This window comes from Pseudoalteromonas porphyrae, from assembly GCF_001298125.1.
Classification (GTDB): domain Bacteria; phylum Pseudomonadota; class Gammaproteobacteria; order Enterobacterales; family Alteromonadaceae; genus Pseudoalteromonas; species Pseudoalteromonas neustonica.
The window spans coordinates 57,672-288,357 of the sequence record NZ_LHPH01000002.1; the positions used below are offsets into that span (position 1 = coordinate 57,672).

General features: G+C 40.1%; 211 protein-coding genes, 2 tRNA genes, 2 pseudogenes and 1 riboswitch (2 of these 216 only partly in view). Of the genes and pseudogenes, 77 read left to right on the plus strand and 138 right to left on the minus strand.

Annotated features, from left to right (window positions below; translation table 11 throughout):
- Positions 1 to 347, plus strand: the 3' portion of a protein-coding gene (locus ADS77_RS02105; protein WP_054204389.1) for an SIS domain-containing protein. 241 nt of this gene lie to the left of the window's left edge; the window shows 347 of its 588 coding nt (coding positions 242-588); its start codon lies off the left edge, out of view; its stop codon occupies positions 345 to 347.
- Positions 347 to 913 (plus strand): division/outer membrane stress-associated lipid-binding lipoprotein, encoded by a 567-nt coding sequence (dolP, locus tag ADS77_RS02110; RefSeq protein ID WP_054204390.1) that lies wholly within the window; start codon positions 347 to 349, stop codon positions 911 to 913. The genes ADS77_RS02105 and dolP overlap by 1 nt, the downstream gene beginning before the upstream one ends.
- 336 nt (positions 914 to 1,249) lie before the next feature.
- Here the strand turns inward: dolP and ADS77_RS02115 are convergent, their stop codons facing one another.
- The 8 genes from ADS77_RS02115 to zapE all read right to left on the minus strand — a co-directional run bounded on the left by ADS77_RS02115 (position 1,250) and on the right by zapE (position 7,983).
- Positions 1,250 to 1,693 carry a ClpXP protease specificity-enhancing factor gene (locus ADS77_RS02115; RefSeq protein WP_054204391.1) on the minus strand — a complete coding sequence of 148 codons (444 nt, stop codon included), beginning with the start codon at positions 1,691 to 1,693 and terminating at the stop codon, positions 1,250 to 1,252.
- Positions 1,693 to 2,319, minus strand: coding sequence for a stringent starvation protein SspA (sspA, locus tag ADS77_RS02120; RefSeq protein ID WP_054204392.1), 627 nt, complete (start codon positions 2,317 to 2,319; stop codon positions 1,693 to 1,695). Before sspA ends, ADS77_RS02115 begins: the two co-directional genes overlap by 1 nt.
- Before the next feature lie 79 nt (positions 2,320 to 2,398).
- Complete coding sequence (locus ADS77_RS02125) at positions 2,399 to 3,142, minus strand: cytochrome c1 (protein WP_054452728.1); 744 nt, start codon at positions 3,140 to 3,142, stop codon at positions 2,399 to 2,401.
- Positions 3,139 to 4,404 carry a cytochrome b gene (locus tag ADS77_RS02130; protein ID WP_054204394.1) on the minus strand — a complete coding sequence of 422 codons (1,266 nt, stop codon included), beginning with the start codon at positions 4,402 to 4,404 and terminating at the stop codon, positions 3,139 to 3,141. The genes ADS77_RS02125 and ADS77_RS02130 overlap by 4 nt, the downstream gene beginning before the upstream one ends.
- Positions 4,404 to 4,994, minus strand: coding sequence for a ubiquinol-cytochrome c reductase iron-sulfur subunit (petA, locus tag ADS77_RS02135; protein WP_054204395.1), 591 nt, complete (start codon positions 4,992 to 4,994; stop codon positions 4,404 to 4,406). The genes ADS77_RS02130 and petA overlap by 1 nt, the downstream gene beginning before the upstream one ends.
- A gap of 683 nt (positions 4,995 to 5,677) precedes the next feature.
- Positions 5,678 to 6,067, minus strand: coding sequence for a 30S ribosomal protein S9 (gene rpsI, locus ADS77_RS02140; RefSeq protein WP_054204396.1), 390 nt, complete (start codon positions 6,065 to 6,067; stop codon positions 5,678 to 5,680).
- Between the two features lie 11 nt (positions 6,068 to 6,078).
- A complete protein-coding gene (rplM, locus tag ADS77_RS02145) occupies positions 6,079 to 6,507 on the minus strand; it encodes a 50S ribosomal protein L13 (RefSeq protein WP_007378318.1) in 429 nt (142 codons plus the stop codon).
- Positions 6,508 to 6,894: 387 nt separating this feature from the next.
- Entirely contained in the window at positions 6,895 to 7,983 is a 1,089-nt protein-coding gene (gene zapE, locus ADS77_RS02150) for a cell division protein ZapE (RefSeq protein WP_054204397.1), read from the minus strand.
- Positions 7,984 to 8,126: 143 nt separating this feature from the next.
- Between zapE and ADS77_RS02155 the strand changes: the two genes are divergently transcribed.
- The 3 genes from ADS77_RS02155 to ADS77_RS02165 all read left to right on the plus strand — a co-directional run bounded on the left by ADS77_RS02155 (position 8,127) and on the right by ADS77_RS02165 (position 11,307).
- Entirely contained in the window at positions 8,127 to 8,570 is a 444-nt protein-coding gene (locus ADS77_RS02155; protein ID WP_054204398.1) for a YhcB family protein, read from the plus strand.
- 199 nt (positions 8,571 to 8,769) lie between these two features.
- Entirely contained in the window at positions 8,770 to 10,122 is a 1,353-nt protein-coding gene (locus ADS77_RS02160; RefSeq protein WP_054204399.1) for a DegQ family serine endoprotease, read from the plus strand.
- A gap of 102 nt (positions 10,123 to 10,224) precedes the next feature.
- Positions 10,225 to 11,307, plus strand: coding sequence for a trypsin-like peptidase domain-containing protein (locus ADS77_RS02165; protein ID WP_054204553.1), 1,083 nt, complete (start codon positions 10,225 to 10,227; stop codon positions 11,305 to 11,307).
- A 53-nt stretch (positions 11,308 to 11,360) separates the two neighbouring features.
- Here ADS77_RS02165 and murA read toward each other — a convergent pair whose 3' ends face one another.
- Genes murA through mlaF form a run of 7 tightly spaced genes read right to left on the minus strand, consistent with a single transcriptional unit; the run spans position 11,361 to position 16,020 of the window.
- Positions 11,361 to 12,620: a UDP-N-acetylglucosamine 1-carboxyvinyltransferase gene (murA, locus tag ADS77_RS02170; RefSeq protein WP_054204400.1), complete on the minus strand. Its 1,260-nt coding sequence runs from the start codon at positions 12,618 to 12,620 to the stop codon at positions 11,361 to 11,363.
- 12 nt (positions 12,621 to 12,632) lie between these two features.
- Positions 12,633 to 12,890 carry a BolA family protein gene (locus ADS77_RS02175; protein ID WP_007378312.1) on the minus strand — a complete coding sequence of 86 codons (258 nt, stop codon included), beginning with the start codon at positions 12,888 to 12,890 and terminating at the stop codon, positions 12,633 to 12,635.
- Positions 12,891 to 12,895: 5 nt separating this feature from the next.
- Entirely contained in the window at positions 12,896 to 13,189 is a 294-nt protein-coding gene (locus tag ADS77_RS02180) for a lipid asymmetry maintenance protein MlaB (RefSeq protein WP_054204401.1), read from the minus strand.
- Entirely contained in the window at positions 13,182 to 13,856 is a 675-nt protein-coding gene (locus ADS77_RS02185; protein WP_054204402.1) for a phospholipid-binding protein MlaC, read from the minus strand. Before ADS77_RS02185 ends, ADS77_RS02180 begins: the two co-directional genes overlap by 8 nt.
- A 6-nt stretch (positions 13,857 to 13,862) precedes the next feature.
- Entirely contained in the window at positions 13,863 to 14,411 is a 549-nt protein-coding gene (gene mlaD, locus ADS77_RS02190; protein WP_054204403.1) for an outer membrane lipid asymmetry maintenance protein MlaD, read from the minus strand.
- Positions 14,412 to 14,425: 14 nt separating this feature from the next.
- On the minus strand, positions 14,426 to 15,205 hold the full coding sequence (gene mlaE, locus ADS77_RS02195) for a lipid asymmetry maintenance ABC transporter permease subunit MlaE (protein WP_054204404.1): 780 nt from the start codon (positions 15,203 to 15,205) through the stop codon (positions 14,426 to 14,428).
- A complete protein-coding gene (gene mlaF, locus ADS77_RS02200; RefSeq protein WP_054204405.1) occupies positions 15,205 to 16,020 on the minus strand; it encodes a phospholipid ABC transporter ATP-binding protein MlaF in 816 nt (271 codons plus the stop codon). The genes mlaE and mlaF overlap by 1 nt, the downstream gene beginning before the upstream one ends.
- 243 nt (positions 16,021 to 16,263) lie before the next feature.
- Between mlaF and ADS77_RS02205 the strand changes: the two genes are divergently transcribed.
- The 12 genes from ADS77_RS02205 (at position 16,264) to mgtE (ending at position 25,546) form a co-directional block, all read left to right on the plus strand.
- Complete coding sequence (locus ADS77_RS02205; protein ID WP_054452729.1) at positions 16,264 to 17,235, plus strand: calcium/sodium antiporter; 972 nt, start codon at positions 16,264 to 16,266, stop codon at positions 17,233 to 17,235.
- A gap of 25 nt (positions 17,236 to 17,260) precedes the next feature.
- On the plus strand, positions 17,261 to 18,232 hold the full coding sequence (locus tag ADS77_RS02210; protein WP_054452731.1) for a KpsF/GutQ family sugar-phosphate isomerase: 972 nt from the start codon (positions 17,261 to 17,263) through the stop codon (positions 18,230 to 18,232).
- Positions 18,232 to 18,783 (plus strand): 3-deoxy-manno-octulosonate-8-phosphatase KdsC, encoded by a 552-nt coding sequence (gene kdsC, locus ADS77_RS02215; protein ID WP_054452732.1) that lies wholly within the window; start codon positions 18,232 to 18,234, stop codon positions 18,781 to 18,783. Before ADS77_RS02210 ends, kdsC begins: the two co-directional genes overlap by 1 nt.
- Complete coding sequence (lptC, locus tag ADS77_RS02220; RefSeq protein WP_054204409.1) at positions 18,780 to 19,334, plus strand: LPS export ABC transporter periplasmic protein LptC; 555 nt, start codon at positions 18,780 to 18,782, stop codon at positions 19,332 to 19,334. The genes kdsC and lptC overlap by 4 nt, the downstream gene beginning before the upstream one ends.
- Positions 19,324 to 19,857, plus strand: coding sequence for a lipopolysaccharide transport periplasmic protein LptA (gene lptA, locus ADS77_RS02225; protein ID WP_054452733.1), 534 nt, complete (start codon positions 19,324 to 19,326; stop codon positions 19,855 to 19,857). Before lptC ends, lptA begins: the two co-directional genes overlap by 11 nt.
- The gene (gene lptB / locus ADS77_RS02230) at positions 19,854 to 20,579 is read left to right on the plus strand and encodes an LPS export ABC transporter ATP-binding protein (RefSeq protein ID WP_054204411.1); all 726 of its coding nucleotides are present in this window, start codon (positions 19,854 to 19,856) and stop codon (positions 20,577 to 20,579) included. Before lptA ends, lptB begins: the two co-directional genes overlap by 4 nt.
- Positions 20,580 to 20,645: 66 nt before the next feature.
- Positions 20,646 to 22,142, plus strand: coding sequence for an RNA polymerase factor sigma-54 (locus tag ADS77_RS02235; protein WP_054204412.1), 1,497 nt, complete (start codon positions 20,646 to 20,648; stop codon positions 22,140 to 22,142).
- Between the two features lie 29 nt (positions 22,143 to 22,171).
- A complete protein-coding gene (hpf, locus tag ADS77_RS02240) occupies positions 22,172 to 22,459 on the plus strand; it encodes a ribosome hibernation promoting factor (protein WP_054204413.1) in 288 nt (95 codons plus the stop codon).
- A gap of 4 nt (positions 22,460 to 22,463) precedes the next feature.
- Positions 22,464 to 22,916: a PTS sugar transporter subunit IIA gene (locus ADS77_RS02245; protein ID WP_054204414.1), complete on the plus strand. Its 453-nt coding sequence runs from the start codon at positions 22,464 to 22,466 to the stop codon at positions 22,914 to 22,916.
- Positions 22,917 to 22,936: 20 nt separating this feature from the next.
- On the plus strand, positions 22,937 to 23,779 hold the full coding sequence (gene rapZ, locus ADS77_RS02250) for an RNase adapter RapZ (protein WP_054204415.1): 843 nt from the start codon (positions 22,937 to 22,939) through the stop codon (positions 23,777 to 23,779).
- Positions 23,780 to 23,793: 14 nt separating this feature from the next.
- Positions 23,794 to 24,066 carry an HPr family phosphocarrier protein gene (locus ADS77_RS02255; RefSeq protein WP_054204416.1) on the plus strand — a complete coding sequence of 91 codons (273 nt, stop codon included), beginning with the start codon at positions 23,794 to 23,796 and terminating at the stop codon, positions 24,064 to 24,066.
- A 121-nt stretch (positions 24,067 to 24,187) separates the two neighbouring features.
- Positions 24,188 to 25,546, plus strand: coding sequence for a magnesium transporter (mgtE, locus tag ADS77_RS02260; RefSeq protein WP_054204417.1), 1,359 nt, complete (start codon positions 24,188 to 24,190; stop codon positions 25,544 to 25,546).
- Between the two features lie 909 nt (positions 25,547 to 26,455).
- On the opposite strand, the gene ADS77_RS21485 is transcribed toward mgtE, so the two are convergent.
- Together ADS77_RS21485 and ADS77_RS02265 are read right to left on the minus strand one after the other, a co-directional pair.
- Positions 26,456 to 26,614 (minus strand): YqaE/Pmp3 family membrane protein, encoded by a 159-nt coding sequence (locus ADS77_RS21485; RefSeq protein ID WP_064485887.1) that lies wholly within the window; start codon positions 26,612 to 26,614, stop codon positions 26,456 to 26,458.
- Positions 26,615 to 26,675: 61 nt separating this feature from the next.
- Positions 26,676 to 27,233: a BON domain-containing protein gene (locus tag ADS77_RS02265; RefSeq protein WP_054204418.1), complete on the minus strand. Its 558-nt coding sequence runs from the start codon at positions 27,231 to 27,233 to the stop codon at positions 26,676 to 26,678.
- Positions 27,234 to 27,559: 326 nt separating this feature from the next.
- On the opposite strand from ADS77_RS02265, the gene ADS77_RS02270 reads away from it, so the two are divergent.
- A complete protein-coding gene (locus ADS77_RS02270) occupies positions 27,560 to 28,216 on the plus strand; it encodes a LiaF domain-containing protein (RefSeq protein ID WP_054204419.1) in 657 nt (218 codons plus the stop codon).
- A 1,179-nt stretch (positions 28,217 to 29,395) separates the two neighbouring features.
- Here ADS77_RS02270 and ADS77_RS02275 read toward each other — a convergent pair.
- Together ADS77_RS02275 and pmbA are read right to left on the minus strand one after the other, a co-directional pair.
- Complete coding sequence (locus ADS77_RS02275) at positions 29,396 to 29,812, minus strand: VOC family protein (protein ID WP_054452734.1); 417 nt, start codon at positions 29,810 to 29,812, stop codon at positions 29,396 to 29,398.
- A gap of 249 nt (positions 29,813 to 30,061) precedes the next feature.
- Positions 30,062 to 31,411: a metalloprotease PmbA gene (gene pmbA, locus ADS77_RS02280; protein ID WP_054204421.1), complete on the minus strand. Its 1,350-nt coding sequence runs from the start codon at positions 31,409 to 31,411 to the stop codon at positions 30,062 to 30,064.
- A gap of 134 nt (positions 31,412 to 31,545) precedes the next feature.
- Between pmbA and yjgA the strand changes: the two genes are divergently transcribed.
- A complete protein-coding gene (gene yjgA / locus ADS77_RS02285; RefSeq protein WP_054204422.1) occupies positions 31,546 to 32,073 on the plus strand; it encodes a ribosome biogenesis factor YjgA in 528 nt (175 codons plus the stop codon).
- Between the two features lie 89 nt (positions 32,074 to 32,162).
- Here the strand turns inward: yjgA and ADS77_RS02290 are convergent, their stop codons facing one another.
- From ADS77_RS02290 to ADS77_RS02305, 4 genes are all read right to left on the minus strand, one after another.
- Complete coding sequence (locus tag ADS77_RS02290) at positions 32,163 to 33,533, minus strand: Gfo/Idh/MocA family protein (protein WP_054452737.1); 1,371 nt, start codon at positions 33,531 to 33,533, stop codon at positions 32,163 to 32,165.
- 752 nt (positions 33,534 to 34,285) lie between these two features.
- A complete protein-coding gene (locus tag ADS77_RS02295; RefSeq protein ID WP_054452932.1) occupies positions 34,286 to 35,359 on the minus strand; it encodes a phosphotransferase enzyme family protein in 1,074 nt (357 codons plus the stop codon).
- A 49-nt stretch (positions 35,360 to 35,408) separates the two neighbouring features.
- Positions 35,409 to 36,290: an NDP-sugar synthase gene (locus ADS77_RS02300; RefSeq protein ID WP_054452740.1), complete on the minus strand. Its 882-nt coding sequence runs from the start codon at positions 36,288 to 36,290 to the stop codon at positions 35,409 to 35,411.
- Positions 36,291 to 36,385: 95 nt separating this feature from the next.
- Positions 36,386 to 37,756, minus strand: a complete 1,371-nt coding sequence (locus tag ADS77_RS02305) for an MBL fold metallo-hydrolase RNA specificity domain-containing protein (protein ID WP_054204425.1) — start codon at positions 37,754 to 37,756, stop codon at positions 36,386 to 36,388.
- A 1,247-nt stretch (positions 37,757 to 39,003) separates the two neighbouring features.
- Between ADS77_RS02305 and ADS77_RS02310 the strand changes: the two genes are divergently transcribed.
- The 3 genes from ADS77_RS02310 to mutT all read left to right on the plus strand — a co-directional run bounded on the left by ADS77_RS02310 (position 39,004) and on the right by mutT (position 43,113).
- Positions 39,004 to 39,486, plus strand: coding sequence for a DUF721 domain-containing protein (locus ADS77_RS02310; RefSeq protein WP_054452741.1), 483 nt, complete (start codon positions 39,004 to 39,006; stop codon positions 39,484 to 39,486).
- Between the two features lie 363 nt (positions 39,487 to 39,849).
- A complete protein-coding gene (secA, locus tag ADS77_RS02315) occupies positions 39,850 to 42,558 on the plus strand; it encodes a preprotein translocase subunit SecA (RefSeq protein WP_054452743.1) in 2,709 nt (902 codons plus the stop codon).
- Between the two features lie 159 nt (positions 42,559 to 42,717).
- Entirely contained in the window at positions 42,718 to 43,113 is a 396-nt protein-coding gene (mutT, locus tag ADS77_RS02320; protein WP_054452747.1) for an 8-oxo-dGTP diphosphatase MutT, read from the plus strand.
- Between the two features lie 505 nt (positions 43,114 to 43,618).
- On the opposite strand, the gene ADS77_RS02325 is transcribed toward mutT, so the two are convergent.
- Positions 43,619 to 44,071, minus strand: coding sequence for an REP-associated tyrosine transposase (locus ADS77_RS02325; RefSeq protein ID WP_082355584.1), 453 nt, complete (start codon positions 44,069 to 44,071; stop codon positions 43,619 to 43,621).
- Between the two features lie 861 nt (positions 44,072 to 44,932).
- On the opposite strand from ADS77_RS02325, the gene ADS77_RS02330 reads away from it, so the two are divergent.
- Positions 44,933 to 47,005, plus strand: coding sequence for a M13 family metallopeptidase (locus ADS77_RS02330; RefSeq protein ID WP_054452750.1), 2,073 nt, complete (start codon positions 44,933 to 44,935; stop codon positions 47,003 to 47,005).
- 1,514 nt (positions 47,006 to 48,519) lie between these two features.
- Here the strand turns inward: ADS77_RS02330 and galU are convergent.
- Together galU and ADS77_RS02340 are read right to left on the minus strand one after the other, a co-directional pair.
- Entirely contained in the window at positions 48,520 to 49,428 is a 909-nt protein-coding gene (gene galU, locus ADS77_RS02335) for a UTP--glucose-1-phosphate uridylyltransferase GalU (RefSeq protein ID WP_054452753.1), read from the minus strand.
- A gap of 20 nt (positions 49,429 to 49,448) precedes the next feature.
- Positions 49,449 to 50,615 (minus strand): nucleotide sugar dehydrogenase, encoded by a 1,167-nt coding sequence (locus ADS77_RS02340; RefSeq protein ID WP_054452936.1) that lies wholly within the window; start codon positions 50,613 to 50,615, stop codon positions 49,449 to 49,451.
- Positions 50,616 to 51,180: 565 nt separating this feature from the next.
- Here ADS77_RS02340 and ADS77_RS22855 point away from each other — a divergent pair.
- On the plus strand, positions 51,181 to 51,306 hold the full coding sequence (locus ADS77_RS22855) for a hypothetical protein (protein ID WP_268794795.1): 126 nt from the start codon (positions 51,181 to 51,183) through the stop codon (positions 51,304 to 51,306).
- 761 nt (positions 51,307 to 52,067) lie between these two features.
- Here the strand turns inward: ADS77_RS22855 and ADS77_RS02350 are convergent.
- The 19 genes from ADS77_RS02350 to ADS77_RS02440 all read right to left on the minus strand — a co-directional run bounded on the left by ADS77_RS02350 (position 52,068) and on the right by ADS77_RS02440 (position 71,647).
- Positions 52,068 to 54,020 (minus strand): nucleoside-diphosphate sugar epimerase/dehydratase, encoded by a 1,953-nt coding sequence (locus tag ADS77_RS02350; protein WP_054452759.1) that lies wholly within the window; start codon positions 54,018 to 54,020, stop codon positions 52,068 to 52,070.
- Between the two features lie 164 nt (positions 54,021 to 54,184).
- Entirely contained in the window at positions 54,185 to 54,535 is a 351-nt protein-coding gene (locus ADS77_RS02355) for a four helix bundle protein (RefSeq protein WP_054452762.1), read from the minus strand.
- 90 nt (positions 54,536 to 54,625) lie between these two features.
- On the minus strand, positions 54,626 to 55,801 hold the full coding sequence (locus ADS77_RS02360; RefSeq protein WP_054452763.1) for a DegT/DnrJ/EryC1/StrS family aminotransferase: 1,176 nt from the start codon (positions 55,799 to 55,801) through the stop codon (positions 54,626 to 54,628).
- On the minus strand, positions 55,801 to 56,823 hold the full coding sequence (locus ADS77_RS02365; RefSeq protein ID WP_054452764.1) for a GNAT family N-acetyltransferase: 1,023 nt from the start codon (positions 56,821 to 56,823) through the stop codon (positions 55,801 to 55,803). Before ADS77_RS02365 ends, ADS77_RS02360 begins: the two co-directional genes overlap by 1 nt.
- Entirely contained in the window at positions 56,816 to 57,859 is a 1,044-nt protein-coding gene (locus ADS77_RS02370) for a hypothetical protein (RefSeq protein ID WP_054452765.1), read from the minus strand. The genes ADS77_RS02365 and ADS77_RS02370 overlap by 8 nt, the downstream gene beginning before the upstream one ends.
- A complete protein-coding gene (locus ADS77_RS02375) occupies positions 57,849 to 58,481 on the minus strand; it encodes a sugar transferase (RefSeq protein WP_054204437.1) in 633 nt (210 codons plus the stop codon). The genes ADS77_RS02370 and ADS77_RS02375 overlap by 11 nt, the downstream gene beginning before the upstream one ends.
- Before the next feature lie 10 nt (positions 58,482 to 58,491).
- Positions 58,492 to 59,040, minus strand: a complete 549-nt coding sequence (locus ADS77_RS02380; RefSeq protein ID WP_054452767.1) for a GNAT family N-acetyltransferase — start codon at positions 59,038 to 59,040, stop codon at positions 58,492 to 58,494.
- The gene (locus ADS77_RS02385; RefSeq protein ID WP_054452769.1) at positions 59,037 to 60,239 is read right to left on the minus strand and encodes a glycosyltransferase family 4 protein; all 1,203 of its coding nucleotides are present in this window, start codon (positions 60,237 to 60,239) and stop codon (positions 59,037 to 59,039) included. Before ADS77_RS02385 ends, ADS77_RS02380 begins: the two co-directional genes overlap by 4 nt.
- Entirely contained in the window at positions 60,236 to 61,333 is a 1,098-nt protein-coding gene (locus tag ADS77_RS02390; RefSeq protein ID WP_054452771.1) for a glycosyltransferase family 4 protein, read from the minus strand. Before ADS77_RS02390 ends, ADS77_RS02385 begins: the two co-directional genes overlap by 4 nt.
- Positions 61,314 to 62,474 carry an O-antigen ligase family protein gene (locus ADS77_RS02395; RefSeq protein ID WP_054452773.1) on the minus strand — a complete coding sequence of 387 codons (1,161 nt, stop codon included), beginning with the start codon at positions 62,472 to 62,474 and terminating at the stop codon, positions 61,314 to 61,316. Before ADS77_RS02395 ends, ADS77_RS02390 begins: the two co-directional genes overlap by 20 nt.
- Positions 62,467 to 63,510 (minus strand): TDP-N-acetylfucosamine:lipid II N-acetylfucosaminyltransferase, encoded by a 1,044-nt coding sequence (locus tag ADS77_RS02400; protein ID WP_054452775.1) that lies wholly within the window; start codon positions 63,508 to 63,510, stop codon positions 62,467 to 62,469. The genes ADS77_RS02395 and ADS77_RS02400 overlap by 8 nt, the downstream gene beginning before the upstream one ends.
- Before the next feature lie 16 nt (positions 63,511 to 63,526).
- On the minus strand, positions 63,527 to 64,537 hold the full coding sequence (locus tag ADS77_RS02405; RefSeq protein WP_054452777.1) for an ATP-grasp domain-containing protein: 1,011 nt from the start codon (positions 64,535 to 64,537) through the stop codon (positions 63,527 to 63,529).
- Between the two features lie 2 nt (positions 64,538 to 64,539).
- Positions 64,540 to 65,442: a 1-aminocyclopropane-1-carboxylate deaminase/D-cysteine desulfhydrase gene (locus ADS77_RS02410; RefSeq protein ID WP_054452779.1), complete on the minus strand. Its 903-nt coding sequence runs from the start codon at positions 65,440 to 65,442 to the stop codon at positions 64,540 to 64,542.
- Complete coding sequence (locus ADS77_RS02415; protein ID WP_054452781.1) at positions 65,439 to 65,891, minus strand: GNAT family N-acetyltransferase; 453 nt, start codon at positions 65,889 to 65,891, stop codon at positions 65,439 to 65,441. The genes ADS77_RS02410 and ADS77_RS02415 overlap by 4 nt, the downstream gene beginning before the upstream one ends.
- A complete protein-coding gene (locus ADS77_RS02420; RefSeq protein WP_054452783.1) occupies positions 65,878 to 66,978 on the minus strand; it encodes a DegT/DnrJ/EryC1/StrS family aminotransferase in 1,101 nt (366 codons plus the stop codon). The genes ADS77_RS02415 and ADS77_RS02420 overlap by 14 nt, the downstream gene beginning before the upstream one ends.
- 6 nt (positions 66,979 to 66,984) lie before the next feature.
- On the minus strand, positions 66,985 to 68,415 hold the full coding sequence (locus tag ADS77_RS02425; RefSeq protein WP_054452785.1) for a lipopolysaccharide biosynthesis protein: 1,431 nt from the start codon (positions 68,413 to 68,415) through the stop codon (positions 66,985 to 66,987).
- Positions 68,399 to 69,298 (minus strand): glucose-1-phosphate thymidylyltransferase RfbA, encoded by a 900-nt coding sequence (gene rfbA / locus ADS77_RS02430; RefSeq protein WP_054452787.1) that lies wholly within the window; start codon positions 69,296 to 69,298, stop codon positions 68,399 to 68,401. Before rfbA ends, ADS77_RS02425 begins: the two co-directional genes overlap by 17 nt.
- Position 69,299: 1 nt before the next feature.
- The gene (rfbB, locus tag ADS77_RS02435) at positions 69,300 to 70,403 is read right to left on the minus strand and encodes a dTDP-glucose 4,6-dehydratase (protein WP_054452789.1); all 1,104 of its coding nucleotides are present in this window, start codon (positions 70,401 to 70,403) and stop codon (positions 69,300 to 69,302) included.
- 2 nt (positions 70,404 to 70,405) lie between these two features.
- Positions 70,406 to 71,647 carry a nucleotide sugar dehydrogenase gene (locus ADS77_RS02440; protein ID WP_054452791.1) on the minus strand — a complete coding sequence of 414 codons (1,242 nt, stop codon included), beginning with the start codon at positions 71,645 to 71,647 and terminating at the stop codon, positions 70,406 to 70,408.
- Between the two features lie 271 nt (positions 71,648 to 71,918).
- Between ADS77_RS02440 and ADS77_RS02445 the strand changes: the two genes are divergently transcribed.
- A complete protein-coding gene (locus ADS77_RS02445) occupies positions 71,919 to 72,221 on the plus strand; it encodes a hypothetical protein (protein ID WP_152960582.1) in 303 nt (100 codons plus the stop codon).
- Positions 72,222 to 72,294: 73 nt separating this feature from the next.
- Here the strand turns inward: ADS77_RS02445 and ADS77_RS02450 are convergent, their stop codons facing one another.
- From ADS77_RS02450 to ADS77_RS02475, 6 genes are all read right to left on the minus strand, one after another.
- Entirely contained in the window at positions 72,295 to 74,532 is a 2,238-nt protein-coding gene (locus tag ADS77_RS02450; protein ID WP_054452795.1) for a polysaccharide biosynthesis tyrosine autokinase, read from the minus strand.
- A 14-nt stretch (positions 74,533 to 74,546) separates the two neighbouring features.
- Positions 74,547 to 74,981 carry a low molecular weight protein-tyrosine-phosphatase gene (locus tag ADS77_RS02455; protein WP_054452796.1) on the minus strand — a complete coding sequence of 145 codons (435 nt, stop codon included), beginning with the start codon at positions 74,979 to 74,981 and terminating at the stop codon, positions 74,547 to 74,549.
- A 1-nt stretch (position 74,982) separates the two neighbouring features.
- A complete protein-coding gene (locus ADS77_RS02460; protein ID WP_054452798.1) occupies positions 74,983 to 76,116 on the minus strand; it encodes a polysaccharide export protein in 1,134 nt (377 codons plus the stop codon).
- A gap of 708 nt (positions 76,117 to 76,824) precedes the next feature.
- Entirely contained in the window at positions 76,825 to 77,313 is a 489-nt protein-coding gene (rfaH, locus tag ADS77_RS02465) for a transcription/translation regulatory transformer protein RfaH (protein WP_054452800.1), read from the minus strand.
- A gap of 259 nt (positions 77,314 to 77,572) precedes the next feature.
- The gene (locus ADS77_RS02470; protein WP_054452802.1) at positions 77,573 to 78,349 is read right to left on the minus strand and encodes a YdiY family protein; all 777 of its coding nucleotides are present in this window, start codon (positions 78,347 to 78,349) and stop codon (positions 77,573 to 77,575) included.
- Positions 78,350 to 78,381: 32 nt separating this feature from the next.
- Entirely contained in the window at positions 78,382 to 79,200 is an 819-nt protein-coding gene (locus tag ADS77_RS02475) for a mechanosensitive ion channel family protein (protein ID WP_054452804.1), read from the minus strand.
- A gap of 283 nt (positions 79,201 to 79,483) precedes the next feature.
- Between ADS77_RS02475 and ADS77_RS02480 the strand changes: the two genes are divergently transcribed.
- Positions 79,484 to 79,559 (plus strand) — tRNA-His (locus tag ADS77_RS02480).
- Between the two features lie 1,197 nt (positions 79,560 to 80,756).
- Positions 80,757 to 81,176, plus strand: coding sequence for an REP-associated tyrosine transposase (locus ADS77_RS02485; protein ID WP_082355585.1), 420 nt, complete (start codon positions 80,757 to 80,759; stop codon positions 81,174 to 81,176).
- 1,154 nt (positions 81,177 to 82,330) lie between these two features.
- Here ADS77_RS02485 and nagP read toward each other — a convergent pair.
- The 11 genes from nagP to trmJ form a co-directional block, all read right to left on the minus strand.
- Positions 82,331 to 83,626: an N-acetylglucosamine MFS transporter NagP gene (gene nagP / locus ADS77_RS02490; protein ID WP_054452938.1), complete on the minus strand. Its 1,296-nt coding sequence runs from the start codon at positions 83,624 to 83,626 to the stop codon at positions 82,331 to 82,333.
- A 234-nt stretch (positions 83,627 to 83,860) separates the two neighbouring features.
- A complete protein-coding gene (locus ADS77_RS02495; protein WP_054452808.1) occupies positions 83,861 to 86,509 on the minus strand; it encodes a family 20 glycosylhydrolase in 2,649 nt (882 codons plus the stop codon).
- A gap of 160 nt (positions 86,510 to 86,669) precedes the next feature.
- Complete coding sequence (locus tag ADS77_RS02500) at positions 86,670 to 88,097, minus strand: NAD-dependent succinate-semialdehyde dehydrogenase (protein ID WP_054452810.1); 1,428 nt, start codon at positions 88,095 to 88,097, stop codon at positions 86,670 to 86,672.
- 322 nt (positions 88,098 to 88,419) lie between these two features.
- Positions 88,420 to 88,758 (minus strand): ISC system 2Fe-2S type ferredoxin, encoded by a 339-nt coding sequence (fdx, locus tag ADS77_RS02505; RefSeq protein ID WP_054204454.1) that lies wholly within the window; start codon positions 88,756 to 88,758, stop codon positions 88,420 to 88,422.
- An 11-nt stretch (positions 88,759 to 88,769) separates the two neighbouring features.
- A complete protein-coding gene (gene hscA / locus ADS77_RS02510) occupies positions 88,770 to 90,632 on the minus strand; it encodes a Fe-S protein assembly chaperone HscA (RefSeq protein WP_054204455.1) in 1,863 nt (620 codons plus the stop codon).
- A 51-nt stretch (positions 90,633 to 90,683) separates the two neighbouring features.
- Positions 90,684 to 91,211 (minus strand): co-chaperone HscB, encoded by a 528-nt coding sequence (hscB, locus tag ADS77_RS02515; protein WP_054452812.1) that lies wholly within the window; start codon positions 91,209 to 91,211, stop codon positions 90,684 to 90,686.
- Positions 91,212 to 91,305: 94 nt separating this feature from the next.
- The gene (iscA, locus tag ADS77_RS02520) at positions 91,306 to 91,629 is read right to left on the minus strand and encodes an iron-sulfur cluster assembly protein IscA (RefSeq protein ID WP_054204457.1); all 324 of its coding nucleotides are present in this window, start codon (positions 91,627 to 91,629) and stop codon (positions 91,306 to 91,308) included.
- A 10-nt stretch (positions 91,630 to 91,639) separates the two neighbouring features.
- Positions 91,640 to 92,023 carry a Fe-S cluster assembly scaffold IscU gene (iscU, locus tag ADS77_RS02525; protein WP_054204458.1) on the minus strand — a complete coding sequence of 128 codons (384 nt, stop codon included), beginning with the start codon at positions 92,021 to 92,023 and terminating at the stop codon, positions 91,640 to 91,642.
- A gap of 40 nt (positions 92,024 to 92,063) precedes the next feature.
- Entirely contained in the window at positions 92,064 to 93,281 is a 1,218-nt protein-coding gene (locus ADS77_RS02530; protein WP_054204459.1) for an IscS subfamily cysteine desulfurase, read from the minus strand.
- Positions 93,282 to 93,304: 23 nt separating this feature from the next.
- On the minus strand, positions 93,305 to 93,796 hold the full coding sequence (iscR, locus tag ADS77_RS02535) for a Fe-S cluster assembly transcriptional regulator IscR (RefSeq protein ID WP_054204460.1): 492 nt from the start codon (positions 93,794 to 93,796) through the stop codon (positions 93,305 to 93,307).
- A 204-nt stretch (positions 93,797 to 94,000) separates the two neighbouring features.
- A complete protein-coding gene (gene trmJ / locus ADS77_RS02540; protein ID WP_054204461.1) occupies positions 94,001 to 94,723 on the minus strand; it encodes a tRNA (cytosine(32)/uridine(32)-2'-O)-methyltransferase TrmJ in 723 nt (240 codons plus the stop codon).
- A 4-nt stretch (positions 94,724 to 94,727) separates the two neighbouring features.
- Between trmJ and ADS77_RS22315 the strand changes: the two genes are divergently transcribed.
- The gene (locus ADS77_RS22315) at positions 94,728 to 94,901 is read left to right on the plus strand and encodes a hypothetical protein (protein ID WP_161803868.1); all 174 of its coding nucleotides are present in this window, start codon (positions 94,728 to 94,730) and stop codon (positions 94,899 to 94,901) included.
- On the opposite strand, the pseudogene ADS77_RS21490 reads toward ADS77_RS22315, so the two are convergent.
- Positions 94,872 to 95,292 (minus strand): annotated as a pseudogene (locus tag ADS77_RS21490) (four helix bundle protein). The gene ADS77_RS22315 and the pseudogene ADS77_RS21490 overlap by 30 nt on opposite strands.
- Before the next feature lie 266 nt (positions 95,293 to 95,558).
- Here ADS77_RS21490 and suhB point away from each other — a divergent pair.
- Entirely contained in the window at positions 95,559 to 96,362 is an 804-nt protein-coding gene (gene suhB / locus ADS77_RS02555; protein ID WP_054452814.1) for an inositol-1-monophosphatase, read from the plus strand.
- Positions 96,363 to 96,412: 50 nt separating this feature from the next.
- Here the strand turns inward: suhB and ADS77_RS02560 are convergent, their stop codons facing one another.
- The 8 genes from ADS77_RS02560 to queA all read right to left on the minus strand — a co-directional run bounded on the left by ADS77_RS02560 (position 96,413) and on the right by queA (position 105,550).
- Positions 96,413 to 97,228, minus strand: a complete 816-nt coding sequence (locus ADS77_RS02560; protein WP_054452816.1) for a substrate-binding periplasmic protein — start codon at positions 97,226 to 97,228, stop codon at positions 96,413 to 96,415.
- 82 nt (positions 97,229 to 97,310) lie between these two features.
- Entirely contained in the window at positions 97,311 to 99,161 is a 1,851-nt protein-coding gene (locus ADS77_RS02565; protein ID WP_082355586.1) for a GGDEF domain-containing protein, read from the minus strand.
- Positions 99,162 to 99,191: 30 nt separating this feature from the next.
- Positions 99,192 to 99,716 (minus strand): hypothetical protein, encoded by a 525-nt coding sequence (locus ADS77_RS02570; RefSeq protein ID WP_054204468.1) that lies wholly within the window; start codon positions 99,714 to 99,716, stop codon positions 99,192 to 99,194.
- 261 nt (positions 99,717 to 99,977) lie between these two features.
- Positions 99,978 to 100,925, minus strand: a complete 948-nt coding sequence (gene secF / locus ADS77_RS02575; RefSeq protein WP_054204469.1) for a protein translocase subunit SecF — start codon at positions 100,923 to 100,925, stop codon at positions 99,978 to 99,980.
- Positions 100,926 to 100,934: 9 nt separating this feature from the next.
- Complete coding sequence (gene secD / locus ADS77_RS02580) at positions 100,935 to 102,794, minus strand: protein translocase subunit SecD (protein WP_054204470.1); 1,860 nt, start codon at positions 102,792 to 102,794, stop codon at positions 100,935 to 100,937.
- Positions 102,795 to 102,816: 22 nt separating this feature from the next.
- Positions 102,817 to 103,155 carry a preprotein translocase subunit YajC gene (gene yajC, locus ADS77_RS02585; RefSeq protein WP_054204471.1) on the minus strand — a complete coding sequence of 113 codons (339 nt, stop codon included), beginning with the start codon at positions 103,153 to 103,155 and terminating at the stop codon, positions 102,817 to 102,819.
- Between the two features lie 36 nt (positions 103,156 to 103,191).
- Positions 103,192 to 104,319, minus strand: a complete 1,128-nt coding sequence (gene tgt / locus ADS77_RS02590; protein ID WP_054204472.1) for a tRNA guanosine(34) transglycosylase Tgt — start codon at positions 104,317 to 104,319, stop codon at positions 103,192 to 103,194.
- A gap of 199 nt (positions 104,320 to 104,518) precedes the next feature.
- The gene (gene queA, locus ADS77_RS02595) at positions 104,519 to 105,550 is read right to left on the minus strand and encodes a tRNA preQ1(34) S-adenosylmethionine ribosyltransferase-isomerase QueA (protein ID WP_054204473.1); all 1,032 of its coding nucleotides are present in this window, start codon (positions 105,548 to 105,550) and stop codon (positions 104,519 to 104,521) included.
- Between the two features lie 170 nt (positions 105,551 to 105,720).
- Between queA and ADS77_RS02600 the strand changes: the two genes are divergently transcribed.
- The gene (locus tag ADS77_RS02600) at positions 105,721 to 108,246 is read left to right on the plus strand and encodes an EAL domain-containing protein (RefSeq protein ID WP_054204474.1); all 2,526 of its coding nucleotides are present in this window, start codon (positions 105,721 to 105,723) and stop codon (positions 108,244 to 108,246) included.
- Between the two features lie 204 nt (positions 108,247 to 108,450).
- On the plus strand, positions 108,451 to 108,675 hold the full coding sequence (locus tag ADS77_RS02605) for a hypothetical protein (RefSeq protein ID WP_054204475.1): 225 nt from the start codon (positions 108,451 to 108,453) through the stop codon (positions 108,673 to 108,675).
- A gap of 40 nt (positions 108,676 to 108,715) precedes the next feature.
- Here ADS77_RS02605 and ADS77_RS02610 read toward each other — a convergent pair whose 3' ends face one another.
- The 9 genes from ADS77_RS02610 to ADS77_RS02650 all read right to left on the minus strand — a co-directional run bounded on the left by ADS77_RS02610 (position 108,716) and on the right by ADS77_RS02650 (position 118,224).
- Positions 108,716 to 109,177: a hypothetical protein gene (locus ADS77_RS02610; RefSeq protein WP_054452820.1), complete on the minus strand. Its 462-nt coding sequence runs from the start codon at positions 109,175 to 109,177 to the stop codon at positions 108,716 to 108,718.
- Complete coding sequence (locus tag ADS77_RS02615; RefSeq protein WP_235575690.1) at positions 109,158 to 109,373, minus strand: RNA polymerase sigma factor; 216 nt, start codon at positions 109,371 to 109,373, stop codon at positions 109,158 to 109,160. Before ADS77_RS02615 ends, ADS77_RS02610 begins: the two co-directional genes overlap by 20 nt.
- A 163-nt stretch (positions 109,374 to 109,536) precedes the next feature.
- Entirely contained in the window at positions 109,537 to 110,466 is a 930-nt protein-coding gene (locus tag ADS77_RS02620; protein ID WP_054452822.1) for a hydrogen peroxide-inducible genes activator, read from the minus strand.
- A gap of 91 nt (positions 110,467 to 110,557) precedes the next feature.
- The gene (locus ADS77_RS02625) at positions 110,558 to 111,826 is read right to left on the minus strand and encodes an inorganic phosphate transporter (protein ID WP_054204480.1); all 1,269 of its coding nucleotides are present in this window, start codon (positions 111,824 to 111,826) and stop codon (positions 110,558 to 110,560) included.
- Between the two features lie 39 nt (positions 111,827 to 111,865).
- Positions 111,866 to 112,543: a TIGR00153 family protein gene (locus ADS77_RS02630; protein WP_054204481.1), complete on the minus strand. Its 678-nt coding sequence runs from the start codon at positions 112,541 to 112,543 to the stop codon at positions 111,866 to 111,868.
- Between the two features lie 171 nt (positions 112,544 to 112,714).
- On the minus strand, positions 112,715 to 113,416 hold the full coding sequence (gene phoU, locus ADS77_RS02635) for a phosphate signaling complex protein PhoU (RefSeq protein ID WP_054204482.1): 702 nt from the start codon (positions 113,414 to 113,416) through the stop codon (positions 112,715 to 112,717).
- 54 nt (positions 113,417 to 113,470) lie between these two features.
- Positions 113,471 to 114,298, minus strand: coding sequence for a phosphate ABC transporter ATP-binding protein PstB (gene pstB, locus ADS77_RS02640; protein WP_054204483.1), 828 nt, complete (start codon positions 114,296 to 114,298; stop codon positions 113,471 to 113,473).
- Positions 114,299 to 114,324: 26 nt separating this feature from the next.
- Positions 114,325 to 115,974 carry a phosphate ABC transporter permease PstA gene (gene pstA / locus ADS77_RS02645; protein ID WP_054452824.1) on the minus strand — a complete coding sequence of 550 codons (1,650 nt, stop codon included), beginning with the start codon at positions 115,972 to 115,974 and terminating at the stop codon, positions 114,325 to 114,327.
- A gap of 15 nt (positions 115,975 to 115,989) precedes the next feature.
- On the minus strand, positions 115,990 to 118,224 hold the full coding sequence (locus tag ADS77_RS02650) for an ABC transporter permease subunit (protein ID WP_054452826.1): 2,235 nt from the start codon (positions 118,222 to 118,224) through the stop codon (positions 115,990 to 115,992).
- A 341-nt stretch (positions 118,225 to 118,565) separates the two neighbouring features.
- On the opposite strand from ADS77_RS02650, the gene ADS77_RS02655 reads away from it, so the two are divergent.
- From ADS77_RS02655 to ADS77_RS02665, 3 genes are all read left to right on the plus strand, one after another.
- A complete protein-coding gene (locus ADS77_RS02655; RefSeq protein ID WP_054204486.1) occupies positions 118,566 to 119,072 on the plus strand; it encodes a glycine cleavage system protein R in 507 nt (168 codons plus the stop codon).
- Between the two features lie 119 nt (positions 119,073 to 119,191).
- A complete protein-coding gene (gene ppk1 / locus ADS77_RS02660) occupies positions 119,192 to 121,279 on the plus strand; it encodes a polyphosphate kinase 1 (protein WP_054452828.1) in 2,088 nt (695 codons plus the stop codon).
- Positions 121,272 to 122,759: an exopolyphosphatase gene (locus ADS77_RS02665; RefSeq protein WP_054452830.1), complete on the plus strand. Its 1,488-nt coding sequence runs from the start codon at positions 121,272 to 121,274 to the stop codon at positions 122,757 to 122,759. Before ppk1 ends, ADS77_RS02665 begins: the two co-directional genes overlap by 8 nt.
- Positions 122,760 to 122,825: 66 nt before the next feature.
- Here the strand turns inward: ADS77_RS02665 and ADS77_RS02670 are convergent, their stop codons facing one another.
- From ADS77_RS02670 to ADS77_RS02700, 7 genes are all read right to left on the minus strand, one after another.
- Positions 122,826 to 123,281 carry a hypothetical protein gene (locus ADS77_RS02670; RefSeq protein ID WP_054452832.1) on the minus strand — a complete coding sequence of 152 codons (456 nt, stop codon included), beginning with the start codon at positions 123,279 to 123,281 and terminating at the stop codon, positions 122,826 to 122,828.
- Between the two features lie 142 nt (positions 123,282 to 123,423).
- Positions 123,424 to 126,540 carry an efflux RND transporter permease subunit gene (locus ADS77_RS02675; protein WP_054452834.1) on the minus strand — a complete coding sequence of 1,039 codons (3,117 nt, stop codon included), beginning with the start codon at positions 126,538 to 126,540 and terminating at the stop codon, positions 123,424 to 123,426.
- An 8-nt stretch (positions 126,541 to 126,548) separates the two neighbouring features.
- Positions 126,549 to 128,294 carry an efflux RND transporter periplasmic adaptor subunit gene (locus tag ADS77_RS02680; RefSeq protein ID WP_054452836.1) on the minus strand — a complete coding sequence of 582 codons (1,746 nt, stop codon included), beginning with the start codon at positions 128,292 to 128,294 and terminating at the stop codon, positions 126,549 to 126,551.
- Entirely contained in the window at positions 128,284 to 129,609 is a 1,326-nt protein-coding gene (locus ADS77_RS02685) for a TolC family protein (protein WP_054452838.1), read from the minus strand. Before ADS77_RS02685 ends, ADS77_RS02680 begins: the two co-directional genes overlap by 11 nt.
- 86 nt (positions 129,610 to 129,695) lie before the next feature.
- Entirely contained in the window at positions 129,696 to 130,064 is a 369-nt protein-coding gene (locus ADS77_RS02690) for a hypothetical protein (protein WP_054452840.1), read from the minus strand.
- A gap of 195 nt (positions 130,065 to 130,259) precedes the next feature.
- Entirely contained in the window at positions 130,260 to 130,868 is a 609-nt protein-coding gene (locus ADS77_RS02695) for a paraquat-inducible protein A (protein ID WP_054452842.1), read from the minus strand.
- A 48-nt stretch (positions 130,869 to 130,916) separates the two neighbouring features.
- Positions 130,917 to 132,191, minus strand: coding sequence for an EAL and HDOD domain-containing protein (locus ADS77_RS02700; RefSeq protein WP_054452940.1), 1,275 nt, complete (start codon positions 132,189 to 132,191; stop codon positions 130,917 to 130,919).
- Between the two features lie 264 nt (positions 132,192 to 132,455).
- On the opposite strand from ADS77_RS02700, the gene ADS77_RS02705 reads away from it, so the two are divergent.
- Positions 132,456 to 133,022 (plus strand): PhnA domain-containing protein, encoded by a 567-nt coding sequence (locus tag ADS77_RS02705; protein ID WP_054204495.1) that lies wholly within the window; start codon positions 132,456 to 132,458, stop codon positions 133,020 to 133,022.
- Positions 133,023 to 133,151: 129 nt separating this feature from the next.
- Positions 133,152 to 133,970, plus strand: coding sequence for an META domain-containing protein (locus ADS77_RS02710; protein WP_054452844.1), 819 nt, complete (start codon positions 133,152 to 133,154; stop codon positions 133,968 to 133,970).
- 49 nt (positions 133,971 to 134,019) lie between these two features.
- Here ADS77_RS02710 and ADS77_RS02715 read toward each other — a convergent pair whose 3' ends face one another.
- Positions 134,020 to 134,859 carry a 23S rRNA (adenine(2030)-N(6))-methyltransferase RlmJ gene (locus ADS77_RS02715; protein WP_054204497.1) on the minus strand — a complete coding sequence of 280 codons (840 nt, stop codon included), beginning with the start codon at positions 134,857 to 134,859 and terminating at the stop codon, positions 134,020 to 134,022.
- 218 nt (positions 134,860 to 135,077) lie between these two features.
- Between ADS77_RS02715 and zapB the strand changes: the two genes are divergently transcribed.
- From zapB to ADS77_RS02760, 9 genes are all read left to right on the plus strand, one after another.
- Positions 135,078 to 135,308: a cell division protein ZapB gene (gene zapB, locus ADS77_RS02720; protein WP_054204498.1), complete on the plus strand. Its 231-nt coding sequence runs from the start codon at positions 135,078 to 135,080 to the stop codon at positions 135,306 to 135,308.
- Positions 135,308 to 135,607: a cell division protein ZapA gene (locus tag ADS77_RS02725; protein WP_054204499.1), complete on the plus strand. Its 300-nt coding sequence runs from the start codon at positions 135,308 to 135,310 to the stop codon at positions 135,605 to 135,607. The genes zapB and ADS77_RS02725 overlap by 1 nt, the downstream gene beginning before the upstream one ends.
- Positions 135,608 to 135,689: 82 nt before the next feature.
- Entirely contained in the window at positions 135,690 to 136,709 is a 1,020-nt protein-coding gene (locus ADS77_RS02730) for an MBL fold metallo-hydrolase (RefSeq protein WP_054452846.1), read from the plus strand.
- Between the two features lie 54 nt (positions 136,710 to 136,763).
- Entirely contained in the window at positions 136,764 to 138,299 is a 1,536-nt protein-coding gene (locus tag ADS77_RS02735) for a transglycosylase SLT domain-containing protein (RefSeq protein ID WP_054452848.1), read from the plus strand.
- A gap of 71 nt (positions 138,300 to 138,370) precedes the next feature.
- Positions 138,371 to 138,859: a peptidylprolyl isomerase gene (locus ADS77_RS02740; protein WP_054452850.1), complete on the plus strand. Its 489-nt coding sequence runs from the start codon at positions 138,371 to 138,373 to the stop codon at positions 138,857 to 138,859.
- A gap of 9 nt (positions 138,860 to 138,868) precedes the next feature.
- Positions 138,869 to 139,597 (plus strand): SDR family NAD(P)-dependent oxidoreductase, encoded by a 729-nt coding sequence (locus ADS77_RS02745; RefSeq protein ID WP_054204503.1) that lies wholly within the window; start codon positions 138,869 to 138,871, stop codon positions 139,595 to 139,597.
- Positions 139,594 to 140,436 (plus strand): amidohydrolase family protein, encoded by an 843-nt coding sequence (locus ADS77_RS02750; protein WP_054452852.1) that lies wholly within the window; start codon positions 139,594 to 139,596, stop codon positions 140,434 to 140,436. The genes ADS77_RS02745 and ADS77_RS02750 overlap by 4 nt, the downstream gene beginning before the upstream one ends.
- Before the next feature lie 50 nt (positions 140,437 to 140,486).
- On the plus strand, positions 140,487 to 142,046 hold the full coding sequence (locus ADS77_RS02755) for a S41 family peptidase (protein WP_054452854.1): 1,560 nt from the start codon (positions 140,487 to 140,489) through the stop codon (positions 142,044 to 142,046).
- A gap of 33 nt (positions 142,047 to 142,079) precedes the next feature.
- Positions 142,080 to 142,472 carry a hypothetical protein gene (locus ADS77_RS02760; protein ID WP_054204506.1) on the plus strand — a complete coding sequence of 131 codons (393 nt, stop codon included), beginning with the start codon at positions 142,080 to 142,082 and terminating at the stop codon, positions 142,470 to 142,472.
- Positions 142,473 to 142,522: 50 nt separating this feature from the next.
- Here the strand turns inward: ADS77_RS02760 and ADS77_RS02765 are convergent, their stop codons facing one another.
- The 4 genes from ADS77_RS02765 to ADS77_RS02780 all read right to left on the minus strand — a co-directional run bounded on the left by ADS77_RS02765 (position 142,523) and on the right by ADS77_RS02780 (position 145,650).
- The gene (locus tag ADS77_RS02765; RefSeq protein ID WP_054204507.1) at positions 142,523 to 143,698 is read right to left on the minus strand and encodes a mandelate racemase/muconate lactonizing enzyme family protein; all 1,176 of its coding nucleotides are present in this window, start codon (positions 143,696 to 143,698) and stop codon (positions 142,523 to 142,525) included.
- 27 nt (positions 143,699 to 143,725) lie between these two features.
- Positions 143,726 to 144,493 carry a class II aldolase/adducin family protein gene (locus tag ADS77_RS02770; protein ID WP_054204508.1) on the minus strand — a complete coding sequence of 256 codons (768 nt, stop codon included), beginning with the start codon at positions 144,491 to 144,493 and terminating at the stop codon, positions 143,726 to 143,728.
- A gap of 156 nt (positions 144,494 to 144,649) precedes the next feature.
- On the minus strand, positions 144,650 to 144,973 hold the full coding sequence (locus ADS77_RS02775) for a c-type cytochrome (RefSeq protein ID WP_054204509.1): 324 nt from the start codon (positions 144,971 to 144,973) through the stop codon (positions 144,650 to 144,652).
- A gap of 137 nt (positions 144,974 to 145,110) precedes the next feature.
- Complete coding sequence (locus ADS77_RS02780) at positions 145,111 to 145,650, minus strand: DUF2058 domain-containing protein (protein ID WP_054204510.1); 540 nt, start codon at positions 145,648 to 145,650, stop codon at positions 145,111 to 145,113.
- A 207-nt stretch (positions 145,651 to 145,857) separates the two neighbouring features.
- On the opposite strand from ADS77_RS02780, the gene ADS77_RS02785 reads away from it, so the two are divergent.
- On the plus strand, positions 145,858 to 147,000 hold the full coding sequence (locus tag ADS77_RS02785) for an MFS transporter (protein ID WP_054204511.1): 1,143 nt from the start codon (positions 145,858 to 145,860) through the stop codon (positions 146,998 to 147,000).
- On the opposite strand, the pseudogene ADS77_RS02790 reads toward ADS77_RS02785, so the two are convergent.
- Both ADS77_RS02790 and ADS77_RS02795 read right to left on the minus strand, forming a co-directional pair.
- A pseudogene (locus ADS77_RS02790) lies at positions 146,967 to 147,381 on the minus strand (YbaK/EbsC family protein). The gene ADS77_RS02785 and the pseudogene ADS77_RS02790 sit on opposite strands and share 34 nt — an antisense overlap.
- The gene (locus ADS77_RS02795) at positions 147,382 to 147,771 is read right to left on the minus strand and encodes a hypothetical protein (RefSeq protein WP_054452942.1); all 390 of its coding nucleotides are present in this window, start codon (positions 147,769 to 147,771) and stop codon (positions 147,382 to 147,384) included.
- A gap of 174 nt (positions 147,772 to 147,945) precedes the next feature.
- On the opposite strand from ADS77_RS02795, the gene ADS77_RS02800 reads away from it, so the two are divergent.
- The 4 genes from ADS77_RS02800 (at position 147,946) to ADS77_RS02815 (ending at position 154,225) form a co-directional block, all read left to right on the plus strand.
- Positions 147,946 to 148,021, plus strand: a tRNA-Ala gene (locus ADS77_RS02800).
- Between the two features lie 160 nt (positions 148,022 to 148,181).
- Entirely contained in the window at positions 148,182 to 149,444 is a 1,263-nt protein-coding gene (locus tag ADS77_RS02805) for a PotD/PotF family extracellular solute-binding protein (RefSeq protein WP_054452856.1), read from the plus strand.
- A gap of 5 nt (positions 149,445 to 149,449) precedes the next feature.
- Complete coding sequence (locus ADS77_RS02810) at positions 149,450 to 151,942, plus strand: sensor histidine kinase (protein WP_054452858.1); 2,493 nt, start codon at positions 149,450 to 149,452, stop codon at positions 151,940 to 151,942.
- Positions 151,943 to 152,038: 96 nt separating this feature from the next.
- Positions 152,039 to 154,225, plus strand: a complete 2,187-nt coding sequence (locus ADS77_RS02815; protein ID WP_099458987.1) for an EAL domain-containing protein — start codon at positions 152,039 to 152,041, stop codon at positions 154,223 to 154,225.
- 143 nt (positions 154,226 to 154,368) lie between these two features.
- Here ADS77_RS02815 and ADS77_RS02820 read toward each other — a convergent pair whose 3' ends face one another.
- Both ADS77_RS02820 and proB read right to left on the minus strand, forming a co-directional pair.
- The gene (locus ADS77_RS02820) at positions 154,369 to 155,616 is read right to left on the minus strand and encodes a glutamate-5-semialdehyde dehydrogenase (RefSeq protein ID WP_054452860.1); all 1,248 of its coding nucleotides are present in this window, start codon (positions 155,614 to 155,616) and stop codon (positions 154,369 to 154,371) included.
- A complete protein-coding gene (gene proB, locus ADS77_RS02825) occupies positions 155,613 to 156,719 on the minus strand; it encodes a glutamate 5-kinase (RefSeq protein ID WP_054204516.1) in 1,107 nt (368 codons plus the stop codon). Before proB ends, ADS77_RS02820 begins: the two co-directional genes overlap by 4 nt.
- Positions 156,720 to 157,884: 1,165 nt before the next feature.
- Here proB and ADS77_RS02830 point away from each other — a divergent pair.
- Positions 157,885 to 159,747, plus strand: a complete 1,863-nt coding sequence (locus ADS77_RS02830) for a cation:proton antiporter (protein WP_054204517.1) — start codon at positions 157,885 to 157,887, stop codon at positions 159,745 to 159,747.
- A gap of 138 nt (positions 159,748 to 159,885) precedes the next feature.
- On the opposite strand, the gene ADS77_RS02835 is transcribed toward ADS77_RS02830, so the two are convergent.
- From ADS77_RS02835 to cutA, 15 genes are all read right to left on the minus strand, one after another.
- The gene (locus ADS77_RS02835) at positions 159,886 to 160,509 is read right to left on the minus strand and encodes a tetratricopeptide repeat protein (RefSeq protein WP_054204518.1); all 624 of its coding nucleotides are present in this window, start codon (positions 160,507 to 160,509) and stop codon (positions 159,886 to 159,888) included.
- A 147-nt stretch (positions 160,510 to 160,656) separates the two neighbouring features.
- Positions 160,657 to 161,970, minus strand: a complete 1,314-nt coding sequence (locus ADS77_RS02840; RefSeq protein ID WP_054452862.1) for an adenylosuccinate synthase — start codon at positions 161,968 to 161,970, stop codon at positions 160,657 to 160,659.
- A gap of 218 nt (positions 161,971 to 162,188) precedes the next feature.
- Positions 162,189 to 163,067, minus strand: coding sequence for a protease modulator HflC (gene hflC, locus ADS77_RS02845; RefSeq protein WP_054204520.1), 879 nt, complete (start codon positions 163,065 to 163,067; stop codon positions 162,189 to 162,191).
- 5 nt (positions 163,068 to 163,072) lie between these two features.
- Positions 163,073 to 164,239, minus strand: a complete 1,167-nt coding sequence (hflK, locus tag ADS77_RS02850) for an FtsH protease activity modulator HflK (RefSeq protein ID WP_054204521.1) — start codon at positions 164,237 to 164,239, stop codon at positions 163,073 to 163,075.
- A 100-nt stretch (positions 164,240 to 164,339) separates the two neighbouring features.
- A complete protein-coding gene (gene hflX, locus ADS77_RS02855; protein ID WP_054452864.1) occupies positions 164,340 to 165,629 on the minus strand; it encodes a ribosome rescue GTPase HflX in 1,290 nt (429 codons plus the stop codon).
- A 16-nt stretch (positions 165,630 to 165,645) separates the two neighbouring features.
- Complete coding sequence (gene hfq, locus ADS77_RS02860) at positions 165,646 to 165,909, minus strand: RNA chaperone Hfq (protein ID WP_054204523.1); 264 nt, start codon at positions 165,907 to 165,909, stop codon at positions 165,646 to 165,648.
- Between the two features lie 80 nt (positions 165,910 to 165,989).
- Positions 165,990 to 166,880 carry a tRNA (adenosine(37)-N6)-dimethylallyltransferase MiaA gene (miaA, locus tag ADS77_RS02865; protein WP_054204560.1) on the minus strand — a complete coding sequence of 297 codons (891 nt, stop codon included), beginning with the start codon at positions 166,878 to 166,880 and terminating at the stop codon, positions 165,990 to 165,992.
- Between the two features lie 37 nt (positions 166,881 to 166,917).
- Positions 166,918 to 168,771 (minus strand): DNA mismatch repair endonuclease MutL, encoded by a 1,854-nt coding sequence (gene mutL, locus ADS77_RS02870; protein WP_054452866.1) that lies wholly within the window; start codon positions 168,769 to 168,771, stop codon positions 166,918 to 166,920.
- 39 nt (positions 168,772 to 168,810) lie between these two features.
- Positions 168,811 to 170,154, minus strand: a complete 1,344-nt coding sequence (locus ADS77_RS02875) for an N-acetylmuramoyl-L-alanine amidase (protein WP_054204525.1) — start codon at positions 170,152 to 170,154, stop codon at positions 168,811 to 168,813.
- 38 nt (positions 170,155 to 170,192) lie between these two features.
- Complete coding sequence (gene tsaE / locus ADS77_RS02880; protein WP_054204526.1) at positions 170,193 to 170,666, minus strand: tRNA (adenosine(37)-N6)-threonylcarbamoyltransferase complex ATPase subunit type 1 TsaE; 474 nt, start codon at positions 170,664 to 170,666, stop codon at positions 170,193 to 170,195.
- Between the two features lie 136 nt (positions 170,667 to 170,802).
- Entirely contained in the window at positions 170,803 to 172,143 is a 1,341-nt protein-coding gene (gene accC, locus ADS77_RS02885; RefSeq protein ID WP_054204527.1) for an acetyl-CoA carboxylase biotin carboxylase subunit, read from the minus strand.
- 26 nt (positions 172,144 to 172,169) lie between these two features.
- The gene (gene accB, locus ADS77_RS02890; RefSeq protein ID WP_054204528.1) at positions 172,170 to 172,628 is read right to left on the minus strand and encodes an acetyl-CoA carboxylase biotin carboxyl carrier protein; all 459 of its coding nucleotides are present in this window, start codon (positions 172,626 to 172,628) and stop codon (positions 172,170 to 172,172) included.
- A gap of 33 nt (positions 172,629 to 172,661) precedes the next feature.
- Positions 172,662 to 173,114 (minus strand): type II 3-dehydroquinate dehydratase, encoded by a 453-nt coding sequence (gene aroQ / locus ADS77_RS02895; RefSeq protein ID WP_054452868.1) that lies wholly within the window; start codon positions 173,112 to 173,114, stop codon positions 172,662 to 172,664.
- Positions 173,115 to 173,340: 226 nt separating this feature from the next.
- A complete protein-coding gene (locus ADS77_RS02900; RefSeq protein ID WP_054204530.1) occupies positions 173,341 to 175,182 on the minus strand; it encodes a protein-disulfide reductase DsbD in 1,842 nt (613 codons plus the stop codon).
- A complete protein-coding gene (cutA, locus tag ADS77_RS02905; protein ID WP_054204531.1) occupies positions 175,182 to 175,502 on the minus strand; it encodes a divalent-cation tolerance protein CutA in 321 nt (106 codons plus the stop codon). The genes ADS77_RS02900 and cutA overlap by 1 nt, the downstream gene beginning before the upstream one ends.
- 163 nt (positions 175,503 to 175,665) lie before the next feature.
- On the opposite strand from cutA, the gene ADS77_RS02910 reads away from it, so the two are divergent.
- From ADS77_RS02910 to ADS77_RS02925, 4 genes are all read left to right on the plus strand, one after another.
- Positions 175,666 to 176,142: an FxsA family protein gene (locus ADS77_RS02910; RefSeq protein WP_054204532.1), complete on the plus strand. Its 477-nt coding sequence runs from the start codon at positions 175,666 to 175,668 to the stop codon at positions 176,140 to 176,142.
- A gap of 149 nt (positions 176,143 to 176,291) precedes the next feature.
- Complete coding sequence (locus ADS77_RS02915) at positions 176,292 to 176,579, plus strand: co-chaperone GroES (RefSeq protein ID WP_054204533.1); 288 nt, start codon at positions 176,292 to 176,294, stop codon at positions 176,577 to 176,579.
- 47 nt (positions 176,580 to 176,626) lie between these two features.
- Positions 176,627 to 178,273, plus strand: coding sequence for a chaperonin GroEL (gene groL / locus ADS77_RS02920; RefSeq protein ID WP_054204534.1), 1,647 nt, complete (start codon positions 176,627 to 176,629; stop codon positions 178,271 to 178,273).
- A gap of 252 nt (positions 178,274 to 178,525) precedes the next feature.
- The gene (locus tag ADS77_RS02925) at positions 178,526 to 178,927 is read left to right on the plus strand and encodes a VOC family protein (RefSeq protein ID WP_054204535.1); all 402 of its coding nucleotides are present in this window, start codon (positions 178,526 to 178,528) and stop codon (positions 178,925 to 178,927) included.
- A 34-nt stretch (positions 178,928 to 178,961) separates the two neighbouring features.
- Here ADS77_RS02925 and ADS77_RS02930 read toward each other — a convergent pair whose 3' ends face one another.
- The gene (locus ADS77_RS02930; RefSeq protein ID WP_054452871.1) at positions 178,962 to 179,384 is read right to left on the minus strand and encodes a hypothetical protein; all 423 of its coding nucleotides are present in this window, start codon (positions 179,382 to 179,384) and stop codon (positions 178,962 to 178,964) included.
- Positions 179,385 to 179,828: 444 nt separating this feature from the next.
- Between ADS77_RS02930 and ADS77_RS22600 the strand changes: the two genes are divergently transcribed.
- Positions 179,829 to 180,650 (plus strand): hypothetical protein, encoded by an 822-nt coding sequence (locus ADS77_RS22600; RefSeq protein ID WP_064435719.1) that lies wholly within the window; start codon positions 179,829 to 179,831, stop codon positions 180,648 to 180,650.
- Positions 180,651 to 180,654: 4 nt separating this feature from the next.
- Here the strand turns inward: ADS77_RS22600 and ADS77_RS02940 are convergent, their stop codons facing one another.
- From ADS77_RS02940 to ADS77_RS02980, 9 genes are all read right to left on the minus strand, one after another.
- Positions 180,655 to 181,950, minus strand: a complete 1,296-nt coding sequence (locus tag ADS77_RS02940; protein ID WP_054452873.1) for an FAD-dependent oxidoreductase — start codon at positions 181,948 to 181,950, stop codon at positions 180,655 to 180,657.
- A gap of 263 nt (positions 181,951 to 182,213) precedes the next feature.
- The gene (gene speD, locus ADS77_RS02945) at positions 182,214 to 183,026 is read right to left on the minus strand and encodes an adenosylmethionine decarboxylase (protein ID WP_054204538.1); all 813 of its coding nucleotides are present in this window, start codon (positions 183,024 to 183,026) and stop codon (positions 182,214 to 182,216) included.
- Between the two features lie 87 nt (positions 183,027 to 183,113).
- Positions 183,114 to 183,527 (minus strand): OsmC family protein, encoded by a 414-nt coding sequence (locus tag ADS77_RS02950; protein WP_054204539.1) that lies wholly within the window; start codon positions 183,525 to 183,527, stop codon positions 183,114 to 183,116.
- An 82-nt stretch (positions 183,528 to 183,609) separates the two neighbouring features.
- Positions 183,610 to 183,957, minus strand: a complete 348-nt coding sequence (locus ADS77_RS02955; protein ID WP_054204540.1) for a DUF3802 family protein — start codon at positions 183,955 to 183,957, stop codon at positions 183,610 to 183,612.
- Positions 183,958 to 184,099: 142 nt separating this feature from the next.
- Complete coding sequence (astD, locus tag ADS77_RS02960) at positions 184,100 to 185,569, minus strand: succinylglutamate-semialdehyde dehydrogenase (RefSeq protein ID WP_054452875.1); 1,470 nt, start codon at positions 185,567 to 185,569, stop codon at positions 184,100 to 184,102.
- Between the two features lie 15 nt (positions 185,570 to 185,584).
- On the minus strand, positions 185,585 to 186,601 hold the full coding sequence (gene astA, locus ADS77_RS02965) for an arginine N-succinyltransferase (RefSeq protein ID WP_054204542.1): 1,017 nt from the start codon (positions 186,599 to 186,601) through the stop codon (positions 185,585 to 185,587).
- A gap of 86 nt (positions 186,602 to 186,687) precedes the next feature.
- Positions 186,688 to 187,893, minus strand: coding sequence for an aspartate aminotransferase family protein (locus ADS77_RS02970; protein WP_054452877.1), 1,206 nt, complete (start codon positions 187,891 to 187,893; stop codon positions 186,688 to 186,690).
- A gap of 379 nt (positions 187,894 to 188,272) precedes the next feature.
- Positions 188,273 to 189,433, minus strand: a complete 1,161-nt coding sequence (locus tag ADS77_RS02975) for an HDOD domain-containing protein (RefSeq protein WP_054204544.1) — start codon at positions 189,431 to 189,433, stop codon at positions 188,273 to 188,275.
- A 42-nt stretch (positions 189,434 to 189,475) separates the two neighbouring features.
- Positions 189,476 to 190,057, minus strand: coding sequence for an anthranilate synthase component II (locus ADS77_RS02980; protein ID WP_054204545.1), 582 nt, complete (start codon positions 190,055 to 190,057; stop codon positions 189,476 to 189,478).
- Positions 190,058 to 190,471: 414 nt separating this feature from the next.
- On the opposite strand from ADS77_RS02980, the gene ADS77_RS02985 reads away from it, so the two are divergent.
- From ADS77_RS02985 to ADS77_RS02995, 3 genes are read left to right on the plus strand one after another with little or no spacing between them, the layout of a single operon-like run.
- Positions 190,472 to 190,768 carry a hypothetical protein gene (locus tag ADS77_RS02985; protein WP_054452879.1) on the plus strand — a complete coding sequence of 99 codons (297 nt, stop codon included), beginning with the start codon at positions 190,472 to 190,474 and terminating at the stop codon, positions 190,766 to 190,768.
- 36 nt (positions 190,769 to 190,804) lie between these two features.
- On the plus strand, positions 190,805 to 191,701 hold the full coding sequence (locus ADS77_RS02990) for a TraB/GumN family protein (RefSeq protein WP_054452881.1): 897 nt from the start codon (positions 190,805 to 190,807) through the stop codon (positions 191,699 to 191,701).
- Complete coding sequence (locus tag ADS77_RS02995; RefSeq protein WP_054452883.1) at positions 191,701 to 191,889, plus strand: hypothetical protein; 189 nt, start codon at positions 191,701 to 191,703, stop codon at positions 191,887 to 191,889. Before ADS77_RS02990 ends, ADS77_RS02995 begins: the two co-directional genes overlap by 1 nt.
- Positions 191,890 to 191,930: 41 nt before the next feature.
- On the opposite strand, the gene ADS77_RS03000 is transcribed toward ADS77_RS02995, so the two are convergent.
- On the minus strand, positions 191,931 to 192,326 hold the full coding sequence (locus tag ADS77_RS03000) for an acyl-CoA thioesterase (protein WP_054204549.1): 396 nt from the start codon (positions 192,324 to 192,326) through the stop codon (positions 191,931 to 191,933).
- A gap of 33 nt (positions 192,327 to 192,359) precedes the next feature.
- Between ADS77_RS03000 and ADS77_RS03005 the strand changes: the two genes are divergently transcribed.
- Positions 192,360 to 193,064, plus strand: a complete 705-nt coding sequence (locus ADS77_RS03005) for a 2OG-Fe(II) oxygenase (RefSeq protein ID WP_054452885.1) — start codon at positions 192,360 to 192,362, stop codon at positions 193,062 to 193,064.
- Between the two features lie 130 nt (positions 193,065 to 193,194).
- Here ADS77_RS03005 and ADS77_RS03010 read toward each other — a convergent pair whose 3' ends face one another.
- From ADS77_RS03010 to ADS77_RS03035, 6 genes are all read right to left on the minus strand, one after another.
- Positions 193,195 to 194,427 carry a cysteine desulfurase-like protein gene (locus ADS77_RS03010; protein WP_054452887.1) on the minus strand — a complete coding sequence of 411 codons (1,233 nt, stop codon included), beginning with the start codon at positions 194,425 to 194,427 and terminating at the stop codon, positions 193,195 to 193,197.
- Positions 194,428 to 194,436: 9 nt separating this feature from the next.
- Positions 194,437 to 195,069 carry a 2OG-Fe dioxygenase family protein gene (locus ADS77_RS03015; protein ID WP_082355588.1) on the minus strand — a complete coding sequence of 211 codons (633 nt, stop codon included), beginning with the start codon at positions 195,067 to 195,069 and terminating at the stop codon, positions 194,437 to 194,439.
- 250 nt (positions 195,070 to 195,319) lie between these two features.
- Positions 195,320 to 197,917, minus strand: a complete 2,598-nt coding sequence (gene acnB, locus ADS77_RS03020; RefSeq protein ID WP_054452944.1) for a bifunctional aconitate hydratase 2/2-methylisocitrate dehydratase — start codon at positions 197,915 to 197,917, stop codon at positions 195,320 to 195,322.
- A gap of 266 nt (positions 197,918 to 198,183) precedes the next feature.
- The gene (locus ADS77_RS03025) at positions 198,184 to 199,248 is read right to left on the minus strand and encodes an OmpA family protein (RefSeq protein WP_054204552.1); all 1,065 of its coding nucleotides are present in this window, start codon (positions 199,246 to 199,248) and stop codon (positions 198,184 to 198,186) included.
- Between the two features lie 466 nt (positions 199,249 to 199,714).
- A complete protein-coding gene (locus tag ADS77_RS03030; protein ID WP_054452889.1) occupies positions 199,715 to 201,130 on the minus strand; it encodes a protein adenylyltransferase SelO in 1,416 nt (471 codons plus the stop codon).
- A gap of 8 nt (positions 201,131 to 201,138) precedes the next feature.
- Entirely contained in the window at positions 201,139 to 201,840 is a 702-nt protein-coding gene (locus ADS77_RS03035) for a DNA-3-methyladenine glycosylase I (RefSeq protein WP_054452891.1), read from the minus strand.
- Between the two features lie 180 nt (positions 201,841 to 202,020).
- Positions 202,021 to 202,214, plus strand: a riboswitch (Lysine riboswitch).
- A gap of 137 nt (positions 202,215 to 202,351) precedes the next feature.
- Here ADS77_RS03035 and dapA point away from each other — a divergent pair.
- The 5 genes from dapA (at position 202,352) to ADS77_RS03060 (ending at position 207,575) form a co-directional block, all read left to right on the plus strand.
- Positions 202,352 to 203,236, plus strand: a complete 885-nt coding sequence (gene dapA, locus ADS77_RS03040) for a 4-hydroxy-tetrahydrodipicolinate synthase (RefSeq protein WP_054452893.1) — start codon at positions 202,352 to 202,354, stop codon at positions 203,234 to 203,236.
- Between the two features lie 15 nt (positions 203,237 to 203,251).
- The gene (locus tag ADS77_RS03045) at positions 203,252 to 203,992 is read left to right on the plus strand and encodes a 2,3,4,5-tetrahydropyridine-2,6-dicarboxylate N-succinyltransferase (RefSeq protein WP_054206877.1); all 741 of its coding nucleotides are present in this window, start codon (positions 203,252 to 203,254) and stop codon (positions 203,990 to 203,992) included.
- Positions 203,992 to 205,197 (plus strand): PLP-dependent decarboxylase, encoded by a 1,206-nt coding sequence (locus ADS77_RS03050; RefSeq protein WP_054452895.1) that lies wholly within the window; start codon positions 203,992 to 203,994, stop codon positions 205,195 to 205,197. The genes ADS77_RS03045 and ADS77_RS03050 overlap by 1 nt, the downstream gene beginning before the upstream one ends.
- A gap of 5 nt (positions 205,198 to 205,202) precedes the next feature.
- Positions 205,203 to 206,324: a succinylglutamate desuccinylase/aspartoacylase family protein gene (locus ADS77_RS03055; RefSeq protein WP_054452897.1), complete on the plus strand. Its 1,122-nt coding sequence runs from the start codon at positions 205,203 to 205,205 to the stop codon at positions 206,322 to 206,324.
- 210 nt (positions 206,325 to 206,534) lie between these two features.
- Complete coding sequence (locus tag ADS77_RS03060; RefSeq protein WP_054206880.1) at positions 206,535 to 207,575, plus strand: phospholipase A; 1,041 nt, start codon at positions 206,535 to 206,537, stop codon at positions 207,573 to 207,575.
- 55 nt (positions 207,576 to 207,630) lie between these two features.
- Here the strand turns inward: ADS77_RS03060 and ADS77_RS03065 are convergent, their stop codons facing one another.
- Positions 207,631 to 208,524: a bifunctional GNAT family N-acetyltransferase/hotdog fold thioesterase gene (locus ADS77_RS03065; RefSeq protein WP_054206913.1), complete on the minus strand. Its 894-nt coding sequence runs from the start codon at positions 208,522 to 208,524 to the stop codon at positions 207,631 to 207,633.
- A gap of 233 nt (positions 208,525 to 208,757) precedes the next feature.
- Between ADS77_RS03065 and ADS77_RS03070 the strand changes: the two genes are divergently transcribed.
- Positions 208,758 to 209,447 carry a spermidine synthase gene (locus ADS77_RS03070; protein ID WP_054452899.1) on the plus strand — a complete coding sequence of 230 codons (690 nt, stop codon included), beginning with the start codon at positions 208,758 to 208,760 and terminating at the stop codon, positions 209,445 to 209,447.
- Positions 209,448 to 209,460: 13 nt separating this feature from the next.
- Here the strand turns inward: ADS77_RS03070 and ADS77_RS03075 are convergent, their stop codons facing one another.
- The 4 genes from ADS77_RS03075 to ADS77_RS03090 all read right to left on the minus strand — a co-directional run bounded on the left by ADS77_RS03075 (position 209,461) and on the right by ADS77_RS03090 (position 213,648).
- Positions 209,461 to 211,047: a methyl-accepting chemotaxis protein gene (locus tag ADS77_RS03075; RefSeq protein ID WP_054206882.1), complete on the minus strand. Its 1,587-nt coding sequence runs from the start codon at positions 211,045 to 211,047 to the stop codon at positions 209,461 to 209,463.
- Positions 211,048 to 211,344: 297 nt separating this feature from the next.
- Entirely contained in the window at positions 211,345 to 211,782 is a 438-nt protein-coding gene (dtd, locus tag ADS77_RS03080) for a D-aminoacyl-tRNA deacylase (RefSeq protein ID WP_054452901.1), read from the minus strand.
- A complete protein-coding gene (locus ADS77_RS03085; protein ID WP_054452903.1) occupies positions 211,770 to 212,723 on the minus strand; it encodes an alpha/beta fold hydrolase in 954 nt (317 codons plus the stop codon). Before ADS77_RS03085 ends, dtd begins: the two co-directional genes overlap by 13 nt.
- A 31-nt stretch (positions 212,724 to 212,754) precedes the next feature.
- Positions 212,755 to 213,648 carry a virulence factor BrkB family protein gene (locus ADS77_RS03090; protein WP_054452905.1) on the minus strand — a complete coding sequence of 298 codons (894 nt, stop codon included), beginning with the start codon at positions 213,646 to 213,648 and terminating at the stop codon, positions 212,755 to 212,757.
- A gap of 87 nt (positions 213,649 to 213,735) precedes the next feature.
- Here ADS77_RS03090 and ADS77_RS03095 point away from each other — a divergent pair, with 87 nt between their 5' ends.
- From ADS77_RS03095 to ADS77_RS03105, 3 genes are all read left to right on the plus strand, one after another.
- Entirely contained in the window at positions 213,736 to 214,392 is a 657-nt protein-coding gene (locus ADS77_RS03095; RefSeq protein WP_054452907.1) for a DUF2959 domain-containing protein, read from the plus strand.
- Between the two features lie 142 nt (positions 214,393 to 214,534).
- Complete coding sequence (locus tag ADS77_RS03100) at positions 214,535 to 215,626, plus strand: MBL fold metallo-hydrolase (RefSeq protein ID WP_054206887.1); 1,092 nt, start codon at positions 214,535 to 214,537, stop codon at positions 215,624 to 215,626.
- A 101-nt stretch (positions 215,627 to 215,727) separates the two neighbouring features.
- Positions 215,728 to 216,261 carry a methylated-DNA--[protein]-cysteine S-methyltransferase gene (locus tag ADS77_RS03105; protein ID WP_054206888.1) on the plus strand — a complete coding sequence of 178 codons (534 nt, stop codon included), beginning with the start codon at positions 215,728 to 215,730 and terminating at the stop codon, positions 216,259 to 216,261.
- A gap of 307 nt (positions 216,262 to 216,568) precedes the next feature.
- Here the strand turns inward: ADS77_RS03105 and typA are convergent, their stop codons facing one another.
- Positions 216,569 to 218,392, minus strand: coding sequence for a translational GTPase TypA (typA, locus tag ADS77_RS03110; protein WP_054206889.1), 1,824 nt, complete (start codon positions 218,390 to 218,392; stop codon positions 216,569 to 216,571).
- A gap of 509 nt (positions 218,393 to 218,901) precedes the next feature.
- On the opposite strand from typA, the gene glnA reads away from it, so the two are divergent.
- The 5 genes from glnA to ADS77_RS03140 all read left to right on the plus strand — a co-directional run bounded on the left by glnA (position 218,902) and on the right by ADS77_RS03140 (position 224,000).
- Positions 218,902 to 220,308, plus strand: coding sequence for a glutamate--ammonia ligase (gene glnA, locus ADS77_RS03120; RefSeq protein WP_054206891.1), 1,407 nt, complete (start codon positions 218,902 to 218,904; stop codon positions 220,306 to 220,308).
- 133 nt (positions 220,309 to 220,441) lie between these two features.
- Complete coding sequence (locus ADS77_RS03125) at positions 220,442 to 220,954, plus strand: DUF4124 domain-containing protein (protein ID WP_231659121.1); 513 nt, start codon at positions 220,442 to 220,444, stop codon at positions 220,952 to 220,954.
- Positions 220,955 to 221,044: 90 nt separating this feature from the next.
- Complete coding sequence (gene glnL, locus ADS77_RS03130; RefSeq protein ID WP_054206893.1) at positions 221,045 to 222,115, plus strand: nitrogen regulation protein NR(II); 1,071 nt, start codon at positions 221,045 to 221,047, stop codon at positions 222,113 to 222,115.
- 17 nt (positions 222,116 to 222,132) lie between these two features.
- A complete protein-coding gene (ntrC, locus tag ADS77_RS03135) occupies positions 222,133 to 223,521 on the plus strand; it encodes a nitrogen regulation protein NR(I) (RefSeq protein ID WP_054206894.1) in 1,389 nt (462 codons plus the stop codon).
- Between the two features lie 20 nt (positions 223,522 to 223,541).
- Entirely contained in the window at positions 223,542 to 224,000 is a 459-nt protein-coding gene (locus tag ADS77_RS03140) for a cyclic nucleotide-binding domain-containing protein (protein WP_054452909.1), read from the plus strand.
- Here the strand turns inward: ADS77_RS03140 and ADS77_RS03145 are convergent.
- Both ADS77_RS03145 and ADS77_RS03150 read right to left on the minus strand, forming a co-directional pair.
- Positions 223,989 to 224,792, minus strand: coding sequence for an arylamine N-acetyltransferase family protein (locus tag ADS77_RS03145; protein WP_054206896.1), 804 nt, complete (start codon positions 224,790 to 224,792; stop codon positions 223,989 to 223,991). The genes ADS77_RS03140 and ADS77_RS03145 overlap by 12 nt on opposite strands.
- A gap of 79 nt (positions 224,793 to 224,871) precedes the next feature.
- Complete coding sequence (locus ADS77_RS03150) at positions 224,872 to 227,574, minus strand: putative bifunctional diguanylate cyclase/phosphodiesterase (RefSeq protein WP_235575692.1); 2,703 nt, start codon at positions 227,572 to 227,574, stop codon at positions 224,872 to 224,874.
- Positions 227,575 to 227,636: 62 nt separating this feature from the next.
- On the opposite strand from ADS77_RS03150, the gene ADS77_RS03155 reads away from it, so the two are divergent.
- On the plus strand, positions 227,637 to 228,611 hold the full coding sequence (locus tag ADS77_RS03155; protein ID WP_054206897.1) for an extracellular solute-binding protein: 975 nt from the start codon (positions 227,637 to 227,639) through the stop codon (positions 228,609 to 228,611).
- On the opposite strand, the gene ADS77_RS03160 is transcribed toward ADS77_RS03155, so the two are convergent.
- Complete coding sequence (locus ADS77_RS03160; RefSeq protein ID WP_054452911.1) at positions 228,608 to 229,270, minus strand: hypothetical protein; 663 nt, start codon at positions 229,268 to 229,270, stop codon at positions 228,608 to 228,610. The two genes, ADS77_RS03155 and ADS77_RS03160, sit on opposite strands and share 4 nt — an antisense overlap.
- A 56-nt stretch (positions 229,271 to 229,326) precedes the next feature.
- Positions 229,327 to 229,614 carry a hypothetical protein gene (locus ADS77_RS03165; RefSeq protein WP_054206899.1) on the minus strand — a complete coding sequence of 96 codons (288 nt, stop codon included), beginning with the start codon at positions 229,612 to 229,614 and terminating at the stop codon, positions 229,327 to 229,329.
- Between the two features lie 257 nt (positions 229,615 to 229,871).
- Here ADS77_RS03165 and ADS77_RS03170 point away from each other — a divergent pair, with 257 nt between their 5' ends.
- A complete protein-coding gene (locus ADS77_RS03170; RefSeq protein WP_054452913.1) occupies positions 229,872 to 230,255 on the plus strand; it encodes an RNA-binding S4 domain-containing protein in 384 nt (127 codons plus the stop codon).
- A gap of 74 nt (positions 230,256 to 230,329) precedes the next feature.
- Positions 230,330 to 230,686, plus strand: the 5' portion of a protein-coding gene (locus tag ADS77_RS03175; RefSeq protein ID WP_054206901.1) for a hypothetical protein. Its footprint extends 63 nt past the window's final position; 357 of the gene's 420 nt are visible here — the first part of the coding sequence; the start codon lies at positions 230,330 to 230,332; its stop codon lies beyond the right edge, outside the window.

Sequence of the window (230,686 nt, forward strand, 5' to 3'; positions counted from 1 at the left end):
AAGAGCATATTAACTTAGGTCAAACGAGCCAAAGTGACGAACAAGATACATTTGCTCGCCAAGTGCGTGCGTTTGCACAACAAGGTGATTTATTGTTGGTACTGGCCATTAATGGTAATGAAAAGAATATTATTTCTGCGGTTGAGGCTGCGTTAACTAAAGATATGAAAGTGATCGTTTTAGTTGGTGATGATGGTGGTGAATTAGCAGGCTTGCTTGGCGCAAATGATGTTGAGATCCGCGTACCATCAAAGCGCCCTAGTCGCATTATAGAGTCACACTTAGTTAACCTTCATTGCCTAAGTGAGCTAATCGATTTAACCCTATTTCCACAGGATGAAAGTTAATGCTCAAGCACTCACTTATTATTATCAGTACCGTTTTATTTTTACAAGGTTGCGCCGTTGCCGTTGTTGCAGGAACTGCTGGCGCAGTAACTGCAGCGAATGATCGCCGAACTTTGGGTTCGCAAATTGATGATAACAACATCGAGATCAAAGCTAACTTATCTATAAATGAGATACCACGCTTAGCAGATCATGCCAATATAAGCGCTGTAAGCGTTAATGGCATTGTTTTATTGATAGGGCAAGTTGCCAATCAAGAAATGAAGAATGAAGCCCATCGTGCGATTGAGACAGTAATAGGCATACGTAAGATCCATAATCAGATTCGTATCGGTTCTAATATTAGCATTAGCACAAAAACACACGATTCGTGGTTAACATCAAAAGTAAAAACAAAGCTACTTACTACCGATAATATTAGTAGTAATAACATCAAAGTAATTACTGAAAATGGCGAAGTTTTCTTAATGGGTTTAGTCTCCAACTCCGAGGCTAACACGGCTGTAAGCGTTGCCCGCAACGTATCTGGTGTTGAACGTGTAATTAAAGTGTTTGAGTATTTGTAAAGGTATCAGGTTCGAGGAGTTTAAAAGCCTTGCAGTTAATATCGCAAGGTTTTTTAATTCCTGTAGGCGGGAGTTTACCTCGCGCATCTTCACTAAAAAACGCGGGGTAAACAATCAACCTTTACCCGTTTCTATCAGCTCGTCGCCTATGAACTTTAACACCACCTGCGCGGTATAAAGCCCCCGCCTACGCAAACATAAATCCCTATGCGCCCGCAGCCGGGAGTTTACCTAGCACCTAGTCACTTCCCTAGCACCTTTGATTTTTACCTTTAATGCGCTTTTATACAGACATAAAAAAACCGCTACTTAGCGGTTTTTTTGTCAATTTACATATTATTTTACAACACGTAAATGCGAGCCTTTTTTGTTATCTGGCTTAGGCGGTGTAGGTTCATCATCAGGGGTGAACCCATCGTCTAAATCAACACTTTCTAGCTCACCTACAAAATCGTCTTCGTCCTCTAAAAACTCATCTGCGGTAAACACTGTGCCTTCTCCGTTTTCGCGGGCATAAATAGCAAGCACTGCACCAATTGGCACATATACTTGCATTGGCTGACCACCAAATCGGGCGCTAAAGCTTAATTGCTGATTATCCATCGAAAACTGCGTGACGGCTGAAGGGCTAATATTAAGCACAATTTGACCATCTTGGATAAACTGTGTTGGTATTTGCACTGCAGGAAAATCAGCGTTTACCACTAAATGTGGCGTACACTGATTATCAACAATCCAATCAAAAAAAGCGCGGAGTAAATAAGGACGATTAGACGTCATTACAAACGGATCTCACGCTCAGCTTCAGTCAAAGAAGCTTGGAATGATTCACGCTCAAATAAACGGATCATGTATTCTTTCATTTCTTTAGAACCAGCACCATTAAGCTCAATACCAAGTTCAGGTAAACGCCATAGTAGTGGTGCTAAGTAGCAATCAACTAAACTGAATTCTTCACTCATAAAGTAAGGAGCTTCAGTAAAGATTGCTGCAACAGCTAGTAATGCTTCTGTCAGCTCTTTACGTGCTTGAGCAGCATCTGCGCCATTGCCATAAACTTTTGCAGCAAGGCTATACCAGTCCGTATCGATACGATGCATCATTAGACGGCTACGGCCACGCATTACCGGATATACAGGCATTAGTGGAGGATGAGGAAAACGTTCATCAAGGTATTCCATGATGATGTTTGCCTGATATAAACCTAACTCACGGTCAATCAGTGTTGGCACTGTACCGTAAGGGTTAATTTCATGAAGTGCTTCTGGCAGGTTGTCCTTTTCAGCCAGATGAATATCTACACTTACGCCTTTTTCAGCAAGTACAATACGTACTTGATGGCTATACATACAGTTAGCACCAGAAAAAAGGGTCATTACAGGGCGCTTATTGGCAGCTACGGCCATGCCTACCTCCATTAAATAACAAAAACAGCAATAGGGGCTTAAGCCCCTATTGCAAAATTACCTTTAAATATGTTCAAACTTAATGAACATCTCTCCAGTATTCTTTCTTAAGCATGAATGCCAAGATAAACAGGATAATTAAAAATCCGATTACCTTAAGACCTAACGCTTCTGAATCAAGACGTGAAGGTTCACCCACGTATTCGAGGAAGTTAGTTAAATCACGAGCCGCTTGGTCGTATTCATCCACACTCATTTCGCCCGACCCATCTGTTTCAGTGTCAATAACTTTAGTCACAGTGTGACCATGTTCTTCAACCTGTTCAGTAATAGGTGTTGGTAAGCCTTGCAATTCTTGAAGAACGTGAGGCATACCTACCGATGGGAAAACAATATTGTTTACGCCAAACGGACGAGATTCATCTTTATAAAATGATTTTAAATACGTATAAATATAATCCGGAGATTTTACACGTGCAATTAGAGTTAGATCCGGCGGAGCCGCACCAAACCATTTTGCTGCATCATCTTTTTCCATTGCATTGGTAATGTGACTACCGACTTTTGAACCATCAAAAATTAATTGTTCAAGACCTACTTCTGTAGGAATCCCGATATCACGAAAAGTACGTTCATAACGCTGATACTCCATTTGGTGACAACCAAGGCAGTAGTTCATGAACAACTTAGCACCACGTTGCAACGAAGGCTGATCAGTTAGGTCATTTCCAGCTTCCATTAATGGAACCGAAGGACCCGCCGCCATTGCCGGCAATACGTTTATTGATAAAGCAAATAAACCGATAATTAGCTTTTTCATCATTTCGTCAACCTCTCTGGCAATGGCTTAGTTTTTTCATTCTTACTGTATACAAACAACAGCACGAAGAACATAAAGTAAGTCACAGTACAGACTTGCGAGATAATCGTTTTCATATCAGTTTGAGGAGTTGCACCCACCCAACCTAATAGAACGAAAGTAACCACAAAACCTGCAATATTCCATTTATGGAAGCCACAACGATAACGAACAGATTTAACTGTACCACGGTCAAGCCAAGGTAATAACGCAAGTACTACAATCGATGCGCCCATCGCAGCAACACCCATAAGTTTATCAGGGATTGCACGTAAGATTGCATAGAATGGCGTAAAGTACCACACTGGGAAAATATGCTCAGGAGTCTTAAGTGGATTTGCTGGCTCAAAGTTTGGCGCTTCTAAAAAGAACCCACCCATCGCTGGCATAAAGAACACAACCCAACAAAAGAAAATTAAGAAACCAACCACACCCACAATATCTTTTACTGTGTAGTAAGGATGGAACGGTATCGCATCAACAATATCTTTCTTGTCAGTGTAATACTCATGGAATTTAAATTTAGGCTTATCTTCTTCAGCTACAGAGCCTTTCTTACGCTTGATTTCAACACCGTCAGGGTTGTTTGAACCCACTTCGTGAAGTGCCACAATATGTAAGAACACTAAGATCACGATAACCAATGGCAATGCAATTACATGCAGTGCAAAGAAGCGGTTAAGCGTCGCACCAGATATTACATAATCACCACGGATCCAAAGCGTTAAGTCATCACCAATAACCGGAATAGCACCGAATAGTGAAATGATTACCTGTGCACCCCAAAACGACATTTGCCCCCAAGGTAATAAATACCCCATGAAAGCTTCAGCCATAAGTGCTAAGAAAATAAACATACCAAACAACCACAGTAATTCACGTGGTTTTTGATAAGAACCATAGATCATACCACGGAACATATGCAGATAAATAACGATGAAGAACGCTGACGCACCCGTTGAGTGCAAATAGCGTAATAACCAGCCGTATTCTACATCACGCATGATGTATTCTACTGACGCAAACGCGCCCTCAGCAGACGGGACATAGTTCATGGTTAACCAAATACCTGTAAGGATTTGGTTTACTAGCATTAACATGGCTAACGAGCCAAAGAAATACCAGAAATTAAAGTTTTTAGGTGCAGGATACTGTGCTATATGCATGTTCCAAACACGTGTCATTGGGATACGATCGTCGATCCAACCAATAATTTTACCAAACATTAGGCTACCCCTCTTTCTTCACCCACTAAAATAGTGGTCTCATCTAGAAAAGTATAAGGTGGTATTTCTAAGTTCAATGGAGCAGGTACCGATTGGAATACACGGCCAGCCATATCAAATTTAGAACCATGACATGGGCAGTAGAAACCGTCATCAGTTCCTTCTACCTTTTCACCAAATCCACCACTTAAAAACTGCGGTGAACATCCTAAATGCGTACAAATACCTACAGCGAGAAATATCTCTGGACGTAATGAACGGTAATCATTTGTTGATGATTCTAATTGTTGTGGCTCTTGCGATTGCGGATCACGAAGTTGACCTTCATGTTCTTTCATCTGCTCAAGCATTTTTGGGGTACGTGATACAACCCATACAGGTTTACCACGCCACTCGACACGTATTAATTGTCCAGGCTCAAGTTTGCTGATATCTACTTCTACAGGCGCACCCGCAGATTTAGCTCGCTCACTTGGATTCCAAGACGCAATAAAAGGAACAGCAGCCCCAGCCGCACCAACACCACCTACAACAGAGGTAGCTATGGTTAAAAAGCGACGTCGGCCATTGTCTACAGGCGCATTGCTCATCCACTTATCTCCACTATGATTCTCAACACTTGCCATATTGAGAACATCAGTTACAGCAGGTTAATTTTTCGAAATTTTAAAATAGAAGCGATCATAATTAAAACCCCTGACTAAAACAAGGTTATTAACAGCCTCATGCTCGAATAATCCCGACTTTATCAACTAATTGACTAAGTTAGCTCGAGCATAGAGCCGTCTCTATGATATGACTTTTACAAAAACAATATACTGACCAAGATCAACCTCACTAAGAGGAAGCAGAAAAACTGCACATGGTGCTGTTGAACTCACTCACATTACTTGCCAGACAATTGTAGCAAAAAAATTCATCAATTAACTGACGGATTTACACTAATTATGATAATTATTGAACTTTTTTTAGAGTTATACGCAGGAAAGGCAGTAGTAGGTTAATTATTAGGCGTATATTTAATACGAGTTTGCTGGTTACTTATAAAAAGTGCGAGTTTTCGAATACTGTAGATTTCTGTTTCAAAGGGTACACTGAGCTTTGAAGTGTTCGTGGCGTTCTTTTACCCATGGGTTTCGTGATACCCAACCCACGCTACGGTGTATTGGTTGACACTGTACTACTCGCTAACTTTACTCTCGCTAGCTTTTATAGCTCAAAAAACAAAAAACCCAGCATAAGCTGGGTTTTTGAATTCTTGATAACGTAAATATTAACGTTTTGAGAACTGTGGACGCTTACGCGCTTTCTTAAGACCCACTTTCTTACGCTCAACTTTACGTGCATCACGTGTAACGAAACCTGCTTTACGAAGTTGTGGACGTAATGACTCGTCAAACTCCATAAGTGCACGAGTGATACCGTGACGGATAGCACCAGCTTGACCAGTAGTACCACCACCAGAAACGGTGATGTAAAGATCAAACTTTTCAGTCATATCAACAAGCCCAAGAGCTTGATGAACAACCATGCGTGCTGTATCGCGACCAAAATACTCTTCTAAAGAGCGATTGTTGATTACGATGTTACCAGTGCCTGGGCGTAAGAATACGCGAGCACTTGAACTTTTACGACGACCTGTACCGTAGTATTGATTTGCCATGTTAGTGCTCCTTAAATGTCTAGAACCTGAGGCTGTTGTGCAGCATGGTTGTGCTCAGTACCAGTGTAAACCTTAAGTTTACGGTACATTGCGCGGCCTAAAGGACCACGTGGCAACATGCCCTTAACAGCCTTCTCGATGATCATTTCAGGCTTTGCAGCTTGAAGTTTATCAAAAGTAGTAGACTTAAGACCACCTGGAAAACCAGAGTGTGAATAGTACACTTTGTTTTTGAATTTGTTACCAGTTACAGTAACTTTTTCAGCGTTGATAACGATGATATAATCACCAGTATCTACGTGCGGTGTATATTCAACTTTATGCTTACCGCGTAGGCGATGAGCGATTTCAGTAGCGATACGACCTAAAGTTTTACCTTCAGCGTCAACTACATACCAGTCACGTTTTACTGTTTCCGGTTTAGCAACAAACGTTTTCATTTATAAAAATCCAATGTTTTTCAATTAAAACCACAGGTAATTATTATTAATTACCGCTCTAAATGTTTGCTCCAACCCCTTCGAGTTTAAGACTTGTGCGCCATTCAAAAGAGGCTAATCTAATGAAGGCAATAGAACGCAACGTGGCAGACGCGGGAGTATACCAGCACTTTTACCACATTGCTACTCAACGGTTGTTTTTTCCGCAAGAAATTTGTTCTATAAGCTATAAGCTATAAGCTATAAGCTATAAGCTATAAGCTATAAGCTATAAGCTATAAGCTATAAGCTATAAGCTATAAGCTATAAATTTTGTTCGTATTAACTTACGTGTCAAGAAAAGCTTGCCTTAACTGACAGCTGACGGCTGACGGCTGACGGCTCAGACTACGCCAAATGCTCTCTTGCTAAATACTCTAACGACTGCATTTCTTGCAATCGACTAATACAACGCTTGAACTCAAAATTAAGATTTCCTTGCGTGTATAACTCAGTGATTGGTTTTTCTGCTGAGATGATCAATGTTACGTGGCGCTCGTAAAACTCATCGACCAATGCAATAAAGCGACGTGCTGCATCATCATTACTTTGCCCGAGTTGTTTTACGTTCGATAAAATCACCGTATTATATAATCGGCTTATTTCCATGTAATCAACTTGGCTACGTGCGCTTTCACACAGCTCAGCAAAATCAAACATCACAATACAATCGGATACTTTGCGGGTTTTGATCATTCGCCCTTCTATTTGTATAGAAGTATCGAGCTTGCCAGGCTCTGGCGATAGCTTATCAAAATACTCAAACAAGTTTTTATCAGCTTGCTCATCCAACGGGCTATGAAATATCTCAGCCTGCTCCAAAGTACGTAATCGGTAATCAATACCCGAATCCACATTCACAATTTCAGTGTTTGCATTTACGAGTGCTATTGCTGGTAAAAAACGAGCTCGCTGCAGGCCATTGCGATATAATTCGTCAGGCACAATATTGGACGTTGCCACTAAAACGATACCACGAGCAAATAATGCTTCCATTAAACCGCCAAGTAGCATGGCATCTGTGATGTCTTGTACAAAAAATTCGTCAAAGCAGATAATGTCAGTTTCAGCTTTGAGAATATCAGCCACCACTTCAAGTGGATCAGCCGTTTTATTGAGCTTTTTAAGCTCATCGTGAACACGGTGCATAAAGCGATGGAAATGCACGCGCATTTTCCGTGTTCCCGGTAGCGCCTCATAAAAGGTGTCGACTAAATAGGTTTTACCGCGACCCACACCACCCCAAAAGTACAAACCTTTTATAGGAGCCGTGCTATCTTTACTAAATAGCTTCGCAAACCAACCTTGAGTCGCAGGTTTTTGAGTCGTTAAATCATCGTATAACCTTTGTAGGTGACGCACTGCATTTTCTTGTGCGGCATCATAAACAAAGTCATCACGCTGTAGATCTTGTTGGTATTTTTGCCAAGGAGTCATAGATTATTACAATAAAACACGGTTTAATTTGCGCAATATATTAACACGCATCGTAACTCGGGGTATATTATCCGCAGCAGAAATTATTTTTGAATATACGCTTTATGCGTAATTTTAGTTATTTTCCCAAAGGGGTAGAATTTATGGGTACAGTTACTTGGATCGGCATTATTATTATTGTGGCAGTTGCGGCGTTTTTCCTCGGCGCATTTGTAACTAAAAAGCAATTTAAACAAGATGAGCTAGAACAACAGGCTGAACAGGCAAAAAATGCACTAGAGCAATATCGTCAAGATGTTGCCGATCATCTAGCAAGTACAGGTAAGCTCGTTAATAAGATGAAAGACAATTATGATCAGCTACTTGATCACGTTGAAGAAACAAACAAATTACTCGTTAATGATAAAAAGCAGCACCCTGCTGAACCATTTTTCTCTAAAGAAACCACAGAACAATTACAACGCTCATTAAAAGAGCGTCAGAGCGATCGCTCATCTGCTCATGCACAACCAGCTGACTATGTATCAGGTGAGTCAGGGTTATTTGCAGGCGAGAATAAAGAGCCTGAATCAGCGAAAGCGTCTTAGTAATTTCAAATATTCTAAAGTGTCTTGATGAACTTTTATTTGACCCCATAGTCTGTAGATAGAGCAGCTTATGTTTTATATGCATACCTAAAGACACTGAAATATATTTTCCAGTGCATTAGATACAACATTGATAAAAGGCTGCATTTGCAGCCTTTTTTGTGTGTGTTTTTTCTGTAAAGTGGAGTAAACCCTGACTATGAAAATGAAATTATCGTTAATCAGTGCAGCTATGGTATCTGCCAGCTTGTTATTAACCCCTGCAATCTCAGTGGCTAAAATGCCTATCGCAGTAAATGGTCAACAATTACCAACTTTAGCGCCCATGCTAGAACAAATAACGCCTGGTGTTGTCAGTATCCAAGTTTCTGGTTCAAAAGAAGTGCGCCGTCGCGGTGACCCGCTCGACTTCTTTTTTGGCAATCCACAACCGCGCAGCCAAAAGCGCCAATTTAGCGGTTTAGGCTCCGGTGTAATTATTGACGCCAAAGAAGGTTACGTTGTTACAAACAACCATGTAGTACAAGATGCGCAAACCATGCTTGTTACGCTTGAAGATGGCCGCGAATATGAAGCGAAGAAAATTGGCAGCGATAAAGAATCCGATATCGCCCTTTTACAAATAGACGCTGAAGACTTAATCGAAGTGAAACTTGCTAACTCTGATCAACTTCGCGTTGGTGACTTTGCGGTGGCGATTGGTAACCCATTTGGCTTGAGTCATACGGTAACATCAGGAATCGTTAGCGCTCTTGGCCGCAGCGGCTTAAATATAGAAGGTTACGAAGACTTCATTCAAACTGATGCAGCTATAAACCAAGGTAATTCCGGTGGCGCATTGGTTAACTTAAATGGCGAGTTGATTGGTATTAATACCGCTATTTTAGGCGCATCTGGTGGCAATGTAGGGATTGGCTTTGCAATTCCTTCCAATATGATGAAAAACCTCGTCGATCAAATTGTTGAACATGGCGAAGTACGTAGAGGCTCATTAGGTATATCTGGCCGCCCTCTCGATGCAGGCCTTGCCAAAGCGCAAAAGCTAGATGTAAAACAAGGTGCTTATGTGATGAAGGTCACTGATGATTCAGCTGCAAGTAAAGCAGGGATCCAAGCAGGTGATGTAATTGTTAGTATAGATGGCACAGATATAAGTGGCTTCCATGAGCTACGCAGTAAAATTGCGACTCTGGGCGAAGGTAAAAAAGTTAAATTGGGAATTTATCGCGATGGTAAAATCAAAACGATAAAAGTAACTCTTGATGGTGCAGCAGGTCTAACAGCCGCTGGTGACGAACTACATCCTGCATTCCAAGGTGCAACTCTCGAAAGCGTACAGAAAAATGGCGCTAAAGGAATTGAATTAACATCTGTCGATCCTCGTTCTCCATCAGCAAGAGTGGGACTTGAGGAAGGCGACATTATTATGCAAGTGAATCGTCAACGTGTCGAATCGATTCGTGATATGAACAAAATCATCGAAAACACCAAGGGAAATATTGTGCTTGGCGTAAAACGAGGCCGCGAATCTGTATTTGTACTCATTCAGTAAGCAATAAACACATTTAATAACATAAAAAATAACAGTGGTACTTGCCGCTGTTATTTTTTTTGTGCCATCATAAAGGGAATGCCCACTAATAATAAGAAAACCGTGCTGAAATTCTTTAAGTTTGTCCTTCCACCACTTTTTGCAGGCCTTGGGATTGCGTTTTTAGTGGTGTTTTTTAGCCCTAACATGCGAGCGTCACTACTACCTAACGTCCCCTTGCCCAGCGCAATGAGTGCACAACATCTTAGCTTTGCTGATGCAGTGCAACGTGCTGCACCTTCTGTTGTCACTATCTTTTCAGAAAGCATTTCTAGCCAACCTCGTTATAAGCGCCAAAATACCGTAAGGGAGTTAGGTTCAGGGGTAATAATGTCTAGTGACGGGTACATTTTAACGAACTATCATGTCATTAATAATGCTGATCAAATTATTGTAATTTTAACCGATGGCCGACGCTTTTTTGATGTGCAGTTAATTGGCTTTGATACCATTACTGATTTAGCGTTATTAAAAATTAATGTAGAGCATTTGCCTGTTATTCCTATCAGTGAGCGATTCTCGCCCCGCGTTGGTGATGTAGTGCTGGCAATAGGTAACCCATTAAACCTTGGCCAAACAATTACCCAAGGGATTATAAGTGCTACAGGTAAGCAAAAAATCACCGATAGTCCCTATAATAACCTGCTACAAATGGATGCTGCGATTAATGTCGGTAATTCAGGTGGTGCACTGGTTAATTCTAATGGCGACTTGGTAGGCATTACTTCCGCACAATTTAAAACCCGTGAGAATTTAGATATTCAGGGTATTTTCTTTGCTGTGCCTTATTCATTGGCGAAAGAAGTTATGGATAAACTGATCCGCCATGGTCGTGTTGTTAGAGGTTACTTAGGCTTTACGGGTACTGCCGTAGATACGACTGGCAAAGAAGTAAGTGATAACTTTACACCGGTTTCAGGGCTGCGTATTACTAATTTAGACCCGTTAGGTCCAGCATGGCAAGCGGGCATCAAAGAGCAAGATATTGTTATTAAAATTGCGGGGGTGAGCGTATCTAACCCACAACAAACATTGAGTACCATAGGAAACTCAGAACCCGGTGAAAAAATTGAGTTTGAGCTTTATCGTGACGGAAAAATTCAAAAAGTAATGCTGACAGTTGCAGAGCTAGAAACCAAGTTATAAAAACCTAGGGTCCTAGGACCCTGGAACCCTGGAACCCTAGGACCTAGAACCACTTAACTACTTCTACGCTTAATATTTGCACCCAACGCACTCAGCTTATCTTCGATACGCTGATAACCACGATCTACATGATAAATACGGTCAACAACCGTTTCACCTTGCGCAACAATACCGGTCAAAATTAAGCTTGCAGATGCACGTAAGTCGGTTGCCATTACCTGTGCGCCGCTCAAGCTTTTAGTGTCGCCACAAATTGCAGTGTTACCTTCTAAGCGAATATTAGCGCCCATACGTTGCAGTTCAGGGACATGCATAAAGCGGTTTTCAAAAATCGTTTCTGTGATTGTTGCGCTGCCATTTGCAACCACATTTAACGCGGTAAACTGGGCTTGCATATCAGTTGGAAAACCCGGATGAGGCATGGTTTTGATATTAACTGCTTTTAACTCGCGGCCACGCATATCTAAATAAATGCTATCGCTATGAACTTCAACTAATGCATTAGCGGCGCGTAATTTTTCAATGACTGGCTCAAGGCTATGAAAATCTGTTAACTTACATAACACTTCGCCGCCAGCCATCGCTGCGGCAACCAAAAACGTACCGGTTTCAATGCGATCAGGTAAAATGCGGTGCTCACACCCACTTAGCTTTTCGACACCTTCAACTTCTATACGACTAGTGCCTGCTCCGGTGATTTTTGCACCCATTGCAGTTAAGCAAGTAGCTAAATCAACAATCTCAGGTTCACGAGCCGCATTCTCTAATACTGTTTTACCATCAGCAAGCGTTGCCGCCATTAATAAGTTTTCAGTGGCTCCGACGCTAACCATTTCCATATAAATTTCAGCGCCTTTGAGTCGCCCATCAACGGTGGCATTGATATAACCATTTTCAACGTTAATCGTCGCGCCCATGCGCTCTAAACCTTGAATATGAATATCAACTGGGCGCGCACCAATAGCGCAACCACCAGGCAATGATACTTGCGCTTGACCAAAACGAGCAACCAAAGGTCCAAGTGCAAGCACTGATGCACGCATTTGTTTAACAAGCTCATAAGGGGCAAGTGTTTTATCAACTTTGCCACCATCAATTATAAGCTGATCGCCATGCCATTGTATTTCTGCGCCAAGCGTTTTTAATAGTGCTTCAGTAGTGCCGATATCACGTAAGCGAGGGACATTGTTAAATGTGCTTTTACCCTGTGCTAACAATGCAGCAAATAAAATAGGTAAAGCTGCATTTTTAGCGCCTGAAATAGTGACTTCACCGGCAAGCCCGGTTCCACCCTGAATTACAAATTGATCCATGAGGAAACCTTTTTATTGAGGTAAAATGAATTTTTGTTCGCGCTTCCACTCTGTCGGGGTAAAAGCCCGAATCGATACCGCATGGATCGTGCCGTCAGAAATCGTATTCATTAACGGGCCATAAACTAGCTGTTGTTTTTTTACACGGCTTAATCCGTCAAAACATTCACCTACAGCAATCACTTCATAATGACTACCGTTGGCTTTAACATGTACTTCGGCTAATTGCAGTTCGTCGCGCAATAAAGTTTCAACTTGGCTAGTTTCCATAACTCTCACTCAAATAGGTTTGTGACCTGCCCCAACTGCATTAATTTTTGCAATTGTTCAGGGATATTTTGCAATTCAAGGCGTATGCCTTGTTGCTTTAATTCTGCGAAAGAGTGAATTAACCAAGCTAAGCCCGCTGTGTCAACCCTAGATACCTCAGAAAGGTCAAAATACCATGTTTTATGGTTACTTTGTGAGTGTTTATTAACAAGTGGTTCAGCTGAAATTGAATTTCGGGTCAATTCTCCACTGACCCGAAACTGCGCATCACTGAGTTTAGTGACGGTGACTTTACTCATCACCACCTTCACCTCTAAACTGCACTGGTAATGTGCTTTTTTGCTCAAGTAAGTTACTTACATGCTCAATACCTTGCTGGCGCAAGATACCTTGAAATTCACTTTGCTTGGCATCTAGTAAGCTAATACCTTCAGCAACCATATCATAAGCACGCCATTCACCACTTCGATCTTCACGTACTTTGAAATCTATTTTGATTTCTGGCTTACCCGGCTCAACAATTTTAGTTTTAACTAATACGACGTCTTGTCCTGCAAACGCCTTACTTTGGCCAAACTCAACTTGCTGATTAGTGTATTGAGTAAAAACCCCCGCATAAGTCGCTACTAAATACTGCTGAAAAACATCAATAAAACGTTTAATGTCTTCAACTGCTTGCTTTTGCTCTGCTGGATCTTTAATTGCACGCACTTTTGATACATGACTGCCTAGTACACGTAATGCCGCATACTTGTAATCTATATAAGGCATAAGCTCTTCACTAACAATCACACGCAGGTGCTCGTTGTCTTGTTTAATTAAAGCCTGATCGCGCGTAATACGCTGAAAAGTGTTATCAGATACTTGGCGGACCATTTTATATGGGTCTTTCAAATCAACTGCATCACTGGCTACACTAACGGCGCTGACGGTCAACGCTAAAACCATTAAAAACTTTTTAAACATAATAAATTACTCGCCACCTTGATTGAATAAAAACTGCCCAATTAACTCTTCAAGCACTAATGCAGACTTAGTATCAGTGATGTAATCACCATCATTTAGTGCCTTACTTTCCACACCAAATAATTCATCTAATCCTAAATCTTGATCGTTACTGGTTACTTCCTGACCCATACAGCGCTGCTCTGCAGATTTAGGCGCTATCACTGGGTTAATACCTAAATACTGCTCGCCTAAAATACCTGACGTTAAAATAGAAACCGAACTGGTATCTGAAAAGCGACACTGATATAGGGCATCTATTGTCATATCTACCACAGGTAAAAACTCCTGAGGATGAACCGAGATAGCTTCAACACGGCCAATAACAACACCACCGACCTTGATTGGCGCACGTGCTTTTAATGAGCCAATATTTTCAAATTTAGCTTTTAACTGATAGGTTTCACCGCTACCGCTGATCCCTGCGTTTGCGACCTTTAATGCCAACATGGCAAATGCAGCAATTCCTAACGCTACAAAAAAGCCAACTAAAATTTCTAATTTCCGTGAATTCATTATTTATACCTTTATTAGTTGGTAAACATTACCGCAGTCAAAATAAAATCAAACCCTAAAACAGCCAACGATGAGTGCACAACCGTTTCTGTCGTTGCTTTACTGATCCCCTCTGAAGTCGGTATGCAGTCATATCCTTTATAAAGTGCTATCCAAGTAACGACGATGGCAAATACAAAACTTTTTATCATGCCATTTAAAATATCTTGTTGGAACGATACTTGAGATTGCATAATTGACCAAAAGCTACCGGTATCTACGCCTAGCCAATCAACACCAACAAGATGCGCACCAATTATTGCTACCGCAGAGAAAATTAATGCCAGTAATGGCATGCTGATAAAGCCAGCCCAAAAACGCGGCGCAATAATACGTTTAAGCGGATCAATTGCCATCATTTCAAGGCTCGATAATTGCTCTGTCGCTTTCATCAACCCTATTTCGGCGGTTAATGCACTACCTGCGCGCCCAGCAAATAATAATGCGGTCACTACCGGGCCTAATTCTCGTAATAAGCTCAATGCCACTAACGGGCCCAAGCTATCTTCTGCACCGTAGCCCACCAAAACCGTATAACCTTGCAGCGCAAGCACCATACCTATAAACAGCCCTGACACCATAATAATCAGCAGTGACTGCGAACCTATCATGTATAACTGACGAATTAATAGCGGGGTACCTTTTCTAAAGTTAGGTATATTCCACAAGGCACCAACTAACATTTGCGTTGAACGCCCTAACGCCGCAAAACGACCTAAAGCTTTATGGCCTAGCTTTTGAAGTAAATCAAACATCAGCTATGCACTCCGAGTAACTCTTCATCGTATGGTTGAGCAGGAAAATGAAATGGCACTGGACCATCTGACAAGCCTTTTAAAAACTGTTGCACTAACGGTGATTCATGATTACGCATTTCATCAGGCGTGCCACACCCTATTACGCCTTGATCAGCAATAATGATCACGTGGTCAGCAATGCTCATCACTTCAGTAACGTCATGAGTCACTATCAACGATGACAAACCTAACACCTGGTTTAACGACTTAATCAATTTCACCAATACTCCCATTGAGATTGGATCTTGCCCTGCAAATGGCTCGTCATACATTATCAACTCAGGATCAAGCGCAATTGAACGTGCCAGCGCTGCTCGGCGTGCCATACCACCTGATAATTCTGAAGGCATAAGATCTTGTGCGCCACGCAAGCCCACAGCCTGCAACTTCATTAATACAACAAGGCGAATTAAATCTTCACTTAAGCGGGTATGTTCTCGTAGTGGAAACGCGATATTGTCAAACACTGACATATCGGTAAACAATGCTCCACTTTGAAATAACATGCTCATTTTGGTTCGCGCAGCATAAAGCTCTTTACGCGACATGGTCGGGATATTATCGCCTTCAAACAAAATAGTGCCATTATCTGGTTTTAACTGACCGCCAATCAAACGTAGCATCGTCGTTTTACCAATGCCGCTAGGGCCCATAATCGCCGTTATTTTGCCTTTTGGAACACTGAAACTCATATTTTTATATATGCTTCTGTTGCCCCGTGAAAAGCTCACATCCTTGATTTCTACTATTGGTTGCGACAAGTCGCTCTCCATTACTATTTTCCTAGTTTTGCTATTTTAAGGGTTTTTCCACCAAGATGGAAAAAACAAATCGTAAAATTTTGTAATATTTAATGTAAAAGTAACCTCGCTTACATATTCACCTCTAAATACCTCCTTACTACGTTACTTTTAAAGGCAAATCTAACAAGTTGACCTGATTCTTTTATTTATACTTTCAGGTTGGCTTTTGTTACTATTTGCAGCCATCTCATTTTGAATAATTGGCGTAATATAATGGTGACTTCATTTGTCATTTTAATTCTTGGTTTTGCAGCTCTGGTTTGGAGTGCTGATCGCTTTGTTTACGGTGCTGCTGCATTAGCTAAAAACTTAGGGATCCCTACTTTAATTATCGGTTTAACGGTTGTTGCAATGGGCTCATCCGCACCTGAAATGATGGTGTCAGCCTCTGCTGCACTCGCTGGTAAAACTGACACTGCAGTGGGTAATGCTGTAGGGTCAAATATCACCAATATTCTTTTAGTACTTGGTATTACAGCATTATTCAGACCTTTATCTGTTTCTTCAACGACTTTAAAACGTGAAATGCCCCTTGTGTTGTTAGTATCAATTGCCGCTTGGTACATTTTTTCTGATAACTATTTTTCATTTTTTGAAGGTATTGCGCTAGTTATTGGCTTTGTTGTTTTTATTGCCGGTCTTATCCTTGTATCTATTCGAGCAAAAAACGAAGCAGATGACCCGTTTGTTAGCGAAGCATGTGAAGATGTGCCAGACAATGTAACAACTAAGTCGGCGCTTTTTTGGTTAGTCATTGGCATGATATTACTGCCAGTAAGTTCGCATTTTTTAGTTGGTTCAGCCGTTGACATAGCACAGTACTTTGGTTTGAGTGACTTAGTTATCGGTCTAACAATTATTGCCATTGGTACAAGCTTGCCAGAACTTGCAGCATGTATTGCTGGGGTCCTTAAAAAAGAAGATGACTTAGCTTTAGGTAATATCGTTGGTTCAAACTTATTTAACATATTAGCCGTATTGCCACTGGCTGGTATTATAAACCCATCGATCATTGACCCTTCGGCAGCAAACCGCGATGCATTAATAATGATTGGTGCAACCATCGCATTAATTGCCATGTCCTTGAGTTTTAGAGGGTCACGACGTATTACTCGAGTAGAAGGTGGCATATTACTGATCTCATTTTTAGTATACCAAGGTTATATTTTCAGCCAAGTTGCTTAATGCACCTCATAAAATGGATAACACAATGACGCAGTTAAATTTTATTGAACAAGGTAAACGAGTCCTTGAAATAGAACGCCAAGCCCTTGCTGATATTGCTCAATACCTTGATCATAATTTTAATCAAGCCTGCCAACTAATGTATCAATGCAGCGGTCGGATTATTGTCGTAGGCATGGGTAAATCTGGCCATATTGGTAATAAAATAGCGGCAACGTTAGCCAGCACAGGTACCCCTGCTTTTTTTGTACATCCAGGAGAGGCAAGCCACGGCGATTTAGGTATGATCACACGTGATGATGTGGTTATTCTTATCTCTAATTCAGGTGAAACCAGTGAAGTATTAAACATTATCCCGGTCATAAAGCGCCTTGGTGCAAAAATGATCGCAATGACCGGCAATCCTGACTCATCAATGGCTACATGGGCTGATGTTCACGTATGCGTTAAAGTAAGCCAAGAAGCATGCCCGCTTGGCCTTGCCCCAACAGCAAGCACAACAGCCACGCTTGCTATGGGGGATGCAATGGCAGTTGCCCTACTGGAAACGCGAGGTTTTACTGCTGACGACTTTGCACTATCACACCCTGGTGGAAGTTTAGGCAAACGCTTATTGCTGTGCTTAAAAGATATTATGCATACTGGCAATACAACGCCTATCATCAAAGACACGCAATGTATTAAAGACGCGTTAATTGAAATGTCGGCTAAAGGCTTGGGCATGACCGCTATAGTTGATAATTCGGGTCAACTTGCTGGCTTGTTCACAGATGGTGATTTGCGCCGAATTTTAGAGCAACGAATTGATATTCACAGTACTTTAATTAGTCACGTAATGACCCGTTCTTGCACAACAGCTACAGCCGATATGCTAGCAGCCGAAGCGCTTAATATCATGGAGAATAAACGCATTAATGGCTTAATTGTCATTGATGAAAATCACCACCCTATTGGCGCACTTAACATGCAAGATTTGCTAAAAGCAGGAGTTTTATAATGCAATTTGCAGACTTATACCAACCACTTTCAGACGATGCGCAAACCCGCGCCAAAAAAGTTAAATTACTTATTTGTGATATTGACGGGGTATTCTCTGATGGCCGTATTTATCTTGGTAACCAAGGTGAAGAACTAAAAGCCTTCAATACTAAAGACGGTTTTGGTATCAAAGCGCTTATCAATAGTGGTTTTGAAGTAGCCGTGATCACAGGCCGCCATTCACAGATAGTTCAGCAACGAATGACTAGCCTAACTGTACCGCATATCTACCAAGGCCAAGAAAACAAGTTGCACGCTTATCAAGAGCTAAAAGATAAACTCCAGTTAAGTGACGAACAAATTGCCTATATCGGCGATGACGGTCCTGATTTACCGGTCATGGAACTGGTTGGCTTTGCAGTTGCTGTAAATGACGCACACCCGCTAATTAAGCGACTATCACATTACACAACAATGCTACCCGGTGGCTTTGGTGCAGTACGCGAGCTAACCGACTTATTAATGCTAGTTAATGGAAAATCATTGACCAGTGAAGGGACTAGCTCATGAATAGTGCGCGTTTAATATTAAGCGTATTATTTATAGGTTTTATGGCGTGGTTGTGGCTCCCGTACTTTAGCCAAACAACGACCACGGTAAAAAATCAAGAAGATGTGATAGCAAAACCTGATTATACCGCGGTCGAATTAAAGCAAACCGCATTTGATGAGCAAGGTAAAATTAGCCACAAAGTAACCGCAGCAAAAATGGAACTTTATCAGCAGTTAGGATTTACTTACTTTGAAAAGCCTATTTTTACTTTATATAATCAACAGCAAACGTGGCAAATCAATGCGCAAGAAGCCACATTATATGAAAATAACCAGTTGATTTTAGAAGGCAATGTTGTTGCTAAAAATCTCACAAACAACGCAATGATTAAGCATATTAATGCCGATAATATCTTGGTTGATATTGAACAACAAACCATGAGTTCAGAACAGCCTGTTGAATTAATCGGACCAAATTTAAAGACCACCGGACGCGGCCTTAGAGCCGACTTAAAAGCCGAAGTGGTAGAACTTATTAACCATACGCGAACCATATATTATGACCAATAAATTTGCTCACTTACTTGTAATACCTAGCTTGTTCATTGCCCTTTCAAGCTTTGCTGAAGGTACTCTTCCACTTGCAGACCAAGTATCGATAAGCGCTGATAAACAGCTTGCACAGCTGAAAAAAAATGTCGGTATTTTTGAAAAAAACGTAGAGATAATCCATGGTAATCGTCGTATCACAGCTGATCACCTAGAAGTGCACAAACGTGAAGATTTAGGTGATAATAAGCAGCTGCTTGTTGCCACTGGAAGCCCTGCATACTTTGAAGAAAAACAAACAGATGGCACAATTATGAGCGCCAGCGCCAATGAGGTTCGTTACGATGTTGATAAACGCTATTTAACTTTAATCGGTAACGCCCAAGTCACTCAAGCAGGTCAAAAGATTAATGCCAAAAGTATTACATACGACATGGACCAACAATTAATTAGCGCTGAAAAAGATGAAAATTCAGACGAACGAGTGCATACAATATTAGTCCCAGTAAACACTAAAAAAGATAACGAAAAAGGTCAGCCATGAGCACATTAAAAGCTGAGTTTTTAGCAAAAAGTTATAAAGGCCGCCAAGTCGTAAAAAATGTAGGCTTAGAAGTCAGCGCTGGTAGCATTGTTGGCTTACTTGGCCCTAATGGCGCAGGCAAAACCACCACTTTTTACATGATTGTAGGATTAGTGCCAAGCGACAAAGGTAAAATAAGCATAGATGATAACGACATCACCTTATTGCCAATGCACAGCCGTGCACGTTTAGGGATTGGCTATTTACCGCAAGAATCTTCGATATTTCGCAAACTGACCGTTTACCAAAACCTGATGGCGATACTCGAAACCCGTAAAGAGCTAAATAAACAAGCTCGTGAAGAAGCGCTTGATGGCTTACTTGATGAATTTAGCATTCAGCACATCCGCGATAGTCAAGGTATGGCATTATCTGGTGGTGAACGCCGTCGCGTTGAAATTGCTCGCGCTTTAGCCGCAAACCCTAAATTTATTCTGTTAGATGAGCCTTTTGCTGGCGTTGATCCTATTTCGGTGTTAGATATAAAGAAGATTATTGAACATCTTAAAAACCGTGGGATAGGCGTACTTATTACCGACCACAATGTACGAGAAACCCTTGATGTTTGTGAAAAAGCCTACATAGTTTCTCATGGGGAGTTAATTGCATCAGGCACTCCTGAGCATGTACTTGCCGACCAAACAGTCCGCGACGTTTATTTGGGTGAGCAATTTAGGCTATAAAGCCACGCCCGGCTAAGGTTCTGCTAGACTTAATTATGACAACAATAAAAGGATTGTTAGAGATACATGAGGCAATCACTCCAGCTGCGCATGGGCCAGCAACTTACAATGACACCACAGCTACAACAAGCTATTCGTTTGTTACAGTTGAGCACATTAGATCTTCAACAAGAGATCCAAGAAGCACTAGATAGCAATCCATTACTTGAGGTCGATGAAAATGACTTTGGTGATGAATCAGGTGGTAAGAACGAACAAAAACAAGATACTGATGATCAAACTGTCAGTGCCTCAGCTGATGACACGCCAAGTGAATACGAACAAGAAAGCAGTGAAGCGCTAGCAAAAGATACCGTAAGCGACGAAATGGCGATGGATGTTACATGGGATGAATACATGAGCGCCGCACCAAGCTCTTCATCAGGGCCAATGCCTGAAGATGAATCTATTTATCAAGGCGCTTCATCTGAAACCCTCCACGATCACCTTATGTGGCAACTACAGCTGACTCATTTTAGTCCGACTGACGAAGCTATCGCGATAGCCATTGTCGAAGCGGTTGATGACTCAGGTATTCTTACACTAAGCTGTGAAGACATTGCTGAAAGCCTAAACAAAGGTAATAACGAAGAAGAAATTGAACTTGATGAAGTTCAAGCGGTATTAAAGCGTATTCAGTTATTTGATCCGGTCGGTATTGCTGCACGCAGCCTACCTGAATGTTTATGTATTCAGCTAAATCAATTTGATCCTGCAACGCCTTGGATTGCCGAAACAAAAATGATTTTAACTGATCATATCGATTTATTAGCTAGTCGCGACTATCGTACTTTGATGAAAAAGACTAAGCTAAAGGAAGATGAACTAAAAGAAGTAATGACACTCATCCACAGCCTTAATCCAAAGCCTGCGGATACCATAGTTCGAGAAGAGTCAGAGTACGTTATTCCCGACGTGTCAGTGAAAAAAATTAAAGGCCGCTGGGTGGTAGAGCTCAACCCAGATAGCATGCCAAAAATTAGAGTTAACAGCCAATATGCGGCGATGTCGCGCTCAGTAAAATCGAGCACTGACAGCCAATTTATTCGCTCTCATTTACAAGAAGCTAAATGGTTTATAAAAAGCCTAGAAAGTCGTAATGACACATTACTCAAAGTAACTAACTGCATTGTTAAACAGCAGCAAGGTTTTTTTGAGCATGGCCCCGAGGCTATGCGACCTATGGTATTAAACGATGTTGCTGAAATGGTTGAAATGCATGAATCAACAATCTCCCGGGTAACAACCCAGAAGTACATGCATACACCACGTGGTATTTTTGAGTTAAAGTATTTTTTCTCAAGCCATGTCAGTACCGAAAATGGCGGAGAATGCTCATCGACAGCAATTCGTGCACTCATAAAAAAATTGATTGCAGCAGAAAACTCAGCTAAACCATTGAGTGATAGTAAAATTGCAGATATATTGGCAGAGCAAGGTATCAAAGTAGCTAGACGAACAATAGCAAAGTACCGTGAATCGCTAGCTATTCCACCGTCAAATCAACGTAAAAGCTTGATTTAAGGCGTAAAACCACAAGAAGGAAAATGCTTATGCAACTAAATTTAACTGGTCGTCACGTAGAAATTACTGATTCATTAAGAGACTATGTAAACAATAAGTTTGCGAAGCTTGAGAGGCATTTTGATCACATCAACAATGTCCATGTTATTCTTGACGTAGAAAAGCTCAACCAAAAAGCAGAAGCAACATTACATGTCAGTGGCGCAGAGCTATTTGCCTCAACGCAGCACCAGGACATGTATGCCGCGATTGACGGGCTCATCGATAAACTCGACCGTCAAGTTATCAAACACAAAGAGAAGCACGCTCGACACTAACACTATGAAACTAAGTTCACTTACTTGTCAGGACTGCAGTAAAGCTGCGGTCCTTTTTAATAGCAAAAAACGTATCCTCGAATTTATCAGCCAATTGGCTCATGAACGGCTTCCTCACTTATCACAACAAGACATATTGAGTGCTCTATTAAATAGAGAAAAATTAGGTAGTACAGGTATTGGCCGTGGTATCGCGATCCCGCATGGTCGCATGAGTGGCGCACAAGAACCACTCGCTTTAATTTTAGTAAGCGAACAACCAATCAATTTTGATGCCATTGATAATCGCCCCGTCGATATTTTTGTTGCACTCATCGTACCTGACGGTGACAGTGAACTTCATTTAAAGACGTTGGCTACAATTGCTGATAAACTCAACGACAAAGAGTTTTGTAAACAAATACGTAGCGCAAAAACAGACCAAGATCTATATCAAGTAATTGTTGAACAGTCGTAGTTAAAAGAAGGAGAGTTTACATGGAATTAATTATCATCAGTGGGCGCTCAGGGTCAGGTAAATCTGTCGCTTTGCGTGTATTAGAAGACCTTGGCTATTATTGTGTTGATAATATCCCTGTAAACTTATTACCGTCGTTAGTGCGTAGTGTATCTGATAACTACGATAAGATTGCCGTCAGTATTGATGTGCGTAACTTACCCAAAGAACAGCAAGAGTTTAATGATATCCTTGAGTATCTTCCGGGGTTTGCAAACCCAACTCTATTTTATCTAGACAGTGACGACCAAACGCTCATTAAGCGCTTTTCTGAAACACGCCGTTTACACCCACTTTCTTTAGATTCATTGCCACTTGATTTAGCCATTAAACAAGAAAAAGTGCTATTAGATGTACTCATTACCCGCGCCGACTTTATTCTTGATACAACCGATTTAAGTGTCCACCAGCTGGCTGAATCAATTCGCGAAAAAATCTTAGGAAAAAAAGATAAAAAACTGATCATTACATTTGAGTCATTTGGTTTTAAGCATGGCATTCCTAAGGGAGCTGATTATGTATTTGATGCGCGCTTTTTACCAAACCCACACTGGGAACCTGAATTAAAGCCACTAACAGGGCTTGATCAACCGGTAAAAGATTATTTAGCGAGTCACAGCATAGTGCAAAAATTCACATGGCAAATTCAAACTTTTATGCAAACATGGTTACCACACCTTGAACGCAATAATCGTAGCTACTTAACAATTGCAATCGGCTGTACCGGTGGACAACATCGTTCAGTGTATTTAGCACAAACCATTGGCGAAAGCTTTGCAATGAGCCATAGTAATGTGAAGATTCGCCATCGCGAACAAGAATAAACAAAGAGAAACCAATGCGTTTAGAAGATACATTTTTAATAGAAAATAAGCTTGGTTTACACGCCCGTGCAGCCAGTGTATTAGCGCAACTAGCCGTGCAGTTCGATGCCAGTATTACGCTTCATCAAGATAACAAAGAAGCCGCTGGAGATAGCGTATTAGGCTTAATGTTACTTGAAAGTAGCCAAGGAAAAGAAGTAAAAGTAGTGTGCGAAGGCCCCGATGCAGAACCCGCACTAGCGGCAATAGGACAACTTATTGCACAGAAATTTAACGAGCAAGAATAGCTCGTAGTATCGCTTTACAAATTGCGATAAACTGAATAAGCATGTTGGTTATAACAATCAGCCTGCTTAATTATCGAAGTCTACCCTACCCTAAAAGTGTATTAATTATTTAAGGACGCCAATGCCTGAAGCTTTTGAACAAGATTACCCACTACAACAACTAAAACAAGTGACTAAGTCACTTAACAGTGGTCAGTTTGTTCAAGTTAGGCGTATGTTGGCAAAAACAGCCCCATGTGACACCGCATTACTGCTTGAGTCATCCCCCCATAAAACTCGTACCCAACTATGGCAACTAGTTGACCCTGATGTTCAAGGTGACGTACTCGAAGAACTCTCAGAAGATGTTCGTTTAGGTATTATCGCCCAAATGGAACCGGAGCATATTGCTGCGGCCACTGAAGACATGGGGCATGATGATTTAGGTGAAGTGCTAAGAAGCCTGCCTGACACAGTTTATCAAGACGTTGTTAGCGCAATGGATAGCCAAGACAGAGAACGCGCAACGCAAGCTCTTTCATATCAAGAGCGCTCTGCTGGTGCGCTGATGAATACAGATACCGTGACCATTCGTCCAGATGTCACTATCGACGTGGTACTTCGTTATTTACGCTTAAGAGGTGAACTACCAGAGGGCACCGATGACCTTTATGTCGTTGATAAAAACAACTGCTTTATAGGTGCCATGTCACTAACCACATTATTGACTAATTCGCCGGATAAGATCATTCGTGATTTTATGGATGAAGATTGTGAGTCCATTCCTATTTCAATGGATGAAACGGAAGTAGCCCAACTATTTGAGCGCCATAACTGGATATCAGCACCTGTTGTTGATGATAACGACCATCTACTTGGTCGTATTACAATCGATGATATCGTTGACGTTATCCGAGAAGACGCCGAGCATAGCCTGTTAAGCTTGGCGGGTCTTGATGATGAAGAAGACACCTTTGCTCCCGTATTAAAAAGCTCTAAAAAACGCTCTATTTGGCTGGGAGTTAACTTATTAACAGCACTTATGGCAGCTATTGTTGCCAGCTTTTTTGAAAACACCTTAGCAATCCTACCTATCCTTGCTGTATTGAATGGCATAGTGCCTTCAATGGGTGGCGTTGCGGGTAGCCAAACATTAACACTTGTAATACGTGGTATTGCCGTTGGTCATATAAACCAAACTAACCAACGTTTCTTACTTATGAAAGAACTCGCTATTGGCGCGATTAACGGTATTGTTTGGTCAATTCTGATAGCAGGTGTAGTCGCAATTTGGCAGTGGGACTTTAAACTTGGTGGCGTACTCGCATTTGCAATGTTTATGAATCTAGTTGCTGCGGGCATCGCTGGTGCAAGTATCCCACTGATCTTGAAAAGAATGAAAATAGATCCCGCCCTTGCTGGTAGCGTAGTACTGACAACCGTTACAGACATTGTCGGCATATTCGCATTCTTAGGAACCGCAACCTGGCTGCTCGTCTAAGAGCGTACCTACACAAATTTAAACAGTGATTTTAACCACGCCGTAGGCGGGAGTTTACCTCGCGCACTGCCTGAAACAACACAGAAAAAGCATATATCCTGCCTAGTTTATTACTTACCTAGAATCTATTACTTTCCTGGAACCAAATATCTTTTAAAAAAATTCGCGCGGCATAAAGCCCCGCCTACACAAATTTAAACTGCTATGATTTTAACCATGGCCGTAGGCGGGAGTTTACCTCGCACACTGCCTGAAACAACACAGAAAAAGCATATATCCCGCCTAGTTTATTACTTACTTAGAATTTATTACTTTCCTAGAACCAAATATCTTTTCCAAAAAATTCGCGCGGCATAAAGCCCCGCCTACACAAATTTAAACTGCTATGATTTAACCACGGCCTCAGGCAGGATTTACCTTGCGCGGATTTTCTTAAAATTTGGGACGTAAGTTAATACTGAAGAATTCTGGTGGGTCATAAGTGCATGCTCTCTATTAGTAAATAGCATGCACTTATAATTTGAATGTAACCATCCTAGCTAAAATCCTTTTTGATCCTTGTGCAAACACATACCTTAAATAGGCAGTTCCAAAAATGTCCGTATAAATATAAATATCCTTTTAACTCCTGAGCCAATCCTTGTAGTTTTTATTATCCTTAACTAATCAACTTGATTATTTGTTCATTCCTTGGGTCATATCAATAACTCGCTTCCACTGTTGCGCTGTCCATAACGCTTTTGGGGGGCGTGTTTTTTCTTCCTGATTGTGTTGCGCTACCTTTTCCATAAAGATCTCCTGCTACGCTTTATATACCCAAACAACCTCAAGATACAGAAATTCATATTTTGAAATGGTTTGAATATGCTACCGTCCTTGCTGTTCATTCCTTGTCGCTAACTAATAAATTTAACGTTTCGCAATAATGTATATTGCATGTATTAGGCCTGGAAAATAACCTAATAGCGTTAATAAAATATTAATCCAAAATTGTGCACCTAGGCCAACTTGTAAAAACACACCTAAAGGCGGAATTAAAACCGATAATAAAATACGTATTAAATCCATTGTTTACACTCCTTGTTATAAGAGTAGAAAGCCCAGCCTAGCTGGGCGTTTCTAACTAAAATCACTCTGCGATAATAGTTAAATTATCAACTACATCACGTACATCTTCAGCATTTTTAGCAATTTTAACCGCAAGTTGCTTTTCAGCATCAGAGTCTACTGTACCATTGAGTGTCACAACACCTTTGTCAGTATCTACATCAATATCTGTACCGCCAACTTCTGAGTTGAATAAATAACGTGTAGTAATAACAGTACTAATCTTTGCGTCAGTTAAGTCACTTTCAACGCTATCGTTATCGTTGTGCTTGATTTCAGCATTTTTTACAACGGTAAGCTCATTATTTACGCCCAGTACACCATCAAGACTTAGTACTAGTTCTTCAGCTAACTCTTTATCAAGCTCGCTTTCAACTTTACCTGTCAGTACAACCTTGCCATTTTTTACATCTGTGTTAATGTCAAAATTGTTTAGGTTAGTGTTCATTAAAAGAACTGTTTCCGCCTTTCCATCAATCCAAGCATCTTTACTTTCATTTTCCCAGCTACTTGCTTGAGCACTCATAGCAGTTGTACCAAGAACTAAAGCGGCAATAATAGATTTGTTAAATGTTTTCATAATCTTTTTCCTTTTGATTTAAGACAATTAGAGTAATGCGAACATCAGGCCAACTTTTTAAACCTTTAATATCAACAACTTAAATCAAACCTAGTTTATCTCTCTTTCAACGTGTGGTAATAATTTACAGGCTATTAAGTAATTTGTTCTCATGGTTGTTAAATAAACCAATTAATAGTGTTGTTCGTTAATATTTCATTAATTTTAAAAGGTAAAGTATCTTTGAAATAAATAAACAGCTGATTTTTAACAACTAAAAAAATGGCCTAAGCTTTGCTTTACAAAAGAGCCATTACAAAACAACAAAGTCACTCAAAGGAAAACTCATGACTGTAAAATTAGAAGATCGCCCAATTGAACAAGTGCGTGAACAAGTTATTGATCAATTAATCTATAACTACAGCCACGCGGTTATTTCTGCAGAAGCCTTTGAGCGTCGATTGGACCAAGCAATGGAAGCCACAAACAACCAAACTCTAATCGATCTGGTGAGTGACTTAGAATTAAAAGCCGACAGTAGCTATCAATCTGAAAAACGTGCCCAGTTTTCTCCTAACTACAGTAACAACACTAGTGATGAAGGACTGCACCTACGTAGTATTCTTGGGTCAAACGAACGCAGTGGCCAGTGGGTTGTGCCAAAGGTGATCCATCTTACTAACCTACTTGGTTCAATAGAATTAGATTTTACAGATGCTATTTTTCAGCACCAACACATTACTATCCATGTAAATTGCTTATTAGGCAGTGACGAAATTTATGTACCTGAGCACGTTAACGTGGTTTCTAAAATATTCAGTGTTGTTGGTAGTGTCGAAAATAAATCGGTGTCGCTCAATAAACATCAAGGGCCAACAATTACCATTGAAGGCAAAGTGGTGCTTGGCTCAGTTGAAATAAAAATTAAACGCACAATAAAAGAAAAGTTTGTCAGCTTTGCCAACAGCCTAAAAACAAGCTGGCAAGGAAAAGATAAGTATTGAAGCGATCTCCTACGTGCAGGAATATCGTAGGAACAGGCTTCAGCCGTGATAATAGTTGTGTTTGGCTGTTAATATTTTATTTGAATAGCGTGAAACCCATCGGCGCTAAAGCGCGCTCCTACGTGCAGGTATATCGTAGGAATAGGCTTTAGCCGTGATAATGGTTATGTTTGACCGTTAATATTCTGCTTGAATACCGCATGAAACCTATCGGCGCTAAAGCGCTCTCCTACGTGTAGATATATCGTAGGAACAGGCTTCAGCCGTGATAATAGTCGTGTTTGGCTGTGATGATTCGGTTTGGCTGTTAATATTTTGTTTGAATAGCGTGAAACCCATCGGCGCTAAAGCGCGCTCCTACGTGCAGGTATATCGTAGGAATAGGCTTTAGCCGTGATAATAGCTGTGTTTGGCTGTGATGATTCGGTTTGGCTGTTAATATTTTGTTTGAATAGCGTCAAACCCATCGGCGCTAAAGCGCGCTCCTACGTGCGGGTATATCGTAGGAACAGCTTTAGCCGTGATAATAGTCGTGTTTGGCTGTGATGATTCGGTTTGGCTGTTAATATTTTATTTGAATAGCGTGAAACCCATCGGCGCTAAAGCGCGCTCCTACGTGCAGGTATATCGCAGGAACAGGCTTCAGTCTGTGATAATAGTTGTGTTTGGCTGTGATGATTCGGTTTGGCTGTTAATATTTTGTTTGAATAGCGTCAAACCCATCGGCGCTAAAGCGCTGTCCTACGTGCAGGTATATCGTAGGAACAGGCTTCAGCCGTGGTAATAGCTGTGTTTGCCTATGATGATTCGTTTGGCTGTTAATATTTTATTTGAATAGCGTGAAACCCATCGGCGCTAAAGCGCTGTCCTACGTGTAGCTATATCGTAGGAACAGGCTTCAGCCGTGATGATGATTATGTTTGGCTGTTAAGGTTCTGTTTGAATACCTGTGCGAAATCTATCGGCGCTAAAGCGCTCTCCTACGTGCAGGTATATCGTAGGAACAGGCTTTAGCCGTGATAATGGTTATGTTTGACCGTTAATATTCTGCTTGAATACCGCATGAAACCTATCGGCGCTAAAGCGCGCTCCTACGTGCGGGTATATCGTAGGAACAGGCTTTAGCCGTGATAATAGTCGTGTTTGGCTGTGATGATTCGGTTTGAATTTTGTCCCAAATCATAAATCGTTATTTCGCTCACAGGGAATATCACTTAAATACTCAACAAACTCTACTTCAAAACCAGCAGGATCAATAAAGTACACATTTTTCCTGAATGGATTATCTGCACCTGGTTTAGCAATGCTATAACCCGCATTTTCTAAACGCGAAATAACCGCAGCTATATTACTAGTCACATAAGCAAAATGCGCAAGGCCAACTTGGTGTCCTGTTAGATTACGATTAGGTTGCTCACCATTATCGCTAAGTGCTAGATACTGGCGATCATCTCCAAAGTGCAACCATTTACGTGGTTTTCCATGCCAATCACCTCGCCCTTCGCTTCTGATTGACCAATGTGGAAAAGCGGCCTTATAAAAATGTAGCATCTCATCAACATTACTCACCACCAAATTTACGTGCTCTAAATACATAATAAATACCCTTTATTTAAAATAATTTAAGTCACAATAAAACCTCAACAATAGTTGAGGTAAAGTGTTTTTATTTAAAATTGGATAATAAAAAGATAACCGATTTGCGCGGCGTAAAGCCCCGCCTACAACAAACCCAAATATCTGAGTCAATCATACCTGTAGGCGGGAGTTTACCCCGCGCAATGTTATGCTTATGACTGACGGCTGACGGCTGACGGCTGACGGCTTACAACTTCAAGCTTTAACCTAACTTCCCGCAACCTGCATTTGTTCAATCAATACCGAGCCTGTTTGAATACCACCACGACGCTCTATATCGCCACCAATTCCACTAATTGCCTTAAACATATCTTGTAACTTACCGGCAATGGTAATTTCACTCACTGGATATTGAATTTCACCATTTTCAACCCAGAAACCCGCTGCGCCACGAGAGTAATCACCCGTTACTGTGTTAACTCCTTGGCCCATTAGCTCTGTAACCAATAAGCCTGTGCCCATTGTTTTTAATAATGCAGCTAAATCAGCATGAGTTTGCTCAACCAACCAATTATGAATGCCACCAGCATGGCCTGTTGGTGTCATATTCATCTTACGTGCAGCGTAGCTCGCTAATAAATAAGTTTGTAACTGGCCACCTTGAATGATCTCACGATCAATTGTTTTTACACCTTCACTATCAAAAGGAGATGACGCTAAGCCTTTTAAAATATGCGGACGTTCTGAAATATTAACGCAATTGCTAAATACTTGTTTACCTAAGCTGTCTAATAAAAAACTCGATTTACGATATAGTGCACCACCGCCAATAGCCGACACTAAATGCCCAAACAATGAGTTGGCAATATCAGCTCTAAAAACAACCGGGACTTTCATGGTGCCTAACTTTTGGCTATTAAGTTTTGCTAACGTTTCAGTGGCAGCTTCCAGACCAACTGAAGCCGCATCATTTAACCCTGCTTGGTCACGTGCTACAGTGTACGCAGAATCACGCTGCATTTGTTCGCCATCTTTACCTATCACCATAGTGCTAATGCTATGACGTGTGCGCGGGTAACCAGTGATTAAGCCATGGCTATTACCATATACTCGTAAGCCTTGATGTGATGAAAAACTAGCGCCGTCAGAATTCACAATGCGCTCATCAGCATTGAGTGCAGCTTGTTCTGCCGCATGACATAACTCGATACCCTCTTCAGGGCTCACATCCCATGGGTGGTATAAATCTAAATCAAGTGGAGCAAATTCAAGTAATTCCTTATCGGCAACACCATTATGCGGGTCATCAGATGTGAACTTTGCAATATCAATTGCTTTTTCGACGACGGTACGTAACGTTTTAGGATTTAAATCAGCCGTTGATGCAGACCCTTTATGATTGCCAACATAAACGCTGATCCCCAATCCACCGTCTTGGTTAAACTCAATCGTTTCGACCTCACCCATACGTGTGCTTACCGATAAACCCGATGTGCTCGACATTGCCGCTTCGGCTCCAGTTGCACCAAGTTTTTTTGCATGCTCTAGCACTTCTGCCACGGCATCTTTGACTTGAGAAATCTGAGTGTAAATAGGATCTTGCTGTTGGCTTTTCATATTTTAGGTCCTGAGCTTGTAACGCTTACAATATACTTAAATGCTAACACACTCATCGCATTGCATCAGCTAATATTAATCATTAAAAGAATCGCGTATAATGCCGACAGTTAACGTTATTATATGAGCACCCCATGGCGAAGAAAAAAGGCAAGCCTGCTGAAATTGAAGAAGAAATTATCTATGTATCAAAAAGTGAACTCAAACGCGAAGCGCAAGAGTTTCATCAGTTAGGTTCCGAAATTGCCAAAATGGGGAAAAAGCAACGCGAACGCTTACCCTTAAATGACGATTTAAAAGCTGCAATGGTTGTTGCTGATAAAATCAGCAACAAGAGCGATGCATACCGTCGCCACCTAAACTACATAGCAAAAACATTACGTACTGTTGAAAACATCGAAGACATAAAAGCGATTATCGACATCATGCTTAATAAAAATAATCAGGCTGAAGTTATGATTAAAAAAATTGAGCAATTACGTAGTGACTTAATAGCACAAGGTGATGATTTAATTAATCAAACAATTGAAGATTACCCTGCACTAGAGCGTCAAAAAATGCGTCAATTAGTGCGTAATGCTGCCAAAGAAGCTAAAGCAGAAAAGCCAGCACGAGGCTATAAAGAGCTTTTTCAGTATTTAAAAGAAACAATAATGTCATAATATTAAATATTATTGATATTAAAAAAGCCTATTAATACAACGTATTAATAGGCTTTTTTATTTGTACACTAAAGCGCTGACGCCCTAGCCTAGCTAACAATACCTAATGGTTGGGCATTTTTCCAAGCACCCCGAGTGAAATCAGGGATATCAATTGATGCACTTCGGTTGCTGACTGACTGCGCCGATAACGGCGATATAACCGACCATGCTGCGCCATCGTATACATCTTGATCTAAAGCTTCGCCATTGCGTAAACAATAAATCATGCGCCAAAACATTAAAAAGTCCATGCCGCCATGCCCGCCATTACGCTGCGCTTCTTCACCCATTTTAGTCCATAACGGATGATCATATTTTTTATACCAATCTTCCATTTCATAATCCCACTCATGAAAACTCTTAGAGCCGCCTTCTTCAAGCGCGATACGATTTGGAAAACCAGCAAATACACCATTAGTGCCTTGAATTAAATTATGACGAGAATAAGGCCTTGGTGTAGTCGTATCGTGCTGGACCATAATACTGCGCCCTTTGATTGTTTTGATAAGCGTGGTGTTCATGTCACCAGCGATGTAGTTAAGTTGATTGCGTTGATGATCTGCAGGAAACTCTTTTTTAGCGTAAGCACTGCGGCCTAAAGCGGGTGAACTCATCGACGTTAAAAAATCAAAACGATCGCCACGGTTAATATTCATATACTGTGATACCGGCCCTAAGCCATGTGTTGGGTATAAGTTACCATCACGCTGAGCATGCCACGCAGTACGCCAGGAGCCCGTTTTATGCTCAAGCTCTTTCATCTGCCAACGTAGCTCATGAATATACGCCGCTTCACCATGCAATAACTCGCCAAATACACCTTGGCGAACCATATTCAATACCATTAACTCATCGCGGCCGTAGTTGACGTTTTCCATCATCATACAGTTCTTTTGGGTGCGCTCTGCGGTATCGACAATTTGCCACATTTCTTCAACTGTTAATGCCAGTGGTACTTCAACAAATGCGTGCTTACCGCTATTCATGGTATCAATCGCCATCGGAGCATGCCATGCCCAGGGGGTTGAAATAATAACAATATCAATATCATCGCGATTAAGCATTTCTTGATAGGCGTTATCAGCTCCTGAATATAGCGCAGGCTTTGGAAGGCCTTTATCTGTTAAGAATTTTGCTGAACGTTCGAGTGCTTCTGTATGCGTATCGCAAATGGCTGTTATCTTAGTACCCGCAATATGACTCATGCGTTTTACATGACCATAACCACGCTGGCCTACACCTATAAAGCCCACCCGTACAACATCCATTTTTGGTGCAATTAAACCAATAACTGAACGCCCTTGTTGTGCTGGCGTAACTGCTCCGCCATTAACACCACTTGCACACCCTGCCACAACACTTGCTGCAGCCGCTGCACTAGCCGCTTTTAAAAAGTCTCGACGATTAAACTGCTTCATTATTATTATCCTTGAATTAACCTGTTTTTAACTTACCTAAAACAGGTTAATAGGTAAAGCTGATAGGGATAGATAGCAGAAAAAGGAGATTAATGTAGAAGAGCGCTTTAGCGCCGATGGGTTTTGCACAGGTATTCAAACCGAATTCATAACAGCCAAACATAACCATTACCACGGCTGAAGCCTGTTCCTACGATATACCTATACGTAGGAGAGCGCTTTAGCGCCGATAGGATTTCGCACGGTATTCAAACCGAATCCATAACAGCCAAACATAACCATTATCACGGCTGAAGTCTGTTTCAACAATATACCCGCACGTAGGAGAGCGCTTTAGCGCAGATGGGTTTTGCACAGGTATTTAAACAGAATCATCACAGCCAAAAATAACCATCATCACGGCTCAAGCCTGTTTCAACAATATATTTGCACGTAGGAGAGCGCTTTAGCGCCGATGGGATTTCGCACGGTATTCAAACCGAATCCATAACAGCCAAAAATAACCATCATCACGGCTAAAGCCTGTTCCTACGATATACCTACACGTAGGAGAGCGCTTTAGCGCCGATGGGGGAAATCACACAATATAAGATTAAATCAAAATAGAGAGTGCAATCACGGCTGAAGCCTGTTCCTACGATATATCTACACGTAGGAGAGCGCTTTAGCGCCGATAGGGTTTATCAAAATACAACCCCTTAAGAGCAAATGCGGCTCTTAAGGGTTATCTGTTGTGATTCAATGAAAACTAGTTAAACATCACTTAACATAGCTTTAAGCGTGCTTTTTTTAGCTAGAATATCACGATATAACGCAAACTGATTTTGCGCACGTTCAAGGTTATGATTCGCATGCTTGATCGAGAAATAATGATCACCATCAATGTAATCAGTTAAAAAACGTAAACCAATCATAAACGTCATTACCTTTGTGCCTAACCAAAAACTTTGCTTTTCTTGTTCAGTGATTAGGTCTTTTAAAGGTTCCACATATCCCTTAACAACCGCTTCAAAAATGTCTTCACGCACACGCACGTTTGCTAAGTTTGTTGAATCTTCTTGTTCTGGAGAACAAAAAGTTCGCACCATATCACCAAAATCATAAAGCCAATAACCTGGCATGCAGGTGTCTAAATCAATAACGGCTTTTGCACCATGTGATTTATTACAAAACAACATGTTGTTAATTTTAGTATCGTTATGACAAGGGCGAATTGGTACAACCCCTTTCAATGCCTTTAATTCATCAATTAAACCAAATTGAGATAAGCAAAAATCAACCTCCGCTTGGCAACTTGCTAAACGGTTTTCAGGGTCTGCTTTGATAACGTCTGTTAATTTTTCAGCGCGCATTGCTAAATTATGAAAATCAGGAATAACATGGTGTAACTGCTTCGCATCAAAATCTTCTAACGCAACAGCAAACTGGCCAAATGCATTGGCCGCAGTTTCTGCTTGTGAAGTATTTGCCACTACATCTTCACTATAACTGCCGCCAATAAATTCGAGCGCACGCCACAAACCTTGTTCACACTCAACTAAATAATCATCGCCAACCGTCGCAACATGACGAATAATATCTAAATTATATTCGCCTACTTGATGCTTTTGCGTTAAATGGGATTCAATTAAACGTGCGTTTTTAACCAGCATATCTGGTTCAGGAAAAACGTCGGTATTGAGTTTTTGGACTACTAACGACTTGCTAGGCACGCTTAACAGCATAGTGCTGTTAATATGGCCACTTCCAATCGGCTTCATGCTGACACGTTCATTGCCTAGACCAAAATTCTCAGACAAGTAAACCGCAGTGGGATTTGACTTCATACTTACTTCGCTATTTTTGTGCCCAGAAAAAGGCAAGATCGGTGCTATTTCATCCATGACGTAATTCATATAATTTACTCGCAACATCCTGTAATTCAGATTTATAGGTCACTCCATACCAGGACTCTTGCGCAGTATAAACGGTGACACTTTGTTGATTGTTTGTGATCGTTTGTTGAATTTGATCAGGCAAATAATACTCCATCTTGACACCGTTGTCATATTTTTGCAGGAAGTTATCAAAACCGGTTTCTAATCTATTGAAAAATGAAGGCGTTAACCCCCAAAAACTCATTGAACCTAGCGCATCATCAGCAATGTGAACCCGCTGTTGCTGTGGGTTTTCACCCATAAGGGAGTTGTTTTCTATGCTTATGTTTAAAAACTCAATAACATTTATAAGCTGGTTATTTTGGATCTTGCAAACACCTCGATTAACGCCTCCTTGATCAGATAAAGTATTGATAATTGGGTAACCAACCATCGCCCAATCTGAGTGTAATTTAAAATGTTCAGCCAATAAATTAAATGACGAAGTTCCATAATAATCATCAGCGGTAATCACAATAAAAGGATTATGTACATGCTGTTTTGCGCACAATAAAGCATGACCCGTGCCCCAAGGCTTTACACGTTCATCAACCAGTGCTTTAAATTGCACTGGTACTAAATCAATTCGCTGTTCAACCAACACCACGTCAAGATCTAAAGGCAGACGCGGTAAAATAACCTGCTCTATTTCACTGCGAACAGCCTGGTTGATTATAATAACCACTTGAGTCACACCTGCAGCATATGCATCTGCAATACTTAACTCCATGATGGTACAGCCTAATCCTGATATTTCAGCAATTTGCTTGTTGCCACCAAAGCGACTGCCTAAGCCGCCCGCCAATATAACTAAACTCAAATCATGTTTTTTAATATTCATTTTCAACCATTTTTATTATTCTCGATTCTTAACGACCTAAGTGTATCAGTTTTAACACTTGTCTCTATACCCAAATATAGTTATCTAAATAACAACTATTTTGCAATTTCAACGCTTGTCGCATTACCTAAAATAGCCTTGTACTTTTGCGCTAATGCTTGCTTTGCTTGCTCATCGCCGTGCACAATTTTAATCAAAGCAGGCTTTTTGCGCATTCCTGTTACAAACTTAACTAAGCCTTTTTGATCTGCGTGAGCGCTGTAACCACTAATTGTATGAATTTTAGCGCGTATAGTCACTTTACTGTCGTTAATATGCACATAACCGCCACGTGGGCCATATGTTTGAATGTCTCGGCCAAGCGTTCCACGGCCTTGGTAACCAACAAAAATTATATCCGTTGTTTTATCTGACAAAAATCGGCTCAGGTAATTCACAATTCGGCCACCTGTGCACATGCCACTCGCGGCAATAACAATTGCAGCTTCATCTCGCTTACTTAAATACTCAATCACTGCAAGATGCTCTTTATGGCTATCAACAGTATGTAATTGTCGAAAATCTAACGGGTGACGGCCGTTCGCTAAACGCTTTTTAGCCTCATCATCCCATAGACTTTTAAACTCTCGATATTTACTCGTAAAATTAGCCGCCATAGGTGAATCAACAATCACATTAATACTTTGCCAAGATGGGTTTTTACGGGCGTTGTGAATAATTTGCTCTAACTCGTAGAGTAACTCCTGCGTACGCCCAATGCTAAAAGCAGGCACTAATACAACGCCGCTGTCTGCAACCGCTTTTTCAATCACTTTTTTAAGCGTTGATGTTCGCTCTTTTCGCCCTTGATGGTTTTTATCGCCGTAGGTTGATTCAATCACGAGCACATCAGCCTTATAAGGCGCTTTGGGGCTTGGTAACAGCGGCGTATAAGGCGCGCCTAAATCACCAGAAAACACCACACGCTGAAGATTAGGTTTTACCCCTACATCGACTTCAACATAAGCTGAACCAAGAATATGCCCAGCACGCTGAAACCGAGCCTTTGTAAGGGGTAACTCATTACTGCCAGGTAACTCAAACCACCGATTAAATTCAACAGCGACAATACGTTTTTCAAGTAAACTTAAGCAGGCATCTATGATTTTTTGATCTCGCGTTACACCCACTTTAAGTGCATCTTCAATCACCAAGGGCAACAAGCTTGCTGATGCCTTTGAGGTAAAAATGGGTCCACTAAAACCAGCAGCAAACAAATAAGGAATACGGCCAACATGATCAATATGGCAATGAGTCACGATTAATGCCGTAACGGTAGAAATATCAAAATCGATTGCTAAATCTGGCCCCGCGTCTTCACCTTGAAAAATACCACAATCAATCAGCACCGATTCAGTACTTGTATAGTCGAGTTGATGACAAGAGCCTGTCACCCCATTCACCGCTCCATGGTGTGTAATATTCATAATATATCCTTATATGTTTAAACAATGTACAGCGAGATTAAAATATATCAGCACAAAATAAAAGAGATAAACATAATGCCCGCACGTAGGAGAGCGCTTTAGCGCCGATAGGTTTCGCACAGGTATTCAAACCGAATCCATAACAGCTAAACATAACCATTATCACGGCTGAAGCCTGTTTCAACAATATATTTGCACGTAGGAGAGCGCTTTAGCGCCGATGGATTTCGCACAGGTATTCAAACCGAATCCATAACAGCCAAACATAACCATTATCACGGCTAAAGCCTATTCCTACGATATATCTACACGTAGGAGAGCGCTTTAGCGCCGATAGGTTTCATGCGATGTTCAGCAGAATATTAACGATCAAACCGAATCCATCACAGCCAAAAATAACCATCATCACGGCTAAAACCTGTTCCTACGATATACTCGCACGTAGGAGAGCGCTTTAGCGCCGATAGATTTCGCACAGATATTCAAACAGAACCTTAACAGCCAAACATAATCATCATCACGGCTAAAGCCTGTTCCTACGATATACCTGCACGTAGGAGAGCGCTTTAGCGCCGATGGGTTTCGCACGATGTTCAAGCAGAATATTAACGGCCAAAAATAACCATCATCACGGCTAAAGCCTGTTCCTACGATATACCCGCACGTAGGAGAGCGCTTTAGCGCCGATGGGTTTCGCACTGTATTCAAACAAAATCATCACAGCCAAAAATAACCATCATCACGGCTGAAGCCTGTTCCTACGATATATCTACACGTAGGAGAGCGCTTTAGCGCCGATGGATTTCGCACAAGTATTCAAACAGAATCATCACAGTCAAACATAACTATTTTCACGGCTAAAACCTGTTCCTACGATATACCTGCACGTAGGAGAGCGCTTTAGCGCCGATAGGGTTTCGCACGATGTTCAAGCAGAATATTAACGGTCAAACAGAATCATCACAGTCAAACATAACTATTTTCACGGCTAAAGCCTGTTCCTACGATATACCTGCACGTAGGAGAGCGCTTTAGCGCCGATAGATTTCGCATAGGTATTCAAACAGAACCTTAACAGCCAAACATAATCATCATCACGGCTAAAGCCTGTTCCTACGATATACCTGCACGTAGGAGAGCGCTTTAGCGCCGATGGGGTTACTTAATTTGAAATGCCAGCATTAATCATTGCTTTGTATTTGCAATCATTTAAAATAAATTTCTTCGTTCTAAATACTGGTGTTTTCATGGCTAAAGACAGGTTCGCACCAAAGCCTTTAAACGATATTATGGCGGGCCTCAGCGGCAGATTGGCGTCATATGCAGGCAAAAGCCAAGCTCTCGATAAGCAGCAAACTTTACTGAGTGATTTTTTAGGCGCTAATTTAGGCAGTAAATGTCGCGTAAGTAACTATCGCGATGGCACACTTATGATCGAAGCGGTATCAGCGCCTATCGCACTACGTTTAAATTATTTAAAAATGGATATGCTTTCACATTTTCGAGCTGCTGGTATGGCTGAGCTTGGGCAAATAAAAATTACTGCAAATCCACAAACTACGCAGCGCTTGAGCCCAAACACCACTACAAAAATGAATAACAACGCACCCGCAGCTAAACAACCCCCCATGAGCGAACAAACAGCAGATTACCTCACCGCAATTGCCTCAAACGCCCCTCCTTCGCTTAAAGCAAAGCTAGAGCGACTCGCACGGCACGGGAAAAAGTAAGTACCTCATTGATAATAAGCCAGCCGATTGCTTTGTTTTCACCCTTGATTTTATTTTATCCACCTCCATATATTCATCGTTAATGTAATAAATGAGCAAGATTAAAGTTATCTTTACGGTATTTACGAAATTTTTCAGTTAAAAATGGGCATCTTGATGAACAGGTGGTTCGTTGTTTCGCAGAGTCTGGTATAGTAACGCACGTAATAAATGATGCATTTTGCAGCGTTTATTAAAATTGCTAATTAATATGTTCTTTTTATGAGCAGTATATTAATTAGTAATGACCCCAAAACGCTTGGGCATATCAAAATGGGTTAGCTGATAATCGGCTAACAAAGAATATATTGTAACGGTTTTATCATGATATCTAATTTATTTACCAAGATTTTTGGTAGTCGCAATGACCGCACTATTAAAAATTTAAGAAAGACGGTCGCGCTGATCAACGCACTTGAAACGCAACTAGAAGCGCTTTCAGACGAAGATTTAAAAGCCAAAACAGCAGAGTTTAGAGAACGTTACGATAACGGACAAAGCCTTGATGACATTCTGCCAGAGGCCTTTGCTGTGGTACGTGAAGCATCAAAGCGTGTTAATAGCATGCGTCACTTTGACGTACAGCTTCTTGGCGGTATGGTACTAAACCAAGGGCGTATTGCAGAAATGCGCACCGGTGAAGGTAAAACACTTACTGCAAGTTTACCGGCTTACTTACGTGGCTTAACGGGTAAAGGCGTCCACGTTATTACCGTGAACGACTACTTAGCAAAACGTGATGCTGAAACAAACCGTCCACTATTTGAATTTTTAGGCTTAACAGTTGGCTGCAACGTACCAGGTATGATGCCGCAGCAGAAAAAAGAAGCCTACGCTGCCAATATTACTTACGGTACAAATAACGAGTTTGGTTTTGATTACCTACGTGACAACATGGCGTTTAGCATTAACGAACGCGTACAACGTCCACTTTACTACGCAGTAGTGGATGAAGTTGACTCAATCTTAATTGATGAAGCGCGTACTCCGCTTATCATTTCAGGCCCAGCTGAGGATAGCTCTGAGCTTTACACTGAAATCAATACCATCGTTCCTACTCTTGAACTACAAGAAAAAGAAGACGAAGAAGGTATTGAAGGCGATGGCGATTTCACAATCGATGAAAAATCTAAGCAAGTTCATTTAACTGAACGCGGCCAAATTAAAGTTGAAGAATTACTAACCGAGCGCGGTTTAATAGCAGAAGGCGATTCGCTTTATTCTGCAGGTAGTATCACTTTACTAAGCCATGTTTATGCTGCATTGCGCGCTCACAAGCTCTATCAAAAAGATGTTGATTACGTTGTAAAAGAAAACGAAGTTATCATAATCGATGAGCATACAGGCCGTTCAATGGAAGGGCGTCGTTGGTCTGAAGGTTTACACCAAGCTGTTGAAGCTAAAGAAGGTGTAAAAATTCAAAACGAAAACCAAACGTTGGCATCAATCACATTCCAAAACTACTTCCGTATTTACGAAACCCTTGCAGGTATGACAGGTACTGCCGACACTGAAGCATTTGAGTTCCAGTCAATCTACGGCCTTGATACTGTTGTTATGCCAACTAATAAGCCAATGATCCGCGATGACCGTGCTGACCTAGTTTACTTAACGCAAGAAGAAAAATACGAAGCAATTTTAGTCGATATTAAAGATTGCCAAGAGCGCGGCCAACCAGTATTGGTGGGTACAATTTCGATTGAAAGCTCTGAGTACTTATCGCAATTTTTACGTAAAGAAAAAATTAAGCACAACGTACTTAATGCTAAGTTCCATGCCCAAGAAGCTGACATCGTTGCTGATGCAGGTTTACCTGGAACAGTAACCATTGCAACTAACATGGCCGGTCGTGGTACTGATATTGTGTTAGGTGGTAACTGGAATAGCGAACTTGAAAAACTTGATAACCCAAGTGATGAAAAAATAGCTGAAATCAAAGCGGCATGGCAAATACGTCACGATGCAGTAATTACAGCTGGCGGTTTACATATTATTGGTACCGAGCGTCATGAATCTCGCCGTATTGATAATCAGCTTCGTGGTCGTTCTGGTCGTCAGGGTGATGCTGGGTCAAGCCGTTTTTACTTATCAATGGATGACGCATTAATGCGTATATTTGCTGGTGAACGCATGACTAATATGATGCGTAAACTCGGCATGCAACGCGGCGAAGCCATCGAGCACCCATGGGTTAACCGCGCAATTGAAAACGCACAACGCAAAGTAGAAGCACGTAACTTTGACGTTCGTAAACAATTACTAGAATACGATGACGTAGCAAACGACCAACGTCGTGTTGTATACGCACAACGTAATGAGTTACTTGTTGAAGGCGATATTTCAGAAACCATCACGGTTATTCGTGGCGATGTACTTGGTAACACAATTGACCAATATATTGCACCGCAAAGCCTTGCTGAAATGTGGGATATCCCAGGCCTAGAAGAACGCTTAAAACAAGATTTCTTGATCGAGCTACCAATCACACAATGGCTAGCAGACGACAACAAGCTTTACGAAGAAAAGCTGCGTGAACGAATCGAAGAAGAGATCAATACCGCATACAAGCAAAAAGAAGAGCAAGTTGGCGAACCAGTACTTCGCCAGTTTGAAAAAGCAATTATGCTGCAAAGCCTTGATCAACATTGGAAAGATCACCTTGCTGCAATGGACCATTTACGCCAAGGTATTCACTTACGCGGTTATGCACAAAAGAACCCTAAGCAAGAATACAAGCGTGAATCGTTTGAATTGTTCTCAGAGATGCTTGAAAACCTTAAAATCGACGTAGTAAGTATTTTAAGTAAAGTACAAGTGCGCGCTGAAGAAGACGTTGAAAAAATCGAAGAGCAACATCGCAAAAGCGAAAGCGCACCTCGCGAATATCAACACGAAGAAGTTGAGCACGTTGGCGGCGAAACACCACAAGGTGCCGTAGTCGCAGCTCGTGCGGAGCCAAAAGTTGGCCGTAACGAACCATGCCCTTGTAAATCAGGTCAAAAATTTAAACAGTGTTGCGGTAAATTAAAGTAACCATATATTGTTAAGTAATAATTAAAAAGCGACGCCTGCGTCGCTTTTTTTATGAAAATAATTAGGTGACAATAACCGATATAAGCTGGCTTTGGCGTTTATATTTACCGTAGGCGGGGCTTTACGCCGCGCAGATTAATTAAAAATAGAGATTAAAATATGACAAAAAAAATAATCCACGTAGCCGTTGGCGTTATCAAAGCTGGCAACACATTATTTATTTGCAAACGCCCAGACGATAAACACCAAGGCGGTTTATGGGAGTTTCCGGGTGGGAAAGTAGAAAGCGGCGAAACCGTATTTGAGGCACTAAAACGCGAACTTATTGAAGAAGTAGCATTAACGATTCACAGCTCAAGCCAGCTAATGGTCATAGAACATGATTATGGCGATAAATGTGTAAAACTAGACGTGCATGTTGTCACCGACTTCAGCGGCGATGCACATGGCGCCGAAGGCCAATTAAGCGCATGGGTAGCAATTGATAAGCTAAGCGAATACAACTTCCCCGCCGCCAATGTAGAAATCATCGAAAAAATAAAAACACAATTTTAAACTCCACCTCGCGCATTAAAACCAAACTGCGCGAGGTAAACTCCCGCCTACAAATACACAAAATACCAGTGCTTAAATTTGCCGTAGGCGGGGCTTTACGCCGCGCAAATTAACAAAAAACCAAACTGTGGAGATAACTCCCGCCTACAAATAAACCAAACATCCATTCTTAAATTTGCCGTAGGCTGGGCTTTACGCCGCGCAAATTAACAAAAACACCAAACTGCGCGAGGTAAACTCCCGCCTACAAATACACAAAATACCAGTGCTAACATTTGCCGTAGGCGGGGCTTTACGCCGCGCAAATTAACAAAAATACCAAACCGCGCGAGGTAAACTCCCGCCTACAAATAAACCAAACACCCATTCTTAAATTTGCCGTAGGCGGGGCTTTACGCCGCGCAATTAACAAAAACACCAAACCGCGCGAGGTAACCCCCCACCTACAAATACACAAAAGACCAGTGCTAACATTTGCCGTAGGCGGGGCTTTATGCCGCGCAAATTAATTGATATAAATGCAATCCCAATAAGGGTATAGCGATACATTTTTTACTAACTCCCCTCTTAGCGGGTTAGCGACTATGTAACGCGCATAATTGATTAAATCGCTTTCATTTCTTATTAAATGATCATAATAGTCAGGCTGCCAAAACTTATTAAGTTGAGCATTCATTCTGGCAATTTTAGTTGTTCGTCCTTTAAACGTTCGAATAACCCCACTTAATTCCATTTTTAATTGCAACTGAAAAAGCCAGTGAATATGATCTGGCATAAAAACAAATGCAATTGTTTTTGCTGCACCCTCTTCTTCTAGTCTTTTCATTTCACATATAAAGGCTCTATTTAGATATAAATCCATCAGTAGCGCCTCTCTATGGTAGGTCACAATAGTTACACAATAATAATGATTAGCTAAAGATATACGGCCTTTTCTTAAGTTATGAGAGTTTTTCATTGTGAATGCGATTTAGTGTTTATTTAAACATAGCAGATAAAAATTAAAACCAAACTGTGGAGATAACTCCCGCCTACAAATACACAAAATACTAGTGCTTAAATTTGCCGTAGGCGGGGCTTTACGCCGCACAAATTAACAAAAAACACCAAACAGCGCGAGGTAAACTCCCGCCTACAAATAAACCAAACACCCATTGCTTAAATTTGCCGTAGGCGGGGCTTTACGCCGCGTAAATTAAAAAAACACCAAACCGCGCGAGGTAAACTCCCGCCTACCAATAAACCAAACACCCATTCTTAAATTTGCCGTAGGCGGGGCTTTACGCCGCGCAAATTAACAAAAAAACCAACCGCGCGAGGTAACCCCCCGCCTACAAATACACAAAATACCAGTGCTTAAATTTGCCGTAGGCGGGGCTTTACGCCGCGCAAATTAACAAAAATACCAAACCGCGCGAGGTAAACTCCCGCCTACAAATAAACCAAACACCCATTCTTAAATTTGCCGTAGGCGGGGCTTTACGCCGCGCAAATTAACAAAAAACCAAACTGTGGAGATAACTCCCGCCTACAAATAAACCAAACATCCATTCTTAAATTTGCCGTAGGCTGGGCTTTACGCCGCGCAAATTAACAAAAACACCAAACTGCGCGAGGTAAACTCCCGCCTACATCGGCTTGAACAGCTTTGATTCTGCTCTTCGATAAACTTTGTTACATATTAGCTACTATCGTTGCGTGTAACTGGTTTATTGTTGTTACGAACAGGTTTAAGATGGGGTCAGAGAATATTCTATCGAAATACTTTATTTATTCGGTTAACTGATTATTCATACAACAACTAACAAACGAGACTCTCATGAAAAAAGTAACTCTTACTGCAGCAAGTATTGCACTTGCTTTGGGACTAGTCGGCTGTGGCGATAAACAAGAACAAACAAAAGCCCCAGAAACAGCGGCGGTTAGCGCACCGGTTGAACAATTAAATTCAGGCATTGAATTAGCGAACATGGATAAATCAGTCCGTGCTCAGGATGATTTTTACTACCACGTAAACGGCCAATGGCTAGCAACGACAGAAATCCCGGGGGATAAATCTAACTACGGCTCATTTTCACAGCTATATGACGAATCACAAAAAGCCATGAAAACAGTACTTGAAAAAGCAGCGGCAAGTACAACAGCAAAACCAGGCAGTGATGAGTACAAACTTGGCGCTTTCTTTAAAAGCTACATGGACGAAAATGCGCGTGAAGAACTTAACATTTCACCGCTAATGACACAGCTAAATACGATTGACGCAGTAAAAAACAAGTCTGACCTCGTTACATTAATGGCGCAACTTCGCATGCAAGGCGGCAGCGCTCCATTTGGTTGGTATGTAAATAATGACGCAAAAAATTCAAGCGAATATGCCCTGTATGCTTATCAATCAGGTTTAGGCTTACCTGATCGTGATTATTACTTAAAAGACGATGAAAAATTCACTAAAATCCGCGCGGCTTATAATACCTACGTAACTGAAGTATTAAAGCGTGCTGGTGTACAAAAACCAGAGCAACAAGCAAAAGCTATTGTTGCACTTGAAACCAATATTGCACAAGCGCAATGGAGTCGTGTAGAGCAGCGTGATGCAACTAAAACATACAATAAAATGAGTGTAGCTGATGCCAGTAAATTAACAGGAAGCTTTGACCTTGTTGAATATTTTAAAGCATCTGGCGTGAATACTACTGATATCATAGTGGGTCAACCAAGTTACTTTGAAAAATTTGCCGATATTTACGCAAAAACCGATGTAACAACATGGCAAAATTACCTTAAGTTTCACTTTGTAAGCAACTATGCAGGCCTACTAAATAAAGACCTTGTTGACTTAAACTTTAACTTTTACAGCACAACATTACGCGGCGTAGAAGAACAAGCCCCACTTTGGAAGCAAGCTGTTGATGCGTCAAATGGTGTGCTAGGTGAAATTTTAGGCAAAGTCTACGTTAAAGAAAACTTCCCGCCTGAAGCTAAAGCGCGTATGGAAGAACTCGTTGATAACGTGATCAAAGGCTATGGCGTAGCAATTGAAAACCTTGAATGGATGAGCCCAGAAACTAAACTTGCTGCAAAAGAAAAGCTCGATAAATTCACACCAAAAATTGGCTACCCTGACAACTGGAAAGACTACTCAGCGCTAAGTATTAATGCTGATGAGTTAGTAGGTAACTATATTCGCCATAGCGAATGGTCATACGCAGATATGATTGCAAAGTTAGGTAAGCCAGTAGATCGTTCTGAATGGCACATGACACCACAAACCGTTAATGCCTACTACAACCCGGTTAATAATGAAATTGTATTTCCAGCCGCGATTTTACAACCACCATTTTTTAACTTAGACGCTGATGATGCAGTAAATTATGGCGCAATTGGCGCTGTAATTGGCCACGAACTTGGTCATGGCTTTGATGATCAAGGCGCTAAATACGATGGTGACGGCAATTTACGTAACTGGTGGAGTGAGTCAGACCTTAAGCAATTTGGTGAGCGTACAGGTCAGTTAGTCGCACAATATAACGAATATAAGCCATTTGAAGATGCGAACGTTAATGGTGAGCTTACATTAGGCGAAAACATCGGTGATTTAGGCGGCCTAACCGTTGCCCACACTGCGTACCAGCTATCTTTAGGAAATGATAAAGCACCGATTATTGATGGCTACACTGGCGACCAGCGCTTCTTTATGGGTTGGTCACAAATTTGGCGTCGTAAATATCGTGACGAAGAGTTACGTAATCGCCTAATGACAGATTCGCATTCGCCAAGCCATTACCGTGTAATTGGTATTTTATCGAACATGCCTGAATTTTATAAAGCATACGACGTAAAAGAAGGCGATAAAATGTATATCAAACCAGAAGATCGCGTAAAGATCTGGTAATACTGATTACACTGTAAGTTATTTAGCTCGTTAGAGTAGTAATGTTTCAATAGAATTAGCATCACCATTCTTACGATCAAAAAAGCCACCTTAAAATAGGTGGCTTTTTATTGCCCAAACAAAAGTAGTTGTAGGAACAGGCTTTAGCCGTGAAAATGCTTATTTTTGGCTATGATAATTCGTTTGAATACAGTAAAACCATCGGCGCTAAAGCGCCCTCCTACGTGTAAGTAATACCGTAGGAACAGGCTTTAGCCGTAAAAATGCTTATTTTTGGCTATGATAATTCGCCTGAATACAGCGTAAACCATCGGCGCTAAAGCGCGCTCCTACTTGTAGGTATATCGTAGGAACAGGCTCCAGCCGTGGAATTCCTATTTGTAGCTATGATAATTCGTTTGAATACAGCGTAAAACCATCGGCGCTAAAGCGCGCTCCTACGTGTAAGTAACCCGTAGGAACGCTTTAGCCGTGAAAATGCTTATTTTTGGCTATGATAATTCGTTTGAATACAGTAAAACCATCGGCGCTAAAGCACCCTCCTACGTGTAAGTAATACCGTAGGAACAGGCTTTAGCCGTGAAAATGCTTATTTTTGGCTATGATAATTCGTTTGAATACAGCGTAAAACCATCGGCGCTAAAGCACCCTCCTACGTGTAAGTAATACCGTAGGAACAGGCTTTAGCCGTGAAAATGCTTATTTTTGGCTATGATAATTCGCCTGAATACAGTAAAACCATCGGCGCTAAAGCCCCCTCCTACGTGTAAATAACCCGTAGGAACAGGCTTTAGCCGTGAAAATGCTTATTTTTGGCTATGATAATTCGTTTGAATATAGCGTAAACCATCGGCGCTAAAGCGCTCTCCTACGTGTAAGTAACCCGTAGGAACAGGCTTCAGCCCTGAGAATGGTTATTTTGGCTATGATAATTCGTCTGAATACAGCGTAAACCATCGGCGCTAAAGCGCCCTCCTACGTGTAAGTAACCCGTAGGAACAGGCTTTAGCCGTGAGAATTCTTACTTGTGGCTATAATAATTCGTCTGAATACAGCGTAAACCATCGGCGCTAAAGCGCTCTCCTACGTGTAAGTAACCCGTAGGAACAGGCTTTAGCCGTGAAATGGTTATTTGTGGCTATGATAATTCGTTTGAATACAACGTAAAACCATCGGCGCTAAAGCACTCTCCTACGTGTAAGTAACCCGTAGGAACAGGCTTTAGCCGTGAAAATTCTTACTTGTGGCTATAATAATTCGTTTGGATACAGTAAAACCATCGGCGCTAAAGCGCCCTCCTACGTGTAAGTAACCCGTAGGAACAGGCTTTAGCCGTGAGAATTCTTACTTGTGGCTATAATAATTCGTCTGAATACAGCGTAAACCATCGGCGCTAAAGCGCTCTCCTACGTGTAAGTAACCCGTAGGAACAGGCTTTAGCCGTGATTGCTTTATAATTTACAAAAACGGTGACATAAGCCATCTTTTTATAACGCAGCGAGTCTAAAGCTATTTTAAATAGCCTTTAAGTGTTTATTATCTGATTGCACTAAACCTGCAATAAAGCTTGAAAACTCTTCACCTAAGTTTTCATCGCGCATGCTGTACTCAACAATCGCTTTCAAATAACCAAGTTTGTCACCACAATCGTGAGCACGACCACTCATATGAAATGCCTCTACAACTTCTTTTTCCAGAAGCATATCAATTGCATCGGTTAACTGTATTTCACCACCAGCACCTACTGGAGTTTTAGCCAATAGCGACCAAATAGTTTTTGATAAAACATAACGACCCACAACAGCAAAATTTGATGGTGCATCTTCAATACTCGGTTTTTCAACCATCGTTTTTATTTTAGCGCTTTCACCAGCTCTAATAGCTACACCACCAATATCTGCAATTCCATACTTACTAACATCTTGAAGTGGCACAGGCTCAAGCATAATTTGACTGGCTGCTGTTACTTTAAAACGAGCTATCATTGCAGCTAAATTTTCAGTTTTTTGATCTGCTGTGTAGGCATCAAGTATTACATCGGGTAATACCACAACAAAATCATCTTCACCAATAATTGGTTTGGCGCATAACACTGCATGGCCTAATCCTTTAGCCTCGCCCTGGCGTACATGTAAAATGGTAACATCCGACGGGCAAATTGATCGCACTTCATCTAAAAGCTTACGCTTAACACGCTTTTCTAACGTAGCTTCAAGCTCAAAACTTGTATCAAAATGGTTTTCGATCGCATTTTTTGAGCTATGGGTTACTAACACAATTTCTTTTATTCCCGCAGCAACACATTCATTAACAATGTATTGAATAAGAGGCTTATTGACCAATGGGAGCATTTCTTTAGGAATAGCCTTAGTCATTGGGAGCATACGCGTACCAAGGCCTGCAACTGGGATAACAGCTTTCATAGTTAGTCCTTCATTTAACTTTAATCACTTCCGAATAAATCGCGCGTATAAACTTTACCAACCACATCGTCCAACTCTTTAACCATACGGTTTGAAATTATTACATCTGACACTTCTTTAAATTCACTTAGATCTTTTATTACCCGCGAATTAAAAAAAGCATCTTCTCGTAAGGACGGCTCATACACTACAATTTTAATACCTTTCGCTTTTATACGCTTCATGATCCCCTGAATTGCAGACGCTCTAAAATTATCAGAGCCAGTTTTCATGACTAAACGATATACCCCCACAATCTTAGGGTTGCGGTTGATAATTGAAAACGCAATAAAGTCTTTACGGGTAGTATTAGCATCAACAATCGCAGCAATCATGTTATTAGGTACGTTCTTATAGTTTGCCAATAATTGCTTAGTATCTTTAGGTAAGCAGTAACCGCCATAACCAAACGATGGGTTATTATAATGATTACCTATGCGTGGATCTAAACCCACACCTTCTATAATTTGTTTTGCGCTTAACCCTAAACTCTCTGCGTAGCTATCTAGTTCATTAAAGTAAGCAACTCTCATAGCCAAATAAGTGTTAGAAAAAAGCTTAATAGCCTCAGCCTCAGTTGATTCTGTAAACAAAATAGCTATATCTTGCTTTATTGCACCTTGCGCCAATAAGTTCGCAAACGTTCTTGCTCGCTCACTTTGCTCCCCCACAATAATACGAGAGGGATGTAAATTATCATGTAACGCTTTACCTTCACGTAAAAACTCAGGTGAAAACAATATGTTGTTTGTATTAAATTTTTGTTTTACTGATTCGGTAAATCCAACAGGTACTGTTGATTTAATGATCATGGTCGCAGTTGGGTTAATTTTTATAACATCCTGAATAACCGACTCAACCGAACCAGTATTAAAGTAATTTGTTACTGGGTCATAATCTGTAGGGGTCGCAATAATTACAAACTCAGCGTCAATCAAAGCAAGATCTTTATCAGTAGTCGCTACAAAGTTGAGCTTGTCATTTTGTAAAAAATTATTTATTTCAACATCATCAATAGGCGATTGCTTCTTTTGTAATAACGAAATTTTATTTTCATCAATATCGAGTGCAACAACCTTATTATTTTGTGCAAGTAGCATAGCGTTTGATAGACCAACATAACCCGTACCAACAACAGCAACATTCATTTCAACTCCTTCAATCTCTAAATTATTGCTTCCTAGCACCTTACCTATTGCTTCAGTGCTTACAGTTTCCAAATTTAACCTTCTTGTATTCATACCCAAATACAGAGCCGTTAATCCACGTACTTATAATAGTAACTGATACAGAAATTGCAGACTCTTATCTGCTTTTTCTCTAATCATTGTAGAGCGAAGCAGATCTAAACATTTTATATTAGGTAAATACGTTTTCTTAAGCATAGCTCTTTCAAATATTTTTGTTATATTTGATTCAAATTTGTGCAAAATATAATTTTTGAGATACTCCGAAAGCATCTCTTTTTGTATGGAGTTTGCGCTAAAGCGCGCTCCTACGTGTAAATACACAGTAGGAACAGGCTTTAGCCGTGATAGTGGTTATAATAGCTATAACAGTAATTTCGATAATGGCTTGAATGACTGGCTTTAAACGCGAGGTACAACACATCGGCGCTAAAGCGCTCTCCTACGTGTAAATATACCGTAGGAACCGGCTTTAGCCGTGATAGTCGTTATAATAGCTATAACAGTAATTTCAATAATGGCTTGAATGACTGGCTTAAACACGGCGCAAACCACCGACGCTAAAGCGCCCCCCTACCCCGTAGGAACAGGCTTTAGCCGTGATAGTGGTTATAACAGTAATTTTGATAATAACTTGAATAGTGGGCTTTAAACGCGAGGCGCAACACATCGGCGCTAAAGCGCACTCCGACCTGTAGGTATATCGTAGGAACCGGCTTTAGCCATGATAATGTTTATAGTGACGGCTTTGATAATAACTCGAATAGTGGGCTTTAAACGCGAGGCGCAACACATCGGCGCTAAAGCGCACTCCTACGTGTAAATATACCGTAGGAACCGGCTTTAGCCGTGATAGTGGTTATAACAGTAATTTTTGATAATAACTCGAATGGTGGGCTTTAAACGCGAGGCGCAACACATCGGCGCTAAAGCGCACTCCTACGTGTGAATATATCGTAGGAACCGGCTTTAGCCATGATAGTGGTTATAACCGCAATTTTGATAATAGCTTGAATGACTGGCTTTAAACACGAGGCGCAACACATCGGCGCTAAAGCGCACTCCTACGTGTAAATATACCGTAGGAACAGGCTTTAGCTGTGATAGTGGTTATAACAGTAATTTTGATAATAACTCGAATGGTGGGCTTTAAACGCGAGGCGCAACACATCGGCGCTAAAGCGCGCTCCTACGTGTAAATATGCCATAGGAAAAAGCTTTAGCCGTGATAGTCGTTATAATAGCTATAACAGTAATTTTGATAATAACTCGAATGGCGGGCTTTAAACGCGAGGCGCAACACATCGGCGCTAAAGCGCGCTCCTACCTGTAGGTATATCGTAGGAACCGGCTTTAGCCGTAATAAATATGTGGTTCATAACCGTCCTTGGTTACAACACATTAAAACGCCTATCAATTTTTTAAATTGACTACCTTGGCAGTGGTCACTTCGTTAGGTGATTCATGCTTAGCATTCCACACTAAATCACAAATACCGTCTGTTGGATTAAACCCTGTTGGTGCATCTAACAATAACTGGCGAATCACTTGGTGATCAAAGTTATGGCAAGCTATGTCGAGTGCCTCTAAAAATACATTTAACTCAGGTAAAGGTAACATTACTTCGCTGGCAGTCATGATACGCTCGTGAGTCGTTTGGCCAACATTGTCACCAATCAATAGCTCTTCATATAGCTTTTCACCTGGGCGAAGGCCTGTGCATTGAATTTCAATATCACCATGTGGGTTAGTTTTGTCTTTTACTTCAAAGCCAGATAAACGAATCATCTTACTTGCTAAATCTTTAATTTTAACTGGCTCGCCCATATCAAGCACAAATACGTCACCACCTTTGCCCATAGAGCCGGCTTGTATTACAAGCTGCGCTGCTTCTGGTATTGTCATAAAAAAGCGGGTTATATCTTGGTGGGTAAGCGTAATAGGTCCGCCTTCTTTAATTTGCCTACGAAATAGCGGCACAACCGAACCCGACGAGCCAAGTACATTACCAAAACGTACCATGCAAAAACGTGTACGATGGCCTTTACCTTTCGTTTGCGCTAAACCTTGTAGCACTAGCTCAGCCATGCGCTTAGTCGCACCCATTACATTTGTTGGACGAACTGCTTTATCGGTCGAAATTAATACAAAAGTTTCAACACCCGCATTTGCAGCCGCTTTTGCAGCATAAAATGTACCAAATACATTATTACGTACACCTTCAACAACATTGTGCTCAACCAATGGAACATGCTTGTAAGCCGCAGCGTGATAAACCGTTTGTACGCCAAATGCCATCATTACTGTTTCAATACGATTAATGCGCTGCACAGAGCCCATTATTGGTATTAGCTCTAAATCAATGCTGTTATTAATAATGTACTCATTTAGCTCTTTTTCTATTGAATATAAACCAAATTCTGATATTTCAAATAACACTAATTTTTTAGGTTGCTGCCTAACTATTTGCCTACAAAGCTCAGACCCAATAGAACCGCCAGCGCCTGTAACCATCACCACTTTACCGGTAATATTAGCAGCCATTAATTCAGGTTTAGGTGTTACTGGGTCTCGGCCCAATAAATCTTCAATTTCAACATCGCGAAACTCTGACAGCTTAGCTTTACCTTCAACCACATCGGCCATACCAGGGATTGATAACACTTTAATAGTTAACGGCTCTAATTGCGCTAACACTTCTTTACGCCTTGCTCGAGTTGCACTTGGTAAGGCCAGTAAAACTTTAGTCGCTTTACCTTTATTAATTAGTTCGTAAATACCTTTAAAATTAATTACTGGTATACCTTGAATGATTGAACCTTGCTTTGTCTCGTCATCATCAATAAATGCGCGTACATAATATTCAGGCCCAGCACCTAACGCAGTGGCTAATTGTCGCCCTGCAGATCCAGCCCCATAAATAATAATCGACTCTTTATTTGCCGTTGCCATTTTACCAATCATGGCTCGTACCAATACACGCGAACCACCAACTGTTAATAAGCATAACCAAGCAAAAATAAATGGCATAGTGCGCGGGATAGTAATACCCACAAAAAACGACAATAACACTAAACTAACAGTAGTTATAACGGTGCCTAGTACAATTGCCCATAATGCTTGTGCATTCATGTATCTAAGTACAGCTCGATATAAGCCTAAGTTAATAAATGCAAATAATGCAGTGGGGATTAATAAAGCTAAAAGCAGCCAATTATCAAGATCGCTAAAAGGGGCAAGGCTATCTAAGCGTACAATTAAAGCTAGCCAAAATGCTGCCGCAATAAAGAGCGAGTCTATAAATAACGTGATGACACGCTTTGTACCACGCGATGCATTTAAAATAGATCTGATGTAGCTATCCACAACAAGTTCCCTTTTTCTTGTATTTGATTGATTTAAAAAATAAAGTACACAAAATAGTGCTTTTACTTGTTAAAATTTCATGAATTATAGAGTAGATAGCCTAAATTAGCTAGATCTTAGGAGCTAGGAGCTAGGAGCTAGGAGCTATCAGTACCATAGTTGGACTATTGCTCTTTCACAAATCCCTTTCTGCGTTTAATTAACGCCGCAATAATCGCTGCAACTTCTTTAGCTTCAGATATTAGCTTTAATCCATGACCTTTTTCTATAAATCCAATTTCAATGTAAAGTTGTGTAACTAATTCACCAGCAGAACCTTTAGGGTAATATAAAAATCTAGATTCATCATTAGTGCTCCCTCTTTCAAGCCCCTCTGCAATATTTGAAGGAATCGAAACCGCTGAACGCGTTACCTGATCTTTAAAGCCATAATCTTTACAATCTTTAGTAACTTTATATATATTACAAGCTAACCGTGAAGCTCTTTTCCAAACATCCAGTTTTTCAAATTGCATTGAGGCCCCTTCCTTTGAAATATAGATTCTAGTTGCTAGGAGTCTAGGTCCTAGCCTCTTCTAGCACCTAGCCTCTTCCCTAGCAACCTTTCACTTACTCGCTAATGCAAACACTTCTTTCATAACTTGGGTTGTTTTTGCTATCTCAGCTTCGGTTAAAGTTGGGTGAACTAAAAACATAATTGACGTTTCACCTAACTCAACAGCATTTGGTAGGCGAGTTTCAGGACGCCACGGGGTGTTATCAAACGCTTTTTCTAAATACACTTCAGAACAACTCCCCTGAAAACAAGGTACGCCGTGCTCTACAATGGTGTTTACTATACGGTCACGATCCCAACCCTCGGCTAAACACTCAGGTTTAATAAACATATAATGTTTATATTCAGCGTGCTCACTATACTCAGGCACTAAAACTAAGCGAATACAGTCAAAATCACCTGCGGCTTGATCTAGCTGCAAACCATACGCTTGGCGTTTGGTTGTCCACTCTGTCATGCGGGTTAATTGAATACGACCAAGTACAGCTTGCATTTCGGTCATGCGCCAGTTAGTACCAAAGCTTTCGTGTAACCATCTAAACCCTGGTGGGTGTTCACGATTATAAATTGCATCAAAACTTTTACCGTGATCTTTATAGCTCCACATAGCTGACCATAGCTCTTTAGAGTTTGTGGTTACCATGCCGCCTTCGCCGCCAGTAGTCATTATTTTATCTTGGCAAAAACTCCACGCGCCAATGTGGCCTATACTGCCCACAGAACGGCCTTTATACTTAGCACCATGCGCTTGTGCACAGTCTTCTATTACATAAAAACCATGTTCTTTGCTGAGTGCCATTATTTCGTCCATTTCAGCAGGCATACCGGCTAAATGTACAGCAATAACGGCTTTAGTGTTTGGTGTAAGCACCGCCTTAATTGACTCAACCGTAATTGCTTGGCTGTTTAAGTCAACATCAGCAAACACAGGAGCAGCACCCGCTGTAACAATGCTTGACGCAGATGCTAAAAAAGTACGCGGTGTGGTTATAACTTCATCACCAACTCCAATACCTAACACTTTAAGCGCAATATCAAGTGCTAAAGTCCCGTTACCTAAGGCTATGGCATAGCTACTATCAGCCCATGCAGCAAATTCTTTTTCAAATTCACGGCCTTCAGTGCCAGTCCAATAATTAACTTTATTCGACAAAACTACACGACTTACAGCATCGGCCTCTTCTTGAGTGAAGCTAGGCCAAGGAGAAAAAGGGGTATTTAACATTACTCATTAACCTTTCTATATAATGGGAAGTAACCTGATTCAGGAACTGCGTCAACCTCAGTTAAATTACTTAACTCTTTATACGCATCCATATTCGTAATCATTTTAAAAACAAAAAACTCAATAGATTCTTTCGAAAAACCATACTTAAAATTAAATAGGCTATCTCTACCACCACCTAAACCACCACCTAAATGTAAATATTTGAAACCTAATTCGGTAGCATCTTTTCGTGCTTGATCTATCAACATTCGTGTTGGTGCTAAATCTTTATACTCTTGCAAAGTACCACTGAGATGATATTGAACAATATCATCACAAAATACAAACATGCCTGAACAAACTTTAATCTCATTTAACCATACATTATAAATCCTTACCTCAAAGCCAGTGCTATTCAATAAGTCATCATAATATGCGTCATCAAAGAAGTAATAATCGCCAGCATCCAAACCTTTCATTGTCGCTAGATAAATAGATTTAAAGTCATCAATGCTCTCTTGAGAATTTGACCAGTCAGCTTTAAACCCATCCTTTTCTAATCGCCTTAATAGGTTGCGATAATTTTTCCTATAACGCCTTTTTTGCTCATCCTCATCATTACTCAGATCAACAACCACTGTTTCACCATTAGGGAAACACCCTTTTAATGCATTAGCATCTACTAGCAAAGAGTTAAGGCGTGAAAAAATTGACACAACTGAGTTATTATTAGACCAAACAAGTAAGTGCTCAAGGAACTGTTCAAATAAATTAATTGCATCATCACTTGAAAGCAAAAACCCCGGATAACCATAAACTGATGTCATATCTTTATGTTCGGAGCCTGTAATATCACGAAGCAGTAAAGGCAATGCGATACTCTCATTGGAATCATTAGCTAAAACAAAAAGTATCGGTTTACCTTCATTATTTTTAAATGCCATTTCATGGTAATCCCAACTATGATACCAATCACTTCTATAGTCAGTAAGTTCTTTACACCACTCATCTTTTACTGTTATTACTTTAAATTCATTCATTTTCAAAAAATCTATTAATTAATTGAGCTACCAATCCAACATCTTTTAATGAATAACGTTGATCGATAGGGATTGTAATAATTTGCTCAGATAAAGAAAGACTCTCCTGCGATACACAGCCCTTCTTCTGCGGCCAATGTACAGGACAATAAACTTTATTAGCAATCAAATGGCTTCTCAGCCGAGCTCTTATTTCTGGAGTCGAGCATTTTAATACGGCTCCAAATGGAACTGCAAAGTCGGCAAAATGAAATAGCTCAACATTTTTACGTACGAGGACACTCAAGTTAGCTATAAACAACCGTTGGTTGCTCTTTCGAATATTCATATATTCGATAGGATATCCGCCTAAAATCTTCTTATGGCTATTATCTGAGATAAAGCATGGCTCACTCTCAGCCAAATGCTGTTCACCAGCAGTAAATAGCTCTAAAAAAGTATTTTTATCAACTTCAATCCCTTCAAAATATTCACTTTTTAGCTTCATAGCCTCTAACTTCAAACTTGAGTCAAAAGGCTTCATCGCAACTACAGGGACTTCGCTATGATTAGGAGACCAGAAAATGCAACCATCCGGAATAGGTAATGTTTTGCGCAAAGATGAAAAAGCAAAATCAGCATTACTGCTTTTTGCCCATTCAGACATTGGCGAGTGTGAATGGTCTTCAATGAGTAAAATATCATTATCACTCTTAAAGCGCTTCCATAAATCTCCCTTGTCACAGCCAAAAAAATTAACAGCAAGAACCGCCGCATTATTAGGTACGCTACTAAAGTCGACTTTTATCTGATTATCTGCAAAAAAGACACGGTACGCTTTGGTCTTTATTCCATGGGCTTTCCAGAACTCGATTACATCCCAACAAAAATAATCAGGATAATAAAGCACACGCTCTGCAAGTAGGTTCTTTAATAAAAGAACAGGTGAACGACCACTTGCCAAAAATAATGCTTCTGAAGGCCAACTATCAAGACCACATAAGCTACCTAATACCGCATTAAAGTCACTGCCAATTTCCCATAACTTACTTTCCATTATTTTGCTCTTGCCTATACGTATGAAAATCGATGTTAGTACTCTCTCCACGTACAACGACATCTGACTTAGCAAAAACTTTATAAACAGTTAAAAAGGCAATTTTTATATCAAAAACCAAACCAATACGCTCAACATACTCTACATCAAGCTTAAACTTATCTTCCCAAGATATACTGTTTCGACCATTAACCTGAGCCCAACCACTAATCCCAGGTTTAATTTCATGCCTACGATTTTCATTTTTATTATAATACGGCCCATAAATTATCGGTAAAGGGCGAGGACCAATAAAGCTCATTTCGCCCCTCAGTATATTTATTAATTGTGGCAACTCATCTATACTTAACTTTCTAAATAGCTCCCCAAATCGCAGCATACGCTCATGATCTGTTAATTCTTTACCGCTTTTATCATGTGTTCTTACTTTCATACTTCTGAGTTTAAAAACTCTAAACTCTTTAGAATCTTTGCCTATACGTTTTTGCTTAAATAAAACAGGTCCACTAGGGTCTTCTAATTTAATAAAAATAAAGGAAATCAAAATTAGTGGGAATAAAAGAATTAAAAGGATAGCCGCAACAATAAAGTCTAAAAAGGGCTTAAAAATAATACGATACATAGTTACGTCCTTAACTACACTTTTTTAAAGAAAGCTGTTTAAAATCATCTTTTGTAATGCCAATCATAACAAGGTTATTATAGACTCCATTTTTATATACAGCTGATTTTTTAACCCCTTCAACGGTCCATCCACATGCTTTAGTATATAAGCCTATTGATGAATCATTATATTCCAAAATAGTTGACTCTAGCCTATTCAAATTTAGAGTATTAAATGCATATTCCATAATAGCTATTACAGTATCTTTTGCGTACCCACAGCCTCTAAATTCTTTTGCAAACTTAACACCATGAACTGCAGTTCTATTTATAGGATCAATTTGAACTAGATTAGCAAAGCCTACAGCAACCCCCTCTTTATTCTCTACAATTAGACGAATATCTGTATGCGAGTTGCCTATATTATCAATCCACTTTTCTTGCTGAATTGTAGATGTTGGAACAGAGCTACCAACAACCCAATACTCTAGCTCAGGCGAATTAACAAGACCCAATAAGAAGCCAGCATCTTTTTTTTCAATCGACCGCAGAGTAACTAACTTACCAAGCAAATTCATAAAGTGTCATCCTTTTCCAGTATTGTTTTCAATTTAGTATATAGGTACTCTCTATTAAATTCTGTTTGTCCTAAACCAAGAGATGCACGGCTTGCGAAACTGTAGTCATCATCATTTAACAAAAATGTACGCACATTTTTATAATCTTCATTAGTCGGGCTATTGTTAATAACTAGCCCACATTTGTGCACCTTAATCAAATCACAAAGCCAGCCTCCGTGGTTTATTAATAAAGGGCTGCCTGCAGCAAATGCATCAAACACCTTATTTGCAGAGTTTGCATATAAAGCCTCTATTGGTAAAACAGTGGAAGTTGCCATATCAAAAATAGAGTGTACTGCTGATAACTGATTTTTGTTTACACTCGGTAAAAAATGCAGTCTGTTATCTAAAACATTTAACTCCATTGCAAATTTCTTGAGATCTTCCTCCTCTTTGCCTTGACCTATGATCACAAAACCAATATCACCATCAGAAAATGAAGCTAGCTCTATAATACTACGCAAATTATTAACCATACCAAAAGCACCTGTATAAAAAACTACTTTTTTATGTTTGCTTTTAATAGCTTGCAGTTTTTTTATAAATGGATCATTAACAGGGATCGGGAGGTTAAACAAATGACAATCCGCAGCATTTGGTATCACTGAAACGGCTGTTCCACCACACCGCTCGAGCACGCTTTTTTGCATATCAGGAGAGAGTGAAACTATATGCTCTGCATGTTTATAAGCTAATTTCTCTAAAAAATACGCAAATTTAATTAATACTTTATTCTTTATGACTCCCAAAGACACTGGCACTTCGGGCCAAACATCCCGCACCTCAAATACAAAAGGTTTGCGTTTAACAAGCTTATATATTAAAGCAGGTATGGCAACAGTTAATGGTGTACTCGTTGCAAACAGTTTGTCACTTTTTAGCCTGCAAATATGGACTGTTGCTAAAAATAAAAATTTAAAAAAGGACCATAATCGACGAATAAAACCAAAGCTATTATCGTATTTAACTGAGATCCAATGCACTTCAAAACCATCTAGAGGCTCTATTTTCCAACCATTAAAAACATTTTCATTATCAGATGTAACAACAACAACATTATGCCCTGAGTCGGCTAAACGCTTTGCGAATTCATATGAACGTATTCCACCAGTCATCGATGGTTTACGAAAATACTGATGTAGATAAATCAGTTTCATTTGTACACTTGTTCCTTGTAAATAGTAGCAATACTTTCCCAAGAAAAATTATTCGCTGGATTCTCAACAAATGGCCCTAGCCCATGAGGAAAGTCAGAGGTAGTTCTTGAAATTGCATGAGAAATTGAATCAATGTCATTAGAGTCAGCTCTATAGCCAAACTCACCATCATTAAAGTACCCGTCAACACCTTGACCTAAAGTATAAACAATCGGTAAACACTGTGATATGGCTTCTATATAAACAAGGCCAAAAGTCTCGCTATGAGAAACCATAATAAACAAAGTGGAAGCCCTCATTTGCTCCAAAACTTGTTCTTTTGAAAGCTTACCTAAAAAATTAACTCTGTGTATTAAGTTAACGGGCAGTTCACCGTAAATATCAACATACTCTTTATATGTTCCACCTACGACCCTAAATTCATCATCGCTGTTAACACTTACATTAAAAAATGCGATGATACTTGCCTTTAGGTTCTTATTTTTATTTACAGTACCAACGTATAAAGCCACATGATTTTTATTTTTATGCACTGCAGAGGTAAGTTTGTTTTCAAGATAAAACTTATCAATCCCATTAGGAATAACAATAATTTTATTGTCATAACAATGACCAAAATACTGCTGAAATTTAACTTTGTGCGCAGGTGCAACAAATACAATTTTATTTGCATAAGCTAATGCTTTTTTAGCCAGCCACTTATAGTGAAAGTAAAATTTAAATCCTAAAGCTACATCAGTTGTTCGAATAGTGATTATAAGTTCTTTATTTATTTTTCTCGAAAACAAAAAAGCAACTATCCCATCAGAATACAGTGTATGCGCATGTATAAATTTAATCTCGCTTAGGGGAAGCTGACAATCAATTAGTCTGCTAATTCTATAAATCTTATATGAATAAAACAATCTAGAAAGTAAATTCAAACAACCATATGTTTGTACTTTCAAGTCAAAGTTCTCAGTTACTACATCTGCACTCTTAGTCGCAACTATTGAATATGTATTAAAATTTATAGCATTAAGATGAAAAAACAATTCTTTATAAACTTTACTTCCGTAATAATAATTGCAGAAATTAACTATCGTATTTTTCATTGTAAGCCAACGTATGTAATATAGGGATTATAGAAAATAAAAAAAGAAGTCTGTGATCTGTTAAAGAGTTTGATTTTAGTGAATTTGCAAATAAATAAAAGTAGGGAATCAGATACTCCCACTTCTTAAAACCAAATGTTCGGATGAACAGAAAAACAGGAAAAATCAATAGTGTAAGTGTTACTACAAGCCCGAACAAGCCAAGTTCAAACCACACTTCCAAAACTAGATTATGCGGATAAAACCGGCTATCTTCACCAACAACTAGCAACCCAAAACTACCAAAACCATGCCCAAAAAAAATAGCTTCTTCTATATAATCCATAGTCTCTAATATATAACTAAAACGAGTATTAACAGAACCCCCCTTGTCATCTGAGAAAAGTAAAGAGACTCTTGCAATTGTGCGCTCCAGTGCAGGTATATTGACGTCCGCAAACATAATTATGAATATAGTAATCGAAGATATAAAAGAAAATATAATAAAACCATTTGAAAATAATCTATCTTTAAATCTTAGGATAAAACTGAGTAATACAAATAGAATTACAAATAGTAACGGTCCCCTAGCGCCTGATAGTACTATAAAAATAAAGAGTGAAAACAAAATGCAAGTTGTTTTTCTTGTAGTATCTAGCAGATAAAAGCAACACAAAAAAAGCAAGCCCGCAACCAAACCAAAGTTTAAATAAAAACCTTTGAACACCTCCGAATTCTGATAGGTTCCTCCTCCACCAGATATATAAAAGTTGTAAACTGGAAAATATATAAACCCAACAACTACAATTATAATTGACGCCCAATAAATAGCCTTTAAAAAATCTTCATATTTAAAATAAAACAGAAAAACAAGGCAAAAAACAAGATTAACCATTGAGAATAATTTCGTATGAACGTATATACTCGAAGGGGTATAAAGAACAGAAAGGAATACCCCACCCAGAAAAACAAGAAATATGATTAAATAATATAATGAGTCTTTACTACCCACAAAACTACCAAAAAACACAATGAAAAAAGATATAACAATAAAAGCAATTAGTGATAAAGGGATATTTATATTAAAAAATAGTAAAAAGAATGACATTAGAACTGGTGAAACTATGTATATACATAGTAGTGAAGCTTTTAATCTAGTCATTTCTATTCTTATTTAAATTCGAAGTGAAATTTTTCCATTTATCTTTAAGGTTACTCTCATCAAAATAGTCATTAAATATAAGCATGTTAATTTTTTCCGTATTATCTTTCAGCTCTATCAACCTTGACAAATCTCGGCAATCATATGTTTTAATCCCAATAGTATTAAGCCATTTATTATTACTTCCTTGAACATTTAAAAATATTCTCGCGCCAACCTTAATACTATTATAAATTAAACCTAAACCTGTTTGATGCTTAGTATCTACAATACACACGTCACATAAAGAAATAACCTTCAAATACTCACTGTATGGCATCATTTCACTATAAATTACATATCGATTAGGAAGCAAAGAAGAGCACATATCTTTGACTTTATCTTTATAAATATCATCTCCATTTCCATAATTCATGAAAAGGTGAACTTTAATGTTTTTATGGGTATTTATTTGGGATATTTCCTCAATAAAGTGTAAATGATTGTGATGCGCTGAGGATTGATTACCTATAAATATATTTAAAAAACCATTATCAAATTTTTCGACATCTGTAGGCTCTGTCAGGTAAGGTGTAACTTGCGTGTAAGCATTTGGAACTATACCTAAAAACAACTCTTCATCTGGCGCCATTAGAAAATTAACACCACTCAAAGGTCGATATAAGATATACCTTATGAGTGTTCCTAAAAGCCGTTTAAAATAAGTTCCCTTGATATTCAAACCAGCTCCCCAACAAACCCAAGAGCACCTCTGAATCAAGCCAAGTGACATAAAATATAACATTGAGTTAAATAAAAATATACTAAATAAATTACCGTGAACTATATAGTTCTGCTCACAGGAAAAAAGCTTTTTGATAAAGCTAAATAGACTAATGTAGGTAATATCTTGCTGCGAGTAAACATCCTCACTTGACTCTCTCCCTCCCCCAATTAAATAAAACTCACACCCGCTATCAACTTGGGGCATCCAGCTATAGACTCGTCGAAAATGCTTTATTTGCTTTGCATCAAAAAGATGAATGTTTTTTTTCACAATACCACCTTTTAATTTAGCTCAACCTTACTGGCTGAATATCTTTACACCCAACTACATTATATATAATTGATATATCTTTTTCATTTACAGTACTGTTAGAATATAAGCTTAATAACACATTCGGGACGTTAACCCCAGCCAAATGTGAAAATGGATATTGCCCACCAAACCGCGCATTAATCTCTAGCACATAGAATTTTCCTCCTTGCTCAAGGCAGTCGACGTCAACAAGTGCAGTGTGCTTAAGATGTGTTGATATGTTTTTACCTATATCATTCAAAGCGCTATTCTCAACCGTAACAGCAATATCAGTTTCACCTGAACGCATAGCCACTTTTTCTTTACAAAATGTTGCTACATGGTTGCCTTGCAAGTCATTTAATATTTCAATACCAAATTCACCACCGGCAATACACTCTTGGATCAATATTGCTTTATTTATATCGGCACCAGACTCAAACCGGAGGTATGAAGAGTTTATTTCACGTAAAACTTTTTTATAAAAAACATCGAGTTCTTGTTCATTATCTGCTTTATATATAGCAATAGATCCCATTCCCCAGCGTGGTTTAATAATGATAGGGTATTGTAAATCACCTTTTAATATTGCTTGCTTGGCTGAATCAAGGTCAATATAAGTTTTAGGCGTCGGAATCCCTTTATCAAGTAAAAATTGATAACTTAGCCATTTATCATTGCATATATTAATAACATCAAAATCAGAAATAATTACATCAATACCATGCTGTTTAAACTTTTGTTTATTCAGAGCTAAAATAGGTAAATCAATATCAAACAATGAAATAATAACTTTTATTTCATTGTTCAAACAATAATTAATGAGGAAATCTACATATTCTTCAGAATATATTTGTGGTGTGAGAGTATAAAAATCAGCTTGTTTTAGCGCAAAAGTTTCTACGCTATTTGCAGCAAATACCTTTCCGCTATATGCTTTAACTGCATCTTTAAAATAATTAACCAAATAAGATCTACGACCAACCGATGTTAACAAAATATTCATGATTATTTACGTGCCATTAAGTTTAGTAAACCGCCAGTATGCCAAAACAAAATATTAGTATTTTTGTTTAACTGCTGCGTCTTTAAAGTTTTTTCCATACCCAACCAAGCTTTCCCAGTATAGGTAGGATCGAGAATAATACCTGTTTGAGTAGCGACTTTATTAATTAACTCTTCTAATTCGTTAGTAACGTTTTCATACCCACCACAATTGAAAGAGTCATCAAAGTTTATATCGTTAATATAATCTGAATTAAATTTGTTAACATCAATAAACTCCCGTACTGATTTTTTTATTTCTTCTTCACCGCGGTGCTTTTCCCTAGCTACACTGATGCCAAAAACCTGTGTATCTGGAAAGTAATGCTTAAAACCACAGTGTAAACCGGCCTGTGTCGCCCCTGTACCACTTGCCACAAAGACTGCATCAAACTTCATATTAGTCTGCTGTTTAAGCTCTTTAACGGCGTCAAAATAAGCAAGAGTTCCTTCATAGCAATGCCCTCCTCCCCAAATATAAAAAGGGGAAAAGCCGAGAGATGAAAAACGCTCCATTTCAAAATCCATAGTACGAGCTACATTCGTCATTTCGCAATAAACAACTCGAACATTCAACATTTTTAAAAGCTTTAAATTGCCTTGTGATTCTTGTACTTCATCACTATGAATAACAATAGTACACGCTATGCCTAATTCACGGCAACGAATCGCTGTTGCTCTTGTATGGTTTGATTGAATACCCCCACAAGTTACTACCGCATTACATTTTTTTTCAACGCAATTTTCAAGGATATAATGTGACTTCCGGCCTTTATTTCCACCACCGGAAATAGGGTATAAATCATCTCTTTTAATATAAAGGTTATGCCTATCAAATACTCTTTGTAGTGGAGTTGCAATACTCATAACTTTAATTCCATCTCACACCCTTCAATTAGGGTCCCTTCATACAGAAATTCAGCTGTAAGTAAAAAGCCTAATTTTTCATATAAACGAAAAGCAGCTGAATTCTTCTTTACTGTTAATGAAAGTACCTCAAATTTTCTTTCTCTTAATATCACTATAATTTTTAATAAGATTTCATTTGCTAAACCTAAGCCTCTATATTGCTTTCTTACTGCTAAAAATGGAATATACGCTCTTTTATTCACAGTATCGTTTGCATAACAAGCAACAATAGCAGCTATAGTATTATCTTTATGGGCTTTAAGTAGGATTGCATTACTAAAAAGCTTATCCGCATAATCAGTGATGTTAACTCTAGAAGTGAGTTGCGGGGTAAAGTCGGCATCAACTTCATTTATAAAATCAATGAACTCTACTTTCGATTCTGAAGTTAAACTATTTATTATCATGTTTTACAATTTCGACTATTTTTTTAACATCAGATAAGCTTAGATCTGCGTGTATTGGCAGGCAAATAACATTTTTTGATACTTTTTCTGAATGAGTATAATCCCCTGTAAACAACTTATACAATTCAAATTCAGTAATTAATGGAGAAAAATATTTTCTTGCAAGAATGTCGTTTTCCTTTAAGCGTTCAAATAGCTGTTCTCTAGATGACCCAAACTTATTTTCATTAATTATAATTGGGAAATATGAGTAATTCCATTTTAAACTATCTGCTGGTTTAAAAAATGATAAACCAGATAAGCCATCAAGGTCTTTGTAATATACATCCGCAATATTTTTTCTTTTTGCAATTGCCGCATCAACATGCTTTAAGCTTACTAAGCCAAATGCTGCCTGCACTTCATTTAATTTCGCATTCATGCCTGCAAACTTAATATCTACTTCAGATTCAAAGCCAAAATTTTTCAGTTTATCTAACTTATCTTTCATTTCTTGGCTGTGACAAATAACTGCCCCCCCCTCTATAGTAGAGTAAGCTTTTGTTGCATGAAAACTTAAAATAGATAAATCCCCCATATTTAATATAGACGAATCATCTTGCGTGACTCCAAATGCATGTGCTGCATCATAAATTACTTTAAGCTTATGCTTATCAGCAATTTTTTTTATTGATTCGTTATCACATGGATTTCCGTAAACATGTACAGGTAAAATTGCACATGTTTCCTGTGTGATTGCAGCCTCAATTTTATCTGGATCTATGTTAAATGTTGTAGGATCTATATCTACGAAGACAGGTTTTAAATTATTCCATAAAATAGCATGGCTTGTTGCAACAAAACTATATGGTGTTGTGATTACCTCACCTTTTAACTCCAGCGCTTGTAGTGCAGTTATTAATGCCAATGTGCCGTTAGAAAACAAGCTAATAAATGGGACATCCAAAAAATCACATAGCTCAGCTTCCAATTTTTGATGGTAGTAACCGCTGTTAGTTAACCATTTGCGAGACCAAATATCTTCCAGGTATGGGCTAAGCTCCTCAAGTGGCGGGAGTAGGGGTGATGTTACTGTAATTTTATCCATTAAGATCTACTTTTTTCGTGATATGGTTAAAGATAGAAACTGCTTAACAAGCCTTTTTTCAAAAGCTAGCATTAATAATAAATACAAAATAGGTGCAAATATAAATAAAAATACTACTTGGGATACTAGATTGTCGTTAATTAACTGAGCCAAATAATAAGCACTTGCATTTGCTACTATTGCACCCGCCCATATAGGTAGGAGCTCTTTTGACTGCCTAATAATTGTTAATTTCGTCAGCTTCCCCGTGTAATAGGTGTTAATAAAGAGTGATATATAAGATTGAACTATAATTCCATAACAAATAGCCTCAACCCCTATTGGTACAGTTATAAATAAGATAACTGTAGTGATTATTTTTTTTATAATCTCAAGTTTTAAAAATAAATCAGTACGATTTTTTACCTGCAATAAATTTAGGTTGATGGCGTGTATTGGTAGTAACATAAAACCAAAGCATAAAATACTGACAAACCATGCAGATCTTAGCCATTCATCTCCAAGCAACAGCGGTACTAAGTTTGGCGCGGAAAAAGCTAACCCAATCATAAGAGGAAAAATAACTAACGCTGCAAGCTTTAGAGTAATTAAATAAGATTGCTCTAATTTTTGTTCATTTTCCTGCATTCTACTCAATAAAGGATACGTTACTCTTTGAATTATAGTTGTTAGTGTTTTCGCTGGCATGCTAGACAATTGATTTGCTTGAGTAAACAAACCAACCTCGTTAGCATCAAACTTTTTACCAATAACAATTTGGTAAATATTCTTGTAAACAGTATCAATTAGGCCAGAAAGTAACAGCTTAGAACCAAAGCCAAACAGATATGATAATGAATTTTTAGAAAACTTTAGCCTTGGAAGCCAAGGATGCAATAAATTTAACATTAAAGCATTCACTATATTCATTGTGATTGCTTGCCCAACTAAAGCCCAAGCCCCAAAATCGTTTAAAGCCATGTATATAGCAACACAACTAGAACAAAATACAGCAGTTAAAGAAGCCTTAGCTTGAGCCTTAAAATCCATTTTTACTGTTAGCTTTGTCCTTTGGACAAGCGAAAAAGGTGTTATTAAAACTATACACCCTAGCACCCTCGCTAATTCTACTAACTCTGGTAAACCATAAAAATCACCAATCAAAGGAGCGATAGAATACAGAGCTAAGTAAGCAAGACAAGCGACTGCAAAGTTAAAGTAAAAGGCAGTAGAATAATCAATTTCTGTACTATCTAACTTTCTTATAAGCGCAGAACTAAAGCCGCTATCAACAAATACTTGGCAAATGGCAATAAAAATAGCGAGCATACCTACCAAACCAAATGCTTCAGGCCCCAACAACTTAGCAAGGTATAACATTATAACTAGCTGCACCACTTGGGCAGCTAAACGCTCAATTGCACTCCATTTTAAACTACTTTTAGTTTGGGATTTCAAGAGTTTTTTCGTCTTTTATTAAATGTAAAAGATATTGACCATATCCATTCTTTAATAATGGGGTAGCTAACTCTTTAACTTGCTCAGGACTTAACCAAGAATTATTGAACGCAACTTCCTCTAAACAAGCTATTTTATAACCTTGGCACCTTTCAATTGTTTCTACAAATTGCGCGGCCTCGAGCAAGCTTTCATGCGTGCCTGTATCTAACCAAGTAAAACCACGCCCTAAAATTTCCACGTTGAGTTTATTTTGCTTTAAATACATTTCATTCAGGCAAGTTATTTCAAGCTCTCCTCGGTGAGATGGCTCTACCTTTTTTGCCAACTCAACAACTGAGTTATCATAAAAATATAAGCCGGTAACCGCAAAGTGTGATTTTGGGTTAGTTGGTTTTTCTTCAATTGATATCGCTTTTTTATCTTTATTAAACTCAACAACACCAAAGCGCTCAGGATCTTTTACTTGATAGCCAAATACTGTACTGCCATTTCCATTTTTTGCATTATTCACAGCATGTTTTAATTTAGTTGTAAACCCTTGCCCATAAAAAATGTTATCACCGAGCACTAAGCATACATCATCCTTGCCAATGAATTCTTCACCCAGAATAAATGCTTGAGCTAGGCCATCAGGGCTGGGTTGCACCGTATAACTAAGCTCAATTCCAAATTGTGAACCATCACCTAATAAGCGTTTAAATGAATCAATATCTTCAGGCGTTGTAATAATCAATACTTCACGAATACCAGCAAGCATTAATACAGAAAGCGGATAATAAACCATCGGTTTATCATAAATTGGCAATAGTTGCTTAGAAACACCCATTGTGATTGGGTAAAGGCGAGTGCCTGAGCCACCCGCGAGGATAATTCCTTTCATGTTACTTTCCTTGCGTTGTACTGTTTATTTCGCCGAGACGTTCACGTTGATATGAACCGTCTTGCACATTTTGACACCAATTTTGATTACTTAAATACCATTGCACGGTTTTACGCAACCCAGTTTCAAAAGTCTCAATTGGAGTCCAGTTTAGTTCTTTACTCATTTTTGAAGAATCTATTGCATAGCGCCTGTCATGGCCTGGTCTATCATTTACAAATGTAATTTGCTCTGCATAATTTAATTCTTTAGGTACCAATTCATCTAAAATACTGCAAATTGTTTGTACAACTTCAATATTTTGTTTTTCATTATGGCCACCGATATTATATGTCTCACCAACTTTACCTTCAGTGACTACTTTATATAAAGCTCGCGCATGATCTTCTACATAAAGCCAATCGCGAATTTGATCACCTTTACCATAGATAGGTAATTTTTTACCTTCAAGTGCATTTAAAATCACTAAAGGAATGAGTTTTTCAGGAAAATGGTAAGGCCCATAGTTATTCGAACAATTAGTTATAATTGTTGGGAAACCATAAGTTCTTAACCAGGCTCTAACAAGATGATCGCTTGATGCTTTACTTGCCGAATACGGGCTGCTTGGCGCATAGGATGTTTGCTCAGTAAATAAAGGCAGCTCTTTATCTTGCCCATTAGCCTCTTGCTCATCTGGGTGCGGTAAATCACCATAAACTTCATCAGTAGATATGTGATGAAATCTGAAAGCGAGTTTTGCGCGTTCCTCAAGTGAATTCCAATACTCGCGAGCAGCTTCTAATAGAGTGTACGTACCAACAATATTAGTTTGAATAAACTCTGCTGGACCCGTTATTGATCTATCCACATGGCTTTCTGCCGCCAAATGCATTACTGCATCTGGCTTATGTGTTGAAAAAACACGATCTAATTCACAGCGGTTGCAGATATCAACTTGCTCAAAACAATAACGCTCATTTTTATCAACTGATTGTAATGACTCTAAATTCCCTGCGTATGTTAGCTTATCGACATTGATAACAGTATTATTAGTCTGGTTAATAATATGTCGAATTACAGCTGAACCTATAAACCCAGCTCCACCTGTTATTAGTATTTTCATATCTAGCCTAACAATCCTTTAAAATCATAAATAAACTTATCATTTTTAATTGAATGGCAAACATCAATCAACTCAGCATGCCCAACAGCCAATAACAAAGCACTAATACCTTCATTATTATACTCATTAATAATATCTAAATTATACTCTGCTTTAACTTCACTAATGTCAGCCCAAGGGTCGACAATTTCAACGTTGAAACCAAGTTCGAGTAAAGCGATATATAAATCATATACTTTTGTATTTCTTATATCAGGGCAATTTTCTTTAAAAGTAAAACCTAGTAACCCAATTTTGCAATCAACAGGGTTTATTTTCTGCTTAATTAATTGCTTTAAAAAGTCCTGCGCAATATAAGTTGGCATAAAGTCATTAATTTCACGAGCTTTACGCATTAGATCTGGAACGTAACCGGAAGTTTGAGATTTATGAAGTAAGTAATATGGATCAACACCAATACAGTGGCCACCAACTAAACCTGGCTGTAACTTCATAAAGTTCCACTTTGTTCCTGCTGCCTCAATGACTTCTCTAGTGTTAATACCCAGCTTTTCAAATATTTGATGTAACTCGTTCACTAAAGCGATATTGACATCACGCTGAACATTTTCAATTACTTTAGACGCCTCAGCAACTTTTATTGAACTTGCTTTATGTGTACCTGCGGTAATAATAGATTTATAAAGTTGATCTACTTTTTCAGCAATTTCAGGAGTAGAACCACTCGTAACTTTTAAAATATTAGTTACACGACGCTCTTTATCACCTGGGTTTATACGCTCTGGTGAATAGCCAGCAAAAAAATCTTGATTAAACTTAAGACCTGATACCTGCTCTACTACTGGTAAACACGCCTCTTCAGTAGCGCCAGGGTATACGGTTGATTCATATATAATAATATCGCCTTTTTTAACCACCTTACCTAGCATTTCACTGGCTTTAATAAGCGGTGTTAAATCTGGCTGTTTATGATCATCAATTGGGGTTGGTACAGTAACTATATATATATTGCAACTTTCAAGGTCTGATACCGTATAAGAGTAGTTTAAATGTGGAGACTCTTTTAACTCTTCGTCACTTACTTCAAGTGTAGAGTCATGGCCTGATTGTAATTGCGCAATTCGGCCTTGGTTTATATCGAACCCCAATACAGGGAACTTTTTACCAAACTCAACTGCTAATGGCAGGCCTACATAACCTAAACCTATGATGCCAATCTTTAGGTCCGTTAATGAATCGTGCATTTTAATACTCTCTTGATGTTAAATTTAAATTAGTTCTAGGTTCTAGGTTCTAGGTTCTAGGTTCTAGGTTCTAGGTTCTAGGTTCTAGGTTCTAGGTTCTAGGTTCTAGGTTCTAGGTTCTAGGTTCTAGGTTCTAGGTTCTAGGTTCTAGGTTAATCAGCTTTAAAGTAAAAGATGAAAGGTCAAACCTTTCGCAGCTAAAGCTAGCTCCTACGAAATACTTTTTACCACTGAGGTCACCGAAGTTCTTCGCTATACAGAAAAAACCATCGTGGCTAAAGCCGACTCCTACGTGCTCTCTGTGGTTAATCTTTTACTTTTATTACAAGTGCGCGGCATAAAGCCCCGCCTACAAAACATTTTTACCACCGAGGTCACCGAAGCGCTTCGCTATACAGAGAAAACCATCGTGGCTAAAGCCGACTCCTACATGTTCTCTGTGGTTAATATTTTACATTTATTACAAGTGCGCGGCATAAAGCCCCGCCTACAAAACATTTTTACCACCGAGGTCACCGAAGCTCTTCGATATATAGAGGAGCAACTCGTGGCTAAAGTCGACTCCTACGTTTAATACATAGGAGCTATGCTTTAGGAACTAGGCCCTAGTTACTTTCCCCTAACACCTAAATCCTAGCACCTCTCTCTTACTTATCCGATTTATACTCGTAGTTGTAGTAGCCGTAGTAACCGTACGCATTGCTGGCTTTTTTAAGTACGCCGTTAAATACTACGCCTTTTACGTCTATACCGTTTTGTTCAAAACGATTACGCGTAAGCTCAATTTCTTTAATATGGTTTTGGCCAAAGCGTGTTACCAATAATGTAGTGCCCGTGTGCGCACTTACAATGGCAGGATCAGTTACCGCTAAAATTGGCGGGGTATCTATAATAACAATATCGTACTCAGCACTCACTTCCGCAACCAATTTACTAAAGTTGCTATGCATTAATAACTCTGATGGGTTTGGCGGTATTTGCCCACGCGTAATTACACTCAACCCTGCAACTGTTGTTGGTTTAGTTACTTGTGTTAAGTTTAAGCGACCTGATAGGTAATCACTTAATCCATCATTCCACTTTAATCCAAACTGAGTTTGCAAATAGCCTTTACGCATATCGGCATCTATAATCAGTACTTTTTTGCCACTTTGTGCCAGTACTGCTGCCAAGTTTACTGATATAAATGATTTACCTACACCTGGGCTTGGGCCTGATATTGCAATAATGTTATTTTTAGCTTCCATCATCGCAAAGTGCAGACTGGTTCGTAAACTACGCAGGGCTTCTATTGATAAATCTGCAGGGTTATCAAGCGCCAATACTGACTTAGGTTTATTTACTTTATTTTTAAGTGCTTTACTAAAACCGGTTAGCTTATCTTGATAATCTGAATACGGTACGCTTGCGTATACTGGCAGGCCAATTGCTTCAATCTCGTTAGGGTCTTCAACCCCTTTGTGCATGGCTTTTTGTACTAATACAATCGCGACTGCAAGCATGCCACCTAACATAGTTGCCATAACTACAATCAAGGCCTTTTTAGGCTTAACAGGCTTTGATGTATTTACTTCGGCAGAGTCAATAATACGTACGTTACCTACAGTACCTGCACGTACAATATCTAGCTCTTGTGTTTTACCTAATAGCAATGTGTAAATTTGGTTGCTTACTTCAACATCACGCTTTAAACGTAACAATTCTTGTTGAGTTTCTGGTAGGTTACCTACCTCACCCACTAATTCCTTTTTCTGCTCATTAACCGCACTAATTTGCTCAATTAAACCTTGATACGTTGGGTGGTCCCTTTTAAACTTACGGCTCATCTCTAAACGTTTAAGCTCTAGCTCTTGTAATTTAGTTTCAAGCTTTACTACTTGCTCTAATACGCCTTGCGTTTCTAAAGTAATGTTAATTGACTGGCGTTTTATTTGGTAATCGTTAAAGCGCTGCTCAGCAAACTCAAGTTGCTTTTTAATTTCAGGTAGTTGTACCTCTAAAAAATCGAGCGATTTTTTAGCCTCAGCGCTGTTACGTTCAACATTACGGCGTACATATATGCCCGCTACCTTATCAAGTACTTTTTCAGCATAAGCTGGTTTAGTACTTTGTAAGCTTAAATTAATAATACCTGAATCTTTGCCTTTTTCGCTTGCACCTATTGCTGCTTGCAAGTCTAAAATGGTATTTAATCGGTCTTTACGTAAAATTGTAAACTCTGTGCCTTCGCGAGCATTTAAACTACGTACGGTTAAATTAAATTGACCATTAGTAAGCTCTTGCCCCACTTTACCTGCTAAAATTTGCTCACTTTCACCATCCAATAAAGCAACACCATTATTTACTTGCGCAACTAACGTAAAGCCCCTTCCTATCGCCGAATTTGGCACATCAAACCTAAATACATCAACGCTTTCACCGCCCCACGCATACGAGCTTGCGCCAAAGCTAGGTTCAGCTAACTCCCCCTCAGCTAGTGGTGTAAATTTACGAAATGCACGTCCCCCAATAAATGGGTAAAGTTTTGGCACAACTATAATATCGAGTTTTAAGCTATCAACTGCTTCACCAATGATTGAACGTGATTTTAATAGCTCAATCTCAGTTACAGCGGCTGATGTGCTTTCAAACATGCCGGCCATATCGTCAAAACCAGGGACTGAGCCGCTGCCGTCTTCAACTTGGATCATCGCGGTTGCTTGGTATACTGGGGTCGAAAGTACGGCATAGACTACGCCAATAAACATAAAGGCGGCTGTTAGCGCGATTATAAAATATTTACGATCAATTAATGCACCTAATAATGCCATTAGGTCTATTTCTTGGCTTGCTTGTTGTGCTGTGTTTTGTTTGTTTGCTGCTAATGCAGTGGGCTGAGCATTCATGTACTAGCCTATCCTTATAAATACTTTTGCCAAGCGCTACAGGCGCTGTCGATTAATTCGTATACGTGTTCAAACGCTTCTAGACTTTGCCTGTAAGGGTCGGGGATTTCTTTATCGCCTAGCCACTTACCCAATAAAAAAGCCTTACCGCGCGCTTCTGGATAGCGATTACATAAATCGGTTAAATGCCGCTGTTCCATCACTAAAATCACACTATTTTGTGCCACTAGTGCAGAGCTTAACTGACGGCCTTGATGTTCATCCATGTTAATACCATGACTTACAGCAATTTGCTTTGCCGTTGCATCAGCAGGCTTACCTTCAAGAGCTGTTAACCCTGCCGACGAAACATGTATATTTTTACCTGCTAGCTTACTTTTTAATACGTATTCAGCTGTTGGGCTACGGCATATATTACCAGCACAAATTATTAATACTGAGTCAAACACTTTAATTATACCTCTTTTCAAGAACCGCAACGCTATCATCAATTTGCTCTATAGCCGCAACTGAAGGTAATAATAAGCTAATTACGCGGTTCCAACGTGCTAACGGTGCCGAGGTTACATATACAATATCGTGCGGTTGCAGTTCAAACTGCTCCGCTAATACTAACGCAGCAATATTTTTTGCATGCAATTGATATACATCAGCAATAATGCCGTCTTTTTCTAAATCGCGTTTGCGTAATACAAAAATACCGTTTGCATTTGCTGTATTTTCGTTTAAGCCTCCAGACTCACTGAGCGCCTCAGCTAAATTTAAACCGTATCTGTTTATGTCTACCGAGCCTGCTTCTTTAACATCGCCAAGTACAAATACACTTTGTAGATCGTTGCGGTTAACATGCACTATATCGCCATGTTGTAATAAACGGTTTTGTGAAATATCGCCATGCGCATAAAAGTCATCAAGTTTAATAACTTCTGTTTTCTCGCCGCGGGTAAAAGTAACTGTGCGCCAGTCTGCCGCTTCGGTTAAGCCGCCAGCTTGATTAAGTGCGTCAATTAATGTGAGTGGTATTTCTGTTACTGGGTATACGCCTGGTTTAGTAACCTCACCTGTTATGTAAGTTTTTTGGCTTCTAAAACCAACCACTTTAATATCAACTTGTGGGTCTTCTATTACGCGGCTTAATCGTTTTACTAATTCTTTATGGATTTGGCCAACTGTTTTACCTGCAGCAGGAATATTTGGTGCGTACGCGTAGGTAATGGTGCCATCAGCTTGCACCCTAAAACCATCAAATTCTGCTGTACGTTGTACCGCTGCTGGTATTGTTAATTCTGGGTGATCCCATACACCTATAGTTAATACATCACCAACACCAAGTTTATATTCATAATCATGCGTATCTATACCATCGAGGTTTGATGGTGGCTTGATTTTTTTACTCGCCTGCTTTTGCTGATAAATTAATGATGAGTCAATAATTTGAATATTTACTTTTTCAAGATCTTGCTCTAGGTTTCGTGTTTTCTCACCCGATTCGATTCCTTCGAAATGGCTACCGGGGATGATTGTACAACCTGTCATTGTGAGCAAAGTGAACGATGCCACAAGTGTTTTACAGCTTAGCGCCATTATTAATTCCCAAATATTATTAAATTCTAAAACTTTCAGCGTATTTTAAGGTAATTGCTGCTATTTTTCGCAGGCTAATTAAACCATGGCTCTACCCGCTTCGCAAGGTCGGCCGTACAGTTATCGCGCGTGCAATTAACTTTTTTGTAATTTGATTAACAAAGAGTGCCCATTCGGTATTTTATCACGCAAAATAGCTTACTTAATATAAACGCTTAAACCTGAAAACAAGCTGACTCGATACTTAAAATAGGTACTTATAGTACAGTTAACCTAACTTTTAATGCTTAATGGTACTTCGGACACGCTTCCGCCCCTAGGTTGCAGTTCCTACGTACTGATAAGTACATTTTAAATTGTTTAGCGCTGAGATAATAAATCGCAGCTAAAGCGGGCGCCTACGTAAATTAAACACCAATACCAACCCGTAGGCGGGAGTTTACCTCGCGCAGGTTTAGCATTTATCCAACCTTACATTTGCGCGGCGTAAAGCCCCGCCTACGCAAATTAAACACCAATACCAACCCGTAGGCGAGAGTTTACCTCGCGCAGGTTTAGCATTTATCCAACCTTACATTTGCGCGGCGTAAAGCTCCGCCTACGCAAATTAAACACCAATGCTAATCCGTAGGCGAGAGTTTACCTCGCGCAGGTTTAGCATTTATCCAACCTTACATTTGCGTGGCGTAAAGCTCCGCCTACGCAAATTTATCCTGCTTTTTTGATATCGCGGTTATCTACGCTCATTTTTATTTTTTGATTGAGTAGATTAACCAGTAATATGCTGCGCATATCGCCATCAGGTTCTTGGTAAATTGCTTGAACACCATTAAATGATCCATTACTTAAATAAACTAAATCACCTGAGCTAGGCAGGTTTTGAGAATCAATATTAGGTTGAAATTTTTGCAGTTCGCTGATGAGCAAATCGGGGACTATCTGGTATGACGATCCGTACGATACAAAGCCACTGATGCCGCGGGTATTTTTTACCGCAGAAAAATTGCATTGCTGTGAGTTTAAGCGTACAAAGAGGTAATTAGGAAATAATGCTGATTCTTTAAAAGTACGACGACCTTTAACCAGCTTTTCTGTTTTTAATAGGGGGAAGAACGCTTCCATTCCCTGGTTTTGTAAGTTAACCTGCGCACGCGCTTCTTGGCGAGGCTTACAAAATAATAAGTACCAACTATCCATATCAATCCCTAAAACACTAGCTTACTAACTTAAAAAACTGCCAACTTCTATTTAAGCTCGGGGATTATACGCGTTGATTCGGGGGACTGTCTATATAAAACCCCATTAAAACTTTTCATATAAGCATTCGCTTTTAGTTACTTTATAACTTTTAATTAGTTACAAAAGAATTCATCTACAAATTATTACAAAAGTTCTTTTAACGCTTATAAAAAGGGACCTAAGTCCCTTTATGCAAAACACTTTAACTAAAACAATATTAAAAGCTGTAAACTAGCGTTAATGAGGTTTCAGTATCTGTATTTTCTTTATCATTAGCCACATCTGAGTTGTGCGTAATGTTGTACGCAACCTTCATTTGTAACGAGCCGTTGATTTTAGCTAATAGCGCTGTTTCTGAGCGCGTTTTGGTATTTGTATCACCGTATTCCATACCCACTAGCTGAGTGAACTTTGCGTTGTCTGATATTTTCCAGGTGTAATCAAGTTTACCTAGGGCAATTACTTCACCTTCGTATTCACCCGCAAGTGATACGCCATCACTATCAACGGCGGTACTTGTTGCTGGGTATTTAAAATACTTATAACCAGGACCTATCTCTGCGTTTAACCACATGTCTGAACGATCTAACAAACGTTGGCCATAACCTGCTGAAATTACAGATTCGTTGCGAAACGCACCAAAGTAATCTGACACATGTGAACCATAAATAAATAGATGAGCGTGATCTTCATTTAATTTATAGTTACCTTGTGCTGATAACGAATATTTTTCGTTTGTGCGCTGTGTTTCTTTTACGCCTGCACTGTTCTCAACTTCATCTTCTTTATAAAGACCGTCAATTCTATATTCGTTGTTCCAGCTTTCAAGGTTATGGAGTGCCTTGATCCCACCTTTTAAAGTGGTTGTTTCAGTGTTACCGCTTGTAATAATAGCGCCTAACTCACTGGTAACATCCCATGTTTTAGTTTCTTCAGCGAATGCGTTAGTTGTAGCAGATGCTGCAACTAAAATTGATAAAAGCTTTAATTTCATTAAAAAATAACCTTTGCTACTTGTTTGGTTGATTAATCTTGCTTGTGAAAGTGAACATCCATTTGCGGGAATGGTATTGTAATATCAGCTTCATCTAATGAGATTTTGATATTTTCCATTAAATCGAAATACGTTGGCCAGTAATCACCAGAGTTAACCCAAGGACGCACTACAAAGTTAACACTTGAATCGGCAAGCTCAGATACTGCAACTGTATACGCTGGATCTTTTAGTAAGCGAGGCTCTTTATCTAGCACTGATTTAAGCACTTCTTTTGCTTTACGTAAGTCTGCGTCATAACCAACACCAATCACTAAATCAATACGACGCGTGCTCTCACGAGAGAAGTTAACAATTGGGCCTGACATGATTGCTGAGTTAGGCATGATGATTACTTTGTTGTCTGGTGTGCGAAATTCAGTAGAGAAAATTTCAATTTTTTTAACTGTTCCTGCTTTACCGCCAGCTTCAACATAATCACCTGATTTAAATGGGCGAAGTAAAATAATTAGTACGCCAGATGCAAAGTTAGACAGTGAGCCTTGAAGCGCTAAACCTACCGCTAAGCCTGCAGCACCTAAAATAGCGATAAATGACGTGGTTTCGATACCAATTTGCGAAAGCGCCATTAAGATCGTCGCCATGAATACGATAGCGTATACAATGCTTGATACAAACGAACCAACCGCTTTATCTACTTTTTTCTTATCGAATGCTTTTTCTGTTAAATTTGAACAAAATTTAGCTACACGACCACCCAGTAAAAATATTACTAATGCTATTACCGCTTGAATGCCGTAATGCAAAATTAGCCCTGAGTTTTCGTTTAGCCAGTTAATTATTGTATCCATATTCACTCCTGATATTCATTGTTGAGCACTATGCTGCATAAATTATATCTTATTTAACATTATTGTTTTATTAATTTATAGCGTAATAAATAAAACAGAGCCTTAATGATTAAAGCTCTTTGGCGATATAATCTGAATTAACTATATAAAAACAGCAGTTGAGCTCGTTTTTTAAGCTAATGCAGCGATTTTTGTAATTATTTTAATTTTTTTTACTGCTAGGCCTTCACAACTATTATAATTTTATGTATTATCCGCGCCACACCAAACAAGGTGTGTTGTGGCGGTTGTAGCTCAGTTGGTAGAGCCCCGGATTGTGATTCCGGTTGTCGCGGGTTCAAGCCCCGTCAATCGCCCCATCTTTTCCTTTCTTATTTCAAAGTATATCCTTCATTTTTTATAAAACCCTTTTAGATTCAATTTAATCTTTTAATTTCCTTGGCTGAACATTTTTATGTTTAACATCGATTGGCTGTTGTACATTGCCCGAGCCTTGTTGTGATTCAATGAAACCAATCACGGCTAAAGCCTGTTCCTACATGATGGTTTGGTGTGTAAAGCCCTCGTAGGAGAGCGCTTTAGCGCCGAGTGGTTTTTGCACACAACCCGAGCCTTGTTGTGATTCAATGAAACCATTCACGGCTAAAGCCTGTTCCTACATGATGGTTTGGTGTTTAAAGCCCTCGTAGGAGTGCGCTTTAGCGCCGATGGTTTTTGCACATAACCCGCGTCATAAAACATCACGGCTAAAGCCTGTTCCTACAGAATAATTTACCTATACACCACACGTAGGAGTGCGCTTTAGCGCCGAATGGTTTTTGCACATAACCCGAGCCTAAAACATCACGGCTAAAGCCTGTTCCTACAAAATAATTTACCTATGCACCACACGTAGGAGAGCGCTTTAGCGCCGAATGGCTTTTGCACATAACCCGAGCTTAAAACATCACGGCTGAAGCCTGTTCCTACGTGATGGTTTGGTGTTTAAAGCCGTTGTAGGAGTGCGCTTTAGCGCCGATGGTTTTTGCACATAACCCGCGTCATAAAACATCACGGCTAAAGCCTGTTCCTACGTGATGGTTTGGTGTTTAAAGTCCTCGTAGGAAAGCGCTTTAGCGCCGATGGTTTTTGCACATAACCCGAGCCTTGTTGTGATTCAATGAAGCCAATCACGGCTAAAGCCTGTTCCTACAAAACAAGCCACCTACACACCACACGTAGGAGTGCGCTTTAGCGCCGAATGGTTTTTGCACATAACCCGCGTCATAATACATCACGGCTAAAGCCTGTTCCTACGTGATGGTTTGGTGTTTAAAGCCCTCGTAGGAGTACGCTTTAGCGCCGATGGTTTTTGCACATAACCCGAGCCTTGTTGTGATTCAATGAAACCTATCACGGCTAAAGCCGATTCCTACAAAAAACACATACCCCACCCGTAGGAAAGCGCTTTTGCGCCGAATGCATAATTTAATCTATACTTTATTAAATAGTTTTATATTTAAAGGATTAAAATGAAACCTCATTCATACAAATTACGCCAACATCGCTAGTCAACTATTAACCACTATTACTCTGTGACGACGTGCACAAATCAACGGATTAAATATTTTGCAGAATTTAACAATGCACGAGCTCTAATAAATTCACTAAAAAAATCAGACTTAAATGGTTTAACAAAAACAATATGCTTTGTAGTAATGCCCGATCATGTGCATTGGTTATTTCAACTTAAAACGCACACTCCACTCTCTTCAGTAGTAGCCAAAGTAAAAGGACGTACATCATTTTCAATGCACAAAAATAAAAGTGAGAAAATTTGGCAATCTGGTTTCTATGATTCATTAATTAGACATGAAAAACATTTATTGCATCAATCAAGATACATAGCTGCCAACCCAATTAGAGCGGGAATGGTTGAGCAACTTGGTGATTACCCCCATTGGGATTGTATTTATTTGACCCCTCTGAATAACTAACACTACCAGGGCGTAAAACATCACGGCTAAAGCCTGTTCCTACGTGATGGTTTGGTGTTTAAAGTCCTCGTAGGAGTGCGCTTTAGCGCCGAATGGTTTTTGCACATAACCCGAGCCTTGTTGTGATTCAATGAAGCCAATCACGGCTAAAGCCTGTTCCTACAAAACAAGCCACCTATACACTACACGTAGGACGCCGATGGTTTTTTACACATAACCCGAGCCTTGTTGTGATTAAATGAAGCCAATCACGGCTAAAGCCTGTTCCTACGTGATGGTTTGGTGTTTAAAGTCCTCGTAGGAGTGCGCTTTAGCGCCGAGTGGTTTTGCACATAACCCGAGCCTTGTTGTGATTCAATGAAGCCAATCACGGCTAAAGCCTGTTCCTACAAAATAATTTACCTATGCACCACACGTAGGAGAGCGCTTTAGCGCCGAATGGTTTTGTACATAACCCGAGCCTTGTTGTGATTCAATGAAACCAATCACGGCTAAAGCCGATTCCTACAAAAAACACATACCCCACCCGTAGGAAAGCGCTTTAGCGCCGAATGGTTTTTGTACATAACCCGAGCCTTGTTGTGATTCAATGAAGCCAATCACGGCTAAAGCCTGTTCCTACAAAATAATTTACCTATACACCACACGTAGGAGTGCGCTTTAGCGCCGATGGTTTTTGCACATAACCCGAGCCTTGTTGTGATTCAATGAAACCAATCACGGCTAAAGCCTGTTCCTACAAAATAATTTACCTATACACCACACGTAGGAGAGCGCTTTAGCGCCGATTGGTTTTTGCACATAACCCGAGCCTTGTTGTGATTCAATGAAGCCAATCACGGCTAAAGCCTGTTCCTACAAAATAATTTACCTATGCACCACACGTAGGAGTGCGCTTTAGCGCCGAGTGGTTTTGTACATAACCCGAGCCTTGTTGTGATTCAATGAAACCAATCACGGCTAAAGCCTGTTCCTACACTTAAACTTATGGCTTTACCATTTTATTTCAGGCAAAAAAATGCCACCTTTCGGTGGCATTACACACGGGATTATTTCTACATTATAGAAATTCTTTTCAAAAATTAGGTTCTAGGTTCTTCAATTCTGTAAAGCTAAATATCCACTGCACACTTTCATAGTGCCTAGGAAGTCATTTATTTCCAGCTCTTCATTTTATGCCCTTTAACAGCATAGAAAAGAATAAATAAATAACAAGGAAGCATTACAATATAAGCACCTTGTTGTGCCTCTGCCGAATCAACACCACCACTTGCTAAACCCCAGAATAATGGGCCAAATGCACCACCGGCAATACCCATTACCAATAAACCAGAGCCAACACTTGTTAACTTACCTAAACCTGACAAGGCTAGCGGCCAAACTGCAGGCCAAACTATTGCATTGGCAAAACCTAACACTGCAATCATTAGTAAGGTATCAGGTAACTGTACTTCTAAACCAAGTGCTGTTGCAACAACTACAGAACTAGTATCGCTAAATACAACTGCCAGCGTTAATATACAGCCTAAAATCGCTGATACACTTAATGCGACTTGTTGTGAAATAAATCGTGGAATGAGTGCAATACCTAAAATATAGCCTAGTACCATACAGCCCATAGTGTAAGAAGTCATTATGCTATATTGCTCAATACCTAGTGATAACGCAAAGGTGCCAATTGTGTCACCTGCTATCACTTCTACCGCAACATACACAAATAATGCTAAGACACCTAATGCAAGACTTGGATGAGAAAGCGCTTCTTTTACTTGCCCTTTGGCACCTTGGTCTTCATCATCTTGTAACTCAGGTAATGGCATTTTTGTTACTGCAAATGCTAATGCACCTATAAATAAAGCCATACCTAAATAAGGGTAAATTAAGCTATTTGCCATTGCATCAATTTCTAATTGCGTTAACTCTTTGCCTACTAAACCAGTAAAGTCACTTAGGATTAATGCTGTAAATACGATTGGTGCAATAACGCCTGCACCTTTATTCAATATACCCATTACACTTACGCGTGCCGCGGCTGATTCTTCAGGCCCTATACGCACAACATATGGATTAACTGCTGTTTGTAATAATGTTTGGCCAGCACCCATCACTAATTGTGCTAATAAAAACAATGCAAAAACTTGTGTTTTTGCGGCAGGAATAAACAATAAACCTGCAACCATCATAGTCGCCATGCCTAGCGCCATGCCGTTTTTGTAGCCCACTTTACGTATGATCATCGCCGAGGGTACAGCTGTAAATGTGACCGCTATATAAAATGAGAATAAAATAAGAGAAGCTTGAAATGGGCTTAGCTGCAATACCTGCTTTAAGTAAGGCATAAGAGAGCCATTTAACCACGTTGCAAACCCTAATATAAAAAATAGAGTGGCGACAATGGCCATGGGTATAAAATTACTTTGATTATTTGATTTTGACACAGTGGCTTCCATTAACATCTTCTTGTTGCGATCTATCGTTATAATTATTAACTTAATTCGACGATTAGCGTTGCTGTATTGTATAACACTTTTGCGAGATAAAAATAACATTATCGCAACAAAAATGACAGCGCTGCCATAAAACATTACGTCAATTGTAGCCATATTACTAGTAACTATTTACTTTACAAGCATACAAAAAAAGGGCCTTGCGGCCCTTTCAAATACATATTTATTACTAAAACATTAATTTATATACGTAATTCTACTTTTACTTTTATCGTTTAAGCTACTTCTAAGTGCAATAGATTGCTCTTTAGAAACACTGATCGGAGCTGTATACGCAAGCCACGTTGCCCCATTATCTAAACTATATTCTGTTTGTAAATAAGCAAACGGGGTATTAACTTGTAACTTACCGTTATTCACTATCCCACCGGGTACTGGCAGATTCACATTAACACCCGCATTTACGAGTTTTGTTAACTCTTTCAAACCAACAGCGGCAGAAAACTGCGCCCAATCTTTTTCTTGGGTTTTTGTATCAACCTTTTCGCCTTCCCATGGTGCTTTATGCCATGCACGTTCAGCCACAGACAATATACGTGGGAAGATCATCGCTAATACTTGATCTTCAGTACGAATGGTTTCTGACCATACCTGCCCTTGCATACCTAAAATATTTTCAGGTTTTTCAAGTTGCGGTAACGGGCGACCAACTAACGCTTCTAGATTTTCAATTGGCTCACGCGTGCGTGTGTAATCGGCATTCGCATACACATCATCAGGCATATAGTTAAATGCTTTTTTGGTATCGGTATAACGCGTTGCCCAGTAGTAACCACGCTCTTCTGGATGAGCCTCATAAGGGTGATCAAAGTATAGGTGTGTACCGTGCGATAAAATCACTTGGTAACCTGCATTTGCTAGGCGATAGGCTCTATCAGCTACGCCCCACTCCCAAATATTATCCCATACATTTGCTGTAAAGGTTTTATTTGGAAATTCATCACGCTTAAATGGGTTTGTGCGATCATACATTAACCCATCTTCCCATGCGCCTGGTGAAATACCGCGCTTTTCAAGTAGTTTGGCAACGCGCTGGGTAAAGTAAGGCTTTAAATCACCTGCGCCTGCAACGCCGTTGTTAGGGTCGGCAAACATCGCTTGGCATATTGGTGAATCTACCCAAGATCCCGCGCCTACTTCATCACCACCAAAGTGAAGGTTAGTAAGTTGAACCCCCGCTTCACGGTACATTTGTTGTAGCTCGTAGGTTACTTTATCTAAAAATGCGTAAGTCGAATCCATACACACATTCATTGAGTTATCTTTGTAGTTTTGCACCGTCATATAAACTGACGTGTCGTTTGGATCGCTTAGCAAATACTGCGTTGCGGCGCTAATATCAACTTGCTGCGCTTCTTTTTTAGTATTCTTTTTATTAATAAGATTATTTTTAGCTACTTTTTGAGCTTCATCGGCAAGCTTATGGTAACGCGCTTCCATTGCTTTTATCGATGCACGCGCATGACCTGGACCTTCAATTTCAGGAATGATTTGAATATGACGGTCTCTGGCAAATGTGAGCAGTTCAACAAACTCGCTGCGTGTAAGGTAGCCGTTACCTGAGCCTGATTTAAATGGCCCGGTACCTAGCTGAGTTAATAGACATTCTTTTTCTTCAAGATCAAAACAGCGATAACCACCAATATCTGTTAGCTCTGGTAGGCCTGGAATTTCTAAACGCCAGCCTTCATCTTCAGAAAAATGCCAGTGTAGTTTGTTCATTTTATAACGCGCCATTTGTTCAACAAGTTTGAACATTGCGTCTTTACCATGGTAGTTACGACCATTATCGTAATGCATACCACGCCAGCCATAACGCGGACTATCTTCAAGCTCTAGCTGCGGAACTTCAACCGCACCTTGGCTGTTTGCTGGTAATAAATTAAGCAGGCTTTGCATTGCATAAAACACACCGGCATTGTCACTACCAACAATATCAATACGGTCGTCATCAATTTCTAAGGTATAGCTTTCGCTTTTACCGTTAGCTAATTGTGGGTTTACTTTTAGGCTGATCAGCTTTTCTTTATTTGCTTTTATGTGATCAGGCTCTGCTTTTAAGGTTAAGCCATAATCATTTTGTAGGTCTTGCATGAAAACCATGGTTTCATTTTTTAACTGACCTTGAAAACGTATTTGCCAGCTATTATCCAGCTTGGCAACACCACGGTTAAACTCAACTTTTTGTGGCTTTGGAATGATGCGTTTTAGCGCATCTTCTTGAGATACTTTTGTAGTTGTTTGTTGGTTTCGTTCAAAACGCACTTCTGGCGTGATTAGTACTGTACGGTCTTTTGGCTCGTTATAACGGCGAAGTTGGTTTTCACGCTCAAACGGAGCTACAAACTGGCTCATGTCTTCGCTATCTGTGTTAGCAAAAATAGCCGGTTTGTGATCACCTGACACAAAAAAGGCACGCGGCATAAAGTCGGTATAAGCAACAACCCATACTTGAGCATCAAATTCTATCTCTAAACTTTTACCTGCAGGCAAACCTTTAAAGTCTTTGGTTGGTACTATGCGGTGTAAATCACCATTCACATGTTCAATGTTTAAACCTGCAACATGCTCAGTATTTATTTTACGTACGGAGTGAATATAAAGCTGCCAATCGCTTTCACCTGCAGCAAGTGCAACATCAGATTGGTTATTAAGTATGATTTTACCTAAAAAGCCCGCATCTTTATTGTGAAAGTTATCAACCACTGCAAATGTCAGTGTGGTTTCTTTTGCAAAACTATTAACGTCGTTTTGTGAAAACTGGGCCTGGGCCATAAGTGGCAGTGCAGCGATTAGACTGGCTAAAGCGCGCTTTTTGAAATCCATTGCTCTCTCCTCGTTTAAACCTTAAGGCTACGTATTGTCCCCAGCGTAGCCCTTCTTTTTGTTATTTATTCAACACCATCATATAAAAACCGCAATGACAGCGCTATCAATAATTAACTTAATCAGGTTTTCTTCAGAAAAATATAGCGTAAATTGCAGCTTAGAGCTTGATGCACACATATTTTTCTTCGAGGTATTCGTCTAACCCTTGATACCCCCCTTCACGCCCAAGGCCTGACTGCTTTACACCACCAAATGGAGCCACAGGGTTTGAAATTAGCCCTTCGTTAATACCAACCATTCCGTATTCCAGCGCTTCACTTACACGATAAATTTGCTTGATGTTTTGACTATAAAAATACGCGGCAAGACCATAAGGAACATCATTGGCAAGTGCGAGCACTTCAGCCTCTTCATCAAATGCAATAATACTAACTACGGGGCCAAATACTTCTTGGTGATAAATATCCATCTTTGGATTAACGCCAGTTAAAATAAGTGGCGCTTGAAAACTATCCACTAGCTGCACATCATCACTTATTTGAATTGCGCCTTTTGCTTTTGCATCAGCCACTAACTCTTGCACTTTTTGTTTGGCTTTAGGGTAAATAAGTGGGCCAATGTCGGTATTTTCGCCAAAGCCGTTGCCCACTTTTAATGTTGCAACTTTTTTAGCTAATTTATCGACTACTTGATCTAGTATGCTGCGCTGTACAAAAATACGATTAGCGGCGACGCAGGTTTGCCCGCCATTCCTAAATTTAGCACCCATCAAACCTGTTACGGCTTCATCTAAATCGGCATTATCAAAAATAATAAAGGGTGCATTACCGCCTAACTCCATTGATGTGCGTTTGACTGTAGAGGCGCACTGAGTAAGCAACTGCTTACCAACACCGGTTGAGCCGGTAAAAGTGAACTTACGCACGATGTTTGATTCAGTCAGAATTTTACCAACACGCGGCGCATCTTCGCTTAGTAATACATTAAATGCACCTTTTTCAAAACCAGCTTGATCAGCTAAATATGCTAATGCGAGTGCACATAAAGGCGTGTGTTCTGAAGGTTTTAGAACAAAGCTACAACCAGCTGCGTAGGCTGGTGCTACTTTACGTGTCACCATTGCAATCGGGAAGTTCCATGGTGTTATTCCTGCAACTACACCAACTGGTTGCTTAAAGCTGGTTAAACGGTGGTTATTATCTGTTGCAGGTATGACATCTCCATAACTACGCTTAGCTTGTTCAGCGTACCATTTGATAAACGCAGCCCCGTAGTCAACTTCACCAAGTGCCTCTTTTAGAGGCTTGCCTTGCTCTTTAGTCATTAACTCAGCAAGCGTTTGTTTATTTTGCATTACTAGATCATACCAACGCATTAGCACATTGCTACGCGTTGTTGCATTGGTTAATTTTAGTTTAATAAATGCATCGTGAGCGGTATTAATTGCTTTATGAACCCCTATATCATCTACGTCACTCACCATGATGATGCTTTGCTGTGTGGCGGGGTCATCAACACTGAAATTTTTATCGGTGGAGTAAAATTCACCGTTAATGAAAGAGTCGTTAAATAGTAGATGTGACATAGAAATCTCTCCGGTAATTAGCTATAAAAATTGAGTTATAAGTTATAAGTTATAAGTTGTAAGTAGTTAAACATCCCGTCCAATGCCAACCCGTGGGCAGAATTACTTAACCACAACACCTCGCGCAGCTCTTGGCATTACAAGGACCTAAACCGCGCGGCGTAAAGCCCCGCCTACGCGAGTCCAAACACCAATACCAACCCGTAGGCGGGCATTTATCTCGCGCTGGTTTTTCATATCTAGAAACAAAAACACCGCGTTCAAATTGAGCGCGGTGTTTTCTATACAGCTTAAGGCTTACAGCTTATAGCTGAGCTCAAAATCAATGATCTTCATTAACAATATTGAGGTTGTACTTTGGTATTTCAACTATTAAGTCTTCATCACGGATGATTGCTTGGCAACCTAAGCGTGATTCAGGCTCTAAGCCCCATGCTTTATCTAGCATGTCGTCTTCAAGCTCGTCACTTTCATCAAGTGAGTCAAACCCTTCACGGATAACTAAATGGCAAGTGGTACATGCGCATGACTTTTCGCACGCGTGCGGAATACTGATCCCGTTTTTAAGTGCAACATTAAGTACTGTTTCACCACTTGGTGCATCAATTGCAGCGCCGTCAGGACATAATTCCGGATGGGGAAGAAAAATAATTTGTGGCATTCTAACCTCTTTTAAACGTTGTCTACTGACTGCCCTTGCAGTGCTTTTTTAATCGATGCATCCATTCTTAACTCAGCAAATTTACTACTGGCGTTATCAACTTTCTCAATGGCTGCTTTTATTTCATTTGGCTCGATGGCTGTCTCACGAACTGTTACCAGTTTAGCAATTTCAGCATTCAAGTTAGTTAATTCTTTTTCATCAAGTAAAGCGCTATCGGTTGCCAATGATGCATAAAGTGCTTCAATAACACGTAATGCTTCAACTTGCTGCTCTTTAAGCATACGCGCTTGCATATCACCTTTAGCATTGGTCATTGACTCTTTAAGCATGTTAGCAACTTGGTCATCTGACAAGCCAAACGATGGTTTAACTTGAATTTCAGCTTGTACGCCCGTTGATTTTTCCATGGCTGATACGCTAAGTAAACCATCGGCGTCTACTTTGAAGGTAACACGAATATGCGCAGCACCGGCTGCCATTGGTGGAATACCTTTTAAGCTAAATTTAGCTAAAGAACGGCAATCATCAACCAGCTCACGTTCGCCTTGTAATACATGCAACGACATCGCTGTTTGACCATCTTTAAAAGTAGTGAACTCTTGCGCGCGCGCCACAGGAATTGTGGTATTACGTGGAATGATTTTTTCGACTAAACCACCCATTGTTTCTAAGCCAAGGGACAATGGTAATACATCAAGTAATAACATGTCTGAATCAGGCTTATTACCTACTAATACATCAGCTTGTAATGCCGCGCCCAGTGCAACTACGCGATCAGGGTCGATAGAAGTCAGTGGCTCTTTATTAAAAAACTCGGCAACTTGACTGCGTACAATTGGCATACGGGTTGAACCACCCACCATCACGACTTGCAGTACTTCATCATTTGTAATGCCAGCATCTTTAACTGCTCTGCGACACGAACGAAGCGTTTTTTTAACCAGTACCATGGCGAGTTCTTCAAACTTTTCGCGAGTGACTTCAACCATGTGTTTTTCATCGTCAAACTCTAGCCCAACATTTACCTTGGCATATTTACTGAGCGCTTCTTTACAGGCTTTTGCTTTATTAATGAACAAGCGCAACACTGATGGAGATAACGTCATCACACCGGTTTCACGCTTAAAGTGATCGACTAATAATGAGTCAAAATCATCGCCACCGAGGCTTGAATCTCCACCCGTTGCTAATACTTCAAACACACCTTGGTTTAAACGCAGGATTGAAATATCAAACGTACCGCCGCCTAAATCATAAACAGCGATAATGCCTTCTTGGCCAGAATCTAAACCATAAGCAACCGCGGCGGCTGTTGGTTCATTTAATAATCGCAGTACATTAATGCCAGCAAGTTCTGCGGCATCCTTGGTGCTTTGGCGCTGTGCATCATCAAAATAAGCTGGCACCGTGATCACCGCACCTAAAATATCTTGCCCTGCAAAGCTTTCTTCGGCGCGTTGCTTTAATGCTTTTAGTATGTCGCTTGAAGCTGTAATTGGGCTGATGTTGCCAGCTGCGGTGGTAATCGCTAATGCGCCATCGTGCTGACAAAAATCATACGGCAATTGACCGTAGCTTTGCTCTATTTCAGCTTGAGTTTTACCTAAAAAACGCTTAACTGAAATTAAAGTATTTACAGGGTCTTGTGTTGCAGCTTGAGCAGCAAGTTCGCCCACTGTGATACCATCAGCGGTATAACGTACAACAGACGGTAACATGGCTGCGCCATTAACATCGGTTAATGTACGGGCTTCGCCACTTTGTACTGTCGCAACTAATGAGTTGGTCGTACCAAGGTCAATACCTATTGCTAACTTATGTTCATGTGGTGCCGCGCTCTGCCCCGGCTCAGCAATCTGCAATAATGCCATAATGCTCTTTAACTCTTGTTTGACTTACCAATGGTTCAGTAAGTTAGATAATTAATCGTCGAATAAACTGTCTTCAATACGTTCTAATTCATCACGCAATTTATACACGAACTTTAATTTACGAATGTTATCCGCGGCAAGCTGCCATTGCTGTTCATCATTACTTGCTAGTTGCTCCGCAAGCTGCGCACTATATTGGCTATCAAGTTGTTTTATTTGTTGTTCAAAATGGGCAATCGCGGTATCAGGATCGTGACTTGTGCTTAACTCTTCAAGCTCTTCGCGTAATTCCATTTGCTGCATTAAAAACAGCGGATCTTGCAGTGTTTGCTGCTCAGCACGAATATCAACACCTAATTCACTGAGCATGTACTCGGCACGTTTTACCGGATGCTTTAAAATTTGTAGTGCGTCATTAATTTCTGCGGCATTTTGGACAGCTAATAACTTATCACGGCTGCTGGCATTAGCATGACGATCAGGGTGAACAGCACGCTGAAGATCTAGGTAATTTTTACTGACTTTTACCAAATCCACATTGTAATCAACCGGTATCGCAAATAACTCAAAATAGCGCATAATTCCAACCATGCCAAATTAACATATTGGCTTAAAATTCAGATAGAACAAAGCCCTACAGGTGCAGGGCTTAAGAATACAATCACTTTATTGTTTATACTGTGAAACTTTCGCCACAACCACACTCGTCAGCTTGATTTGGGTTAATAAATTTAAACCCTTCGTTCAAACCTTCTTTGGTGTAATCAAGCTCAGTACCATCGATATAAACTAAGCTTTTAGCATCAACGATTACTTTAACCCCTTGGGATTCAAATACTTCATCGCCATCAGATAACTCGTCTACAAACTCAAGAACATATGCAAGACCTGAACAGCCCGTCGTTTTAATGCCTACGCGTAAGCCAAGGCCTTTTCCGCGATTTGCTAAAAATGATTCTACGCGGTTTACTGCCGCTTCTGTCAATGTCACTGCCATGATTTATCTCTTACTTCGCTTGTTTACTTTTGTAATCTGCAATTGCCGCTTGGATTGCATCTTCAGCTAAAATTGAACAGTGAATTTTCACTGGTGGTAATTCAAGCTCAGCACTGATATCAGTGTTTTTGATCATAGATGCTTCATCTAATGTCTTACCTTTAACCCACTCTGTTACAAGTGATGATGAAGCTATTGCGCTACCACAACCGTATGTTTTAAATTTAGCGTCTTCAATTACGCCCTCAGCTGATACTTTAATTTGCAGCTTCATAACGTCACCACATGCTGGTGCGCCAACCATACCCGTTGCTACTGATGGGTCATTTTTGTCTAAAACACCTACGTTACGTGGGTTTTCAACATGATCGATTACTTTATTACTATACGCCATAATACTATCCTCACTACCTGCTAGCGGATGTGCACATCAATTAATGATGTGCCCATTCAACTGAATCCAAATCAACACCTTCTTGATGCATTTCCCAAAGAGGCGACATCTCACGTAAGCGACCGATAGAGTTTTTCATTAAATTGACGGTATAATCAATCTCTTCTTCGGTGGTAAAACGGCCAATACTAAAACGAATTGAGCTGTGTGCTAATTCATCGTTACGACCAAGCGCACGTAATACATAAGAAGGCTCTAAGCTTGCTGATGTACAGGCAGAACCTGATGATACAGCAATATCTTTAACAGCCATCAATAACGATTCACCTTCAACAAAATTAAAGCTGATGTTAACAATTCCTGGTACTGATTGATCAGGTGTACCGTTGAAGTACACTTCTTCCATATCAGCCATAATGCCATCAATCAAACGCTTACGTAGCGCTGCGATATGGGCGTAATCTTTTTCGAAATCTTGTTTTGCGATTCTAAACGCAGCACCCATGCCAACAAGTTGGTGAGTCGCTAGAGTTCCAGAGCGCATACCGCGCTCATGGCCGCCACCGTGCATTTGCGCTTCAAGGCGTGCACGTGGTTTACGACGTACATATAATGCGCCAATACCTTTAGGGCCATACATTTTATGTGCTGAGAACGACATGAAATCAACTTTAAGCTGTTGAATATCGATTAATACTTTACCTGCACTTTGCGCTGCATCAACATGAAACATAATTTTACGTTCACGGCACATTTCGCCAATCGTTGCGATATCTTGAATTACGCCTAGCTCGTTGTTAACGTGCATAATACTCACTAATACGGTGTCATCACGCATTGTGTCAGCTAGTTTTTGCAGATCAAGTAGGCCGTTTTCTTCAACGTCCATATAAGTGACTTCAAAACCTTGACGCTCTAATTCACGACAGGTATCTATAACCGCTTTATGCTCAGTTTTAGCGGTAATAATATGCTTACCTTTCTTTTTATAAAACTGTGCTGCACCTTTGATTGCAAGGTTGTTTGATTCTGTCGCACCCGACGTGAAAACGATTTCACGTGGGTCTGCGTTAATTAAATCTGCGATATCAGTACGTGCTTGATCGATCGCTTCTTCAGCTTGCCAACCAAAACGGTGTGAACGTGATGCAGGGTTACCAAAATTGCCGTCCATTGTTAGGCATTGCATCATTTCTTTTGCAACACGCTCGTCAACTGGCGTGGTTGCTGCGTAATCTAAATAAATCGGTAACTTCATTTCTTTCTCCGCTGGACGCCAACCTAAAGTTGACAGCTTACTTGAATATTTTCCAATTGCTTAATTGCATTATTAACGCTGTTATCTTGGCGAGATGCGACTTCTTTCACATCTGACTTTTCCACCAATTCAGCAAGGGTAATACCATTTAAAAAATCTTCTATGCGGGCACTTAAATCTGACCACAAAGTGTGTGTCAAACAACGCATACCGCTTTGACAACCGCCTGTTGCGCCATGACAGCGCGTTACATCAACTGATTCGTCGACGGCGCTTATTACATCGCCCACCGAGATTGCACTTGGATCTCGACCAAGTAGATAACCTCCACCTGGACCGCGCACTGAGCTTACTAAACCATTTTTACGTAATCGGGCAAATAATTGTTCAAGATACGACAACGAAATTTCTTGTCGTTCTGAAATATCGGCAAGGGGAACTGGCCCTACACTTGTATGTAGTGCAACATCTAGCATCGCTGTGACGGCATATCTGCCTTTTGATGTTAACTTCATAGAGCCCCCGCACTACTAAAGAGTGCAAATTTTAATTACCAGAGTAAAATAATCAAGTATTATATCGAATCAGCTATAGAGCCGTGAGCTTAGAGCCTTCAACATTCTTCAATACCCGACTGTTTTAGTCAGGTATTGTGCTCATTGTAATTACTTGAGTAATTTAGTCAAGTATTAGTGGGTATATTGCCTTATAACTTTCGCTTATTTAGTAGACTTATTTATTGAAGTTAAAATACCGCGTAGAATATTTAGTTCTGCATCCTCTGGGCGAGCACGGTTAAATAAACGACGTAATTTCGTCATCACCATGCCAGGATGCTGCTTGATAATAAAACCAGTATCCAACAATGTTGACTCTAAATGATCGTAGAACAACTCTGTTTGCTTTGAACTTGGGTATACTGCGTCATCTTGCTCGACTTTTTTTGGCTGCTCATTTAAAAATGCCATGCGTGTTTCATAACATAGCGTTTGAACGGCCATTGCAAGGTTAAGTGAACTGTATTCTGGGTTAGCGGGAATGCATACATGATAATTACACATTTGCAGTTCTTCATTACTTAGACCGCTGTTTTCACGACCAAAGACAAGTGCTACAGGACCATTTACGGCTTCTGCAACTAACTTTTCTCCACACTCGCGTGGCTCTACCATCGGCCAAGATAATGTACGCGAACGCGCACTCGTGCCAATCGTTAGTGCACAACCCGCAATTGCATCTGCAACCGTATCAACAATCACAGCGTTACCAAGTACATCTGTTGCACCTGCAGCCAATGCACTGGCATGACTATCGACTTCACACGCTGGGTCAACTAAATAAAGTTTTGATAAACCCATGGTTTTCATTGCGCGTGCCGCTGAGCCGATATTACCAGCATGTGAGGTGTTTACTAAAACAATACGGATGTCATCTAAGATCATTACTATGCCACTTAACTCATACCAAAATTGCGCGGATTATAACATAGAGAAAAGCTATCAGCTATCAGCTATCAGCTATCAGCTATCAGCTATCAGCTATCAGCTATCAGCTATCAGCTATCAGCTATCAGCTATCAGCTATCAGCTATCAGCTATCAGCTTTGATTTTTTCCTTTAGAGCTGTCAACATTTTTGATAGCTCTATTGTTTCATTTATCCACTGAACGCCGATATTTTTATTTATATAATTAATGTCTATCCCGATATAAATTTGTGTTCTCGCTTCCGCTAACGAAGATCTAGAAATATCTAAGAATCTAACTCGCTCTTTGTTACTTTCGCGAGTCATTCCTTATTCGATAAGTCCATTTATCTCACCTCTTCGAGGCCGCGCAAGCGCGTTCAAAATTTGCTCCTGCAATTTTGTCGGCTATGTTACTAGGTACAGACAAACTCGATCTGGTTAATTGATTCCTAAAACCATAATCGGTTAGCTCTACCGTAAATTTATAAATATCAGCGCTTAATCTTGCTGAGCGCTTCCATACAGCTAAATTTTCAAAGTTCATTATATTTCCAGTCCATAGACGACAAGTTGAATATATAGGAACAAAAACCATAGAATGCAAATTTATGGGCTGACGGCTGACGGCTGACGGCTGACGGCTGACGGCTGACGGCTGACGGAAAACAATACCAACAAACCTTATCGTAAACAATAACGTATAAAAAACACACAAAGTTATTTAGGCTTTATTGTTTACTTTGTGTCAAAAATCGCTAGAATATGCCGGCTGAAATATATAAACGTTCTTTTACAACCCAAGGGTATACCATGCATCCAATGTTAAACATTGCGGTTCGCGCTGCGCGCAACGCAGGCAAAATTTTACTTCGCGCAAGTGAAGATTTATCAAAAGTTGAAGTGCAACAAAAAGGCACTAACGATTTAGTAACTAATATTGATAAAGAAGCCGAAGCCGTAATACGTGACACTATTTTACAGTCTTTCCCTGCTCACTCTATTGTTGGTGAAGAGTTAGGCGAACATGTAGGCAAGGATGCAGATTACCAATGGATTGTAGATCCTATTGATGGCACAACAAACTTCATCAAAGGTCTTCCTCATTATGCGATTTCTATCGCACTTAAAGTAAAAGGTCGTTTAGACCAAGCTGTTATCTACGATCCTATTCGTGGTGAGCTTTTCACTGCCTCTCGTGGTCAAGGCGCACAGCTAAATAGCAAGCGTCTTCGTGTAAGCAAAACGACTGTACTGTCAGGTACTGTACTTGCCACTGGTTTCCCATACAAAAACAAACACCACATTGATGCATACACTGAAGCATTCAAAGCATTGTTTGTACATACTGCTGATATTCGCCGTGCAGGTAGCTCAGCATTAGATATGGCTTATGTTGCAGCTGGGCGCGTTGATGGTTTCTTTGAAATTGGTTTAAAACCATGGCATAGCGCTGCGGGTGAATTAATGGTTAAAGAAGCTGGCGGTATGGTTGTTGATTTTGCAGGTGGTAATAACTATAACCACAGCGGTAACATTATCTGCGGCTCACCTAAACTTACGCAAGCAATTATTCGTGAGATTCGCCCTGTATTAACTGAAGCTTTACTTCGTTAATAACGAATTAAAATCTGGTTAATACTAAAAAAGGAGCTTTAGCTCCTTTTTTATGGCTTAAAATAAGGGTTATCTAGCTTTATTTCGATGACCCCCTCTGATTCAAAAGGTAATGCTTTTAAATCAACTGAGAAGTACTTCATAAATAGCGCATCAAAAGAACCATTTTTTTGCATGATTTCAAGCCCTTTATATAATGCATCAGCAAGCTCTGGTTTTCGCTTTGTAACAAAGTAATAAAATGCACTAGGGTAACTAATATATATATTGGGCACTATCACTAATGCTTTATTATTAACTTGTATTAGCTCAGAGCTGACCTCAATAAAAGAACGTGGAAAATAGTCGACACGGCCATTTGCGACCAAACCAAACATGGCTTCATAGTTAGCCAATGGGCGAACTGATAAGCCATTGCTTGCTAAAATTTTTGTATCTGGCCAATCATGCCCTTGCACTGCTGTAAACGATGCTAATTGATCGAGCGTTGTTATATTCTCAAATCTATTTAAAAAAGCCTGTTGCGTAACCAAGGCGCGTTTTCCTATATATCCTTTAAATAAAGGAACTTTAATAGGGATTGCTAGCGTTTCACGATCTGGACTAGTCATGCTCCAATACAAGTCAATTGCGTCGCTATCTAACGCAATAAGAGTACGCTGCTGGTGTGGATGCACATTAACCGTATTGAGTTTGGCTGGCTGTTCAGCCGCATTGAGCGCGAGAGTGAGCAATGTTGTTAAATATTCATCGCGCTTATATTGTGGGCGTTGCTCTTGAGCTATATTAATAGCTTGTTGAGCCTGCGTATTATTTACATACAGCATTACGAACAGTGAAACTAACGAGAAAAAATATTTAGTCATCAGAGTTATATTCTAGTGTTTTTTTTAAGCTACACCTTGATGAGTAAATACTCAAGTAAAATACGTACCTATTAAGTAAACTTTATACTGCTTGTTTATCTGAACTTAAGCGTACAACAGCAGGCGCAGGGCCTCGTCGATTACACACAAATAAATAGCTATGACGATATCGCTTAGCTTCTTTTTTCGCATCTGTTGCTAAGGCCGCAACTTGATGACTATTAATGCATTGATCCAAATCAGGTTCTACAACACCTATCGATAATGTTAATAACGGTACAAACTGTTTTTCACCTTCTCGATTCGAGGCCCAATATCCTCCACTGGCGATATGCTCCGGCGTAAAAAAAGCACGTGATTGCAACTCAAAGTTGCTGATAATGGTATTACAAACAGCAACTGCCTGATCATTATCAAACACCACCATAAAATCATCGCCACCTATATGACCCACAAAACTGGGAACATCTTTACAAGCTTGAACGGTTACATCTGCCAGTAATTTTATTACGCTGTCCCCGCTGGCATAACCATATAGATCATTAAATTGCTTGAAATGGTTTAAATCTATATAAGCAAGTGAGAACCCATTTTTCACACGTAAACGGCTCTCAATTGCCTCATTAATCGCCACATTTCCAGGTAACATTGTAAGGGGGTTTGCATGCTGAGCATGGCGAATTTTCTCTGCTGTAATGTGTTTTAGAATATCACGTAACGGCGCTAATCCTAGATACCGACCTGCACGAGTAATTATAATATGGCGGCGAATGTCGAAGTCATTTTCTGTTATTTGTTGGCTTACGGTATCAAGTGGTTGATTTTCATCAACAACTAAAGGTTGCTTGTGCATTAGCGCAGTAACAGGGCGTTTATCATAGAGGGCATGTCCATAAGGTGCCGCAAATACCTCAGTAAGCTGGTCTTTATGCAGTAAACCAATGGGGGCATTCTCTTCATTTACTACCGCTAAACTTATGATGGATTTATTTTTTTCAAAAATATTATGTGCATCTTTACAGCGTGTTTGCCAATCAATTGGTACATGCTCTACCGCTAGACGGCCTATTACTAATGATTGATCGAATTGATTACTAGGAGGCGTAAAACTTAACCCTTGTAATTGTTTAGAATTAAACTGTGTGCTGGGGGATTGACTGGGTCTTTCTAACAAAAAACCTTGAGCATGCATAATGCCCAGCCCTTCAAGTAAGCTGAGCTCTTCAACACGTTCAATGCCTTCGGCTATTACTGCGGTATTTGTTACTTTTGCCAGTTCAATAATCGATTTTAAAAATTCTTTTTTAACAACGCTCTCATCACAATGATCTATAAAATAACGATCAATTTTTACGTAATCAGGGCATAGTTCTGACCATTGTTTTAAACCAGAGTAGCCCGCACCTAGGTCATCTATAGCAATTGAAAAACCAAGTTTTCGATAATGCCCGATGGTTTTTAAGAGTAAAAAACCATCATCCACCTTTTCTTGTTCGGTGACTTCAATAACAACTCTATTTGCAGCTAAACCAAAGTGTTCAACAAGATGTAACGTTTCCCCTTTTGGATGGCAAGGATCTAAAAGTGTTTTAGGACTCACATTTAAGAATAATTTACCTTGCAGCTTTAAGTTTACAAAGTTTTCAATTGCTTTAGAGCGACATAGTAACTCTAGCTCGGAGATTTTTTCAAAATATACGGCGGTACTAAATAAGGCACTTGGCATCTCTAACACGCACGATTTAGGCCCGCGACTGAGTGCCTCATAGCCTAAAATTTGTTGTCCTGAAATATCAAAAATGGGTTGGAAAAGCGTTGTTATTGCACTGTTTTGTAGTATATCTTCGAGTATCGCTAGCTGATAATTCACCTTGACCGACCAATACTTAAATAGGGAAGCGGCTAAAGTATCAAGGGTGTATGACAATTTCATGTCAGAGCCCACCCTCATTTGTATTATCCGTTATTTATTCAGTGCTTTTTGTACCTGATCAAAATGAGCTATTACTTCAACAATTTCAAGTTCTGCGTCTTGAAATGCTTGTTCATCAACAAAACCTAAACGTGCAATTGCCTGTACTGTTGCAGGGTGTACAAGTAAGTCTTTCGCATGATAGCAAACTGGGTCATCAAATTTTGGTAATTTGCCATCAGCATGATAACCCGTTTCAATTTCTTCTATCGGCAACGTTGGGATCAATTTAGCTGCAGCATTAAGTGCATTTAAATACTCAGTACATTGCGGGTACTTAACCGTAAACTCACTCAACAGTACTTGTGAAACCGTGACTAAGTCAGCTGATTCAACCTCTAAACTTGCTGCATCTTTTTTTGCTCGTATGTTAGCCAATAAAGTCTTGGCTTGTAAATCATACTGCTCAAGCGAAGTTAATGGACCTTTTTCGGTCGCCGCTGATTGCTTTGGTTCTGAATCATTACATGCTGCGAGTGTGAACAGACTGCTTACTAACACAAGTTGCTTTAACATACTTTTATTACATCCATATTTAATAATGATTCTCATTATATATAATACATCGCATTTTAGAAATAGGAGATTTAAGAGATTTTACACGCCCAAGTTAATCACGCCCGTAGGCGGGAGTTTACCTCGCGCAGGTTTGGTATGTGGTCTTAGCTTGATTTGCGCGGCGTAAGGGTCAGCCCTAAAAATTTAATACCCAAAAACAAAAAACCGCTCAATGAGCGGTTTTTAAACGAAAACTTAGTTGTTCTATTAAGAACCAGCCTACGGCATAGGGTCTAAGTCTGCGCCTTCTTTTTCGATTACTTCTGGTATTAAATCTTCTTTGCTTACACCCATTGCGATAGCAACGGCGCTGGCAACATAAACAGAAGAGTAAGTACCAATGAACACACCAAACAATAGCGCGGTTGCAAAACCGTGAATTGTTTGCCCGCCCCAAGAAAACAAAGCAATCAATACTAAAATAGTGGTGATTGATGTTACTAAGGTACGGTTAAGTGTTTGCGTTAACGAAATATCAATGATCTCAACAGTGTCATCTATACGCACTTTACGGAAGTTTTCACGAATACGGTCAGATACAACGATCGTATCATTAAGTGAATAACCTATTACCGCTAGTATTGCTGCCAAAATGGTTAAGTCAAACTCTAAACCTAATACTGAGAACAAACCTAAAGTAAGAATAACATCGTGTAAGAGGGCAGCTACAGCGCCAACGGCAAAGCGCCATTCAAAACGAAACGCCACGTATATTAAGATACAAATAAGTGCAGTAAGCATGGCAAGGCCACCCTGCTCTTTTAAGTCTTCACCTACGCTTGGCCCAACAAACTCGATACGGCGCATCACTACACTACTATCGGCTATTTTTAACGCGTCAATTACTTGGTTACCAATAACTTCAGCTTTTACATCATCACCACGAGGGGCAAGACGTACTAAAATTTCTTGGCTTGAACCAAATAATTGTACTGATGCATCTGCGAAGCCATTTTCAGCTAATACTGAGCGTACTTTCTTTAAATCCGCTGGCTGTGCAAAACCGACTTCAACGGCTGTACCACCCGTAAAATCTAAGCCAAAGTTTAAACCTTTCACAAAGAAAGAAGCAAACGAAGCTAAAATAAGTAGCGTTGAGATGCTCATAGCAACTTTGCGAAGTGACATGAAACCTAACGTTCTGCCACCTAATTTTAAAATTTGCATATATGCTCCTTAGATTGACAGCTTATCAATTCGCTTACCGCCAATGAATAAGTTGATCACCGCACGGGTACCAACAATGGCTGTAAACATTGAAGTAAGAATACCAATTGCAAGTGTTACTGCAAAACCTGCGATCGGACCTGTACCAACAGCGAATAAGATAACTGCTGCAATTAAGGTTGTAATATTAGCATCAAAAATTGTACTAAATGCACTGTCATAACCATGATGAACGGCCTGCTGAGGACTACGTCCATCAGCCAATTCTTCACGAATACGTTCAAATATTAGTACGTTCGCATCGACCGCCATACCAACCGTTAATACGATACCGGCAATACCAGGCAGTGTTAATGCAGCACCAGGGATCAGCGACATTACACCCACTATTAGTACTAAGTTAGCTGCCAATGCAAGGTTAGCGACTAAACCAAAGCCTTTGTAGTAAACCAACATGAATATCAGTACGAAAAGAAAGCCTAATGCAACCGCAGTCATACCAGCTTCTATATTTTCTTGGCCTAAGCTTGGTCCTACTGTACGTTCTTCAACGATTTGAATTGGTGCTACAAGTGCACCCGCACGTAGTAATAAACTTAAGTTATGCGCTTCTGCTGGGTTATCAATGCCGGTAATACGGAACGAACGATCAAGGCGGGCTTGAATGGTTGCTACGTTAATTACTTCTTCCACTTTAATTGGCGGTAATGCTTTGCCGTTTTCGTCAGTTTTACCTGATGGCTTATATTCAATAAATACAGTTGCCATACGCTTGCCAATAGCACGCTTGGTAAAGGCATTCATTTTTGCGCCGCCTTTGCTGTCAAGGCTGATACTTACTTGTGGACGTTGATACTCATCAGCACCTGATTGCGCGCCAGTAATGTGGCTACCTTCAAGAATGATGCGTTTTTTTAATACCACAGGGTAACCATCACGGCTCATAATCATTTCGGTGCCAGGTGGAATGCGCCCTTGTGCTGCGGCACTCGGATCTGCATTTTCATCCACTTCACGAAACTCAAGCGTTGCCGTTGCACCTAAAATTTCTTTGGCGCGGGCTGTATCTTGTACACCTGGTAGCTGAACAATAATACGCTCTGCACCTTGGCGTTGTACATTAGGCTCTGCAACACCAATTTGGTTGATACGGTTACGAATAATTGTTTCGTTTTGCTTGATAGCGTAGTCACGAATTTCTTTTAGTTTCTGATCACTAATATTCGCGTAAAACGCATTATCGTTAGAGCTATCATCGATGAAGTTATGTAGAGGGTAACGTGATTGTAAGAAACGCTCAGCAGCGTCTTTGTCTTCTTCGTTACGCATTTCAACACGAATACGTTCAGTACCCGCTACACGGCGAACCGTGCGATAGCGTAACTTTTCTTCACGTAGGTCACTTTTGTAATCTTGGTTCATTTGCTCAAGCGCATTATCAACCGCAGTGACCATGTCGATTTCCATCGTAAAGTGAACACCGCCACTTAAATCCAAGCCCAATTTCATTGGGTTACCGCCAAGGGCTTTTAACCAATGAGGTTGCGCCGGGGCCATATTAATGGCTGAGATGTAATCTTCGCTCAATCCATCACGCAATAAATCTTGCGCTTTAAGCTGCTCTTCAACATTTTTGAAACGGATCAATACTTGACCGTCTTCCAGTTTTGCTGATTTTACAGTAACGTTTTGATCTTTAAGTATGGAATTTACTTTATCTACTACACTGAGATCAGCGTCAGCGCCTTTAGTGCCTGAAATTTGTATGGCCGGATCACGACCATACAAATTAGGAGAGGCATATAAAAGGCCAATCGCAATCACAGCTAGAACAAGTAAATACTTCCATAATGGAAACTTGTTTAACACGTGGGCGTCCTTATTTTTATTATTATAGTGACTTCATTGTGCCTTTAGGCAGCACAGCTGACACTGCTGATTTTTGTACAGTGACTTCTGCTTGGTCATTCAATGAGATAACGATGAAGTCTTTATCTTCAGAGATCTTAGCAATTTTACCGACTAAACCACCTTGTGTAAGTACTTCGTCACCTTTAGCCATCGCGCTCATTAAGCTTTTATGCTCTTTTACGCGCTTAGCTTGTGGACGGTAAATCAAGAAGTAAAATACTAAGCCAAAAATAGCTAGCATAATCAACATCTCATAACCACCACCGGCTGGAGCTGCACCTGCCGCACTTGCGTGGGCGTTTGAAATAAATAAACTCATAACACTTCCTCTTTAATTTTTATAAAATTTAATTTTTTAATTTTCTGTATCAGCAAGCTCTGGCACTTCTTGGCCGCGGCGTGCATAAAAATCATTTACGAATTCATCTAATTTGCCTTCACTAATGGCATTACGCAAACCTTCCATAACACGCTGGTAATAACGTAAGTTATGAATAGTATTTAGTCGCGCACCTAATATTTCATTACATTTATCAAGGTGATGTAAGTAAGCGCGAGAGTAATTTTTACACGTATGGCAATCGCATTCTGGATCTAAAGGGCCGGTGTCTGTTTTATGTACTGCGTTACGTATTTTGACAATACCACCAGTAATAAATAAATGGCCGTTACGTGCATTTCGAGTTGGCATCACACAATCAAACATATCGATACCACGGCGTACCGCTTCGACTAAATCTTCAGGCTTGCCCACACCCATTAGGTAGCGAGGTTTGTTCTCTGGCATTTTATAAGCACAATGATCAAGAATATTAATCATATCAGCCTTTGGCTCACCTACTGATAAACCACCTAGCGCATAACCATCAAAACCAATCTCTTCAAGACCAGCTTGTGATTGAGCACGTAGCTCTGGATACATGCCACCTTGGATAATACCAAACAAAGCTGACGGGTTATCACTATGACCTTCTTTAGAACGTTTAGCCCAACGAAGTGATAGCTCCATTGAGTCTTTCGCTTCTTTTTCAGTCGCTGGGTAAGGCGTACATTCGTCAAAAATCATCACGATATCTGAGCCTAAATCACGCTGTACTTGCATCGCTTTTTCAGGTGATAACATAATTTTTTCACCGTTAACTGGCGAGCTAAATAAAACACCTTCTTCAGAGATCTTGCGCATTGCGCCTAAGCTAAATACTTGGAAACCACCTGAATCGGTTAAAATTGGTTTATCCCAATTCATAAAACCGTGTAAACCACCATGTTGCTTGATGATTTCTGTCCCAGGGCGAAGCATTAAGTGAAAAGTGTTACCAAGGCAAATGTGCGCACCAGTATCTTTAACTTCATCCGGCGTCATGCCTTTGACTGTGCCGTAAGTCCCTACAGGCATAAATGCAGGCGTTTCTACTACGCCTCTATCAAAAATCAAGCGGCCGCGGCGGGCTTTACCATCTGTACGGTCTAATTCAAATTTCATATTTACCTCAATGTCGGAAAAACAGTCCAACTACTGATGTTGGTCACGAACACCAACAAGCTATAATTTAACCGCTCGATTCTATCATTACTTACTACTGCAATACCATTAATTGGGCTAAAAGCGGCGATTAAAAGTGTAAAACTAAAACTAAAAAACCCAACACTGAGTTGGGTTTTATCTACTTTAACAATAAAAACTATTTGCGAGTTAAAAACATTGCATCGCCATAACTGAAAAAGCGATATTTTTGCTCAATAGCGGTTTGATATGCACCCATAATATTATCTTGCCCCGCAAATGCGCTCACTAGCATAATCAGTGTTGATTCTGATAAATGAAAATTAGTTACCATGGCATCAACTACATTAAACTCATAACCTGGGTAAATAAATATATCGGTATCACCAAAGTAAGTAGCTAATTGGCCACCATGGATCTTTGCTGCTGATTCAAGTGAGCGTACAGACGTTGTACCCACTGCAATAACTCGCCCACCTTTGGCTTTTGTTGCGGCTACAGCAGCGACAACATCATCAGGCACTTCAATGTATTCTGAGTGCATTATATGATCATCAACCGAATCTACACGTACAGGCTGAAATGTACCTGCGCCTACGTGTAATGTAACAAATGCCATACTCACACCCTTTGCTTTTAAAGCCGCCATTAAAGCGTCATCAAAATGCAGACCTGCTGTAGGCGCTGCAACAGCACCGGGCTTTTCACCGTAAACAGTCTGGTAGCGCTTACGGTCTTCGTCTGTGTCTGGGCGGTCAATATAAGGTGGTAATGGCATGTGGCCAATGTCATTCAATATTTCTAGTACATTTTGGCTATCAGTAAATTGCAATTCAAATAACTCACCATGACGACCCACCATAGTTGCCTCAGCTTTACCTTCAAGGATGATGGTGGTCCCAGGTTTTGGTGATTTACTGGCTCGCACATGGGCCAACACACGATGCTCGTCGAGTACTCGTTCAACTAATACTTCAACTTTACCACCAGAGGATTTCTGGCCATACATACGCGCAGGGATTACTTTTGTGTTATTAAATACAAGCAAATCATTTTCATTAACTAGATCAAGTACATCACTAAATATCTTGTGTTCTAGGTCGCCACTGGGGCCATCTAAGGTGAGTAATCGACTACTGGTTCGATCCTGTTTAGGAAAACGAGCAATTAATTCATCAGGAAGGTCAAAGCTAAAATCGGCCACGCGCATAAGAGGGAACATCCACATCAAAAAAGTCGCGCCAAGTTTAACTGTATCGCGCTATTTGCTCAACTAAGGAGGTGAATAAAAATACCCTGTAATGTTCTCTTGTGGTTCATGGCAAATGGCATTATCCTAATCAACTGAATTAATCATGACTGAAAAAGAGGTATGACGTTATGGCTAAGCAGCTAAAGTTGCTGATCTTAAACGCTAGTTTGTCTGAACGTCAAACCATTAAGTCCACCCTCAATAGACTCAATGTATTTACTTTCATTGAAGTTAATGACAGTCAACAAGCACTCGACATTTTAAAAAATCAAGCTGTTGATATCATTATTACAGGGCTTGATGTAGGTAAAATTGATGGCTGGCGGTTCTCGAGAATGATACGCTCGGGCCTGCTTAGCACCCCTAAAAATACCCCAATATTACTTACCCCTCCTATCTATTGTGAGCGAATTGCAGAAACAACAGCCCGTAGTTATGGTATTGATGCTGTATTGCCTTTTGAGCGCCAAGATATGTTGCCACAAGTATTGGCTAATGTGCTCTCTACTCACCTTGAAAAAAGCAGTCGATTAAATCTATTACTTCTAGAGACTGATGACAATAGAGCCGCTGAAATTGAGCAACATTTACAACTTAATTTTGCTTGCACACATGTCATTAATAATAAGCAAGCGCTGTCTATTTACTTGCAGCAAAAGTTTTCTATCGTGTTGCTCGATGCCACCGCAGCACAAGCAGCATCTGCAAATCAACTAGTCAAAGAAATACTGCAGCATAATCCTAAGCAAGCAATAGTAACAATAATAGATACGCATGATGCTGATTACGCTGAGCAGCTACTACTGTCTGGCGTGACTGACTTTATTCGTGCGCCTTATGAGCAATCTTTTTTAACCAAAGTATGTGATCATGCTGCTCGTCGTGAAGATTTTATGGTCAGCTATGCTGAATTTGCGCAAAAAGTAGAACAATTAAGCCAAAGTCAGAGTCGCTACAAAGAACTATTTTCAGCACATCAACGAATTTTACTGCATTTAAATACTGTCGTACTTGAATTTGATCAGCAAGGACGTATTCGTTTTATCAACCCAGCTTGGGAAGCCTTAACAGGCTACGGTATTAAAGAAACACTAACTAAATCATTAACTGATTACTGCCATGTTGATGATAAACCCAAATTACTCGATACAATTAGCAGTATTTTGAACGCAGGTATTGAACAGCAACAAATTGAAATTCAAATAAGCCATAAAGATGGCAGAACAATTTGGGTAGAGTGCCGCTTACAATTGATAAAAAACAGCAGTAATGCAACTACCATTACTGCAACTATTGATAATATTCATGAACGTAAGCAAGCTGAGTTACAACTTCGTCATTTAGCACTGCATGATACTTTAACGGGCTTACATAACCGCTATTATTTTGATCAACAGCTCAATCATATATGCCAAACGGAGCTCACTCATGGCGAAATTGAGCATGCACTTATTTATATCGATCTTGATCACTTTAAAATTATTAATGACAGTAAAGGTCACCAACAAGGTGATATTGTCTTAAAGGAAGTGGCGCAATTATTTATTGCCAATATTAGCGATGAGCATTTGATATGTCGTATTGGTGGCGATGAGTTTTCGATCATTTTAAAAAATATTAACTTGCTTGATGCACACTTAGTTGCTGAAGGTATTTGTATGGCAATTGAAGGCCATCAGTTCCAGTCAGAAGAGCAAATCTATTCCATTAGTTGCTCTATTGGCCTAACCCAAATTACAGCAGCAAATAACGATCCGAGTGAATGTTTAAAACAAGCTGATATCGCGTTATATGTTGCCAAAAATTTAGGCCGAAACTTAGTCCATTGCTACTCAAAAGACGATTCAGATAACAACACTATGCAAGCAGGCCTTGAATGGGGACACAGCATTCGTCAAGCACTGCAACAAGATCAAATTGAATTACACTATCAACCAATCTGGGACTTTAAGAGAGGTAACATTGCCTATTTTGAAGCGCTATTACGATTAAAACTCAACGATGATTTAATTTACCCTAACCAGTTTATTCCGTCTCTTGAGCTGCTTAACGATACGTACTTAATGGACCAATGCGTGATCCGAAATGCTATAGCTGCAATTTCGCAATACCCAGAGCTTAATCAAGTCGCTATTAACTTATCTGCACAATCATTTTTAGATGAACGTTTATTACCACACATAGAATCTAGCCTCGAAGAATATAAGGTATCGCCAACGAGAGTAATCTTTGAAATAACCGAATCTGCAAGTATTAACAACTTAGTAGCTACTCGCGCAATGATTGAAAAGCTTAACCGTCTAGGTTGTCATTTTTCGATAGATGATTTTGGCACCGGCTTTAGCACCTTTAATTACCTTAAACAGCTTCCCGCTCAACATGTCAAAATAGATGGCTCATTTGTTCGGGATATGCTCAATGATCCAATTGATTTAGCACTCGTTAAAGCTATTAATGATATTAGCCGCTCCCTCGATAAGCGCTCTGTAGCTGAATACGTTGAAAATAAAGAGATCTTTTTAGCACTAAAAGAAATTGGTGTTGATTACGGCCAAGGGTATTTTATTTCTCGCCCAGTACCAATTGAAAGAATCCCTTACGAACTAGAAAAAATTTCTCAGAACAAAACTTTTTACGAACAAGCACCTAAGTAAACATGGTTGATTTTTGAAGCTTACCGATGAAAATTTTACTTCCATCCGCTGAAATCTCATCTATACTTTGCTCATACAGATTTTAAATGTCACTATTTTTGTAAGATAAACAAAAATAAACAAGACATCACCAATCTACGACAACATACCCAATAAACACAAATATGTTATTTATTATGCTATTGTCTACTTATGGAGAAGGTTATGGTGCAATTAATTGTATTATTGTTGGCAGTAAACTTAGGGATAGCTTACCAATGCCACCGTTATGCTAATATCAAAGGTTATCCTATCAGCACATTTACGTGCTTAGGTTTAATACCCTATTTCAATTTAGTGGTGTGGGTGTATTTATTATTTTTGCCAGACATTACCCCTTTCAATAAACAATTTGAATATGAAAGACATAATGAAAAGCAGCCTTTGTAACAACGACTGCTTTGTTGGTCAGGGATAAGTTTTTATCAAATTAAAACTGATAGGTAATTGCCTTAAGTGCTAAATCGCTGGCTTTTATGTCGCCTACTACACATTTTTTAATATCTGATTTATCAAACACTTTAATTAAGTTGGTGTTTTTATCACCGAGCCCTTTCAGAACAAAGCTAACATGTTCGTCATTAGGTAAACTACGTAGCCCACTGCCGTAATCACACAGAGTAAGGCTGATACTCGTACTTACTTGAGTGAGTAATTTTTGCTGCTCCGCGGCTTGCTGCCTCTCACGTTCAACCTGCTTTGCCTGTATATCTTGGCGTAATTGCTGTTGCTGCTTAGTAAGCGTAGTTTGTTGCTTTTCAAGCTTCGCAATATCTTTTTCTAATGCTTTTTTACGTTGCTCAAGCTCTTTTGCTGCGGCGCTATTATCGTGACGATTAGCAAACTCTAAGTCACGTTTTTCACGTTCTAACTCACGTAAATCTCGACTCACCACGAAAACTTGGCAAGCTCTTATAGACAGAGATAAACACCTCTTGCATTAAATCCATGGCATCATCCGGGTTACTGAGCATCCGCAAGCAATGGTTATAAACTCGGCTCTCGTGCTGTTTAACCAGCTTAAGCCAGGCTCGCTTATTACCTTGCTGTGCTTTGGCGATTAATGTTTCTGTTGATTGAAAAAACACGATTCTCGATGCTTAGTTATTTTACTTATAAGATTAGTCGATAGGAGCGCGAGGATAGTTTGGAAAAGATGAAAATAAATTAAAAAATAAATAGCTCACCTTGATGAGCTATTCCTGCATACCAATCGTGTTAAGTTACTGACCATTTAGCTCGCTAGAATGGTTAAATATTTAAGTCGATTGGTATTAAACGGCATTGCTGTTTTAGAAAATTTTCTAGCATTTGGCTAAATAAACGAAAATCACGAATTCGCCCTGTGGTTTTGCGCCATAAAATACCAATGTCACGATAAGCATCACCTTGAGAGGCCGTGGCTAACATGTTTTTGTTATCTAAAATCCCCGCATTAATTGCCATTTGTGGCAAAAAGGTCACCCCGAGCTGATGTTCAACCATACTCAATAGTGTGTGTAAACTTGCCGCTTCAAACGGGTTAATACAGCTTGAACGGTTTAAGTGACAAGCACTCAATGCATGACCTGTCATGCAGTGCTCTCGTTCAAGTAGGAATACGCTTGCATCCGGTAACAGATTAAAGTCTTCTATCCCTGTTGCTGGCAAATAATCTTTGTGATGCACTAAGCTAAAATGATCTTGTGCAAGTACTTGTGTATGAAACTTGTCGGTCTCATAGGGTAAAGCGAGTAATGCCATATCTATATGGCCGTGCTCTAACTTATTTAATAAGCTGTCACTTGTATCCTCAACCAGTACTAATTCTAAATCCACATATTGTTGTTGGCATAGTGCGTATAAAGGCGCAGCAATGAAACTAGCAATAGTAGGAATTACACCAAGCGTTAACTTGCCGCTAAGTGGGCTTAAATGGCTTTTTGTAAGCTCTTTAACACTGAGAGTATCATCTATAATTTTGCGCGCTCGCTCTACGACATCTTCACCAATGGCGGTAAACATGAGGCTACGATTTTCACGCTCAATAAGCTGACATCCCAAAGTTTCTTCAAGCGTTTGAATTGCACTACTTAATGTGGATTGACCAATAAAGCAGGCACTTGCTGCTCGACCAAAATGCTGATATTGATGAACCGCTAATAAGTATTGCAGTTGTTTTATACTTGGTAAATTAGTCATAACTTTTCTTACCCACAAATAAAAAGACCCCAACACCATGGGCATTGAGATCTTTTCAAGCTAAAAGTCTGTAATACTTAAGCCGTAGGAATTAAACTCCAAAGGCAAATCTTAGTATGTAGAAAATAACAATAGCAAGGGCAGCGCCAACTGGCAATGTTATTACCCAAGAAACAGCAATGTTTCTGATCACGCCCATGTTAAGTGCAGCAATACCACGCGCCATACCTACACCTAAAACCGCGCCCACTAACGTTTGTGTCGTTGAGATAGGTAAACCAGTTCCTGATGCGATAACAACAGTAGAAGCAGCGGCTAATTCAGCAGCAAAACCACGGCTAGGTGTTAAATGTGTAATACCTTCACCAATGGTTTTTATTACTTTTTTACCTAAAATAGCTAAACCTGCAACAATACCAAAACCACCCAGCGGTAAAATCCACCATGCAATAGCAGCTTGTTTAGCGATTTCACCATTATTCTCTACAATGTTAACAACAGCAGCAAGAGGACCAATCGCGTTAGCTACATCATTAGACCCATGTGCAAATGCCATACAACATGCTGTTAATACCATTAAGATAGCAAATACTTTCTCAACATTATTAAATTGCATGTTCTTGTCAGCTTTTGGATCTATCTTCAAGCGGGAAATAACTATTTTACCAATAATACCAACTACAACAGCAATACCAATTGCTAATGCATAGCCTTCTACTGCACCTAAATCAATACCAATGTGCTTTAGGCCTTTTTTGATCGTAACCAAAGACATGATAAAACCCGCAAGACCCATGTATATAGGTACATAACGTTTAGCATTTTTAAGTGGTGACTCGGTATCAAATATAAGTTTTTGTGCACTCATAAATATTAAGTACGCAATAAAACCTGAAATTAATGGTGTTACTATCCAGCTACCAACAATTCCAGCCACTTTATTCCATTGGATTGCTTCGCTGCCAACTGCAACTAACGCGAATCCGATGATAGCACCAATAATTGAGTGAGTAGTTGATACTGGCCAACCAAGAAAAGAAGCAATTAATAGCCAGCTACCTGCTGCAAATAACGCTGAGATCATACCCAACACCATTAATTCAGGTATATCCATAAATGGGGCAGAGTCAATAATGCCTTTGCGTATCGTCGATGTTACTTCACCACCGGCTAAATAAGCACCTGCAAACTCAAAAATCATCGCAATAAAAATTGCTTGTTTAATTGTAAGCGCTTTAGACCCTACTGAAGTACCCATAGCATTGGCAACGTCATTTGCGCCAATACCATAAGCCATAAAAAAACCGACTGCTGCGGCAATTAAAATTAATACCGTGCCATAAGATGCAATGATATCCATTGTGTAACCTTAATCTTTCGTTATTGAACTGAGTGTAAATTAACGAGCTAACATCAGCTCAAGACGTGAACCTACGCGCTCTGCGATATCCGCAAGCTCGCCAACCCATTCAATTATTTTATATAAAAACATAACATCAACTGGGTTAAGCCCATCCTCAACGGCGCGCAATTGGCGGCGTATAATGATTTGCATATCATCCGTGTCTTGTTCAATTGCATCCAATTCAACGAGCATTTTTTCTACCAAGGTCACTTCGCGACCTTTAAAACCAGTTTCTAATAACTCATCTAACTCGTTAATTGCATTTGACGCTTGTTTAGTCGCATCAACACACCGTGTTACATAGGCTAAGAAATTGACTTGAATCTCTTTTGGAATGGTCATCTCACGACCAATTACACGACCAGCAATGTCTTTTGCTTTATTAGCAATTTTGTCTTGCTGGGTGACGAGTTCGAGCAGATCTGTACGCTCTACCGGCATGAACAATCCACGCGGCAGTTGTAAACGTATATCTCTTTTCATGTCGTCGGCTTCACGCTCTAAAGTACGAATTTCCAAGCGAATCACTTCTGCTTGTACCCACTCTTCTTTAAATACGTGATTGAAAAAAGGGATCAAAGCTTTACTAGCTTGATGTACCTTCTTGATGTGATCTTCCATTGGCTTTATAGGAGATTTTGCGAATACTCCTAAAAATGCGTTTGTAGGCATAGCTGACCCTTAAATCAAATTAGTATGCTTTGCGGCGTGAATTTTACAGCATTCACCACGATTGTGAATGCTTTTATTGCTTCACTAGTGCCTGAACATAATATTAATTATAACGAGAACATGAAAAGCGACCATTGGTCGCTTTAATAAAAAAAAAATCACCAAAAAAAATCACAATGATTTTTCTATATCTTCTTGAGATGTATGACGAATATCTTTGCCATTTACGAAGTAGATTATATATTCAGCAATATTTTGACAGCGATCACCGATTCGCTCTAAAGAACGCACTGACCAAACTAAATCCATAATTTTTGGGATTGAACGTGGATCTTCCATCATATAGGTCATTATTTGACGTGTAATGGCTTCGTATTCACGATCGACCTTGGCATCTTCCTTATGTACCTCAAAGGCTTTTTGTACATCCATACGTGCAAAAGCATCTAAAACATCATGCAACATCTTAGATACTTGACGCCCCATGTTTTCAATGTTTACCAATAAATCTTGCTGATCTTTAGTAAATGAATCGAGGGCAACTTTAGCTATTCGTTCAGCTTCATCACCAATACGCTCTAAATCAGCAATGGTTTTAGCAATCGCAACCACTAAACGTAAATCGCTGGCTGCAGGTTGACGACGAGCAATAATACGAGTGCATTCTTCGTCAATGTTCACTTCCATGGCATTTACTTTATAATCATTTTCACGCACTTTTCGCGCTAATTCAGCATCACCATTACTCACAGCATCAAGTGCGCTATTAAGTTGCTGCTCAACTAATCCGCCCATACTTAAAACATGATTACGTACGTTCTCTAACTCTTGATTAAAACGGCCAGAGATATGCTTATTAATATTGTGTTCCATTGTCTACCTTCTTATCAGAATCGCTAACATCACCTAAACAGTACGCCCACTATACTAACCATATCGGCCGGTAATGTAGTCTTCTGTTTTCTTTTTGTTCGGCGTAGTAAATAACGTATTTGTATCTGAGTACTCGATTAACTCACCCATGTACATAAATGCGGTTTGATCAGAAACGCGCGCCGCTTGTTGCATGTTGTGCGTTACAATAACAACGGTAAACTGATTTTTTAAATCATTGATTAGCTCTTCAATAACCAATGTAGAAATTGGATCAAGTGCTGATGTTGGCTCATCCAGCAATAATACTTCTGGTTCAATCGCAATTGAACGAGCAATAACTAAACGTTGTTGCTGACCACCTGATAAACCAAATGCACTGTCGTGGAGTCTGTCTTTTACTTCATCCCACAACGCAGCCCCTCGCAGTGACTGTTCAACTACTTCATCTAACTTACGCTTTTCTTTAATACCTTGTAAGCGTAGGCCATAAACTACGTTTTCGTAGATAGATTTTGGAAATGGATTTGGACGTTGGAATACCATTCCTACATTTCGACGAAGCGCCGCAACATCTACTTTTTTATCGTAGATGTTTTGCCCATGCAGTAAAATTTCACCTTCAATACGGCAACTATCTACTAAATCATTCATACGATTAATACAGCGTAATAGCGTCGACTTACCACAGCCCGATGGCCCGATGAAAGCCGTTACTTGGCCTTTTGGTATATTCATACTTACTGAACTAAGCGCTTGTTTTTCACCATAGTAAAGATCTAAGTTTTTGATCTGAAGCGCCGTTTGCTCAGTGCTTAAATTTTCTAAGTCCAACTTCAAACTCGTGTTTGACTGGGTTACCTGTGGAGCGACTGTAATCATGTTTATTACCTTAAAATCTTTACTAATTATTGATCAAGCGATCTAAATTTTTCACGTAAGTGGTTACGTATACCGATTGCAGTGATATTCAGTGCGATAATCACTGATACCAATAAAAATGCAGTGGCATAGACTAACGGTCGTGCTGCTTCAACATTCGGGCTTTGGAAGCCAACATCATATATGTGAAAACCTAAATGCATGAACTTTCTATCTAAGTGAAAGTACGGAAAGTTACCATCAAGCGGTAAAGTCGGTGCCATTTTTACAACACCTACTAACATTAGTGGTGCAACTTCACCAGCAGCACGTGCAACAGCCAGTATTAGGCCTGTCATAATTGCCGGACTTGCCATTGGCACTATTATACGCCATAGAGTTTCTGCTTTTGTTGCACCAAGTGCAAGTGAACCATGACGTACCGTACTAGGAATACGAGATAAACCTTCTTCAGTTGATACAATAACAACAGGTAAGGTTAAGATAGCAAGCGTTAGTGCTGACCACATAACCCCTGGCGTACCAAATACAGGGCTTGGTGATGCTTCAGGATAAAATAATTGATCCAGACTCCCCCCGAGCACATAAACAAAGAAACCTAAGCCAAATACCCCATAAACAATCGAAGGAACACCAGCCAAATTAATTACCGCGATACGGATCATCTTTGTCACTGCATTTTTAGCTGCATACTCATGTAAATATATTGCAGCAATAACGCCAAAAGGAGTCACAATTACAGCCATTAGCATGACCATAAACACAGTACCAAATATAGCCGGGAATACACCGCCTTCGGTATTTGCTTCACGCGGGTCATCTGAAACAAACTTACCAAGCTGCACAAAATAATGGCCAAGCTTAGCAAAGAATCCCATGTCATTTGGAAACCAAAAATCCAAAACTTGATACAAAGGCAATGTGACTATTTCGCCGCGCATATCTTTTACCGTTACTTGGTCACGCTTGGCCTCTTTACGAAGTGCAAACAATTGTTTTTCAAGCACGCCATATTCTGACCTTAATTGTGCACGCTGTTGCGCAAGCTCTGCAACGCGTTCATCCGTTAATGCATCATCAAGTAAATAAGATTTTTCTTTTAAACGTAAGCGCTCTAACTCAAAGTTAATATGCCCAATATCGCCATTTTGTAAATCAAGCGCTTGATCATTTAAGTCTACCGCGCGTTCAACGAGCTCATCTAGCACCTCTACTTTGTTGTCAGTGATGACTTGCCCATCTTTAATCACTTGGTCAACATAACCGTAAAAGTTACCGTTTTTACTTCGTTCAAACACCGCCAATGTTGCAGGCGCGGTATGAGAGTTAATATCTGTTTCTAAAACCCAACGAAAGTCCAAATCAACATATTCACGGTTACCGGTTTTAATTAATAAGCGCTCAAGCTCTTCTTTATCGTAATCAGATAAATCTACACCCATTGCCTCTAGGCGTGATTTTGGTACCATTTCTCGGTCATAAATCTCACCAATAACGGTTTGCTTTACCACTGAACCTTGCAACTCAAGTTGCACTACTTGTGAAGGCCAGAAAAAGCTTAACCCTTTCCAGGCAATCATTGCTAATAACCCTAAGACGGAAATCAAGCTGATACTAACTGCACCACCTGTCATCCATATCCAAGGAGAACCAGACTTAAACCACTGCTTTACCATGTCGTGTCTCTCCGCTTACATCGAGCTGTATTTATCACGCAACTGCTGACGAACAAACTCAGCAATTGTGTTGAAAATAAAAGTGAATATGAACAATACAAAGGCTGCTAAGAAAAGAATTCGATAGTGTGAACTACCCACTTCAGATTCTGGCATTTCTACTGCAATATTAGCCGCAAGCGTACGCATACCTTGGAAAATGCTCCAATCCATTATTGGTGTATTACCCGTCGCCATAAGTACAATCATTGTCTCACCTACCGCACGCCCTAACCCCATCATTACTGCAGAGAAAATACCTGGGCTTGCTGTTAGCAATACCACGCTGACCAATGTTTGCCATTGTGTTGCACCTAATGCCAAGGAACCATTAGATAAGTGTTTTGGCACACTAAATACCGCATCTTCAGCAATCGAGAAAATAGTTGGAATAACCGCAAAACCCATTGCAATACCCACAACAAGCGAGTTACGTTGGTCAAATGTCATACCTAATTCATTGGTTAGATATTGGCGTACATTACCATCAAACATCCACTGCTCAATCACACCACTCATGGCAAATGCCAACCAACCAATGCATAACACAACTGGGATAAGTAAAATTGAATGCGACCCTTCTGGTATGCGATGACGTATACTGGTCGGTAATTTCGTCCAACCAAATGCAGTGGCCAAAATCCCCAGTGGTAACATGATCAATAATCCAACTATCGCAGGAAGGTGCTCTTCAATTAATGGCGCAAGCCATAAACCAGCTAAGAAACCTAGGATTACGGTAGGTAATGCTTCCATTATTTCTACCGTTGGCTTTACCACTTTACGCAATGAACCTGACATAAAGTAGGCTGTGTAGATTGCGGCTGATAAAGCAATCGGCACAGCAAATAGCATTGCATACATGGCTGCTTTTAATGTTCCGAATGAAATTGGTACTAACGAGAATTTAGATTCAAAGTCATCACTGGCAGATGTTGATTGCCAAATATAACCTGGCTCAGGGTAACCTTCGTACCACACTTCTTGCCATAATGCAGACCAGGTAACTTCAGGATGCTCATTATGAATTTCAACAACGGTTAGCTTGTTATCTGCCAAAATAAGTGCCGCATTTGAACGTGGCGCTATTGCAAAGTTTTCAATCGGCCCTTCACTTACTTTACCTTGCCATAACTTTGCTTCACTGGTGGTGTAATACACACCTAACTCACCATTTGAACTGGTAGTAAAAAATGTACGACGATAAAATTCAGTAAAAATATCCAGCTTGCTTTGTTTTGATGTTTCAAAGGCACGAATTTTTTGATATTCACGACCTTCATCTGTATTAATTTCAAACCACTGAGATACTTCACCATTATCATTTGCTAGCATCAACGAGTTAGCACCTGCGAGCAACTGAGCTGAAACAAGATTGGCATTTTCTTCATTGGCTGCCAGCATTTGAATCAGTTCGACTTCACTGGGGTCACGCGTATCATAAACATAAATTTGATTAGCTGAACGTACAAATGTACGCGTAGTGTCAGGCGACATAAGCAGTTGATCAACACGACCATCGACATCGAGTTCGGTGCGCTCAACGACCCACTCAACTTCACCGCTGAACATGTTTTCTTCAGCCACAAAACTACTAAATACAACACGCTTATCGGCTGTTTGCGCAACTACTGCCGTTTTTTCTTCGTAATGGCTAAATGCAAACTGCGTTAATGCAGCGCCTTCATCATCTACAACTAAAGGTGTTTCACCAAGAGGATAATCCAAGCGAGGTGTCAGCTTGCGAGTATTATTTGGAAAAGTAACTAAAAACTTTGGTGCCACGATCATCACCGCACCGTTTTTTAGTCCATAAGCATAAAGCCCTTGAAAAGGGGCGCTTTTTGCAAAACTGCTTACTCCACCGTCAAGTGTAACGGGCAAGCTTGCCAACTTTTTACCAAAGGTCGCTTTTTCTACACTATGAAAATCGACATTGCCCTGCTTACCAAGCAAAAAAGCAACTTCGGTTTGCTCTTCAACACCTAAGCCAACAATTTGCTCAGCATTACTTAAAGTAAAGCTGTTACGCGTTTCTACTTTTGCAGATTCAAAAATAGGCTGTACTACATAAAGTAGATAGAAAAAGATCAATAGCAACGCTATTAACACCATTATTCCACCGGCTGTAATACTAAATTGGGCAAACCGATCTTTAAATAGACGGCTTCTATCCGTATTAAAAGACGGTTTATTCGGATTGGAAGTCATCAAAACACCTTTAAATCTTAACGTTGCGAATAGTGTATTTCACCAAGATGACAGTAATGTTACAAACGTCATAATAGCGTTATTTTGTTTTAAGGAAGCTATCTGTATGAAAAAAATTCAACTTAATAAATTATCATTGAGAAACAGCAATTTACCCAATAAAGGTAATAACGCTAGTACTATATTACTGTTTTTTAATTAATGAAAGCGCAAAAAAATTGGACAAACTCTAGGTCCGAGTCAATACTCAATTCGGTTCATTTTTAAATATAATAATCATTCAACTATTCTCATGCCTGAGCATTTATCACTTAATTACGGCATTTTAAGGGATTTACTTTATGAAGCAATTAGTTATAACTATTTTAGGGCAAGATCGTCCCGGACTTGTCGAAGACATATCATCCACTGTTTTAAACCACCACGGTAACTGGTTAAGCAGTAATTTAAGTCATTTAGCAGGGCATTTTGCCGGCATTTTAGAAGTGACAGTACCTGAAGAACATTTACAAGAACTACAAGATTCATTACATGCACTTCCTAAATTAGAAGTACGCATTGAAACGGGGAATGATGACACAACAGATAACAGTGCCGCCAAGCTTAATTTCGTTATCACTGGTAATGATCGCCCTGGTATTGTGCAAGAACTTGCTAGTGTTATTCGCCACAAGGGCGCAAACATCACTCACTTAAACTCTAAACAACAAAGCGCCCCAAACTGGGGAGTGCCTATTTTTAGTGCCGTCGCAACAGTCTCTTTACCTGCTGGTATGAACAAAGATGAAGTTGTAGCTGCGCTTGAAGCGATAACCGCCGATTTAATTGTTGATATTGAAGATGTATAAATAATTTTTAAAAATCAGTAATTAACACAGACAAACATGTCACAAAAATGACATGTTTGTCATTATACTGTCATCTTTATGTTCTATATTTTATTCTGCTGCTATCAAAGGAATAGAACATGAACGCCTGCACTGAGTTGCCTCAAACAATTAGTTATTTTGCTCCAGAATTAAGTTGGTTGTCATTTAATGAACGCGTATTGCAAGAAGCCAAAGACAAAAGCAATCCAATTATTGAACGGATGCGTTTTTTAGGTATTTTTTCGAATAACCTTGATGAGTTTTTCAGGGTAAGAGTTGCAGATGTAAAACGTCGTATTTTACTAAATAAACTACCTGATACAAATTTTGATGAAGATGAGATCCTACTCACCCAAATACAACAAAAAGTACTGCAATTAGGTCAAAAATTTAATCTTATTCACCAGCAAATTCTTCATGATTTAAACAGCCATAACATTCATGTTCAGCGTCCTGAAAAACTTAGTGATTTTCACATTGATTGGCTTAAAAATTTTTTTAATGACAATGTTTTGCAGCACATATCGCCCATTATGTTGGATGAAAACAAAGATTACTCTGATCATATAAACGATACTATGACTTACTTATTTGTAGAGATGCTTAACGACAAACGCCACTACGCGATGCTCGAAGTGCCTACTGATAGAGTGCCACGTTTCGTTATTTTACCTTCTGAAAAAACCCGTCGTCACAAGACTATCGTGATGCTAGATGACATTATTTTGTTTTTTTTAAGTGATGTATTTAGCAGTTTCTTTAGCTTTACTCAAATCCATGGTCACTCAATAAAGCTCACACGAGACGCAGAATACAACTTAGATGATGAGCTTGAAGAAGGCATTTTAGATAAAATGTCTAAAGGTTTAAAACAGCGTATTTACGCTGAACCTGTGCGCTTAGTTTACGATCAAGCGATGCCTGAACCTATGCTAAAAGTAATGAAAAAACGCTTAGGGGTCACCCACCATGATGCACTTATCCCAGGCGGACGTTATCGTAACTTTAGGGATTTTATCGGCTTTCCTAATATTGGTCGTCAATACTTAGAGAACAAATCACTCCCCGCGCTGCAATGCACAGCTTTTAATAATCATGCCAGTGTATTTGATGCAATTAGCCAACAAGATATTTTACTTTATTATCCATATCATACTTTTAACCATTTACTTGAATATGTTCGCCAAGCTGCTTTTGATCCAAAAGTAACGCAAATTAAGGTAAATATTTATCGTGTTGCGAGTAAATCTCGGCTTATTTCATCACTGATCAATGCCGCTAAAAATGGTAAAAAAGTCACTGTAATGGTGGAGCTAAAAGCCCGCTTTGATGAGCAAAACAACATCGAGTGGGCAAAAATACTCAGTGGTGCAGGCATTAAAGTTATATTTGGGATCCCTGCACTCAAAGTTCACAGTAAGCTGTGTATCATTCATCGTCGTGAGAAAGGCCAAATAGTAAAGTATGCACATATAGGCACTGGTAATTTTCACGAAAAAACAGCAAAAATATATACCGACTTTAGCCTATTCACTAAACATACAGGCATCTGTGATGAAAGTGATAGCGTATTTAAATTTATAGAAAGCAGCTACAAGCCGTTCACCTTTGAACACTTAATGATTTCACCCGTTAACGCCCGTGACGTACTTTTAAATTTAATTCAGCAAGAGATCACGCATGTTGAAAATGGCCACAGTGGTAAAATCACAGTAAAAATAAACAACCTAGTGGATAAAGCGCTAGTTGATAGCCTTTATTTAGCAGCCAGAAAAGGCGTTAAAATCCGTATTATTGTCCGCGGTATGTGCTCATTAGTTCCTGGGCTCAATAACTTTAGCGATAACATCCGTATTATTAGTATTGTTGATCGCTTTTTAGAGCATCCACGCGTTATGATTTTTGGTAACAATGGTGATGAAAAAGTCTATATTTCATCTGCTGATTGGATGACCCGTAACCTTGACCATCGTGTTGAAGTGGGCGTTCCCATTTACGATGAGCAACTAAAACGACTTATTGTAGATATTATTGAGCTACAATTTAAAGATCGCACCAAAGCGCGCATTATCGATAGTGAGCAAAAAAATAATTATGTGAGGCGTGGCAATCGTAAAAAAATACGCTCACAAATTGCTATTTATGATCACTTAAAAAAATGGGAAGGCAATTACAATAATGAATAATTATCCCTCAATTGCTGCGGTTGACTTAGGATCAAACAGCTTTCATTTAGTCGTAGCAAGAGAAGTGGATGGCAATCTACAAATTTTGCATAAAGAAAAACAACGCGTATATTTAGCTGATGGCTTAGACGACAAAAATCAATTAAGCCAAACTGCGATTGATAGAGCACTGGCGATACTGAAGCAGTTTGCAACAACGCTACAAGACTTCCCTGCCAGCAATGTAAAAATTGCTGCAACCTACACATTAAGACGCGCTAAAAACATTAACTCGTTTTTAACTCAAGCAAGTACTGTTTTTCCCTATCATATTGATGTGATATCAGGGCAAGAAGAAGCACGTTTAATCTATCAAGGCGTTGCCCATTACATTCATCACGATGAAAACCGCTTAGTGATTGATATTGGTGGCGGTAGTACAGAGCTCATTATTGGCAAACACTTTAAACATAAGCTGCTAACAAGTCGTAATATGGGCTGCGTAAGTTATACAAAACAATTTTTTGCCGATGGTATTATTAACGATAAACGCTTTAGCAAAGCACAAATAAAAGCAGAGCAAGAACTTGAAGTTATTTTTGCCACTTATATTAGCGCTGGCTGGCAATCAGTAGTTGGCACGTCAGGCACAATAAAGTCAATTTTAGCGATGATCAGCACAAATGATCCCGAGCAAAAACATATTACTTTAGAGCGGTTGCTCGAACTTAAAACCCAGTTCATTGCGGCAAAGACTGTTGATAGCCTACAGATTGAAGGTTTAAGCCCAGAGCGCCAAGTGAGTATCTGTGGTGGTTTAGCCATTTTAATCGCAATCTTTGAGCTGTTTAATATTACTGAGGTGAACTACAGTGACTTTTCGCTACGCGAAGGCCTACTTCATGAGATGCAACAAAAGCTGGCACTCAAAGATATACGCACCAATACCATTACTAATTTAAGCGAAAGAAATACAATAGATAAAGTACACGCACAACGTGTAGCTAATACCGCTGATTGGTTATTCTTGCAAGTGCAAAAAGAGTGGCAGTTAGATTCATTAGATAATCATCAATTGCTCCTGTGGGCAGCGCAATTACATGAGATAGGTTTAGGTATTAACTCATCAGGTTTACATAAACACAGCGCATATGTAGTTGAAAACAGCCAACTACCGGGGTTTACTCAACAGCAACAAACGCTATTAAGCTGCATGATACGTTTTTACCGTAAAAAAATTCGCTTAGAAGAATTTCCTACTTTACTTTCGGTGCCGCACTTTCAAATATTACAATTAATTGTATTACTGAGATTGGCCATATTATTGAACCAAAAGCGCCTTAATGATCAATATCAAGACCTAGCGGTTTCAGTAAAAGGCAACAGCATGCTGTTGCAGTTTCCACTAGGTTGGCTCAATGAACAAACCCTGCTGCATGCCGATTTACAACAAGAGCAAAGGTACTTGAAAAAGGTGGGTTTTTTAATCGACTTTGTATGATTTACAGACGTAGCTAAATTTGGATAGCCTTAGCTATCTAAATTTAAACGACAATTCGTCACATGGTTACATATCCATATGGCGATTAGAACTTTGTATCATCTGCTTTAAACTTTGCTGCTCAAGCTCTAGCAATTGTGCTAGCTTCTCTTTGCCAGCTGGTGTTTCTGCACGACTAAGTAAGTACTCATAAAGGTTAATTACCTTTTGGTGTTGATCTGATAAATAACCTTGCATCACTTGCTCATCAACACGCGTATTACGGTTTAAATCAGTAAAATTAATCAGCTCAGGGTTTTCAACAAAGTACTCATAGCAATACGTGTCTAGTGTATTGATTTCAGTGATGGCCTTAAAACCCACTAAATCTTCAGCTAGCTTTTTTTCGTACTCTACAAAATAGTCTGCGAGCATACGGTTATGCTCAGCTAAACCATCTCGAAGACTAAAAAAATTGGCAGCCATTTGCGTGTGAAAGAGTACAGTCCAATCGTACACTTCGTGTATTGTTTTAACTTGCATGTGCATTCCTTACTCATTTAATTTAAGTTAACGAATGCGTAAAACGTGCCACATAAAAAAGTGATTAAGATCAACAGTAAAGGTAATTATGGTGCAACTTATACTTTTCTTTTTAGTATAAGTTACACAAAAAATGTAAAGTTTATAGGCCTCGCTTTCTCCACAATAAATACACGGCGGGTAACACTAATAAGGTCAGAACTATCGCGCTGAACATGCCGCCGACCATGGGTGCTGCAATGCGGCTCATTACTTCACTACCAGTGCCGGTGCCATAAAGCACGGGCAGTAAACCAATTATAATAGTCGCGACTGTCATCATCACTGGGCGTACTCGCAGGCCTGCACCTTCTACTATGGCTTGTTTAAGCTCTACAAAATTAAGCGTAGTACCTGCTTGTTGTGCTTGGGCGCACTTTTCATTGTAGGCTTGGTTTAAGTACACCAGCATAATGACACCTATTTCCACTGCGACACCGGCAAGGGCAATAAAACCAACCCCCACGGCGACCGAGAAGTTAAACCCCTCTAAGTACATGAGCCAGATCCCGCCTATCATCGCCAGCGGTAACGTGGCCATTATAATTGCCACTTCAACAAAGCTTCTAAAGTTGAGATACAACAACACAATTATAATCGCTAAGGTTAGTGGTAATACATAGGCGAGCTTTTCTTTGGCACGCTCCATGTATTCATATTGCCCTGCCCACGTTATTGAATAACCTGCAGGTAGCACTAGCTTTTCGTCAAGCACTTGGCGCGCATTATCGACATAACTGCCAATATCAATGCCATCAATATCAATAAAGCTCCAGCCATTTAAGCGGGCATTTTCACTTTTAATACCCGGTGGGCCATCTTCAATAAATACATCAGCCACATCGGCAAGCGCAATACGCTGCCCTGTAGGGGTAACTATTGGCAATAGCATCAACTCTTCGGGTGAATCACGGTAATCTTGCGGGTAGCGTAGGTTAACTGGGTAACGCTCTTGCCCTTCAACCGTTTCGGTGACATTCATACCACCAATTGCGGTCGCGACCACTTGCTGCACATCGGCAATGTTTAAGCTATAACGAGCGGCTTTTTCACGGTTGATATCCACCTTGATATAACGCCCACCAGCAACACGCTCAGAGTAAACGGAAGCAGTGCCGGGTACATCTTTAAGCAAGACCTCAATCTGTTGGCCAATTTTTTGAATTTCACTCAAATTAGGCCCCGCCACTTTAATACCTACAGGGGTTTTTATGCCTGTTGCTAGCATATCAATACGGGTTTTTATCGGCATCACCCATGCGTTGGTAAGACCTGGAAATTTCACTAAACCATCAAGCTCTTTTTTCAATTTTTCTAAGGTCATGCCTTCGCGCCATTGATCCTTTGGCTTGAGCTGAATAAAAGTTTCAATCATAGTCAGTGGCGCAGGATCGGTAGCGGTTTCTGCGCGTCCTACTTTACCAAACACGGTTAACACCTCGGGCACTGTGGCTATGAGCTTATCTGTTTGCTGTAAAATCTCTCGCGCTTTACCAATCGACAAACCAGGGTAAGTAGTTGGCATATACATTAGATCGCCTTCATCCAGTGGCGGAATAAACTCACTGCCAATTTTGTTCACTGGATAAAAGCCAACAATAGCGACCACTACAGCCAACACCAAGGTCATTTTAGGAAAACGTAAAACGAGATTCAGTAATGGCTTATATCCGTTAACTAATAAGCGATTAACAGGGTTTTTCTGCTCTGAAATCACTTTGCCACGTATAAAATAGCCCATTAGTACTGGCACTAAGGTAATTGCTAAACCTGCAGATGCCGCCATGGCATAGGTTTTAGTGTACGCAAGCGGGGCAAACATGCGCCCTTCTTGCGCCTCTAAAATAAATACTGGCATAAAGCTCACAGTAATAATCATTAAACTAAAAAATAGCGCTGGGCCGACTTCGCTGGCGGCATCGGTGACAACTTGCCAGCGATTTTCATCAGTCAGCGGTGTTTTTTCCATGTGTTTATGCATGTTTTCGATCATGACAATCGCACCATCGGTCATCGCACCAATGGCAATGGCAATACCGCCGAGCGACATAATATTAGCGTTAATGCCTTGCCAATACATGATGATAAATGCCGTTAAAATTCCCAGCGGTAAAGTAATAATAGCCACCAAGGATGAGCGCACATGAAACAAAAACACGATGCAGATCAGTGCGACCACCACTAACTCTTCAAGTAGTTTGCTGGTTAGGTTATCCACTGCGCTTTTAATTAAATTAGAGCGGTCATACACAGGCACTATTTCAACGCCTTCAGGTAGACCTTTTTTGAGTGATTCGAGCTTTTCTTTAACCAGCTCTATGGTTTTTTGTGCGTTTTCGCCATAGCGCATCACCACGACACCACCTGCAACTTCACCTTCTCCGTTTAGTTCAGCAATGCCGCGGCGCATTTGTGGGCCAAGGCGAATATCGGCTACATCGCGTAATTGCAGCGGTGTGCCGTTGGCGTTCACCCCCAGCGGAATGGCCTCTAAATCAGCCACACTTTTTATATAACCGGTGCTGGTTACCATGTATTCGGCTTCGGCCATTTCCACTACCGAAGCGCCCATTTCTTGGTTACCTTGCTTAATGGCCGTTTGAATTAAGCTCAGTGGAATACCGTAAGCACGCAGTTTATCTGGCTCTACATTGACTTGATATTGTTTCACCATGCCGCCAACGGAGGCGACTTCTGACACTCCTGGCACAGTTTGTAATTCAAACTTTAAAAACCAATCTTGTAAGCTACGTAATTGGCTAATATCGTGCTGATTGGTTTTATCCACCAGCGCATATAAATAGATCCAACCTACACCGGTGGCATCTGGGCCAAGCTCCGCGGTTGCAGTGTCGGGCAAACGGCTAGCGACTTGGCTTAAATACTCTTGCACTCGACTACGCGCCCAATAAAGATCCGTTTTTTCATCAAAGATGACATACACGTAGGAGTCACCAAAAAATGAAAAACCACGGACCGTTTGTGCCCCGGGCACTGAGAGCATCGCGGTGGTAAGCGGAAAAGTAACTTGATCTTGCACCACTTGCGGCGCTTGCCCAGGATATGACGTTTTAACTATCACCTGCACATCAGATAAGTCCGGCAAGGCATCTATAGGGGTATTTTTAACGGCAAATAAACCGCCACCAATTAGTATTGCAGTTAGTAACAATACAAAAAAGCGATTAGTCACAGACCAACGAATAATGGCTGCTATCATAAGGCCTCCTAATGTCCGTTATGCGATGACAGGGTGCTATCGCTATTTGGTTGCATGATTGCTGCAGTCTTGATACGACTGATCACAAACTCACCGTCTTGCAAACTAAAGGTAAACTCCACTTGCTGCTGTGCAGATAAGTCAGTGAGGTCTACATCTGCTGCTAACATAAAATCTAATGTGGCAGCTTCGCGGTTCCATTTTACAATCTCACCACGGCTAATATTGGCGGTACGCGTTGTTTTATCAATATGGTTGATAGTACCTATTACGGTTGCCGTATTCGCAGGCTCGACCATCACATGTGTTGAGTCCATAATATGAATACCGCTCAGTAAGTAGCTATCATCAACTTGCTTAGTTAGCTCAAAATGCAGTGTTTGCCCGACTTGTAACGCACTGAAATCAACATCTTCTGTAACTATAAAATCCATAGTCATGCTTGGCCAATCGAGTTCGTCCATTGGTTCATGGCTAATATTCACCATACGGTGATCCGCCATAACGCTGTTAATAACGCCTTTACCCCACACGTGAGTGATAGTGTCTAGCGCTTGCATACGTTTAAAGTCGGAGCTTTTACTTGATTCAGAATCCAATAAAAATTGGGCTGAAGTCACCACGTGATCATCGGCTTTGAGACCCGATAAAATCACTGCGTCATTGTTATCACTACGACCAAGCTCTACCGCCACAGATTTAAAGCGCCCTTCACCTAATGCCAGCACAACACGGTCTTGGTTGCCGGTACGGATCACCGCTTCTTTTGGCACAATAAGCTGCTTGTCACTTGCTTTAGCGTGAATACTCACCTGCGCAAACATATTTGGTTTTAACTGGTGATTTTGGTTATTAAAGCGTAAACGCACCCGCAGCGTGCGATTTTTAGCATCCAGTGTTGGGTAGATATAATCAACGTTACCGCGCCAGCTTTGTCCTGCAATGTAATCTAAGGTCATGGTAACGGGTAAACCTATTTCTATTAGCTGTGCTTGGCGCTCAAATACTTCGGCTTCAACCCATACTTCATCCAACTGAGCTATGCTCATCATTGAAGTACCCGGCTTAACATAAAAACCTTCGCGTACATTGAGCTCATCAACCACCCCACTTTGACGTGCGTAAAAGGTAATGTTTTGCATCACTTTTTTATTAGCTTGTAAGCGCTCAACAAAGCCGTCCGACACATTCAATGCTTTTAAGCGCGCTTTGGCCGCGCGAATAAGCACCGTATTTTTACGATTAACGGCCAGTACAAATTCTTCTTGAGCATTAACCAATTGCGGTGAATACAAGGTATACAGTGGTTCGCCTTGCTTTACTTGAGCACCGGCCGCTTTAACGTAAAGCGTTTCTAACCAACCTTCAACCCGCGGGTGAATATGCACCTGTTGGTCTTGGTTATACTGCACATAGCCCACCGTGTTTACTTCACTTTGCAGTGCCTTAAACTGTACTTTCTCGGTTCTAACCCCCAAGTTATTAATCACCGCAGGAGATATCGTCACTGCGCCAGGACCATCTTGGTTATTACTGCTGCCCTCATCATAAACAGGCACTAAATCCATCCCCATCGGTGAGAGTCCAGGTTCATCACGGCGATAGTTGCTATCCATCGGGGCCACCCAATATAGTGGCTTTTTCTCTGTACTGTTAGCAACATGCTCATTACTGCTCCCCAGCAAAGACAATGCACCAACGGAGACTCCCGCACCTAATAGTGCTGCGATAAGAAGCTTTATATTAGTATTCACTTTGATCTCCTGCGAACTGCTCAGCCATCACAGCAGCATCTTGGCTACTGGCGTAATAATTCAGGCGAGCAATAATAATTTGTTGATCGATTTGGATATTTAACGCATCTATTTTGGCATTGAGCTCACTAATACGCGCGCGCATTACTTCTGAAAAGTCACCATCATCGCGGGTGTAGGCGTTTAATGTGGCTTGCGCTTGTTCTGCCATTTGTGGCAGCAGTTTAGTTTGATAAAGCCCACCGCGCTTAGCTAACCGTGCTAACTGGCTAAACTCTTTAAAGTACATGCCTTTAAGCTTTTGTAGTGCGATCAGCTTTTGTGTTTTTACGGCTTCCGCTATGGCGATAGCCGCATTTACTTGTTGATCTTGACGGTTATCAGTAAATAGCGGTAAATCAACACTCAATCCTACCGAAAACAGATCCGCCCGCGAGTCTCCCATTGGCGTACCATCGCGATACCCATAGCCCATGTTTACCCCAAACTGTGGTTTATAACCTTGTTTGGCAATATCAATTTCAGTTTTTTTAGCGGCTGCCGTTTGGTCAATTGCGACAATTGCAGGATGCGCCATCAGCAGCTGCATTAACTGTGTAAACTCAAGTTGTGCAAAATCGACTAGTGGTATTATGTCACTGCGCTTAGCACTCACAGGCTGAGTTAACATATTGATTGGCAACCATTGTGATAAACGCTTTTTAGCACTTTCAAACTGCTGTTCAAGCATCATTAGTTTATCTTCAAGACGGGTTAACTCTAACTGTGCGCGGATAATATCTTGTTGGCGAGTGTTACCTATCGAGCTGGCATAACTTGATTCTGTAATATCAATCAGCTGCGAGAATAATGCTTTATCTTGCTCAATTAAAGCAATGCTTTGCTGCGCACGATACGCATTGAGCCAAGATTCGATCACGATGGTTTTAACCTGTGCGAGTCGGTCAGATCGTAACCATGGATATTGCTGCGCCGACTGCGCTAATGCCTGTTTTTTAAGTGCAACGCTATCGCCGCGACTAAACATCTGACTTACACCAACCTTTAACTGGGTCATCCCTTCTTGGTCAAACGCAAAGCCATCGGTAGGTAAATTCATTAGCCCGATAGTTAATACTGGATCTGGCAAGGTGCCCGCGACTAAACTTTGCGCTTGTACTGCGGCTTGTTGATATTTACTGGCTGTTAGCCATGGCTCGTTATTAAGTGCATAGCTAAGCGCGTCATCGAGGCTAAGCTCATTGCTATGCGCTGAGATTGTAACTGTTAGCAAAAACGCTAAAAAACTGACTTTAAATATTCTGAAGTGATTCATCACTTACTCCACTAAAATTAAAAAATGATTAAATTTAGAGGCAGAAAAGGTGATTTATGTAAATTTTAGACGCACCTATCCTGCTATTAAGCAGACATAGGAGGACGGTATAACGAACTGGCTATACGATGTTGATTTTGCGGTGTGTAAAGCTGTACTTTTTCGGGGGGAGTTAGCGTAACGCTAAATAGCGCGTTCATACTTAACATTGAATGAGTACTACACGCACTCATCGGGCAGCCACATTCTTGATTAGCCGTTGCGTCATCGTCACAGCAATCCATGTTCATCATACCTGCTGGTATGTCATGGTGCATATCGCTGGTATCGGTGACTTGTGAATGGGTTTGGTTCATATGTGGCATTTCGCAACTCATAGTTACTGACGCAACCGCTTGACCCACTAAAGTGAGTAACAAAACGACGGTCAATATACTAAGGTAAATACGTTGCAAAAAAGTGCCTTTAATAAATGTAAGCTGTAAGCTGTAAGCTGTAAGCTGTAAGCTGTAAGCTGTAAGCTGTAAGCTGTAAGCTGTAAGCTGTAAGCTGTAAGCTGTAAGCTGTAAGCTGTAAGCTGTAAGCTGTAAGCTGTAAGCTGTAAGCTGTAAGCTGTAAGTTTATGGTAACTTGTTAGTTAACACAAACGTTTAACTGTTTCTTGGTGCAATTTTTATTAAGTTACTTGCAGCGATGGCAAATAAACAATAACCGGTAAAATACCAAAAACCTGCGCCAAATTCTGCGTGCATGTTGATAAGCTCGCCCATTTGGCCATCAGCATTACCTGCAAGATACGCCACGATTAAAGCAATAACAAATACGTCAACCATGCTCCATTTACTTAAACCTTGTATTACTTGACCGAGTTTATGCTTAAATTTATTCATCGGTATTAAACAATACACTAATTGCATTAACAGTTTTAAAGTAGGCACTACAATTGAAAATAACGCCACTAGCCCTGCAACTAAATAATTTTTGTTATTCGCAAGTTCGTTAACTGTTCCCCAGATGCTCCGCGTTTTTTTGTAAGCGCTAACTTCACCTTCGAGCTTATCAAGACCAAACATGCTTGATGCCATTGTGAGCATCCTTCTGGTATTTCTGTCGCCTTCATCAGCAAGCATTTCAATACCTGTTTTAGCTAGTTTTGACTTATCAATTTTACCTTCTAGCGTCAGCACTGGCTGAGTGACACCCGGTACAAGCAATGCTAACGCAATTAAAATAGTGGCAATTGGCAATAATAAACGCATAGCTAGTCTTTAAAAATTACTTTGTAATAACGCATCATACCCAAGGCATTATGCTTGTTCAATAATTGAGGCTAAAACTTCATCACCGTATTCACGGGCTACAAACATAGCCTTGTATACAATGTCAATTTCTGAAGCTGGTCTAATGGTTTCTAATAACTTGGTTGCCAATAGCCAGTTATCTTCTTCTATAGCGCGAGTTAATTGTAAAGTCACACCTAACATGCCGTTAAAACACAATAACGCACTAGACAAATCATCACCTAGACAAAACTCTTTTGCTATTGCGCCTAATTCCATGTTTAAAATAGCGTCAAGTACAGACATCAGGCCAACTAAGTAACCTCGCTCTGACATTTCCTTACCGCCAGGCTCAAGCATCAGCAGCATAAAATGGGCTCGTGTTAAACCAAGCTTAGTTAGCTCGCTGGGTTTATCTACCCCTAATTCGCTAAGTGCTAACACCCTTACGAATTGGCGGATTGAATCTTCGCCTAAATAAATAACCGCTTGAGAGATAGAAGTAATCTCTAAATTTTGGTTACCCGAGCGCGCATTAACTAGCTTAAGAATACGTGCAGTTAAACCAACATCTTTGGCAACTCTTTGATGTACTTCATCAAAATCAATATCCGGTCGCGATGTACACCGTAAAAGATCAAACACCGCTAGTTTTGAAGGCTCAACATTGTGGTAAGTGAGCATCTCTGGTCGCGCAAAAAAGAAGCCTTGAAAGTAGTCACAGCCTGCATCTTTTAAAGTCGTAAACTCTTCGTGAGTTTCGATTCTTTCCACAATAATTTTTACATCGGGAAAGCGTCTTTTAAGCTTTTTAAGTTGAATATTCGTTTTAATTATTGGGTTTTCAACTTCTAGCTTTATAAAATCTACCAGCTCTAATAAGGGCTCCCATTTTGCATCACCGTCATAATCATCTAATGCAAACACATAACCATCTTGCTTCAGTGAACGTACCCTTTTAGTAACTTGCTCTATATTGCCAGCTCTTTCAACAATTTCTATTACAGCGCTTTTTGGCTGTAATAGTTTAGGAAAATCATCTAACAAAGCATCCGTTGAAAGATTGATAAATGCACACTGGTTAGCTGTTAATTTATCTATACCAATCAACATCAATGCATTAAAAAATAAGCGACCTGTTGCTTGTCCGTCGGTCGTCCCTACAGGGAAAAAATTATCGCTTGAATCTCGGTACAATAACTCATAAGCAAAAATACTCTTATCAGTATTAAATATTGGCTGTCGTGCTATATATTGAGTGACCATATTTGGTACGTTCGCTGTAATTTGTGTATTCGGCATATTATTTCCTGCTAATAATTTATAGCGACTCATGCCAGCTAAATTGTTCTTTTTGTATTGACTTAGTATAGTGAACTTTTGCAAGCTTGCATTAACTAAACACAATGCTGTGGGTACGAAATTTCAGATTCCTCAACTTTCGTACCCACAACAAAAACACCGTGCACTATAACCATACATTTATCATGGATATGTTCTCATCAGGGCTGAGGTTGGGTATAATAGCGCCATACTTTTTTGTAAAAAATCACAAGAGCTAATGACATGAGCATTGAACAAGCCTTAGTAGAACGTAGCAGTAACCAATGTGAGTTGTGCTCTGCAACTGACAACTTATCTGTATACGAAGTGCCACCTGTTACAGAAACCCATTCAGACAAGTGCATTTATACCTGCCAGACATGTAAAGACCAAGTTGAAAGTAATATCGATATCACTCCAACACATTGGCATTGTCTAAACGATAGTATGTGGAGCCAAGTGCCAGCAGTCCAAGTAGTGGCTTATAGAATGCTATCTCGTTTAGCTGCTGATAATGGCTGGGCACAAGATGCGTTAGATATGATTTATCTTGAAGAAGATACGTTAGCATGGGCCAAAGTAGCACTTGCTGAAGACGATGACATCAAACATGTAGATAGTAATGGCGTAATATTACAAGCGGGCGATACTGTCACGCTAATTAAAGACTTAGACGTGAAAGGCAGCAGCTTAACTGCAAAGCGTGGAACAGCAGTTCGTAATATCGGTTTAACCAGCAACCCTGAGCACATTGAAGGTCGCGTTGACGGTCAACGAATTGTTATTTTAACTAAATTTGTTAAAAAGTAAGTATTATTCATATATCCAGTAAAAGCGCTAAATAGCGCTTTTTATACTTAAAATTAAGCTGCGATTAAGTAGCAAATAACTACACTGTAACCACTATCTACTGACTTAATTTATTTCAAGGAATAAGTCATGCTGTTACATAAACCTCGATCTGTTTTAAAATCAATTACCAACATTAGTATATTAGCTTGCAGCACGTTAATTCTGTCTGGTTGTGTAAATCAGCAGGCTACAAACGCAAGCCATGCAATTAAAAATGAAACTGTCGCAATGCTAACAACACAAGTAACCTATCTTGATCGCAGCATGCTGCGTCCCGGCTCACAATTAACGGTAACTTTAGCCGATGTGTCGAAAATGGATGTAGCTGCCGATATTATCAGTCAACAAACTATTGATATTGCTGGTGCGCCGCCATACACAGTGACACTCCCCTACGACGCAAGCATATTAAACGAACGCAGCCGCTACAGTGTTAGCGCACGTATCGTTAATCAAGATAATTTACTTTATGTAAGCACAACACATAATAACCCGTTTTCACACTCGCAACAGAGTGAACCTCTTACCATTACAGTTTCTAAAGTTGCCGCACAACAACCCGATGTAAGTTTAGTTAACACCTACTTTAAAGCCATTACCTTAAATAGTAAGCCTGTAACTGTTGAAACCAGAGAGCCGTTTATACAATTTAGTAAAAATAACAAAAGCCATGGCTTTTTAGGATGTAATAACTTTACTGGCAGTTATCAAGTCAACCAGCAATCACTCACATTTGGCCCGCAAGCCAGCACTAAAATGATGTGCTTTAAAAGCATGGAACAAGAAAGTGCAATGTCGGCAGTACTAGAGAACACAGCTCTATGGGATATTAATGGCGAATCACTGATTTTAAAAGATCTGCAAGGCAAACAACTTGCAACGTTTAAAGCCATGTATTTTAATTAATTTTGATTTCTCTGAGTATTAAACGCCCAGTTATGCTGGGCGTTTACTTTTATTCTTCGACTAATTGTTCGCTGCGATAAAAACCTGATGAATCACTCAATAAGCTAACTAGCTCAGGTAATACATTATCCATTGTTTGTTTTAACTTCCACGGTGGGTTAATTACGATCATACCTGAGGCTGTCATGCCATGAACCTCGGTATCTTCTTCTGTGGCTAATTCAAATAATTGAATATTACGCATACCTGATGCAATTAAGCCCTCTTCCATGCGCTCAATACGCTCTCTATCTACAACTGGATACCAAATCATATAAGTGCCAGTAGAAAAACGCTGATAAGCCTTCGTTAATGTTTTTACAACGGTGTCGTAATCATCTTTAATTTCATAAGGTGGATCAATTAATACACATGCCCTACGAGATGCTGGCGGCAATAACCCGACTAGGCCTGTAAAGCCGTTTTCACCACGGACACGTATAGAGCGCTTGCCGCTCATATTTTCTTGTAATAATGCCAAGTCTCGTGGATGCAACTCAAAGAACCAACCTTTGTCTTGGCGACGTAAAAAGTGCTCTGCAATTTTTGGTGACCCTGGATAAAACGCTAACGCCTCACTTTCATTAAACGACTTAATCAGATCAATATAATCATTTAACTCTTGATGTTCACTCGTATGTTGATAGAGCTTGGCGATACCATCGAGGTATTCTTGGGTCTTTTGGGCATCTGCCCCAGCCAATTCAAAAAAACCGGCGCCAGAATGCGTATCAATATAATCCAACGGTTTATCTTTAAGAGTTTGGTAACTTAATACCTGAGCAAGTACCAAATGTTTAACAACATCGGCCGGATTACCCGCATGAAATGAGTGTCTGTAACTGAGCATAATTTAATTTCGCTATAAGCTTATTTATAAAACCAGTGAACCATAAACATTATGCATTTGGCAACTGAGCGTGAACCAATTCTGAATGAAATAGCCCGTTAGCTGAATTATCCCTTAACGACGAATAAAAATCAGCTAAAACACACGTAAATACTGGCATATAAAGCAATTTTGCTTTACATTTGCATGACAATAATCACAGTTTTATGAGCGCATTTATGAATAACGAGACCCTTTCTCAATTAGAACAACTGATCGACCAATTAATTAGCCAAAATTCACAACTTCAAACAGAAGTGAATGAACTTAAAGATAAAAACAGTCAGCTGATCGATGAAAATGAAATTCTTCAACTTGAAGCACTTGAAAGCGAAGAAAAACAAAAAGATACCAGCACAACGTTAACAGGCCTACTTGAGAAACTACAAAGCGCTCAACAGGCAAACTAATGTCTGAGCTGCAAAACCAGCGAGTCACCGTTGAGTTGCTTGGTAAAGAGCAGCAATTTGCTTGCCCTGTAGGACAAGAAGACGCTCTAATTGCTGCCGCTAAACATCTTAATGATTTAGTCGAGCAAATGAAGCAACGCTCAACGGTTCGCAATGATCAAAAAGCTTTATTAATGGCTGCTTTGAACATTAGTCACGAACTGCTTGAAGCAAAAGCACAGCAAAGTGCAGAACTACAACAGCACGATCAGCTTGTTGATAAACTAAGTGCATACTTAGGTAGCTCATCAGCCAAATAAAAAGCGCTACTTAGCGCTTTTTTTGTTATTACCAATAAAATAAGCTACTGTAAGCGACCTATTTTATTGATCGATATGACCCATGCTAAGTAGTCCTTTCAAACTAATAACTACATTTAAACTGCTAATTGTTGGGTTACTAATCAGCTTAGCACCTTTCGCCTATAGTGCCGTAACGTGGCAAACAATCAGCCCAAACATTCAATTTTTACAACAGCAACCAAAGCTACGCTTTTATGATTCCAACCAAGTATTAATCCAAGGTAAAGAGTGCGCTTTAATGTTTGATGCCAGCGGCAATTTTGCAGCCGTTGAAGCTACAATTGTAAAACTAAAGTCAACTTTGACGACCCCTCTTTGCTATTTAGTTGCGAGCCATTTTCATGATGACCACTTATTAGGCATGGCCATTTTGCAACACAGTTACCCAAACGCCAAACTCATTGTTCATAAACAGATTGCCCGCGAGTTTGCAAATTTTCAACGTGCCTTTGAAGATAAACTTGATAGTTACGAGCAAAGTATTGAGCTTAGTTATCAACGATTAGCTGAACAACCAGCTTTTTTACAGCCACAATGGAGAAAGAAATTAGAATTAGCCAAACAGCGTCTACTTCGCTGGCGAAAATTTAATTTGCAGCCAAATGCAATGCAAGTCTCTGATTCTCTCACACTCAATTTAGGTGACTACCCTATAACGCTGCACGCCCATCAAGCACATACAAATGGAGATCTGACATTACTAGCAGAACAAGGAACCATCTTACTAGGGGGAGACATTGTAGATTGGCTGCCTTACCCTGGACACGGCAACTTAGTTGAATGGGCAGAACTACTTAAACAATTTAGCAATAACAAACAGATAAAAATAATTTTACCTGGCCATGGAGCGCCCTTAAAAGCAACTGATTTAAGTCAGCCATACAGGTTTTTACAACAAATTATTAAGCATGTATCAACCAATCCCAATGTGGAGCTTACAACATTACAACAAAGCTTCCCTGCTGAATTTGCTAAAGATTATCAAATTGATACAGCTGCCTATAAAGCTTACCCTTTATTTCTACAAGCTGGACTTAAGCGCGCGAAACAGTCAAAATAGACCCTACACAAGGTTGTGCTAAGCTTATAAAGGGATATTGATTCGGTGGTGTTTATGCGCAGGAATTATTTTTTCATTTTCGTAATAGCAATATTACTCAGCGGCTGTCAGTCTACAAAGCTGCAACCTGCAGCGCCTGATGTAGAACAAGCCCCCGTTATTTTTAACCACTTTAAGCCGTCAACAAAAAACGCTATTACGGTAAGCTCGAACGCACAAGCAACACCGCCTACGACCACTATATCGACTGAACTACTGCAACCCAATAAAAAAAATCACACAGTACCGAGTCCGTATAAACCTACAATTGAAAAGTCACACTCACGATCCGCAAGCCCTGATTTATGGCAGCATATTGCTGACAACTTACATATTAAAATCTATCTAAATAGGGCACTCAATAAACGTATTAAATGGTATACCCGCCAACCTAAATATCTACAAATAGTGAACGAGCGAGCTGCTCCTTACTTGTACCATATCGTCAATAAAGTAGAACAACGTAAGCTGCCGATGGAACTGGCATTATTACCTTTTGTTGAGAGTGACTTTCGCCCAACGATCAGTTCCTCTGCTCAAGCTGTTGGGGTATGGCAGTTAGTCGCAGCCACTGCGCATCATTTTGGTATTAAGTCAGATCAATGGTATGACGGCCGTCAAGATGTACTGGCTTCAACAGATGCTGCTCTGGCGTATTTAGAATATTTATATAAACGTTTTGATGGTAACTGGATGCATGCACTCGCGGCTTATAATAGTGGCGAAGGTCGAGTACAACGCGCAATTGCTAATAATAAAAAACGTGGTAAAAGCACCGACTATTGGTCTCTCAAACTCCCTAAAGAAACGTCAGATTACGTACCTAAGCTCTTAGCATTAAGCTATTTATTGCAAAACCCTAAGCTAGGCTTAATACGCCCTAAGCTTAAGAATAAAGCCCAAACTACTGAGTTTAATGTAGGTCAACAGTTTGATTTTTCTGTTATTGCTAACCTATCAGGTGTGGGGCGCAGCCAATTGCATAAACTCAACCCTGGTTATTTAAAAAATCAAAGTTCACCAAATGGGCCTCATACATTACTTCTTCCATTGCAACAGCAAGCATTGCTAAGCAGTCAGTTCTTCAAGAGTAACTTTACTGGGGAGTACTTTGTTAAGAAAAACGATACCTTATACGGCATCGCTAAAAAGTTTGATATGCCCGTTAAAAAGCTAAAAATGTTAAATAATAAAAAGACCAACCTCATTGGCATTGGCGAACGCCTACTTACAGGACAGCCAAAAACAATGCCAGGCTCACTGACAATTGACTATAAAATCAGTCCTTATTTAGATGATACCCAAGTAGCCACTGCAACCATTACTGTTAATTACCAAGTCAAGCCTGGGGATACAATTTGGGATATCAGTCAACTTTATGATGTCTCACATAAAGACCTCGCACAGTGGAATAAATTCAGTGCCTCTAGCATCTTAAAACCAGGTATAACGCTCGTATTACACTTGCCACAAGCAATAAAGCCGATCTCCCAATTACAAAATGATGGCTTATTGTTAGGATTAGAGAAAACCTTAAAACAACCACACTAACCAGCAGTTTCACATCATCCGTATTTAGCGTAAAATTAGCGTTTCATTCAGTAAATATTAAAGAGATTGGCATGCAAATCAGCAAAAACTCAGCGGCTGAGTTTCACTACACATTAAGTGAAGCCGGTGAACAAATAGAAACAAGCACTGGCAATGAACCATTAACATACATTCATGGCCTTGAAGGCATGCTTCCAGGTTTAGAAACAGCCCTTGAAGGCAAAGCCGCTGGTGATAGCTTCAGTGTTACTCTTGAGCCAAGCGAATCTTACGGTGAGCGTGTTGATGATCTAATCCAACGTATTCCACTTAAGCACCTCCAAGGTGACACCAAAGTGTGGAAAGCTGGCATGACTGCAATGGTTAGCTCTAACCAAGGTCGTCATCAAGTAACGATTGTTAAAGTAGGTCGTTTTAATGCTGACTGTGATTTAAACCACCCTTTTGCTGGTAAAACACTGACTTTTGATGTGCAAGTCTTAAGCGTACGTGAAGCTACAAGTGAAGAAGTATCACACGGTCACGTTCACAGCGAAGGCGGTTGTGGTCACAACCACTAGGGAAATTCTATGTCAAAGGTTGCAATCGTTACAGGCGGTAGTAAAGGCATAGGCCAAGCTATTGTTGCACGTTTTATAAAAAATGGTTATCAGGTTCACAACCTTGATCTCGAACATTCAGATTTAGGTACTTGGCACCGCTGTGACGTCAGTAATGTAAATACGGTTAAAAGCGTTATTACTGACATTGCTAGCACAACTAAGCACATTGATATATTGGTATCTAATGCTGGCCGCCATTTAAGTGCAACCATTGAAAACACGGATGAAGCAACCTTCGACAGTTTGTTTGCGCTTAATGTAAAAGGTGCGTACGCAGCAATTCAAAGCGTATTACCAAGTATGAAAACGCAAAAAAATGGGGCGATTATTTTAATTGCCTCAGATCAAGCCATCATAGCTAAAACAAACTCGTTTGCGTATAACCTCACCAAACATGCGTTAGCGTCAATGGCAAAAACAACCGCGCTTGATTACGCCCAGTTTAATATTCGTGCTAATGCTGTATGCCCCGGCACCATTGAAACCCCCTTATTTCATAATGCGATTGATGCTTACTGTGCTCGCAGTGGCGCAGATAAAGCCAGCATAGTTGCCGAAGAAGGTGCTTTGCAACCGCTAGGTAGGCTGGGTCGAGCAGATGAAGTCGCCGCGTTAGTCAATTTTTTAGCCAGCGATGAGGCCTGTTTTATTACTGGCAGCTTACAAACTATCGATGGCGGTTATACCGCACAATGAGCGAACGTATTATTGACCCTCACGTGCATTTTTTTAATTTGCTAGATGGGCAATATGAGTGGCTACAAGGAAGTAATCCGCCCTCTTGGCCAAATTTAGAGACTATTAAACGCCCTATTAATGCCGCACAACTACAACAAACGAGTCCATTTGAAATCATAGGGCTGGTGCATATTGAAGCAGGGTTTGATAATAAAAACCCAATTAATGAGCTAAACTGGCTGGCGCAGCATCTGCACGGGGAAAACTATAAAGCAGTAGGTTTTGCTTGCATTGATAGTCCACCTGAGGACTTTAATAATGCGATAAACGCTTTATCACATTCAAGTTTGGTGGGGATTAGAGACATAACCGAAGGTGCGGATGCAACTCGGTTAACTCACCCTAATTGCCTTGATAATTTAACGCTTTTGAATGATTGCCAACTAATGTTTGAAGCACAGTTTAATGTTGAAAACCTAGCTATCACCGAGCAATTAATTAAGTACTGCCAACAACTCCCAAACTTGCACGTAGTCATAAACCATGCTGGTTTGCCGAATAACCTCTCTCTATGGCAAGAGGGAATTCGTCGACTCGCTCACATACCCAACTGCACGATTAAATTCTCAGGCTTTGAGCTATTTACAGCTATACTGCAAACTCAGCAACAAGCGTGTTTTGACTTTATTCTTCAATGCGTTGGTCAACAGCGCGTGATGTTTGCTAGTAATTTTCCCGTATGCCAAATCAATTCAAGCTATCAAAAGCGCTGGTTAAGTAATTTTGCGCTTTGCAAAACCCACAGCTTATGGCAACAATTAAGCTATAAAAACGCGCGTCACTGCTATCAACTTTAATTAAAAACCGCTATATTCAGCTTATTGTTGTATAAAAACAGAACGCTTTTATGACTACTTCATCTAAAAACAAACTCATACTAGGCCTTTTTAACGTTACTTTTTTGGCCGTACTGACTGGTTGCGGTGGTGGCAGTACCATGACCGATAGTGACGGCAGTACTGGTAACACAATTAGCTGGACTCAAGGTGTCTTTCAGCCATCAGATAATTTTGATAAACAATGCCAAGCATTGAATCAAAAGCATTTTCTTCGCTCATGGAGTAACGAAACTTACCTATGGTATGACGAAATAATAGACCGAGATCCTGCACTAACAGCAAGTGTGAGTGACTATTTCACCTTATTAAAAACAGAACAAAAAACTGACTCTGGTGCCAACAAAGATAACTTTCATTCCAGCCTTTCTACCGCCGAGTGGGAAGCACAAAGTCAATCAGGTATCACGTTTGGTTATGGCTTTAAAGTGAAGCTATTTAGCTCAAGTGCCCCTCGAAAAGGCCTGATCAGCTATACTGAAGCGAACTCTCCCGCCAGTAATCAAAATCTTCGCCGAGGGTTTGAAATTTTAGAAGTCAATGGTGTCGATTTTATTAACGCGACCAGCCAAGCTGACGTAGATACTCTTAATGCTGGTTTATATCCAAAACAAACTGGTGTGAGCACCACTTTTTTGTTCAAAGATACCAATAATCAACAAACGCGTGAAGTAACGCTAATCTCACAAAGCATTGCATCGCAACCAGTCACTAATGTAAAAACCTTTGAAAATGACTCGGTGGGTTATTTTCAATTTAATAGCCACAACGCGATTGCAGAAAAGCCACTTTTTGATGCTTTTAATTCTCTAAAAGCAAGTAACGTAACTGATCTCATCATTGATATGCGTTACAACGGGGGGGGCTTTCTACAAATGGCGAGCCAAATAGGCTACATGATCGCTGGAGCCGCCAATACAAATAACAAAATATTTGAACGCACTATTTTTAACGACAAACACCCAACTATAAACCCTGTTACTGCTAAGCCTTTAGCACCCGTTATGTTTATTGACGAGTTTATCGGCTTTGCTGAGAATCCAGCGGTAAGTCCCGGCACGCCTTTACCGAGTCTTAATTTAAAACGGGTTTATGTATTAACGACCAGTAGCACTTGCTCAGCCAGTGAAGCGATTATTAATGGCTTACAAGGAGCTGATATAGAAGTAATTCAAATTGGTTCAGGTACTTGCGGTAAACCTTACGGTTTTTATCCTACCGATAACTGCGATACAACCTATTTCAGTATTCAGTTTACAGGAGAAAATAATAAAGGGTTTGGTGAATATTCAGATGGTTTTGCTCCGCAAAATACAGTAGATAATGAGCGCTTACCTGTGCGCATAGCGGGCTGTGCAGTGGCTGATGATTTTAGTTACCAACTAGGCGATCCAAATGAAGCCTTACTTAAAACAGCTTTAAGCTATCGAAGTAATGGTAGCTGCCCTGTCGCTACCTCAACTGCCAGTATACAAGGCTTTGCACCATCAAGCGTTAGCGATACACCTGACGTATTTGATAATCGTGCTACCACATTAATTGAAACCAATAAGGTTTTACCCTCAAATTAGGTCGCTAATTGAGGGTATTAAAGAGGTTAAGTAATGCTATTTAATAAACGACTATTACCAGCTTTATCTATATTTCTACTTGCCGGTTGTGCTTTTTATGCAGATAAACCCACGCCCAAACTACAGCACGCACTATTAATAAAGCCACAAAGTGAGCTAATAGCGCAAGGTATGGCAAGGCTAATGCGCAGTAATCCTATCGCCGTGGCGGATGATGTATTTATGCAGCAAAGTGTAATGGTTGTTGATAATGTAAATAAAAGCGATGGGATGGGTAACCCAATTATGGGGAAGCAACTTAACATGCCCGATCGATTTGAGTTGCTGATCAAAAATAACACATGCTTTTTGCGCCACCTTGATAGCAAAGCAACTGAACCTTTACCCAAAGTACAATGCAAAGTGAATGGTTTTCACTCAGGTTAAACATAAAAAAGCCCGAACGGGCTTTTTCTTCAAATCATGTAAAGAACAGCTTATTTAATTTCAACACGCTGTGAACGCATTACAATCTCATCATTTAGCTCAATACCAATACCAGGCTCTTCAGATACTTCAAAGAAACCATTTTTAGGCTGTGGATCTTGTAAGCATAATTCACGATTCCACTTTTTAATTGCATACGTATGATGCTCATGAATCAAGAAATTTGGAATCGCCGTTTCTAAATGTAACGACGCAGCAGTTGCCACAGGGCCACCACATACGTGAGCTTGAATGCGCACATCAAAGATATCAGCATAGTCACATACTTTTTTAGTTTCAGTAAAACCACCACATAAACCAATATCCGGCTGAAGTACATTAATGCTCTGATCTTCTAAATACGGACGCACACCCCAACGGTTATATAAACGCTCGCCACCAGCAATAGGTACTGCCACTTTATCAGCTACTTTTGCATGTAAAGAATGATTTAAGTAGTTAACCGGCTCTTCATAAAACATACAATCAAATTCTTTGGCAATTTCACCAATTTGAATTGCCGAGGTTACACCCGGTAAGCTGTGGCATTCAAAAATGATGTCGACTTCATCGCCTACCGCTTCACGAATTGCTTGCATACGCGCACGGTACAGCTTCATTTCAGCGCGTGAAATGATATTGGTACGGTCGTAATACGTATTACCATCTTTATCATATTGGATAGGGTCAACTTTTACTGCGTCATACCCTTGTGCCACGGCTTTTAATGCCGCTTCTGCGTACTCTTGTGGATGTACTAACGCTTTAAATTCTGTATCCCAATCGAACTGTAACTGCGATGCATAAGTACGCAGCTTATCGTTTACTTTGCCGCCTAATAACTGGTACACAGGTAAACCTAACGCTTTTCCTTTAATGTCCCATAAGGCTGTATCAATCGCGCTCATTGCTGCATACACCACTGGCCCACCACCTAAACCCCAAAAGCTTTCACGCAACATACGCGACCATAACTTTTCGGTTTGAAATGGGTCATGACCAATTAAGAAAGCATCTGCCATCTCTTTGATCATGGCCGCCGCCGCACTGTGACCTAAGTCATAAGCAAGGCCAGCCTCTCCAACACCACTAATACCTTCATCAGTATGAATACGAACGAATACTGGCGTCCATGCAGGTCTATCTGGGCAATGGATATCGAATACTTCAACGCGATTAACTTTCATGAAAATTCCTTATTAACCAAACTTAGGTTATTTTGCAAAACTAGGATCAAGACGATAGGCCTTGCGTAACATCGCAGGCCAAGCAAGTTGCCCACCAGTGCTACCACTGTGTACAACATTCGCTTGATTATAAATATTATCGATTATGACTTGTGGCACAGGTGTAACTGCTTGGCCGCTCGCTTGTAATGCAAGCTGTATTTCACACGCACGCTGTAAATCGTAAAAACGCATAAAAGCATCACCGACTGTTGGACCAACAGTTAAGCCACCATGATTAACCAATAACATATGGTTGGTATCGCCTAAATCATCTTGTAAGCGCTTTTTCTCGTCATTATTGACCGCTAAGCCTTCATAACCATGATAGGACAACGATGGTAATGAAAACATTGAATACTGGCTCAAAGGCAATAAACCATTTTTTTGAGTTGCGACTGCAATCGTTTCTTTTGTGTGTAAGTGAATAACACAATGCGCATCATCGCGAACTTCATGAATAGCGCTATGGATAGTAAAACCTGCAGGATTGATTGCAAACGGCGTATCATCCAAAATATTGCCGTCTAAATCTACTTTTACTAAGTTAGACGCCGTCACTTCATCAAACGTTAAACCAAACGCATTTACTAAATAATAGTCCGTCCCCGGCAAGCGCGCTGATAAATGCGTGTAAATCAAATCACCCCAACGAAAGTGTTCAACTAACCTATAGCAGGCAGCTAAATCAACACGTAACTGCCACTCTTGGGCAGAAACTTTATTCTTTAAATCAAGTTGAGGTAATTCAAACATTTTAATACCTTATTCAAACGTGAAAAACACGAAGTAGATGGATAGAAGTCTAAAGTAGTGCGGGAGGATGATCAATCTCTTTTAAAACAAAACAGCCACACCAAAATGGCGTGGCTATTTATAAAATAACTTAAAAAGTAGTTAGCTTAGAAAGTATTATTTTACTTTTGATAAATAGTCAGCAATCGCCGCTAGCTCTTCATCAGTTACAGTTGCAACCATTGCTTTCATTGCTATGCTCATACCATTTGCACGAGCACCAGATTTAATATCTTTCATTTGCGCGAGTAGATACTCTTTATTTTGACCATTTAGCTTAGGGTACATTGCCATGATCGGTGATTTACCTTCAGCGCCGTGACATGTTTGACAGTTTTTAGCTGTATAAAGCGCTGCACCATCAGCAGCCATTGATGAAAATGAAACACTTGCTGCCATTGCAAGGCCAGCTCCTAAGAGTAATTTTTTTATCTTGCTCATTGTATTTTCTCTTCTTTATGACGGTTTATAAATCTATTCACTTAATTGTAGACTATGCTCAATGTCATGCTAACTTTGTACGTAATTTATACACGCAAAAGATCACATAACATTGTCAAAAATAACAAGTCTTTTAATTACCAAACAAGGTCATCTGGGACTTCAAAGTCAGCATATGGATCATCTACATCTTTCCCTTTATCTTCAGGTTCAACATGGAAAACAATATACTTTTCATCGACTTCAGCGACTTTACGAGCAGGCTCATCTTCCAATACAAAAAATTGCCCTTCTAAAACACAAATAGCTAGACGCCCACCGGATAGTGCTTTTTGAGTCTTTTCGTTTACGTCCAGCTCTTTTACTTTATTTTCGTAAGTAAAATTAAAAGTACGTTCGCCACGAATCGTATCTTGATTATGGTGCTCTAATATTTGCTTAACGCGAGCAACTTCTCCGCGCTGCTTTAACTCACCTTGACGAGCTTGATTTAGCTCTTCTGCTTTTTTTTGCTGTTCTAATTTTGTTTGCTGAATATGCTTTTGCAGATCACTAGGGTTACTAGTCGCCCCTTTTTTTGGCTTTTTCTGTTGCTTACGTTTTTCACTTTTTGCAACTTTCGCTTTATGTGATGTAGTTAATCCTGCTTGTAGCAATTGGTCTTGTAATGAACCCATAGCTTTGTTCCATTAAAAACTGATATTAAGATTATTTTAATCTTCAATGCGCATAAATCATAGTGTTATGACCATTAATCTAGCAAAGTGTAGTAATTGATAACCTGACTTAGCGCAATGAATGATGATTTTAAAGAAAAAACACTTAACTTAATTGAATTTAATATCAATCAGGTTAAGCTACAATTTTTATAGTCGGAGCAACAAATGCGTTTAAGTCATTTATTAATTTGCTCACTGCTTATCTTTTTTGTGCTCTATGCCCCGCAGCCATTATTGAGTCTATTCGCGGATCAATTTGCTGTTAGCCCCGCAATTGCAGGCAGCTTAATGACTGCCACTATGATCCCACTGGCCATTGCGCCGCTAATATACGGCCTACTCCTTGCTAAACGTAACCCTCTAACAATTTTGCGCTATGCAATGTTAGTGCTAGCGCTTACCTGCATCGCTTTTGCATACGCTCCCAGCTTTGAATTATTACTGCTGTTACGTTTTTTGCAAGGTTTGACCTTACCGGCCGCATTAACGGCAATGACCACTTACATAGGCAGTCGCTATCAAGCCGATAACCTACAAAGAAATATGACTCTTTATATAGGTAGCACTATTGCCGGCGGTTACTTTGGCCGTGTATTAGCAGCAGTTTTTGCAGATCTATGGGCATGGCAAAGTTTCTATTTTATCATCGCTGCGGGTCTAACGGGTTTAGCATTATGCATTCCGCGCAATCAAGCGCAATTAGTTAGCAATCCACTTTCGCCATTAAGTTATATAAAACAGCTAGCAGATGCTGCGGTATTAAAATTGTATGGTGCAGTATTTTGTATGTTTTTTTGCTTTGCCGCACTGCTTAATTACTTGCCGTTTATTCTGCAAGATACCTTTTTAATCACCAACACGCGTGATATTGGCTTAGTTTATAGCGGATATTTAATTGGTGCGCTAGCTTCTATAGCTACGCCGTGGCTATTAAGAAAAAGTCATTCTCCGTGGTATTTACTATGCGCAATATTCACCTTGTATAGCGTGACATTAGTGGCATTAATGAGTTCTCAACTGGCTGTATTTTTATTGGCTTTTACTGGGTTTTGCGGTGCAATGTTTATTATTCATTCAACTGCTGCGCCGTTGGTTAATAAAATAAGCAGTGCGCCAGCAAGTGTTACTAACGGCGCATATGTATCGTTTTATTACAGTGGAGGGGCCCTTGGCTCTTTTGTACCAGGCATGGTTTATCAACAGTTTGGTCATATCGCGTTTATAGTATCACTACTGTTCGTCTGCCTATGTGGATTAGCGTTAGTGAGTTCAGGTTATCTCGCTGGCAAAAAAACCACTTTAGGCTGATGCCCTGTCGCTGTAAAAAAAGTATCTAGATCCATTTTTTTTAATAGCCACGTTTGCGTATTATTAAAGGGATGACAATGAAATAGATCACCAAACCAAATATCTTGATCAAGCCATAACGTTACATTATTTTGCTTGTCGTTCATTAACGCTAACATTGAGACACAGCCAGGTGCGACTTTTAAATAACGTGCTAAACGCTCATCAGAAGCAAACCCTAATCTCGATAAGCCCTGATACTTAGCTAGGGTGTGTTCCAGGACGCTCAATCATTAACTCATCTGCGGTGAGGCTGCCATGTAACGCTGGATGTTCAATCGCATCATAATGAATATCTAAATGCGCTAAAAACGCCGCTAATTTAGTTTTATCAGCCAACATTTATAAACAACGTCCTGTTAGTCGTACGCTGAGATCTCGCCATGACACCTCTTCTATTTCATATTTATTATTCTCGCAATATTCTTTTTTATTTAATTCTTGTTTTAATAATTGCACTGCTTGATCTTCTAGCTTGAGTTTTAAACTATTGGATTCTTCAAAGTATTCTTGATTAGCAAAATCTTTAAACTCACGGCGTGTAAGCGGCCTATCTAATTTCACATTTTTACGCGTTTTTGCTTCAACGGTTACTATATAAGCAAAGACTTTACTCTCTTGCTCATCTAATTTGGTATATAACTGCTTGCTAATAATCTCAAAAAGTTGGTCATCACTTTGATTCGCACAACCACTTAATAAAACAACTAATATCCATATGCATATCTTCATAACGAAATCATTTTTATTACCTAGTTGCAGGTAGTCTATCAAAAAATCACTCTTTACGTGAAAATTCACCAAATATATAAAAAAAACTTGACCAAATTGATAAATCTCATTAAAGTTCGTCCCGCTTGAAAGGGAACATCAAGTAGGTTACGAAATTCGTAATTTTAGGAATGTGGGGCTATAGCTCAGCTGGGAGAGCGCCTGCCTTGCACGCAGGAGGTCAGCAGTTCGATCCTGCTTAGCTCCACCACTTTCCTACCTTTTCTTTTTAAGTTCATAACATCTACTTTTTCAAGTAATCCCTCTAAAACTTTATACTACTTTATTCTCAATAATTCATCGTCAATGCTTGAGCCTTTGTCCGTCATTAGCTATACCTAAACATTAACTATCGTTATTTTGGCTAAATTATGGATGAGCCTAAAAGGGCTACGCTAAAAAAAATTGCAGCGCTTGGAATAAGCGCCGGTATCATCACCCACGCTCCCTATGTTTTTGCCCGCAAAAAAACAACTCTGAGAGTGTTAGGAACCCACGTAACATTACAAGAGGCTATTCGTAAGCAAGCTATGGCTGACTTGGGTATAGATATTGTATTTCAACCAGCTGGCAGTGCTGCGGTACTACAAAAAGCATCGATGGCTCCCGGCTCTTTTGACCTTTACGAACAGTGGTCCAATAGTATCAATGTGTTATGGAACGCTGGCAGTATCCAAGCTATTGATAAAAAACGCATTCATAACTTTAGTGAAATTAACGCACTCACTAAAACAGGCAAGCTCACTCCAGATGCATCAATCGGTGCTGGCGATGCCCCATATAAACTTTTAAACATCCAAGATGACGGTACTTTAAATAGCAATGAAACCGATTTTATTAGCTACTTACCCTATGTCCATAATGTTGATTCATTTGGGTACAATACAGCTCACATACCACTTGGCACCGCGTATGAAAGTGAAAGCTGGGCATGGTTATTAGATGAAAAACACCGCGGTAAAGTCGCTATAGTTAACGCCCCATCAATTGGTATTTTTGATTTAGCGCTTGCCGCGCAAAGTAAGGGATTAATTAAATTTAATAATATTGGTGCAATGACTCGCCAAGAGCTCGATAAGCTATTTAGTATTTTGCTCAATTACAAAAAACAAGGTCACTTTAGCGGTTATTGGAATTCTGTGCCTGAATCAGTTGATTTTATGCGTAATGACAGAGCCATCATTGAAAGTATGTTTTCACCCGCTGTCGAGAGCTTAAACAGCCAAGGTATCAATGTGCGCTTTGCTGCTCCTAAGGAAGGTTATCGAGGCTGGCATGGCGTGATGTGCCTATCATCCCAAGTGAACGAAAACACGAAAAGCGCCGCCTATGAGTATATGAATTGGTGGTTATCTGGGTGGCCAGGTGCATTTATCGCCAGACAAGGTTATTACATTAGTAACCCTGAACGCTCAAAACCTTTTTTATCTGATGCTGAATGGCAATATTGGTATCAAGGCCAACAAGCTATAGAGCCGTTACTTAATCCACAAGGAAAAATATCCGTAACAACGGGCGCTATGCGCAGTGGGGGAAGCTATTTAAAACGTCTAAGTAATGTTGCGGTGTGGAACACTGTAATGCCAACTTACGACTATAGCCTTCAAAAATGGTATGAGTTAATAAGCCGATAACTATTATGCTTTCAATCAAATCAAAAATATCCATTACGTTGAGCATATTAATTAGCCTGCTTTTACTGCAAAGCTATCTATTTGACAAATCTCAGCATGACTTAAGGGCATTACTTGCGCTGCAATATCACGCCCTTGCGCAAAGTGAAGTTGCAACCAGTCTAGAAAATAATGTGATCTCATTACAAGGTCAAGTTGTTGACTATGTTGGAAAAGAAAGCAGACCCATTGCTTTAGATAATTTTAAGCGTTTTTTTCTCGCGGCAAATGCTGATTTAGTTTCCTTTACACATAATGCAAATAAAACCCCGCACCAGTATGATGATTTATTATTGCGCTTAAATGAGCATTTAAATAATTATCGCCATACATTCGAGCAGGTTATTGACAATAAAAAGCATCGTCAAAAATTAGTTGAAGAGAAGTTCAAGCCAGCCATTGCGTCACTGCAAACAAGCCTTAATGCTTTAAAAGATAAAGCAAGCAACGAACACAAGTACCGCTACTTTGAGGTATTACGCTCAGTAACAAGTATCGAACATGCCACACTGACTTACTTAAACGACACACAATATGACTCATCTCAAAAAGCGCAACTAAGCATTCAGACTTTACAGCAACAGCTAAACCATATTGAGCAGGATGGATTACTAAATAATGCACTTCCTAATGTAGACTTTAAAACTCAGTTGCTCAACATTCGCAGAGCTTACAACCAATTAACACTACTAACTAGAGGCTATACATACTCTATTAATGTTGTTTTAACCGGCATTGCTAACGAACTGTTATATCTAACAAAACAAATAAATAACAGCGAGAAAAGTACGTTTATTAAGTCACAAGAAACACTCAATCTACATTTGGCTGATAGCGCTAAAGAATCTCAATTTCTCTCTCTGGCTATGTTTCTTTTAAGTATTATTGTTAGTGTATTTATCGTGGTTGCAATCATTTTACCAATGAACAAGATAATTGTGCTTCTGAATAATTTAAACAACGGCACACAAAATGAAGAACTGGCTGAGCCGAATAAAAAGAATGAACTTAGTAGTGTGATAACTGCAGCAAATTCACTTTACAGAAAAAATAACGAAACTGTAAACCTATTACATGAAACACAAACACTCAATACCCAAATGCAAAGCATAAACGCCGCATTATCGTTAGCGAAAGATCAAGCTGAGCAAGCCAACAGAGCTAAGAGCTATTTTGTTGCTAATATAAGTCATGAGTTACGTACTCCAATGAATGCTATCTTAGGCATGCAACAGCTGCTGTTAGAAAGCCCGTTAACTGACCAACAAAAAAGCAATGTTAATAAAACCCTTTCCAGCGCTAGTAAATTATTAAAGATATTGAATGACTTACTCGATTTTGCCAAGCTTGATACCAATAGATTAAAATTAGAAAGCAGCCAATTTATACTGCACGATATTATTAAAAATATTGAAAAAAGGTTTTCAATCAATGCTAAGCAAAAAGGCCTAAACTTAATACTGACTAACCATTTAAAAAAAGATGCCATGCTCATAGGGGATCCTGTAAGACTCGAACAAGTACTCGGTGCACTTGTTGATAATGCTATTAAATTCACAAAGCAAGGTGAGGTGATCGTTTTGATTGAGGTCTGCTCCCAACAGCAACAACTCATTACATTACGCTTTACAGTTCAAGATACCGGCGCGGGAATAAAACCTGATGAGATAAAACAAATTTTCAGTTCATTTGCACAAGGTAATAACAGTGCAAGTAGAGTGCATGGAGGAACGGGCTTAGGATTAACAATCAGTCAAAAATTAGTCAAATTGCTTGGAGGAGAAATTCAAGCTGACAGCCAACTTGATGAAGGCACTAAATTTTCATTTAATCTCTCATTTACTTTAGTCGACCCCGAAGGCGCTACTATGCAGAACCTTGAACAACCTCAATTATTAGACTTACCCACCGCACTTGAGAATCTAGACTTTAATGATCGACTGCTTACTGATTTATATCGACGCTTTAAAAATGATTACAATGATTACAATATCCAAATCAAGGAGCTGTACGCAAAGCAACATATTCTCGAATTAAGGCGCTCACTCCACACATTTATAGGTCTTACAGGCACGCTAGGACTCGAACAGCTAAGAGCAACAGCACTTAAGGTCAAAGAGGAAATCAAGCAACAGCAACTCATCAACTTAACTGTATTTGAGCAGCAATTAACGATGGCGTGTTGCGCTATCGATCAATACATACTTACGAATCAATTGAAAGCGACCAAAGAAATTACACTTTTCTCCGATGATAAAAAACTTTATTTGAACGAGATAAAAGTACTCGCTCAAGAAGCTCGCCCAATAACGGCAAACCTTAATCAACAATTAAATGAACACCTTGTAGCCTCGGGTAATGACCCTCAATTACTACAACTTAAAGAAGCCATTGATCAATTCAATTATCAAACAGTTATAGGGACTATTAATAATTATTTAAATCCACCAAAAAACTAGACAAGACTCAGAACAATGAACTATTTTTTAATTAGTTAAGTAGCTACACATGGATTGCTAGTGCACTCAAATAATCAAGTTACATCAAAAGTTATGATGAAAAATAGGCAGCAAAAACCTTTGGTACTCATCGTCGATGATGAACCAAATAATTTACATATTTTGGTAGAAGGCTTGCTTTCTGATTATGATGTACGCATTGCAACGGGCGGCGCGCAAGCCTTAGAGTTTATTGAAATTACACGCCCTGATTTAATTTTACTCGATATTATGATGCCTGAAATGGATGGCTACGAAGTCTGTAAGATTCTTAAAAGTAATCAAAATACCAAAGGGATCCCTATCATTTTCGTTACAGCAATGACGGAGGAAGAATCTGAAGAACACGGATTTGAATTAGGCGCAATAGACTATATTCATAAGCCTTATAAACTTTCGCTAGTAAGAGCCCGCATTCGCACCCACATGACCGTACAAGGCATGTTAGATAGATTGATTGAAAAGAACTTTGATCTACACGATAAGCTGCTAGAAATTGAGATCCTCGCCTCTGAGCTTAGTAAACGTGACACCGAGCTAAAAAAATTAACCGCTAAACAAGAATTATTCTATCAAGCGCTTACAAGTACAGCTGATGGCGTTGTAATTACCAATAATAAAGGAATTATTATTGCTGTTAACCCCTCTTTTTGCAGGATCACCGGTTTTAGTGAGAATGAAGCACTTGATACACAGCTAAAAAAAATTAAACAAAATAATCTGCCTGAAATGAACTTTGATGCCATTTGGCAGCATGCGAGCACTGCGGGATATTGGAGTGGAGAGTTAATAACACGACGTAAAAATGGTGAACTATACCCAGAGCTTTTAACGTTGAGTATGGTGAAAAATGACATTGATACGAACGTTAACTTTATAGGTGTATTTAGCGATATATCTAGTGTTAAGGTGACTCAAGAACGTATTGATTATTTAACCTGGCATGATGAACTAACCGGCTTTCCAAATAGAAATAACTTTTTAAAGTTATTAGATCAACAGCTCAATCAATCTTATATCGATTTGAATTATGCTTATATTTTTATTGTTGATATAGACAGCTTTCATTCCATTAACGATGGCCTCGGTTTATTAGCGGGCGATCAAGTTCTCCAAGAGTTAGCTGCTCGAATTGATAGTACACTCGATAGCAAAGACATCGTTGCACGTTTAGGGAGTGATGAATTCGCCGTTCTGTGCGCAACAAACAAAGGCACAGGTAGAAATAGAGCCCAAGCGCTCGCTAATACAAAGGCACAAAATTTACTTATCGCTGCAAGCGAACCTTTTACTGTTGATGAAGAAAAAGTCACTTTAACCGTTAGTATTGGCTGCTATATATTTCCGCGTATGGATGTGCGCGAAAATGCAATTGAGACAATTCGTAATTGTGAGGCTGCATGCTATAAAGCCAAAGAAAAGGGCGGTAACCGAATCACATTTTTTGATACTTCCTTTGGTGAGCAAGCTAAACGCCGTTTTGAAATAGAACAAGATTTACGAAAAGCAATTAGTCAAAATGAGTTAATGCTTTATCTGCAGTCACAATACGATAGCCAGCATAAACTCAAAGGCGCTGAAGTGTTACTGCGCTGGGAGCATTCTAGAAAAGGCTTTATTAGTCCCGTTGAGTTTATCCCGATCGCTGAAGAGTCGGATATAATTTTTGACTTAGATTGCTGGGTAACATGTAGAGCATTAGAGCTACTTGTAAAGCTTAACCAATTCAATTCAAAACTCGGGTTATCAATTAACATTAGTGGTCGTCACTTTCACGAAAATCGTTTTTTGAACTTTGTAACCAAGCAAATACAAAGCAGTAAAATAAACCCGAGTACGCTTACAATTGAGATTATTGAAGGGACTTTACTAAACCATATGGAAGCAGCGATTGCAGCTGTTCATCATTTAAAAAAGCTAGGCGTTAGGGTATCAATTGATGATTTTGGTACTGGTTATTCAAGCTTAACCTACTTAAAACAGCTGCCGATCCACGAGCTTAAAATAGATAAGTCATTCGTTTTTGAAGCCCCAACAAACAAAAATGACAAACTGATTATTGATATGATCGTCAGTTTAGGTAATTTATTTGATCTAAAAGTTGTCGCTGAAGGTGTTGAAGGCGAGGAACATTTCACCATGCTGCAAGCTTACCCTAATATGATCTTACAAGGCTATCATCTCCACAAGCCTGAACCTGCCGATTCATGGTTTTATAGCTTAACGAACCCGAACGCTGAATAATAAAGTAATCTTAACCGGCTAAATTCAACGCTTACTGCGTTGAATTTAATTACAATCGGCTTAGTACTTTAATTCAAAGTAAATATTTTAACCAAAACTTAGTAAACATGCCCTGAACTAGGGCATGTTTTATTCACCAGCTATTATTCGCGGACTTGCCCTTCACCATTAACAAGGTATTTCTCTGTTGTTAATGATTCTAGGCCCATAGGCCCATAAGCATGCAGCTTTGAAGTTGCTATACCAATTTCAGCGCCTAAGCCTAGCTGCGAACCATCAGAAAAACGTGACGATGCATTCACCATCACAACTGAGGCATCAACGCTACGTTGAAATAACTCTGCAGTAGCTTGATTTTTTGTACAAATAACTTCTGTGTGATGTGAGCCAAATTGTGAAATATGGTCAATCGCACCAGCAAAATCCGATACAATGCGAATTGCAATTTCTAAATCGAGGTACTCTTCACCAAACTGGTCTGCTTCAAGTACTGTTGCATCATCAAAATACTTTGCAGCTTGGCTATCGGCATTTATCTTCACACCTTCTTGGCGCAACACAACTGCACATAAGTTTAAAAATTCATCAGCAATATCTTGGTGTACAACCAAGCCTTCAAGCGCATTACATACACCTGTACGCTGTGTTTTACCATTAAGTAATAAGTTAACTGCCACTTCTAAATCGGCATCCTTATCCACATACAAATGACACACACCTTTAAAATGTTGGATCACGGGAATAGTGCTATTGTCAGTCACAAAATTGATCAACCCCTCACCACCGCGTGGGATTATTAAATCAATGCTGTCGCGTTGCTGCATAAGTTCCATGAGTAAACCACGGTCTGGATCAGGAATAACTGAAATTAACGCTGCAGGCAAATTATGCTGTTCAAGCACTTGATGCATAACACTTGCTATTGCTTGTGAGCTTTTCAATGCTTCTTTACCGCCACGCAATATAACGCTATTACCTGATTTAAAACACAAAGCGCCTGCATCTGCAGTGACATTAGGACGTGCTTCATAAATCATGCATACCACACCCAGTGGCACACGCATTTTGCGAATTTTGATACCATTTGGTCGCTCAGTAATATCACGTAACTGTCCAACTGGATCATCAAGACTTACGATAACCTCAATCCCCTCAGCCATCGCTTCAATGCGCTCATCGTTGAGTGTTAAACGGTCGATCATCGACGCTGCTAAATTATTATCACGCGCCGCAGCCAAGTCACTTTCGTTTTCTTTGATGATAAATGCTTTTTGTTCACGTAATGCAGTTGCCATATCTAATAAAACATGGTTTTTTGTCTCGGTATCGAGTAAAGCTAACTGATGTGCAGCTTTAGCTGCTTGACGTGAAATATCCGTAATTAAACTCATGACTTCTCCAATAATGCGATATCTTTTTCTGAAATAACAGGCCCAATTGAATCTTGCATTTTGTCGCTAAATTCACTTTGCTCGTTATCCGCTATAAAATTCAATAAACAACTACTGTAGTTGGCCGTCGCTTTAGCTAAGCGAGTGCCATCATTACTACGTACTAAAATAGTATCACCAACAGCAAATTCACCATGAACGGCAACGATTTCATCACCGCGGATGCAACCAGTTTCACCCTCTAAAGATTCATCATATGAACCTTCAACAACCACTTCACCCTGCTCATTTGCGGTGTGGGTCATCCAATGCACGGCTTCTTGCATTGGTTTCTCGTAAGGTAGGAAAATTGTCCCAGGGTTTTTACCTTCAAGTAACTGCGTAAAAGTCTGCTCTTTAAACCCATTAATAATATAAGTAACGATGCCGTGTGACGTCGCCTTTTCAGCCGCTTCAATCTTGGTTTTCATCCCACCTGTGCCAACCGCGCTTGTTGCACATCCTGCCATTGCATAGATTGACTCATCTATTGACTTAATTTCAGGTAATAACACCGCATCATCATGTAAATTTGGGTTTTTATCATAAAGCCCATCAACATCTGAAAAAATCATTAGCGCATCGGCATCAGCCGCCGCCGCAACCATGGCTGATAAATTGTCATTATCACCCACTTTTAAATCATCTGTTGTTACCGTGTCATTTTCATTCATGATGGGCAGCACACCATGCTCTAATAAAGTGAATACTGTTTCACGAATACTTTGATAGCGCTCACGGTCACGTAAATCACCATGTGTTAATAAAATCTGGGCCGATGGAAAATCAAAAAAACGGTCCCACATCGCCATCATTTCTGTTTGGCCTGCTGCGGCCATCGCCTTTTTCATCTTCACCGTACGCTCTTGTGTCGCTGGGAATAAGTGTGCACCAGCGGCTACTGAGCCTGACGACACTAAAATCACTTCGATTCCCTGACTACGACAACGAACAATAAACTGTGCGATGGTTAATAAATAACGTGAACGGCAACCATCTTGGTCTGGTGCAATTAGTGCACTACCCACTTTGAGTACGATACGTCGCCAATTTAACTTTTGCATAAGTGTTCAACTTTCCATTTTAACTATGACGACCCTCTTGGGGTCAGTCTGAAAACAATCACCTAATTTTCTTATTAGGTTACGAGTTAGCATTTTGTATATTCCATTTTTCACTTATCACTTTTCTGCGCTCGGCAAAAAGCCGATCACTAAGTTTTACAACAAAGTGGATTGCAGGTATAGCATAACTTTGCTCAATCATTAGACTGAACTGTTATAAAATAAATAAAAAGTGTTGTTTATGCATCGCTGTAAAAGACTGTGTGAGGCCTTTTTATTAACAACATACATAGAGCCTCTAGAGTCTGGTACACCAACAGATAGGGTGATGACTCAAGGACCGAGATTTGCTCACCACGATGGGTGTCAAATATTGGAAATAACAATTCAACACGAAAGGTATTTCGCCTCCAAATAATGGAACAGCCTTTACGGTTAACTATTATTAAAAAGTGAATTTAAACATACAAAACATCGTTCAAAGAATTAAAAGCTTGATTTTTAAGTATATAAATATAGTAACCTCAATTAAAACTACTAAATAAATCAGTAGTAAAAAATAACTATATGTATTCGCTTATATTAAGCTTAATATTAATTAGATAACTAATTGTTTGAACACTAACTATAATACGCTAATATCGACCTAGAGATCAAGGCTACATTTCGCCCACATAGTTTATTAACTGCACAGCAAAGGTTAAATACTCTTCATATTCAATAGGTTAAGCTGATGTTAATTACGTTAGATTTATTCAAAACGACTAAATTATCATTTCTTCCACAAATAAATTTATAAACAGCTAAAATTCTATTAGGAAAAGTTCACATACACGTGTATACCCCTGTATTATTCGTTTTGTAAGCTTATACCCAAACCACCTCACGATACAGAATTCAGCGTTTCACAGGAGCTTAGTATCAAGGCGTTACTTTGTAAGAATGGTAATCCCTTTTAAGAAGTAGCAACGCAGGGAATAAGTGCCTGTGCAACGCCCTAAGGGTTGGTTTAAAAGCGATTTATGCTGCGTTATCGATTTTAATAAGGGAATAACCATTCTCTGCAATCAATGCCTTGCCTAAATCGCTTTTAATTCCAACTGAAGCTCGAATCTTGAGGTGGTTTGGGTATATCCCCTAATTATAAATAAGGAATACTTCATCTATGTCAGCTATTTATATCGCAGGAATCGCCCTTTGCTCGGTTTTGGCCCAGTGGGTAGCCTGGGGTTTCCGTGTCCCTGCTATTTTATTCTTGTTACTTACAGGGTTGCTGTTAGGCCCTGCGACTGGTTTATTAGACCCTGACGCACTGCTTGGCGATTTACTCTTTCCTGTGGTTTCTCTGAGTGTTGCAGTCATTTTATTTGAAGGCTCATTAACATTGCACTTTAGAGAGCTCAAAGGTATCGGTAAGGTGGTCCGAAATTTATGCTCTATTGGTATGATTGCTACCTGTATCGTTATCAGTTTAAGTGCTTATTGGATTTTAGAGCTCAACTGGCGCGTTGCGGCAGTGCTCGGCGCTGTATTAGTAGTTACTGGCCCAACGGTAATTGCGCCATTATTAAACTCAATGCGACCGACTCAAGATATTGACCGTATCCTACGCTGGGAAGGCATTGTAATTGATCCTATCGGTGCTTTATTTGCCGTATTAGTGTTTGAAGCCGTTATGCTCGTGGGTCAAGGTGAGGTCTTTTTGCATACTGTAGTCGCTTTATTTAAGACTCTAGGCGTGGGCTTATCTATTGGTGTATTTGCTGGATGGTTAACCACACAGCTTATTCGTAGAGAGTGGTTACCTTTTGAATTACATAAGTTTGGTATACTTGCTTTAGTGTTAATTAGCTTTAGCATCTCAAATTACCTTAGCCATGAGTCAGGCTTATTGGCGGTTACTGTATTTGGTATTTGGTTAGCTAATCAAGACGACTTAGAAATAGATTCAGTGTTAGAGTTTAAAGAAGATTTATCTATGATCTTAATTTCTACACTGTTTATTTTACTCGCTGCCCGTTTAGAACTATCTGATTTGATGATGCTTGATAGTGATGTGTTTATCTTTCTCGCTATTGTATTGTTTATTGCGCGCCCATTGTGTATCGCAATATCTACATATGGTACAGATCTTCCGGTTAAATCACGATTGGTGCTAGCGTGGATTGCGCCTCGCGGTATCGTCGCTGCGGCTGTAGGCTCTGTGTTTGCATTAAGTATGATGGAGGCGGGTGTTGCCGATGCTGAAAAAATAGTCCCATTGATCTTCACCGTGATTATTATCACCGTGGTACTGCAAAGCTTAACAGCAATCCCTGTAGCTAAACTACTTGGTGTACGCCAACCGTCGCCAAATACAATTTTGATTATTGGTGCAAACCATGTCGCAAGAGCGATTGCGTGCGGATTGAAAGAGCAAAATATTCCAGTGCATTTATCTGATCCTGCTTGGGAAAACTGTCGTATGGCGCGCATGGACGGCCTAGCATGTTATTATGGTAACCCGCAGTCTGAGCATGCTGAACGCTATTTACCCTTAACAACTATTCGTAGTGTTATTGCATTGTCGCCTAATCGCCATCATAACGCGCTCGGTGTGCAGTACTTTTCGCATTTACTCAATGAGAAGAATGTATTTTCTCTACGCTCTTCGAACACTCATGCCAAGGCAAATAAAGACAGCGCAACATTCTTATCACGCCAAATTTTATTTGGTGATAGCGGTTCATATGCACGTTTAAGTAGCCTAATTGCCAAAGGGGGCAAGGTCAGTGCGACGCGTATTTCTGAAGAATTTAGCTGGGAGCAATACCTAGAGATGAACAGCGAAGCTATCCCATTGTTCATTCTAAATGGCGATAAAGATAGCGATGACGATACACCAATCAAGCTGCGTCCGTTTACTATTAATATGGATAAACCCCCACAAGAAGGTGAGCGCGTTGTAGCTATGCTACCACCTAAAATGTCGGTGTTAAAAGATCCTAACAACGGTAAAAACAAAGAACCAAAAGAAATTAGAGAATAAATAAAAGGGCTAGGTGAAAAACCTAGCCCTTTTGTTTTTAATAAATTTTATTGTTAAACTTTTTTTCTTTGGATTTCAAACTACCTAACCCAAGCTTGCTGCGCTAAAATTAACACCTCAGCCTTGCTAACTTCATTCCTACATAGGCAAACGGGCACGCGCAATAACACTGTCTGGCATTTTTTGCGCAAGTTGGGCTAACGCTGTTTCTATCTTTTGATGAGTCGCTTTATCTGCAACCATGGCATGAAATAACCAGCGATAAGCATCTTCATAGTCACGCGGGCTGCCGAACCCATCATTAAATAATTTAACTAATCTTAATTGCGCTTTTAGATTCCCTTGTGCTGATGCTTCTCGTAAATAGGTCACCGCCATCGCTTTATCTTTTTGTACCAATCGGCCAATGTCGTAGTAGCGCCCTAATTGCTCTAATGCCGCCGCTAAGCCTTGTCCTGCAGCTTGGCGCATGTAGTACACACCTAACTCCACATTGCGATCAACACACACCGCATAAGCCAGCATATCGCCATATAAAAATTGATACGATGGCAGTGCCATTTTATTGGCTCGTGCCTCAATATCCTGTACTAACTGGCAATCATCTGCCTTGACGCGTGCTAAATGTGTATTCTTATTAATTAACGCTAACAGCTCTGTTTCTGTGTACAGTGGAACTGCAGCCAGCTGTTCTTGGGCTTGGGTGTGGCTTGCTAGCAATAACGATAGCGGCACTAATGATAAACAAGTTAACAAACGCATTTAGGTCACTTTAAATTTAAAACCATCTTATTAAAGTTTATACAAAGATCGTTCCAGAATAAAAGTTAATCACGATTATTTATCACAATCGTAATTAACAGACACTAAAAAAGCTGCACAAGGCAGCTTTTTTAGTTCTATTAGTAATTATGCAAATGGGTTGCGTAATACCATAGTTTCTACACGATCAGGACCGGTAGAAATAATATCAACAGGTACACCTGTGATTTCTTCAATACGTTTGATGTAATCAAGCGCTGCTTTTGGAAGCTGTTCAACAGTAGTTGCGCCTACTGTGTTTTCGCTCCAACCTGGCATCTCTTCGTATACTGGTGTTACTTTTTCGTAACCTTCAGCTGCAAGTGGCGTCACGTTCGTGATTGTGCCATCTTCTAACTGATAACCAGTACAGATTTTAAGTGTTTCTAAACCATCTAAAACGTCAAGTTTAGTTAAACAAAAACCTGAAATAGAGTTGATTTGTACTGCACGGCGCATTGCCACAGCATCCAACCAACCAGTACGACGAAGTCGACCAGTTGTAGCACCAAACTCATGACCAACAGTACCCAAGTGTTTACCAACTGGATCTTGCTTATCAACACCATCGTAAAGTTCTGTCGGGAAAGGACCTGAACCTACACGTGTTGTATACGCTTTGATAATACCTAACACGTAATCAAGATTTAGTGGACCAAAACCAGCACCTGTAGCAACACCACCGGCAGTAGTATTAGACGACGTAACGTACGGGTAAGTACCATGATCGATATCTAGTAATGTACCTTGTGCACCTTCAAACAAGATGTTGTCACCCGCTATACGCGTTTGATCAAGTAACTCTGTTACATCAACAACCATTGCTTTAAGGATGTCTGCAACAGCCATTGCATCATCAAATGTCTTTTGGAAATCTACTGCATCTACTTTGTAGTAATTTACTAAAGTAAAGTTATGGTATTCCAATACTTCTTTAAGCTTCGCTGCAAATAGTTCAGGATTAAATAAATCACCGATACGTAAACCACGACGAGCTACTTTATCTTCGTAAGCTGGACCAATACCACGACCTGTAGTACCAATAGCTTTATTACCGCGTGCTTTTTCACGGGCTACATCTAATGCGATGTGGAAAGGCAGAATAAGCGGACATGCTTCGCTGATCAATAAACGCTCGCGTACTGGTACGCCACGCTCTTCAAGCATGCCAATCTCTTTCATAAGCGCTTCAGGTGATACAACTACACCATTACCAATCACACACTTAACATTGTCACGTAATACACCCGATGGAATAAGGTGTAAAACTGTCTTTTCACCTTCGATAACCAAAGTGTGACCTGCGTTGTGGCCACCTTGGTAACGAACTACTAAAGATGCTTTGTCTGTAAGGAGGTCAACTACCTTACCCTTACCTTCGTCACCCCATTGGGTGCCTAATACAACAACGTTTTTACCCATTGTAAATTCACTTAGAAAAAATTAGGACGAGATTTTACCAGAAAATGAAGGTAAAGATCACCCCCGTTTAGGTTATTTTTTCTGCTTGATCGTTAATTGACCGCAACAACAAAAATTAACTGGTTGAATAACATTAAGTTACTCACAAAAATTCGTCTCACTAAAAGAAAAACCCTGCATACACAGGGTTTGGATTTATTCTACATGTAAGGAAATAATTACTGCGCAGTCGCGCCTTTCATGTATTTAAAGAAGTCACTATCAGGTGATAACACCATTACATCTTGCTTATCTTTAAAGGTCTTTTTATAAGCCTCTAATGAACGTACAAAACTAAAGAACTCAGGATCTTTGTTATACGCATTAGCATAAATTTCAGCTGCTTGGGCATCACCTTGACCACGAACACTTCGCGCATTTCGCTCAGCATCTGCTAGCATTACCGTTACACGACGGTCAATTTCAGCACGAATAGTTTCGGCTTTTTCTTGACCTTCAGAACGGTGCTCTTTTGCCACTGCAGTACGCTCTGCGCGCATACGTTGGTAAATAGAGCTACTGACTTCTTGTGGCAGGTTAATTTGCTTAACACGTACATCAAGCACTTCAATACCTAGCTCTTTTGCACTTTCTGATGCTTGAACTAGTGCTTCTGCCATTAACTCGCTACGTTCACCTGAGACAATCTCTCGGATTGTACGCGAACCAAAGTTTGTACGAAGGCCGTTATTTACTTTTTGCTTAAGTAGCGTTTCAGCGTATTGCTTGTCGCCCCGAGCACGTAAGTAAAAAGCGCTAAAGTCATCTACACGCCACTTAACAAACGAATCAACGATTAAGTCTTTCTTTTCGCTAGTAACAAAACGATCCGGCGCACCATCTAAAGTCTGAATACGCGCATCAATACGGCGTACTTGACTAAAGAAAGGCACTTTGAATTGTAAACCTGGGCTGTAAACGATTGCTTGATCATCACTGTCTTTTTGAACTTTACTGAATAGCATTACAATTGCTTTTTGCCCTTCAGGTACTACAAAAACAGACGAAAAAGACAACACAATGGCCGCTAATAATATAACTAAACTAAAGTTTTTCATTGCGCTTATCTCCCATCATTAAAGCGATCAGCACCAAAGCGGTCTGAACTTGAGTTCACAGTGCTATTGCGTGATGTGTTAACTTTATTGCGTAAATCGTTGATATCACTTGAGCTAGGCAGCGCAACACGTGTTGCAGTTCCTTGCTTTTCCATGATTTTATCAAGCGGTAAATACATCATATTATTGCCGCCTTTTACATCAACTAGCACTTTTGAGCTACTACCAAGTACTTCTTCCATCGCATCAATATATAAACGCTCACGTGTTACACGTTTTGCAGCTTGATATTGTGGTAACAATTTCTCAAATCGAGCAACTTCACCTTGCGACTCTAGAATAATACGCTCGCCATAACCTTCCGCTTCTTGCGTCATACGCGTAACTTGACCACGAGCACGCGGTTCAATTTCACGGGCATACGCTTCAGCTTCACGTATAAAGCGCTGTTCATCTTCTTGCGCAGCAATAGCATCATCAAAGGCGTCTTTAACCTCTGCCGGTGGGCGAGAATCTTTAAAGTTTACGTCAGTGACGATTAAACCAAGATTGTAAGGTTCAACAATTTTGTTCAATTCATCCCATGTACGTTGACGCACAATTTCACGACCATTCGTTAGCACTTGGTCCATTTTTGAATGACCAACTACATAACGTAGTGCACTTTCTAATGCTTCCTCTAAACTTGAATCAGCATTAGTTACACTAAATTTATAAAGGTATGGGTCAATAACACGATATTGCACTTGGAACTCAACGCTTACTACGTTTTCGTCTTCAGTGAGCATAAAACCAGACGTCGATAATGAACGAACTGCTTCAATATCTACTGGAAGTACGGTTTCAATAAAGGTCATTTTCCAGCGTAAACCTGGATCGGCAATGCGTTCAAATTTACCAAATTGTAAAACGATTCCGCGTTCAGCTTCTTTGACAGTATAAATACCGCTCAAAGCCCAAACAATCACAGCAATAATTAGTATGAATGAAAGCCCTGCACCGCCAAGTCCACCACCTTCTTTGCCGGGTTTATTACCGCCAAATAAGCCGCCAAACTTGTTGCTGAACTTACGAAACACCTCGTCTAAATCAGGTGGGCCTTGATCACGTCCGCCTTTTTTGTTCCACGGATCTTTGTCATTGCCATTATTACCCGGTTCATTCCAGGCCATAGCTATACTCCATTGTTATCAAAATAATCTTGGTAATTACGTTAAATCTAACAAAAATAACGCACTTCTCATACTAAAAACGACAGTGTGCGGTAGATTTCTAGTTTAACAAAATAAATGAGTCAATTTCAGGACCAAACTCTTTTTTGAGTTTATTCCACTCTACCACAGGTAAACGAGTGGTCAGTAGCCATTGCCCTTGTTCGTCAAACGCCTCTTCATGCACCGCATTTAAATTAAACAGTGCAGCGCGTAAACGGCCATATTGTGGTGCTAGTTTTAGTGTTTTAGCAAACATTTTCTTTGCTAACAACTCACTTATGGCCTCAGATAACAGCTCACAGCCTGCACCACTGTGCGCAGATAACCACACACGAATCGGCACACCTTCGTCATCACGGTCAATACGCGGTGAAACATCTTCTAGCGCATCAATTTTGTTATAAACTAATAATTGTGGTACTTCATCAGCTTCAATTTCTTTAAGTACCGATTGTACCTGTTCTATATTCTCTTTACGACGCTCATCAGCAACATCTACAACATGTAATTGTAAATCGGCTTCACGGGTTTCCGTTAACGTCGCTTTAAATGCGGCGACTAAATCATGCGGTAAGTGACGAATAAATCCGACTGTATCCGCTAAAATTATCGAGCCAACATCGTCTATTTCAAGTTTACGTAATGTTGGGTCTAACGTTGCAAATAATTGATCTGCTGCGTATACATTAGAATTAGTGATACGGTTAAATAAGGTCGACTTACCCGCATTAGTATAGCCTACAAGCGATACCGTAGGTATTTCATTGCGATTACGCGCTCGTCTACCCTGCTCACGCTGTACTGCAACTTTCTCTAGGCGTGCACGGATACTTTGAATTCGCACTCTTAACAAGCGACGATCTGTTTCAAGCTGAGTTTCACCCGGGCCACGTAAACCAATTCCGCCTTTTTGACGCTCAAGGTGAGTCCAACCTCGAATTAAACGAGTGGACATATGGCGAAGCTGTGCTAACTCAACCTGCAATTTACCCTCATGGGTACGTGCACGTTGGGCAAAAATATCAAGTATAAGTGTCGTTCTATCAAGCACACGGCATTGGCAAACGCGTTCTAAATTACGTTCTTGCGATGGTCTAAGTTGATGATTGAAAATGACGACATCTGCATTGTGGATTTTGACAATCTCAGCGATCTCTTCTGCCTTACCGGTACCGACGAATAGTTTCGGATGTGGTGATTGACGGCTGCCTTGCACAACCGCCAAACTGCTAACACCAGCAGAAGATACCAACATTTCTAATTCATGAAGATCTTCACGATCTCCCTCTTTAGGAAAGTCGATATGAACTAAAACTGCCTGTTCGCCGGCTTTATAACGGTCAAACAAACATTACGCTCCTAATTTAAAAGTTTCCAGCTTCTGGCTCTTCGCCCTCTTCACTTCCTTGTACACCTTGGAAGTTAACAGCGCGAGCAGGAACTACGGTAGAAATGGCGTGTTTATACACCATTTGATTTACAGTATTCTCAAGCAAAATAACAAATTGATCAAATGACTGGATCTTACCTTGCAGCTTGATACCATTAACCAAAAATATTGATACTGGAATACGTTCACGACGTAACGCATTCAAAAATGGGTCTTGTAACGATTGGCCTTTTGCCATGTTATTTTCCTTCGTTCTAGGTGTTATTATAATTAAGTGGCTGAACTCATTTAACAAAGCTAAAAAACATTCAACTACTACTAGCTTAGCGAACTTACAACACGTTGCAAGTTTTCTTCATCACCCGTAGTGAGCCAAGTTACTTCGGGCCAGCTCCTCAACCACGTCAATTGACGCTTTGCAAGTTGCCGTGTTGCTGCAATACCGCGAAATACCATCTCATCATAGTCAGTTTCGCCAGCAATGTAATCCCACATTTGTCTATAACCTACGCAACGAATAGAAGGCAAATTAGGGTGTAAATCCTTACGTTGATATAGGGATGAAACTTCATTTTCAAACCCCTGATCAAGCATTATTTTAAACCTTTGTTCAATTCGCAGATGTAAATCAGCACGGTCATCCGGTGCAATAGCAAATTGATGAAAAGTATAAGGTAGACTTGGCTGCTTGCATTTTTGCAATTCAGTCATAGTTTTGCCTGTTAAACGATACACTTCAAGCGCACGGTTAATGCGCTGCGAATCATTCTCGCTCATTTTTTGAGCCGCCTGAGGATCAATTGCCTCAAGCTCTTTATATAATGTTGGCCAGCCATGCTCATTTGCTTGCGATTCAAGCTCAGCACGTATAATAGGACACGCTTCTGGCAAAGGTGATAAACCGTCAATTAAGGCTTTAAAGTACATCATTGTACCACCAACTAATACAGGTACTTTACCTTGCTGATGAAATTGATCAATTTTTTCAATCGCATCACGGCGAAAATCAGCCACAGAGTAACTTTCACTCGGATCTATCAGATCAATTAAATGATGTGGTGCTAATGCAAGCTCGTCCGAGTTCGGTTTGGCTGTACCAATGTTCATATTTTTATACACTAAGGCTGAATCGACGCTGATTATCTCAGTTTTTAAATGCTGACATAAGGCGATTGCTAACGCAGTTTTACCTGCAGCTGTTGGGCCCATTAAAAAAATGACAGGTAAATTACTCAACTCGGTGACCTTAATCTAATTGTGCTAAAAAATGATTTAAATCTATTTTAACCGCTTTTGCCGATAAGCGCTGAATTGTTTGCGGATTATTTTGCATTCGCTTCATATCCAATGCAAAAGCCTGACTTGCAAAAAAACGTTCTGGTACTTGGCTCTGCAACCAACTAAGCCATTGTTCAATAGTCTCAAAGTTAGCTTTAGCTGCCGCTAGTAATATATTAATCGCATTACTAACATCGAGTAAGTACAAACATACAGGGAGCTTTTTAACCATTACAAAGTGTTTTTCCAAGAGCACGTCAAAACCCAAAAGCGTAAACCATGATTGCTGCTGCGTTAAACTCACATTGTCTTCTTTGCTTATATTAACCCGTACCGGTAATAATAACGCCTTACCCTCTAAGTGGCCTTGCTCTGTAATCACCTCAAGCCAATCATCTACTAATAAGTATTTAAAATGCGAACAATACAGCTGTTGCTGCTGACTAAATACACAGCTACCGTCATCTTGAATTAATAACGGCTGAGCGCTGAGCGCTTGCGAATGAGCTGCAATTGCAGGCGTGATTTCTGCAGCTCGATCAAAATGCGTTGCATGTTGCTCATTTACACCTTGGTAAAACGCACTAACATCCTGATGATTTGCTCTGCTAGCTTTACTGTCACGGCTACTATCTGTGGTGCTATATCCTGAACCACCTTTTGCTGCCGAATTAGCGTTGTAACTCACACTATCTGTAGGCTGAAGGCTTGACTTAGGATAATCAAATAAACTACTTTCAGCGTGCAGTCGTGAAGTTGAAGCTTCTTCAGTTTGAAGAGGCTGATTATTATCTTGATGATTAACGGAGTGAGTAACACCTGTGAATTCATCTTGTAATGGGACTACAACTTGTTTGATTGCCTGTAAAATAAAGTCATGGACTAAACGACCTTGATGAAAACGCACTTCGTGTTTCGCAGGGTGTACATTTACATCAACCTGACGCGGGTCAATATCAATATAAATTACAAAACCGGGTAGCTCTTCTTGCCCTGCGACTTCTTCGAATGCTTGACGTATCGCGTGTAAAATAAGTTTATCGCGCATCATACGGTTGTTTACATAGGTATATTGCGTCGTATTGTTGGAGCCCACAGGCAACACCCAGCCATATAACTGCAAACCGGTATCACCCGACTCAATATATAAACTTTGCTCTGCAAAGGCTTTACCTGCAACTTGAGCTACACGGGCTATTGCTTGAGCAGGGTCAGTTTTAGCACGGTATTGTCGTACAACTTTATCGTTATGCGTAAGCGTAATTGATACATCAAAGCGACTTAACGCAATACGTTTAATTAGCTCATCAATATGGTTGAATTCGGTTTTTTCAGTTCGTAAAAATTTGCGCCGTGCGGGCGTATTAAAAAATAAATCTTTCACTTCAATTGTCGTGCCGTCAGGGTGCGCTGTTGGCTTTATTTGCACCGCCATATCACGACCTTCAGCAAATGCCTGCCACGCAGCCTCTTGCTCTTTGGTTTTTGAGCTCAAAGTTAACCGCGATACCGAGCTTATCGAAGCCAATGCTTCACCACGAAAACCCAATGAGCAAATATTCTCTAAATCATCGAGGGACTTTAATTTACTGGTCGCATGGCGAGAAAGCGCAAGCGTTAGCTCGTCTTTATTAATACCCGAACCATTATCACGAATACGAATAAGCTTATGACCGCCACGTTCAATATCTATTTGAATGCGTGTCGCACCTGCATCTAAGCTATTTTCAACAAGCTCTTTAACAACGGATGCTGGCCGTTCGACCACTTCACCTGCTGCAATTTGGTTAGCTAACCGCGCTGGAAGTATTTCAATGCTCATGGTGTTTTAACCTAATTATATACGTTGTACTGATCATTATTAGCTTTGTGGAATATCGAGCTCTTGACCAATAAATAAGGTGTTTGATTTAAGTTTATTCACCTGTTTAAGCTTACCTATAGAGACCCCATAACGGCTCGCTAGCAAACTCAAGGACTCACCAGGGCGTACTTTATGCTTGGTAGGGTATTTTGATTTTAATGACGCGAACAGCGAGTCATCCGGTGGATTTTTTAAATAATAGCTTTTAATTGCTGTAAATATCGCTTTTGCTAAACGCTCTTGGTGGTTAGCACTTTTTAATAGTTTTTCTTCGCGTGGATTGGATATAAAACCTGTTTCGACCAAAATTGACGGTATATCTGGCGACTTAAGCACTCCCAAACTGGCAGCTTGTGGCTCTTTTTTGTGTAGCTTGGCCACTTTTTTTAGCTCTTGCACCATTTCTTCAGCAACGTTAAAGCCCGTCTTCATCGAGTGATCCATTGACATATCAAGCAACGCTTGCGCTAAATATTTTTCACTTGCAGTGTCTTTAATTACATCAGCAGCACCACCGAGCAATTCGGAGTGTTTTTCTTTATCTTCTATCCATTTAGCCGTTTCGGAGTTCGCTCTGCGCAACGATAACACCCAAACAGAGGCACCGCTTGGCTGTGGGCTAGTAAATGCATCAGCATGAATAGAAACAAAAAAATCTGCTTTTTTCGCACGAGCTCGACTAGTTCGCGTATTAAGTTTTACAAAGTAATCACCGCTGCGTACCATGCGTGAAATCATCCCGCGTTCGCCGTCAATCATGCGCTCTAAACGTTTAGCAATTTGCAGTGTAATGGTTTTTTCGTAAGTACCTGACGGCCCAATTGAGCCGGGATCTTCTCCGCCATGTCCAGCATCAATTGCAATGACAATATCACGTTGCTGCTTAAGCTCACGCTTTTTAACCGTAGAATTTCCGTTTGATGTATTTGGCTGTGCTTGCTCTTTATCATATAAATCCACCACCAAGCGATTTTTATATGGACCCGTCGGGGCTAAAGCAAATATCACTGGCTTAACAGCGCCAGTTAGCTCAAATACAAGCCTAACACCGTGCTTATTTTTTGCCTTTGAATATCTTAATTTACTAACAATTTGGTGTTTTTTTGGAATGCTGGGCAAATATTTTATTTTATTAGTGTCTTCTAAATCAACCACTAAACGTAATGGATTTTTCAGCATAAAATAACTAAATTCTGGTTTATCCGTTAAGTCGAATACTACCCGAGTACTATCCGGTGATGGCCAAACTCGTACGCTATTGATAGTATTTTTCGCATACAAATGACTGCTGACAACAAGCAACAGTAAAGTACACATCCACTTAATGATAGTTTGACTCATTTGACCCAATACACCTTTATTATTGTTTAAGAATGTAACTACTCGATCTGGTTTTTGAGCTTATCTATAATATTAGCACCACGGGTACTAATGCTTTGAATCTCAATTTCTCGCGCATCGCCTACATATCGCAAAGTAATATCTAAATCAGGAGTCGGAATAAACTCCCCGCCTTTTTCAGGCCATTCCACCACACAAATAGCTGTAGGCGAAAAATAGTCGCGAATTCCCATATACTCTAACTCTTCAGGATCGCCAAGGCGATATAAATCAAAGTGATACACATTTGCTTCAGCCAGTTCATACGGTTCAACTAAAGTGTAAGTTGGGCTTTTAACCTTACCCTGATGGCCAAAACCTTGCACCACACCACGCGTTAAAGTCGTTTTACCCGCTCCTAAATCACCGTGTAAATAAATTACTGCGCCTTGGTCTATAAACTCGGCAAGCTTATTGCCCATTTTTACCGTTGCAGCTTCATCAGCGAGTTGAAAACCAACACTGTGCGTCATCCGTACCCCATGAAAAACAAATAAATCATTACTTAATTAATCATACCAGATTATTTTCTTAAGGCGAATCAGCGATCATCAGACACAAAAAAGTCGGCAAAGTTGCCGACTTTTTAAATAACGACTGTAAACGTTATTACAAACCTAATTTTTTCTCAAGATAATGGATGTTAGTACCACCATTTTGGAAATTTTCATCGGCTAAAATGCGTTTATGCAGTGGTGTATTGGTTTTGATACCGTCAATCACAAGCTCATTCAATGCGTTACGTGCACGGGCAATGGCTACATCACGGTTTTCACCGTAAGTGATCAATTTGCCAATCATTGAATCATAGTGTGGTGGTACTGTGTAGTCAGCATAAATATGGCTGTCCCAACGAATACCTAAACCACCCGCTGGATGGAAACGCGTGATCTTACCCGGTGATGGGATAAACGTTTCAGGGTCTTCTGCGTTAATACGACATTCAATAGCATGACCACGAATAACCACGTCATCTTGCGTGAATGATAACGGTTGACCAGCAGCAATTTTTAATTGTTCTTTGATTAAATCAACGCCAGTAACCATTTCTGTTACTGGGTGCTCAACCTGAATACGGGTGTTCATTTCAATGAAGTAGAACTCACCATTTTCGTATAAGAACTCAAATGTACCCGCACCACGATAACCGATTTCGATACATGCACGTGTACAACGCTCACCGATAAACTTACGCACTTCAGCAGTAATACCTGGTGCTGGCGCTTCTTCAACTACTTTTTGATGACGACGTTGCATAGAACAATCACGTTCACCTAGGTGAACTGCATTGCCTTGGCCGTCAGCTAAAACTTGAATTTCGATATGACGTGGGTTTTCAAGGAATTTCTCCATGTAAACCATACTATTACCAAAAAACTGCTTAGCTTCTTGCTGCGTTAAAGCAATTGAGTCAATTAACTCTGCTTCGCTACGAACAACACGCATACCACGACCACCACCGCCACCAGCAGCTTTGATGATTACCGGGTAACCAATGCGCTTAGCTATTTGCATATTACGGTCTTTATCATCCGATACCGGGCCATCAGAACCAGGAACACACGGTACACCCGCTTTACGCATTGCGTTGATTGCTGATACTTTATCGCCCATTAAACGAATTGTATCGCCTGTTGGGCCAATAAATACAAAACCACTTTGTTCAACTTGATCAGCAAAATCAGCGTTTTCTGCAAGGAAACCATAACCTGGGTGAATAGCGACTGCATCTGTTACTTCTGCCGCAGCAATAATGCGCGGAATATCTAAGTAACTTTCAGTAGCAGCAGGTCTACCAATACAAATTGTTTCATCTGCAAGCAATACGTGCTTAAGATCGCGATCTGCCGTTGAATGAACAGCAACCGTTTTGATCCCAAGCTCTTTGCAGGCGCGCAATATACGAAGTGCAATTTCACCTCGGTTTGCAATGACTACTTTATCTAACATTAGAGTTGGCCTTTTAGGTTACGCTATTATTCAATAATGAATAAAGGTTGATCAAATTCTACTGGCTCGCCATTTTCAACTAAAATAGCTTTAACGGTACCCGCTTTATCTGATTCAATTTGGTTCATCATTTTCATCGCTTCGATGATACAAAGCGTGTCACCTACTTTAACTTGCGAACCAACTTCAACATATAAAGGCGCTTCTGGAGAAGCTGCTGAGTAGAATGAACCAACCATTGGCGATAATACTTGATGACCTGTTGGACCTGCTGGTGCTGGCGCTTCTGCGCTTGCAACTGGTGCCGCAGCTACTGGAGCCGGAGCGGGTGCATACTGTGGTGCATATTGTGGAGCGTAAGCAGGACCTGCGCTCATGTTATTACGATTGATACGTACTGACTCTTCACCTTCGGTGATTTCTAATTCAGCAATACCTGATTCTTCTACTAGTTCAATTAGCTTTTTGATCTTGCGAATATCCATGAACGACCCGCCTGTTAGTTTGTTAGTTTAAAATTAATTCGAGTTTTGCAACCGATGTACCGCAGCCTCAAGTGCTGAACGATAACCCATTGCGCCTAATCCACATATTACGCCTTGCGCCACATCAGAAAAATACGAATGATGACGAAACGCTTCCCGCGCGTGCACATTAGTTATGTGCACTTCATAAAACGGAATATCAACACTCAGTAGAGCATCACGTAAAGCCACGCTTGTATGCGTAAATGCCGCTGGGTTGATAATAATGTAATCGATAGTTTGCCACGCACTGTGTATGTGCTCTATTAAAGCTTGCTCACTATTACTTTGATAATGCGTTAACTCAACATCTAGACCATCAGCAACCACTGTTAGTTCGCTCATGATCTCGCTAAGTGTTTGTGAACCGTACTTTTCTGGTTCACGCTTACCAAGCATATTTAAGTTAGGGCCATTTACAACTAAAAGTTTAAATTTTGCAGCCATAATACGCGATAATCCTATAAATAATGAGTTAAGCCATTTTGATTAGAAATCCCCATAAAATGTAAGGGGTGAAAACTAAAATAGCAACTATTTCTCACGTTAACCACCTATTATAGTCAGTTCGATGTAAATAGCAGCAAAATACTGGTCTAATGACTAAGGCTAGGAACAAAAATAAAAACGCCACTTATAATAAGTGGCGTTTAAAATAACGTTAAAAAAGTACTTATTTAACGTTATTACTTACCTTTGCCAAATGCTCAGCAAAGTCATTTGCGTTTAAGAAGCCCGTCACACGCTGTGCGCCAAGCTCTTCGCCTTGCATATCAAAAAATAAAATGCTTGGTAAACCAAATACCGTAAACTCTTCCATTACTTCAATTGTAATGTCGTCACTTTCGGTTAAATCAATTTTAAGTAACTCGAAGTTAGCAAATTCAGCTTGCACTTTAGCGTCTGGAAAGGTGTATTTTTCGAATTCTTTACACGCAACACACCATTCAGCATATAAGTCGACCATCACTAATCGGCCCTCGTTATTAGCATCACCAATTGCTTGTTTAAGTTCAGCTAAGTTCGCAACTAACTTAAAGCCACGCTCTTGCTGCTCGTCATTTGTGGTACTAACAACTTGGGCTGTTGGCCATATATAATTTTTAGTTAAGCTCGCACCACCTACAACTAATAGCGTTGCAGCAAACCACAGAGCTGTTTTTAATTTACCTTGTGTTTGAGCACTCTGCCAATGATGCAAGTACAAAGCTGTTGCTAGCGCTAATAAACCCGCCATTAGTAATATAATGTCAGCATCCACAATGCGCTCTAGCAATATTAGTGGCACTACTAACATGATAAAACCAAACAGGGTTTTAACTTGCTCCATCCATCCACCCGCTTTAGGTAACAACTTACCACCAGATGTTCCAAGTAGTAATAATGGAATCCCCATGCCTAAGCTTAAAACATATAAAGTCAAACCACCCACCAGGTAGTCGCCGCTTTGTGCCACAAATAATAACGCGGCTGACAACGGTGCTGTTGTGCAAGGTGATGCAATTAAGCCTGATAATACGCCCATCAAAAACACACCAATATAATTGCCGCCTTTTTGATTGTTACTAACCTGCGTGAGCTTGTTCATCATACCGCTGGGGAGCTTTATTTCGTACCAGCCAAACATCGACATAGCGAGTAAAACAAACAATAAGCTAAAACTAATTAATACTGTCGGGTGTTGCAAATAGCCTTGTACTTGACCGCCTAAAGATGCAACCACCAATCCTAATGCTGCATACGTGACTGCCATCCCTTGGATATATATAAAAGACAACGCAAATGCTTTTTTAGTTGAGAGATTTTTTTGCCCGGCAATTAAGCTCGATAGAATCGGAAACATCGGAAACACACACGGTGTGAAGGCAAGGCCAATACCCACTAAAAAGAAGATCGCTAAATTAGCCAACAAACCTTGTGATGCGAGTTTTTCAGTAAAGTTTAATTCTTTTTCAGGATCATCCTCTTGAACTACAGCATCTTCTGGAGAATGAGGCGATTCAATACCAAGTGCTGTAAGTGCATTGCCTGCAGTTGCCGAATCCGGCGCATTCTTAATCGCAACTGTTTCCCCTGCAATAACACTTAAAGGAATAGAGATAATTTCTGGCGGGTAGCATAGCCCTGCTTCTGCGCAGCCTTGATAGCGCACCTTAACAATACCATCTTGAGCAACATTGCTTAGTTTGCTGATTACACTTAATGAATCAAAAAATACTTCAGTCTTACCAAAGAATTCATCTTCAATAACGACGCCCTTGCCAAGCTCTGGCACTTGAATGTTTGCGCCTTTGCCAATAATTTCGAGCTTCTTTTTATACAAATAATAACCAGGAGCAATATCCCAACCAATAAAAAGTGTATTGCCTTGCTGATCAAAATCAAACGAGAATGCTTGATCAACAGGTAAAAACGTTTGCTCTGCGGGTTGCAGTAAATCACTTAATAAATTATTAGTTGTAGCCTGCGCTGGCATCAGCGAGAGCGCACAAAGCAATAAAATAAAACAACGCATTAATTAAGTACCTCATCCATCCAATTAAAGTAGGCCAAATTGCCTGTTGATACGTCCACTACCTGAATCTCAGGGATCTCATAACTATGCAATTTTTTTATAGTTTGGATCACTTGGTTCATTTTTTCTGACTTAGTTTTAATTAATAACTTACACTCAGTTGCATGTGTAACTTCACCTTCCCACATGTAAACTGACTCTACATTTGGAAGAATACTCACGCAGGCTGCTAATTTCTGCTGAACAAGTTGCTCTGCCATAGCGCGCGCTTCACTTGCATTAGCGCAAGTGGTAAAAACAAGCCGAAAATGAGTCGTCATATTGAACCTTTAATTGATTGCTTTGCCCAACCCATAGTAGCTGATAGCTAAGGCAAAGTGTAGCCAAGCGCATAACCCAATATCACTGCTCTTGAAAAAAGACCTTACTACCCATATTTATATTTCATACACTCACTTGAGTGACCATTATTTAGAGAGTTTTATGTTTAGATTTTTATTCTTGTTATTTATTCTCGTGCCGATTATTGAAATCGCATTATTAATTCAAGTCGCTGATGTGATTGGCGGCTTTGCCACAATCGCGCTGGTTGTTATAACTGCCATTGTGGGTGCCAAATTAGTTAAAACACAAGGTATGGGTGCATTACAAAACGTACAACTGCAAATGGCACAAGGGCAAATGCCTGCTAAAGAACTATTTACCGGTTTATGTGTGATTATCGCTGGCGTTTTACTCCTTACTCCCGGCATTATGACCGATGTATTTGGCTTTTTATTACTAACGCCTGTCATTCGTAATAAACTAGCTGCAGGCCTTGCCAGTCAAGCAACTGTACGCATGAGTGCAGGCATGCAACAAGGTCCTTCACCATTTACACAACAGACTCAACAAGAGCCAGAACCGCGTAAAATGAGTGAGCCAACCACGATTGATGGTGAATACGAGAGAAAAGATTAAATTTTTTAATTTTTTCACTTGGATTTTGACTCACCACCCCCATTACTGAGTACAACTAAACCAATTGCGCTAAACCATAAGGTTCCAGCCAATTGGTACACACACAACTTTTTTCTGTCCTGTTCAGAAACTGTTAGGAGAACTAAAAAATGAACATTCGTCCTTTACATGATCGCGTGATCGTTGAGCGCCTAGAAGAAGAAACTAAATCAGCTGGCGGTATTGTATTAACTGGTTCTGCGGCTGAGAAATCAACCCGCGGTAAAGTTGTCGCTGTTGGTAATGGCCGTACTCTAGATAACGGTGATGTGAGAGCATTAGAAGTTAAAGTCGGTGACACTGTGTTATTCGGCTCATATGTTGAAAAAGCAGAAAAGATCGAAGGTCAAGAGTACCTGATCATGCGTGAAGACAATATTTTAGGCATTGTAGGCTAAACCTACTTTTCGTTTAACATACATTTAGAATTTAAAGGAAATTAATCATGGCAGCAAAAGAAGTACTTTTTGCAGGTGACGCACGCGCTAAAATGCTAGCTGGCGTAAACATCTTAGCAAACGCAGTTCGCGTAACATTAGGTCCTAAAGGCCGTAACGTAATCCTAGACAAATCATTTGGCTCACCAGTGATCACTAAAGATGGTGTATCAGTGGCGAAAGAAATCGAACTTGAAGACAAGTTTGAAAACATGGGCGCACAAATGGTTAAAGAAGTTGCATCAAAAGCAAACGATGCAGCCGGTGACGGTACAACTACAGCTACAGTGCTTGCACAGTCTATTGTAAATGAAGGCTTAAAAGCAGTTGCTGCGGGCATGAACCCAATGGATCTTAAGCGCGGTATCGATAAAGCAATCATCGCTGCAGTTGCTGAGCTTAAAGAACTTTCAGTTCCATGTGCTGATGCAAAAGCAATCGCACAAGTAGGTACTATTTCAGCTAACTCTGATAAAGAAATTGGCGACATCATTGCAGAAGCAATGGAAAAAGTAGGTCGTAACAGTGGTGTAATCACTGTTGAAGAAGGCCAATCACTTGAAAACGAACTAGATGTTGTTGAAGGCATGCAGTTTGACCGTGGTTACCTTTCTCCGTACTTCATCAACAACGCAGAAAAAGGCGCTGTTGAATTAGACAATCCGTTTATTCTACTTGTAGACAAAAAAGTATCTAACATCCGTGAGTTACTTCCTACATTAGAAGCGGTTGCTAAAGCAAGCAAACCACTACTAATCATTGCTGAAGACCTTGAAGGTGAAGCGCTAGCTACATTAGTTGTTAACAACATGCGTGGTATCGTTAAAGTATCAGCAGTTAAAGCACCAGGCTTTGGCGACCGTCGTAAAGCAATGCTACAAGACATCGCTGTATTAACTGGCGCAACAGTTATCTCTGAAGAAATCGGCTTAGAGCTTGAAAAAGCCACGGTTGAAGACCTAGGTACTGCTAAACGCGTTGTGATCACTAAAGATGACACAACAATCATCGATGGTGCTGGCGAAGAAGATGGCATCACAGGTCGTGTTGCACAAATCAAAGCACAAATCGAAGAAGCAACGTCTGACTACGACAAAGAGAAGCTACAAGAGCGCATGGCAAAACTTGCCGGCGGTGTTGCAGTAATCAAAGTAGGCGCAGCGACTGAAATCGAAATGAAAGAGAAAAAAGACCGCGTTGAAGATGCATTACATGCAACTCGCGCTGCGGTTGAAGAAGGTGTAGTACCTGGTGGCGGTGTTGCACTAGTACGTGCAGCAAATAAGCTTATTGATTTAGTTGGCGACAACGAAGATCAAACGCACGGTATTAAAGTAGCACTTCGTGCTATGGAAGCCCCACTTCGTCAAATCGTAACTAACGCAGGTGACGAAGCGTCTGTTGTTATTAACGCAGTTAAAGGCGGCGAAGGTAACTTTGGTTACAACGCAGCCACTGGCGAATACAACGACATGATTGAAATGGGTATCTTAGATCCAACTAAAGTAACGCGCTCTGCACTACAATTTGCAGGCTCGATTGCGGGTCTTATGATCACTACTGAAGCCATGGTAGCTGAAATCCCTAAGGATGAAGCTGGCGCACCTGATATGGGTGGCATGGGCGGAATGGGTGGCATGGGCGGCATGATGTAAATCAGTCCCTAAGCACCTCGCTTATAAAAACCCAGCTTCGGCTGGGTTTTTAGCTTTAAGAGCAACAATAAAGTAGCAAATAAAATAATTCCCCCTTCTGTAAGTCAGGATTTATCCCGAAAACATTCTGACTAAAGTCAGACCTACAAGTGAATCACACATGGCATTTAACTTACCAGCCTTTTGTCCTCGGGTTATGTCTCCTTATATGTTAAAACACTTTTAAGCATTTTATTATTTCAAAGTAACGCGATGACAAATATAAAACAGCACATTGGTAGTATGGCTTTAGTTGTAAAAAATTATGATGACGCGATTGCATTTTACACACAAAAACTGAGTTTTTATTTGGTTGAAGATACTGATCTTGGCAATGGTAAGCGTTGGGTATTAGTGTCACCACCCAACTCCAATGGCACTAACCTATTACTCGCTAAAGCAAGTACACCAGAGCAATTAGAAGCTATTGGTAACCAAACGGGTGGCCGTGTGTTTTTATTTTTACACACTAATGATTTTTGGCGTGATTATAAAACGATGCAAAAAAATGGCATTAGATTCAACGAGCAGCCGCGCGAAGAAGCCTACGGTACTGTGGTGGTATTTGAAGATTTGTACGGTAATAAGTGGGATTTGTTGCAGTTGAATAAATAGTACAAGGCTGCATTAAAAATACAGCCTTGAATGCTTATTGCCCTTCTGATTCAGCTAAAGGAGAATGACCGCCCGCCCAATAATTTGCAGTCGCAGTTGCACACCAATTAACATCTGCCCATGTGTAATCTTTATAGTAAATTTTATCTACACAGCCTTCGACTTCATGCTCTCCACGGCCAACATCAACAATACAAACATTACCATTACAACTATTAGGTCGAGGGGTTGCGCCGTACGATGCAATATCCCATGTCACACTCTGTATAGGTTTGCTTGCATTGACCTTAAATACAATTGCACCTTGTCTATAGCTAGATAAAGGTCCACCACCAAAACACTGATTTTCCCTATATTCATCATAGGCTTGAGTATCAACATAACAAGATACTGTATCAGCCATTGCCACACCACTAAACATAGAAGCACCGAGTAAAGCCAAATATATTTTTTTCATTGAGAATATCCTTTTTATGATTATAAAACCGTTCCTTTTTAAAACCTCAACTACATAAACGGTTAAAAGCCTAACGAGGGTCAAATTTAAAAAATGCTGTTTAAAATGTAAATTAGACCCTATTAAACTCTAAATGCTGTAAACATATAAAAACTAAACTAAATAAATCGCCACTTTAAAAATTAGATTATTTTCTTAGAAACAAACACTCAAATAAAGGTACATTAAATAAACAAAATTAACAACCTATTATCATTAGGACTTTAGCAATTAAACACGCACCCCAGAAAAAACACTTATCACTTAACTAAAAGGTCAAAGCAAACGCCATAATTAAGTACTGACTCTTTGAATTAAAAAATATTTAGCATATATACTTACCGATCCTATTTAAATATTATGGCTTCACTTTTTACCGTTCCTGTTCTTAAGTATAGGATGCATATGTCACGTAGCATTGAATCAAGATTATTAATGAGTGCTGCGGTTATCGCCTTTGCGGCAGCTGTATGGCACTTATTGTGCATTTGGGGTGGGCCAAGTTGGTTTGCTTTTGCCCGTGCGCCTGAGCAATTAATTGCGTCATCAAAGCAAGGAACACTTCTTGCGCCATTGGGGGCGATTGTTGTTGCGGGGTTGATGTTTACATGTTCGGCATTTGCCTTGTCTGCTTTAAAAATACTACCTAAACTGCCTTTTACGACAGTGGCTTTATTTGTCATTGCTACAGTGGGTATAGTGCGAGGGTTAATCGCGATACCTATGTTTATAACAGAGCAAGGGGCTGATACCTGGCAAATTGTGGCAAGCTCAGTCTGGTTTTATACAGGGCTGTGTTTTTTCATTGGTGCTAAACAATACAAATCCACCCACAAAGAGTATAAAACCAAAATGATTGTACTGTCTTTTTACAATGAGTTTAGAGAGAAGTTTCCAGACATAGCCCTTAAAACAGATCAACATTACATTAAACAATGGGGAGAGTTAGAGCCTGAATTTATTTACACATGGTTCGAATGCGTTGCAAGTGTCGTCAATAATGAGATGTATAATAAATCCGATGCAGCCGTATATACTGGCCTATTTGAGTATCTCAGCAGTCAATTCCAATTTGCAGGTAAAGAGATACGCGAATATATTGATGTTGGGATCATTGAGAATCTTTTTTGGCAGGTAACACCTATTAATGCTGCGCCATATTGGCAAGTATTACCTAATGATCTCAAAACTCTTTACGTAAATTTTCACCAGCAAACACCTATTTAACCGATCAAATGTTAGCTGTTTGCCACGCTATAGCAAAATGATTTTTTGGGATGCTAAAAGTACTGTAGCTAACGGAAAAATTAAACTCAGTCAGCGCATCGTTCTCTAGCATCTGGCAAATCATATCACCTAAAATAGGTATAAATTTACCCGCCCAACCTGCGGTATACGTCACTATATTTTTATTATTAGGTATATAATCCGGCATGTAATCAAGAAAAAACTCTGCTTTTTTTTGCCCTTTTTTCAATGGTGAATCACACAATGCTATTAAGCATGTTGTAGTAAAATACGGGGTTGGCTCCAAGCCCGGCATAAACTGTTCAACCCATGAGGACGCAATCGCTAATGATTGCTTACTTGGGGCTAACTGTCGATCATTTGGATCATAAATAATTGCATCGTCTGGAAAATTAGTCGCAACACGAATGTAGCCTGGGTTTGCCCATTCAAGTTCAGGAAAACCACACAAAAGAGAATTAGTTGCGGTTCGTGGGTCTGATTCATTCTCTGCTTGTTGAAATACAAACCAAGATGGGGTCGTTGCTACAGGGTCAACTTTCTTAAAATACGCTGATGCCATTTGCCAAATAATAATAGGCACTGACACCCCTAAACTACGTACGGTTTCGTTGATATATGCACCCGTAGTAATCGCTAGTTTTTTACATGTATAACATGTAGTAGTGATGTCTTCTGCAGCACTATGCTGGGTCGTTACTTCAACAATATCATCTGCTAATGAGGTAATCGTTTGCACATTTTCCCATTCGCGATAAGTCACACACCCAGAGTTTAACCCCGCATTAAAAAATGCTCTCTCTGTTTGCTTTATATTAATGGTGCCGCCATTTGATTGAAAAAAACCATAATACTCTTTAGGGAGTCCTTCAAAGCAGGCCTTACTTTGTATTGCGGTGGCATCTGCCAGTCTCTCATAAGGAATATTTAACGCATCCATGGTTTTTTCAGCCTCGTCGATACCGCCTTCTCGCGCATCTTTAACGCCTTTTTGACCAAACCATAAACTTCCTTCATCGCCAATTAATGGCTCGTCTGACAATGCCTGTATTTGCTGCCAATACTGCTGTGATGCTAAACATAACTCAGACATATGCTGTTGATCATACTGCAAACGAAACTGCCTAGAGTATCCGGCTGAGCTTCCTAAATCATTAAAATAGCCATGTTTTTCGATTACCAGTGTTTTAAGGCCTCGTTGCGATGCATGAAAAGCGGTCGATAACCCAACGGGGCCGCCTCCAATAACGATTAAATCGTATTGAACTGCTGTAGACATGTCTAACCTATTACTATTATTAAGTTCTAGGGGTGTTATAAAGGAATGAACTACAAAAAGATATTACGTGATATTACACCGCATTATTGGGCATTACAGTTGATTATAATTACAACAAGCTAACCATACGACGACTAAACCTAGATGTTGGGTAGTAAAACACTTTCAAAAAAATGTAGATTAGTATCATATTACGCGCCACAAACAAAAACGGCGCGCAATTTACATTGCACGCCGCTTTAAAACAACCTAACTGGGTTAGCTTATTCTGTATATGGTAAGTTACGACCGTAGAAAATTTCTTGCATCTCACGGGTTAACTTAGAACGAATTTCTTCTTCTTCATCGTCAGATAAGTCATCAGTAGACACACCAAATAAATATGTATTTAGATCTGTTTCTTTAAGCATCATCTTTGTATGGAACAAGTTTTCTTGATACACGTTTACGTCCATCATTTGGTACGCTTCTTTGGTATCTTCCGTCATATAATTCTGAATTGAATTAATCGCATGATCAATATAATGCTTCACGCCATCTACGTCGCGGGTAAAACCACGTACGCGGTAGTCGATTGTCACCACATCTGAATCCAAACTGTGGATCAGGAAGTTCAACGCTTTAAGTGGCGAAATAATACCACAGGTCGATACTTCGATATCAGCGCGGAAAGTACAAATACCATCATCAGGATGCGCTTCAGGGTAAGTATGTACACAGATATGACTTTTATCTAAATGTGCAACTACGGTATCAGGTAACGGCCCTGGTGCTTCATCAACGTCAAATGTCTGCTGCTGCTCAATTGGTTCTTCTGAAACCAAAATAGTAACACTGGCACCTTGTGGCTCGTAATCTTGACGCGAGATATTTAAAATATTAGCGCCGATGATATCAACCACTTCACCTAAAATATCGGTTAGTCGATCCGCGTTGTACTGCTCGTCGATATATTCAATATATTCTTTACGTTGTTGCTCGGTCTTTGCGTAGCAAATATCGTAAATACTAAAGCTTAAACTTTTGGTTAAGTTGTTAAAGCCATGTAGTTTAATTTTATCGAAGGGTTTGTTCATAATAAACCAACCTATAAACTAGTGAAATCTGCCACAGCAGAATGAAAGTTCGCGGATTTTATACGAATTTCACCGCAGGAAAAAGCCTTATTTTGCCTGTTCTTGCACAACTTCGTGACTGTGGGTAATTTCTACTGTTTTATCAAGCATTAATGCAACTGAACAATACTTTTCAGCTGATAATGTAACTGCGCGTGCAAGGTGCTTCTCAGAGACATTATCCCCTGTTACTACAAAGTGTAAGTTAATCTTAGTAAAGACTCGAGGAGCTGATTCAGCACGTTCTGCGCTCAATTTAACTTGAACATCTGAGAAGTTTTGTTTCGCTTTCTTTAAAATGCTGACCACATCTACTGATGAACAGCAACCCACTGACATGAGCACCATTTCCATAGGACTTGGTGCTGCGCTATCACTGCCTGCGTCAAACACAACGTTATGCCCAGAATTAGAGCGCCCAAGATACGTATCGCCTTCAACCCATTTTACATTCGCTTGCATTTTATTACTCTCAAAGAAGTTATTTTCTTGATTGTAAGGAAGTCACAGGCAGTTGCAAATTAAAAGCGATAATCTGAGGTCGTTAAATTTTTTCAGCAACCGCGCTATCGAATAGGTTTTTAACCAACGCTGCAAACTCATCAATAAATGCATGTTGTTCTATAGTAACTTGATTACTCGTAACACTACTTAGCACTTCTTGGAGGTCGTAAACTATCCCATCCACTTCACGTACTATTTGGCTGCGTTGCTCTGTAGAAAGCGCTTTGTTTTGTTGGCATATCAGCATCACATTTTCAGCGATGTCATCCTCTATCAACGCCATAATCGTTGGTGCACCTGGTTTTATCTCGCCAGGCTTCTCAAATAAAGCTAAGTTTTGAGTAAGATACATGATGAGGTCATCATACCCTTGCCTATCTAAAACCATAATTCTCTTCACCTAATAAAATACGACTCTATTGATTTAAGCAGAAAGCGCATTTAAATGCTACCTTTGCTCAAGAAGCAATACAAAAAAAGCAGCCAAGGCTGCTTTTTCAATTCTTTATTGCTATTTTTATTAATAGTAATTAGTCAATTTTTAAACCTGGGCTTAATGTTGCTGGCATGGCTACTTTTTCAAGCTCAACGGAGGCAACTGGGTATGCACAATAATCTGCCGCATAGTATGCACTTGCGCGGTGATTACCTGATGCGCCAATGCCACCAAACGGTGCGGCACTTGATGCACCTGTGATTGGGCGGTTCCAGTTAACAATACCCGCGCGAATACGACGTAAAAAGTGGTCGTAATCTGCAGCGTTATCGCTCAGTAAGCCTGCTGATAAACCAAAGCTTGTATCGTTAGCTTTATCAATTGCTTGATCAAAGTCAGTAAAGCGGAATACTTTTAACAGTGGCCCAAAATGCTCTTCATCTGGGAAGTTAGCAACATCAGTACATTCAATAATGCCTGGAGTAACAAAACCCGTGTTGGCAGTGTGAGTAAGCTCAACTAATATCTTTGCACCAAGTTCAACTAACTGCTGTTGTGCTGTAACCATTCCAGCGGCTGCCACTGATGAAATCATCGACCCCATAAATGGCTGGTCTGCGTCATCGTAGTTACCGACTTTAATCGCTTTAGTGGCAGTAATTAAACCGGCTAAAATTATATCGCCTTGCTCGCCTGCAGGTAAAAACAGTTTACGTGCACACGTACAACGTTGACCACTTGAAATAAATGCTGATTGAATAATATCGTGGATCACTGCTTTAGTATCTGCAACATCAGTAATGATAAGCGGATTATTACCCCCCATCTCTAATGCTAGGATCTTACCTGGCTGACCTGCAAACTGCTCATGTAAAATATGACCCGTGCGTGATGAGCCAGTAAAGAATAAGCCATCAATGCCTTTGTGCGCGGCTAATGCTTTACCTGTTTCTACTTCACCTTGAACAAGGTTAATAACACCGGCTGGTAAACCTGCTTTTTCCCAAAGCTTAAGTGTTAGCTCTGCAACAGCGGGCGTTAGCTCTGATGGCTTAAATACCACTGTATTACCAGCTAAAAGTGCAGGCACAATGTGACCATTAGGCAAATGACCTGGAAAATTATACGGGCCAAATACAGCAACAACGCCATGTGGCTTATGACGGATCATCGCACGGCCTTGCGGCATTGGGTTTTCAACATCACCAGTGCGTTCTAGAAGGGCTTTTTCAGAAATTGCAATTTTACCAACCATAGCACCCGCTTCAGTGCGAGTTTCCCATAATGGTTTACCCGTTTCTTGTGCGATTGCGACAGCTAATTCTTCACTGTGTGCTTTAAGTGTTTCAGCAAACGTTTTTACAATAGCTAAGCGCTCTGCGAATGTCTTATCAGCCCAGCTGTAAAAAGCGTCGCGTGCAGCATTAACAGCTGTATCAACTTGTTCAGCTGTTGCTGAATTTGCTTGCCAAATAACGGTGTTATTTGCTGGGTTTACTGAACTAAATGCTTCGCCTTGGCCTTGTGACCATTGACCATTAATAAATTGTGCAGGATGAGTCATATACTTTCTCCTAAATTATAAACTTGTTGCTGTGACAGTATCGCCAGCTTGAAGGTGCAATGCGTCAGCGATTTCTTGTGACAAGATAATCTCTGGGTTTTTCGCATCAAACGTTAGCTCTGCTACGGTTGCTCTAAAATCATTGAGTTTTTCGTTTGCTAGCATTACCGATGTCTCGCCACTATTTTCACCAATTTTAACGGTAAAGTTTTTGGCGTTACGTACTGTCGCTATATTATCTACTTTTGCTTCAACGGTCGGACCTGCATCAAAGATGTCAACGTAACCGTTAAAGGTAAAGCCTTCACTTTTAAGTAATGAAATTGCGGGGCGTGTATTATCATGTACTTGACCAATAACCGCCTGTGCATCTTTACTTAAAAGATTGACGTAAATTGGGTATTTTGGCATTAACTCAGCAATAAATACTTTTTGGCCTATACCGGTTAGATAATCGGCAGTTGGGAAGTCCATAGAGAAAAAATGCTCTTCTAACCATTGCCAAAAAGGGCTGTCGCCATTTTCATTTGATACACCGCGCATTTCTGCAATCACGGTTTCAGCAAAGCGCTCTCTATGCTGTTTAATAAACATAAAACGGGCTTTTGAAAGTAGCTTGCCGTTGTTGTTTTTACGGTAGCCATCTTTTAAAAATAAAGTGCAAAGCTCAGTAGCGCCTGTGTAATCATTACATAGCGTTAAAATATCAACCGCTTTATACACATTAAGCGTACGCGATGAATGAATTGCTTTGCTTAAATGGTAATGATAAAACGCATCATCTAAACCAACTGCGGCTTCAATGGCTGAGGTTCCGACCACTTCACCTGTTTCGCTATCTTCAAGAACAAACAAGTAACCTTCGTCACCCGGTTGAGATGCACTTTTTGCAAATGAGCTTACTGAATGGTCAATTTTCTTTTGTAATAACGCTTCGTTATTAGGCAAAGAGGTAAAACCATGCCCTGATTCATGGGCAATTTTCAATAAAGCTGGGTAATCACATTGCTGGATTGGGCGAAGAATCATCATGAGTCCGCTTGCTCCCTTATAAATAACGGTAAAATAGAAGATCAGGGCAAGCTTGCTACTTGCCCTTAAATAATGAGAACGCTAGATTAACCGTTCACAACTTTAGCTACTGCTTTTTCAAAGCGTGCCATACCTTCGCGAATATCCGCTTCAGGAATTACTAATGATGGGGTAAAACGTACAACATCAGCACCCGCAACTAACGACATTACGCCTTCACTTGTGCCCGCGACTAAAAATTCTTTAGCGCGACCTTTAAATTGTTCGTTAACAACAGCACCAATAAGCAAACCTTTACCACGAATTTCAGAGAATACGTTGTATTTATCGTTGATTGCCGTTAGTAATTCACGGAATAACGCTTCTTTCGCTTTCACGCCGGCAAGTACTTCTGATGTGTTAACAGTATCAAATGCTGCTTCACCAACGGCACACGCTAATGGGTTGCCGCCATAAGTAGAACCATGAGTTCCCACTTTAAGATGCTTAGCAATTTCAGTCGTTGTGATCATCGCGCCGATTGGAAAACCGCCACCAAGCGCTTTAGCTGTTGTTAAAATATCAGGTGTTACATCCAAACCTTGGTATGCGTATAAATCACCAGTACGGCCAACACCGGTTTGTACTTCATCAAAAATAAGCAACGCATTGTGCTTTGTACATAACTCACGAACGCCTTTAGCAAATTCATCCGTTGGTGAAATAATGCCGCCTTCGCCTTGCAAAGGTTCCATCATTACTGCGCATGTTTTATCTGAGATAAGCGCTTCAAATGCCGCTAAATCATTATAATCACAATGTACGATATCGCCTGGTTTTGGACCAAAACCGTCAGAATAAGCAGCTTGACCACCTACTGTTACGGTAAAAAATGTACGGCCATGGAAGCCTTTGTTAAATGCGATGATTTGTGATTTTTCGGCACCAAAGTTTTCAAGTGCTAAACGACGCGCAAGTTTAAGGGCAGCTTCGTTTGCTTCTGCACCAGAGTTGGCAAAATATACTTTTTCAGCAAATGTCGCATCTACTAACTTTTTAGCTAAGCGCAGTGCTGGCTCATTCGTCATAACATTTGATAAATGCCAGATCTTCTCACCCTGCTCTTTTAATGCTTTAACTAATGCAGGATGACAATGGCCTAGACAATTAACAGCGATACCACCGGCAAAATCGATATATTCACGATCTTGCTGATCCCATACGCGTGAGCCATCGCCACGAACTGGAATAATGCTTGAAGGTGCGTAGTTAGGAACCATTACTTGATCAAATAAATCGCGATTAACTGTCATTTTATATCCTCTTAATTGTGAGCACACAGAGAGTGTGAATATCGAAATGATGGTATAAAATACCATTCTCTTTGGCGTAGATGAGCATAGCTTAAATTGCCAAAAAATACTCTCTGGTTCAATTTTCAGACACGCATTATTTCAGAATTTTAGTCATCTGTCTCTTAGAATACTTTCATACAGCCCTTGTAAATAAAGGGTTTGAGATATTATTTCAGAGATAGTGAATAACTATTTGAAAAAGAAAATCACAGTAAATTTGTTCTAAATTGCAGCCTATAACATGCCCAGCAGAGCTATTGAACTAAAATACAGCGCTACTGGTGAGCTTAATGATGAATGAATAGTCGCAAAAAAAATTAACAATTATTTTATAAAACTAGTCAATTTTAATATGAAAGTGTTGAAAATTAGTTTTTTCGAGTAGATTTAGCTCAGATTGCGTAAAGTTGAGGTGTTTTAGCCAAACAGTTTTTTCATCAGCTTCGATCAGTTGATGCTCTTCCAGAGTGATATATTGTGAATAGCAGCGAGCCTTCTGCATTAATACCGTTAATGGCAATAAAGATTCGCCTTTAGGAAGCGGTGCCGTTAGTTGCTCCATTACTGTATTAAAAGGCAAATAACGAAATGACATTTTCTCAATCACTTTTGCAGTTACTTTTAATGCATGCTGGCTGAGTAGCGTGCTTAAAAACAACGGATCTGGTTTAAGTTCCAGTAAAGCCGTATGTAAGTCTTTATGTTGCTCTTCGCGCGCGATAGACACTTTACGCTGCCAAACAAGTTCAAAAGTTCGTAAGTAAAGCCTAACTAAAGCAATTTTACCCACATCTAATAGCATCCCCAGCGTGAAAGCATGCATTTCATTCATACCATTTACCTTAGCCAACTCTTGTGCAGCAATAGCGCAGGCCATCGAGTTATCACGTAAGCGACGCTTTAATAATGGGAAAGGTTCAGTACTGTGTGGCATCCAGTGGCGTACCGCAAAGGTGGGGACTACAAACTGCAAGTTATCTAAGCCAATATAACGCAGCGCCAAAGATGGGTTATCAACTTTTACTGATGTGTGCTTATTACGCTGCTTACGGTAATAAGGCAGATTCACAAAAGAGACCAGTTCTCGACCTAACCAACTTAAATCATTTACTAGGGGCTCTAAACGCCCTACCGACGCAGATTTAACGGCTAAAACTTCTAAAATTGCAGGAACGTTATCCTCTATACCTATTGTTTCATGCAATACCGTGTCTATATCTGCCAATTGTTTATTCATGGCGGTTTCGATCACTTGATGTAATTGCTGGCTTGCTTGAGCGCGATACTTATGATGAGCCGTACTGGATTTTTGTCGCTTTTTTTGCGCAGCCATTTCAACTTCAAGTAAAGTGCGCTGCTTCATTGGCGCGCCATAATCAATTTCTAAAGTATGAATATAGCCGATTTGACGTTGCGCAAAACTGTGACCAAGCAGCAGATCATGAGCTCGCTGTTCAAGTACTTTTGCTGTTCTGTGTTCGCGCATTTCATCAGTCATTCATTAATATCTTTCTTTAAGTAAAATCAAACCAGTTTAAGCCTAGAACCGAGTTATAAAGTTGGCAAGTAATTCAAGCCCCTGCTCCGTTAATATTGCTTCAGGGTGGAACTGTACCCCTTCTAACGCTAAGCTTTTATGCACTAAGCCCATAATCTCATCAAACTGACCATCGCTGGTCTGACTCCATGCAGTGATCGATAGCTCAGCAGGCACACTGTTTTTTTCGACAACTAACGAATGATAACGACACACCGTTAGTGGATTAGCCAATCCTTTAAACACGCCTTCTCCTGTATGGCAAATAGCAGAAGTTTTACCGTGCATCACTTGTTTTGCTTTTACCACTTTAGCACCCAGTGCTTGTGCAATTGTTTGATGGCCTAAACATATTCCTAATATAGGAAAATCACCTTTCAATTTGTCAACAACATCTAATGAGATACCAGCCTGATCTGGTGTACATGGCCCAGGAGATAACACTATATGTTGAGGGTTCAACTGTGCAATTTGGCTTACGGTGATTTCATCATTACGCTTTACTAACACATCCTGATCTAAACGCTGAAAGTATTGCACTAGGTTATAGGTAAACGAATCGTAGTTATCGATCATTAACAACATCTGGTTAGTAACTCATTTGTATTTAGTAGCTAAAAAGCAATATGATAATTCGCCCGCATTCTAACTCAATCAAAAAGAACTTTCAGTTAATTGTCGATTGAAAACATCATGCAGATGCAAAATTAACTTTTCATTTTGTTCATATTATCCTTTTACCGATACTAACCTTGATAAAAACACACAATAAAACCTTATCTTGCATCATAACCTTTAACGATAAGCCATTGATTATAAATCAATTTAAAATCTAAAACCTTATAATTAAATTGCTCATATCTAGATAAGCGACTTATTCCCTATCACCCCTTAATATTCACTCGTCGCTACCGCTTAGCGATAACATTTTTTAACTTAACATTACTTACCACATCACATATTGGTAGTAATACAGACTAAATAATAAAGGAATAAATCATGAAATCATTTACTAAAATCGCAACAAAAACCGTTTTAGCAAGTACGCTTGCAGCAACTTTATTTAGTGTAAACGCAGCAGAGAATGACATTGAAACACACACTATTACTCCTGTAACAGCCTCAGTACAAGTAAAGGAAGTAACAACAGTTGAATATGATTTCACGAGTGACTTTAACGCTTCAATTGAAAACCAATTAAATCAAATTGATGCTGCAATCAACAAAAAGATTGATAGTTCAATTCAAAAAATAAACCAAACAATTGCAGAAAAATTAGCAAGCTTGTTTAATTAATATCGTTTTTAATCACCAAACAATAAGGAATGAGGGATGTTCAATTTTCGTAAAAATTTATTAAATAAAAGCCTACTTATAGGCTGCTCTTTGCTAACTTTAAGTGCCGCCGCCCAAACTTCTGTTTGGCAAGTTAAGAAAGGTGAAGATACAGTGTATATCGGCGGCACTTTACATATTTTACCGAGCAGCCAAATGCCACTGCCTGCTGAGTTTGAATTTGCTTATCAGCAAAGCGATACCGTTATTTTAGAAGCTAAAATGCCTGATCCAACGGATGCTCAAGCACAAATGAATATGATACAAACATTGTCATATAAAAATGATGAAACGCTCAGTGAAAAGCTGACGCCACAAGTAAAGAAGCAACTTGAAGCTAAACTGGCACAATTTGGTACTAGTTTGAATGAGCTTAATAGCTTTAGACCATTTATGGTCAGTGTTGTTTTAATGTCAATGGAGCTACAAAAGCAAAGTTTAATTGGTGAAGGTGTCGATGCGTATTTTGCAAAACGGGCTAGTGCTGATAATAAACCACAGCAGTATTTAGAAGATATTGCATTCCAGCTGCGGTTATTTAAAGAAATGGGTGAAAACAACGAGAATAAATTCATTCAATCTAACTTAGACCAACTCAATGATTACAGCACTTTATTTAATAGCATGATGAAAGCGTGGCGCAGCGGCGATACTGAGTTGCTCAATGAATTAGTGGTATTACCTTTACTCAAAGATGATCCTGATACATTCAAAAAGCTTTTAAAAGATCGCAATTACAATTGGTTACCTAAAGTAGAAGCCATGTTTGGTAATGAGCAACAAGAGCTCGTCCTTGTAGGAGCAGCGCACTTGGTTGGTGAGCATAACTTACTATCGCTATTAACAGAGCAAGGCTACACAATTACTCAGCTAGATATCGCAGGTCAACAATAATGAATAGAACAGATAAACAGGCAATTTCTATGCTCACTATTTTTGCAACTTTAATGCTGGCGAGCATAGTGCTACCTAGCCAAGCAGCCACTGTGGACGCAACGACTGTTAATGCAAGTAGTGAAGTACTAACCACACTGCCCGCCGCCCAACAATGCCTTATTGGCAGTGATATTTTCTTACAGTGATGCAACCAACCAATACGCTGAAGCGCAACCACTTCAGCGTATTACTTATCGACTAAATGATCCGTTAACGCTGCTTTTTCATTTTGCGATAATGGGGTAGAACTTTTATTTATAAAATCATATCGCACCATGACTGTTTTCCCTACTGCACAGCATTTACCTTGCTGATATGCCTCTTGACGAATAACAAATGAGCTTGAACCAATATGTTCAACGGTTGATTTTACTTCAACCTCATGACCATAAAATAATTCCCCCAAAAAACTCACCTCTACTTTAGCTATGATCAATTTCCAATCATGTGGATTGAGATCTGGCGTAAAAAATCTAAAAATAGGTGCCCGCGTGGCTTCAAACCATACGGGGAGTACGGTATTGTTAATGTGTCCGAGCACATCTGTTTCACTAAAGCGCGGCATAATTTTTTCAATAAACATAATAATCCAATAATAATTATATAAAGGCAGCCCATGACGGACTTTATTCGCGTTTACGATAACGCCCTGAGCAAAGATTTTTGCAATAACTTTATTACTGAGTTTGAACAAAGCCCGCATCTTAAGCAAGGGATGACATCGGGCGGTATCGATTTAAATAAAAAAGACAGCCATGACTTACACCTCAGTAACCACCCTGAATACACCGAACAACTAAAACACATTCAACAAACAACGGCCGGTTACGTATTTAAATACCTTGAAGAACATATTTTTATGATGATAGGTGCATTTGGTTTAAAAGTGTATCATCCAAAAACTGGCGTACCCACTGACTTGACGCAAGCGAACTTTGAAGAAGTGGGAAAACCTCAGCTACCACTACTTGTGCAGCAAATTTTTCGCTTAGGTAATATCCAAGCACAAAAATATCAAATCAATAAAGGTGGCTACCCATATTGGCACAGTGAAGTATACCCTCAGACTGGCCATAATGAGGCTTTGCATCGCGTACTGTTATTTATGTTTTATTTAAATGACGTGCAAGAAGGTGGTGAAACTGAGTTTTACTATCAAGAACGTAAAATATCACCAAAACAAGGTACCATGGTGATTGCTCCTGGTTACTTTACCCATACACATAGAGGGAATAAACCCATTTCAAATGATAAATATATTCTCACATCGTGGGTGTTGTTTAACCGCGCCGAGCAAATATATGGGCAACCACAATCGTAAGCCGTAAGCGGTAAGCGGTAAGCGGTAAGCGGTAAGCGGTAAGCCAAAAAGTTTGAGTGTTGCCAATTATTATGCCAACAATTAAACAGGACTCGGGCAGCTTAAAACTTACAGCTTATGACTTATAGCTCTAAAGTAATTGATCAAACAAATCAAACAACTTATCTAGCTCTTCGATGGTGTTGTAATGCATACAACCGATGCGCACAACACCACCGGAATCTAATACACCTAGCTGCTTACATAAGCCTTGTGCATAGAAATTACCATCCCATACACAAATATGCTGCTTACCTAAAAATTCGGACACTTCACGTGGTGCGAGTCCTTCAAAGGTTAAAGCAAAAGTGGGAGTGCGCTCAGCTAAGCGATCTAAATCATCAATTCCAAACAGCTTAATATTAGGGTAATTAACTAAGCGGGTTAGGAAGTACTCACTTAATGCCATTTCGTGCTGTTTTGTTTTAGTAAATGCCACGGCCAATTTTTCACGGCGTGGGTGGCTGTCATCTAATTCACTTATTGCAGCAATGTATTCCACTGCAGCAATCAAACCTGCGAGTGCTTCAAAATTTTGCGTGCCCGTTTCCCAGCGACCTGGGATCACGTCTTTTGCTGGCTCTACTTTATAAGGCGTAAACCCTTCTAAGTGTTCGCGCTTACCGTAAACCATACCTAAGTGTGGGCCAAAAAACTTATAAGCTGAACAGGCTAAAAAATCACAATCTAAGGCTTGAACATCAATCAGTTCATGCGGCGCATAATGCACGGCATCTACATACACCAATGCACCTACAGCGTGTGCAAGCTCAACAATGCGCTTAATATCGTTAATAGAGCCGGTTGTATTTGATGCATAGGTCACAGCAACTAACTTAGTATTGTTGTTTAGTAAGCTTTCAAAATGCGCTAAATCTAAACTGCAATCAGCTTCGCTAATAAGGGCGGTATTAACTTTAACGCCTTTATCTTCTGCTGCTTGCTGCCATGATGATACATTTGAGAAGTGATCTGCATTAGTAACAATGATCTCATCACTTGCTTGCCAGTCCCGTGAAATCGCGCGGCTAAAACTAAACGTTAGACTCGTCATATTTGCGCCAAATACGATTTGATCGCTCGATGGCGCATTGAGTAAATCAGCAGCCGCTTGACGAGCATTAGTCATTAGTTCAACGGTTTTATCGCTTGAGAAAAAAGCACCACCTAAATTAGAGTTGTAATAACCTAAATAAGCCGACATGGCGCTTAATACTGATTGCGGGACTTGCGAGCCACCAGGGCCATCTAAAAATATGGGCGACTTTCCTGCTACTTGCTGCATTAATGCTGGAAATTGACGTCGTAGTTTAGTTAAATTCATCGTTATTCCTTAAGCCGTCAACACAAAACAATCAAGGTAGCCTGCTTTACTCGCATCAATTTTATTCATTGGAGTCGCGTTGTGCCACACTTCACGGTCATTAATAAGCGCAAACATACCGTCTTTAATTTCCATTTTGAAACACGGCTCAGCTTGTTTGTTTTCATACACAAGTAGCTCGCCACCTTCTAAATTCTCATGTGAGACACCACAAATACACACATGGTCAAAACCATCTTGATGAATACCTTCGGGCGCTGGCGGTGTGTTGCTTTCAATTGCAAGCATGCGAAATTGATGAATTTCAATATCACGTTCTTCGCTTATACCTGTAATAGCACGAAACTCATTCACGATGCTTTTCATACCATTGCTTGCTAATAAGCTCGGCTCTAGATTTTCATAAGTGCGCTCTACATTACCTTGAAAAGTATTAATTGAATCATCTTGTACAAATGCTTTTGCAGCTTGCAATACTAGTTCATCATTTTGGACTTTAATCACTGAATAACGGCGTTTACGAAACGCACCATCGGCATAAGGATTAGCTGGGAGATTAGCAAATGATGGCTTTACCGCCTCGATATGAGCTTGGTTTACAAAACGAAGTTGTAGGAGGTTTTGGTTGTTTAATGCTGTCATAAAGATCTCGCCTAAAAATAAGAGGATTAACCCATAGAATAATGCGAGGATTTTAATGCAAACTCAGTAGATAATTGATTTTATATCGACACAAAGAAAAAATAGTTAACATTAATATTGCTCTAAATAACTAAAAATCAAATTAAATAACCAAACAAATTAGACTCTCCTGAATTGGTAGCTGCAATAGTTAGATATAAGAAATAAAAAAGCCTGCAGTGCAGGCTTTTATCTAACGATTAAGTAATATTTAAACTGCTTGCTGAATGATCACTTGGTCTGCTTTTTTAGTATAAGCAGGCATGCGATGGAAATTTAAATAACGGTATGTATCTGCTGCTGTTGCATTGATTTTCGCTGCATATTCTTGATATTCATCAGCCGTTGGTAGCTTACCTAAAATAGCTGCTACTGCTGCAAGCTCAGCTGATGCCAAGAATACATTTGCGCCATTACCTAAACGATTTGGGAAGTTACGGGTAGAGGTAGAAACCACTGTGGCTTTATCTGCTACACGTGCTTGATTCCCCATACATAATGAACACCCAGGGGTTTCGATTCGTGCACCAACACGACCAAAAATACCGTAGTAGCCTTCCTCTGTGAGTTGGTCTTTATCCATCTTAGTTGGCGGAGTAACCCACAGCTGCGTGGGAATGCGACCTTCAAAGCCATCGAGTAGTTTACCCGCTGCACGAAAGTGACCAATATTAGTCATACATGAACCAATAAATACTTCGTCGATTTTCTCACCCGTAACATCTGATAATAAACGTGCATCATCAGGATCATTTGGCGCACAAAGTATGGGTTCTTTAATGTCAGTTAAATCAATTTCAAGTACGTGTTTATACTCTGCGTCTGCGTCAGCTTCCATTAGTTCAGGATTTGCTAACCAGTCTTGCATTGCTGTAATTCGACGCTCAATAGTACGCACATCGCCGTAGCCTTCAGAGATCATCCACTTAAGCATTACAATGTTAGATTCAAGATATTCAGCGATAGACTCTTTAGAAAGTTTAACCGCACAACCCGCAGCTGAACGCTCTGCCGACGCATCAGATAATTCAAACGCTTGCTCAACAGTTAAGTGCTCAACGCCTTCAATTTCTAGTACGCGACCAGAAAACTCGTTGATCTTACCTTTTTTCTCAACGGTTAATAGGCCTTCTTTAATACCGTAGTAAGGGATTGCATGTACAAGGTCACGTAACGTGATACCTGGTTGTATTTCACCTTTAAAACGAACCAAAATAGACTCTGGCATATCAAGTGGCATTACACCGGTCGCAGCTGCAAATGCAACGGCTCCTGAACCTGCGGGGAATGAAATACCTAATGGGAAACGTGTATGTGAATCTCCGCCCGTGCCTACGGTATCTGGTAATAGCATACGGTTTAACCATGAGTGAATTACACCATCACCAGGGCGAAGAGAAACGCCTCCACGGTTCATGATAAAATCAGGGAGCGTGTGATGTGTGTTTACATCAATAGGTTTAGGGTAAGCCGATGTATGGCAGAAAGACTGCATTGTTAAATCTGCTGAGAAACCTAAACAGGCTAAATCTTTAAGTTCATCACGCGTCATTGGGCCTGTTGTATCTTGCGAACCCACAGTGGTCATTTTAGGCTCACAGTATTGACCTGGGCGAATACCTACAACGTTGCATGCTTTACCAACCATTTTTTGAGCCAAGGTAAAGCCTTTGTCAGATGCTTCCGTAACCGCAGGTACTTTAAACACATCTGTTGCACCTAAACCAAGTGATGCACGCGCTTTATCAGTTAAACCGCGACCAATAATCAGCGGAATACGACCACCTGCACGCACTTCATCTAAAATCACCTCAGATTTAAGTTCAAAAGTAGAGATAACTTCATCAGTACCGTGGCGCTTAACAACACCTTCGTATGGATAGATGTCGATTTGCTCGCCCATATTGAGTTCATCAACATTTAACTCGATTGGTAATGCGCCTGAGTCTTCCATTGTGTTGAAAAAGATTGGCGCAATTTTATTACCTAAACATACACCACCAACACGCTTGTTAGGTACAAACGGAATATCATTGCCCATAAACCAAAGCACAGAGTTAGTCGCAGATTTACGTGAAGAGCCCGTACCTACAACATCACCTACATATGCAAGTGGCAAACCTTTTGCTTTTAATTCTTCAAGTTGTGTAATGGGGCCAACTTCGCCGCCTTTATCGGGTGTGATCCCATCACGTTCAATTTTTAACATTGCTAAAGCATGCAATGGGATATCAGGACGAGACCATGCATCTGGTGCTGGCGACAAATCATCAGTATTTGTTTCACCCGTTACTTTAAATACAGTCACTGAAATTTTTTCAGCAACCGCTGGCTTAGTCATAAACCACTGTGCATTTGCCCAAGATTCGATGATTTGCTTAGCAAAAACATTACCCGCTTTTGATTTTTCTTCAACATCATAGAATGCATCAAACATTAATAATGTGTTTGCAAGGCCCTTAGCTACAATTGGCGCTAATGTTTCGTCATCAAGTAGGTCAATCATTGGCGCAATATTATAGCCACCTAGCATGGTGCCTAATAATTCAGCTGCTTTTTCTTTTGATATGAGTGGTGAAATGGCTTCCTCTTTAGCAACCGCCGCTAAAAAACCAGCCTTAATGTAAGCAGCATCATCCACTCCAGGTGGCACACGATTTACTAATAAATTTAGAATAAACTCTTCCTCACCTGCAGGTGGAGTTTTTACTAATTCGATAAGATCAGCCGTTTGCTGAGCAGCTAATGGCGCTGGTACGATACCTAACGCAGCACGCTCTTCGACGTGTGTACGATAATCTTGTAGCACAATATTTGCCCTCTTGGTGACGTTAAAGTAGCCAGCAGTGCGCGCTTTCACGAAACTTACCAAATACTTATAGAATTTTGACAATTAATTATAGAGCTTTTAAGTATAGATTAAAGCCCATACAGTAAAGCTAACCGCAATACCCACTATAAATAAAATAAATACAACTTAAAGAAGTCACTATTCACATGAATACCAATTGCGAATCATTATTATCAGACATAAAAAAACCCAGCACTTGGCTGGGTTTTTAAATACTATAACTATTAACGTTTAACTTTTACACGCTCAACAGTTGATACATGTGCTTCAACACGACGGTTTTCTGCGTGTGCAGCTCGTGTGTTAGCTGTATTTTTAAGACGCTCTTCACCGAAACCAACAGTAGTGATACGGTCTCTTGAGATGCCATCTTTAACTAACTCATCAGCAACATCATCTGCGCGCTTCTTAGAAAGTTTTTTGTTGTAACTTGCGTCACCCACAGCTGAAGCATGACCTTCAAGTAATACTGTTGTATCTGTATGCTCTTTTAAGAACTTTGATACTGAAGCAATATCATCGAAGTACTGTTGCTTAACCATTGCAGAATCATGCGGGAAAGTAACTAATAAGCTAGTTGTTACTTTAGTATCTTTATACAAAGTACAACCGTTAGCATCAACTGCATCAGCCATTGGTGTATTAGGGCAGTTATCATTTGCATCAGCAATATTATCGTTGTCGCTATCAGTAGGCTCTACAGCAACAGGTACTACAGCAGCAGTCACTGGCGCAGGTTTAACTGGCGCAGCTGACGAAGTTTGATTACCAAATAAGTAGCTTAAACCTAATTTACCAGCAACATCTGTGTAACCACGGTCAAGGCCTTGGTAGATAGACGTTTCAGCATTAAATGCAAAGTTATCTGTAAAGTAATGTTGGTAACCAGCACCTACGTTTGCAAAAGTAAGTTTTTCCATAACATCGATCTGTTTAAGACCGAAGATGCCATAAAATGGACCGCCGTCGATGTGGTAAAGACCATCGATACCTAAGCGATCGCCGCCCATACTTGTTTTTGTCATAGCAGGATTTGCATTTGAGATATCAAAATCCATATCAGCGTACTCAAGACGTGCACTCCAGTAATCGTTAAAACGATAACCTAGTTCAGCACCCCAGCCTGTTGAATCATCAACGTTAGTACCAGCGCTGCCACGTACATTTTCCCATGAAGCATCGTAATAATCGCCAAATGCGCCAATAAAGAAACCTTCTTTCTCAGCAGCGAAACTTGAAGCGCTAGTTGCAGCTAGTGCTAATGCAATTGTAAGTGATTTTAATTTCATTGTTTTCTTCCCATTTTAACAATTAAAACTGTAGCTAAGTAGTCCTAGCTCATTAAGTGTGCCCAGAGTACCGAATCTTTTGTTAATCATTACTTAACGAAAACACTTAAATTGTATTTTTTTACAAAATAAAGTATTTATTAAAAATAAAGCGCCCTACATTATAGTTCAGATAAAAAACTTTACCTAACCTACTTAAATCTCGTACTGGATTAGTTAGTTAATAGATGACAACCATTTACAGTTGAATAACATCTTAAGGAACAAGGCCTTTTTTCACTAATCCTAGTGGTGTGCATTATATTGGTTAATTTTAAATCAACAAGTAGAAAACGCATTTATTTCATATAATAAGTAAGAAATAATCATGAAAAATTCCTTTTATCATGATAAATGCTGTAGCTTGATTATTACCTTTAATAATTAACCCATTATAGGTCCGAAATACATCTATAAATTCATCAATTTAGGTACCACAAAAGGTTTTATATTGCGCACCGCCATCGGCAGGTGGTTGTAGCCATTGTGCGTTCTCTATCATTAACTTATACGGATTTTGCAGTGCAACTAAATATGCAGCCAATACCTCACTTGAACCTTTATTCTCAAATTCTTCAATAATAGCTTCAACAATATGGTTACGTGGGATCATCATTGGGTTTGCCGCTCGCATTATCGCAAAACTATGTTGGTCGGTGCGTTTTAGCCACTTTAGTGACCACGCTTTTAGTGGCTGAGATATTACCTGCTCACCCTGCAGTGACTTGGTAAGCTCATCAAAGGTATTGGTATAATCTAATCTGTGGTCTTTTAATATCGCCAATAACTCAGCAACTAACTGCGCATCATCTGTATGGTGACCTGCAAAACCGAGTTTTTGAGCCCACATTTGCGTAAACGCTTGGTTAAACTGCTCAGCAAAACCATTTATTAATGGGCTAAGTAATTCGACGGCTTGTTCATCATCTTCGTGTATGAGTGGCAGTAAGCTCTCAGCCAAACGCGCACAATTCCAGTTAGCTATGTTAGGCTGACTGCCAAATGCGTACCGCGCTTGTCGATCAATTGAGCTAAACACAGTATCAAAATCAAATTGATTCATCATCGCACATGGGCCGTAATCAATCGTCTCACCACTTATCAGTGTATTATCTGTATTCATCACGCCATGAATAAAACCAACCCGCATCCAACTTACGACCAAAGTGATTTGCTTTTCAATAACAGCTTTTAAAAATGCTAAGTAACGATCTGACCCTGTGGATTGAATTTCAGGGTAATGGCGCGCAATTGCACTATCAGCTAATGCCTGTAACGCTGACACGTCCCCTTGAGTTGCTAAATACTGAAAAGACCCCACTCTAATATGGCTACTTGCAACACGCGTTACTATCGCACCTTGCTGTGGTGGTTGCCTATAAACCGTTTCTCCACTGGCAACCACGGCTAAACAGCGTGTAGTCGGAACACTTAAGCCATGCATTGCTTCACTCATAATGTATTCACGTATCGCAGGGCCAATAGCACAGCGCCCATCACCACCACGAGAGAATGGCGTAGCACCGGACCCTTTTAACTGAATATCCCACAGCTGTTGATGTTGATCAGATACGGCACCCAATAAATGCGCGCGGCCGTCTCCTAAGCGTGGTGAAAAATGCCCAAATTGATGCCCTGAATACCCCAATGCAACGGCCGCAACAGTGCTGTTACTGGTATTTCCGCTAAAGATGGATGCGCGCTCTGACGGACTCACTTGAATATCGAGCTGTTTAGCTACCGCCTCATTCCAAAGTAATAAAGTTGGTGCAACAACAGGGCTAGGTAAATCAGGGACTGCAAAATCTTCTGCAATATGAGTATAGCGACTAACAAGTTTCATTGGATTCCTTAGGCTTCGGTTGTTTGTATGCCAACGCGGTTATCACCCACGCTGTATGCCACTAATAAACTCAGCACTTGGAGGCTTAAGCCACTTTGCTGCTGTAATTCATTAAAAAAGTGCTGTGCGCTATTTAGTGATTTTTTAGTTTGCAAACCACCATCAATAATTTTATGCCCACGAAGATAAGCCTCAACATCACGCGACAACAAAAAGGTATCTTTGCCTAATGCGCGCAGTGTGTACGGGCCTGTGTTACCCCCTAAACGTGCACCGTGCTTTTTAAAATACGCCCACAAACCAATTATATCGTCACTTGGCCAATCAGCCACAAACTGACTAAAACTGCCATGCTGCTGAGCAACGTCGTGAATCATATATGCATTTTCTGGAATAGTTTGTACTTTTTTAAAGTTGCGAATAATACGTTCGTCAGTTGCTTTTTGCTCTAGCATATCAGGTGGCATCATCAGTAATTTTTCTATATTAAAGTCCCAAAAAACCTCTCTAAAGCCTGTCCATTTACTATTAATAACCGACCAATAAAAGCCGCTTTGAAATACCTTACGGGTAAACTCTTCAAGCCATGCATCATCAGGCAAGCATTTTAGTTGCTTATTAGAAAGCGGCGCGTAAAGCAATTGCTCAAGCATCGCTTCACTGCCTTTACGCTGCGCTGCTCGCTGATAAATTTCCTGAAATTTTTCCATTACTGAATACCCTTAAACCGACTTTGTTTGCTAGTGTACGAAAAAAAACATTAATACGTAACCACCCTCTCGAAGCGATCGCTCAAAAGCCAACTTGACACCTAGACGGCTAAAATGCTTTAATCACTGCCATTACCCCTATTTAAGGTGTAAGTTTTTTATTTAATGAAACTTACACTGTGGGCTAGAAGAGGTGCGTTATTCAGGTAACGTATGTGAGGAGCACACACTCCAATGATCATACGTGAGGGGAATTAACGCCGAGAAGTAACATTTTTTGTGAAGGGTTACTTCGGGCGACTGGGTTGAATCCCAGCGACTGTCACCAATAACAGCGCTGCTGTTAAATTTTTTGGTGGAGAGCTTCTGGTCTTAGCATAATAAGGCCATTGCGCCCTATTATATTAAGCCCATTCGCTCTTCGGATTATATTAGTTCGAATGACTACGATGCGGCGCACTTTCACGTACCCCACAGCATACTCATCGAACACTCTATAAGTTCGTTGTAGATGAAAAACAATTTTGATTTAAACAACTATCCTTTATGGACAGCACTTGTAACGCCTTTTACTGACGCTGGCGAAGTCGACTATGCGATTCTTGATCAATTAGTTGCGCAACAGCAAGCAGCAAATAACGGCATTTTACTGCTTGGCAGCACAGGCGAAGGTCTTGCCTTAACGCTTAAAGAGCAACAAGCCATTGTTGAACATGTATGCCAATTAAATCCGACCGTACCGCTTATGGTTGCTGTTGGCGGTATGAACCTCAAACAACAAATTGCTTGGGTTGAATACTGCAATAAACTGCCTATTCACGGCTACTTACTTGGCTCTCCTCTTTACGCAAAGCCAGGCGTGATTGGTCAAACCCACTGGTTTGAAAACCTACTCGATGCCAGTGTTCATCCATGCATGCTTTATAACGTCCCAGGGCGCAGCGCTGTTGATATTCCACCTGCCGTAATTAGCAATTTAAAAAATCATAAAAATTTATGGGCGCTAAAAGAAGCCAGTGGCGACATCGCCAAGTTTGAAGGTTTTAGAAATGCCGCACCACAGTTAGCTATTTTTAGTGGTGATGACGCACTTATGCCTTACTTTGCCCAAGCGGGTGCAAAAGGTTTAGTGTCTGTTGCAGCCAATGCGTGGCCGACACAAACCCATGAATTTGTAAAACGTAGCCTTAGCGGCCAACACCCCAATTTATTTGCCGATTGGTCACAAGCGATTCAAAGCTTGTTCGCCGTGGCAAATCCTATTCCCGTTAAAGTATTGATGCATTTACAAGGGCGTATTACTAGCCCGTATTTGCGCCCACCTTTAACGCACCTTGAGTTAACGCAAACTGATTGTATCAGTAATGCAAATAACACCATTTTATCTTGGCATTAAATACAGGTTTTTATAATGAGCTGGTTAGAACTATTAAATAATTTAGAATCGGGCGCCGTACGCGCAGCAACACAAGACGATAACGGCCAATGGCATGCAAACGTTGAAGTAAAAAAAGGTATTTTAGAAGCGTTTAAAAACGGCACTAATACTGAATTCGCTGGTGGTTTTGTAGATAAACATAACCTAGCACCACAAGAATTCACTGCTGAAAATGGTGTGCGTATGGTACCAGGTGGCTCAAGTGTTCGCCGCGGTGCACATGTTGCTAAAGGCACGATTATCATGCCACCAGCATATGTAAACATTGGTGCATTTATTGACGAAGGCACTATGGTTGATAGCCACGCCTTGGTTGGTTCGTGTGCGCAAGTAGGTAAAAATGTACATTTAAGCGCTGCAGTACAATTAGGCGGCGTACTTGAGCCAATTGGCGCAAGCCCTGTAGTCGTTGAAGACGACGCATTTATTGGCGCAGGTTGTGTGATTGTTGAAGGCGTAGTCGTTAAAAAAGGCGCAGTACTTGCCCCTGGCGTACGTTTATCAGCCACTATCCCTGTATATGACTGCGTAAATGAGCGTCAGCTTGATAAAGGCGAACCTATTCCAGAATACGCGATTGTTATACCAGGTTCTCGTCCTGCATCAAACGCATGGGCACGCGAGCAAGGTTTAAGCATGTCATGCGCGTTAATCGTAAAATACCGCGACGAACAAAGCGATGCGTCATTACTTCTTGAAGAGGTTTTACGTTAATGACCTTTTTGAGCACACCAGTTAAAACCGCCATTGATGAGTTATCAAGCCAGCTTGATACGCCATTTTTTGTGTATGACCTTGATACCCTAAACGCACACCTAGCGCGTTTAGTAACGCAAACACAGGTAAAGCTTTGGTATGCCGTTAAAGCTAATCCCCTATCTAAAGTGATTCAAAGCTTAGATAGCGCAGGCTTTAACTTTGATGTTGCAAGCAAGGGCGAACTTGAGCAAGTACTTGCTCAAGGTATTAACAGCGAGCGCGTGCTCAACACCGGGCCTGCAAAGAGCCCGAAACAAATTAAACACTTTATTGAGCGCGGAGTACGCATATTTGTTGCCGAAAGCCTCAATCAAGTACGCTGGCTCAATGAGCAAGCAAGCTTACTAAACTGTCAGCTGCAAGTATTGCTGCGCGTACAATTACGCTGGCCCGAAGGCGAAAAAAACCCACTAGGTGGCGATAGCTTAACGCCGTTTGGGCTCGGTTGTGATGAATGGCAGGCGCTAAATACTCGCGACTACCCTACGCTAAACTTTGACGGCCTGCATATTTTTCAGTGGGGCAATATGCTCAGCAGTGACAAACTCGCAGAGCTCTGGTCACAAATGATTGCGCCGCTAACGCAACTTGCCGACGACTTAGGCATTAATTTAAAAGTACTCGATTTAGGCGGTGGTTTAGGTATTCCATACACGTTAGATGCGCCCACTCTAAGCTGGGATACACTGATTGATGCACTTGCAAAAATTAAACGCGATGCTGGCGTAGATGAATTATGGATGGAACTTGGTCGTTATGCCGTAGGTGAGTGTGGTCATTACGCAACGCCTGTCGTTGAAAGTAAATTAAACTATGGCCAACAACAAGTGATTTTAAGCGGTGGAATAAACCACTTATTACGCCCAGCGGTAACCAGCCAAGACTTCCCTGTACGACTATTGCGTGAGTCAAACGCAACAACGCAAGCAATGAGTTTATATGGCCCACTGTGCACTGCGCTTGATTGCTTAGGCGAACACCATTTACCTAAGGATTTAAATGAACATGACTGGCTGGTATTTAGTCAGTGTGGCGCCTACGGATTTACCGAAAGCATGCCGTACTTTTTATGCCATGAATTAGCCGCCGAATACACGTTACAAAATGGCCAATTAACCTGTGTACGTCAAGCTGAAGATGCTAGCTACTACCTGAGGTAATTAATATGAGTACTACAACACCCATTAGCCAAGAAAACATTGTAGTCGGTGAAGTCGCCAATGGTTTACCGCTCACGATTCCAGTGTATCGAATTAAAGGCGATGGCAGCGGCCCTAGCGTTTACGTGCAAGCAAATATGCATGGCGCAGAAGTGCAAGGTAATGCCGTTATCTTCCAATTACTTGAGCAGCTTAAGTGTCTTAAACTCAAAGGCGATATCACTTTAGTCCCTTACGCGAATCCTATTGGTTGCAATCAAAAATCAGGGGAATTTACCCTCGGTCGCTTTGATCCAATAACGGGCACCAACTGGAACCGTATGTATCACTGCAACAGTAACTTAGCGGTGCAATTTGCCGAGCAATACGCAGATGCAGATGATCACACTTTAAAAAGCGCATTTAAAGCCGCGCTGATCGATGAAGTCGATCAGCAATTAACGGGCCCCGCGTACCGCCTAACCACAGGTAAACGCATTGCTCTTAATTTGCAAAAGCTCGCCCACCAAGCAGATATTGTTTTGGATTTACACACGGGGCCAATCTCTAGCCAGCATTTATATTGCCCTGATTATGCGAAAGCCAGCGCCAGCTACTTTAATATTCCCCATGTGTTATTTATCCCAAATGACTTTGATGGTGCAATGGACGAAGCCAGTTTTTGCCCATGGTGGCAATTAACAGACGCACTTGCCAAACAAGGTCGTGAGTTTGCCGTGCAGGTTGAAGCGTTTACCGTGGAGCTTGGTAGCCAAGAAAAAATTGATTTGAGTGCAGCATTTGATGATGCCAATAGTATTTTAAGCTATCTAAATCATAAACAAGTATTACTTGATGCACCTCACCTGCCAAAAGCGATAACTCGCTATGGCTGCAATTTAAATGACTACCTTGCCTATTACGCACCAATGGGCGGCATGGTCGAATATATTGCGCCATTGGGGGGTCACATCAAAGCGGGTGAGCCAATTGCAAAAGTACTGCGCATGGAGCGTTATTTAAGTGAGCAGCCTTTGCAAACACTCACACTTGATTGTGATGCCATCGCAATTTTGCACTTTGCATCAGCGAGTGTAAACCAAGGCACTGAACTATATAAATTTTTTACTAACGTATTTGAGCTTTAACTTTTGTGTAAAGCTCACTCCCATCTCATTGCGTGAGAGCAATATCACCTTAGGGTAATATTGCATTGAACAAGCGGCTACGGCCGCTTTTTCTCTTTTTGCATAGTATAAAATCAATTCAAATAGATAAGTTCAGTAAAAGTTCACCATCATTAAGTTAAAAACACGGTATACTTTTAACAACACACGGTTTTTCTCAAAGGAATAATAATGACTTGGCGCTACGGGATTCTATTTACTACATTGTTGTCCAGCACTGCAATTGCACAACAAGCACAAATCGAAAAAAAGAACGAACAAAGCAGCAATATTGAACTCGTAAAGCAATGTATTTTAAATGAAGCTATTGCTGGTGATGGCAACCAAACGCTAGACCAACTTCGTAAAAAGTGTTCAGCACTTGATGAAAGCAAACAAATTACAGCACTTGATAAACGTCAAGCCCGTGAACAAGTAAGCCAGAAAAACCGCAATGTCATAACTCCGCACAAACGTAATTACATATTGCCTTTGTCATATGTATCAAACCCAAATGTACGCCCGTTTGATGGCTTAAATGAATTAACCCAAGACAGTGACGGCGAACCACTTGATAATCTTGAAGCAAAGTATCAACTATCAATCAAAGTTCCTTTATATAACGACTTTGATGATGAAGATCAGGCTGTATATTTTGGCTTTACATTGCAATCATTTTGGCAGCTTTATAACAAAGAAATCTCATCTCCATTTCGCGAAACAAATTACGAACCGGAGATCTTTTGGGTTAACTTCCTCGATCCTGAACATGTGCTTTGGGGTGATGAAATGGCAATTTCAATTGGCGCAGTACACCAATCAAATGGTCGAAGCCAACCCAACTCGCGATCATGGAACCGCATTTATGCTGATTTCATCTGGGAAAATGAAGGATTTGTTTTTAGCTTTAAACCTTGGTACCGCATTTCAGAAGAAAGAAAAGAAGACCCTATGGTAGCAAAAGGCGATGACAACCCTGATATCCATAAATATATGGGGTACTTTGAATTTTCAGGCGCATATCGCTGGAACGAACACGAATTTAGTTTTATGACCCGCAATAATTTAAATTCAGATAATCGTGGTGCTATTCAATTAGATTGGTCTTTTCCTTTATGGGGTAGGCTACGCGGCTACGGGCAATACTTTAACGGCTACGGTGAAAGTTTAATTGACTACAACGCAGATATAGAGCGCATCGGCATCGGTATACTCTTGACTGATCTTCTATAAGCACTATTTAAAAAGCCAAGTATTCACTTGGCTTTTTATTTAGCATATAACAGCGCTATTTTTTAATAATAAATTGCCCTTCAAATTCAGCGACCAGCACATCGCCATCGTATATTTCAACAGGCACTAAATAACTGGCTTTACCTTCACTTTCAAGCTCGGCTAGCTTTCCTTTACAGCCACTTAAATCAACACTCCCACGAGGCTCATTATTCAACGGCTTTAAATATTTAATATTAGCATCGGCCAACACTATATTACCTTCAAGCTGCGCTTCTTTAAGCGCTAAGTAAGTCGCTCCCCACCCAGTTAATGTCGCTAAGCTATAAATAGATCCTGCAAACATCGTATTGTGCAGGTTTAAATTAGCATCCAAGTCTGCACTGGTCGTAAATTGCCAATCGGTGTAGCTCTCCACTTTAATACCCATTGCATCACTGATCGGGATCGACTCACGCCATGTATTTTGCAATACTTGAGTCCAATTTGGATGACGAAACCAGCCTGGCTCAGACGGCTTTTGCTTTATCATTTTCCAATGCTGTACATCGTCATAGGCTAAATGGGCTTTTTCTTTTAATTCGTAGCCGTGGCGCTTATAAAAATCCAATGCGCGTTCACGCGCATACAACACAAGCTCACCTGCATCTTGTGTCCATGCTAATTTTTCAAGTTCATGTAATAAGCGACTGCCAATATGCTGATTTCGATTACCTTCAGCCACGGCCATATAACGGACTTGTGCTTGTTGGTGATTATTAAAATGAAGCCGTGCAACACCTAACACTTCACCTGCTTTATTCTTTATAAAACGATGTTCAGCATCTTGCTCTAAATCATCTTGCTCAGAGCCACGCGGTTCATTCCAAGGCGCGCGCAGTACCTGCCAACGTAATTGATAATAAGCTTGCCAATCTTCGCTACTTTGTGGTGTTGTCACCTGAAACATAATCACTCCTGTTGCAATCAAGGCCGCCATAAACAACTCATTAAATTAAAACATCTACACACGCGAGCGGTTTATTTAATAAGAATGCGGTCTGTTATTATTTGCAAACTACCATACTCGATTTGATAAACACTTGGAATACGACTTTGGTTAGCCAAGAGAAATAACTATTGTTACCTGTAAAACCTAGCGGACAAGCTGGCACTTTACCTTGACTCATCTATTCTCATGTAATGGAATATTTATTAAAAGCAAACGGGACAGTAAAACAGTGTTTTGTTGAAGACTGTCACCGTATAGGGCAATTACTATATTGGCAAAAGTGCGGCGCTGATTGCATTCAAGTGCGTGAGTATAAACAACTTCGTTGGTTACTCATCAACGACACACTTCAATCAGTGGTAACAACGGACGATCCCAGCCAACTACACTTTCCTCACCTACAACACTTGGCAAAGTTATGGCAGTCAATTCCAGTTCCACAAAGCATATTGGAGCTTGGCCTAGGCGGTGGTGCTATACATAACTATCTACGACTCACCTACCCTAATTGCAATCTAATATCGATAGAAAAAAACCCGGACATAATTCATTGCTACACACATTTTTTTGATAAAAAAAGTGACTCAAATTTACGATGTTTAGATGCTGAAATAGAGCTTGAAAGAGAGCAGGTATATGACTGGATTATACTTGATTTATTTAGCAAACTCGATGTTCCACTATTTTTATACAAGCAGCAGTTTTATCGAAAAATCTATAAAAAACTATCAAAAAATGGCTGCCTGTTTATTAACTTCCTTTCCCAACATGACTCTCAATTAAAACAACTCGAATCGATATTACTTAGGACATTTTCAATACAACCCACCATAAAGCACATCTCTGGTTATGCAAACCATATTGTACTGTTGAAAAAATAACGGTCTATTTACTCTACTTTGATTTTTGCGCCCAAAAATGTTGCGCGATACTATTTAGAGCAGTTGAATGCGTTTGTAAAGCTGCGCATTTAGCAATATTTTGCTCAGAAGATTGTAAACCGCTTTCACTATAATCCTTAATTTTTGTAACATTTTCAGTTATCTCTTCCGCAACTTTCACTTGCTGCTCAACTGAAGTCGCAACCTGAATATTAAGATCCAGAATATGATTCATCTCCGTGCTCATATACTCAATTGATGTTTTAGCTTGGGTCGTTGAATCCACACTACTCGATACGCGTTGCTGTGCTTTTTCCATTGCGGCAACAGCGGATTTTGTACCTTGATTTATCTTCTCTATTGTCTTCACAATTTCTTCTGTGGACTGATGGGTTCTATTAGCCAAAGTACGAACCTCATCTGCAACAACAGCAAAACCACGACCTTGCTCACCTGCTCTTGCAGCCTCAATTGCTGCATTTAAGGCTAATAAGTTAGTTTGTTCTGCAACCGAACGTATAACAGCAACTACATCATTAATAGCTGCACCATCTTTTTCTAATTGCTCTACAACGCTTGCTGCATTGTTAACATCATTACTTAGCTCGTTCATATTATTAACTGCTTCTTCAACCTGTAATAAACCTTGTTGAGCATACTCATGTGTCGATTTTGCTGCGCTTGATGTTGCATGTGCATTACTCGATACTTCATTAAAACTTGCAGACATTTGAGTAATTGCCGATGCCATGGAGTCTGTTTGCTGATATTGCATAGACACACGAGAATGATTTTGTGACAACTCATGCTCTAAACTATTTAATGCATCGCCCATATTCACTGATGCATCATTTATACGCCCTACAATCGCTCCAGCTTCTTTACTTAACACCTCCAGCGCCAGTAACACCTTGTTCGCTGCATTATTATTTCCCGTATAAATATAGGTAGCTAATGGATCATCTACTATCGATTGTGCTTTTTCGATTACTTTATGCCATTGCTTTGATTGCCATAATAAACTGGTCAATAATAAACACATAGGGATAAGCGGTAACCCTAGTGCACTACCTAAAGAGGCTTGAGTGAAATTAAAAATCAAAAAGGCTGTTAATAAATAACAAAATAAAACCCCACACACCATAAACATTGTCGCAGAAGCCTTCTCCCACCAAGGGATTCTAAATTCCCCTCCGCTTTGTAATTTTTTGTATAAATTTTCAGCTCTATTTTTAACGGAGTCTTTTGGCCTCACCCTAATCGACTGATATTCAATTTGACCTGTCGCTGTCTTTAAAGGGCTTGCATAAGCGTCGACCCAATAATGGTCACCATTTTTACAGCGATTTTTAACTATTCCCATCCACGATTTACCTGATTGCACACATTGCCAAAGGTCAGCAAACGCAGCAGGAGGCATATCTGGGTGACGAACAATATTATGATACTGACCTATTAAATCAGCTTCATCAAATCCAGAAATGGCTATAAAATCTTTATTTATATACTTTATTTTACTATCGGGAGATGTAATCGATAGAATATTCACAGAGGAAGGTAACTCGATGTTCTTTTGGGTTACGGGTTCATTTTTACGCATTATTGATTCACTACCTTTGTAAACACCAATATTATTGAAGCGAGGCCCTACTCAAGCTTGCTTGCCACTTTTTAGGCTCTACGGACTTTTTATTATTGTAGTAGGGAATCAGCTAATGGGTATAAATAAGCAAAAATATATACCCAAGTCCCCAAAATATCAGTTTATGTAGGAATTAAAAGCGATGTAGGCAGGCATTGATTGTAAAGGATGGTTATTCCCTTGTTAAAATAAATAACGCAATATAAATCGTTTTAAATCAACTTTTGGCATCTTGAAGTGAGTTGGGTAGAGTAGCTATATAGTGAGCAAAAAAGTCACTGGCCCGTCGTTACATAAACTCACCTGCATATCAGCAGCAAAGCGTCCTGTTGCAACGCTCAGCCCCGCAGCTTTTGCTTGGTCTACAAAGTATTCGTATAGCTCATTTGCCTGAGCAGGTGTAGCCGCAGACGAAAAGCTCGGCCGCATACCTTTTTTTGTATCTGCAGCAAGTGTAAATTGCGAAACAACCAGTAATTCGCCTTTTATATCTTTCAAGCTGAGATTCATTTTATCGTTTTCATCACTGAATATACGATAGTTACTCACTTTATGAAGTAGTTTATTTGTGGTGTCTTTATCGTCATGTTTTTCAACACCTAATAACAGTACTATTCCTTGTTTTATTTGACCTACAAGCTGATCATCTACCTCTACCTTTGCGTGTTTTACTCGCTGGATTAATCCTTGCATTTATTCCTCGTTAATTTGATATACATAAGATCGGCTGCTCGCCTTGCTGCCGCTAAATATACCTGATTATCAACACCGTGCCCAACACCATCTAAAATCAATAGTTGTGAGTTCAGGCTACTTGCAAGTCGTTGAGCAACACTAAAGCGACACACTAAATCTTGGCGTCCATGAATAAACCAAATAGGTAAATGAGATAAACAGTCGCCATGCTGCGCTATATAATTATCATCTATAAAGCAGTGATTAATAAAATAGTGCACCATTAAACGCGCCATATTTAAACCATGCTGCGGGCAACTAAGCGTCCATTGTAGCGACTGCTTCCCTTGACTTAGAACAGCCTCCCACTGGCACCATAACTTAGCAAATCGACTGGCACTTATTTGATTCTCACTAGCCAATTGCTGTTCGTAGAACGCTAAAATACTCATTGCATCAGGTAAATCATGAGAAAACTTAACGTATAGCTCAGGGTAAAACTGCGCACCGGCACCTTGCGAGCTGTATAACCACTCTAAATCAGCATGTGCAGCTAAAAATGTACCACGTAAAATCAACCCAAAAACATGCTCTGTATGCTTAATTGCATAAAGTAAACATACGGTTGCCCCCCACGAAGCGCCAGATAGCAACCATTTGGTAATGCCTAGGTAAGCCCTCAAATAATCGAGATCTTTGATTAAGTCAGCCGTTTCATTCGCGATAAGGTGATGAGGAGTTGATAAACCGCAGCCTCGTTGGCTATATAAAATAATGCGGTACCGGGTTGGGTCAAAAAAGCGGCAGTTGTCAGCATGTAAGCCCACACCGGGCCCGCCATGACAAATCACAACGGGTAAACCATTGGGGTTACCGTATTCTTGCACATGTATCTGGTGTCCATCCCCCACACTCAAATGAAAATCGTGGTAGGGGGTTATGTTCGGATATAACGGCATATTGCTGGCTCCTAACAAAACACATTGCTATTTAACGGATGTTTTCCTCCTCATCAAGAATGATCTCAGGCGTATCTTCGATATCTTTTGGGCTTATGCACACGGTAAACTCAGCACCGAGCAACACCACAACCCACGACAAATACACCCAAACAAATAAGATGGGGATTGTAGCCACCGCACCATAAATAACTTCGTACGAAGGAAAGTGACTAATATAAAGTGCAAAACCTTTTTTAGTTAGCTCAAAAAGTAACGCCGCAAAAAAAGCACCCGGTATCGCAGCTCTAAACGATACTCGCGTATTAGGCACTAAAGTATAGAGCATAATAAAGCCAGCCATAGAAATTAAATAAGGCAGTAGTTTAAGTAAAAACCCACTGAATCCTGGAATCCCTTGATCAGCAAACGACACTAAAGATACTATGTATGAAGTCACACCAATACTTGCGCCTAATAACAATGGCCCTAAGCTTAATACCATCCAATAAACTGCAAACGAAATCATCATTGGGCGTTTATGTTTTATGCGCCAAATTCTGTTCAGTGTTGCGTCCACATTGCGGATCAAAAGCAGTGCTATTGCGGCTAAAAAACCGATACCGACAGCGGTCATTTGATTGGCATTACCAGCAAAAGAGCTAATATGCTCCTTAATCACATCAGAGGAAGTCGGTACAAAATTGGTGAATAAGAAATTTTCTATTTCGATTCTTGTAGATTCGAACCCCGGAAAAGCCGAAAATATTGCCACGCCAACTGCTATCAATGGCACTAAAGATAACAAAGTAACATAGGCTAAATAACCTGCATTAACAGTGATTTGGTCATCAATGCAACGATTTATATACTGCATCCACCAACCAGGTTGTTGACGTATAAACGAAGCTGCTTGCTGCCTATAGTGCGTGACCTTATCGTTCATAAAGTTAACTTTTTACAAAATAATTTTGATTATCATAGCAATCGCCCACATAATTTGCAGTATCAACGGATTTAAAAAGAGATCTCAATGAAAAAAAGTACATTTCTCAGCGCACCACTTTTAGCACTCACCCTAGCTTTATCGGGTTGCCAATCTGCCTATTACTCAGCAATGGAGTCTGTCGGTGTACATAAACGCGACATACTCGTTGATCGTGTAGAAGAGGCAAAGGAATCACAAGAGGAATCGCAAGAAGAATTTCAATCAGCATTAGAACGCTTAACCACTTTAATTAACTTTGACGGTGGCGAGTTACAAGAGGCTTATAACCAACTTAATGATGATTACGAGTCAAGCTTGAAAGCTGCTGAAGATGTAACCAGCAACATCAATAAAGTTGAAGACGTTGCGGACGCGTTATTTGACGAGTGGGCAGATGAACTTGAGCAATACAAAAGTGCATCTTTAAAGCGTGAAAGTAGCAAAAAACTTAATTCGACTAAGCGCCAATTTGACCAACTACTGCGCTCAATGCGAAGTGCCGAAAGCAAAATGGAGCCAGTACTTTCATCGTTAAAAGATAATGTATTGTACTTAAAGCATAACTTAAATGCGCAGGCTGTAACCGCCATAAAAGGTGAATTTACAAACCTTAAACGCGATATTCAAATATTGATGAATGATATGAACAAGTCAATTGCTGACTCAAACAAATTTATTGAACAAATGAATAAAGCAGGATAATAATCCTAGGATCTAAAACTATTAAGCCCATTCACTGTAATGGGCTTTTTTATTGTTATTTTTTGTTACTTTTAAAATGTTTTTTAATCGGCTGTTTTTGGTACACTTTTATGTAGTTAAAATTACAAAGCGTAAATAAACAATGAAGGTATACGGTGTTGGTTTAATCATTGCTTCGTGCTTATTGGCCGCGTGTGGTACGCCCAATCAAGTGACCCAGATAACCGCACCAGATGCTGTTATTGCACAATACAAAGAGGGTGATCGTGCTGGTCGCTACCATAATGTATACCCAAAAAAGCAAAATTACCCGACCACCTGCGAAACTGACTGCTACCCTGCTCACCCCGATTTGCTGTGTGAAACGAGCGCTGAAAACTGCCAGTATCAAGGTAGGCAAACACTGCCACAGTTAAATACCAACTACACTGTCCGCTGGCTGGGTCACGCTAGTTTTTCGATCAATACCCCAAACGGTCAGCATATATTATTTGATCCCGTAAAAGCGCAGTTTGATTCCCCCGTTGATATCGCATTTAAACTTACAGGAGGCATCTATCGTCAGCCTGGTGCTTGGTTAAATGAGCAAGAGTTAGCCGGTATTGATGCCGTTATGTATTCACATATCCATTATGATCATTTCAATAAAGCCGATATAGAACTCATAGGTAATAAGCCCTATTACTTAACGCCACTTGGTATGGCGGATAACTTTCCTACAGGTGGTTTTAACATCAGCGAAATGCCGTGGTACTCAAAAACCAATATTGATGACTTAACCATTCACGCAGTGCCAGCTCATCATTTTAGCAATAGAGTACTTATTCCCTACATCTACAATGATGACAATAAAGACTCATGGAATGGCTGGTTGCTAGAACAAAATGGTAAAACTTTATTTTTTGCAGGCGACACGGGCTATTCAAAACACTTTCAAGACATTCAGCAAAAATATGGCGATATTGATGTATGCCTAATACCCATCGCTTCTTACTATCATAAAGAAAACGGCAAATGGTATCGCTATGTCCATACCACACCGGAAGACGCGCTAAACGCAGCACAAGAGCTTAATTGTAAAGTTATGATACCGTGGGGCTATGGCAACTCAAGTTGGCAGATGGGCGATCACAGCAGCCATTCTGCGTTACTGCGTTTATTGCATATGTATAAAAAAATGGATTCACAAGTACCGCTATATATTCTTAATGAAGGTGAAAGTGTGCAATTGTAGTCATTAACAAGCTGTAGAGCATTCGACGATATTACTGAGCGAATCAGACAATGTACGTTTTAGCGAAACCACTTAACTTTTCAACGAGGGAGACGACTGCAATGTTTGTCGATTATATTGATACACCGCTAGGGTGTGTTGAATTTAAAGCATCAGATAAAGGCATTACCCAAGTTATATTTTCTGGGGAAATAAAAACCCACGTCATAGCCAGCGATATAACAACTGAGTGTAAAAAACAGTTACATGAGTATTTCGCAAAAGCACGCAAAGAATTTGACCTGCCCCTTGATCCTAAAGGAACAGATTTTCAAAAATCAGTGTGGTACTGCTTATCAAACATTCCCTATGGTGAAGTCGTCACGTATTTAGACATCGCTAAAATGGTGAATAAGCCCAAAGGCTCTCAGGCCGTTGGCGGCGCTAATGGCCGAAATCCTATTAGCTTAATTGTACCGTGCCATAGAGTGATAGGCAGTAATGGCTCACTCACAGGCTATGCAGGAGGAATTGAGCGTAAATTGTGGTTGCTCAGCCATGAAGGCTTTGAAGTTAAGCCATCAAAAGAAAGCCAACAACTCGACATTCAAAATGTGATTCATTCACGACAAGCCAAAACCGAGTTTTTAGCTTAACCTCTGCCCTGTTATTATTCACCTTGAAATTACTGAGTTATTTAAACTGTAGGCCGAGATTTATCCCGAAAAAGTAATTACGTTAGCGCCTGCGCGAGGTAAATTCCCACCTATGGTGTTAGCTTTAGTGTCTAAATCTGTTTTAGGTAAAGCTTTATGTGGTTGTCTTTCACCTACAACCAATCTACCCAACCACGCTTGTTCTAATCTGACCGCTTATAGCTTACAACTCTTGTTTTCACCCACTAAAAAGCCGCTGTATCTTACAATACAGCGGCTTTTGAAATCATTATTCTAAATTAATAGATTATGACTTAGGTGCACGACCCGCACGTTTACGTTCGTTTTCTGTAAGGTGACGCTTACGGATACGAATGTTTAGTGGTGTAACTTCTACTAACTCATCATCAGCAATAAACTCAAGCGCTTGCTCAAGTGAATAGTTAAGTGCTGGAGTTAATGTTTGTGCTTCATCTGTACCAGATGCACGAACGTTAGTAAGTTGCTTACCTTTAAGCGCATTAACTGTAAGGTCGTTATCACGGCTATGAATACCGATAACCATACCTTCGTATACTTCAACACCGTGACCGATGAATAAACGGCCGCGCTCTTGTAAGTTAAATAATGCGTTAGTAAGTGCTTTACCTGTTGCATTTGCAATCATTACACCGTTCTTACGAACACCTAGCTCGCCACCTTTGTGCGGACCGTAGTGATCAAACGTGTGATAAAGTAAACCAGAACCTGATGTTAACGTCATGAACTCAGTTTGGAAACCGATTAAACCACGGCTAGGGATCATAAAGTCCAAACGCATACGGCCTTTACCATCTGGGGCCATATCAGTAAGCTCACCTTTACGAAGACCAATTTGTTCCATGATAGAACCCTGGTGCTCTTCTTGACAGTCAATTGTTAGTGTTTCATACGGTTCTTCTAACACACCATCAACTGTACGTAAGATTACTTCTGGACGAGATACTGCTAGCTCGTAACCTTCACGACGCATGTTTTCGATTAAGATACCTAGGTGTAATTCACCACGGCCCGATACACGGAAGCTATCAGGGTTATCAGTATCTGCAACACGAAGTGCTACGTTGTGTACTAATTCTTTGTCTAAACGCTCACGGATATTACGTGATGTTACAAACTTACCTTCTTTACCACAGAAAGGTGAGTTATTTACAGAGAATGTCATTGTTACTGTTGGCTCATCAACACTTAGTGGTGGTAATGCTTCAACGTTGCCAGGGAAACAAACTGTATCAGAGATCTTAAGCTCACCAATACCTGTTACTGTTACGATATTACCTGCGTAAGCTTTATCAGTTTCGATACGCTCAAGGCCAAGGTAGCTTTGTACTGCACCGATTTTACCGTTACGTTTAGAGCCGTCAGCACCAATAATAGTAACTTGTTGGTTAGGAGCAACAGAACCACGTTTGATACGACCTATACCGATTACACCAACATATGAGTTGTAATCAAGTTGAGAGATCTGCATTTGAAAGTCACCTTCAGGATCTGCATCCGGTGGTGATACTTCATCAACGATCATCTTGAACATAGGTTCCATGTTGTCTGATGGCTCGTCTAAATCTAGTGTTGCCCAGCCGTTGATAGCTGAAGCGTAGATTACTTTAAAATCTAACTGTTCGTCAGTTGCGCCAAGGTTGTCGAATAAATCAAAGATTTGATCCATAACCCAATCAGGACGTGCACCTGGCTTATCAATTTTATTGATAACTACGATCGGCTTTAAGCCCTGTGCGAATGCCTTTTGCGTAACGAAACGCGTTTGCGGCATTGGACCTTCTTGAGCATCAACAAGTAGTAATACTGAGTCAGCCATCGAAAGTACGCGTTCAACTTCGCCACCGAAGTCGGCGTGTCCTGGAGTATCAACGATATTGATATGGTAATCGTTCCATGAGATGGCTGTGTTTTTAGCCAAAATGGTAATACCACGTTCTTTCTCAATGTCGTTTGAGTCCATCACGCGCTCTTCGTTACCGCCGCGTGTTTCTAATGTACCTGATTGCTCAAGTAGTTTGTCAACCAGTGTTGTTTTACCGTGGTCAACGTGCGCGATAATCGCTATATTTCTTAACTTTTCGATGCTCATATATTCACTCAGAGAAATTGAATCTCAATGATCCTGCAGGGGCTTTACGCTCTCACCCGCGTTTTCACGAGATGTCCCAGCATTGGATTTAAAAGGGCGCATATTATCCCCTATAAATGACATGGATGAAAGTTTATCCAATATATATTTCAAAACTTTCTTAATAGTTCCAATAAGTATCTGTTTTATATATGACATTTTTATTAATTTAATTTCTGAATTAACTCTTATTTTGTACATTCAATACATTTCATGCCATATTTTGACAGTATTTTATAAGTAAGTTAGTTTTACAGCTGTGTTTATAATTCATACAAGTCGTACCAAATCCCGTTACGCACCAAAATGATCTTTTAACGCTTCATATTGGTGCAACGCAATAGGTAGCATAACGTAGAACTATAATTTTTAAACTTATAAACAAAGACTTATAAATATGGCACAGAAAACGCTTACTATAAACAAAAGCAATTATGCAGCAAAAATAAAACCCAACAGTTGGAGGACACATGTCACAATCGGTTTTAGATTTTATTAAAGAAAATGACGTTAAGTTCGTTGATTTACGCTTTACTGATACAAAAGGTAAAGAGCAACACGTTTCTATTCCTCATCACCAAGTTGATGAAGATTTCTTTGAAGACGGTAAAATGTTTGACGGTTCTTCAATTGCTGGCTGGAAAGGTATTAATGAATCAGACATGGTATTAATGCCTGTTGCTGAATCAGCTAAGCTAGACCCTTTCACAGAAGAAGCGACATTAATCTTACGTTGTGACGTCGTTGAGCCTGCAACATTACAAGGTTATGAGCGCGACCCGCGTTCAGTTGCTAAACGCGCTGAAGAGTATATGCGTTCTACAGGTATTGCTGATACAGTTTTATTTGGCCCTGAGCCTGAGTTTTTCGTATTTGATGATGTTAAATACAAAACGGATATGTCTGGTTCAATGTACAAAATTGATTCTAAGCAAGCTGCTTGGAATTCAGATAAAGAATATGCAGATGGCAACACAGGTCACCGTCCTGGTGTTAAAGGCGGTTACTTCCCAGTTGCTCCAGTTGATGACTTCCAAGATTGGCGTTCAGCTACGTGTCTCGTTCTAGAAGAAATGGGCCAAGTAGTAGAAGCACATCACCACGAAGTAGCAACCGCTGGTCAAAATGAAATCGCGACTCGCTTTAATACGATGGTAATTAAAGCAGATGAAATCCAAGAGATGAAATATGTTATCCATAACATGGCTCATTTATATGGCAAAACTGCGACTTTTATGCCTAAACCAGTTGTTGGTGATAACGGTTCTGGTATGCATTGTCACCAGTCTTTAGCTAAAGACGGTGTTAACTTATTCGCAGGCGACAAGTATGGCGGTCTTTCTGAAGATGCACTTTACTACATCGGCGGTATTATCAAGCATGCTAAAGCAATCAACGCGTTTGCAAATGCGTCGACTAACTCGTACAAGCGTTTAGTACCAGGTTTTGAAGCGCCAGTTATGCTTGCATACTCTGCACGTAACCGTTCTGCATCAATTCGTATTCCAGTGGTTCCGTCTGAAAAAGGTCGTCGTATCGAAGTACGCTTCCCAGATCCAACAGCTAACCCATACCTTGCATTTTCTGCAATGTTAATGGCAGGTCTTGACGGTATCAAAAACAAGATTCACCCTGGCGATGCAATGGATAAAGATTTATACGACTTACCTGCTGAAGAAGCAGCTGAGATCCCAACTGTTGCGGCATCACTTGATGAAGCACTCTGTGCACTTAGCGCAGACCGTGAGTTCTTAACGCAAGGTAACGTATTTACTGATGACTTAATTGATGCTTACATCAAACTTAAGAGTCAGGAAGTTGAAAAGCTTAACATGACAACTCACCCAGTTGAGTTTGAAATGTACTACAGCTGCTAATAACGCTGTAGAGAAAATTATCTAATAGATAATATATATGTGTTCTCAAGGCCCGTTTTACGGGCTTTTTTTATGGTAAATTTGGTCATTATCCACTACAGTTTAATTAGTGCAAAAAATGCAGGACTGTACAGTGAAAAAAACAATTTTATTACTTTTAAGCATGTCTTTAGTTAGTATTAACAGCTACGGCGGTGACAAAAAAATCTACTCGTGGAAAGACAAACACGGCGTACTGGTATTTTCTGACAGCCCTAGAGCAGGAGCCCAAGAAATTAAATTATCAAGCCAAAATTTATCTATGCCCGCTGTTGATATTACCGTGTTAAATGAAGACAAGCCCGCTGCGGTGGTCAACTTTAAAATTGTTATTGCTTCACCCACTAATGAAGAAACTGTCCGTGAAAATACAGGGTCTGTTTACGTTACTAGTAGAATAGTTCCACGCTTTGAGAGCGGTTTTAAAATTCAATTACTCGTTGATGGTGTCGCATTCGCTAAGCCGAGCAACACGGGTACTTTTGCACTTCGTGATGTAAACCGCGGTGAGCACACATTGCAATTGAAACTATTTAACTCCGAAGGTTCTGTGGTCTCGGTTAGTGAAAGCAGCACTTTTTTTATGCATAGGGCATCGTCTTTGTAAGAATAGTGTTTTTTCTACCACGACACATTTCTTGTACGTAACTCTGTGATAAGCTGCTAAATATCATCAACGCACTAAAATGGTGCAACCATGCCCAACAATAATATTTTCCGCCCCGAACTCCTCGCAAGTATTTGGCAAAATCTGACTACGGCCGTTATTTTACTTGATGAACGTTTTACCCTTGTGTACGCCAATGACAGTGCGAGTGAGCTATTAGGCTTAGGCCCTAAACGTATTTTAAAACAATCTTTCGATAGCCTATTTAGTTACCACTCAATTGATTTAAAACGAATAGCGCAATACGCTTTAATTGATGGTGTAGATTGCCACCAGCACAGAGCTGACGTAGTTTTCGTTGATTCTCGCCATGCTAAATTAGCGATTAGTGCACGACGCGTTATGCTGGAAAATGCCTATTATATTTTGCTCGAATGTCGGCAAACGGATGATGAAATCCGCCACGATCAAGCTTCAAATCAAATGCACCAATATCAAGCTGCACGTAACCTAATTAGGGGGCTTGCGCACGAAATAAAAAATCCTTTAGGTGGTATTCGTGGAGCGGCGCAATTATTGCAGTATGAGGTTGATCAGCAAGAACGGGATGAATGCGCTGAGCTAATTATTGAGCAAGCAGATCGCTTGCGAGAACTGGTTGATAGATTACTAGGGCCGAATCAATTACCGCAAAAATCATACGGTAATATTCACCAAACCTTGGAGTCGGTTATCAGGTTAAGTACTCTCGACAACTGTGCCAACATCAGTTTAGAAAAAGATTACGACCCGAGTATACCCGATGTGTTTATTGACCAAGGTAAAATTCAGCAAGTTGTGCTCAATATCGTACGTAATGCGCAGCAAGCATTAGTGAATGGTGGTGTAATCAAAATTAAAACACGCATCAATCAGCGCCAACGACGCCCCGGAAAACCCCCTAAAAAGGCCTTGCAAATACAAATTTCAGACAATGGACCAGGTATCGATCCTAGCATTAAAGAAACGCTATTCTACCCCATGATCACGAATAAAGAAGGTGGTTCTGGCCTAGGCCTTTCGATAGCGCAAACCTTGATCGACCAACACAATGGCTACATCGAGTGTGATAGCTGGCCTGGTCATACAGAATTTAATATATATCTGCCGTTTGTAGATTAAGCGGTTTTGGAGCACCTATGAAAACAGTTTGGCTTGTAGATGATGATGCATCAATTCGTTTCGTACTTGAAAAAGCCCTCACCCGTGCAGGATTTAACGCTGAAAGCTTTTCTAATGCACAAGATGTCCTCACTGCACTTAAATTTAGCCAACCGACTGTGCTTATTTCTGACGTACGTATGCCCGGAATGGACGGTATGGCACTGTTAGAACTAATAGCAGAGCAAAACCCAGGGCTGCCAGTTATTATCATGACCGCGCATTCAGATTTAGATTCAGCAGTCAATGCGTTTCAAAAAGGTGCTTTTGAATACTTAGCCAAACCATTTGATTTAAATGAAGCCGTCAGCCTTGTTGAAAGTGCGTGCCGTGCGAATGCGACAAAAAAGACTAAGCGTAAGCAAGCTCCCCCCAAAAGTGCGCACATTATTGGTGAAGCCCCCGCTATGCAGGAGGTGTTTCGTGCTATAGGTAAACTATCGGCATCAAGCATGAGTGTGCTCATTAATGGTGAGTCTGGTACAGGAAAAGAGCTTGTCGCCAGTGCTTTGCATAACCATAGCCCACGAAAAGAAAATCAATTTATTGCTTTAAACATGGCCGCCATTCCCAAGGAACTGGTTGAGTCAGAGCTCTTTGGGCACGAAAAAGGTGCCTTTACAGGTGCTGATAGCGTACGTAAAGGCCGTTTTGAACAGGCTAATGGCGGCACCTTATTTTTAGATGAAATCGGTGACATGCCATTGGATGTGCAAACACGCTTATTACGCGTATTAGCAGATGGTGAATTTTACCGTGTTGGTGGGCATCAAAGTATTAAAGTGGATGTGCGTATTATTGCTGCAACACATCAAAACCTTGAAGATCTCGTTAAGCAGGGTAAGTTTAGAGATGATTTATTTCACCGTTTAAACGTCGTCAGGTTACGCCTTCCCGCGCTACGTGAACGCACCGAAGATATAGAACGCTTAGCGCAACACTTTTTGCATAAAAGCGCCAAAGACTTGCAAGTTGAAAGCAAAATTCTTAGCCCAAAAGCAACCGATCAACTGCGCTTATTCAACTGGCCCGGAAATGTTCGTCAATTAGAGAACACTTGCCGCTGGCTAACCGTTATGGCACCGGGTGAATTGGTCAGTGAGCAAGATTTACCTCCTGAGATTCTCGAAGTAGAGGCGTCGCAACAAGAAGGTGACTGGCTCGATGCATTTCAGCAATGGCTGAATCAAGAGCTTAAACAAGGTAAAGAGAATATTTGGCCTAACGTACAAGCTCAATTAGAAACCCGCTTGATTAAAACGGCACTAGCCAACTGCGCTGGACACAAACAAGAAGCAGCAGTAAAAATTGGCTGGGGTCGTAATACATTGACCAGAAAATTAAAAGAGCGCAATATTAATTCATAAAATAACAATATTGGTTTTTGATGAAGTTAATCGAGCACATTCCTCTCATAAAACAGATGGAAATTATTAATAGACTGAATTTTTTTAAAGAGTTCTCACTCAACGAACGACAAGTTTTGCTTGAATCATTCAGTCAATTATATTTAATTAGCCAAAGCCGTTTTTTATTTAAGCAGTTTGATAACGACAAACGCTTATACATTGTTCTCAGCGGTGCCATTGTTGTCTATAAACACAGCCACTTACTTGACTTAGGCACAATTGAGCCTGGTGAATTTATTGGTGAAGGCGCATTTATTAACAACCGAGAGCGTAGCACCAGTGCACGCGCCAAAAGCGACACTATCGTGCTTGCTATTACACCTGAAGCACTGACTCGCTTACCCAATGTGATCCGCGAAAAAATTAAAGATCGTATTATTGAAGGCATGAGTGAACGCATTACAAAATTAAATGACTACCTTGAATCACGCGGCTAATTTGCATTTAAATAGCTTCTCAACGAATGTCTCAGGTACCTGAATTTTAAATACCTCTGTAATCAACTGATACAATTGCGCTGAACTTGTAATGGCTAATTCGGTGCTGTGCTTGTTCTTTTCATTCCAATAAAAATACTGATTGTTACGAATTAGAAAGCGCTCTGAGTCGGCTATACGCGATACAACTAAGTTATTTACAAATGCGGCACTTTGATGTTGATGACTATAAAAATGAGCAATCTCACAATCACTTTCATAAAATTCACCGAGCTCAATACGATAAATATATTTGAGCTCTGGCTGAGTTTGCTTAACTTCAATGAAATTATCAGTACGTTTTACTTGGTATGTATTCACCCCTTGCTGATGCAACCCTGATTTATCAATAGGTAGCGGTATAATTGGTGTACTAACACCAAAGCCAACATCAATTAAATATTGCTTGTTATCCAAGGTGAGCAGAATGAGACGATGTGAGCGTGGGTTTTGTGTTTGGCCATTGAGCATTACACGGCCAATAAGTATTTTTACATCAAAACCAAGCGCCTCTAGTGCAAGGTGAAAAATTTTATTGTGCTCAAAGCAATATCCGCCCTCGCGCTGCTCTATCAAACGCTCAAACAATATTTTAGGCTCTAAACTTAGCACTTTATCTTGTAGTGCATTGATGCTGCTAAAGCTGTATTGCGCTAAATGCGCGGCTTGCATGTGTGAGACTAAATCTAAATCAAGCTGAGCATGCGTGTTAACTAATAGTGTCGCAAGGTAGTTTTTTATATAAGTGGGCATAGTTAGTCCTTTAAGGTATATAGGGTATCTAGAGTATGCACACATCTTAAAACCTCAAGCTAAGTTGAGGTCAATACTTTTATGCAATATTCAAACATGCGTAGTTCTCGTTATATAATTGCTCGGCATATTGTTCTGACAATGGTCGGCTCATTAAGTACCCTTGCGTGTAGTGGCAATATAGCTTAGATATTTTTTCAAGTTGATTGTCAGTTTCAATGCCCTCTGCAGTTACTGTTAAATTAAAGCTTTTTGCGATCGCACAAATTGCCTCCACTAATTGCAAAGAATCTTTACGGTGCTCTAAATCATTAATAAACGAGCGATCTATCTTCAATCCTGTCACGGGCAAACATGTCAACCGAGATAAACTGCTATAGCCTGTGCCAAAATCATCAATGTAAATACCAAACCCTAACGAATGCAAGCGCAGCAATGGCTCTATTAAACTGTCTTCTTCTGCCATCATTGCCGACTCTGTTAATTCTATTTTTATTTGTCGACAGCTGATAGAGCTCCGTTGCATTCGCGATTCCAACCAATCTAAAAACCCTTGACTATGTAGCTGAATAGGCGAAACATTAATACTGATAAATACTTCATTTCCTGATAGTGACTCAATAAAACTTAGAGCGCGCTCAAATACCCACTGACCTAGTTGAACTATTTTCCCGCACTCTTCAGCGATTGGAATAAATTCAGCAGGACTCACGTGACCTAAAGTTGGGCTATACCAGCGTAATAGCGCTTCAAAACCGTTTAGTTTACGGCCTTGGTTACAAAACATAGGCTGCAGGTGCAATGCTAACTCATCACTCACAGAGGATTCATGCAGCATTTTTTCAACTTGCAATTTACGTGATACCTCATCAGCAATACTATCACTATAAATATAATAACCATTTTTACCGCGTCGCTTTGCTTCATACATAGCAACATCTGCATCATGCAATAGCTTTTCCGCCGTGCACTCATTACAGGGTGCTTTAAATGGTCGCACGCCAACACTGCCACTCACCGTGTATTGCTGCCGTTGGTAGGTAAATGGCCTACGGATCTCGCCCAGCAAATCCTCCATTACCCCTTCGAGCGGTTGTAGTAGCTTGTGCGTTTTAATTAAAATAGCAAACTCATCCCCGCCTAATCGAGCTATTGAGCTACAAAAACCCATTAATATTTGCATTCGGGCGGCAAATTCAATAAGGAGTTTATCGCCAGCTATATGCCCTAAAGTATCATTAATTAATTTAAATCTATCGAGATCGATATACAGTAAAATAAAATCATCTTGGGTGGCTTTTCTTTTTACTTCAAGCGCATCTAAGAATGTTTGCCTGTTCAGTAAATTGGTCAGCCCATCATGCTGTGCTTTATACTTTAATTGCTCATGAAACAAGGTGTGCTGAGTGATATCAATCAAACGCCCCTCATAACGACGATTCCCATCATGTGTTGCCCAATTACCTGTTTGCCTTAGCCACAACGACTTGCCTTGACCATTCACTCCTAACCACTCAAATTCTTGATGATTACTTTGCTGTTGTAAATACGACAGCCACTGTTGCTGAGAATGTTCATCAGCCATTAGTTGACTAAAACGCATTGATGTTGATTGCTTATGATTACTTAATAATAGTCGCTGGAAGGCCGGATTAGCCTCCAATATATAGCCATGTTCATTTAGTACAAACAGCCCTTCGTGGCTATTTAAAAACACACTTTTATATTTTTTTTCTGCCGCTAGTTGCTGCTGTAATGCAATAAGCCGCTGACTGGATTCCCGCTCTAATTGCTGATTCGTTTTTGCCAAACATGCAGTACGCTCAACCACTGTTTTGTTCACTAGCTCATTACGATTAAGCAACGCCCTTACATGGAGTAACACCATTAAACCACAAAGTAGTGCAATCACTTCAAACGCTATAATCAAACAAATACTGTCATCGAGTAATGAATGTGACAATTGCTCTTTGCTATATAAAGTAAGCTTAATAGGCTCACCAAAAAAATTTACCTCACTACTCGCGCCAGCTGCCAACTCAGATAACGAAAACGTATTTTTCCAATCAGAGCTAAAAATCAAACGGTCTGCGACAGCGACTTGCAAATGCTGCTCTGTTCTCAAATACACATCTGAAAAAAGACTATCGAGTAGATTATCAAGTAAAAAACTAATCCCTAGTACGTGTCTAAAACCATCTACATCGCCTTGCTCGATCAAAATACTCCATTTGTTCTCACGGTTTGGCCAGACGAGAAGATACAACTGGTTACTCGCTTGCAAGCGCGCAACATGTGCGTTATTAAGTGCCACACTTTCTCCAACTGTATGGCCATACTCTGCCACTGGTGCGGCGCGGTTTATAACGAGCATATGCTCGGCATTTGCTTCTACACCTTTAATTTTAAAATCAAAATGCCCAGCCTTTTTAAGCGCCTGCGTTAAAACTTGCTGTTGTTGTGGCTTAATTAACGCATACGACTCCAACCGCAATGGAACATCAATGCCCTGCAGTTGTGATTGTGCCAGTTGTAAAAATAATTCAGGTTCATATCCATTGAGTTGCTGATAGGCGTCAATTGAGTAAAGTAAATGCGAGATATGTAACAACTTAGTCTTTAAAAGCTGCTCATGGGTGGTTAATTGCTTTTCTAATGTTTGCCGCGTTTCATTTTGGTAGTAGCTATGCAATATAGAACCAACATAAAGCATCATGAAAAAATACAAAGCGAAAAGTAAGTAACCTATTTGCATAGGCTGTTTCAAAATATTTAATTTCACAATATAGACTTATCATTTAGATTATGTACACTAATTGAATACGATAATAATTCTTATTTGCGATGATTAAAAGTAAACTTTACCTTTTATTTCTATTTTCGGTACTAAGTGCTGATTTTACGTTCGCTAATCAAAGCGAAATTAACATTTACTCTTTTCGAAAGCAGGAGCTCATTGCACCTTTACTTAACGATTTTGAACAAACCACTAAAATCAAAGTTAATTTAGTCAATGGTAAATCTCAAGAACTATTGCGTCGTTTAAACAATGATGGTGCCCAAAGCTTAGCTGATATAGTGCTGAGCGCTGATTTGGCCCAATTGCATAATCATCGCCACCTTTTACAACCTTTCAACGATTTTGCACAGCTGATCAATGTACCTACCCAGCTGCGAGATACTAATAATCTGTGGTTAAGTGTATCAATACGAGGACGGGCATTATTTACCAGCGATACAACACACGTGCCTACACCAATCTACTATGGCGATTTACAACAACCACAATACCAAGAAACATTTTGCGTACGGGACTGGCAGCACAGTTATAATCAAACCTTGTTTGCTGGTCTACTTGCCAGTAATAACAACCAAGACTCAGCTTGGATACAACACGCAAATAAGTTATTGGTAAAACGCCCCAGCGGCTCTGATAGAGATCAGCTAAGGTCATTAGCGCAGGGAAAATGCCAGTTTGCTTTCGCCAATCATTACTATTTAGCAATGTTACAAAACTCTCAGAATAAGCGCGATCGCGATATGGCCAGCAAACTCTCTATCAACTGGCTTAAAAATCAGCAAGGGTTAACACCTATATCAACAACCACTGTGGCTATCGCCAAATATGCGCCAAACGCTGATAATGCAAATCGCTTTATTGAATACCTAATAAGTGACAGCGCACAAAAAATGTACGCCAGTTTGCTGGCTGAATACCCGGTCACCAGCGTAATTAAAAACAGTGAGTTTAAACCTGCGCTCGAAGGCGTTAAACGCAGCATAGGTTTATTAGATCAAGCTAAAGCAATCAGTCCTTAATCCATATAAACAATCTGTAATGAACAATTTAGCCATTGTGGACTCCCAACATGCGCAGTATAGCGAAATGTATCTGAGGGTTTTTCCCCAAAAGGTGTGGCGACCAAAGGGGTTGAATGCGTGTATGACTGCGAAGTACCTCTATAATTGATGATTACATAGTCCTCATAACGCCCCCACTCTAACTGAGCACGAGTACCATTTAATAATGTAAACGCGACCACGTTTTCGTGAAATGTCACTTGTAAATCGTTGTATCTGTCTTCGTAGCAGTTAGTTGTACGCATTAATTTAGGCATATTAAAGCCCGGCTCAATGTGCTCACCACGTAGGTAAAAACCAATGTTACCATCGCTATAATGATGGTTTGCCACCGATACATAATTTATCTGTGGTTGGTAGCCCATCAACTGCATAATATCAGCAAGTGACTGTGTTTCATGTGTGAGTAATTTATCTTGTGAGGTGAGCAATGTAGCCGCAGTAAACTCTTTCGGTATAGGCAATTGGGTAAATTGATAAGGTAATGTCTGCAGTTGTAATTGCTGTGTCAGTTGCTGCTTTTGTATTGCAGTTAAGCCTTGCGTATATACATAAACAGTCGGTTGTTGACACGCTGTTAGTAATAACAGCATGGCGATTAAAATTCCATTTTTCATAGTCACCTCAAATAGATTACGAATGTAGTCTATTTGAGTTTCTATTTTATAGCAACCTAATTTACTTGGCTATCAAGCCACGCATCAACACTTTTACGCGTATACAAAACGTCTTTAAATAAACGATGCCGCTGAAATTCAAGTAGCTTTTCTTTGCTATTTTCACCGCAACTCAATTGACTGTGATTGTCGTTAAAACGCGAAATTAAAGAAAAACCACGATCTGATCTATCAGGCACTTTTTTTACAATTTTGCTAAGTTCAGATCGTACATCGTCAGCGGTCATAAATCCCGAACCTTCCAAGCCCATTAGCTCTTTTTTCATGGCTGATCTAACGCCCATTTTAAATCTCCAGTACTGCGGCATTTGTAATTAAATGGCCAACTAAATATCGAATTCGACTCGAATAGCAAATTGCAGGCCAGCTGTTCGAGCGGATACTACGCGTGAAATACTACCGTTTTCTTAAAGACAGAGAAAAACACTAAAAAGTTGCACATTAATTTTATTTAATGCTTCGCTGACTTGAGACAGCTAGATGCAAAAATCACACTAAGCCTTTATACTATAGGCTGTGCCCTACCTTAATGAGATCGAACATGAACCAAGAATATATTGAAATTGAATTAGAAGAAGAGCCAATTGAGCTATGCAAACTCTTAAAAGTTCTTGATTTAGTCGAAGGTGGCGGCCAAGCCAAAAATCTCATCACTGAGGGCTACGTGGGCGTTAACCATGAAATTTGTACAATCAAGCGGAAAAAATTATACAGTGGCGACATCCTTGAATTTGATGGTGAGCACTTTCAACTGACATTAAGTGAAACTGCAATCCCAGCTGAACGTTCTGCTTCATCAACACAGCCTGAGCCACAAAAGAACACTGAGCAAGCAGTTAATGCCCCCGCAAAAGCCAAACGTAAACGTGTTAAAAAACCAAAGGTTGATGAAAAAACAGGCCGCCGTCCTATTTCATTTGGTTAATCGACTCCAGACTTGTAAAAGTAGCCGTAATCGACTTAAATTACCTTTTTGAATAATGATTAAAAAGGTAATTTATGACCCCTCCAGACTGGTTAAAATCCGTAGCTTGGGCCGCCCTTGCTTGGAACTTACTCGGGGTAATTGCGTTTATTATGCAGCTATTTATGACCCCTGATATGATCAGTAAACTGCCTATAGAACAACAAGCTGCTTACTCAAACATTCCCCTTTGGTCAACGATTGCCTTTGCGGTAGCCGTATTTGGCGGCGCACTAGGCTGCATTTTATTATTACTAAGAAAAGCCATTGCACGAGACGTTTTTGCACTTTCACTTATTGCAATTTTTATTCAACAGTTTTATAACTTCATCGTTATTAACAGTATTGAATTGCTCGGTGCCAGCGCCGTATTTATGCCACTATTTGTAATC

Bases quoted from the DNA above. Each gene is read 5' to 3' on its own strand.
- accB (WP_054204528.1), bottom strand. From the start codon at position 172,628: ATGGATATTCGCAAGATCAAAAAGCTAATTGAACTAGTAGAAGAATCA.
- ADS77_RS02495 (WP_054452808.1), bottom strand. From the start codon at position 86,509: ATGGATTTCAAAAAGCGCGCTTTAGCCAGTCTAATCGCTGCACTGCCA.
- ADS77_RS02300 (WP_054452740.1), bottom strand. From the start codon at position 36,290: ATGAATATTAAAAAACATGATTTGAGTTTAGTTATATTGGCGGGCGGC.
- ADS77_RS02735 (WP_054452848.1), top strand. From the start codon at position 136,764: ATGCGCAGGAATTATTTTTTCATTTTCGTAATAGCAATATTACTCAGC.
- mgtE (WP_054204417.1), top strand. From the start codon at position 24,188: ATGCCTGAAGCTTTTGAACAAGATTACCCACTACAACAACTAAAACAA.
- ADS77_RS02875 (WP_054204525.1), bottom strand. From the start codon at position 170,154: ATGAGTCAAACTATCATTAAGTGGATGTGTACTTTACTGTTGCTTGTT.
- ADS77_RS02815 (WP_099458987.1), top strand. From the start codon at position 152,039: ATGAAAAATAGGCAGCAAAAACCTTTGGTACTCATCGTCGATGATGAA.
- phoU (WP_054204482.1), bottom strand. From the start codon at position 113,416: ATGGAACACAATATTAATAAGCATATCTCTGGCCGTTTTAATCAAGAG.
- ADS77_RS02415 (WP_054452781.1), bottom strand. From the start codon at position 65,891: ATGATAATAAATAGTTTAACTTCAGAATCGAAAGTAGAGTTCATTGAT.
- ntrC (WP_054206894.1), top strand. From the start codon at position 222,133: ATGAAAACAGTTTGGCTTGTAGATGATGATGCATCAATTCGTTTCGTA.
- kdsC (WP_054452732.1), top strand. From the start codon at position 18,232: ATGCAATTTGCAGACTTATACCAACCACTTTCAGACGATGCGCAAACC.
- ADS77_RS03025 (WP_054204552.1), bottom strand. From the start codon at position 199,248: ATGAAATTAAAATCACTTACAATTGCATTAGCACTAGCTGCAACTAGC.
- ADS77_RS02370 (WP_054452765.1), bottom strand. From the start codon at position 57,859: ATGGAAAGTAAGTTATGGGAAATTGGCAGTGACTTTAATGCGGTATTA.
- ADS77_RS03070 (WP_054452899.1), top strand. From the start codon at position 208,758: ATGGAATATTTATTAAAAGCAAACGGGACAGTAAAACAGTGTTTTGTT.
- ADS77_RS02410 (WP_054452779.1), bottom strand. From the start codon at position 65,442: ATGAGTATTGCAACTCCACTACAAAGAGTATTTGATAGGCATAACCTT.
- ADS77_RS03010 (WP_054452887.1), bottom strand. From the start codon at position 194,427: ATGAATTTAACTAAACTACGACGTCAATTTCCAGCATTAATGCAGCAA.
- ADS77_RS02650 (WP_054452826.1), bottom strand. From the start codon at position 118,224: ATGACTTCCAATCCGAATAAACCGTCTTTTAATACGGATAGAAGCCGT.
- ADS77_RS02700 (WP_054452940.1), bottom strand. From the start codon at position 132,191: ATGCCGAATACACAAATTACAGCGAACGTACCAAATATGGTCACTCAA.
- miaA (WP_054204560.1), bottom strand. From the start codon at position 166,880: ATGGGCCCAACAGCTGCAGGTAAAACTGCGTTAGCAATCGCCTTATGT.
- ADS77_RS02275 (WP_054452734.1), bottom strand. From the start codon at position 29,812: ATGTATTTAGAGCACGTAAATTTGGTGGTGAGTAATGTTGATGAGATG.
- ADS77_RS02115 (WP_054204391.1), bottom strand. From the start codon at position 1,693: ATGACGTCTAATCGTCCTTATTTACTCCGCGCTTTTTTTGATTGGATT.
- ADS77_RS02795 (WP_054452942.1), bottom strand. From the start codon at position 147,771: ATGAAGATATGCATATGGATATTAGTTGTTTTATTAAGTGGTTGTGCG.
- ADS77_RS02570 (WP_054204468.1), bottom strand. From the start codon at position 99,716: ATGTTAAAGCAACTTGTGTTAGTAAGCAGTCTGTTCACACTCGCAGCA.
- ADS77_RS02255 (WP_054204416.1), top strand. From the start codon at position 23,794: ATGCGTTTAGAAGATACATTTTTAATAGAAAATAAGCTTGGTTTACAC.
- secF (WP_054204469.1), bottom strand. From the start codon at position 100,925: ATGCAAATTTTAAAATTAGGTGGCAGAACGTTAGGTTTCATGTCACTT.
- ADS77_RS02125 (WP_054452728.1), bottom strand. From the start codon at position 3,142: ATGATGAAAAAGCTAATTATCGGTTTATTTGCTTTATCAATAAACGTA.
- dtd (WP_054452901.1), bottom strand. From the start codon at position 211,782: ATGCAAGGATTAATCCAGCGAGTAAAACACGCAAAGGTAGAGGTAGAT.
- ADS77_RS02390 (WP_054452771.1), bottom strand. From the start codon at position 61,333: ATGAAAAATACGATAGTTAATTTCTGCAATTATTATTACGGAAGTAAA.
- ADS77_RS02840 (WP_054452862.1), bottom strand. From the start codon at position 161,970: ATGGGTAAAAACGTTGTTGTATTAGGCACCCAATGGGGTGACGAAGGT.
- ADS77_RS02385 (WP_054452769.1), bottom strand. From the start codon at position 60,239: ATGAAACTGATTTATCTACATCAGTATTTTCGTAAACCATCGATGACT.
- ADS77_RS02900 (WP_054204530.1), bottom strand. From the start codon at position 175,182: ATGCGTTGTTTTATTTTATTGCTTTGTGCGCTCTCGCTGATGCCAGCG.
- ADS77_RS02470 (WP_054452802.1), bottom strand. From the start codon at position 78,349: ATGAAATTAAAGCTTTTATCAATTTTAGTTGCAGCATCTGCTACAACT.
- ADS77_RS02725 (WP_054204499.1), top strand. From the start codon at position 135,308: ATGTCTGAGCTGCAAAACCAGCGAGTCACCGTTGAGTTGCTTGGTAAA.
- ADS77_RS02565 (WP_082355586.1), bottom strand. From the start codon at position 99,161: ATGAAATTGTCATACACCCTTGATACTTTAGCCGCTTCCCTATTTAAG.
- hflC (WP_054204520.1), bottom strand. From the start codon at position 163,067: ATGAAAAACTTTAGTTTAGTTATATTATTAGCGGCCATTGTGTTGTCT.
- ADS77_RS02175 (WP_007378312.1), bottom strand. From the start codon at position 12,890: ATGGAAACTAGCCAAGTTGAAACTTTATTGCGCGACGAACTGCAATTA.
- petA (WP_054204395.1), bottom strand. From the start codon at position 4,994: ATGAGCAATGCGCCTGTAGACAATGGCCGACGTCGCTTTTTAACCATA.
- mutT (WP_054452747.1), top strand. From the start codon at position 42,718: ATGACAAAAAAAATAATCCACGTAGCCGTTGGCGTTATCAAAGCTGGC.
- ADS77_RS02910 (WP_054204532.1), top strand. From the start codon at position 175,666: ATGTTTAGATTTTTATTCTTGTTATTTATTCTCGTGCCGATTATTGAA.
- ADS77_RS02235 (WP_054204412.1), top strand. From the start codon at position 20,646: ATGAGGCAATCACTCCAGCTGCGCATGGGCCAGCAACTTACAATGACA.
- rpsI (WP_054204396.1), bottom strand. From the start codon at position 6,067: ATGGCAAATCAATACTACGGTACAGGTCGTCGTAAAAGTTCAAGTGCT.
- rfaH (WP_054452800.1), bottom strand. From the start codon at position 77,313: ATGGATAGTTGGTACTTATTATTTTGTAAGCCTCGCCAAGAAGCGCGT.
- ADS77_RS02325 (WP_082355584.1), bottom strand. From the start codon at position 44,071: ATGAAAAACTCTCATAACTTAAGAAAAGGCCGTATATCTTTAGCTAAT.
- ADS77_RS02245 (WP_054204414.1), top strand. From the start codon at position 22,464: ATGAAACTAAGTTCACTTACTTGTCAGGACTGCAGTAAAGCTGCGGTC.
- iscR (WP_054204460.1), bottom strand. From the start codon at position 93,796: ATGAAGTTAACATCAAAAGGCAGATATGCCGTCACAGCGATGCTAGAT.
- ADS77_RS03140 (WP_054452909.1), top strand. From the start codon at position 223,542: ATGAAGTTAATCGAGCACATTCCTCTCATAAAACAGATGGAAATTATT.
- suhB (WP_054452814.1), top strand. From the start codon at position 95,559: ATGCATCCAATGTTAAACATTGCGGTTCGCGCTGCGCGCAACGCAGGC.
- tgt (WP_054204472.1), bottom strand. From the start codon at position 104,319: ATGAAATTTGAATTAGACCGTACAGATGGTAAAGCCCGCCGCGGCCGC.
- ADS77_RS02210 (WP_054452731.1), top strand. From the start codon at position 17,261: ATGACGCAGTTAAATTTTATTGAACAAGGTAAACGAGTCCTTGAAATA.
- iscA (WP_054204457.1), bottom strand. From the start codon at position 91,629: ATGGCAGTGACATTGACAGAAGCGGCAGTAAACCGCGTAGAATCATTT.
- ADS77_RS02310 (WP_054452741.1), top strand. From the start codon at position 39,004: ATGGCTAAAGACAGGTTCGCACCAAAGCCTTTAAACGATATTATGGCG.
- lptA (WP_054452733.1), top strand. From the start codon at position 19,324: ATGACCAATAAATTTGCTCACTTACTTGTAATACCTAGCTTGTTCATT.
- ADS77_RS02710 (WP_054452844.1), top strand. From the start codon at position 133,152: ATGCTGTTACATAAACCTCGATCTGTTTTAAAATCAATTACCAACATT.
- rapZ (WP_054204415.1), top strand. From the start codon at position 22,937: ATGGAATTAATTATCATCAGTGGGCGCTCAGGGTCAGGTAAATCTGTC.
- zapE (WP_054204397.1), bottom strand. From the start codon at position 7,983: ATGACTCCTTGGCAAAAATACCAACAAGATCTACAGCGTGATGACTTT.
- ADS77_RS03100 (WP_054206887.1), top strand. From the start codon at position 214,535: ATGAAGGTATACGGTGTTGGTTTAATCATTGCTTCGTGCTTATTGGCC.
- ADS77_RS03050 (WP_054452895.1), top strand. From the start codon at position 203,992: ATGACCTTTTTGAGCACACCAGTTAAAACCGCCATTGATGAGTTATCA.
- ADS77_RS02805 (WP_054452856.1), top strand. From the start codon at position 148,182: ATGGATGAGCCTAAAAGGGCTACGCTAAAAAAAATTGCAGCGCTTGGA.
- ADS77_RS02625 (WP_054204480.1), bottom strand. From the start codon at position 111,826: ATGGATATCATTGCATCTTATGGCACGGTATTAATTTTAATTGCCGCA.
- ADS77_RS03030 (WP_054452889.1), bottom strand. From the start codon at position 201,130: ATGAAACTTGTTAGTCGCTATACTCATATTGCAGAAGATTTTGCAGTC.
- queA (WP_054204473.1), bottom strand. From the start codon at position 105,550: ATGCGCGTGGCCGATTTTAGCTTTGACCTTCCTGATGAATTAATTGCT.
- ADS77_RS03000 (WP_054204549.1), bottom strand. From the start codon at position 192,326: ATGTTTATTGAAAAAATTATGCCGCGCTTTAGTGAAACAGATGTGCTC.
- ADS77_RS22315 (WP_161803868.1), top strand. From the start codon at position 94,728: ATGCCACTTAACTCATACCAAAATTGCGCGGATTATAACATAGAGAAA.
- ADS77_RS02835 (WP_054204518.1), bottom strand. From the start codon at position 160,509: ATGCGTTTGTTAACTTGTTTATCATTAGTGCCGCTATCGTTATTGCTA.
- ADS77_RS22855 (WP_268794795.1), top strand. From the start codon at position 51,181: ATGACTGGCTTAAACACGGCGCAAACCACCGACGCTAAAGCGCCCCCC.
- ADS77_RS02990 (WP_054452881.1), top strand. From the start codon at position 190,805: ATGTTCAATTTTCGTAAAAATTTATTAAATAAAAGCCTACTTATAGGC.
- fdx (WP_054204454.1), bottom strand. From the start codon at position 88,758: ATGCCACAAATTATTTTTCTTCCCCATCCGGAATTATGTCCTGACGGC.
- dapA (WP_054452893.1), top strand. From the start codon at position 202,352: ATGAAAAACAATTTTGATTTAAACAACTATCCTTTATGGACAGCACTT.
- ADS77_RS03085 (WP_054452903.1), bottom strand. From the start codon at position 212,723: ATGCCGTTATATCCGAACATAACCCCCTACCACGATTTTCATTTGAGT.
- ADS77_RS02820 (WP_054452860.1), bottom strand. From the start codon at position 155,616: ATGAGTTTAATTACGGATATTTCACGTCAAGCAGCTAAAGCTGCACAT.
- ADS77_RS02780 (WP_054204510.1), bottom strand. From the start codon at position 145,650: ATGGGTTCATTACAAGACCAATTGCTACAAGCAGGATTAACTACATCA.
- pmbA (WP_054204421.1), bottom strand. From the start codon at position 31,411: ATGAAAAGCCAACAGCAAGATCCTATTTACACTCAGATTTCTCAAGTC.
- ADS77_RS02980 (WP_054204545.1), bottom strand. From the start codon at position 190,057: ATGTTGTTAATGATCGATAACTACGATTCGTTTACCTATAACCTAGTG.
- ADS77_RS03105 (WP_054206888.1), top strand. From the start codon at position 215,728: ATGTTTGTCGATTATATTGATACACCGCTAGGGTGTGTTGAATTTAAA.
- ADS77_RS03145 (WP_054206896.1), bottom strand. From the start codon at position 224,792: ATGCCCACTTATATAAAAAACTACCTTGCGACACTATTAGTTAACACG.
- ADS77_RS02985 (WP_054452879.1), top strand. From the start codon at position 190,472: ATGAAATCATTTACTAAAATCGCAACAAAAACCGTTTTAGCAAGTACG.
- ADS77_RS02620 (WP_054452822.1), bottom strand. From the start codon at position 110,466: ATGACTAATTTACCAAGTATAAAACAACTGCAATACTTATTAGCGGTT.
- murA (WP_054204400.1), bottom strand. From the start codon at position 12,620: ATGGATCAATTTGTAATTCAGGGTGGAACCGGGCTTGCCGGTGAAGTC.
- sspA (WP_054204392.1), bottom strand. From the start codon at position 2,319: ATGGCCGTAGCTGCCAATAAGCGCCCTGTAATGACCCTTTTTTCTGGT.
- ADS77_RS03095 (WP_054452907.1), top strand. From the start codon at position 213,736: ATGAAAAAAAGTACATTTCTCAGCGCACCACTTTTAGCACTCACCCTA.
- ADS77_RS02295 (WP_054452932.1), bottom strand. From the start codon at position 35,359: ATGAAGTCAAATCCCACTGCGGTTTACTTGTCTGAGAATTTTGGTCTA.
- ADS77_RS02955 (WP_054204540.1), bottom strand. From the start codon at position 183,957: ATGGTTTTAGATAGGCAAGGGTATGATGACCTCATCATGTATCTTACT.
- ADS77_RS03090 (WP_054452905.1), bottom strand. From the start codon at position 213,648: ATGAACGATAAGGTCACGCACTATAGGCAGCAAGCAGCTTCGTTTATA.
- ADS77_RS02970 (WP_054452877.1), bottom strand. From the start codon at position 187,893: ATGACAGTTAATCGCGATTTATTTGATCAAGTAATGGTTCCTAACTAC.
- ADS77_RS02305 (WP_054204425.1), bottom strand. From the start codon at position 37,756: ATGAATATTACACACCATGGAGCGGTGAATGGGGTGACAGGCTCTTGT.
- ADS77_RS03155 (WP_054206897.1), top strand. From the start codon at position 227,637: ATGATTAAAAGTAAACTTTACCTTTTATTTCTATTTTCGGTACTAAGT.
- hfq (WP_054204523.1), bottom strand. From the start codon at position 165,909: ATGGCAAAAGGCCAATCGTTACAAGACCCATTTTTGAATGCGTTACGT.
- astA (WP_054204542.1), bottom strand. From the start codon at position 186,601: ATGATGATTCTTCGCCCAATCCAGCAATGTGATTACCCAGCTTTATTG.
- mlaF (WP_054204405.1), bottom strand. From the start codon at position 16,020: ATGGAGAGCGACTTGTCGCAACCAATAGTAGAAATCAAGGATGTGAGC.
- ADS77_RS02940 (WP_054452873.1), bottom strand. From the start codon at position 181,950: ATGTCTACAGCAGTTCAATACGATTTAATCGTTATTGGAGGCGGCCCC.
- ADS77_RS02770 (WP_054204508.1), bottom strand. From the start codon at position 144,493: ATGTTTGAATTACCTCAACTTGATTTAAAGAATAAAGTTTCTGCCCAA.
- lptC (WP_054204409.1), top strand. From the start codon at position 18,780: ATGAATAGTGCGCGTTTAATATTAAGCGTATTATTTATAGGTTTTATG.
- hpf (WP_054204413.1), top strand. From the start codon at position 22,172: ATGCAACTAAATTTAACTGGTCGTCACGTAGAAATTACTGATTCATTA.
- ADS77_RS02665 (WP_054452830.1), top strand. From the start codon at position 121,272: ATGAATAATTATCCCTCAATTGCTGCGGTTGACTTAGGATCAAACAGC.
- ADS77_RS02290 (WP_054452737.1), bottom strand. From the start codon at position 33,533: ATGAAGCAGTTTAATCGTCGAGACTTTTTAAAAGCGGCTAGTGCAGCG.
- pstB (WP_054204483.1), bottom strand. From the start codon at position 114,298: ATGATTACAGTCGCTCCACAGGTAACCCAGTCAAACACGAGTTTGAAG.
- ADS77_RS02270 (WP_054204419.1), top strand. From the start codon at position 27,560: ATGACTGTAAAATTAGAAGATCGCCCAATTGAACAAGTGCGTGAACAA.
- ADS77_RS02695 (WP_054452842.1), bottom strand. From the start codon at position 130,868: ATGCGTTTATTATTGCCAATTGCCACTATTTTAATTGCGTTAGCATTG.
- ADS77_RS03065 (WP_054206913.1), bottom strand. From the start codon at position 208,524: ATGTTTCAGGTGACAACACCACAAAGTAGCGAAGATTGGCAAGCTTAT.
- ADS77_RS03160 (WP_054452911.1), bottom strand. From the start codon at position 229,270: ATGAAAAATGGAATTTTAATCGCCATGCTGTTATTACTAACAGCGTGT.
- ADS77_RS02340 (WP_054452936.1), bottom strand. From the start codon at position 50,615: ATGAATGTTGCTGTTGTTGGTACGGGTTATGTTGGTCTATCAAACGCT.
- ADS77_RS02655 (WP_054204486.1), top strand. From the start codon at position 118,566: ATGAAGCAATTAGTTATAACTATTTTAGGGCAAGATCGTCCCGGACTT.
- ADS77_RS02185 (WP_054204402.1), bottom strand. From the start codon at position 13,856: ATGTTTAAAAAGTTTTTAATGGTTTTAGCGTTGACCGTCAGCGCCGTT.
- ADS77_RS22600 (WP_064435719.1), top strand. From the start codon at position 179,829: ATGTCACGTAGCATTGAATCAAGATTATTAATGAGTGCTGCGGTTATC.
- proB (WP_054204516.1), bottom strand. From the start codon at position 156,719: ATGCAAAAGTTAAATTGGCGACGTATCGTACTCAAAGTGGGTAGTGCA.
- ADS77_RS02365 (WP_054452764.1), bottom strand. From the start codon at position 56,823: ATGAATGAATTTAAAGTAATAACAGTAAAAGATGAGTGGTGTAAAGAA.
- ADS77_RS02765 (WP_054204507.1), bottom strand. From the start codon at position 143,698: ATGAAAGTTAATCGCGTTGAAGTATTCGATATCCATTGCCCAGATAGA.
- lptB (WP_054204411.1), top strand. From the start codon at position 19,854: ATGAGCACATTAAAAGCTGAGTTTTTAGCAAAAAGTTATAAAGGCCGC.
- rfbB (WP_054452789.1), bottom strand. From the start codon at position 70,403: ATGAAAATACTAATAACAGGTGGAGCTGGGTTTATAGGTTCAGCTGTA.
- ADS77_RS02330 (WP_054452750.1), top strand. From the start codon at position 44,933: ATGAAAAAAGTAACTCTTACTGCAGCAAGTATTGCACTTGCTTTGGGA.
- ADS77_RS02160 (WP_054204399.1), top strand. From the start codon at position 8,770: ATGAAAATGAAATTATCGTTAATCAGTGCAGCTATGGTATCTGCCAGC.
- ADS77_RS02975 (WP_054204544.1), bottom strand. From the start codon at position 189,433: ATGACTGATGAAATGCGCGAACACAGAACAGCAAAAGTACTTGAACAG.
- glnL (WP_054206893.1), top strand. From the start codon at position 221,045: ATGCCCAACAATAATATTTTCCGCCCCGAACTCCTCGCAAGTATTTGG.
- glnA (WP_054206891.1), top strand. From the start codon at position 218,902: ATGTCACAATCGGTTTTAGATTTTATTAAAGAAAATGACGTTAAGTTC.
- ADS77_RS02420 (WP_054452783.1), bottom strand. From the start codon at position 66,978: ATGGATAAAATTACAGTAACATCACCCCTACTCCCGCCACTTGAGGAG.
- yjgA (WP_054204422.1), top strand. From the start codon at position 31,546: ATGGCGAAGAAAAAAGGCAAGCCTGCTGAAATTGAAGAAGAAATTATC.
- ADS77_RS02995 (WP_054452883.1), top strand. From the start codon at position 191,701: ATGAATAGAACAGATAAACAGGCAATTTCTATGCTCACTATTTTTGCA.
- ADS77_RS02560 (WP_054452816.1), bottom strand. From the start codon at position 97,228: ATGACTAAATATTTTTTCTCGTTAGTTTCACTGTTCGTAATGCTGTAT.
- ADS77_RS02440 (WP_054452791.1), bottom strand. From the start codon at position 71,647: ATGCACGATTCATTAACGGACCTAAAGATTGGCATCATAGGTTTAGGT.
- ADS77_RS02715 (WP_054204497.1), bottom strand. From the start codon at position 134,859: ATGCTCAGTTACAGACACTCATTTCATGCGGGTAATCCGGCCGATGTT.
- ADS77_RS02375 (WP_054204437.1), bottom strand. From the start codon at position 58,481: ATGTATCGTATTATTTTTAAGCCCTTTTTAGACTTTATTGTTGCGGCT.
- mutL (WP_054452866.1), bottom strand. From the start codon at position 168,771: ATGAGCATTGAAATACTTCCAGCGCGGTTAGCTAACCAAATTGCAGCA.
- ADS77_RS02775 (WP_054204509.1), bottom strand. From the start codon at position 144,973: ATGAGCAAGATAAAAAAATTACTCTTAGGAGCTGGCCTTGCAATGGCA.
- ADS77_RS02130 (WP_054204394.1), bottom strand. From the start codon at position 4,404: ATGTTTGGTAAAATTATTGGTTGGATCGACGATCGTATCCCAATGACA.
- ADS77_RS02460 (WP_054452798.1), bottom strand. From the start codon at position 76,116: ATGGCGCTAAGCTGTAAAACACTTGTGGCATCGTTCACTTTGCTCACA.
- ADS77_RS02925 (WP_054204535.1), top strand. From the start codon at position 178,526: ATGACAAATATAAAACAGCACATTGGTAGTATGGCTTTAGTTGTAAAA.
- galU (WP_054452753.1), bottom strand. From the start codon at position 49,428: ATGAAAGCTGTTATCCCAGTTGCAGGCCTTGGTACGCGTATGCTCCCA.
- ADS77_RS02380 (WP_054452767.1), bottom strand. From the start codon at position 59,040: ATGAATTTGCTTGGTAAGTTAGTTACTCTGCGGTCGATTGAAAAAAAA.
- pstA (WP_054452824.1), bottom strand. From the start codon at position 115,974: ATGGTAAAGCAGTGGTTTAAGTCTGGTTCTCCTTGGATATGGATGACA.
- ADS77_RS02930 (WP_054452871.1), bottom strand. From the start codon at position 179,384: ATGAAAAAAATATATTTGGCTTTACTCGGTGCTTCTATGTTTAGTGGT.
- ADS77_RS02600 (WP_054204474.1), top strand. From the start codon at position 105,721: ATGGCTAAGCAGCTAAAGTTGCTGATCTTAAACGCTAGTTTGTCTGAA.
- ADS77_RS02405 (WP_054452777.1), bottom strand. From the start codon at position 64,537: ATGAATATTTTGTTAACATCGGTTGGTCGTAGATCTTATTTGGTTAAT.
- ADS77_RS03045 (WP_054206877.1), top strand. From the start codon at position 203,252: ATGAGCTGGTTAGAACTATTAAATAATTTAGAATCGGGCGCCGTACGC.
- speD (WP_054204538.1), bottom strand. From the start codon at position 183,026: ATGAACAAACCCTTCGATAAAATTAAACTACATGGCTTTAACAACTTA.
- aroQ (WP_054452868.1), bottom strand. From the start codon at position 173,114: ATGGCTGCAAAATTTAAACTTTTAGTTGTAAATGGCCCTAACTTAAAT.
- ADS77_RS02395 (WP_054452773.1), bottom strand. From the start codon at position 62,474: ATGACTAGATTAAAAGCTTCACTACTATGTATATACATAGTTTCACCA.
- ADS77_RS02355 (WP_054452762.1), bottom strand. From the start codon at position 54,535: ATGCAATTTGAAAAACTGGATGTTTGGAAAAGAGCTTCACGGTTAGCT.
- ADS77_RS03170 (WP_054452913.1), top strand. From the start codon at position 229,872: ATGAACCAAGAATATATTGAAATTGAATTAGAAGAAGAGCCAATTGAG.
- ADS77_RS02450 (WP_054452795.1), bottom strand. From the start codon at position 74,532: ATGAATGCTCAGCCCACTGCATTAGCAGCAAACAAACAAAACACAGCA.
- dolP (WP_054204390.1), top strand. From the start codon at position 347: ATGCTCAAGCACTCACTTATTATTATCAGTACCGTTTTATTTTTACAA.
- ADS77_RS02705 (WP_054204495.1), top strand. From the start codon at position 132,456: ATGAGCATTGAACAAGCCTTAGTAGAACGTAGCAGTAACCAATGTGAG.
- typA (WP_054206889.1), bottom strand. From the start codon at position 218,392: ATGAGCATCGAAAAGTTAAGAAATATAGCGATTATCGCGCACGTTGAC.
- ADS77_RS02755 (WP_054452854.1), top strand. From the start codon at position 140,487: ATGACTACTTCATCTAAAAACAAACTCATACTAGGCCTTTTTAACGTT.
- ADS77_RS02500 (WP_054452810.1), bottom strand. From the start codon at position 88,097: ATGTCACATCTACTATTTAACGACTCTTTCATTAACGGTGAATTTTAC.
- hscB (WP_054452812.1), bottom strand. From the start codon at position 91,211: ATGCGCTATTTTGAGTTATTTGCGATACCGGTTGATTACAATGTGGAT.
- ADS77_RS02155 (WP_054204398.1), top strand. From the start codon at position 8,127: ATGGGTACAGTTACTTGGATCGGCATTATTATTATTGTGGCAGTTGCG.
- ADS77_RS02630 (WP_054204481.1), bottom strand. From the start codon at position 112,543: ATGCCTACAAACGCATTTTTAGGAGTATTCGCAAAATCTCCTATAAAG.
- nagP (WP_054452938.1), bottom strand. From the start codon at position 83,626: ATGGAAGCCACTGTGTCAAAATCAAATAATCAAAGTAATTTTATACCC.
- cutA (WP_054204531.1), bottom strand. From the start codon at position 175,502: ATGACGACTCATTTTCGGCTTGTTTTTACCACTTGCGCTAATGCAAGT.
- ADS77_RS03075 (WP_054206882.1), bottom strand. From the start codon at position 211,047: ATGCGTAAAAATGAACCCGTAACCCAAAAGAACATCGAGTTACCTTCC.
- ADS77_RS02475 (WP_054452804.1), bottom strand. From the start codon at position 79,200: ATGGATACAATAATTAACTGGCTAAACGAAAACTCAGGGCTAATTTTG.
- ADS77_RS02915 (WP_054204533.1), top strand. From the start codon at position 176,292: ATGAACATTCGTCCTTTACATGATCGCGTGATCGTTGAGCGCCTAGAA.
- ADS77_RS02605 (WP_054204475.1), top strand. From the start codon at position 108,451: ATGGTGCAATTAATTGTATTATTGTTGGCAGTAAACTTAGGGATAGCT.
- ADS77_RS02740 (WP_054452850.1), top strand. From the start codon at position 138,371: ATGCAAATCAGCAAAAACTCAGCGGCTGAGTTTCACTACACATTAAGT.
- ADS77_RS02360 (WP_054452763.1), bottom strand. From the start codon at position 55,801: ATGTTAAATACCCCTTTTTCTCCTTGGCCTAGCTTCACTCAAGAAGAG.
- ADS77_RS03035 (WP_054452891.1), bottom strand. From the start codon at position 201,840: ATGGAAAAATTTCAGGAAATTTATCAGCGAGCAGCGCAGCGTAAAGGC.
- mlaE (WP_054204404.1), bottom strand. From the start codon at position 15,205: ATGTTTGATTTACTTCAAAAGCTAGGCCATAAAGCTTTAGGTCGTTTT.
- ppk1 (WP_054452828.1), top strand. From the start codon at position 119,192: ATGAACGCCTGCACTGAGTTGCCTCAAACAATTAGTTATTTTGCTCCA.
- ADS77_RS02750 (WP_054452852.1), top strand. From the start codon at position 139,594: ATGAGCGAACGTATTATTGACCCTCACGTGCATTTTTTTAATTTGCTA.
- ADS77_RS02830 (WP_054204517.1), top strand. From the start codon at position 157,885: ATGTCAGCTATTTATATCGCAGGAATCGCCCTTTGCTCGGTTTTGGCC.
- ADS77_RS02745 (WP_054204503.1), top strand. From the start codon at position 138,869: ATGTCAAAGGTTGCAATCGTTACAGGCGGTAGTAAAGGCATAGGCCAA.
- secA (WP_054452743.1), top strand. From the start codon at position 39,850: ATGATATCTAATTTATTTACCAAGATTTTTGGTAGTCGCAATGACCGC.
- ADS77_RS03055 (WP_054452897.1), top strand. From the start codon at position 205,203: ATGAGTACTACAACACCCATTAGCCAAGAAAACATTGTAGTCGGTGAA.
- mlaD (WP_054204403.1), bottom strand. From the start codon at position 14,411: ATGAATTCACGGAAATTAGAAATTTTAGTTGGCTTTTTTGTAGCGTTA.
- rplM (WP_007378318.1), bottom strand. From the start codon at position 6,507: ATGAAAACGTTTGTTGCTAAACCGGAAACAGTAAAACGTGACTGGTAT.
- ADS77_RS02530 (WP_054204459.1), bottom strand. From the start codon at position 93,281: ATGAAGTTACCGATTTATTTAGATTACGCAGCAACCACGCCAGTTGAC.
- ADS77_RS03060 (WP_054206880.1), top strand. From the start codon at position 206,535: ATGACTTGGCGCTACGGGATTCTATTTACTACATTGTTGTCCAGCACT.
- hflK (WP_054204521.1), bottom strand. From the start codon at position 164,239: ATGGCCTGGAATGAACCGGGTAATAATGGCAATGACAAAGATCCGTGG.
- groL (WP_054204534.1), top strand. From the start codon at position 176,627: ATGGCAGCAAAAGAAGTACTTTTTGCAGGTGACGCACGCGCTAAAATG.
- ADS77_RS02760 (WP_054204506.1), top strand. From the start codon at position 142,080: ATGCTATTTAATAAACGACTATTACCAGCTTTATCTATATTTCTACTT.
- ADS77_RS02180 (WP_054204401.1), bottom strand. From the start codon at position 13,189: ATGAGTAAAGTCACCGTCACTAAACTCAGTGATGCGCAGTTTCGGGTC.
- ADS77_RS02670 (WP_054452832.1), bottom strand. From the start codon at position 123,281: ATGCAAGTTAAAACAATACACGAAGTGTACGATTGGACTGTACTCTTT.
- accC (WP_054204527.1), bottom strand. From the start codon at position 172,143: ATGTTAGATAAAGTAGTCATTGCAAACCGAGGTGAAATTGCACTTCGT.
- ADS77_RS02675 (WP_054452834.1), bottom strand. From the start codon at position 126,540: ATGATAGCAGCCATTATTCGTTGGTCTGTGACTAATCGCTTTTTTGTA.
- ADS77_RS03005 (WP_054452885.1), top strand. From the start codon at position 192,360: ATGACGGACTTTATTCGCGTTTACGATAACGCCCTGAGCAAAGATTTT.
- astD (WP_054452875.1), bottom strand. From the start codon at position 185,569: ATGACTCATCCTGCACAATTTATTAATGGTCAATGGTCACAAGGCCAA.
- ADS77_RS02950 (WP_054204539.1), bottom strand. From the start codon at position 183,527: ATGCAAGCGAATGTAAAATGGGTTGAAGGCGATACGTATCTTGGGCGC.
- ADS77_RS02730 (WP_054452846.1), top strand. From the start codon at position 135,690: ATGCTAAGTAGTCCTTTCAAACTAATAACTACATTTAAACTGCTAATT.
- ADS77_RS21485 (WP_064485887.1), bottom strand. From the start codon at position 26,614: ATGGATTTAATACGTATTTTATTATCGGTTTTAATTCCGCCTTTAGGT.
- ADS77_RS02785 (WP_054204511.1), top strand. From the start codon at position 145,858: ATGCGTTTAAGTCATTTATTAATTTGCTCACTGCTTATCTTTTTTGTG.
- rfbA (WP_054452787.1), bottom strand. From the start codon at position 69,298: ATGAAAGGAATTATCCTCGCGGGTGGCTCAGGCACTCGCCTTTACCCA.
- yajC (WP_054204471.1), bottom strand. From the start codon at position 103,155: ATGAGTTTATTTATTTCAAACGCCCACGCAAGTGCGGCAGGTGCAGCT.
- iscU (WP_054204458.1), bottom strand. From the start codon at position 92,023: ATGGCGTATAGTAATAAAGTAATCGATCATGTTGAAAACCCACGTAAC.
- ADS77_RS02685 (WP_054452838.1), bottom strand. From the start codon at position 129,609: ATGAATCACTTCAGAATATTTAAAGTCAGTTTTTTAGCGTTTTTGCTA.
- ADS77_RS02810 (WP_054452858.1), top strand. From the start codon at position 149,450: ATGCTTTCAATCAAATCAAAAATATCCATTACGTTGAGCATATTAATT.
- zapB (WP_054204498.1), top strand. From the start codon at position 135,078: ATGAATAACGAGACCCTTTCTCAATTAGAACAACTGATCGACCAATTA.
- ADS77_RS03165 (WP_054206899.1), bottom strand. From the start codon at position 229,614: ATGGGCGTTAGATCAGCCATGAAAAAAGAGCTAATGGGCTTGGAAGGT.
- ADS77_RS03015 (WP_082355588.1), bottom strand. From the start codon at position 195,069: ATGACAGCATTAAACAACCAAAACCTCCTACAACTTCGTTTTGTAAAC.
- hscA (WP_054204455.1), bottom strand. From the start codon at position 90,632: ATGGCATTATTGCAGATTGCTGAGCCGGGGCAGAGCGCGGCACCACAT.
- ADS77_RS02265 (WP_054204418.1), bottom strand. From the start codon at position 27,233: ATGAAAACATTTAACAAATCTATTATTGCCGCTTTAGTTCTTGGTACA.
- ADS77_RS02205 (WP_054452729.1), top strand. From the start codon at position 16,264: ATGGTGACTTCATTTGTCATTTTAATTCTTGGTTTTGCAGCTCTGGTT.
- trmJ (WP_054204461.1), bottom strand. From the start codon at position 94,723: ATGATCTTAGATGACATCCGTATTGTTTTAGTAAACACCTCACATGCT.
- tsaE (WP_054204526.1), bottom strand. From the start codon at position 170,666: ATGACGCACAGTGTTGGTTTTCAACTCGCTGATGAAGCTGCAACGGTA.